We start from the raw sequence: 230,686 nt of genomic DNA, 5'->3' as shown, positions 1-230,686 counted from the left end.
TCCTCGAGTTGGACGCCGAGGCCGGAGCAGAAGATATCCGGTTTCTTGCTGACCTCGGTGATCAAGCGATGGCTGGTGACCGCCCACACGCCCGCGTTCTCCGGCGGCATCAGCGCGCCTTCGATCGGAGGGTGCCAGCTGACCGGCCGTTCGGCGCGCAACACGCGGAAGGTCTCGTCGCGCTCGGCGGCCGTCTTCGACCAGAACGACAGGGGCGAGATACTGAGCGGATCGTAGGCCCGCGGAGTCGATTCGATTGCTGTTGTCATATCAGCACTTCCTTGGAAGATGATTGAGCGTCATCAGCTCTGGGGCACGGACGCTGAGCTGTACAGTTTCTCGAGCTCGCGCTTGACGAGCTTCCCGGTCGCGGTGCGCGGCAGGGAGTCGACGAAATCAACACTCTTGGGTGCCTTGTATCGCGCAACCCGTTCTCGCGCGTATTCGATGATCTCCGTAGCCATTTCCTCGGTCTGCACGACACCCGGGTGCAGTTGGACAACCGCCTTGACCTGCTGGCCCATCTCCGCGTCGGGGACACCGATCACGGCCACATCGAAGATCGCGGGATGCAGAGTGAGAACGTTCTCCACCTCTTGCGGATAGATGTTCACACCACCGGAGATGATCACGAACGACTTCCGGTCGGTCAGGAAGACGAAACCATCCTCGTCCACATACCCGAGGTCGCCGACCGCCGTCCAGGTCGGGTGTTCGGGATGCTGTGCGGCCGCGGTCTTCTCGGGATCCTTGTGGTACTCGAATGGCAGCGTCTCGCGCTCGAAGTACACCGTGCCGACCTCGCCGGGGGGCAGCACCCGGCCCTTCTCATCACAGATATGAACCGGTCCGAGAACGCTGCGTCCCACCGATCCCGGCTTCTTCTCCCACTCCGGGCTCGTGACCACGGTCAGCCCATTGCCCTCGGTGGAACCGTAGTACTCGACCAGGATCGGCCCCAACCACTCGATAACCGCGCGCTTGACATCCGGTGGGCACGGCGCGGCGGCATGGACGGCCAGGCGCAGACTCGAGATGTCGTAGCGGTCCCGAACCTCGGCGGGCAGCTGTAGCAAACGCACGAACATGGTCGGAACCACCTGAGTGACCGTCACCCGGTACCGCTCGATGGCCCTGAGCATGTCCTCGGCTCCGAACTTCTCCATCATCACCACGGTTCCGCCATAAGCCTGGACGGCGCCGCACCAACGTAACGGTGCCGCGTGGTAGACCGGAGCGGGGGACAGGTAGACATCGGATTCGTTGACGCCGAACAGTTTTCCGACCACCATGGTCAGCGGGTCGCCCGACTGGTCCACGTCGATCGGCAGCAATGGCGGCTTGATGCCCTTGGAACGTCCGGTCGTACCCGACGAGTACAGCATGTCCGAACCGCGCGGCTGCTCCCCGAGATACGGCCCAGCGCCGGCGAGACAGTCTGCGTAAGAACTGTACCCCTCGACCTCGCCTCCGAAGGCCACCCAATGTTCGACCCGTGGCGCCAGATTCCGCACCGCGGTGGCGAGTTCGCCGACTCCAGCGGAACCGATGACCACCCTCGCATCGGAGTCGTCGATGATGTAGGCAGCCTCCGCCGGCGTCAGATGCCAGTTGATCGCGGTTACGTACAGGCCGGAACGCAGTGCCGCCCAGTAGATTTCGAAGCATTCGGGCGCGTTGTCCGACAGCAGCGCGATGACATCACCCTTGCGCAGCCCGAAGTCGTGCAGCACGCGAGCGAACCGTGCCGAATTCTCGTCCAGTTCGCGGTAGGTGATCGTCTTGCCGGAACCGGCCATGATCACCGCGGGTTTGTCCGGTGTGGACAGGGCGTGGACGCCTGGAAACATTGTGCGGTACCTCTCCGCTAGATCTGTTGCACTCTGCCCGCTAGACCAAGAGGTCGGCGCGACCGTCCTGCTCGAGGCTGTCGATGTAGACCGGGTAGAGCTTGCTGGCCAGCGGAGCCAGCTTGAGCATGCTCGCGACATTCCCCCCGATCTTGATCTTGCCCTTCGCCATCGCGAGCGGCAGATTGACCTTTCCTTGCCAGTAGGCGTTGCCCGTGTCGGCCGTCATCCGCATGGTCGCGGTCGATTTGCCGAAATGCTCCTGCCCCAACTCGACCGCACCCGCGGGTGCGTCGATGACCAGGAAAGCGTCCGGTTCCGAGAACTCGAAGCCGAGAACGACACCCGTGGCCGCCAGCTTGGGGCCGATCTCCGGGTCGGCGAATGCCGACTCGAAGATGCCGCCGATGTACCTGCGCACCTCGCCCGCGTCCTTGAAGGCCATGTCGATTCCTCTCCCACGGGGCGGCACCCCTGCGTTCTAGAATATATCTTTGATTAAATTTCCGTCCGGAACTTCCCGAAAAAACTTCTGATCAGATTTCCGGGCGCCGTCGATGAATGTCGATGGATTGAGCCTTGTGGTATCCCTCACAAGCGATGCGAGTATCGTAAGCATAAGTCGACTTATGCACAAGCCCCCGGGGAAACTTGCAGCCTGACGTGGTCGACACCCCACCTGACACACCGAGACGGAGATCCATGGCCAGCAAGCAGGACTACTTCGACACCGCGTTCGAGCTACTGTCCGAGCAGGGTTACAGCGCGCTGAAACAGGCGCCGTTGTGCAAGCGGCTCCGCGTGACGACCGGGTCCTTCTACCACTACTTCGAGAACTGGTACGACTTCACCTCGCAACTGCTCGAGCATTGGCGCACCCAGCGCACGACCCAACTGGTGGAACTGGCACAGCAGAGCACAGACCCGATCGACCAGCTGGAAGCGCTACTACAGTTCGCGCTCGACCTCCCCCACCGCGCCGAGGCCGCGATCCGAGTCTGGAGCAAGGTCGACCCCGGGGTCCGCGCGGTCCAGGAAGCGGTCGACGCCCAGCGTTTGGAGGTGGTGCTGCGGGCCGCGCGGGCGATCATCGACGACGAGGACGAAGCACTGAATCATGCCCGCTGGGGTCTCTACCTCCTCGCCGGATACCAAGAGCTGGACTCCGGTGAGGATCCCGCAGCGCTCGAGTGGGTCTTGCGCAGACTGCTGAACGAGTTGACGGAGAAATCACGCGAAAAGGGCCACGTATCGCCAATCTAGAACCGGCCGTTCGCGATCGACGATCCCGCCGCCCACGAAAACCTCCGATCGAAGGTGTACCAAGTGAGCGCCGGCACCGGCCGGAACCACCTCTTCGACAGTGATCACGCTATGCAACGTGTCGCCTTCGTGAACGGGCCCGACATGGTCGCAGCCATGCCAGCCGACCACCGTTGCCAGATTCGGGAACGCCCGCGACGCCTGCGACAACGCAATTCCAATGGTATGGCCGCCGTATACCAGCCGACGACCACCGGCCGCATGTTCGTCGTGGTGCACCCTGGCGATATTGAGGCTGATCCGGGCGAGCTGCGGGGCCGCATCGACCACGTCGCCGCCGATCACCTCTACCTGCTGCCCAGCCTCCGGAATCGGGCCACTCGAGCCACGGGTCGACGACAACGCCTTTAGGTCCCAATCTTTCACTGCTGCAGTCCAATTCAGATTCGAGCCCGCACCGATTCCGTCCAGGTCATCGGCATGTCCGGTGTCGTGATCCGCACGCAGGGGCAGCATGGCACAGCGCCAGAAGTCGAGAACGTCACGGCCGTGCTGATCGACGGTGTGAATTCGCAAGGCGACCAATCCCGTCGAAGCCCGGTCGGGACGGCGCCGATTCTGCCGCAGCCCTTCCACCGTCGTCGTGGTGGTCAGGGTTTCCCCCATGTGCGGCATCCGCCGGAAAACCAGCCCGCGATAGAACAGGTTGGCTTTGACGTGATGGGTGACCACCGTGGACTGACCGATCGCTATGTCCCACACCAGAGCCGGATGCGCAAGACCGTCCGCGCCGGTCACGGCCGCCGACAGGCCATGGTCGAGAGGAAGACGAAGGCGATCGCCGACTATCGACTGGTGCACGGCCGCGAGTCCCTCGGACAACGTGACCGAGGGTGCGCCGTCGAATGCCCGGCCGCGCTCGAGCTCCTCGAAGTACGGTCCTTCCGCATTCACAGCGATACTCCGATCTTCTGCAGAGTCCTGCGCGCGGCCACCGCGATCGCTTCGTCGATCATCTGACCATCGAGTTCCACCGCGCCGCGACCCCCATCGTGAGCTGCGGCCAGCGCGTCCACCACCCGGCGCGCGTAGCGCACCTGCTCGCTCGACGGCTCGAAGGCAAGGTTGATCGGGTCCACCTGTCGAGGATGAATGGCCCACTTGGCGTCGAAGCCGATTCGCACCGCATGGCTCACTGCCGCGCCGAAGCCGTCATCGAGTCCCACACCGAGATATGGGCCGTCCACCGCGTCCAGGCGATTGGTGCGCGCGGAAGAAATCACTCTGTCCTGCACCGCGATCCAGAGCGCGGGATCGCCCCCAGCGGCCCTGCCCAGCGATGCGGCGAGGTCCGCGTACCCGGTGATCAGCGCGGACAGCCGCGATGAGGCCGAGGCGATCTGTTCGATCCGGCTCAGTCCGTCGGCGGTTTCGATGAGCGCTTCCACCACAAGCCGATCGGCACCGCCGGCACCGGCCTCGATGCCGTCGAGCAGGCGATCGACGAACTCGAGATCCCCCGGCGACTCGACCTTGGGCAGCACGATAGAACTCGCCGGGATCGCGGACCGGACAACAGCGTCGATATCCAGGTGACACCAACGGCTTCGGGGTGCATTGACCCGCACCGCAATCGAAGGCAGTTGGGTGCAATCATCCCAGGCGATCGCACCCAACGTTTCCCGCGCACGATCCTTGTCCGCGGGCGGCACCGCATCCTCGAGATCGATGACCACCTGATCCGCGCCGGAGGCCAAAGCCTTGCGTATCTTGCGTTCGTCGCCACCGGGTACGCAGAGGACCGACCTCCGCGGTGGACGTGCCGTCATCAATCAACCACCTTTCACAGTTTTTAATCTATGTTAAAGTATATTCATAATTATCGGAGTCCAGCGAGGAGACGGCGGCATGAGCGAGCGCAGCGAGCGAACAATAGACACAGCCGAGCACTCGCTCGTGACGGCGTCGAGCGTTAGCGAGACGGCGGCATGAGCGAGCTGTCCGCCGAGGAACAGCAGGTAGTGGCGACGGTGCGCGAATGGGTCGACCGCGAGGTCCGACCCGTCGCTCGCGACCTCGAACACGCCAACGAGTACCCGGAAAAGCTGATCGAGCAGATGAAACAGCTCGGTATCTACGGCCTGGCCATCCCGGAACCCTATGGCGAGGCACCGGTTTCGATGCCGTGCTATGTCGGTGTCACCGAGGAGCTGGCCCGCGGTTGGATGAGCTTGGCCGGCGCGATGGGCGGCCACACGGTCGTCTCCAAGCTCATCCTCACCTTCGGCACCCAGGAACAGAAGCAGCGATACCTGCCCAAGATGGCCACCGGCGAGATCCGGGCCACCATGGCCCTCACCGAGCCAGGCGGCGGCTCCGATCTGCAGGCCATGACCACCGTCGCCAAACGCGATGCGGACGGTTACACGATCAACGGCGCGAAGACGTGGATCAGCAATGCTCGCAGGTCGCAGTTGATCGCGCTGCTCTGTAAGACCGATCCGGCCGCCGAACCCCGCCACCGCGGCATCAGCATCCTGCTCGTCGAACACGGGCCCGGCCTGACGGTTTCGCGCGATCTGCCCAAGCTCGGCTACAAGGGCGTCGAGAGCTGTGAGCTGGTCTTCGACGACTACCGCGCGCCCGCCGACGCCGTACTCGGCGGAGTCGAGGGCAAGGGCTTCGGTCAAATGATGAAGGGCCTGGAAACCGGCCGCATCCAAGTCGCCTCGCGTGCCCTTGGCGTTGCTCAGGCCGCCTTCGACGATGCCTTCGCCTACGCCCAGCAGCGTGAGAGCTTCGGCGTGCCGATCTGGCAGCACCAGGCCATCGGCACCTACCTGGCCGAGATGGCCACCAAGCTCACCGCCGCACGGCAATTGGTCCTGCACGCGGCAAACAAATTCGACGCGGGCGAGCGTTGCGATATGGAAGCGGGCATGGCCAAGTACTACGCCTCTGAAATCGCCATGGAAATCGCGCTCAACGCGGTGCGCATTCACGGCGGTTACGGCTATTCGACCGAGTACGACGTCGAGCGGTATTTCCGCGACGCACCCCTGATGATCGTGGGCGAGGGCACGAACGAGATTCAGCGCAACGTCATTACGTCGCAGCTCGTTGCCCGCGGCGGCCTCACACGGTAGCTCCGAGAAAACGAAGCGGCCGGTGCCTGCGACTCCCCGTCGCCCGCACCGGCCGCTTTCGTTTCGGCATCTCGACGCGACGGCTGGGCCTGTGCCGTTGTGAGTCGGGGAGAGGCACCGTGGTGCCACCCCTCGGATACGGGATGAGTGCGGGCGAACCGAACAGCTCGCCCGCACCACACTTCGCAACAGGCCCTAGGTGGAAGTCTCGTCCGGTACAACGGATCCGGGCGAAGGTTCGATGCCGAGCCCCTGCTCGATCTCCTCCAGTGCCTCGCCCGTGTACACGGCCAGCCGCTGCACATGCGGCAGCGATCTACTGCACGCCGTGAAACTGATGACAGTTTTCCCGGCGTAACTCGACATGGTCACATTCAGCGCCTGCCCGTGAAACAGCACCGACGGGCCGTATATCTCCTCTACCGGCGCGCCGTCGAAGTACAGCTGCTCGGCAGGGCCGGGCACGTTCGAAATGACCAGATTCGCGGCGGGGCGGCCGAACCCGCCGAGACCGAGCAGCAGCAGCGCCATCTGCGGGCCCGACAGCAGCATCGTGAACGGTATGACCGCGGACGGCGGCAGCGCCTGGTGAAAACCTTTGGCCGCCAGTGTGGCTCGGTGCACTGCTCGCAATCGCCGGACCGGGTCGGCGATGTCGGCGTGCAACCGCGCGAAGACGAAGCCCAGCGCATTACCCATCGACGCCGAGTTCAATTCACGCAGGTTCACCGGAATCTGTCCGACGATCGGACCGTCCGGCACCGCGTCCAATTCCCCCAGGTACCGCTGCAACGCTGCGCCGAACGCCGTTAGGAAGACATCGTTGATGGTGACATTGCCTGCTTTCGCCACCCGTTTGAAACGCGCCAGCTCGTAGTGCTGGGTCGCGAACCTGCGCTGGTTGCAGATCCGATGATTGAGGAGGGTGGTCGCGGACTGGAACGGGCGAGTCAGACCGCCTGTCCGATCCTTGTGCACGGCCACGGCCATATCCGCCAGCGCCCGCACGGCCACTGCCGTGGAACCCACTGCGCGACATAGTTTTCCGACCGCGCCGAGCCTTCCCCACGCCGATGCCGCGGTCGCGGCCGTTTGGGTGGCGATAGGCTGCCGAGCGGGTGCGTTACCGCGGATACCCGCACTCCACGGCGGCAGCAGGCCGCGGGCATCCGGATCGGTTGTGAAGACCCGCCCGATGAGGCGCGCGGTGGCGACGCCATCGAGCTGCCCGTGGTGAAACTTGAGGTAGATCGCGAACCGGCCGCGTTCGAGCCCCTCGATCACGTGGCACTCCCACAGCGGCCTGCGCCGGTCCAGCGGAAGCGAGTGCAGGTGCGAGATAAGTATTCCCAACTCCCGCTCCCCACCCGGGGCAGGCAACGCGATGTGGCGCAGGTGGTAGTCGAGATCGATATCTTCGTCCGGCACGCTGTCCCAGCATGGGATCGGCCTATTGCGCAGCACGGCGTTGAAGGGGGCCGCGAAGGTCTCGTTCTTCCGCCACTGCGCGACCAGATCTCGCACGTAGGTCGGGGGCGCGCCCTCCGGCGGTGACAGGATGGTCAGCGGTCCGAAATGCGCAGGCGCATCACTCCTTTCCACGAAGAACCACGCGGCATCAAAGAGGTTCAGAAAGGTTTTCGTCATCTACCTGTTCTCAATCGACTGGAACGGACGGATGGCGTTCGTCATTGAATGCCCCTGCTGCGAAACCGTGGACTCGAGCCCCAGATCCCCCAACAGAATCTAATGTACATTAGAATCTCTGGATTCATACGATGATTGCCGAGCATGTGGCGTGCTACACAGCAACCGGCGCGATCGGACGACGCGACACGATCAGTGAGCACGAAAAAGGGTGGCCCCTATGGGACCACCCTTTTCGCTGACCGACCGCACCGAATTCAGCCGCGCGCCCCTCGTGCCGAGGTGGACTTCGGCGCCTTCGGCGCACCATTGATCCGGGCGTCGTAGCCGCTGCGAGCCGACTTGTCGACTGTCAGGAAGGTCTTGTCGGCGTCGAGCATATGGTTCATGAAATCGCGGAGCCTGCGCCCGAATACCGGCTGCATCCGTGCCACCGGCCCGAGAATTCCCGGCAGATAGACATCCGGCTTACGCGCCGCGATCGCGCCGACGATGCCCTCGGCAACCTCTTCGGGCTCGAGATTGCGCACGAACTTCGTTCCGGCCGTACCCGCGATCAACTCGGTATTGGTAAACGACGGCAGGACACAGGTGAACGACACACCGGACTTCGCGAATTCCACGCGCGCCGTCTCCGTCATCGAGATCACCGCCGCCTTACTGGCGCCGTAGCTCAGACCACCGGGAATCGGTGCGGTGCCTGCCATGGAGGACACATTGACAATGTGCCCCCGGCCGCGCGAAATCATGCCGGGCAGCGCCACTCGCATCCCGATCATGGGTCCGGCCACATTGATATCGAGCACCCGCTTCGACAGCGACGTCGACTCCTCGAGGAAGGGGCCGATCGGCATGATGCCCGCGTTGTTGATCAAGATGTCGAGCGGACCGAAGCGCTCCTGCGCCTTGGCGAGAAACGCGACGAACGACTGTTCGTCGGTGATGTCGACCCGTACGGCCTCGACATCCGGCCCGATCTCGCCCGCCGCCCGCGCGACGGCGTCGCCGTCGATATCACCGATCACGACCTTGGCGCCGCGCCGATGCAGCGCCTTCGCGGTCGCCAGGCCGATTCCCCGTGCCGCGCCGGTGATGGCCACCACACGATCTTCGATCCGGCGAGTCAGATGCGATTCCTTCATTCCCTGCCTACTTCGTTGGAGGTCGTCGGCCGCGAGTCCGACGGTTCGAGTTGCACCGCGCCGCGCCGGCACATTGTTTCCGCCGTCGCAGTCGGCCGACCCTAAGTCATTATATTGGAAGATAGATTAAATTCTAGCCCCAGATCGTCGCGATCGGCCGAAGCCGAACACCTTGTCGAGCTCCCGCCTCAGGCATACCGCCAGAGATCGCGGCTCGGCAATAGCCGCAGCCCGCGGCGCACCTTCCGGTCCACCAGCACGCGATAGCCGCGCCGGATCATGGCAGCGGCGAAATGACGAGCTTCCGCCGTCGTGGCCGGGTACTCGAGCCGCATCTCCCCCACCACGCAGTCGAACCGTATCTCGACGCGAAGGAGTTGCTGACATACCCGAGTCACCGTCTGTCCGTCGCCCATACCCCTGCCCCCTGTCCTGCCAGGGGCACTCGGCGTGGGTCAGACCACACGGCGCCTGATGCGGGTCATGAACTCGAAACCGCGCTGGTCCGGCGGGCGGCGGCGAAGGCGAGGGCTGCTTCCCAGCTCGCCTTCTTCATGAGCAGGCCGCGATATTTCATGATGACGCTCTGCCCGTTGAGGGTGAGCGCTCCCGCGAGCCGATCGCCCTCGCGATACAGCGCGACCCAGCGCCCGTCGACGTCCGGATCCCCATCGACGACCTGAACCTCGTCGGCAGTCGGCACACCCACGAACTGGATCCGGCTGTCGTACCAATCGGACCAGAAATACGGCACCGTCTGGTAGGGCTTGGCGGCCTCGGGCTCGAGCGCATTGCGCGCGGCGAGTGCCCCCTGTTCGGCCGCGCTGGTCCAGTGCTCGAGCCGCATCAACCGGTCGAACAGCGGGTTGTGCCACCGTGCGACGTCGCCCGCGGCGTAAACCCCGTCGACACCGGTCCATAGCCTCTCATCGCACACCACGCCGTTGTCCAGACGCAGCCCGGAACCCTCCAGCCAACCGGTCACCGGAATGGCGCCGATGCCAACGACCACCAAGTCGGCTTCGATCGCCGTGCCGTCGCTCAGCAGTACGCGCTCGACGCGGCCATCTCCCTCCAGCCCGGTCACACCGACACCGCAACGCAATGGGGTGCCGTTACGCTCGTGCAGCGCGGCACAGGCCGCGCCCATGCGCTCGCCCACCGCCCGGACCAGCGGCGTGGGCAGCGCCTCGAGAATGGTGACCTCCAGGCCGCGTGTGCGTGCGCCCGCAGCCACCTCCGAACCGATGAAACCAGCGCCCACGACCACGGTGCGCGCGCCGGCATCCAGGGCGGTTCGGATCGCGATCGCGTCATCGAGGGTCCGCAGCGTGTGGACGCCGCTCAAGCCCTCCGACCCGGGCAGCGTGCGCGCGTCGGCACCGGTCACGATCACGAGGGCGTCGTATGCGATGGCGCGGTCGCCGACCAGGACGCGTTTGCCTTCGGTGTCCAAACCTGTTGCCGGCGTTCCGAGTACGAGTTCGACACCGAGTTCGTCACGCAGGACGTCTTCGGTCCGGAAGACGGTCGACGCCGGCCCCTCGCCGTCGGGCAGTTGCTCCAGGTATGCCTTGGACAGCGGCGGCCGGTCATACGGCAGATGCTCTTCGGCGCCGATGAGCGTGATGCCGCCCTCGAAGCCCGCTTTGCGGGCAGCTTCCACCGCCCGCAACCCGGCGAGGGACGCTCCGACCACGACGAGGTTCTCCTGGGACAACTCGCTCACCTTCCCGCTCGATGCGACTTTAATTGAGATTAAATTAGAATATCGGCACCCGTCAACAGGTAGCCGATGACCGGTGCCCCGGTCCGGAGAACACGAAGGGACCGTTCACCCGAAACGGCCCCGGCCAAGCAGCTGTTGTTCCGGCCCGCGACTCGCTGTGCCGAGCTCGGACCGATCCGTTCGATCCACGACGAGGACGTCCTGGACGGGCACGCTTACCGTTGCCGGTGAACGCCTGTCCATCGAGACCGAGTCATCCGCGATATTCGGAGTCGAGGATCGATCGTGGGACATCCGCTCCGTGTCCGCAATCGCCGGGACCGCGCTCGACCTGCCCCAGGTGCTCTTCCTTTGGGCCCCTCTGCATTTCGAAGACTGCGCACTGCACGGGCTGGTATTCGAAGACTGCGCACGGGCGGCCCTGGGCGGAGACCGCGGCTGCCCTCCAGGTCATCGACCAGGACCTCCCGACCTGGGGGCCCGATTGCCGGATCGAACACCTCCGATCGATGCGACATCGGATCGATCGGGCTCCGGGACTACGGCGTAGCCGGCGCGCCGTCCTCGAATTCACTCGGGCTTCAGGAGCATTCGAGCGTCGAACTCGACACCATGGACCCGAGCTGTCGGCACATCCAGCAGGTCGTCCGCGCCCGGTGAGGTGACCGGACCGGACTCGGCGTCCTCGAGCAGGCAGTCATCGGCCCACATGGACCGAGCGGGTTCACCGATCACAGCGACGGCGGGCCGCATGCCGACCGCAGGTAAGCGCCTGGCCTAGACTCGCCTCGGTGGCGAAATTATCGAATCAGAGTTCGAAAGACGAGTCGACCGCGAGACCGGTGAATGGCAGGGGACGCCGACGCCGCGCCGACGTGCTGAACGCCTTGACCGAACTGCTGCACTCCCAACGCCTGGCCGACATCGAAGTGCAGGATATCGCGCACCAAGCGGGCATCAGCCGCTCGAACTTCTACTTCTACTTCCCGACCAAGGGAGCGGCGGTCGCCGCGCTGATAGCCGATATCCAGCACAACCTGCGGGCGGTTGCGGTGGACTGGTACGGCAGAGACGATCTGCCCGATGACGAGCGGATTCGCCGCGGAATGCGCGCAACTGTCGAGTACTGGCGCGCGCACGCGCGACTGATCGCGGCGATGTTCGAAGCGACGCGGGAAGACGCCGAGGTTCGCGGGATCTGGGAGGAGACGATCGACGGGCTCACCGCAGGTGCGAGCGAGCGTATCGCTCGCGACAACAACACGTTCACAGGTTTCGGGCCGCCAGCTCTCGCCACCGTACTCGTGGACATGACAGCACGTGCGATGGAACGCGATGTCACCGCGATTGTCGACTCGGGCGAGCCCATCCCCGAGACCGAAGCAGCGCTGGTTCACGTGTGGCTGTCCAGCACCGCTCGAATCCAGCCGGATTCGACGCGCGTCTAATTTTTTCTATACAAGAGTAGAAAATCTCGTTACGCTACGTGTGACCCCCAACACGAACGCGAGGTTCCCTGATGCGTGCAACGCTCTCTGCGACCAAAGACATACTCCTCGGGCTCTCCCCATGGGTGCCCGACCAGTCCGGCTACGGACTCGATTCCCTTACGCCAACGGAGCTGACAACGGCACTGGCCGGCGGCGTACCCGGGGCGCATATCGAGTCCTTGCGAGTCGAGATCGACTCACGCGGCACAACTGATCGGGCACGTCTGCATCTGGATTGGAACGAGGCGGGCCGCCGTGCCGGATTGCCGCCGTCAGCGTTCGCGAAGGGCACCTCGAGTCAGCTCGCCCCACGGCTCATCGTCTCCGGATTCGGCTGCCACACTTACGAATCGCGCTTTTTCACCCAGATTCAGCCGAGCGTGGCGGATCTGACGATCGCACCGTTCGTCAGTCGAGCCGGAATCGGCGGCCGCTACGTGATCGCATTCGAAGACCTCGCCCTCCGCGGCGATGTCACCTTCTACAACGCCGACGACGAGGCATCCAAAGAACACGCCGAAGGCGTCATCGACCTGTTGGCCGAGCTGCACGGCCGCTTCTGGCGATCCCCACGCTTCCAGACCGATCTGTCCTGGCTCGAGACCTACTCCCGCAGGCCGGGATACCCGTTCATGCAGCGCTTCTTCACCTGGAGCGAGAAGCGCTTCATGAAGCAGGACCGCGTAGTACCCGACCCCGTCCGGCGACTCACCAAGAACTACGTGCAGAATCAGCCGGCGCTGGTCAAGGTCTGGGAATCAATGCCACAGACCCTCTGCCACGGCGACTGCCACCTCGGCAACACCTTCTCCAACCCCGACGGCACCGCCGGCATCTACGACTGGCAGGTCTTCCACAAGATGAACGGCCTGCGTGACTTCGCGTACTTCATGATGCACTCCATCCCTACCGAACTGCGCCGCACGGAAGAGCACAACCTACTGAGCCGGTATCTGCACGGCTTAGCCGAAGCCGGCGCAGGCAGCGAGGCGCCGGATTTCGCCGAAGCATACGACGCCTATCGGCTGCTCACCATCGACGGCTGGATCGCCATCGTCTTCACCCTCGCGGCCGGGAGCATGCAGCCCGACGACCGCATGGAAGTCACCGCGAAACGCGCCATCAACACCCTTCTCGACCTCGACGTCGAGAAAGCCATCGCAGCGGCGCTGTGATCGCTCGCATCACATTCGGACCGCCCGAAAATCCGATGGTGTAGACCTCACTGTCAGAGCTGGCCGAGCAGGGTTGACGCTCCTAAATATTTAATTTAGATTTGATTTAATAGTCGCAACCGGGGAGGCAGGGCCTCTCCATCCGCGGGCCCCCGACGCCCGAACCGCGCCCGTCAGGAGCCCTCATATGCCCACCGATACGAAGCAGCGCATCCTCAACGCTTGTTCGATTACCGGACTGGTAACACTTATTGTCACCCTGCTCGGCTGGCTGGTTGCCGGTGTGCTCCCACTACCGCTCGGGCCGTCGCACAGCACTCGAAGCGTGGTCGACTTCTACTCCGACGGCGGCGCATTGCGAATGGTCGGCCTCGTTGTCGCCCAGCTCGGAATCGCCTTCACGATCCCGCTGGTCACCGTGATCACCATCCATCTCCTGCGCGTGGAGGGCCGGATTCCCATTCTGGCGTTCGTGCAGATGGTCGCAGGCACTGTGGCGGCGATGTTGCTCATTCTTCCGATGATGTTGTTCGCGATTATCGCCTTCCGCCCCGATGCCCTCGAACCAGGCACTATCCGGTTCATGAACGACCTGGCTTGGCTGCTCTTTCTCACGCCGATCGCGCCGTTCATGATTCAGAACATCTCCATCGGCGTTTGCATTCTCACCAATCAGCAGACCGTATTTCCGCGCTGGGTCGGGTACGCCAACTTCTGGATCGCGCTCTCTTTCGTCCCCGACGTCCTGGCGTATTTCTTCTATTCGGGCCCCCTGGCCTGGAACGGCGTCGTCATCTTCTGGTTGGCTCTGACGACATACGCGATCTTCCTGGTGATGATGTCGTTGATGACAATGCGCGCCAACCGAGAGTTGGTCGCCTCTTCGTCAGCCACCGTCTCGAACGCCGTACCAGCGTGAATTCGGACGAATCCATCGAGCAGGGTTGGCGAGAGCTGCCCACGCCGTGGCCTGCCGCCTTCGAGTGGATCGGCCGCACGGTCGGAGGCGAGGTGGTTTCGGCCACGCGCCAGGCACGGTGGCGGCCCGCCTGGTTCGTCGACGTCCTGATGCACGACGGCACGACACGCGCGCTCTATCTGCGTTGTCAGCGCGAGGAGAACATGCCGTGGACCCAGAAGCTGTCCCTCGAGCGGGAGTACCGGATCATGCTCGTGCTGCAAGAGCACGGAGTAGAGATCCCCAGGGTGCTCGGCTTCTGCCCGGAACCCGAGGGGATTCTGATGGAAGCGGTGGCCGGCCGAGACAGGTTCGGCCCCGACGACGCACCTGAGATCCGCGACCAGGTCCTCGACGAGTACATCGAGGACCTGACCCGCGGCGGCCCTGGAGGAGCGCGACCGGGCCGACGAAGCGGTCCTGCTCGGGCGTCGCCCCGCCGACTGGCGGGAGGCGGATCAGCTGATCGAGGAGTTGGTCCGGAACGCGGGTTCGGAACGCGATGCCGAGCTCGTACGCTTTCTGCACCGACGCGTACGCCGCCAACAGGCTGCGTTGGACCCGGCGATGCGCGATGTGCGCGGTTTTACCGTGCAGCGGCTCGACTGGGGCGGACTCGCCGGCGGGAGCGCGATTGACGCGAGTCCTCGCACAAGCCCCAACCGCCGCGACCACGGCGCATAAATTATCAGTTGTCTGAGCTGGGAGTTGATCGATGCCTACGCCCCACCCCACCGATCCGGAGTTTCGCGAGGCCTACGGCCGTGCATGGAGCGCCCCCGATCCAGCCTCCTTGGTCGCGTTCTTCGCGCCGGACGGTACATACAGCGATGTGGCTCGGTCCGACGAGTACACCGGACACCCCGCGATCGCACGTTTTCACGGATTCATGCTGCGGTTCGCCCCGGACTCGGTGATCGAGTTCGACACGTGCCACGCGAGCGCCGGCCGAATCTATGCGGAATGGATTTGGTATGGAACATTCAGCGGCTCACTGCAACTTCCGAACGGCACCCTGGCCGACGCGAATGGCCGGGAGTTCCGGGTGCCGGGCATAGCCGCGTGTACATACCGCCAGGACGGGAAGCTGACCAGTCACCGGGACTTCTGGGATTTCGCCACAGTGCTGCATCAGGCGGGGGTGCCGATCGGGGCTCGGTAAGCCTTCTCGACTCCGAGGCGGCTGCGGACGACATCGTGTGCGCGAGTCGTTGAATACCAGCATGCGCGGGGTCGCCCTGACTTACGCCTTCGACCAGCGCGATCCCACCATCGACCCGCACCTGAACGATTGGACGATGTTCGCCGTCGAAGAACTGGTGCGGGCGCCTCGGGGATCAGCGGGAAGCGAACATCCGGCTTAGTGCGATCGCGACCACCGGTGAGTAGAGGAAGAAGTCGACTATCACCCCGGATACTGCCTGGTGCACGGATTCATGCAATAACGTGAATAGGCCGTGGGCGCTTGGTTTACGCCGCCCACGGCCTATTCGGTTACGCCACGATCGGATGGTGGTTGGATTGGTCCGACCGCGGCCGTCTCGGTATGCGCTGCCCGCCGGGTCGCGGCGCGGACCAGCGCGTCGAGTCGGGTATCAGGCCGTCGTGACCGGGAACTGGTCGCGGATCTTGTCCACCACGATCTTGGCGGTTTCCGCGCACGCGGTAGTTCCGCCGTTGCCGTACTCCTTCACCGCGTCACCCACATTCCACAGATTCGGAATCGGTGTGACATTCGGCAGATCGAAGCCGGCGACCGCGCGCTGGGGCGGCCAGCCGTCGCGAGTGACGTTGATCGACAGGATTCGCGCCTCGTCGAAGCCGGGGACCTGATCGCGCAGATCATCCAGCAGCAACTGGGTTTCGGCTTCCTCGTCGAAATCGCCGACGGCCGGCTTGGGCACTGCGGTTCCCTGGTAGAGATGCCAGCCATCCGGAGCCATCTCCGGGCAGATGTCGGTGAAGTTGGCGACGTAGCAGAGCCGGCGAGTCTGGGCGAAGCTGGTCATGCCGGGGGCCTTCACCAGCGGGCGCTGACTCGCGAAGTTCACCGAGATCATGGCACATGGCCGGTTGGCCTTGTCGACCTGCGCGACATAGTCGGCGGGCAGATTCTCCCGGCCGACCAGATCCAGGGTGGCGAACGGCCCGATGTCGCTGACGGTGAAACGCGCTGTCACTTCGACGGTTTCGTCACCACGTGCGATCACCGCTCCGGTGATCCGGCCGTCGGTCAGCGTCAGCGAGGTCACCTCGCTGTCGAGCCAGACCGCGCCGCCGTTGCCCTCGACCACATCGGCGAGTGACTTCCACATGCCGATGGTGCCGTCAGGGCAGTACCCGAACTTCTTGAAGGCGCTCTTGCGGGTGAAGTAGGTGAGGAATACCCGCGCTGGCAGCTCCTCGGAGCCGACCGCGAACACCGAACCGCACATATTGCGGAAGATGCCGTGTACCGACTCGTTTTTCGTGTACTTGGCCACCCAGTCCGCGGTGGACAGCTCGTCCTCGGGCATACCGCTGTCGTTGCGGGCCGCTCCGAGTCCCTGGACCAGTTTCGCGCCCTGGCGGGTGAGCTTGGACAGCAGGAAGCCCCAGCCGCCGCCGGTGACGTCGACATCCTTGCCGCCGATGCGGTACAGGATGGGCGGTTCCGGCTTGCGGACGTCGAATTTCGCGCCGACCTCGTCGAAGGTCTCCTCGGTGATGCCGCCGAGTTCGATGACGATGGCGCCGTTGTTCACCTTGAAGCCATCGATGTCATCGGTGGAGGCCCGGCCGCCGACCTTGTCCAGTCGCTCGACGACAAGTGTCGTGTAGCCCAGGTGCGACAAGCGTGCGGCTGCGAGCAATCCGCCCGCGCCGGCACCGATTACCAGTGCGTCCCAATTGTTTTCGGTCATGTTCAGTCCTCGATTCAGCCGAGCGGGTTGGCGCCGGGCTCCGCACCCGACATATCGGTGATCTGGCTCCACTGCGCCGCGACCTCGTCGATGCTCGGCGGGGTGGCGAAGACGGCGCCCTTGTTCTGGAACTGCTGCACCCGGTACACCTGGCCGCCGCCGGCGACGACAACCGTTGCGGTGTCAGTGCATTCGTCGCTCATCAGGTAGCCGACGACGCCGGCGACGTGCGCGGGCGGCAGCTTGTCGAGCATCTCCTTGGGCGCGATGTCCTCGGTCATGCGAGTGGCGGCCAGCGGCGCGATGGCATTGGCGAGGATGTTGTTGCGGCCGCCCTCGATCGCGAGGGTGTTGATCAGACCGACGAGACCGAGTTTCGCGGCGCCGTAGTTGGCCTGGCCGAAGTTGCCGAAGAGTCCGCTGGTGGACGCGGCGACCACGATGCGGCCGTGGTTCTGCTCACGGAAGTAGGGCCAGGCGGCGCGGGTGACGTGGTAACCGCCCCACAGATGCACCTTCTGTACGGATTCCCAGTTGTCAGCGGTCATCTTCGCGAAGGAACCATCCCGCAGGATGCCCGCGTTGTGGATGACGCCGTGCACGGTGCCGAAGTTGTCGACGGCGGTTTCGATCAGATTTGCCGCGCCCTCTTCGGTGGCGATGTTGTCATAGTTGGCAACGGCGGTGCCGCCGGCGTCGCGGATCTCCTGCACCACGGCGTCGGCCATCGAGGTGCCGGAGCCGGAGCCGTCCCGAGCGCCACCGAGGTCGTTCACCACAACCTGGGCGCCCTCCTTGGCCAGCAGCAGCGCGTATTCGCGGCCGAGGCCGCCACCGGCTCCGGTGACGACGATGACACGATCGATTACTCCGGGCATTAGTGTTGTCTCCCTTGACTTTCCAGAGTTGATTCAGTACGACGCGGGCAGCTTCAGGCTGGTCTGCGCGACGAAGTTGAGGACCATTTCCCGGCTCACCGGCGCGGTCTTGAGCAGACGCGCGGAGAACCAGAGTTCGGCCAGGCCGTATTCGAGGGACAGGCCGTTGCCGCCGTGGGTCTGGATGGCTTGATCCAGTGCCTTCAGCGATGCGTCGGCCGCGGCGAATTTGGCGATATTGGCGGCTTCGGCTGCGGGCTTCCCGGTGTCGAACAGTTCGGCGGCACGATAGGCCGCCATGCGAGCGAGTTCGACCGCGATGTGCGCCTCGGCGAGTGGATGCGAGATGCCTTGGTGCGCGCCGATCGGCACCGACCACACCTTGCGGTTCTGGGCATAGGACACCGCCTTGGAGACCGCGTAGCGGCCGATACCGGTGCTGATGCCCGAGGCAAGAATGCGCTCCGGATTCAGTCCGGCGAACACCTGGCGCAGCCCGTTGCCCGCTGCACCGATCAATGCCTCCGGGCCGACGCGGACTTCGTCGAAGAACACGGTGAACTGGTGATCGGGCGAAACCACCGCGGTCGGCAGCGGCTGCAGCGTCAGACCGGGTGTGCCGGTGGGCACGACGAACATCGACAGCGGCGAGCGCGAGGTACCTACGAACTCCGGGTCACGAGTGATCAACAGGATCGCTTCGCACTCATCGATGGCCGAGATGAAGTACTTGCCGCCGGAGATCACCCAGTCGTCGCCGTCGCGGCGCGCGGTGGTGCTGACGTTGTGGCTGTTGGAACCGGCGTCGGGTTCGGTCAGACCGAAGGCCATTTTGCGGCTGCCATCAGCCAGGCCCGGCAGCCATTCGGACTTCATCCGCTCCGAGCCGTGCGCGGCCAGGATCGAACCACAGATCGCGGGTGAGACGACTGCGAGGAGCAGCGGAAAACCTTGCGCGGCAAGCTCTTCGACGACGATGAGCATTTCCGACAGCCCCGCGCCACCGCCGCCGTACTCCTCGGGCAGATGCACGCCGAGCAGACCAGCCTGACCGAGATCGCGCCACAGCTCGTCGACCTTGGCTCCCGAGCGGGAACGTTCCAGAAAGTACTCCTGGCCGTACTTGGCGGCCAGCTTGGCAACGCTTTCGCGCAGCAGTGCCCGTTCGTCGGTATCGATGATGAAGGCAGACAACGGTTTATCTCACTTTCCGGTGAAGGTCGGCTGCTGTTTGGCGAGGAAGCTCTCGATGGCACCGGTCGCATCGGCCGTATGGGCGATGCGACGCAGGGCCGCGGTCTCCTCCGACAGCGCGTGGTCGAGGGTGGTGGTCCAGGAGTTGTGCAGCAACCTGCGCATCTCGCCGTAGCCGCGGGTCGCGCCGGCGGCGAGCCTGCGCACCGTCGCCTCGGCTTCGGCCGCGAGCTGGTCAGCGGGGACGACACGATTGATCAGACCCCAGTCGACCGCGGTGTCGGCGTCGATGACCCGGTCTTCGAACAGCATTTCACTCGCCCGCCGGATGCCGATGAATTTCGGCAGATACCAGGTGTTTCCGGAGTCCGCGGTAATACCGATGCGCCCGAAACCGGTGGCGAACTTGGTCCCGGTGGCGGCGATCGTGATGTCGGCCGGGTACAGGAACCCCAGCGCCCCACCCGCGCACGCCCCGTGTACCGCCGTGACGATCGGCACGTTCACCCGAGCCAGCAACCGGATCGCCTCGTGCATGAGCAGCGCCATCCGGGTGAGTGTGTCCGGCAGGTCCGCCGCTCCGTCGGAGAACGCGCCGATATCACCGCCGACGCTGAAGACCGGACCGTTCCCGGTGATCAATACCGCCCGCAGATTGTTGTCATTGGAGATCCTGGTCGCCGCCTCGAGCAGCGCCTCCCCCGCCGCCTTGTCGAGGGCATTGCGCGCTTCGGGCCGATCCAGCCTGACATAGGCGATGTCGTCGACGACCTGGTACGAGATCAACGTCGCACCTCCTTTTCGAATTTAATGTAAATTAGGAAATATCCTTTGGTCAAGCCCTACGCAGCAGAACCCGGCCGGTGAGGAAGTTTCGGCTACCGCTTCAGCCCAGCTCAGAGCCGACAACGGCGACAAACGAGACGCAGGCGCCCGGACGACCACCGAGGTTGTGAGTCAGGGCCATCCGCGGATTCGCGATCTGACGTTCACCCGCCTTGCCGCGGAATTGCAGCCAGCATTCGTAGAGCATGCGCAGGCCACTGGCACCGACCGGGTGGCCGAAGGATTTGAGACCGCCGTCCGGATTGACCGGCAACCTGCCGTCCAGGTCGAAATCTCCCGCGACGCTGTCTTTCCATGCCTGTCCGCGATCGGCGAAGCCGAGATCCTCCATGAGGACGAGCTCGGTGGGCGTGAAGCAGTCGTGGACCTCGGCGAAGGAGATCTCGGATCGGGGGTCGGTGACACCGGCCTGGGTGTAGGCATCGTTCGCGCTGGCCACCACCTCGGGAAAGGTCGTGAAATCGTAGTCCGGATCAACCGCCCCGCGGCCCGGTCCAGCGGTGAGCGAGAGCCCTTTTACGTACAGGGGTGTGTCGGTGTAGTTCGGGGCGTCCTCGGCGCGGACGAGCACCGCGCAGGCCGCGCCGTCGGAGACACCGGAGCAGTCGAAGATGCCCAGGCGTCCCGCGACCAGCGGGGCACCGGCGATCTTCTGCTTCGCGACCTCGGATCGAAACTGCGCCTTGGGGTTCAGCGCGCCGTTGTGGTGATTCTTCCAGGCGACGTGCGTCATGGCCGCTCGCATGAGAGCGGGATCCACGCCGTACTTGGCGCAGTAGGCCGGATCCAGCAGCGAGAAGGCGGCCGGTGCCGTCAGGGACAGCTCCGATGCCGTGCCATCGCTGGGCGGATCGCCACGCAGCAGACCCGAGAAGCCCGAGTCCTTGAGCTTTTCCACACCGATGGCGACGACGCGGTCGTAGGCGCCCGATGCGACGGCGTAGCAGGCGTTGCGGAAGGCTTCGGAGCCGCTCGCGCAATAGTTCTCCACCCGGGTGACCGGTGTGTTCTGCAGGCCGAGCGGCTTGCTCACAGTCAGGCCGCTCTGCCCGGTACCGAGTGTGCCGAGCCAATAGGCGTCGATATCGGCGCGGTCGAGTGTCGGGTTGCCGTCGAAGCAGTCGGCCATGGCCTCGACCAGCAGATCGTCGGCGGAGCTTTCCCAACGCTCGCCGAACCGGGTGCAGCCCATGGCGACGATGGCGACCTTATCGCGGATTCCATTGCTGCTCATAGCAGTTGCGCCTTCCAGAAGTAGTTGTGCACACCCTCGGCGCTGTGCAGGCGGCGGAAGGTGGTGCGGACGCGGGAGCCGACAGCCAGCCGGTCCGCCGCACCGTCGGCGACCTCGAGTGCGTAGCGGCCACCGTCGTCGAAGTCGACGACCGCCTCCACCACCGGCGGGGCGGGTGAGTAAGCGAGCCGGTCGACGGTGAAGGTCGTGACCGTGCCCTCGCGATGAGCCATGGACACCTCGGTCATGGCGTCGATCGCACCGCAGCGCTTACAGATCCGGGCCGGCGGCAGATGCACCAGTCCACAGGAACCACAGGCACTGCCGGTGAATGCGAACTTCCATCGGGCGGCACGGGCCGACGGCGGCGCGGCCACCCGATCGGGTTCCGGGCGGCGCGGTGGTTCCAGGTCCAGGAGGCCACGCCAGTTCAGGTACGTCGTATACGGCACCGGCGTACCCTGCTCGAATTGCGCTGCTACCGGAGTCGACTGTCGTGCTCGCACTATGCGCTCGGTGGCCCGGAGTACGAGGGCGTCGCAACCGTCGGCCGCCGAGATCACGAGCACTGTCTCACCGGGTTCGGCCTGGTCCAAAGTGGTGGCCAAGGCGAGTCCGATGTCGGCGGTGCCCGCATGGCCGATGGGTGAGTTTCGGGTGGACAGTTTCCCCACCACGGCCGTCGCGGCACGTTTGGCGAGCGTGCGGTTGGGCGAGACCAGGACGACATGATCCGCCTCGTCGAGCCCTGCCTCGGCCAGGGCGTCCGCGGCCGCGCGGCGCACCAGCGGCAGGTACTGCTCGATGCCGAAACGCTCCTCCCACTGCTCTCCCGTCGCCGCCCGCGGATCGCGCCATCGGTCGAGGAATTCAGTGGTCAGCGCGGATCTGGCAACAATTTCGGCGATCGGCTCGGTCCCGAAGAGGAACGCCGCGGCGCCGTCGCCCCCGCCCCGCTCATCGGCGGATCCGGGGCGGCCGATACGCATATCGGCCAACACCGCGAGCCCACCGGCACTCGCGGCCGCGAGCAGCGCCGCGATGCCGCTGCGGGCGGAACCGGCCAGATCCGCGGCGAAAGTATCGGCGGGAAGGCCGAGTGCCGCGTGGATGGCAGTCGCGTTCGCTTTGTCGGCATAGGCCGGTGTAGTGGTCGCGAAATACAGCCCGCTGGGTGCGATGCCGGGGGTGAGCGCGGCCGCGGCGGCCGCGACGCCCATCGTGGTGCTGTCCTCGTCGAAGCAAGCCGCGACACGAACACCCTGGCCCGCGTTGGTGTTCAGAGTCTTGCCGATATCGGCGAGTGATACCCGGTGGGCGGGCAGGTAGGTGCCGTAAGAGGTGATTCCGTAGTTGATCATCAGGGCGCCTCGAACAGCGCCGCCATGCCCTGACCGCCGCCGATGCACATCGACTCCAGGGCGTATCGTCCACCGCGCCTGCGCAATTCGTGCAGCATGGTGGTGAGGATGCGAACGCCGGTGGCGCCGATGGGGTGGCCGAGTGAGATACCCGAGCCGTTGACGTTGAGCCGATCGTGGTCGTCGAAACCCCAGCCCTTCAGCACCGCGAGTACCTGGACGGCGAAGGCTTCGTTGAGTTCGACGAGATCGATGTCGTCGAAGGTACGGCCGGTGCGCTGGAGGAGTTTCGCCACGGCGGGCACCGGTCCGATGCCCATTTCGGCGGGTTCGCAGCCCACGGCCGACCAGCCGACCAGGAATCCGAGTGGTTCGAGGCCGAGTTCATCGAGCTTGTCCTCGGCGACGATCAGGCAGGCCGCCGCGGCGTCGTTCTGCTGGCTCGAATTGCCCGCGGTCACGGTGCCGTCGCGCATGATCGTGCGAAGCCGACCGAGGGATTCCGGAGTCGAGTCGGCGCGAATGCCTTCGTCACGGACGAACTCGATCGGATCGCCCTTACGTTGCGGCACCGAGACCGGCACCACCTCGTCGGCGAACTTGCCCGATTCCCAAGCGGCCGCGGCCTTGTGGTGACTGCGAGCCGCGAACTCGTCAGCGGCGTCGCGGGTGATGGAATACCGCTGGGCCAGGTTCTCGGCGGTCTCGATCATGCCGCTGATGTGACCGAAGCGCTCGACCGGCTGGGAGCGTTCCCGGCCGCGGTCGAGACGGTCGTAGAACGCGACATTGCCCGACCGTGCGCCCCAGCGCATGTCCTGGGTGTAGTACTCGATATTGCTCATGCTCTCGACACCGCCCGCGAGCACAACATCGGCTGCTCCGGTCTGCACCATCATCGCGGCGGTCACGACGGCATGCAGGCCGCCGCCGCAGCGGCGATCGGTCTGGAAGCCGGGCACCTCGATGGGCAGGCCTGCCGCGAGTGCGGCCCAGCGACCGATGCAGGGTGCTTCGGAATTGGTGTAGGACTGCGCGAACGAGACATCGTCGATACGCGCCGGATCGATGCCGGAGCGCTCGACGACCGCCTTGATGATGTGGGCGGCCAGGTCCTCGGCGGGGACGGGGCGCAGTGTGCCGCCGAAGGTTCCGACGGGGGTGCGCAGCGGACTGACGATCGCCGCTCTCTTCATGATTCCACCTCGATGCTGAGTATTACTGTGCCGCTATAGTTTTCGGACGGTTCGGAGTCACCAGGTACTTGCCGCCGCGCGCAAGACAGCACGCTGGTCGGGGTGTGCGATGGCGAGCATCCGTTCGCGCCGCTCGGACAGCGGCAGACCGCGCAGGTCGGCGATGCCGAATTCGGTGACCACGATGCCCGCATCACTGCGTGCGATGCTGACCGGCCCGGACAGCCGGTCCACGATCCGGCTGCGCGAGCCAGCCATGGCCGGCAGGGCGATGATCGGCAGGCCACCGTCGGACCGCGCCGCCGCACGCAGGAATTCCCCGCCGCCGCCGACCGCGCCGACATATCGGCCGCCGGCGACCTCGGCATTGACCTGGCCGCTCAGATCGACCTCGATGGCCGAGTTGATCGCCACGAAACGATGTTGCGCCGCAAGGCGTTCGGGATCGTGGGTGTAGGTGATCGGCCGCAGCGATACCGCAGGGTTGCAGTGCACGTGCTCGAACAATCGCCGCGTGCCTATCAGCACCGCCGCAACGGCGACGCCACGGTCGGTGGTCTTACGGGCATTGGTCACCACGCCCTTGTCGATCAGTTCGACCGCCGCATCGGTGAGAATGCCGGAGTGGATGCCGAGGTCGTTGCGCGCACCGAGTGCGCCGAGCACCGCCTCGGGTACCGAGCCAATCCCGAACTGCAAGGTGGCGCCGTCGGGCACGATGCTCGCGACATGCGCGCCGATGGCCGTCATCTCGGGTGTCGACGGGGCGGCAGGACTCTCCGCCACCGGGCGTGAGGTCCGGATGACGATATCGATGTCACGGTCGGTCAGGTGCCGGGCGCCAGGGGTGGCGGGCACCTGATCGTTCACCTCGGCGACCACGATCCGCGCGCTGTCGATGGCAGCGGTGAGGTAGTCGTCGGCCAACCCGAGGCTGTAGCGTCCCCTGGCGTCCGGCGGTGCACACTGCACCAGAACCACGCCGGCACGCGAGACGAATTCCGGCAGCGTCGAGTAGGAGCCGGGGTACACCTCGAGCGCCCCGGCCGCGGCCAGCGCCCGATTGCTGCCCGTACCGCAGTAGCTGACGAACCGAATATGGTCGGCATGCTCGGGTTTCACCGTCTCGACGGCGGGGATGCCGATGAAACAGGTGATGCCGCCGAGGTCTGCCCGCTGTTCGAGCAGACGCTCGGTCAGCGTCACCGGTTCCGCGCACGACTGACCCCAGACCACGAAATCGCCAGGGCGGATGACGGCACGGAAATCGAGGTCCGGCGCGGAAACCGCGCGCGGCGGCATGGCATCAGGCATATCAGTCCTCCCGCCAGCGGTCAGCGGACGGGTCGAGCAGACGTTCCATATGTCCCTCGGCCAGCCACACGATCGTTTCCAATTCGAGGGCGTCCAGGAAACGGACGCGGCCGGACTTCAAGTCCTCCAGCCGTAACCGTGGACCGTTCGCGGTCTCGTCGATGCCGACCCGTACCGAGGCGAATTCACTGTGCACGATGCCGAATTCACGGCCGGTGCCACCATCCGATCCTGGCCTGTCCATCTGTCGACCCCTCAGATCAGGAAGCCCATGCTGGGCACGGCTTCCGCGCTGTTGACGAGCACCACGGTCTTGCGGACCAGCTTCAGCTGACCGTCCACCCGCCGCAGCACGTACGTATAGCGGCCCGCCCACGTGTGAATGCCGCGCGGTTTCGACTCGTAGAGAACGAAATTGGCGCCCACCGTGATGTCGTCACCCTCGACGCCGAGCAGTTCGACGTTCGAGATCGTGCGGCGCAGATTCGACGGCGGCGACTGCGCGTACCGCTTACCGGTACGCAGCTGCTGCAGCCGGGTGGAAATGCGGCGGCGGTTGTCGTACATGATCGACACGTGCCGCTCCGGGTCGTACCTGCCGCCGTCGACCGGCACCCAGTACAGGGCGTCCTCGGTCCACAGCGCCTCCCACGAGTCGTAGTCGTGTTCATCGGCGAAGCGGGCCTCGCGGTAGATGAACTGCTCGAGCTCGCGCAGATCGATATCTGTCAGGGCGGGCCCACCCGTCACCCGGCCACCACCCCTCATCGAATCGCTTCGCGATACCGAATTCATTTTGCCTCCATCAGAGTCTTGTAGTGCTGCCAGAAGGCACGCATGGCGGTCTCGTCGGTCGCGCCGCCGATGCGGAAACCGTTGTCGTCCAACGATTCCCGGGCCACGCCGCGGCGCAGGTCGAGCCATTCGGGCAGCAGTTGCGCCACGCCGACCTGATTGCGTTCGTACATCTCGGTGTCGTCGGCCAGCAGCATGCCGGCCGGGCCGACCGAACCGATGGACTGCGACAGCATTCGCTTGTTCAGCTCATCCGCACCGTCCAACTGCACCGAGGTGGAGAACTGGATGCACTCGTTCGCCGACAGCGGCTGAATGTTGAAAACCTGGATCTCGGCGATGAACAGGTTGGGGAAGATCATGACGTGCGGCGCGCCCTCGATCATGATCTCCTCGGCCGCTTCGCCGTGTACCTCCCGCATTTTCGCCACATACTCCGGCACCCGGTCCGCGGTGGTGCCGAACCAGCGCATTGGCTCGGCGAACTTGCGGAACTCGGGCCGCAGATCGTTCTCGCTGTGCCCATTGCCCAGCGCGCGCGTGACGGCGGTGGAGGCGTCGCTGTAGAGCGGGCCGATGGTGGAACCGGTCACCGAGAAGATGGAGCCATGCACGAACTGCGGGTGGTAGCCGTCGGTTTCGTTCTCCGCCAACAACTTCCAGTTGGCATGCGTGCGGTGCCTGAGCCAGCCGTTATCCAGGCGCACCGTGCCGGTCGGCGAGAGCCGCGCCAGCCGGTCGATTTCACCGGCGGCCGCGCCGAGATGCTCCAGCAGTGGCGGGACGTCGGGGTTGAAGCTGCCGAACACGAAGCCGTGATAGCTCTCCACCCGCGGCACCACACCGAGTCCGAGGTTCAGTTTGCCCTTGCCGCCATAACCCTTGTTGTAGGGGTAGCCGAGCATGTCGCCGGTGTTGCTGTAGGTCCAGCCGTGATACGGGCAGCGGAAGGAGCTGGAATTGCCGCTCTGTTCATCGCACACCAGGTTGCCGCGGTGCGCGCACCGGTTGGTGACCAGATGCACCTCACCGGCGCGGTCGCGGGTCATGATGATGTCCTGCGGACCGATGTTCTTGCGCACGTAGTCGTTCGGCTGCGGCACCTCGGACTCGTGCCCGACGAACACCCAGCCGCCATACCAGATGCGTTCCAGTTCGTCGGCGAATACGGCCGGATCGGTGTAGAGCGAGCCGTGCACCCGCTCTGACTGAATGAACCGCGAATAGTCCACTCGCGGTGCTTGTTTCGCGACCGCGCCGGTTTCGCCGGCCGCGCCCGGATCGCAGATCGAATGATCGCCCGGTTCGCGCGCGGCGTCCGGAGGTGTCGTGACCGTCATTTCTGTTGCTCCAATCGTGCTTTCGCGTAGCCCACGAGACGGAACTTCTGCACCTTCCCCGTGGGGGTGGTGGGCAGTTCCGCTGCCGTGAGGAATACGACGTGTTTGGGAACCTTGAACCGGGCCAGATTCGCCTTGCAGATCTCGATCACCTGCTCGGCGGATATCTCGGTGTCCGGCGCGCGCACGATGCATGCGCAGCCCGCGTCACCCCATCGCTCGTCGGGTACGCCGATCAGGTACGCCTGGCTGATTTCCGGACGGGTGGTGAGCAGTTCCTCGATCTCCTTGGGCATCACGAGTTCACCGCCGCTCTTGTAGAGCTCCTTGCTGCGCCCGGTGATCTCCAGATAGCCGTCTGGACGCACCCGCCCGAGATCACCGGAGAACACCCAGCCGTCGCGGAGTCCCTTGGCGGTCTCCTCCGGCTTGCCCCAGAATCCGAGCATGCTGGTCGGGCCGCGCGAAACCAGTTCGCCCTCTTCGCCTTCGGGTAACGGCACGCCGGTGACCGGGTCGACGGTGCGATATAGCACCAGTGCCCCGTCGTCGATTCCGGCTGCTCCGGCGGATTTCGGCCGGCCGGCAGTGGTCGCGGTGAGTTCCAGTGAGTCCTCGGGCCGGGTCAGGGTCATCGCGCCGCCGCATTCGGTCATGCCGTAGCCGGTGACGATCTCGGTCGCACCCAATTCGTCGCGGACCCGCTCCCACAGCCAGACCGGAGCGGGCGCGGCACCCGACAGCACCGCCGACAATGATGACAGGTCATAGCGGTGCCGGTCCGGATGTTCCAGTACCGCGACTGTCATCGTGGGGACGCAGAGAATGTCGTCGGCTCGATGCCGCTCGATTCCAGCGAGGTACTTCTCGGCATCGAAGGCAGGCAACATGATCACGGCGCCACCGACCATCATGGCCGCGATCAAGCCCTCGACATAGCCGAACATGTGGTAGCACGGCAACGAGAACAAAATCCGCCGGCCGTCACCGAAGGCACGGGTGAACGCCGAGGCGTACCCGGTACGTAGGACCGCGTCATGGGTGATGAGCACCCCCTTGGGGGATCCGGTGGTGCCGGAGGTGTAGAGGATGTCGCCTACCCCCGTCGGATCCACTCGAACCTCGGCGGCTGCCCCACGGTGCCGGGCGCCGACCAGAGCCAACTCGTCCACGGTGAGCACCCCGGCGCGCTCGCGTCCATCGGTGGGTAACTGAATTACCGTGTGCAGCTCGGGAAGCCGCGAATAGTCGCGGTCGAGCGATTCCCATCCGGGAGCGATCTCGTCGAGCATCCCGAGGTAGTCGAGTCCCGCGAAACCGGTCATGGTGATGAGAACCCGGCATACGGACTGGCCGAGCACGTAGTCGAGTTCCTCTGTGCGGTAGAGGAAGTTCAGCGGCACCGCGACCGCGCCCGCGAGAGCGATGGCGAATTTCACCGGCACGAACTGCGGATAGTTCGCCATCAGCACACCGACGTGGTCTCCCGGGCGCACGCCCAGTCTGACCAGTCCATCGGCGAGCCTGGTCGCGAGGTCCGCGGTCTCTCGGTAGGTCAGCGTGAGTTCGTCGGTGATGACCAAGGGGCGTTCGTCGAACTCGTCGGCGCATCGGCGCAGCCAGTCCCCCAGCGACCGCGGCGTCCAACTCGGGAACCGCTCCGCCAGTCTTTTCCGTCGAACGTCGAAGTCACTGTTACTCATGATATTTCACCGATCTCGTCGACGGCACCGTCGAGAATCGCCTCGCGGAGTCGGTATTTCTGAACCTTGCCCGACGGGGTCACGGGAAGGGTGTCGGTGACGAACCAGCGCCGCGGTGTCTTGAACGGCGCGAGGGTATCGCTGAGTTGTTCTTTGACCGACGCGACCAGATCCTCGGGCTGTTCACCACGCACAACGAGCACTGCGGCCACGGTCTCACCCCACTTCTCGTGCGGGATGCCGACTACTGCCGCTTGCTGAACCGAATCATGTTCGACCAGGCGAGATTCCACCTCGGCTGGGGCGATGTTCTCGCCGCCGCTGATGATCATCTCCTTGAGCCGTCCGGTGACACTGACGAATCCGCGTTCATCCATCAGTCCGAGATCGCCGGTGTGCAACCAGCCTTCGTCGTCCACTGCCACCGCGGTCGCGGCCGGGTCGCGGTAGTACTCGATCATCTGCTGATAGCCGCGGGCGCAAATCTCACCGATCACCCCCAGCGCAGCCACCCCGGCGCCATCCGCACCGGCGATCTTCACCTCGACTTGCGGGATGGGGCGGCCCACCGTGCTGAGCTGGTCGGCGATCGAATCGCTCTTGCGAGTAAGGGTGATCACCGGTGCCAGTTCGGTTTGACCGAAAAGATTGTGTACCGCCGCACCGAAAACCCGCGCCGCGCCCTCGATCATCACCTGCGGAACATTTGCCGCACCGCCGACGATGCTGCCGATTTTCGGTGCGGCGGACTCGTTTCCGCGGGTGGCTTCCAGCAAGGCGCCGAGGATCGTGGGCACGAAGAACAGCACGTCGGCGTTCTCGGCGGCGGCCAACTCGAGAACCTTGCCGGGGACGAAAGTCTGCACCAGCACAGTCGTGCCTGCCATCCAGACGGGTCCGATGGTGCCGATCACACAGGCTGCGGTGTGAAACATCGGCAACGGGTTCACGAACACCGATCCATCCGAGAGCTCGGTGGTCGCCATCGTCATTCTCGCGACATTCACCAGCGAACGATGCCGCAGCAAAACGCCTTTCGGATTGCCCGTCGTGCCCGAGGTGTACTGCAGCATCGCCGGATCGCCGGGATCGACGTCCGGAGCAACGAAGTCCGACGTGTCCGACTGCCAGCGTGCGGTATCCGTCAGGCTGATCCGCTGCCGGACGCCCGGTACTCGATCGACGGCCGCCGCGGCGACCGTCGCCATGTCGTAGCCCCGGTTTTCGTCGGCATGGATTAGCACGGTTGCCCTAGAATGCTCGAGCGCGTAGACCAGCTCACCCGCACGGAAGGCGGGGTTGAGCGCCACAAGCACCCGCCCCGCCAACGCCGCGCCGAATTCGATGATCGGCCACTCGATGACGTTCGGCGCCCACAAGGCCACGAACTCGCCCGGAGCGGTGAGTTCTGTCAATGCGGCCGCGACTCGCAGTGCCTCGTCGTAGAGCTCACCGTAGGTGAGACAGCGAAGCTCCGAACCGCCATGCGGGATTCCGACGAAAGCCGCTGTCGTGGAATAATTCTGGGCTCGATCGGCGAGGAGCGAGCCGACAGTGTGCTCCGAGAGCGGCACACTGTCGTCGACCGCCCAATAGGACTCACTGAGTTTGCGTTCGGCCACGGCTGTCATAGGCATGCGCTTCCGCTATTTCCCGCGAAATGCGGGAGTTCTCTTCTCATGGAACGCCGAGACACCCTCGGCGAAATCTTCGGAGTCGAACAGCTTCACCTGGTTGTCGACTTCGCTGTCCAGCACCGTCATCGGATCGCGCGGCCAGCGCACGAACATCTCCTTCAGCGCGGCGACCGCCAGCGGCGGCGCGACGGCCATCCGCTCGGCATCGGCAAGCGCCGACTCCAGTGCGGTCCCTGGAGCCACGACCGCGTCGGCAAGGCGGAGTTCGACCGCCTCGGTACCGGTGAGCCGGGTGGGCAGCAGCATGAGTTCGCGGGCCTTGGCCATGCCGACACGCGCAGGCAGCGAGGCGAAAATGCCCATGTCCCCCGCCAAGCCGACACCGGTGAACGCGGTGCTGAAAACGGCGTCCGCCGCAGCAACGACCCGATCGCATGCCAATGCCAAAGACACACCCGCGCCGAACGCCGCGCCCTCCACCGCTGCGATCACCGGTTTGCCGCCCTGCCAGATCGCGCGCACCACCCGCTGCGCGGCCTCGGCGCGAGGGCGAGCCTCCGCCTCGTCCATGCGCCGCATCGTCGAAATATCGCCGCCCGCACAGAATCCCGCGCCCGCGCCGGTCAGGACGACCACCCGCACGCTCGGATCGGCCATGGCTTCCTCGAGTCGTTCGGCCAGTGCGTAGCGCAGCGGAAGATCGATGGCATTGCGCCGCTGCGGCCGGTTCAGGGTGATAACTCGGATCGGGCCGCGATCGTCGATAAGCACGGGTGATTCATCGCCGGACATGGTTATTCACCTCGAAACTTCGGTTCGCGGCGCTCGATGACGGCGGCCAGACCCTCACGGGAATCGGCGGTACCCGACAACTCGGAGACGGTGCGGGCTTCTTCCGGCAGCCGGTCCGCCAGCGTCGCGCCGACTCCGCCCCACACCAGGCGCTTGGTGGCGCCGATCGCTTTCGGCGCGGTCGATGTGAATTGCCTTGCGTAGGTGAGCGATTCGGCTGTCAAGTCAGCGGCGGGCACCACCTTGGTCAGCAGTCCGATCTCGAGCGCCTCGGCGGCGTCGAGAACCGGATTGGTCAGCAGAATGTGCATGGCCTTGCGCAGGCCGACCAGTTGAGTCAGGGTCACCGAAACGCCCGCGTCCGGGGCCATGCCCACGCGAACCGCCCCGGACATGAATTTCGCAGTGTCGGCTGCGATTACGAAGTCCGCGGCGCAGACCAGGCCGAAACCGCCACCACCGGCGGCGAACCCGTGCACCGCTGCGATGACGGGGACGTTCAGCTGGGTGAGAGCGGACACGGCGATCTGCAACCAGGCCGTGGCCTCGCGCAAATAGTCGGGCAGCTGTTCCCCTTTGGACGCGAATACCCGCACGTTGCCGCCTGCGCAGAAGTTCTTGCCGGCACCGGACAGCAGCACCGCCCGGACCCGCGGGTCACCGTGTACACCCAGAATTGTTGAATGCAATGCCTGCAAGAACGGAACATCCATGCCATTCGACGTGTCCGGGCTGTTCAGCAGTACATGGGCGATGCCGTCGTCATCGACGTCGACACGAACCAGATCAGTCATCGGTTGCTCCCTGTGGTGAACGAGCCGATTCCGTCGGCCGCGGACGGACCGGCGAGATGGTCGAGGACCGCCTCGAATTCGAGACTCAGCCCTTCGGCGAGCGGCATGCCCAGCCCCTGGTAGACGAGTCGTTTGCTCCTGGCCAGTGCGGTGGGATTCTTCGTGGACAGCTGCTCGGCGAAAGCCCGCACACCGGAGCCGAACTCCGAGGCGGAGTATTTCCGGTACGCAAGTCCCCAGGCCACCGCGTCATCGGCCGTGAGACGGTCTCCGGTGAGGATGTGCGCCAGTGCGCGTTGCCGTCCGACCAGTCGCGGGAGTCGTTGCGTACTGCCGCCACCCGGGACCTGCCCGTATCGCGAGTGGATATCCGCGAGCACCGCGTTCTCGTGGATGAGCACGATATCGGCAGCCTGAGCGAGTTCGAACCCCCCTGCCGTGGCATAGCCTTCGACCGCGCAGATCACGGGCACCGGCAGCTCGGCGATAGCGTCGCAGGCGGCCCGGAAGTTGGCGAACAGCGGAGCCATGGCGTCCCGGCCGTCTTCCCGCAGCCGTTCCAGTTCATGGAAATCACCCCCGGCGCAGAAGTTTCCACCGCTGCCGCGAATCACGATCACCTTCGCTCGCGCGGCCGCCTCGTTCAGCGCGAGGTGCAACCGCGCACCCAATTCGACGGTGATGGCATTCATCCGGTCGGGCCGGTTGAGGGTGATGGTGCCGACACCGTCGGTCACCTCCGTCAGCACCACCTCCGCCGACGTGACGCCGAGACCGGCCTGTGGCTCCGGTTGACTCACATCAATCGCCCTCCCCCGACCTCGAGCACCGCTCCGGTCATATAGCTGGACAGATCAGAGGCGAGAAACAGTGCGGCCCCGGCCACTTCGTGTGGCTCTCCGGCTCGCTTCATCGGAATGGCCGCCTCACGTTCGGCGAAAATCTCCGGAGGCATGGCCTCGGTCATGGCCGTGCGGATGAGTCCGGGTTGGATGGCATTGACACGAACGTTCTTGTGCGCCAGTTCTTTCGCGCCCGCCTTGGTCATGCCGACGATGCCGGCCTTGGCGGCGCTGTAGTTGGTCTGGCCCGGATTCCCGGACTTGCCCGACAGCGAGGACATGTTGATGATCGCCCCACGTCCGGCCTCGCGCATGACCGCCGACGCGGCCCGCAGCCCGAGCCAGGTACCGCGCAGATGCACCGCCATCACGGTGTCGAAGTCGGCCACGGTCATCTTGCGCAGCGACGCGTCCCGGGTGACACCGGCATTGTTGACGAACACATCCAAGCCGCCGGCCCAGCGCACTGTCTCGTCCACCAGTGCCTGCACCGAATCCTCGTCGGTTACATCGCAGCCGGTCCCGATCGCTCGGCCACCGAGTGGTTCAGCCGCCGCCTGGACACCCTCTTGGTTCAGATCAGCCAGTACGACCGCGGCACCGTGCTCATGGAACAGCTGCGCGATGGCCAGCCCGATGCCTCCTGCCGCACCGGTGACAACAGCGGTCTTCCCGCTGAGCAGACCGCTGGTCATGCGATGAACCGTGCGATCGACTCGGCGACACAGGCCGGCTTGGCCGAGCCCGCCACCTCGATGGTGGTGATCAGCTTCGCCTGGATTCCGCCGGGTACCTCGTCGACGGAATCGATACTCGTCGTGGCACGCACTCGCGAATCGACCGGCACCGGCGAGATGAAGCGCACCTTGTCGAAGCCGTAGTTGACGGCCATGGACAGCTTTTCGATGGTGTAGAGCTGGTGATTCAGCACCGGCAGCAGCGACAGCGTCAGCAGCCCGTGCGCGATGGTGCCCTTGAACGGTCCATCCGCGGCACGCTCCGGATCCACGTGGATCCACTGGCGATCACCGGTCGCGTCCGCGAAGGTATCGATCCGCTTCTGATCGACCTCGAGCCACTCGGTGGTTCCCAGGGATGTCCCCGCAGCGGCAGCGAACTCCTCAATGGTGGCGAAAACTCGCACGTCAGCACTCCTCACTAGACTTTGAATTTAATATAGATTTGAATAGAGGTTAGGTCAATCCTGCGGCACAGCCGAACCACCCCCGGAACCGGCCGCAAGCGAAGATCGGAGGCACCGACATGGCAATGCCCGTCACCGACGAGGGCCCGGAATCGAAATCTGCCCGCACCCGCAAGCGCATCCTCGACGCGGCGGCATACACGCTCAGCCGTAAGGGCTATGCGGGCACCCGACTGTCCGACGTCGCCGAACGAGCCGAACTGCAGGCGCCCGCCATCTACTATTACTTCCCCTCTCGCGACGATCTGGTCGAAGAGGTGATGTGGTCCGGCATCGCCGAAATGCGCGAGCACATCTCGGAGATTCTCGACGCGCTGCCGGAAGCGACGCCCCCGATCGAGCGGATCATGGTCGCCGTCGAAGCCCATCTGCGCCACGAACTCGAAATCTCCGACTACACGACCGCCGCCATCCGCAATGCCGCCCAGGTCCCGGCAAAGATCCGCGCTCGGCAGCTGGCCGAGGAAGCCGCCTACGGCCAAGTCTGGAAGCAGCTTTTCCAGGACGCCGCAACTGCCGGAGACCTGTCCGATCATCTCGATCTGCGCGCCGCACGCATGTTGACGCTCGGCGCCCTGAACTGGGCCTCGGAGTGGTGGACTCCTGCCGCCGGCCCGCTCGACGCCGTGGTCCATACGGCGCAAACCATCATCCGCGGCGGACTCAGCGGCGCTTCACTCTAGAGATTTAATTGAACATAAATTAGACTTTACGCTTGGTCCGTAACGAAGGAGTTAGACCGCATGGATCTGCAGCTGCGCAATGCCCGTGTTCTAGTCACCGGCGGTGGTTCCAATATCGGCCGCGGCATCGTGCACGGCTTCGCCCGCGAAGGCGCGCGCATCGTCATCAGCGATATCGACGCCGAACAGGCAGAGAAAGTTCGAGCCGAAGCACTCGAACTCGGCGCCGCGGCGGTCGAAGTCGCGGCCGGTGACCTCACCGCCGAGGGTGTCGCGCAAGTCGCTGTCGATCGCGCTGTGCGGAACTGGGAAGGACTCGACGTACTGGTCAACAACGCCGGGTGGAGCGTGCCGGGATTCATCGCCGAGGACACCGACCGCGCCAAATGGCAACGCACCGTGGAGGTCAATCTCTACACCGCCATCGCGACCACCCAGGCCGCAATCCCGGTCATGCGGGACACGGGACAGGGCTCGATCGTCTTCATCTCGAGCGACGCCGCGTTCGGGCAGATTCGGCAGGGCGTGTACGGGGCCACGAAGGCGGCGCTGATCGCGTTGGCGCGCACCACCGCCCGCGAACACGGCCGCCACGGCATCCGCTCGAATGTGGTCTGCCCGGGACTGGTCATCCCCGAAGGGCCCGACGCCGTCGGAAAGGACAGCCTGTGGGCCGCCGGTGAGGACTCGGTCTTCAACGAGAAGCAGATCGAGTTCCTGCGCAAGGACATACCGCTGCGGCGCCTCACCAAGGCCGAGGACATCGCCAACGCCGTCGTGTGGGTGTCTTCCGAGACCACCGCCCGCCAGGTCACCGGTCAGGTGTTCTCGGTCAGTGGCGGCTACACCATGCCGTAAGTCACATTCCCGTGTGCTGCACGAGCTGAAACGCACAGGGCCTGCGGGCACGTGCGAGGCGGCAGCCCGGCCAAAGTCACCCATCACCGAAAGACCCTGATATGGACACAACAGCATTCGACCTCTCCCCCGCCCAAGCCGATATCCAGGCCCGAGCCCGGATTCCCACCGGAACGATGCTTCCGCGACGTCATCGTCTCCTCCATCGCCGGCGGAACCATGCAGGTCCTCAAGAACACCATCGCCGCACAGGTACTCGGCAAAAAGCTCGACCAGCGCCGATAACAGCCACACAGGGTGTGATCTCCTGCCGCAGCGAACGGTGTACCCATCGTGAACTGCGGTGTGGATATGGAGCGATTCCTGCCCGGAGGCCTGATCGTGTCGTTCCGCACCCGGCCGGGCCGAGTCGGCAGGCATCCGTTCGGCCGAGATGGGCACTTCGGTTCCGTGGTCGATCCGGGCAGCACGATCAGCGATGGGTGACTGAGATATCCCCTCTCACCTGCCACGCCGCCATCGGGCACAGAGCGCTCGCAAACCAATCAGGCCGCGCTTGCCACGTCCAGGCCCTCGAACAGCACGACCCGACGCACATTCAAAGGTGCAGGTACCCATCGGCGTCGCCCTTGCTACGTATCGACACCATGGGTGTATGTGTCGGTTGCCAAGACCAACGATGACCGAACACGGAATCCGGTCGGACCGGGTCCAGGGGCTTACCAGCGCCCGGGTCGGCGGGTTCCAGAGCGTTCCGGCTATTCGTGCCACGGAAGTCTGGACCGCCCCACGGCACAGACCATTAGACGATGTCGGCTACGTCGACGAGGGTACGTCGTCGATCTGGTCGAAGCGAAGGCCACTCGAGGCAGCGCCGCGTCCCGTTTCGCGGGCGCGACCGATCCAAAGGTAGGTGCGCCCGTCGTACCAGCGTGCTCGTTGCGCGCGCCGCGACACGACGATCCCTGATTCGGGCACCTCTTCTTCGGCGATGTAGAACGGCGCTGGCATCTCTTTGAGAAGCTCACCGCGGCGGCGTGGCTGGACGGGCGGCTGACCGTGCGACGGCATCGCTCCGCGCCGCAGCCGAATATCGGCGATGGAGCCGGGCAGATGCTCGGGCAGGAACGGCACCCAGTTCTCCGGCACGGTGGTGCCCAGCACATACCGCACGCCCGCAATGGTCGGCGGGGGCGACGGCTCGTCGGGTATCAGCAACCGGGTCTCGATCCCCTTGCCGGTCCCGTCGGGCACGGTGTCCTCCACGGCCCATGCCAGATTCGCCATTTCATCGCGGGCGAAGCTCACCGCCTCGAGCGGTTCGCTCTCCTCGACCGAGGTCAGGCTCGCAGGCAACCAGAAGAACCTGCCCCGCCAGTCGTCGTGACTCTCACCGGTCACCGAGAAGAAACTCCAACTCTGCCAATTGTTTTCGGCGGCCGGGGCATTGGCGGGCGGGATCAATGTGCGATCGCCGAATACGTCGGTGACGACCAGCCCCATTACCTCGCAGAGCGTATTGACCGACATCTCGAACGGTATGACGAACCAGTCGTTACCGTAGATCAGGCCCATCTCAGCGAAGATCAGCAGCAGGTGATCTGTGGTCTTGGCGTTGAGTGACCCGAAATTGATACGGCGGTCCTCCATCTCCCAGAACCGCGGATTGGGCATACCAGGGAACGAGGCTGCGGTGGGCACAAACGAAAGCGCCTCGACTTCCGGCGCTGGTACTGGCGAATTATCCTCGGGTGCAGCCAGTTCCATGTGCGAGGGGGCGGCATCGAACGCATACCAATCCAGCCGGCCGGCGGCGTAGCGGGGCGCGGTCAGTAGCGCTTGTTCGCCGTTGGCGGTGGCGGCGGTCGAGATCCGCACATCGTACGCGAGCCGGTCGGGCAGCCAGGCCCGCGGCGGGTGAGGTTGCTCGGCGCCGAAGATCCGAGTTCGCCAGTCCGCCACCGTATCCGCCGCCGGCTCGACGTCGCCCGCCACAGCCCCCAGATCGGCGGCCAGCGTCCCGGCCTTGTGGCTCGCCAGCAGTTTCTCGCCATCGAACGAGCGGCTCGCCGCGAGCCGGTACAGCACCTGCGCATCGGGCTCACGCGGCCAGTCCGGGTCGGCATCGAGCGGAAACTTCGCCCACGCCGCGGCGCCGACCGTCGCACGGACACCGGCGGGCACGCCACGCAAGAACAACTCGGCTGCCTCGATTCGGGCGGGCAGTGTCCACGGGAATCTCTCACGTTCGACAGCGACCTCGAGCGGCGTGGTGTCGTCGTAAGGCTGTGTCGGGCCCCCGGCGAAAGAGACCCGGTCGAAAGCCGCACCGCGCGTTGCGAGCCGGGCATCGATCGGGGACGCGGCATCCTCGGCCTGCAATTCACCGAGCTGCCACTGGCGGGTGAGATACCACAGCGCGTCCCGCACCTCCGCGCGCAGGCTGCGGCCGAAGTCGACGGTGCGCGGGCGGCCCTCGAGGCGGTTGTAGGCGGTGATCGCGGGGACCCGGAAGATCTTCTCGAGCACCTTTTCGTTCTTGATCACCTCGGTGAAGTGCTTCATGGTTTGATCCCTGTGGAGTTGAAGTCGGCGAGGTAGGCCGTGGTCAACGCCTTGGCCAGGACCATCGGCACGCCGAGGGCGAAGTCGAGCGACAGTACACCGGGCGACGTCGAGAACTCGGCCATCGTCGCAGGCAGCAGGGTGGTGACCCCCGGAATCTGGTCGAGCATGTCGGGCTCCACCGCGCGTAACTTGGCGCGTAGCACAGTCTCTCGCACAATGCCCAGCACCGCGTCCCAGCTCCATCTGTCGTCTTCTTCGCCCGCGACAGCCAGCAACAGCGACTGCAACGGCGCGCTGTTGGGCTGGTCGAAACCGAAGGCGAGACCGGTGACTTCCTTTCTACGAGGAAAAGATTCGGTCCATTCGTCGATCTGGAGTCCACACCGGGCACCTGTCGGGTCGAAGCCGTGCGGACGCAGTTGGATCAGCGACAAGGTGTCGTCGAGGATCTCGTGGCCTGCCGGCAACGCCGCGCCCAGCCAGACGTCGCCCGCTCTTGGCGGCAACTGAATCGCCGTGACCTCGGTGCGGTTGCCGGTCATGAGCTCCTCCACGAGCCGCAACCGATGCACCCGATGTACAGCAGTACGCACTTGCGCCACGCTGGTCAGCACGTCACTCACCGGATCGATGGCCGTATTACTGCCTTGGGCGTAGGCGAGCATCGCCTGACGGGTCGCGTCGCTTGCCTGCAGCTGGGTCGCGTTGGGCGCGGTGAAACGCGGCAGCACACGGAAATCGGCACCGGTCAATTCGTGGATCGCCGCGATGAGCTTCTCGGCCGCCTGCGGCGGGGTGAGGCCCGCCGCCCGGCTTTCCGCGGCGAGAGCGGCGGCGCGGTCCCGAAGGTTCGTGAGGGCCTCACCGATCGACTTTCCTTGCGCAACAAGGGTATTGTCGTCCCCCGCCGGGAACGCGTACGGAATGCCCGCATCGGCGGCTCGCCGTAGCACTTTGCGCAGCTCGGCGAAGTCGACGGCGCCGGCTCCCAGCGCGGTTGCCAGATCAGTGATGAGTGTGTCGGTCACGGACTTCAGCCCGTTGAAACGGGTCCGCAACTCGGCGACATCGATGCCCGACGGCTCGGTACCCGCGGGCAGTGGTTTCGAGGACGTCAGGGCGTCGCGTCCGTCGATCGGGCGTGCGCTCGATAGCACTTGGTGTGTCAGGTCCAGCACCGCCAGCGCGTCGCCCATTGGGGCCACCGTCGAGTCGGCCAACCCGGTCTCGGTGAACGCGATCGTGACCGTCGCGGTTCGCGTGGCGCCGGTGACCGCCAACGCCGCCGCATGAATGCGGGCCTCGAGTTCTTGCGGTCCGGCGGCGTCGCGGACTCCGCGGCTCAATTGCACCAAGTCCAAGGGCTGCAGATGCAGCTGCGAGAGCCGGACAGCGGTGTCGACGGTTGAGCCGGATTCGGTGAGGGATACCTTGCAGGCGAATTTCGCGGGATCGCCCAGCAGGGTACCGACCCAGTTGTTCAGCGGCGGTTCGAGTTTCGCGCGCGGGGTCGGTAAGATGGCCGGCCACGGATTGCCGACGACAGCGGGATAGAGTTCGAGAGTCAGCCGTTGGGTGAAGCTCAGATCAGTGCCTCGCGAGGAATTCGTCACCTCGATGTCGGGGTGCGCCGCCGCGGCCGAGAGCGACTGGACGATCGCCGCCGCGCGGTCGAAGTTGCCGAGCGCGAGCTGATACACGCATTCGGTGGTCACCACGTCCTTGAGGGCGTCGAGGGAGTCCTTCAGCCGGTCACGAATCGCCGCGAGCTCGTTGACTTTCGGGGCCGGAAGCGCTGGCAGGCCCGGGACTCCGGTGGGAAAGGTGTCGGCCGCGGCGATGATGTCCAATCCATTGACCACGCTGTAATCGGGGACGATTTCGGGTGCCTGTTCCGGGTGCCCGGCTGGCGGGATCTTCGTGTGTTTGATCGGAAAAGCCTGCCGGAAAGCGGGTTTGAGGTCGTTGAGCACGATGGGACCGGTGTGGCGGGTTGTCGCATCGTGCAGGCCGCGCTCGAATTCGATGCCGAGAAGCACCTCGAGGGGCTGGCCGTTGCGTACACCTTGCATCAGCTCGTCAGCGCGGCGCACCCGGCGCGAACTCAGGTTGACCGCGAGCCGATCGGGATCGTCCGGTGTCGCATGGGTCAGGTATCCGTTGCGCAGGACCGCTGCCGCGGTGGCGTGGTTGAGTGACGGCGTGTGCACGAACCCCGCCGGGTCGGTCGGCGTGAACAGGTCGCCGCTGTCGCCGCGTAGCGACTCGTGCAGGTCGCTGTCCTCGAGTGGCCGCCGCCGTCCCTCGTCGCGGCGAACGTTCTCCAGATAGCCGACCGCACCGAGGTATAGCCCCCGCCGCGGGCTGCTGGAATCGCTGTCCTCGCGTCGGCGCATGAGGCGCCGGGCCGCCAACGCCGTCTCCCAGGCGTCGAGCCGATAGCTCAATGTGTCGATATGTTCGGCGAGCAGCCGTTCCAGCCGCGCGGTCGGCAGGCCCCGCAGCACGGTATAGGCGGCCATCATCTCCGACAGCGGCGCGCCGATCGAGGCATGGACGCCGGTGCGGTACTCGGGCAGATGCACCATTGCCAACAGTGGCAGATCGGAATTCACCGTGCCGCTGACCGCACTGGCGGGGGCCGACAGGATCTCCCAGACCGCGATGTCGAGCGCCGGTGTCATCCCGATGAGCTTGCGGCTCGTCAGCAATTCCGGCGCCGCGACCTCGAAATGATCGAGCCACCGATGGACGCTGACGCCGGTCTGAATGAGCAGCGCGTGCCGTAGCAACCGGTACAGCAGGGCCGTCGGTGTCGGCGCCCCGGAGAAGTCCTGGGCGCGCAGCGCGTCGGCGCTACGCGCGTTCGCCGCCAGCCAATCGATGTAGTTCTTCGTCTGCGCGGCGTCGTAGGGCTTGATCGGATCCCGCTCGGAGAACGGTTGGGCGTCGATGAGCGAGGTTTTCGGGATGTGCGTCTGGTGGCGCTGGTAGATCAGCTGGAACAGCAACGGATACGGCTTTTGCGTGCCGTCGGGGCGGCGCACCCGATAGCCCAGGTCGACCAGCGTCGAATCCGCGGCGACGCCCGCGAACACTGATGCGTACACCTCGTTCATCCGGTTGCCGCCGGTCTGGAAGCCTGCGAGGTTGGCGAGATGGTCGTAGGTCGTAGCGATGCGCTGGAAGTAGTCCGCGGTGGTCGGCTGCAGGCCGAGCACCGTAAGCAGATCGGCGCTGCCATTGGTCGTCGCGCCGAGGTGGGCGATTTGCGGAAGCCGGCTCTTCCAGAATGGCCGCGCCTTGGCGACAATGGCTTCGAGGGCGACGTCGAACCGAGGCACGTCGGTGGTCTGCCGTACGCGCGGGGCCGGGCCGGCGACGACGAGGCCATAGGGTTGATTGCCGACGCGAATCGAGGCCAGCGGTCCCCGGCCGGTTACCCAGCGGACGTAGAACTCGCGCAGTTCGTCGAGCGTCGCATGGTCGGCGACCTCGCCGATCATGGTGCGCAGAAAGTACCCGAGCGTGCCCGGGTACAGCGCGGTGTTCATCGCAACGGCCTCGGCGTGGTCGCGGTCCGTCGCATGCGGAACTCGCGCGAAAACCTCGGGCTCGAGACCGAGATAGGCGGCGAGTCGGTAGCCGTCGGTCGCGGCATCGAGGTCGGTGACGGTCGCGGAAGTCTGTTCACCTGTCTGCGCGGCGAAACTCGCCTCCGCGAACCAATCGATCGTGTCGAGCCCGGCATCCTCGGCGCTGGTGTTGTTCGTCGCTGTGCCTTGCGGCACAAGTGCCAGACCTTTGGCCGAGTACCGGTGCCCCCCAAGGAGTTCGGTGAGCAGATCCACGGTCGCGTCGGTGTCCGCCGAATGTTTGAGGCCGAGCACGATCAGCTCGTCGAAGCCGCCGCCGTCGTCACCCAGCGGCACCTCGAAGCCCAGCCCCATCTTGACCGCGGTATCGAAGTCACGCAGCCATTCGGACTCCGCATCGAACTCGAGGCGGCCGTCGGCGCCGCGCTTCCATGACGCGTGGCCGTCGATCGTCAACGGTGCCGGACCGGCTTGGACGACGTCGGGGATCAGGTAGTCGGCGGGCTTTGCGTAAATCGGCCGGCCCGCCCGGAACAACGTCAATACCAATCGGTCGGGAAACACCTTGACCAGCGGGGGCCGCGTCCAACCGTCCTCCTTCAGCGTCGCCTCCACGGGGAAGGTGAGGCCATCCACCCCGACAACGGCCAGTTCGGACCAGTTGACCGGCCGGGTGCGATCGACAATGTAGCCGGCGCGTGGCGCGGTATAGCCGTCGACGAGTTTGCGCCAGGCCTGCCTGTGCCCGGTTTCACTGCTGTCGGCGGCGATGGTGCGCCAGTAGTCCCTGCCCGCGTCGGCTTCGCCGTGGGTGAGGAGCTCTTCGTGGGTGTCGATGGCGATCTCGTCGGGGAAGACCCGCACGAGCAGCTGTTCACCCCGGAACCGTGTCTCGACCCGCAACGGCAGCAAGAGGATTGGCGTGTCGGCGGACCACATCCGCGTCAGGAGTTCGGGGGTGAACGCCTCGTGCAGTTCGCCGACGAGGTCCTTGACGGCGCCGCGCCGGTGGCTGGTGGCGGCGTTGCTTTCGTTCAACTGGGCGGCAACCCGCCGCAGCCTCGCCTCTACATTCCGCAACGCTTCGGCGTCACCGGCGCGCTCGATGCGGGACCGCTCGCGGCGCAACGCGATGTGCTCGAGGCGCAAGGCATGATCCTGTCGCGCGGCATCGCTGTAGGCGCCGCGAGCGGCGCGCAGCTCGTCCAGAATCTGCCCCCGCTCACGCATCGAGCTTCTCCAACATCTCGCGCGCGTGCACGGCGATCATCACCGGACGCTGGAACAGGATCGACGCCATATCGGCAGCATGGCGGCCCCACTGCGCCCGGAGGTCGGCGGCGAGCAGGTTGAAAAACGCCGGAAGCGGCTGCGCGGACGGGTTGACGAATTCGCCAGGCGGGACACGATCCCAGCTCAGGTCGTTCCAGGTGATCGGCGTGGTGTTGTCGTCGTCCGGATCGAAGGTGATGTCCATGCCGAAGCGAGGCTCGCCGGGCAGCTCCTGGATCACGAAATACCAGCCCCAATCGTCATTTTCCTGTTTCGGATCGTCGGCGCCCTTGGCCTGTTCAACCGTCAGGTCGAAGCCGAAGAACCGGATATCGGGGTCCACCTCGGCGCTGAACAGCGGGAACCGGATCTCCGCTGTCATCTCGGCCTCCGTCGTCACGGGCCGGATCACCGGCGGGCGGGTCGGGGCGGGCGCACCGGACGAGGTGTGAGCCAGGTGCGCCTTCTGCGCGTAGATCAGGGTATTGGGATATTTCTTCAGCAGTTCGCCGCGCACGGTGAGGACCAGATCGCCGGTCTTCGGACGTTCCGGAGGCTTGTGGGCGCCGAGCTTCGATGGCGTGGTCCAGGTGTCGAGCGGCGCGATGTCGCGGTAGCGCGCCTTGAGTTGCTCGGGTGTGAGCGGCGGATTCGTCGGCGGGACGACAAGGCCGCGCACGCTCCAGAACTGCCGAAAGTAGCTGCCACGCTCATCCGTCGGGTACTCCCGCCAGAGCAGTTCGCGCCCGAACTCGTGGTTGAGGCCGACCATGTAGGACTCGATGAACGGCGGGTTGGTCTTCATCAGCGTGATGGTGTCGGGCGGGATCAGCCCGATGTTGGGCAGGAACAACTCCGACGACAGGTCCCGCAGTTTCTCGTACATGGCGTCGTCGAAGTCCGGATAGGCCATCGCCGACACCAGATGCTCGGGATCGAGCAGCCACTCGGGCGAGAAGTGCAGTACCACCTCGTGTGCGAGCATGATCGGCCAGGTCCGTTGTGGGTCGAGAGCGTCGGCGAGCTTGCGGCCGACGTCGCCGAGATCGAGTTTCGGCCGCGCCGGTTCAATGGGCTTGATGCCCAGACGCCCTGCGATCGCGATCGCGGCTCGGCGGAAGTTCGCGGCTTCGACACTGTCGCGTCTGGCACCCGCGAAGTGCGACGACGAGCCGACCACCGAGATGTAATCGGCGGCGGTGATGCCGACATGCTGTGAAACCAAACTGATTCCGCTCGCTCCGGGCCGCGGCGGCGGATCTGTCTCGACAAGTGTGAAGTCCGGTCGCGGCGGCACATCCGCGAGGGTTTGGGGAAGCCTGGCCGGGTCGGTGATGCCGGACGCGACGTCACCGGGTGTTGGTTCGCGCCGGGCGACCAGCACTGCCGCGAGCGCCAGCCCCAGGAACACCAGCGCGACGATCCAGGCGCCGACGACGAACATCACGACCGCCAGCACCACGAGCAGCAGCACTATCCACCAGAGGTAGCGCTTGATCCAGGTGATCCAGCCGGGAGTCCGGCCACCGGCTTTGTCGGCGACGGATTCGTCGGAGGGCAGCCCGGCTCCGATGTCTTTGGGCGGCGCGGCGGTGACCGTGCCTTCGTTGATGGCCTCCACCATCCGGTCCTGGCTGAAGCCGGGGTCGGACGCGGTCAGCCGTTGTGCGAGCGGGCCGCGAGCGCGCAGCATGCGACGCATCGCGGAATCGAGCGGCGCGCTGGATACCCGGCTTTCGGCGACCACGTGATGGATTGTCGTCAGTGATGCCATGGCCTTCTTGGTCACGGGGTTGGCGACCGTCAGCAACGTCGCCGGACGCAGCTTGGTGAAGAAGGTGGCGTGCATCGTGCGGGCCGCTTCCATCGTGATACGGCCCAATGCCACCCGCCGGTTCATCGCGAGGATTTGCGTGACCTGTGCCCACGCGCGGGCGACGTAGTCCTCCTGGTTCGTCTGGATGACGCGGGTACCGAGCCCGGCCGGCACGCGCAGGCGTGGATCGCGGTTCAGTGTTGTCATCCATCCCCTCGTGGCGAAGTCCACGCGCTTCTTCATGGCGTGCTTGCCGCCATAGATGGGCGGGGTCACAAGGGGATCGACCTTGCCTCCGGGATTGGCAGCCAGCCGGTCGTCGGCAAGGTTGAGCACGTCGGCGAGTTGGGTGAGGAACGGTTTGGCCGTGTCAATGGTTTCGGGCCTGCTGACTGTCGTGGGCGCCCGTAGCGCTCCCTCCAGACCGAGCACGGTCTGCGGTGGCGGCGGGTCGTGCTGGTCTTCCGGTGGAATTTTTCCGATGTCGGCACCGATCGTGACACCGAAATTCGGGTGCGACGCGTCCATATCGCGGATCCCGACATGCCTGTCCACCGGACGAGGCTCGAGGCGTTTGACCAGTGACTCGAAGTCCTCGTCCTCGCCGGTGCGGAAGTACCAGTCGTAGTAGTACGGCAACTCGACCGCGGCACCAGGCGTCCACGCCGGGGCCTGCGCGTCGGTGGTCGACGGATTCAGCTGCAGGCCCGCCAGCCGACCGCTCTCGAAGGCCGGGACGACGAACGCGCGGTAAGCCGTATCGTGCTGCAGCTTCCGGGGGCTGAAGAGTCGGCTGATGATCTTGTCGGCGTTGGCGGAGTCAGGGTCTCGCAAGCTCAGCAGGAATTGCTCGAACTCCGTCGGATTGTCATGGCCTTCATTGATGCTGACATGGCCGAAGGCCCAGTTGTGGGTGAGTGAGGGCAATGCCGCAGCCGCGGTGACGCGCAATGTCGGCAGTGGATCGCGGTGATCGCCTTCTTCGTATTCACCGGGTTGACCGTTGTCGGGCGCCTTCAGTACCAGCAGCGCAAGCCACGGCGAGAGCTTCTCGCCGTTCGGATGGGCGGGCGTGTACCGCCACAGGAAGTCCTCGTCGTAGAACTCGACGAAGGCCAGGTAGTTCGGCTCGTAATTGGAGATCCAATGTCGCGGCTCGGTGCGCACCACCATCTGCGGGTTGATGCCGACGATATCGCCGGGCCCGATCAGCGCGAAGTTCTTGGTGATGCCGGTGCCATTCAGGCTGACACCGATAGGCACGGTGGCACGTTCATTGACGCCGGAATCCCCGGACCCGAGCGTGTCGGTCTGGTTGATACGCGTCGCGACTCCGTGCCGCAGCCAGGACGAAAACGTATAGCGGCCAACGGAAATCATGCGGCACCTGCCAGTTCGTGCGCCGCGACGACCTGGATCCGCCCCCGCAGTGCTGGATCGGAGGCGACCAGTTCGTCGTGCATCGCGTCGGCCTCGGCCATAGTCGCGGCCTTCAGCCCGGCGATCGGGCTGAGGTCCGAGACAGCGACGACGAGGAACTCACTGGGGTTGATCGTGACGCGCGCAGGCTTGACAGCGCCCTTCTTCGCCTGGGAGAACACGTTTTTGGACGCGCTGCTCCCTCCGGCGAGCACCGAGAACACCGGCCTGAACAGTTTGAAGATGCCCGCGAACGAGATGAATCCGCGGCGGCGGTGGACATAGCTCAGCTCGTAGTCGACCTCGCACACCACGCGCGCCCCGTATTCGCTCGCCTCCCCGGTAGAGAAACGCAGCCCGCTCTTCATCCGCTCGAACGACGGTGCGCCCAGCTTGTCCGAATCGGACAGCCTCTTGTACTGGGCGACCGCGAATTCCTCGCGTTCGTCACCGACGCCGCCGAGCGCGGTAGTGAGCTCGAAACGATCGACGTCGGGCTTCTTATTTCCGAACTTCTCCAGCGGATACGACAGCGGGACGACCTTCTGGCTGACCGATAGCACGCCGAACGGCTGCAGCACGATCTCGCCTTCAGGCAGCTCCTGTTTGCGCAGCGAGACACCGACGGTCGCGTTCGCGGGGGTGGTGGCCCGCCAGTTGCGGTCGTCGTTGATCGCGGCGGTGACGAGCTTCGTGACGTTTTCGATCTCCACGGGATCGGGCGGTGCGTCGTTGCCCCAGGTCTCGTTGAAATGCACTGATATCTCGAAGAAAAGGATCTCCAGAGATGCTCGTCCGTTGGCGTTCCATGGCGCGGGCCCGGAAAGCTCGCCGTGCACCGATATTCCGGCGATGACGTCGGTGCCTTCCCGCAGCGCGACCCCAGCCGAGATCGACGCGACGAAGTGGACCGGGTTGAACTGGACCAGCAGGTCGTATCCGAGGAAGCCATAGATGTTGAATCCGCAAGCGGCTGCGTACAATTCGACGCGCGAGCCATTCTGCACCGTGTTGGACGTGATCGCGAAGTAGGTCTGCACCGTCAAACGTGGATTGTTGCCAGACAGCAGCGAGATCGTCATCCGGCGCATATCGCGAAGGTCGTCCGGGATTTCGCGGAACGCGGGATGGAAGCCGCCGACAGAGATGACCAGCATCGGCCCCGAGCCCCAGCCGATGCGCAGCGCCATATCGCCGGTGAGTGTGAAACCCACCAGGCGACTGTCGAACAGGCTTGCGTCGAACCAGATCAGCCCGCGATCGAAGGCGATGCCCCCGGCGAAGTTCACCTGCAATCGCAGCAGCGGCGCGTCTTCAGCGGGAATGTTGATCCGCAGCACACCGATGACGACGAGGGCTGGCGCGGGAAGGTCCAGTATGACGCCGATCTCGACCGAGATCAGGGTCGGTGTTCCCCAGCCGAGCTTGCCCATCGGTGCGACGATGAAATGTCCCTCGGCGAGCGGGAATATCGTCTTGATATCGCTCGCGATGCGATCGATATTGGCAACGATGTTCTGCGGGAACAGGATCGAATTGACCGCCCCGGTTTTTACTCCGGCCATCAGCGCGGGCGTATCCAAAGTGCGGTTGAGGCTGAGCAGTCCGCCGACGCCGAGCAGAGTGAAGCCGAATCCCAGTTGTATCGGGATGAATTCGGCGGTGATCAACACCAGGAACGCAAAACCCCCGCGCCCGTCGGGGAACTTCGTATTGATGATGCCGAACGCCTTGAGGTCGATAACGCCTTGGAACGACAGTTCCAAGGCGCCCGAATATTCGCCGGCATCCGGATCGAGCCGCAGGAAGCCGCCGCCCTTGACCAGGCCGGTGTCGACGCTGAGGCCGACACCCCTGGGCGGTTGGAAGCGGAAGGACAGGTCGAGAGGTCCGGCATTGCCCTTCCCGTCCGATCTCAGCCGTACGTCGACGGCAAAGCCGATCTCCTGGACGACAATGTCCAGCATGCCGAGCCGGGCGGCGATATCAGCCGACAGGGTGACAGGAAACGCGTCGTCTTGGACGCCCACGCCCAATGTCAGTGCGTTGATCGCCACCGCATCGAGCGAAAGGTGTACGGGCAGTTTGATTTCCAGCGCACTGGAGCCGCGGAAGCGCAGCCCGCGGGCGACAGACCAGTCGAAGCCGAAGTCGAGATCCGCGTCGAGTTTGACCGCGGACAGGATGGTGCCGATGAACCCGTCGGCCTGGCTGAAATCGAGGGTCAGCTTGCCGCCCTTGATATCGCCGCTCAATCCGAACGAGCCGGTCGTCTGACCGGTGCCTGCATTCCACACGAGGTCGCTGGCCAGAAATACGCCGATGCTCGCGGCGCGGATGCCTACGCCACCGGCAATTCCGAGCAACGTCAGCGTGTCGTTGCCTCGAGCGCGCCGCGTGATACCGAATCTCGCACGGCCGGCGAGCTCACCGGCGGGATGGGCGCGGATGTCGCCTGGTGGTCTGAGTTCCAGGACGAGTCCGCCCGCGAGCCCGCCGTCCAGGAGCATCTCTAGCCGCGTCTGTGGAGTGAGATCCAGCGCCGCCGCATAGCCACCCGGGATGTTGTCGCGCAACGTGAGAGCCAGACCGCGTGGGCCCGGGCCCGTTGTGGGTGCGAGCGTGGCCTGGAAGGTGGTCAGCGTCGCGGTGGCATCGTCGTAGTGCACGGGGATGACCAGGGCGTCGAGAAGTTCGGCGACACGGCGCACGAGTTCACGGCCATCGAAGCCGGGGCCGCCCCAGCCGTACAGGGTTTGCAACGCCGCGCCGGGATTCCCGATCACCGAGTCGACGCGGTCGAAGCGCAGCCGACGCGTCAGATGGGTACCCGGGCCACCGACGTTCGGCACCGTCATACGGTCGACGACACCGCCGAGCCCGAGCCCGCCCAGTGCCACGGCGTGCCGGTCCTCCAGATATCGGATGACCCGGTAGGAGAAGAGGCGCTCGGCGAAATGGCCTGCGAAGGCCGACGCGTCGGCGCCGTTCACGCCCGCTCCGGTGAGGATCCCGGGTAGTTGCGTGGCGAGCGTGTCGATCGCGTTGATCACCGCCCGAACCTGGTTGAGCGTCGCGACGCCCTCGCTGACGATCGTCGCAACGACGTCGGCTTGGATCGCGGCGGTCAGTGCCGCCGCGCGTGCAGGCAGGAGACCCGCTGCGGTCGCGACGGTCTGCGCTGCAGCCGTCAGCGCGGCTGGCGGTGTGAAGGCGATCGGAAGTTCCAGGCCCAATTGCCGGATGAGGCTGGCGATGTTGGCTGACGCGAGGTCGTCCTGCAGCGGAGCCAACGCCTCGGCGAGTGTCAGGGCGATTCGTTCGGACGTGCCGGTCGCACCGCTCATCGAAGGTGCCATTTCAGTGCGAGGTCGGTCAGCATCGCCGTGGGTACCAGCACGCCGTAGGCGACGGCCAGCCTGGCCCAGCCTCGGCGCTCCAGAAACGGAATGCTCCTTGTCGACATCCGACGATAGGCTCGGTCGAGAGCCAACATGGCGACGCGAGTACGGCGTCCGGCCAGCAATTCCGCGCGGCCTCGGCGCAGCGTGTCCAGTGCGGTGCTGCCGACGCCGAGTTCGAGTGCCACCAGCGTGAATGGGCACAGGCCGCTACCCGACCCAGTCCCGGTGCCGGTGCCCGCCGGTGGCGGTGGTGGGGGTGGTGACACAGGAACCGGCGGCGGTACGGCCGAGAGCGCCGCCTCGAAGAACGCGAGCAGCAGTGCGTGAATCTCGCGTTCGATCTTCGGGTAGCCGTCCGGCTTTGTCGGGTGTGGTTGGAAGCCATCCAGCGCCGGCGTACCGATCTCGGCGGCGAACGCGTGTAGTGGTGGTGAATTGGGGACGGTGAACTGCCGGCTGAAGAAGAAGTCTGTGAACGTGCCGGTCGCCGGGTAGGCGACATCAGCGATCCCGCCGAATGGGTACAGACGGCCGGTGGCGGCCTTGATTTTGCCCTGCATGGCCCGCGCAATCTGGTCGTGCTTGTCCAGCAGGCGCACCGGCGGCTTATAGGGGAAGAACTCGGAGTACTTATCGCCCAGGGTGCCGTCGCGTGTGCCGTCCAACGCCGTCTTCTGAAAAGTCTGGGTATCGTCCTTGCCGTTTCGCTCGATCGCCCAGGGATACATGATCTTCAGCAACGCCGAGTGCAGGTCCACGCTGAAGGTAACCGGCCGGTTGTCGAGCAGCCAGATCAAGTTCTTGACCTCGGGTTCGATCAGCGGATGATGCTGATCCGGCGCGGGTTTCGGCTTGCCGATGAAGACTCCGTCAGGGTCGGCAGGATTCTTCGTCCCCCCTAAAAGCCCGCTCGCCAAGAACGCAGGACTGTAGTAGACGTCGAAATCCCAAGCTATATCGAAATTGCGGTTGATATCCACCCCAACCGATAGCGGCGGACTACCGGGCAACGGACTCGGTGCTCGATTCTTACGCCACGATCTATGCACTTGTGTATTTTTACTTTGCGAATAGGCGCGCCCATCCGGGTTCGCCAACGGCACGAGCAGGATGCTGAGCTTGTCGATCATCATCTTGATCGTCGATGCCGGAACACTTATCGGTCCGAAAGTCGTTCCCGCCTCGGTGTAGGCAGGGATGACGAACGCACTATTGGTCTTGTAAGCCGACAGTAACTTCTGGGCGAAGCTGAGGAGGGCGTCGGGCTGCGCCCATTCGCGGGCGTGCATTCCCGCGATTGCAAGAGCGGTCACACGGTTCGGATCCGCGCCACTCCCGATCTCGAGGAACGAATAGGTGGTGGGCCCCATGCCCACGGAGACGGTCTGATTGGGAAATTCTGTCTTCTTGCACACGCCTCCCGGGGGTTTTGCCAGAGCCGCCATCGCCTTCTCGAATGCCGGGGCTTCCAGAGGATAGGGCATCAGGCGACCCCGCCGTCGTCACCATCGTTGATTGCCGCATACGCGGCCGCGACCTGGGCCGCATAGTCCTCGGCGGATTGCAGCACCGCCACTGTGCAGCCCATCGCCCGTGCCGCCGCCTGAGCGTCCTCGTCGGCGAACGCGTGAACCAACATTTTCGCCGGATCGTCGGTGACTTCGGGACTGAATTCGATCAGCAGATTCGGGATAGCTGCCAGATCGCGAAATTCGTTCGTATCGCAAAGGATATCGACGACCGCGTAAGCGGGCTCAGGCATTCACACCTCCCCTGAAGTGTTGCAACCGATCGTTCGACGACGACCTTCGAAGTGTATCGGGATGGTTTGCGACCTTGCGCACAAATCTTGAAACTTCCCGCCACCAGCAGGACAGACGACCCGTTGCACACAATCGACGAGTCCGCCCGTGGGCGCTTGAACAACTCGTTGCCAGGTCCACTCCAGGTTTTGCGCCAAGCTCTCTGATCGCGGAATGGTTGGCCTCCTCCACGAATACCGACCAGCACTCCACTCCGGTGCCCAATTTCTATGTCAGCGTTGCCCACCGCACCCTTTGAAGCGGCCTGGGTCTGGTTTCTCTGCCCACTGCCCGTCAGCTCCTGCGACGGGCCGTATCACTCGGCCTCAACCGCGACGATAAGCGAGCGGGAGGGTTCCACGGTGTCCGAAATCGTGCGATGGCCAGAGAAGGCCGTCGGGGACGTCGATCCCCAACGGCCCGACTCGGCAACAGCAGCCATCAGTCTTCATGAACGGACCAGAACAGCAGCGCCACTGCCAGCTCAACGTCGAGGTCTTGCCTGTTTGCTCACTGCGGCACAGGACGCCTCGTTCGTGCAATTGCTCTGTGTGCGACAGATGGGACTGCTGGGGACGCGGCGATGTCGCCCGGTGGCATGCCGTCGACCAACCATCGGACAATCCGTTCGACGCTGATATGGGGCCGCGAGCCAAAGAACACCGGCGTTCGAAATACGAACGGGGACTTGGTGATTGATCATGGTGATGGTGCACCGCCGGGAATCGGGAGGAGTTTGGTGTGTTGAATCTTGCGTCGCTCGATCATGAATCCATTGCGAGGTGGTGGCTGCTTTGCGTGGGTCTCAGGGCGACGATGTCTTGGCCGACGCCGACGATGATTTCAGCGGCTGGGGTCGATGCTGACGGCGACCCGGAGTTCTGCAACGCCATAGCAAAGCGATCTCCGTCGACTTCACCCGTGGATCGGCCGATTCGTCACCATGCCGCGGGGCGTAACAATCGGACCACCGCACGTGGCAGGACGTGGCTGACCATCGCCATTGCTTTGGTACTAAGCGAAGCTGCGGCCACCTTCTGCTTGTCGCCCAGCAGGGCGTCGATACGGGCTCCGAACACAACAAGATTCATATGTTCCGGCGATCTCTCACCGGCCGACGGTAAGTCACCGTCCGATTACTCCGGATCACGATACCGGTGCAGCAAATTGTTGAACATCCGTAACTTGTCGACGGCGTCTTCGGGCATCGGGTCGGGATGGAAGTGCATAACCTTGTTGCGGATGAGCCGGATCTCTTCGAGCCGGGAGATGAATGCGGAGCGGTCCAACGGCCACCCCAGTTTCTCCCAGACCTCCCTGTTCTCCAGCACACGGCGGTAGTCACCCACTGAGAGCTGGTCGAAACTGGTGATCTCCCGGTGACAGAGTCGTTGAACGGTCCGAATATCCAAGGTGCGGTTCAGGATCCAGCGCAGCGTTTGATCCAGCTCCCCCAACTGGAAGAATGGGGTCGCCATCTCGCCGTAGCGCTGAGCCACGTCGGCCGTCGTGACGATGCCGTTAATGGCCTTGTTCTCGTCCCGGACGAAGACGAATTCGCACTGTTGCAGCGTGGGTAGGACATCGGAGAGATCGCGTTCGTAATCGACGACCTCCACATGCGGGTCGATCGCATCGGCGAGACTCGCATCGGGTCTCTGGTGCATCGCCTGGACGATCGAGCGCCAGGTGACCGCTCCGCGCAGATTACGAGGGCCACTGAGGACAGCGAGCTGAGAGTAATCGTTCAGAAGCATCTTGGTGATCGCTTCTTCGAGGGTGCTGTTCGGCCCGACTGACTCGACCCCACCCAGGGGTGACAGATTCCCAACCGTCAGGCGGACATCGAGATCACGCTCCCCCTCGTCGTCCTCGGCGACCGGGACGTCGTCGAGGACAGACGGACTCGCCACCATGTTCCCGTCCGCCTCGCTGGGCGGCGTAGTCAGTGCGACCACGGTGTCCAGAGTTACCGCCCGAAAGCTGGGTGAGGTCACCAGTCCGTGGTTGGCCAGATCCGCCTCGATCCGACTGACTTGATCTCCGCGATCCGATGCTCCCCACAGCGACAGCAGTTCACGGACCGAAATGCGTTCGGCCTCATCCTCGTCCGCATGCCTGCGGGCCTGCCTCAGGCGCTCATGGATGCGCTGACGCACCACATCCTCGTTGTGCCGGTGCGCAGCGGCCGCGACATTCGAGATCACCCGGTCGAGCAACTCCTGACGGACGGCGTCCAACATCCGATCCTGCTCGACCACAAGCCACGCCCGCCACCCGTCGACGGCTCCCATCCCGGCGGCCACCATCGCCGCCCGGGACGGTGAGCGGAATTCCTCGCCATCGGGCTCGAGCCGGATACGTCCCTTGTCGGTGACTGTCGCGTCGTAGGTCACGCCGATCCGGTTGCGCTTGAACCTGAGCTTCGCGCCAGTCTGAATAAGACCGGCATCCAACAGGTCCGAAACCGTAACCCGACGCCCGCCGATCAGATACGCCGAGCGACCGCCGGGCTGCTCGGCTCGCTCTGCTGTCACTTCGCTCCGCACGGGCGCTCACCACTTCCGCAAGCCGGCAAACTTTCGCCGGGCGCCGATCGCCTGCTTGAGCACCCGCTTCTCGAGTTCGGGGCGGCTCAAGCGATCCACCCGAGTGAGCTGCAACTCCGCAGCCACGGCCAGCAGACCCGCACGGTCAAGCTGCTGATCACGCAGATATGCGGCCCCCTCGTCCTCAGTCTCGGTCGCGCGCAGTTGCGCAGCGATTCGGGCAGCATCGGCATTCGAACTCGCGGCTCCGGTCGGGGCCGCTGCCAGCACAGGGCTGGACTCGTGGGGGGCGGGCTGCGATGCGGTGCCCCCGGTATCGACATGGTCGGCCCCCGCGTTGTCGGCCATCGCATTATCGGACCCGGCGCTCTCGACCACTATCTTGCCGTCGGGCGGATCGAGGGTCGGCGCCGGAGTGGGGGGTTCGTCCGCGGCAGCGTCGTTCCGGGTGAACTCGTGGCGGACCAATATCTCGAGGAGCTCCGCTTTCCTGGGTTTCGTGTAGCCGCGGAGGCCCAGCAGCTTGGCCACCTGGCGCAGCCCCTGCAGCGGCAGGTCCGCCCCATTCAGGTAGAAGCTCCGTTGCTGCCCAAGCGGCAATCGCGAAAGATCCTGCACCACTTGAAGAGGAATCGTTGACGGCGACCCGACGGGGTCGGCCGCCAGAGACCGGGAAATGCCGCGCGATAACCCACGAGGGGCGGAGCCGACCGATGTCGCATCGTCGGCGGGCACGACCGCCAACCCGACCGTTCCGTCGAGAATCCCACGCAGTGTGGCCTCGTCTTGTCGTGCCAAGAACTCAGCCAGCCGGGCTTGCAGGGCGACGAAACTTTTCAGGTCGCTCACTGGTGAGCACCCGTCGACGATGCGAGCGCACCCAGTACCTCATCGGCCAACTGGTCGAACTCCTTGACGACCTCGTCCTTGCCGGCGTTGTGCAGCATCGCTGGCACACCGCTCTCGCCGGCATTGCCGAAGTGCTTGGGACTGTTACGAATCATGCTCTTCAACACGGGAACTCGCGAACTCTCGCGCACCTCTTCGATATAGCGGTGCTGAGCGAGCGTCACCTGTTGCGAGTAGATCTGCACCATGGTGAAGACGACCCCCAGGAAACTGGGATCGATCGGCGTATGTCCACCGCCACCACCCTTGTGGTTGACGTAGTCGTTGAACTGCTCCACCAGTCCGGCGCAGTTGCCGACCAGATAGTCCAATCCCAACGTGGACAGATAGTCCGCCTTGGCCGGCACGAGAATGAGCTCGCTGGCCACGATCGCGGTCTTGGTGACGAGGCCGAAATTCGGTGCGCAGTCGATGAGCACCAGATCGTAGGCGTTGCTGAAGTGACTGTCCCCCAACGCTTGTCGCAGACAACCGTGCAGATCCAGAAACCGCCGCTTCGATCCGTCGAGGGTGGTGGTCCCGCCCAGCAGGGCGGCGAGCTCGAGATCGATATCGATCAGGCCGAGGTGCGAGGAGATCAGGTCGAGCTGTCCGACGGGGTTCTCCAGCGCTCTGTTGACACGCTCCGGCGTGACGACAAGGTCGGCCAGGGAGAGCTCCCTCCCGGGCATTTCACCCTGGTACCACTGTCTGATCGTGCGGTCGTCCTTGAGCCGATCGTGCCAGTCGTCGACCGAGAAGAACGAGAAGGTCAGATTGGTTTGTGGATCGAGATCGATAAGTAACACGCGCAGCCCTCGGCTGGCGGCAACCGCACCGAGATTCGCGGTGAGCGTCGTCTTTCCCACACCACCCTTGTAATTCATAACCGCCACGACCCGCATCCGCTTCTCCCCATGGTTTCGGGCGCCGACGTTGCCGGCGAACAACGATCGATGTCACATGCCGGGGCGAGATGACGATCTGAACGCCTCGCCACCCCGCAGCACTCATCCGAACTTCTGCTCTCCCCACGACACGGCCGTCCAGGCTTTCATCAATCGTGCCACCAACCATCTATCTCGCAAGCCGAAACAGACTTCTTCGCAGCAACTTTCAGACATATTGCCCCGGCAGGTCCCCTATCGACGAGGCCGGTCGGTATGAATATCAATGCTGCGCAGTATGTTTGGTTGAACGTCGTATAGCGGACCGCCACCGGCTGAAAAGGTGTTCGGAGAGACGCTGGCCCCGTGGCTAACCGATCGATACGGAACTACCCCACCTTGGGTCGCTCGACGAAAGGCCGCAACGGATATCGCACGAACCCTCTCAACGACACGCCGGAAGACCGATTTCGGCGCGCCTCCTCGCGGGTGTTGCAGAACTCGACTGGCGCCTGCCGCGCCGTCCTCGCGGGGCGTCGGGCCTACCGGTGTAGGAACATCGGCGAGGCGCTTCAGCAGTGCGGTCTTCCGGACACCGATGACTAGGCGAGATACTCACTGACCTCCTGGAGACCACTTGCCATCGCGGCGGCGCTTGTGCGCGACTGGTTCATCAGTGAGATCGACCGAGCACGCCAGGCTGCCGCGACAGCCGATCCGTTGCGGGACAAGCCAATTGATGTCGGGTCGGGAATCCGCATCTCGGTGCCGATACCTTTGGTCACGCCAGCATTCACGACCCGTCCATGCCTACGCTCTGATAGGACTCGGTAGGATTGGCGTCATGAGTGATGGGGGGACACCAGCCTCTGGCCAGAACCTCGCTGTAGTACCCGAGAAGGTGCGCGAGGTCGGCAAGTACGTCTACGAGTTGGCCGAGGCACTGCGATCGGCACTCGATTCTGCGGCTAAGGACGTCGCGTCGCTGACCGATGGCAGCTGGACCGGGGACGCGGCCAACGAATTCTCTGAGGGCTGGACTGAAGTGCGTGACGGCGGTGTCCAGATCATGACCGCTCTAACCGGCATGGCGGAGAAGCTGGGCGTCACCGCCGACACCTATCAGGCGGGAGATGAGAGCAACGCCGCCACATTGAGCACTTCGAGTTTGGATCTGCCATGAGCTCTCAGTTTTCGGTCGACCTGGACCATCTCGATGAGATCGTGGTCCGTCTGTCGGGTCTGGCCGGGTTCATCGGCGAGCATCTCGATGAGATCGATGACCGGGTCGCCACCCTGGTCGGTAGTGGGTGGGAAGGTGTTGCCGCCCAGGCGTATGCCGATGCCCACGCTCAATGGGTCATTGGGGCACGCGAATTCGTCGAGGGGGTGAAGAATGTGAGCGACGCGGCCAAGGCGGCCCACGCCCGCTACACCACTGCCCACGACACGAACTACACAATGTTCTCCCAGGGATAAGACATATGGGTGTACTGGTTATCGACTGGCAGACCTACTACGACGCCGGCAAGAAATGCCACGCCCTGGCCACCGACCTGCGTGCCGCCGACAAACCTGTCCACGATGCGGTCAAAGGTGAATGTGCGGGCATGGCCGGTAACACCGCCGGCTGCGAACAATGGGGCAAGACCTACGACCGCGTCGCCCAGGAAACGATGCAGACCTGCACGAACCTGGCCGACGCCCTCACCAACTTCGGCACCATGCTCTACGCCGCCGGACACAACTGGGCACTATCCAATAACTCCAACCCGATGCCCGACCGACCCACCGTGACGGCGATGTCGGAGTACAAGGTGACAATCCCGACCTCGGTAGGCAACAACGGCGACGGTGTCACCGAGGGACACGGCAGTGTCCCCGGCTTCTACGACGCCCTGGTCGGAAAAATCCAGGACGAATTCGGAAGCAAGCTGCCCAACGGCAACAAAGACAAGCTCGCCAAGGCCGCATCGACATGGAAAACGTTCGCCGAACACAAAACCATCACCGATGCCGCATCCAGGATCACCGAGATTACCAACCTTTTCAGCGACATCCAGGACAAGAAAGGCCTCGACCCCCTCCTCGGCCACCTCACCACCCTCAATGGTGGTGCCACTCAACTTGCCTCCGCATCCCTCAGCCTCTCCGCACCTGTCACCGAATACAGCGCCGCTACCTCCGAAACCCGCGACAAGTTCCGGGACGCGGTCACCAACGCTTTGATAGCAGCCGGAACCACTGTCGTCATCGGTATCGCCGCCTCCTGGATCACCGCTGCCCTCAGCGACGTCGCCGCCGGCGTCGGCGTCGTAGCGATCGCGGGCAACACCGCCAGAGTGCTCAAAAGCACCTACGACGCAAGCAAACTCATCAAAATAATCGGCACGGCCTCCGCAGTGGCGGGTGCCACAGCCTTCACCGTCACTGCGTTCGACAAAGTCCCCGACCTCACTCAGGAAGCCGCAAAACTCGCCGCCATCATCCTCATGAAAGTGTATATCGATGAGGATGGAAGCCCGGCGAACGACGGAGGCTCGGCTGGCGTTCCTTCGAGCGCGGTTGCCGATGAGATGGCAAGAATGCTGCGAGAGGGCATTCATCCGGGTGAAGATTGTTCCGAGATTGCGGAACATTTAAAGAAGGTTGCCGCTGGGGAAGGGGAGATACTCCGGGTGGATCCTGCTCCCGGGAAAGAGGTGACCGTAGAAGAATACGGGCTGCGTGAACAATTTCTATATCACGAGGTCTATACCGACGGCAAATATGTCTACGACCCGAGGCATAGTCCAAACCCCATCCCCATCGAGCAATGGCGGAAGACTATTATGGGAGATAATCCCGGCGCTACGATCAAGGGAGTAGGGTAGTGAATTCTGGTGATTTTATTACTCGACTGAAGCGGTACGGAGACCTGGAGTGGTATCGCCATGCGGGCGGTGTCGGTGATGACGGCACTCCCGCACCGCCGCTTATTGTCTGGCGTTTCCCCGAACCTCAACCGGCTCGTGTTGCCGAACTTCTGCACGAGGCCGCTTTTGCCGACAACCGAGAGATCGACTGGTTGTTCGACACCACCCGACGTAACTGGGTACTCGTACCCTCACGAGTAATGGCTGAGAAAGAACTTCACGGACTAGCAACCGAAGCGCAAGCTGTGGACCTCTTGGTGAAGACGGATCGAGAATTCTGCCAGCGTTCGGTACGTGATTTCGAGAGAATTATCGCAGTGCTGGATCAATATTCTGGCAACTGACTCGACGAGTTCGCGCCATCGAGATACGTCGCATAGGCGACCACCGCACTGGTGCTCGACGCGATCGGACATGCGATCTGAACCCATCAGCCGTGCGGGATGTGACTTCAAAGATGTCGTGCACCATACGGATAGAGGGTCGAAAGATGCGACAGACAGAATCTGTGCAGGATCGAAACATCCGTGCTTCCCCAGGCACCGCGGTGTTGGACGGATCACCTCGCCGACACCAACGTAGCGGCGCGTTCATGCGATCGAAAAACCCTCGATGCACTGCAAGGTGTTCTTCCCCACGGCGTCCGCGCTAGCGCAGGAGCTTCTGGCGAACAACCACAATCCGTTCCCCAACCCGAACTCGACGCCGAAACGACGCCGCGTGGTCGGCGAGTTGGCCCGGCGGCGGCCGATCGCACCACCTGAGGGTCGCGGCTACGCCCGGATTCGGATCCGGTGGTGTACGCCAGGTTCGGCTTCTTCAACTCCGAATCGGCCACCACGCCGTTATCACTTTGAAATCCGAGCTGGTCCTCCGGGCCCTCGACAACGGAATCGCTTTGCCGTTCTTGCCTTCACCAAACGCCACATCGCTGACAGGCTCGACACCGGCACCCTCGGCTGGCCTCAGGACACCTACCGCAATGGCTGTCGGCGATCACCGCAGAGCCCACGACAAGATGTCCGAATGACTCTCCCATAATTCCCGCACACCGGCATCGGTGAACCCGAACGCCCCGCAACAACCCCGAACCTACTCCCGGACCGCATGATCGAGGTCCTCGCCAAGCAGCTGCCGGAGCCAGCTCGGGCGACGCAAGCACATGCCGAATTGAGTATGTCCGTGTGTGGCGCTAGTACGCATCGGTGCTGCCGCCAGACCCCTTGCGCACGAGCCCGTACCGGGGCCTGGTATGAACAGGTACGGGCACGTGCCGTTCAGCCGCAATGCACTTTGAATACCTGCCACTCGTCATCACCGATGAGGCCGCCCCAGTCGATGCAGTCGCCCTTTGCCTCGACCTTCACCGGACCCGCGAACTCGGTGTATTCGGCGTCGTCGACGACTACGGCGCGGCTATCCCCTGACCGCCGGAGCCCGGCGCCCATCCGCACGGGTTTCCCCGCCTGGTCCCGGACGGTGACAACGCAATTGTTTTTACCGTTGTAGGTCAGAAAGGCGGTGCCACCGACGATGTCGTGCGAATCGATCACGTCATATCCCTTACCGCACTGACCACCGTAGGTTGCCGCGGATGCCGTCGCGGGAAGGAATACCGCCATCCCGGCAGTGATTCCGATTACGCTCGCACACACGGCAATTGTCTTCTTGGCGTTGATCACGTAGAAACCTCTTCTTCTCGACGTGCAGTCTCGCGTACGCGGGTAGCGCAAGATCTCCGAACGGCGCTCGACGCTATTGACATACCGTCGAGGGCTTACGAGAAGAAACGCTGTGCACCACATGATGGTTCACTCTGTTTCGAAATTTCCCGTTCCCCTCTGGCTGTCCGTGGAAGCATCGGGACCGCAACCGACTCGCACCGCCCGAGAGTGATTCCATCTGCGTCAGTAGTTCGTCGTCGCGATCTGCGATCCCAGCAGGGATGCTGTCACCATCCGCCGTGCGGGCCGACCGACGATCTGTCTCGGCGGGGATCTGATCAAGCAGGGGTTGGGCAGGGCTGGACAGAGTGGGCAGGAGTGGAAGCCCAATACTTTTCGGGCACTGGTGCTACATCAACTGGCCGACGTCCACAACCCGGGAAGTCCTGATCGGATACGGTGCAGGCGCCCTGTGGGTGACGTTCGTCATTGGTGTCGCCGTACCCGCCGCCGCAGTGCATGTCTGGTTGTCGACCGGCCTGGTCGTGGCAGGCACCTACTCCCGTTACCGGTGGACTCGTCGGTCCTGTTCATCGATGACGGAACAATCCTGACCTCGGCGGGCGTCGCGGCCGGTTTGGATCTGTGACTCGCCGGGATGGTCGGCTACGACCGGCGTTTGTTCGAACGCGCCGACGATCTCATCGCGTTGGTGCGCGAGGCGGGCCGCTGGAGCCCGAGTTGGCCGCGGCGTATCACCAGGGCAGGCACCTGGCCGATCAAACGCGCGTCCAGGTGTTCTCCGCCTGGCCCGATAACACCCTCCGCCCCGACGTCGACCTACCCACTGCCGTCGACATCTACGCCGCCCTGTGCAATATCGACGTCTACCCCACTCTCACCGTCGAACGCGGCTGGTCACCCGAACGAGTCGAGCGCTGGTGGACCGAGATCCTCGCCCGTGAACTACTGAGCCCACGGCCGGAGACCAACGAACCTACACCGTGACCACGCCGAGGCCATCGACGCAGAGAGCCCACCTCGGCCATACCGCACGGTCCAACGGGTCGAAAACGAACGTTCGCGAGACCTATCGGGGGCATATGCGGCGGCACCGGCTGCCGCTGGTCGTCGGCCCCCGACTGAACCTCCGTGCCAGACAGGCTGCTCACCACATCCGGCACCGGTTCAACCGGGCGAGGGTAGCCGGAGCCAGTGTCGATGTGACCGCTGCCGCAGCCGTCGCAGTAATCGATCTCCAGCGATATACACGACGGGACGGTGCTCTCACACAACTCGTAGATGGTGACGCCATAGGGTCGTCTGCACGACTCGCATTCCAGATGGTACCGGTCAGCGTCGCGCGATGCCCACCGTCAACATTGGTCACTTCGAAAGCCCGGACGCACTGACCAGACCTCAACGGACGCGGCAACCGCCTCGGTGTCCACAGATCCGGTCGGCCAGGGTGGTCGCGCCGCCTCGGCCGAGTGAGCCTTGTCAACTTCATTCGGAGCCCCTTCAAGCGAAGACGGCTCGCTCGCCTACCGCTAGGCAAGCTGGAGGGTTTCAAAACACCGATCAAAGGCGGAAAACCGCCTCTGACCTGGTCGGGCTGACAGGATTTGAACCTGCGACCACCTGACCCCCAGGGAACCGGATTTCATCCTGGGGTGTCCGGCTGGTGCTCTCTCGTCCAGGTCAGAGGCACTTTCATGTCTCGCTGGCGTCGTCATGTCCAGTCTGTACCTGCCTGTCTTGGCACGCTGGCGGCACACTGAAAAACCCCTGTTGAGCCGCGCCGGCGCATTGTCGACGACCGTGCAGAGGTCGGGATCTGCCAACCGCACGGAGATTGGCGCAGACCCCCAACACCGCGCTCGTAAGAGGTCTTGGCGGTAGGTAAAAATCGATCCCTGCGTGGTTGAACGTGATCAGGATTCGATTGCCATTGGCAGTAGCGACGTCGTCGTTCACCAAGCGAGCGACCACGGTGAGTTGACAGTTTTCGTCATGTCGATCGGCCGCAAATCTCCCGAGCCCACCGAATCGGTGCAGGACTGCACGCCGACACGGGCAAACAGTCCCACCCACAGCCGGGTCGGGCATGAGCCATCAATCACTTACGTGCCCGAACAGCCCATCTAGTGGACACACGAGAGGACGCCAATGAGGCATCGCATCGGCCAGGACCGACGCTTCGTCGGCCATCTCCCCACGCCGACAGCAATCAACAGCAAATGCCGGGCGGCTACGAACCGGCACTAGAGGCCGAGCGAACGGGCAATCCGGATGATCCTGTGCGCTTCAGCGGTGATGCTCGCGTCGGTGCTACGTTCCACGATCCGCTGTGCCGCACGAACGATGTCACGAATCTCGCTGTCCGCCTGCACGATCCGGCGCTCGTCCGAGGTCTCCATCGTCACGCCCTCCCCACGCTCCAGTTGCCGCCCGAGACTACCTGACGCATCCGGGTACATGGCGTGTCGGACAGATCCCATGCTCAGCCAAAAACAGGCTCCGAAGTGGCCCTACCTGCTGTGGGTACACCGCTGGCCCCAGCGCCCAAGAGGCAAGCGTCGGCCACGTGATCCGGTCCTGCACACCATGAAAGGACTTACCACTGGAACGGGGTGTCCAACGTCAACGTGCGTTCGGCGGGTGGATACCAACCTTGCGCAGCATATTGGTCGGTGTGGAGGTAGCACTGAACGCGAACCTCGGTACTCCCTGGCGTAAAAGTGAGTAGCCGGCTTATCGGCAGTGTCGTGAGCGGCATGTGATATCTACTGAGAGAAGCGACGTTCATAAAGTAGGTACCCCAGCTGCGCTCAATGTGCGTCTTGTCACCATGTGAATCGTCTGGGTTTGTGTGAGTATGCCCCGCGATCCAGAGCTGAACAGCGCCGGGGTTGCTGGCAAGATGATTCTCGAATGCACCGGAGTCGGGATTGCTGCCGACCCAGTAGAGATACGAAGCACCCTGCGGCGTTCCGTCACGAAAGGGGCGATGATAGAGCTCATGCAAATTGCCATCAGAGTCTGTACGTACACCCTCCCAATCACCCGACGCGACAGTTGTATTCTTTAGCACATAGTGGTGCACGGAAACAACGATCGAATCGTGATTTTCATCGATCATCGTCTTCCACCATTCGAAGGTGTCGGCACTCACAACGCCGCCGGGGTTGCCGCCAAGCGTTCCCCTGCCCACCAGCTGTGAGGGTTCGTTGCGATCGCTCATCATGAGGAAGAGGATGTTTCCCACCCGAAACGAGTATCGTTCCCAGGTCCCCTCGATGCGGTAGGGGCGCGCGTTCGCATCGACGCCCGAGTGTTCGGTGTGCTGCCCAAGCGGATCCACCCACCTCTGCCACCACCAAGCATCCGGTTCGGACAATCCGCTGCGATCATGATTGCCGCAGATGCTGTACACATCCTCGCGCCGATGCTTCTGCAGTGTCGCGAATTGTCTACGGACCTCAGCTCCCTCCGCGTCGTCGGGCAGGGTGTGATGGGCCCCCGACATATCGCCAACGTCGACGGCGATATCCCACTCGAACGGCGGTCCACCATCCATCCCACCGAACTCGGACTGGTTGATCGCCTCGGCCAGACTCTCCCGGCCGAACTTCAGATCGGTACCGACGTGGGCATCACCGAACGCCCACAGCCGAAACTGCGATGGATCTCCAGTCGTGTCTGTCGATGTCATGTCCGTGAGCTCTTTCTTCAGTGAATCGCGTTGCCTAGTAGACAATTTCGCCAAGCGACTCTGGGCCACGCTCGGTCACGCCGATTTCCCGCATCGCGGTAGCCATCTCTAGTACGCCCTTCGCATCGGTCGAGAAAGTAACGCCAGGTTCGTCCACATACGGCGACATGGGACGCGGGATCTCCGAATTCCTCGGCACGGCAACAGTCCCGACGATGCTAGGCGGAATTCGATGTGCCAGATCCACTCGGCGATGAGGATCGGATCACGGCTACCCTATTGCGCCACCTTCACTATGAATGCACCTGCGGAGATGCGGCCCACAATTGGGATTGCGCCACCTGCCCCAGCCAAACCGAATTTGAATTCACGCCGATCCGAATACCGACACGCACGAGTTTCCGGCGTTAGCACGAGGCAGGCGGTTTGAGTTAGGACCACGGAGCAGCAAACCAGCAGGCCGCCGACCCGAGTACTTGCGCTGACGGATGCAGGTTGCTGCGGCGAAGGCGTATCTGTACGGTCAGCCCGGAACGATCCGCCCAGGTCGCCAACGGTAGCTGCACAGGCCACCCTGGTGAAAGAGCACCAACCTCGGGGAGAACGGTCGTCAGCCTGTGAAGATCAGCAAGTGGCGCGGATCGGCGAGGGCTGATGCGAGCAAGCAGGTTCGGCTCCGACAGAGCCCGGCGTGGTGGACGTGCCCGGCACTGGGGCGAGCGGGCGGTCGCTATATTCCAACGCTGGATAACCTCTCGGCTCTCCCTTCCCGACCTGATGACGGAACCTCTGAACCTTCGATGTAGCTGGGTTGAGAACCGAGCAGTCCGTACGGAATTCACCGACCGCAGATGAGCATCCGCAGGCGCGACTCTCTACCGCATGACATCGGTCGACGGTACGATATTCGGGTGTCGGCAGATATTGACAGTTATCTCGAAAAATTGCTGGACGATGCCGTAGAACGTCACAATAAACGAAAGAACCGACTAAAGAATGCCTCTTGGTTTCTTCACATATCGGCGATGATCCTGGGCGGAACGTCGACGGTACTCCTGGGACTGCAGATAGACAGCGACACGTACGCAACCGTATCCAGGAATGCCGCTCTTATAATAGTTGCACTTACCACCATCATTGGCGCACTCCTAGCCTACTGGAATCTCGATGAGTACTGGTTGAAGCGCAAGGTGATTTACAACGACCTGGTTGCACTTAGAGAAAAGTATCGCTATCTGACTGCTTCAAACCCGAAGAATAAGCGGGCACTGCAGAATGAAATATTTGAAAGCTACATGAGACTTGTGGGTAGCCACGGCGAGTATTGGGAAGCGATGTTGGCGAAACAAGCCGATGACAGTACCGCACACGAACGCCGCGACTTAGTGAGCAATACCCCTAAAGAAGAGGGGGAAGAAACTTGATCGGTCAGCACGATTGGGAGATGGCGCTCCGGCCGGTTTGGCACTCAATTCGGCATGGTGACTATCGGCATATTCGGAAACTCGGTGTTTGCAGAGCTAAGATCGTCGCTGTTTACGGGGATTATCTGGTGATAGCACCGTGCTGCGGAGGCGGAGGCGTGAGCTTGGGCTGCGATGCCTACACGCGCAGAAGCCAAAAGGCGAGGGCAGAGCGGTGGACAGTGGGCTTCCTGGCGGCACCTAACCGCTCCCCTTTCCGGAATTTCTTTATTAGATTCATAGAGCCACTGAGTGAGATTGATCAAGAAATTCGCCCAAGCGTCGGACAATTGCTGTGGATAACCTCGGATTCGAACCCGCAGATTTCCAATGATATTGAATATTTCGCTTCGGGCGTTCGCCTTCGCGAGTTGAGTTCTGAGTCACCGCCGAACCCGGAATTCCGAGATTAGTGATCGGCGTAGGTGATCGGCTACGCGGTTCTGTTGCCCAATCAGACAATTTGCCGACTCCACGACTACCATAGCCATCAGCCTCACGAGCAATCGAGCGCCTGCACCCGTTCGACAATCCGCCTCGGCAACTCTGCCGCAGTAAGCCGATAGCTCGACCACTTGTCCTGACTCTCCGCACTGGCCGACGCGGCGAACCGTAGTGTGCCTCGCGTTGTCGGTGTTCCCTTGAGCCGGTCGAAATCTCGGCTCGGCACCAGCCAAGCCGCACTGAGTGTGCCGTGCTCGATATCGACCAAGATGAACAAGAGATCCAGATCACCCCTAGGGCGGAAGTCGCCTGGCGGATCTGCGCCCGGAGCCTGCCACGGGTGGCCACCGCCCCATCCGACATGCGTGCTTTGACCTGCACTGCCAGCGTGGCGGTGTGGTCGCGGAGGTGGAATACCAGGTCGACGCCTTCATCATCGACCATCGAGGTCGAGACATTCAGTTGGCCCCGAGTAGCGAGGATGCAGATCGCCGCGACGAGGTACTCCGCCGCTTTACCCATGCGAGCGGAATCAGCGGACTTCTCCAGATAGTTTGGCCGTTCGTCTGGAGCTAACTCTGGCTGCGCGACATCGACGCTGCCGGAATGCAGCGATTCGCCGATGGCGCCCGGTGGTGAACCACTCATCGGACCATACTCGCGACCCGCACGAAGGCGGCTGCGATGTCGTCGCGGTTCCTACGACTGGTGTCTTTGTCTACCTGGTTAATCGACAGTGGACCAGGGTGCGCGGTGAACAGAACCTCGGCACCACGAAACCGCCGATGGCTCTTTCCGACTGCGGCGTGCCAGGCCGGCCAGGTTTGCGACTTGCCCATGACGATGACGGCCGCGAGGTCACCGGGCAGCAGGTCGACCACCTCTTCCAGATACCGTCGCGCCCGCCGAGCCTCCGCTCCCAACGTGCGTCGGCCTTTTGCCGGGTTGGCAACCCACCACGGGATCACATTCCAGGGCACGTAATCCGCGTACTGGAGGGATGTCTCCTCGCACAGCTTGTACACGTTGTGCGCGGTCTGGTCGTTGTTGTGCAGGCTGATGAAGCCGGATTCGCCGTCAGCAGCGCCGGAGGGATCCTGTAGCAGCATCAGTACTTTCGCACCGTCTGATGCTGCTCGGGGATCGAAATACGGAACGCTTTCACCAGTCGCGGCTCGTACCTCGTCCACCCATCCGTTGAGTTCTCGGAGCGGGCCGGTGTAGCGCTCCGCCATCCGGTCCGTCACATTCCGAGGTGTCACGACCTTGCTCAGCAGCTCACCGCGGTCGTAAGCGATTCGGTTCTTCACACCACGGTAGGAAGGAGATGCCATGCCGGTAATGTCGGCGCCTTACTCGAGACTGTTAGCGGCGACTGATTCCGACACGCTCATCCAGTGACTCGCGAGTTCCGCACTACCGGCTGATACCACGATCGCGCATTCATAGTGCCCTTAAACGCGACTTGGTGGCGATGGAGCACAGCCTGGATCCAACCACATGACAAGCACATGTCGATAGAACTCATGACGCGGCATCCGCAGCATGTTGGCACTTCTAAGGCGACCTTCGGCCATCACCACCTTATGCAGCCAGGCGACGAGGTGGGTTGCCATTGGGATTGCCTGAAGCGCATCGCGTAGGCGGACGAACAGACCGGAGCGCCTCTAGCGATCGTCATTGTCGCTCAAGGGAATCCGTGCCTAGCCCATTCCACCGATCGCCTTCACCAACGAATTGGTTTTGAGCACAAGCAGATCCCCAGAGAGGAAACCGATGAAGCCGCGCAGCGCTCCTGCCCAACACGCCGACCACCGCCACGTCCCTCGACATCAGGCTGCGCGCCGTGTTCCATATGAGGATCATTCGCCACAGCATCGGATACCACCGGAGACGCTGTTGCGCAGCAGACGTCACCGCGGCGCGCCACCGTCGGGAGGGGACGTAGGCATGGATATCGACATTTCTTGCCCGGCCTGCGGTCGCATGGATTGGGTCCAAAGTGTGCCCGCAATCCGCGCTACCGGGGTCCAGACGATCACCGGCACCGACTACTACTCCGGGGTCGGACTTGCTTCCAGCGGCTTCATCCCGGTCATCGGCTCCGCGACGATCGAACGCACCCAAACGTCGAGCCTCGCACGAACTCTTCCACTGACACCACTTCAACGGACATCTGGACGACCGGTGATGTGGGGATTAATCATGGCGATCCCCTTCCTCATCGCCGTTGCACCGCTGACCATCTCAGTGCTGCGGCCACAACCCGACGTGGGATGGGGATGGACACTCGTCGGTGCTCTGTTCTTCCTTGGAGCATTCGCCACACCCTCGGCTATCGCGTTTGCCATCGCCGTTCATCGAATCCGCCTGAACAACCGCATCTCTCGCGGACTGCCGACTGCCCGCGCCGTCTGGAGCGCGGGTAAATACTGCCACGGGTGTGGTCTGTGCTTCTGGCCGTACTCACCCGCCCCGAATGTGCCTGCTCGGAAGGCGATGCCTCCCAACAATTTCACGTGGGTCGTGTGGAATGTCGGTGGCTACGCCAACATCTGATGGCTGACAGTTTGTGGCTGCAACGCCTGTTATCGGCTCGGGTGTCCACGCACATGTTGGGCACGGCGTCCACCGTGTTATCCACGCTCGGGGAATTCCTGGATTTCATCTGGCTGCGGTGTTTCGCTGCGATGGAAGACCTTTCGAGCTGTATCAGTCGCTGAGCGCGTAAATCCTGGGCGGACGAACGGCCCGCCTTCGGCACGCTTGTTGGCGGTATCGGCCTTCCCTCGGTCACCGGTTGAGCCGAGGACTGTTGCCCCTGTGTTCGCGGCGTCGTTGGCGGCAGCTATCAGCTGGCGGGCCTGCTTCGGGGTGATTTCGAGCAGGTCGGCGACATCGTCGTCGGTGTTGCCTTGCTCACGGATCGTCGCGGCGGCGAGTGCTTGCCGTTGTCGGTGCTCGGCTATTTCGGTGGCCGCTCGCTCCTTCGCCGCCGTTATCTGCTGATGTAGCGCAGCGATTCTGTCCTCACGTGCTTGCTCGATGCTCGTGATCTCTTGCCAAGCGGTGATGTACTGCTTGACCGCCCCGCTGACAGCCTGTTCCCGTCTGCGAGCGGCATCGCGTCGATCGCGGATTCGATCGCGAGAGCGTCGAAGCCGTTCGACGGCTTCCGGTGAGCGCGTGCTGCGGGCACGACGAGGTGTGATGTTGTCGTTCATACCGATCCCTGACCGGCCGACCCGCGCGTCAGTCCCCAACCATCAGAATACCGCTGATCGTCGGCGACGAATCCAGCCTTCCGCATTGCCCTCGCCCAACCGATGCGCGGCCCGATCGGTTCCCTCCTGGTACGGCTGCATCGATCAATTCCGTTCTGATTCTGTGTCTTTCGATTAGCGCGGGCACTGCCAGCAAGACATCTCGTTTATCCCCGACGTTCCACCATCCGCCCGCAAGTAGCTGAAATCTCCCACTGATCCGAACGCCAGGCCCGAGCACAGCTTGGACCTGGCGTTCTTTCGTGTCCGAAAGGCGTTGTGCCATGCCTGAATCCCCTCCCTCTGCATTGCGGTGTGTCGTGTGCCGATCGACTGATTCCGGTGGCCGGTTCCCGGTTCATGATCAGTGGGTTTGCCAGCGCTGTTTGCCGGATCTGCCGCGCTGCGATGGCTGCCGTCACCGTGTTGTGGTGGTGAGCGACACCGCGGAGGAGTACCGGCTGTGCGGGCGTTGCACGGCGGGGTGGGTCGGTTGCGTGTCGTGCCGTCGCCTGACTGCGCCGTACCAGCGCACCGATTCCGGTGAGGTGGTGTGCGGGCGTTGCACGGAGGCGTTCTTCGACCTGTGCACCAGTTGTAGCCGGTTCAGCGCTGCCAGCCGTTACCTCTCCGGTGGCGGCCGCATATGCGCTCGATGCGCCGAGCAGTACTCGAGCTGCCGCGGCTGCGGCACCCTGACCCGCGTCGGCGGTGATTGTGATAGCTGCGATCACCCGCATCATGTCTGGAACTACAGCTACAAACCCGACCCACGTTTCTATGGCGACGGTCCGCTGTATCTGGGGATGGAACTGGAAATCGTTGTCCCCGAATACCAGTACCGGCGATGCGTCGCGCTCGCCGGCGATCATCTCGGCCCGTTGGGGTACCTGAAGCGTGATTCCTCGATCGAGCCCGGCGGGTTCGAGTTGGTGACTCACCCGATGTCGTACGACTACGCGATCGGCGAGTTCCCGTGGCCGCTGCTGCGACAGCTCGCCGAGTTGGGCTGTGAGACCGACTCGAGTGTTGGGCTGCATATCCATGCCAGCCGTGACGGATTCGCATCGGCAGCGCACATCTATCGGTGGATGAAGATGCTGTATCGCAACGAGTCCGCGGTCACCACGATCGCGCGCCGGCGCTCGCATTACGCGCCGTTCGATCAGCGAGCGCGGGCGAAGGTCAAAGACACCGCCAAGGACCCGCTGCACGCGTTGGGGTTGAGCCGGTATCAGGCAATCAACCCCTACCCACAAAAAACCCTGGAGCTCAGGGTGTTCGCGAGCTCGCTCGATGTTCAGCAGGTCCAAGCCGCGCTGGCCTTCACCGCCGCCTCCATCGACTACACCCGCGGCCTGCGGGTCGCCGATGTGCGGGCCGGGGCGTGGGACTGGTCGCGCTTCGCCGCCTGGGTCACCCAACAGAACGGTCTCTATGGGCCGCTGCTGGCGGAGATGGAGGACCTGTCGTGTGCTTGCTGACCTACTTCCCGCCCGGCACCCCACCGGATCCGGTCGCCTTGTCGGTCGGGGCGAGGGTGAACCCGCACGGTCACGGATTCGCCGTCATCGCCGGGACCCGCATCATCACCGGACACGGCATGGACGCCACCGCGGTCATCGACTACTTCACCGCGGTGCGCGCACGCTACCCGCGGTGGGCGGGCCTGTTTCATTCCCGCTACGCCACCCACGGCGAACGCAGCGTGGACAACTGTCATCCGTTCCATCTCGGCGGTGATGCACGAACAGTGTTGGGACACAACGGCACTCTTCCCAAACGGGTCCATCCAGGCCCCTACGATCCGCGCTCGGACACGCGCATCGCCGCTGAGGAATACCTGGCTCGGCATCCGTTCGGGTCGATCGACACCCGCAGCGGCGCGCGTGGTCTGGGATCGTGGCTGGGCAGCAGCAAACTGGTGATCCTCACTGTCGATCCCGCCTACCGCCACAGCGCCTACGTCTTCGGTGAACAGGCGGGCCGCTGGGATGGCGGCATCTGGTACTCCAACACCAGCTACCAGCCCCAGCGCGGCGTCCGGCTCGCCGCCACCTGTGCCGGTCGTGCCTGCGCGTCGACTTCGACCGCAAAAGCCGCTATTGCCTCGGGTGCGGCTGGTGCTTCGACTGCGACATCGTGTTCCCCGACTGCGAGTGCGTCGGAAGGCACCGCGCTGTCGGGCACCCGCCCGTGCGCGGCCGGCTGCTGTCGACTTCCTCGGCGTCGCGGCATCCGGCCGCCGGGCCTTGAGACCCATTTCTCGCTGATCTGTCCCCGAGAACCCCGTACGCAGCTCTTGCTGCGTACGGGGTTCTTTCCATTTTCATCGAAAGGTCTCCTGTCATGCCCGCATCCGTTGTGCCCGACTCGGCGTGCTCGCAGTGTGCCGATCCTCTCCCGCCTGCGAATCTCACCGCGACCGTTGACGGCGAATGCCTGTGCTTCTCGTGCGTCGATGAGCTGTCGGTGTGCGTCGAATGCGGCGGGCACACCCGCAGCCCGCACCTCACCAGCGACGGCACTCTGCTGTGCGCGCGGTGTGTGTCCGGATGGGAGCGGTGCGCGGACTGCCGCACCTACAGCCGCACCACCACAACGGCGGTCGGTGCCCGCGAGATCTGCGGCAACTGCGTCCGCGACTACCAATCCTGCGACGACTGTGCCCGACTGTGCACCGACACATACGGCGTCCAAGGCGGAAACCGGGTCTGCGATGCCTGCCTCGATGAGGACTACCGCGAATGCGCCGACTGCTGCGACCTCATCCCCTACCACGACACCTACTGCCAAGACTGCACCCGCCCCAGCCATCCCGCGGTCTACGGCTACGACTACAAACCCCGACCCCGCTTCCACGGCATCGGCCCGCTGTTCCTGGGGCTCGAACTCGAAATCAAAACCCCCACAGACCATTTCAACGACGCGGTCGACACCGCGCTGGCCCACCTCGGCGACCTGGCGTATCTGAAGGAGGATTCCTCGATCAGCCCGTGCGGGTTCGAGTTGGTCACCCACCCCATGTCGTATGAGTACGCGCGCACGCAATTCCCGTGGGGGTTGCTGGCGCGGCTGCAGGTGCTGGGCTGCTACACCGACAGCGACGTCGGTATCCACGTCCACCTCTCCCGCGACGGGTTCGACTCCTCGACCCACGCTTACCGGTGGCTGAAGTTTGTCTACCGCAACCAGACTCCGGTCACCAGGCTGGCGCGCCGATCCTCCAGTTGGGCCGAATTCTCTCCGCACGCGCGCTCGAACGTGCTGGCCTTCGCCAAGGGCGAGCGCGGCGCGGGCCGCTATCACGCCATCAACGTGCGCCCCGAGCACACCTTCGAACTGCGGATCTTCGCCAGCTCCCTGCAGCCACAACAGGTGCAAGCCGCCCTCGCCTTCGCGGCCGCATCCGTGGAATACACGCGCGGTCTGACCGCGGCCGATATCGCGCGCCGCCGCGGCTGGGAATGGGCCGCGTTCACCACCTGGCTTCGTGCCCGCCCGCAGTATTCACCGCTTCTCGCCGAACTGGAGGACCTGGCATGTGCATCCTGACCTTCGTCAAACCCGGCATCAACCCCAACCTCGACGCCCTGCGCGGTGGCGCGATCGCCAACCCCCACGGCCACGGCTACGCCATCATCACCAACAACACCATCACCGTCGGCCACGGCCTCGACGCTGAGGTGGTGATCACCGAATTCGCCGCTCTCCGAGACCGATACCCCGACGGGGCGGCGTTGTTCCATTCCCGCCTGGCCACCCATGGGCCACGCACGGTCAACAACTGTCACCCCTTCCTGGTGGGTGGCGATGAGCGAACGGTGCTCGCGCACAACGGGATCCTGCCCGAGAACGTGCACCCCGCCCCAGGTGATCTGCGCTCGGACACCCGCATCGCTGCCGAGGAGTTCCTACCACGACGCCCGTTCGGGTCACTGGATTCCTGGGCCGGACGCGCGCGGCTGGAAGATTGGCTCGGCTCGGACAAGATGGTGCTGCTGAGCGTCGATCCCGCAGCCAAGCACAGCGCCTACATCTTCAACGAACACCGCGGGCATTGGGACCAGGGCAGCTGGTACTCCAACCACACCTACCAACCCTCGCTTTGGGCCAGCGACGCCACCGACTACTGGGGCTACTGCGGCGAATGCGGCGAATTCAATGACGACCCCACCGGCCCGCACTGCATCGCCTGCGGGTTCTGCGCCGACTGCGTGCGCGCATTCCCTCAATGCGACTGCCCCTCTTACGACGGTTCGGAACGCTACGCAGACCTGTTCGATCTCGAAACCGCCTGAGTCCCAACATATCTGCTCATACCATCTCCGTGCTCGCGGTGGCAACTCCCCAATGAAAGGCGCGAATTCGCATGAGACACCGCCCAATCCAGCAGAAACCCCGACGCCCCGACACGTATCCGCGTTCCTCTGATAACCGCCACCACCAACGCACCATCCTGGCCGCCGTACTTACCAGACATCACAACCTTGACACCCGGTTGCTAAGTTTGCACCGCACGCTCACTACAGCACCCGGCCCCCGACATCTCGGTGGCGCCGATGGGCACTGACCTCCACTCCTACACCGCGCGGATGCGCACTGACCCGCGCTCTGGGCCCTATCTGCCCGAGGACCCACGCACCGTCGAAGGCGTCGTCGTCGCCGGATATCGCGCCGCGTTTGCCGTGCCGCCACGCCCGGGCACCGCCGTCGCGGTGTTCGGCGGGCTCGACCTCGCATGTACTGGGCCGCTGGCGGTGATGGCGCTGGTGCGGGTCGAGCACGCCGGCCAGGTCGTCACAGTCAACGATGACGGCAGCAGCCGAATCCACTGGGAAACCAACACATTCGGACAACCTTCCGCCGGAATCAGCTGGTATCTCGCGCCCACCGAACTCGGCTGTTATGGCCGGCGAGTGATCGCCGATGGTCGTTGGGCCGCTGGCGGCCGTCAAGCGGTGCTGCCTCGGTCGGTGACCGTCTTCGTTCCTGGAGCACCCACGGTGGTCGATGTACACGACCACGACCCGGGCACCGGACACCGCTGGATGCCGACGTGATCAGCAGCGGCGCAGACCTGCTGGCCTGGATCGAAACCAACCTCCCCGAGGTGGACCAGGACCGGTTCGGACCCTGGCGAGCAGAACCCGCCACCCCCACCGCGCACACCGCCCACATAAGTGTGCGCATCCACAGTCCCGGAACCGCTGACCGCATCACCACCGTCACGCTGTCCGCAGCCCCGATCGGCATGCCCGCCGCGCCACGCGATTTCGCGGCGCCACAACCAGATTCGAGGTGAGGATGTCCGATTCCCCGACTCCGCGCCGCACGCGCACCCTGACGCAGCCTCCGGTGCCGATGCGGTTGATGCAGGCGCCCATTGCTCACGGGCTCGTGGTTCCGTTCATCACGTTGGCGCATCGCGATCGTAGCCAGCCGGTGTGGGGAGCCCTCGATCCCGTCCGTCGGCTGCACGCGTTCATCCGCAAGCTGTGCCAGGTGTGCGGTGAACCTCTGCAGGTGTACGGCGAACCGTTCGGTGACCGGGTCGTGCTGTATCTGCGGCCTAGCGATTACCTGCGTGGAATCGCTGTCGAGCCTGGCGTCCATCCCGAATGCGGTCGCTACTCGCAGCGCGCGTGCCCGACGCTGGCTGGGCGCAGCAGCCGCTACAACCCGGCCTCGCTCGGCGAACGCCTCACCCGCTGTGCCGACCCCGACTGCGGCTGTACCCGCTGGGCCGTGACCGAAGACCCAGCCGAGAAACCGTCGCGGGAAGGTCAGCCCGCCGAAGCCTGGTATGAGGCATGGCTGGCGCTGTCGGACTACACCGTCGTCTCCGACCCCGGCGACGACACCACCGCACCCGCGTTCGGTGTCGACATCCGCAACGCAAGCCTGTTGAAACTGCGCAAGATCCGCGACGCCACCCTGACCGACACCGGTGACCGGCCGATGGATCTGCTCGCCGCGCTGATCGCCGCACGCGAGCTCTTCGGTGACGCAAGCCATTTCTGGTGATCCCACCGATGCTGCCCGCTCACTCGTTCGCGGCCGTCTCAGGCCGAGCGCACCGAAACCGCCGTGCCGGTGAACAACCCGCCACCGCCCCCGAATAGCTGCTGCATACGTTGACCCACCACTGGTAACCGTCCGCAATCGCTGGCACGGGGCGCAGCACTTCGAGGTCATGCGCGAACTCGCTCGACGGTGTCACCAGGCCGCAAGCCACGTAATCGAACCGGATCCCCCTTGGCCGATACCGGATGCCGCCGCGAACAAGCCTGATCCACGCTGCCAGGAAATGATCCGCGCCCCATCTCGGAACCGTGGACGACCGTGCCGTCGCGTTCGTGCACGGCGATCGGATCGCCTCTGCTCGATCAGCGGTCGAGTCCTCGCGCGGCAGCGGGCGGCCTTATCCGGCTCGGCTCTGTCCTCGGCGCCGACGTCACGGCCGCAACCCGGCCGCGCTCCGGTCATCGCACATCCATCCATGACCACCACAGTCCGTGAGCCCCCTGACAACGGAAGGTAGGGACGAAATCCCATGTCCGACAACACCGATGACGACGCCCGCTCCCAGCCCATCGACGCGGGGATCCCAGATCCGGGCGAGCGTGCCGCGCAGTCCTTTTCGGCGGGCACATTGTATGTGGGCGATCCCGGCGAATTGATCGTGGCCTTGCCCGCCATGGTCGGGTTCGTTCCCGAACGCTCGCTCGTGGTCACGCTGCTGCGGAATGCACCCGACCCCGACGCCGCTCCGACCATCGACACGGTGGCACGGTTCGACCTGTATGTCGACGGCAATGAGCGACCAGGGTCGGCGGCGGCGTACGCCGAGGCCGTCGCCCGGATCTGCACAATGGACGGCTCGCGGGAGGTATTGGCGGTGATCGTCGACGATCGGGCACTGCCACCACGCCCGGACCTCGACCGCGACAATGCAAGCGGGGGAGGCCATGCCGGGCTGATCGAGGCATTCACGCAACTGCTCGCAGACCAGCAGGTGCTGCTTGCCGGGGCGTGGGCCGTGCGATCGATCGAAGCGAACGAACCATGGTGGAGCCTGCTCGACACCGACCATCACGGGACGTTGCCAGATCCAGCGGCCTCGATGGTGACCGCGGCGCATGTGTTCCACGGGCGCCCGATCCGAGCCACACGCTCACAGCTGACCGATCTGATCACCCCCGACACCGAGCTCACCGCACGGGTCGCCGCGCACCTCGAACAATCGGTGGGCCTGGCGCACGACCGGTACGCCGCGGCCGTCCGCTCTGGCGATCCCGACGCCTATCACCGGCACACGCTCGAGCGGGTGCTGTGGCAGATCGCCGAAACCGACTCCGGCACGAACCCTACTGCCCGTGAATTCGCCGATCTGGCTGTGGCACTGCGGGATCGGGTCGTGCGCGACGCTTTGTTCGGGCTCGCCGTCGGCGAGCACGCCGACGCCGCCGAACGCCTGTGGGTGACCCTGTCTCAGGCGACCTCGGGCAGCGACCGTGCCGATGCCGCAACGCTTCTCGGGTTCAACGCCTACGTCCGCGGTGACGGCACGCTCGCGGGCATCGCTGTACAGGCCGCCCATGACGCCGACCCGACCCATTCCATGGCAACCCTGTTGGCGACCTCCCTAGCGACCGGGATCCGGCCCGAGACTGTACGCCGCCTTGCTCACTGCGGTCGCGGCATCGCCGCCGACTTGGGCATCGACCTCGGACCCGACACACACTGACCCAACCCGCCCTCAGTCGGTTACGCGAGGCCGACCCCGTTGCAGCACACTGGGCCGCTATCGAGCGCGGGTAGTCGGTCAGGGGCGTCGCTGCGTTTCCTCGGCGTAGATCCGCATTCCTTCCGAGACCTTGCTCGCTGCGTGCTCAAGCTGATCGGGAGTCAGATGTTTGCCGAACGCTGCGGCGTTGAGCAGCTGTTCACGGACCTGATCGAGGTTCATCCACGCCCTGTCCAGCCGAGAGAGTTCGGGCATGGGCCCGACGATACCGCAGATCGAACATATGTGCGCATCCGGTGGCATCCGACGCGCTCTAGACCCAGTCTGTGGCTGACCAAGATGACTGTCACCTGATCAGGCTTTCTGTCACCAACTCTCGGCGCTGGTCGGGTTCGACCCCCAGCTACAGATGGCGGCTCCTATGCGTTGTTGACGGCGGCCCCAATACCGCCGTGGTTGGCGGCTCCGGGTCGGGGAGTCCGCTGGCGCGACTGGACAGGTTGCCCGCAGCCTCACGAAAACGTCAGTAGATGCCAGAAAGGGATTGTCACTAGCCCGGACCGCCGGGTACGACGAGCCCTGCCCCTGACGTGTCTGATGTGCTGTCGGGGTCTGCTCCGACACCACACACTTCAGCCCCGCGGCCGACGGGATTCGAGCTCGGCGAGATACACGGCAGCAGGCTCGGTTTCGGGTACGCCAAGGCGCCGGTAGATCTCGACAGCGGCACTCAGGTCGGTCACGGCAGCGGGGACATCGCCGAGGCCAGCCCGGCAGCGGGCGGCGCCTTCGAGGGCGCGGGCCTGTTCGAGGTGGTTTCCGATCTCGCGGGCCAGCCCGATAGCGTCGGTGAAGGCTGTCAATGCGTCGCCCGGTTCGCCGGTGGCCAGTAATACTCGCCCGATCCCATTGAGTTCCTCGGCTTGGCCGAGACGGAAGCCGATGTCGCGGTAGAGGGTCAGAGCCCGCTGGTGCAGGTGCGCGGCCAGCTGATGTTCCCCGGTTCTCTCGTGCAGGGTGCCGAGGTTACCGAGGGTGTCGGCTTGGCCGTGGCGGCTGCCGAGGTCCCGGTGCAGGGTCAAGGCCTGCCGGTACAGGTCCGCGGCCTGCTCGTAGTCCCCGATTTCCCGGCGCGCATAACCGAGGGCGGTCAGGGCGTTGGCTTCCCCGCGGCGGTTGCCGAGGTCGCGGTAGATGGTCAGTGCCTGCTGGTGCAGGTCGGCGGCCTGCTCGTAGTCCCCGACTTCCCGGCGCACAAGGCCGAGGTCGGTGAGCGCGGTAGCTTGCCCGAGGCGGTTGCCGAGGTCACGGTAGCGGGTCAGGGCCTGCTGGTGCAGGTCGGCGGCTTGCCCATAGTCCCCGACTTCCCTGCGCACGAAGCCGAGATAATTGAGGGCGGAGGCTTCTCCGAGGCGGTTGTCGAGGTCACGGTAGCGGGTCAGAGCCTGCTGCAGCAGGTCGGCGGCCAGTCCGTAGTCCCCAGTGTCCCGGCGCACAAGACCGAGGTCGGTGAGGGCGTTGGCTTCTCCGAGGCGGTCGCCGAGGTCACGGTAGCGGGTCAGCGCCTGCTGCTGCAGGTCGGCGGCCTGCCCGTAGTCCCCGGTGTAGCGGTGTACTAGGCCGAGGTCGTTGAGGGCGTTGGCTTCTCCGAGGCGGTCGCCGAGATCGCGGTAGCGGGTCAGCGCCTGCCCGTACAGGTCGGCGGCCTGCTCGTAGTCCCCGGTGAGCCGACGCACGAAGCCGAGGCTGTCGAGGGCGTTGGCTTCTCCGAGGCGGTTGCCAAGGTCGCGGTAGAGAGTCAGGGCCTGCTGTAGAAGGTCGGCGGACCGCCCGTAATCGTCGGTGAGCCAACACACGATACCGAGGTCGGTGAGGGCGGTCGCTTCACCAAGACGGTCGTGGAGGCGTTGGGCCGTCTCGGCCGCGCGGTGGTGCACTCGCCCGGCCAGTGGCCAGGGCCCGTCCCGGTCCAGCAGCGCTGCTAGTACTGCGGTCAACGCGATCATTCGCGCGGGATCACCGCTGGCGGTGTGCTCGAGGCAGGCCAGCAGGTTGATCCGTTCGACGCGCATCCACGCCAATGCCCGCAGCTGGTCGCCGAACTCCCGGACCACGACACCACCGCTCGCCGCAGTCGGGATTGTGATGTCGCGGTCGCCGGTCGGCCGTGTGCGGCGGGCCAGCCACCGATCTGCGTAGGTGGCGGTGTGCTGGTAGTAGTCCAGCAGCCGATCCATGGCCCGAGTGTTGTCGATGATGGGGTCGTCGTCGGTGAGGGTGTGGGCGTAGTCGCGTAGCAGGTCGTGCAATCGGTACCGGCCTCGCGCAGGTTCGTCGAGGAGATGATCAGTATAGACGGCATCCAGCTCGCGCTCGGCTGTCGCGAGATCCGTTCCGGCCAACGCTGCGACGGCGTACGCATCGACGTCTGAGCCGGGGTGTAATCCCAAGCGGCGGAACAGCAGTTGCCGTGCGGGCGGTAAGTCCCGATAGGACAGGTCGAACGCGGCGCGCACGATGCGGTCATTGGCGTCGAGTTCGGTCAGCCGATCCGTCGCCGCCTCGAACTCCTCGGCCAACTCGGTGATCTCGGCTGTTGTCCAGTGCGGGTGGTGGGCCAAGCGTCCGGCCACCAGCACGATCGCGAGCGGCAGCCATCCGCACAACTCCACAATTCGCTGCGCCACGTCTCGTTCGCCGTCGCTGGCAGGGTCGCGGTCGGCGACGGAGAGGAACAGGTCCGCAGCCGGGTCCCGATCGAGAACCTTCAGTGCCAGAGGCCTCGTGCCGGGCACAACGCGCAGCCGGTGTCGGCTGGTGACCAGGGTCAAGCATCCCGGTCCGCTCGGGAGCAGCGGTTCAACATGGTCTCGGTCCGCTGCGTCGTCGAGCACCACCAGCGCCTTCTTGTCGGCCAGCCGGTTACGCCACAAGTCGCGGCGACCGGTCAGGGTGTCGGGAATGCTGCGTGGGTCCATACCCAGCTCGATTAGCAACCCGGCCAGCACCTCCGAGGGATCCGCGGCCTTCTGCTCGGAGGTGTGGGCGTGCAACTCGATGAAGTACTGGCCATCCGGGAACCGCGCCGCCAACTCGTGGGCAGCACAAACCGCGAGGGCGGTCTTCCCGACTCCGGCCATGCCATCGATCGCGTAGATCGATATCACGTGCTCATGGTCGGCCGCGGCAAGGATCTGCTGCAATTCTTGGTCACGGCCCACGAACGCGCGCGGCGCGGCAGGAAGGCTCGAGGTGATCGGCTCCTGCGGCGGTGGCGCGGCCTCATGGTAGTGCTGGGCTGTGTTGATAGTGCCGATGTTGTCACCGGCAACGTTCACCTGCTGGGCGTGGTCGAGGGCCTCGAACTCGGGCACACGGATTCCTTCGTCAGCCGAGGTTGATGGTGCCGGTGTTGTCGCCGCGGACATTAACCTGTTTCGCCTCGTCGTAGGCGTTCGCTACGAACGCCTCGATCGCTCGGTCCTGCCGCGCCGTCGCCACCAACCGCTGCACCTCACGGCCGAAGTCCGGATCCGACCGGGCAGCCTCGGCAACAAGCTCGGCGGCGGCCACCTGCTCCTGCGGTGTCGGGTTCTCAGCCAAAACCGCTAGGGCTGCTATGGTTTCGCCCCCGCGGCCGAGCTTCTTGGCGATCACCTCGCGCAGGCGGCTGACCGCCTGCCAGCTGCTCGTGCCAGCGTCTTGGGCGAATCCCTCGCCGAACTTCGATGCCAGCAGTGCTGCCGCTGCAATGCCCAACGACACCGGATCCACCATGCCCACCCTCCGATTGCTCAGCCCGAGACACCGCAAAGCCTAAGCTATGCCTCCTGCCGGCGCAGCCGAATCGACTCCCTACCAACACATCTCGCAGGCTCTGCGGAAGATCCAGGACTCACCATTCCGATGCATTGGGCGTGAGCTGGCGATCTCCGAGGCCACCGTCAAAACGCACCGTCGCGGTCTTTCCTCGGCATCTTCGGGCTGCCCCCAGGGTACCGCGAACAGACACCTCCGAGGAGCCGACCCTGAATGCTGGATGACACCGCCGGTTCTATTCCGTACGCCGAATCGCCCGTGTCACACGCCAACCGAGATAGATTGCCGACACTGCGAAGCCGACGGCATAGGACGACAGCAAGCTGCCCTCATCGCCGAACAGTAGTCCGACAACAAGGCCCACGATGATGGTGCCGGTGATCAGGGTGAGCACCCCGCCTACCACCCACACGATGATCCTGGCCGGAGTCCAACTGTTCGCCGTCCCGGCCGGACGTGATCGATCTGAGAGTCCGCTCATCCGGCAGACCCTACCCACGACATCCGGGACCGGTCCCGGATGTGGAAATCGCCGATCTGGCCCCACCTACTGTTGCCTGACCCAACTATTCCGGCGTGATCGTGACCCGCCAGGATTTGGACCCAACAGGTTTGTCGGACAATAGCTCTGACGAGAGCTAAACGTACTGAGTCGATGCCCCCGCGCACCGCGGCGCGCTCACCCATTCTGGGACCACGATCGCGATCCTCGATCGCGCCGATCCAAGCCCGCATGCGAAACTTCTTCGACGATATCGCCGCGACCGGGCTTGCTCGTCACCGAATACGCACTGCGGATTGCGACAGCGAAATCACAGTTCCTGCCCAAGAATCGCTTGGTCGCCGCTGATGCGCGGGCTGGTGGTCACCGAGGCAGAACTGGCCAGCGGGGGCCTTAACACCGTGCCGTGCGCGAACCGGCTCGCTCGCCCGGTGTTCGCTAATTCTGGGGTCGGTCTACTCGTCCTCGACGGCGAGGCCGAGCTGGTCACCATCCCGACCCAGATCCTCGATGCCCTCACCGGCTCGGCCGACCACGCGACCGAGTAGTCGCTACCGATGGCCTGATCACCATCGACCGCGCCATCTACGACAACCTCATGACCAGCCCAGCTGCCGAACCCGCATCGGCTGCAGCGCACCACTTTCGGATCGTCTCCGATCCCAGCCCGCACCTGCAGGTGTGTGGGCACCACTGAAACCAGTGCTTCCCGACGAAGGGAGTTCCCATGTCCGTCGTAGACACCCTTACCCGCAGCGAATACCAGCGGTTGCAGTACACCGGCTCGACCGGACCCACCCCGGCAATCGAGGACTCAGCTGTGCTGGATCGCTGGCGCGCCGAGTTCCCGGAGTGGCGCGGCAAGTACTGGTCGTTCCTCGCCGACGAGCGGGGAGTGCACCGGTTGCGCCCGATCAACGTCGCCGCTCGCCCACCCGCCGCGACCGCTACCTGACTCGGCGAGCGTCGCCCGTATCTCGTGTCCTCTCACCGTTTTCGGCGGGACAACCCACTATTCGTGGTGGGCTGTCCCGCCGCTGTTTGTCAGGAGTATTGATGTCCGACACCGAAACCATCACCGTCACAGCGGTGCCCGACTCCGACGCCAGCGAGTCTGACGCCCGACATGACACCGCCGATGAGATCCGTGTGCCTGCCGATCTGCCCGCGATCGAAGCGGTGTGGATGCGGCCTGAGGAGATCGTGATCGCGGAGAATGTTCGCGCGAGCTTTCGTATCGAAGACCATCCCGCGCAGGTTGCCTCGATCAAGGAACGCGGTGTCAGGGATCCGATCAACGCCACTCGCGAGGCCGACGGTTCTGTGCAGGCCGATGACGGTCAAGTCCGCATCCTCATCGCCCGTGAGGTCGGCACGCCATGGATTCCGGTGTTCATCACCGCCGCCCCGGTGGGGCTCAGCGACAACGAGCGTCGCATCGAGCGCACTCTCGATCAGATCAATTTCAACGAGCGCCGTATCCCGCTCACCAAGGCCGACTACGCCACGGGTGTCGCCTTGATGCTCGACCTGGGTGCGAACGTGACGCGGGTGGCGAAGGGTTTGCAGACAGGGCGAGAAGAGGTCAAAGCCCAAGCCAAGATCGCCGCATCGGCGACCGCCACTGCGCTGCTGGATTCCGATCAGTTCGGTTTCGATGAGCTCGCGGTCATCGGTCACTACGAAACCCTCGGCGACACCGACGCGGTGCAACGATTGACTCGCTGCACGCGGACGGGCTTCACGATCGAGGTCAAACGGATCCTGGCCGAGCGCGCCGCCCAGCGCAGCCGACTGCAAGCCTCACTGCCCTACGCCGCGCACGGTTTCGGCGTCCTGACTGCCGAGCCCGACACCAGTGCTCCAGACGCCGACTACATTCCCGCCGAACTGCTCACCACTATCGACGGGCAACCGGTGACCATCGAACACATCAACGCCGACCCGACCCGGTGGGTGGTGTATCTGCATATCGAGGCCAACGGGCAGCTTGTCGAGAAGACCACCGGCGCGGTCGTCGACCCCGACACCGTCGACCCGGACACCCGCGACAATACCGACGCGGTCCCCGGACCGGGTCTGGTCCAGGCCGATCAGGTCGAGTGGCGTGATCGGTGGGTGCCGTTCTGCTATCTGCCCGCCGATCAGTTACCCGACTGCGACCTGCAGGTGTCGACCGCTACGGCCGGAACCCCGGCCAATAGCGACAACGACGCGACCGCCGCAGCCGCGGCCGAACGTGAGCAGGCTCGCCGAGACCGCGCCCGGGAGGACGAGCTCAGCATTCGGGGCGAGGCCGCGGGCGAACGCCGCGACGGCACGCTGATCAAGTTCGTGTCCCGGCGTACCCCGCACAATCTGGCCGCCGCGTTCGTGGCCGAGTCCATCGCACATGAACTCGACACCGTCCTTCTACGAAAGGTGCTGCACCTTCTCGGGGTCGGCGGCACCCGCGAAGCACTCATCAAGGCCATCACCTCCGCGACTCCCGCGCGAGCGTGGGTGATCGTCACGGCCATGATCGTGGCCAAACACGAAACGGAACTCGATAAGTCCTTGTGGCGCAACCACACCGCCGCGACCGAACGGTATCTGCATTTCCTCGCAGAAGCCGCCGCCGGACTCGACTTCGCCCTCGACGACGTCGAGCTTGCCGCAGCAGGCGACATCGACTACCGCGACATCGACATCGCCGCCTAACACCTGCCCGATCAACGGGAACCGCGTCACCGGGCGACATCTCATGGTCAGTGGCGGTGCCGTGTGCCCGATTCCTGTTCTCATCAACAACATTCGAAGGAGTAGACATGGCTGGCGATACGACACTCACGGTGATCGGAAATCTCACCGCCGACCCCACATTGGTCGTGACCCCATCAGGCATCCCGGTTGCCCATTTCACGGTCGCCTCGACACCACGCTACCGCGACGCCACCACCAACGAGTGGAAGGACGGCGAGGCGTTGTTCGTGCGCTGCAACGTCTGGCGCGAGGCCGCCGAACACGCCATGGAGTCGCTCAGTCGCGGGGCGCGCGTACACGTATCCGGGCGACTCAAGCAGCGCAGCTACCAAACCGCCGAGGGCGAGAACCGCACGGTCGTCGAGCTCGAGGCCGACGAGGTCGCAGCATCGTTACGCTTCGCCACCGCCAAGATCACCAAGGCCACCCGGCGCGCGGGATGGAACAGCGACACCCGCACAACCGCCTGGGCCAGCTCCGATGACCCCTGGGCGGCGGCCTCGCGTGGACCCGCGCTCGCTGGTGTCGGAACGGGTGAAGAGCCCGGGTTCTGACCCGACGCTCACTGACCCCGGATCGGGGTGAGTAGGAAGTCATCGAGCGGGTAGGGATGCCCGTCCGGCCGGTCGTCCAGCCCGAACGAGGGCTACCAGACCGTCACTCGGCACCGTGGGGCCCGCGCCCGGCACCACCGAATTTCGCTTCCGCCCCACAGGCACGCTGCGGTCGGGGTTCGAAATTCGGTGGTGCACGCCCCGGCGCGTTCCCCACCGCGCCGTGCGCCGTCCCGGTCGAAGCGCCCTCAGGCTGGCCGCCCGGCCAGCCGACCATCCCCGTGGAATGTCACGTCCACGCGGGATGGGTCGTCTCCGCTCGCACGAAGGGAAATCCGTTGACCAACACCAAATCCCAGTCCTTCCTCGACGCGATCGCTCACATCAACTGGCAACTCGAAGCCGGTCGCCACGACGACGCCCGCGACGCATTCGAGTACGCCCTCACCGAACTCGCCACCGCCGAGGACCTTGATCGCCTCACGCGAGTGGCCGACACCTTCACCCACGATCCCTACGTGATCGCGCGCGCCTCCTTGCGGTCGCTGTGGCGACGCTCGGATCCGGAGCTGCGCGCATGGCTCGACATGTTCGTCACTCGCACCGACCCGGGCCTGTATCGCCCGGCCGAGCAGCAACCCCAATGGATCACGACTGTCCCGCTCGTCGCCGCCGAGACCAGTGCCCGGCGAATCCTCGCCACCAACGACAAACCGGCGTTGAAACGCACACCCTCGACTGCGACCACCATCGCCGCCAAACGCGCCCGGCGACAGCCCGAACACATCGCGGCAATCAAGTCCAAGCGTCGCCCCGTGACCGAGCCGCGCGTCGTCACCGATTACATCCGCACCCGGTTCCTCCTCGACACCGACCCCGCCTACGACGCCTCGATGTGGGATCGCACCTACCTACGTCAGATCGCCGACCAAGTCCGCACGGAGCGCGACCGCGCCGGTGCCCGCACACGCGAGGACTTCGACGCCGACGCGATCGCCCGCGCCCGAACCGGTCTCGACATCCGCGACGACGACCGCCCCGCCTTCCTCACCAACGGCAACGGCCTGGACTACGACCACACCACGCTGCCTCCGCTACAGGGCTGGGTCTGTGTCTACTGCTTCGGCGAACGCGCCTGCAGCGACCACTTCATCACTGACACCAACGGCCAACGCCTCAGCGACGACGGACTCTGCCAGCACTGCCGCGACAACGACCGCACCGGAATCCCAGCACTCCCCACAGGTTTCACCCTCGCCGATGAGGTCGCCGCCTACTGCCAGCACCTCACCGACCACTACCCCGCCGCCGCACCCGCACTGCTGCACGCATTGCAGCAACGCTCGACACGGATCGTGTCCGGTCTGGTCATGGCATTCCTCGACCGAGGCCCCCAACCCTCGGAACCGGGCACGCCGATCACCGCACTGACTCCGGTGCAGTTGCGCACCGGACGATGCTGCTCCTGCTACGCCCACCCACGCGACATCGACATCGACGACCTCTGCGGCGACTGCCGAAACCGCTACCCCGTCGCCGCCTGACCCAGCCCGTCTCCGCACCAGCCCCACCACAACGGGTCTCACAACCCCCGGTCCGCCGCAGTGTCGCGATCCTGCGGCGGACCGGACACCAACCACCAACCTTCCCCTCACTCCGTACCTGCCTTGGAGGTACATACCATGACCCAACCCTGGCTCGACTTCCTCTCCGACCATTACTCCTCGATCTGGGTGCTGTGTTGGTTCGCCATCTTCGCGTACTGGGCGCGCCCCCGGACCGAATCTCGCTGCCGCTGCTGACGTTCCACCACTGAGCGCGGTACGAGGTAGTCCAGAACCCCTCGCGCACAGCGACTCCGCGCCGCCAGACCGTCGGCGTCCCTCGGTACCCCGGTCCGTCGCGGTCCCCACTCCCGCGACGGACCAGCCACCACCAGCCCTCACCAAATCACCAACCCCACCCTCAGGCCACAACTACACTCACCTCCACACGTACACCACCACGCAACCCACTCACCCCTGCCTGCTCCTGCCCCACACTTTTACCCTCACCACCCCACTTACCCTCATTCCCGCAAGCACACCTCTTGCATCCGAGGGGCCACTAACTACTTTCCGGACTATCGCCTAAAACGCGACAACTTCGAGGTCGCGCAGGTGGGCTATCGCAGGCAGCTTCCGGGGCAGGATCGTGTTGACCTGGAAGCCGTTGGCAGGGCCGTGATACCGCTACGGTGAGGCGGCGATGTCGCCTTTGCGTTGACGAGCGGGAGCGGATTCTTGGCGAAGATCCCTGGTTCTGCGGGGCTGGTTGTCCTCGAGGGTGTGCGGCATCGCCACGAGGAAGTTGACCGAGAACATCCGTAGCGAGTTCGTCGCCCACGGCATCGGCCCCAGTCACTCTCGCCGAGCCGCGATCCACCTCGCCGCCGAGATGCCGCCACCCGTGCTCGCCGAGCTACTCGGACTCTCCCCCACCGCCGCCGGACGCTGAGCGGCACTCTGCGCCCACATCTGGGACCAACACACCGCCCGGTGCGGCGCCACCCATCACCGCGCCGACGGATAGTCCCAGCGCTCGATAATGCCTCTCAACCAACAACGATTTGGTAACGACCTGGGGTTCTGCTTGATTTGACTAAAAAATAGTCAAATCGCCCCCCTGGCGTAAATGGCAGGTCGGGTGCTTGATGGATATATGACCGCGACGATTCATAAAGTCGTGGCAGGCAATGGGTATCAATATTATCTGCGCAATGTCGCCGCGAATGATGTTTCTGCTCGGGGCCGTTCCAGCCTCGCCGATTATTACTCCGCTCACGGGGAAGCTCCGGGCCGCTGGCACGGCACGGGCCTGGCCGCGTTGGGCCTGCAACCGGGTGAGGAAGTCACCGAAGAACAGATGAAATCCCTGTTCGGACTGGGTCGTCACCCGAACGCTACAGCGATCGAAAACGCTGCGTACGACGAGCAGATTCGTCTCGGTGCGAAGCACAAAGATGCCGCAGAAGCCGCCGATCGCGCGTCGCGTTTAGGTAATCCGTTTCGGGTTTATGCCGAGGTTTCCGAATTCCGCAAACGGTGCGCGGACGCGTTCACGCGACACAATATCGTGCACGGATTCGACCCTCACGACGGGATTCCCGAACGTGAACGTGCGCGGATTCGTACCCGTGTGGCGTTCGAAATGTTCTGCGAGCAGTATGATCGCGCACCACTGAACGATCGGGAATTGTCGGGGTGGGTGGCACGAAACTCGCGCCCGAACACCGTCGCGGTCGCGGGTTTCGACATCACTTTCTCACCCGTCAAGAGTGTCTCGGTGCTGTGGGCGCTGGCCCCACGCGCGGTCGCGGAGAAGGTCGAGGCTGCCCACCATGCCGCGGTCGATGATGCTCTGCGCTGGTTGCAGGAGCACGCGATCTTCACTCGGCTGGGCCGCAACGGGATCCGGCAGGTCGATGTCGACGGGATTGTGGCGGCCCGGTTTGTGCATCGCGACAGCAGAGCAGGCGACCCCGATCTCCACACGCATGCACTGATCGCCAACCGGTGCCGTACCGATGATGGGCGGTGGCGCACCCTCGATGGCGCCGCGATCTACCGGGCGGTGGTCACGGTGTCGGAGATCTACAACACCCGCCTGGAACATCATATGGAGGACCTGGTGGGTGTCGAGTTCGCTGAACCCCCCGCCACCGATCCGTCCAAGCGCCCGATCCGCGAAATCGTCGGCATCCCAACACCGTTGATCCAGGCGTGGTCGCAGCGTGAAGCCGCGATCAAAGAACGTGTGGGTGAACTCGCCGCGCAGTTCCAGCACCGGTTCGACCGCGAACCGATCCCCACCGAAATGTATGGCCTCGCCCAGCAGGCCACCCTCGAAACCCGGCCCGCCAAACACTCTTTGAGGTCACTGGCGGAGCAACGCGGCACCTGGCGATCACAAGCGATGGCCCTGCTCGGCGGCCGAGAAGCACTCACGTCGATGATCGTCGCGGTCTTGAATCCGATACGGCAGGCGCGTGTTGCGGTGACCACGGCGTGGATCAACCGCACCGCGCAGCGGGTCATCGAGGTCGTCTCCGAGCACCGGGCCACCTGGCAGGTCACCAATCTGCGTGCCGAAATCGAACGCCAACTCCGTGGCCAGGTGCGAGGCCAGGACTGGGAATACGCCGCCGAAGCGGTTCTGGCCGAAACACTCTCACCCGAGCATGTGATCACACGCGGTGACCCCGACCTCACCGACGAACCCGAATTGCACACAGTCCCAGACCTGCTGCAGCGCCGCGACGGAACCAGCGTCTACACCGGCGCCGGTGCGCAGATCTACACCTCCGCGCGGATGTTGTCGATCGAACAGCAGCTGATCGAGATGTCGCTGCAGCCCGGCGCACGCCAACTCTCACCCGATCTCGTCGCCGCGGCCGTGGACCGCTACAACACCCAACATCCCGAACGCCCGCTCAATGCCGGGCAGATCAGCGTGATCAAGGGCTTCGCCACCTCGCCTCTGCGGGTGCGCACGACCAATGCCCCGGCCGGGACGGGCAAGACCACTGCGATGGCGGTGCTCACCAATGCCTGGCACACCAGCGGCAGCCGGGTCCTCGGGCTAGCGCCGACCGCGTCGGCGGCCGCCGAGCTGGGCAAAGCGATCGGCACCCGCGTGGAGACCGTCGACAAGGTCCTCGACGTCCTAGCCCGCCACACACCCAGCCGCGACAACCTAATCCTCGACCGCGAACACCCGCCGTCGTTGCCGCAATGGATCCTCGACATCAACGCCGACACGCTGGTGATCGTCGACGAGCACGTCAAGATCGGCAACATCAAACGCCTACGCCTGCTCCGATTCCTGCACGAGCGTGGCGCGACGATCCGCTGCATCGGCGACCCACGCCAACTCGCATCGATCGAGGCCGGCGGCGCGGACACCGACATGGACGCGGCCTCACCCGAAGCGACCATGACACTCACCCACGTCGTGCGGTTCGCCTCCAACGCCGAAGCGACCGCGAGTTTGCAGCTGCGCGAGGGCGATCCGGCCGCGCTGGGCTGGTATCTGGACAACGGCCGCGTCCACGCCGGACACGAAGGCGCCACCCATGACGACGCCTTCACCGCCTGGAGTATCGACCAGCGGGCTGGACGCGACACCGTCATGCTCGCCGCCAACCACACGATCGTGACCGAACTCAATGCCCGTGCCCGCGCCGATCGCATCGCCCGCGACGGCGGTGTAGTGGACGCGGAATGTCTTCTCGCCGACGAACTTCACGCCTCGGTCGGGGACACGGTCCGCACCCGCCGCAACAACCGACGACTACGACTCGGTACCAACGATTGGGTCCGCAACGGCTACGCCTGGACCGTCACCGCCGTGCATGCCGACGGAAGTCTGACCGCCACCCATCTGCGTTCGGACAACAAACTCGGTCACAGCGTGCGCCTTCCCGCCGACTATGTCGCCATGTATGTGCGCCTCGGGTACGCGACAACGATCGATTCCGCGCAAGGAATCACCGCTGATTCGTGTCATGTCGCGCTCACCGGGAACGAGTCACTGCGACAGCTTTACGTCGCACTCACCCGCGGAATCCACGCCAACCATGTCTACGTACCGACCGCGTTGGACGGGTCCGAAGGCTCGTTCTGGTCCGAACCAGCCGTCTATCCGCGCACCGCCGTGGAGATATTTCTGCGCATTTTCGGGCGCGATGGCGCACAAAAATCGGCGCACACCATGCTGCGCGACGCGCTCGATCCGCACCAGCGGATCGGTCGCGCGCTCGATATCTACCTCGACGCGGTTGGTGTCGCCGCCGAAAACGCCCTCGGCACCGATGGACTCGAACGCATCGACGCCGCCGCGGAAGGGATACATCCGAACCTCACCGACAGCCCCGCCTACCCCGTCCTGCGTCAGCACTTGGCGATGATCGCGCTATCCGGGCGCGACCCGATCACCGCGTTGCGCACCGCGGCGAACGCGCGTGAACTCGACACCGCCGATGATGTTGCCGCCGTGCTCGACTGGCGTTTGGATCCCTCCGGTGTGCACTCCACCACCGGCGCACCCCTGCCGTGGGCGTCCGGGATCCCCCTCGGGCTACGCGCGAAATTCGACTCCACCCAACTCACCGCCCGCGCCCGCATCGTCGCCGACCTCGCCACACAAATCCGTGACGACGTCCAGACCTGGACACCCGCGTCCGCACCACACTGGGCGCGCCCGCTCATCGGCTCGAACCCAAGCCTGCTCGAAGACCTCGCCGTGTGGCGGGCCTCCCTGCACATCGACGAGCGCGACCCGCGCCCCACCGGGCCACCGCGCTACACCGTGGGCGAACGCGAACACCAACACCTGCTCGATGCCCGCGTCACCGACACCCTCGGCGACCTGAACCTGCCCGCCAACAAGTGGGCGCCGCTGATCAAAGGTCTTGAATCCCGCATCCTCACCGACCCGTGGTGGCCCATCCTCGCCGACAAAATCGAGGTCGCCCAGCGCTGCGGAATCGACATCGAATCCCGCCTGACCCATGCTGCGGCGCTACGTGCGTTGCCCGATGACATGCCTGCCGCGGCCCTGTGGTCGCGACTCGAACTCGAACTCGTCGCCCCCGAGGCCACCGACACCCACAATCTCACCCCCGACTGGACCGACGACCTCCAGCAGATCATCGGCGCCGACATTGCGCAGCGCGTCATCAACGACCCCGCATGGCCGCGCCTGGTCGCCGCGATCGACCGCGCCACCGGCACCGACTGGACACCGACCGAACTGCTCACCACCGCATACGAACTCATCCTCGCCGCCCAACCCGACGACACCACCAACCTGCGTCCCGACCAATACGCCAACGGCCTCGCCTGGCGCATCGACGCACTCCTGCACCAGCCCACCCACCCCGACCAACCCGAGCACCACCCGTCCCCGGAGCCGATCATGCACCCACCTGAGACCGCCACCAGTGCCGAAAACCCGCACTCCGACAGCGCCGCCGTGATCGCCGCGCTGATCCAAACCGGTGACCTGCGCGCGGCGCGACGCGCCTTTCACGACCTCGCCGAGGGCCTGACCGGCGAGCAACGCGACATCATCGAAAGCGTCGCTACCACCCTCTACCGCAACCACTTCCCCGTCGCCCTCGCGCGACTGCGGTGGGCCGCAGACCAATTCCCAGAACACCGCGAACTCATTCGCGCCTGCACACCCACCAGCGACCCACACGTCTACCGACCAGCCGCCGACGACATCCCGACACCGGACCGGCGCGACCAACACCGGCGCACGGCACGCGATAACCCCGACCGCGTCGACCACACGCCACACAAGCCACCACACGCCGACACCGATATCGCGGCCGAACACGACTATAGGGACTACCTCGACACCCGCGGCGATATCGACACCGACCCCGAACACCTACCCAAACCCGACGGGGTCCCGCACCAGTACTACCGCGAAAAACTATGGGAAGACCGCTATCCCGACTCCGAGGCACCCGACTACGACCGCCAAACAGCGCGCAACATTCGCGCCCTGCCGTGTGTGTGCTGCGGTATCGGACGCGCCCACCGCGACAGTCTGCCGGTCCTGCCGCGCCGCAGCGACGACGGCCTGTGCGGTGAATGCCGCACCGACAACCAGCCCGGCATTCCCGACCACGAACCCGTCGACTACATCCGCGCCCGCTGCGAACACATCGCCAACACCCACCCAACCAACACCATCCTGGGCATGCTCAAACGCGACTGGCGCGCCGCCCGCACCCTCGCCGACCGCCTCGCCATCGCAACCTGGGTCGAAAGCCATCCGCTACCTGACGACATCCCCACACCCACACCGCCTTCCGACAACCCCCTCGACGTGACCGATCCCGTGCAGATGCTCACCGACGACCAACTCGCCCAAGCCATCACCGACATCAGCCAGCGCATCGACCTCGCCGACACCGAAGCCATCATGTACGGACCCGCACCAGGCACCGCGCCCACCGATACAACAGCAGTCGACGCCACCACCTGGCTGCACAACGAACTCATCGACCTCAACACCGAACAACACCGCCGCACCCAACTCACACCCGAACAAACCACCGCAGAGCACGCCCTACGCGCCCGCCACCACTACGACAACACCACCGAAGACTCCACGGAGTACGAGCCCGACCCCATCGTCGACCTGCCCGTCGGCTACGACGAAGACCTCGGGCTGTAAACAGACTCGTCGAAACGCCGTCCCGCCACGGATGTCCGCAGCCGCATTCGGCAGACCTCCTGACCCGCAGCGCCACGCCGCGCAGCACCGTTTGGCCAGAAAATGGACGACAACCTCAACGCGGTCAGTGGGCATCAGCTCGGTAGGCGAGAGTGACGCCCCAACTACCTAGGAGCATCACGGTGATCCGATTGGTCCCACAACCTGCGCGACTACGGACTGCCGGACAGTCCCGAGGATCTGCAGCCCCGCGAACGCACACACAAGCGGCGCCGTGTCCGCGAAACCACAAGCTCACTCATGCAGCTGCTCGCGGGTTGATTCGGTTACGAGCGGATCCAGATCGAGCATGGACCAGCGGCACCAGCCCATCTCCCGCGCTGCCAGCAGAGTCGATGCCAGGGCCGCGGTGATGGGCAGCCGCTCGCTGTCACGTTCGGGATCCAGATACCAGCTGTGCATCCGCGAGCGCCGACACGTCTGGCGCAGATCGGTATGCGAGGAGGGCAGGTCGTAGGCGGTGTCGACCATGATGTGTTCGAGGTCGCCGGAGGCGTTGATCTCTCTGCGGTCTGGCCACAGCGCGACCCAGCCTCGGATGCCATACAGCTCTACAGGGTCGGTGATGTCGGTGCTGAGGTTCGCCAAGCCGGTCAGCATGTCGTGGCCGGTGATGACATCGGCGTGTAGATCCATCTCGATAATGCGATCGTCGACGACCTCCACGAACGCATCGGGAGTGTCAGTGGAGGGCTGCAGCAGCTCGTAGCCGACAACGAAACCGCGGGGGTCGTCGAGGTCGCGTGGGTGCTCGGTGTCGAAACTGGCATACACCAGCCCGACGCCGCACCGTGTCACCGCGATCGACGCCACCACCGGACGACCACTGCCCGGCGGCGATCCCGGATCGCCGAACGGTTTTTCCGGCTACGCCAAATTCGTCATAGGGATCACAGCTGGGCCTTCGCGCTGGATTGGGTGTCCGGTACCGGTTCGACCGGGCGAGGGGAGATGGCGCCGGTGTCGATGTGACCGTTGCCGCAGCCGTCGCAGTAGTGGATTTCCAGGGATATCCACGACGGGATGGTGTCGTCCGACAGCTCGTAGATGGTGACGCCGTAGGGTCGTTTACACGACTCGCAGTCAAGATCGGAGTCGATCTCGGCCCCGGTCAGCATCCCCTGATGCCCACTGTCGACATTGATCACCTCGAAAGCCCGGACGCGCTGACCAGACCTCGACGGAGCCAGCAATCGTCTCGGTGTCCACAGATCCGGTCGTAGCAGGGCTTTGGTCATGCGCACTATCAGTTCGCTGTGCCCGCCTGGGCAGCAATGGATTTCCAGAGTCAGCCACCAGGGAACAGCAGGAACGGTCACCCGATAGACCGTCACCGTGTGGAAGTCGGCCTCGTAATCGCCTGGGCATTGTCGGCATGGACGATAGGTGTCCGCCGCGACTGCCGTCAGCTGTTGGCGCGCACGACCGTAGGAGTCCATGACGAACATGCGGCCAGCGCGATCAGCCGGCCTCGGCCAAGTAGATCTTGTCAACTTCATTCTGAGGCTCAACCTTTCGAGGTGTCCCGTGTCCGGCCCACACCACGCAGCCGATAGTCACGCACGCGAGTTACTGTCAGCCGCCACAGCGGTTCCTCATGCACACGCCGCCTCCGATCCACTGCTCACGCGTGCCGCCACCGACCCGGCCCACGCCACCAAACAGTCCTGAAACAGCCCGGTGTTCGGCGCTACGGTCACCGCGTGCCCCGCGCCAGGCAGTACGTAGGTCTTGAGCTGGGCTGATGGCGTGAAATAGCGCTGCTCCGCGTCGGCCAGGCTCGCACTCGACGCACACATTGCCCGTGCGCACAGCAGGTCCACCTCGCCGTTGACGATCAGCACGGGTGCGTCGATGTTGCTGGTCAGGGGTGGGATGGTGCTGGTCAACCCGTCTACCATTTCCGCCAGGCTGAAGGTGTCGGCGACCTCGGCGTAATCGACGGTAAGCGCGACGGGATCAGTGTTCGGGCCGACGAAACCCGCTGCCCGGCCGCCTTGGCGCGTGGTCAGATACCCCGGGTCGAGGCCGCGGTCGGCGAATCGTGGATCGGTGGCGGCCGGGATGAAACCAGCCACGGTCTTCAGCGTCTCCAATGGCGATACTGAATGTGAAAAGCCTTGCAGCAGGACACCATCAACATCGTGGTAGGTCGCAGCCGCCATGGCTGCGACCCCGGCTCCGAGAGACACCCCACCGAGGATGATTGTCTGGAATTCGGGATGGCTATTGATGCCGGTCCGCAGCGCGGTAACGATCTCGTGCACACCTTGCGCTTGGAGGGCGGAGGTTACCGCCGCGCTGGGTGGTCGTGTGCTGGTTCCGGTTCCGAGTAGGTCGAGGGTGAGCGTGGCAAAGCCGGCGGCGCTGAGTGCGCGCCGTGCGCTATAAGTCTGCGGCTGTATCGGCCAATCCCAGTAGCGGGCGTTGGTTGCCGCACCCGACAGCAGTACCACGATCGTGTCCGTCGGTTGCCCGGGACGACACAGTGTGCCGCCCATCGTGCCCAATGGCACCGGCCATGTCGTGGCTTCACAGCGCACGGACTCCGAACCAGGTTGATCGGCGTGGGCTGCACCGAGTGCTGACCACAACACAGAGATGACAGCTCCCACCATCGCGATAACCCTGGTTCTGGCACGGGATTTCGCTGTCGTGCTGATCATTGCCAATGCCCGCCCTCCTCGACCAGAGCATCGACACGACCGGTCGGCGACCATCCCCAGTACGCGGCGAGAATCACCACTGTCCACCAGAGCCCCACGGCGCTGTCCTTCACCGGCCAGCGGCGATCGCCGCGTCGGTGTGGGTTTCGGGCGGCGGCGGGCAGTTCGGTCAGCCATGGTGGCAGTGCTGGCTGGCCTGGTGGGGACGTTGTCAACTTCATTCGGGGGCTTAACCTTTCGAGCTGTCGATGGCATGGCTGGGCGGGTGCTGCTCCTTCCGATGCGGCTGCGAGCGCCGTTGCTCGCAGCCGCATCCCTCACACCACCAGCACGGTCGCCGACTGGGCCGGGCTGGTGGCGGTTCATGCAGTGGTGCTGGCGTGGAAGCTCTCGGGCGTCCACCCGGTCAACTGCTTGTAGGGCGCGGTGTAGTCGCTGCCGCTCAGCGGTGAGCCGGGGAAATCGGGTATATCGAAGGCAGCCACCATCTCCGGTAGATGAGCGAGGAGGGTGCGTTGACCGGCGACGAGATCGGAGACGATCGACTCGCGGTGCTCGAGCCAGCCCGTGATCGGGTGGTCGCTGTACCAGCCGCTTTCGCGATGGATTCGGCTCAGCGCGTACGTTTCGCCCACTGTGGTGAGGAGGTCTTTCGCTTGGGGTTCGGTGGTGGTGGATGCGGCGATGACCGCGGCGGTGGCCAGCATCCGGTCCGCGACCGCCCAGGTCAGTGAGATGGCCGCCGAGTCCGGACCCAGCACCGGACCGGCCGACCCGATGTCCCCGCGGCGCAGGCCTTCGGTGATGACCCGCTCGCGCTCAGCAAGCAATTCGACCGCCCACGGCAATTCCGGTGTGCCCGGCAGGTGCAGCATGCTGGGCCTGCCCAGTAGTGCCTTTCCTGCTTTGACCTGCACGGCTTGGGTGACCCCCTCGGCGATCAGCGATCCGAGGATATTTCCGTGCCAGGTGCCCAGGCGGCTGAGCACGGTCGCACCGTGTGAGGCGGTGTTCAGCCGGCACATCAGTAGCACCCGTTCGGCGATGACGGGCAACGACGCTTTGGCGAGCATCGACATCAGCCCCATCGTGGGATCGGCGTTGGTTGTGCAAGCGCGCATGTCGCGCAAAATGCGGCCGAGGATGCTCGCGCAGTAGACCGAAACCAATGCGGTGACGAGGTCGGCCTGTACCGCATCACGGTCGATCATCTCGGTACCCGCCCCTGACCGACGTTGCCGGGAGAAATTGTGCAGACCATGCAGGGCGGCGCGAGCGCTGGCGATGCAGGCGGTCGACAGGTCGAGGCGGCCGTCTCCCAGAGCGGTGATGGTGCGGTGGAACCGTGCGCGGAGGTCGGGGATGTCGCATTCGAATTCGCCGTCGTCGGTGATTCTGGCCCAGTCTCCGCCCAGCAACGCGTCTTTCGGCACCCAGAGGTCCCGGAACCGGACGGTAGCGTGCGGCATCGGCGCGAAGTCCTTATCCTCCTCAGCAACAACGTCCACACCCTCGGCTAGCCCGTCGGTGGTGCGTAGCCGCACCAGAAACGCGAAACACCCCTCGTCACTGCCGTTCACATACAGCCGTGCGATAACCACCACGACGTTCGGCACATGAGCCAGGGCGACGTTCGGCAGCTTGGACGCCGCCAGAATGTCGGGGGTCCGCAACCAGAATCCCCATGTGGCGGGATCCCACACCGCGAGTGTGCGGTGGTCGGCGCCGTTGGTTCCGCCGACCTCGGTCACAAACATGACCCCCACCGCAGCAGCGGTGTCGAGATCGGCCAGGCACCCCTGCTGATACGGCGTACCCGTCCCCAGCGACATGATCCCGCCGGTCGCCAGGTTGATGTGCCCGGTCTCCACCGGCAACAGCCGCGGCGCGCTCATGGCGGACTCCTCGACCAAGACGCCCCGCAACTGGGCATCGGCAGCGAGCGCACGCGCGGGCACGGCGAGCCCCGCGAGCGCCGACCGCAGCAGGACCGGTCCGCGTGCGGCGTGCTCGGCGTAGGTCAGGCCTGACCGGGGCAGGTCCTCGAGTGCGGTCACAACGCCCCGGACCCGCGTCCGCAGCGCGGTGTCCGAGCCGAGCAGTGCGGACTGCAAGGCGTCGACAAGATCGTGGCCGAGGTGCTCGCGTGTGATGGTGGGATGGACGGTCATGCTGAACTCACCTTCTCGCTGACGACGCGCTGACGGCGGTGGCCGGGGCGGGTCGTCGAATCATGTTGGTTTGCAGTTCCTTTCGCGCGCGTTCGGATCTGGGCGGGTGTCCACGGCGTCGGGCGTGGTTGCCGATCTCGGGTGCGTGATCAGGGCCAGAGGCCGACAGCCTGTAGTGCGGCGATCGAGTCGCTATGGACGCCGCGGCAGCGGGTGATCGCGGCGAGGACGGCGAAACCCTGCGCGGGATGCCAGGATTCGCACACCCCGGCCAGGACGTTCCAGTCGGCGCGCCACCGTTCGTTGTGGTGCGCCACCATGGCGCCTGTGCGGACCATGGTCGCCATGGTTTGACCCGGGTGGGGCCACCACCGGTGGTCGAACCGCGAGACGGGTGTGTCGATGACGTCACACAGCGTCAGCGGCAACACCACCCCCTGCTCCGGAATCCACGCCCGGCACCATGCTGCCAGCTGCTGGGCGAAGAACTCCAAGTAGTAGTGGGGGTCGGCATCGAAAGCCTGCAGCTGGTGCTGGCTCAGGGATCCGGTGCCGCGGTGGTGGTCGATGAACGAGCGCCAGTAGGTGTCAAGGAAACGGTGCGGGACTTGGTTGCCGTCCCGGTCGAAGGCTGGCGGGCACAGTACGTCGATGGTCATCGTGTTGTCCTTAGATGTGCAGTGGCGGAGCCGGATTGAACACGACCGGGAATGCCTGCAGTGCGCGATGGAACGGACCCGGACGCCAGACGAGCTGCTCTTTCGGGATGGCCGGTACCAGGTCAGGCAGCGCGTCGAGCAGGCGCTCGATGGCGGTGTGGGAGATCATGCATGCCAAAACTCGCGCCGATGGGAAACACGCGTGTGGGCCGGCGCCCCAGGACAGATGCCATTCGGCCTCGAAGAACTGGTCGGTGTTGTTGACGGTGGGATCGTTGTTGCAGGCGGCCATGCTGATGACGACAGGCTGATTCGCCGGGAGCCAGATGCCGTCGACCACGATGGGTTGCGGCGGGTAACTGAGGCAGAGGTTCGTTATCGGCGGGTCTTTCACCAAGATCTCGGTGAGCGCATCCTTGATCGGCGTGCCGAACGACGTACGGCTGGTGAGGAACCGGGCCTCGGTCACCATCAGCAGCACCGTGTTGGCGATCAGATTCACCATCGGCTCGATCCCCGCGGCGTACAGGGTGACCAGCTGGTTGATGAGTTCCTCGTCGGACAACCCGGACTTATGGGTGAGCAGCCGCGTGGTGACGTCGTCGCCGGGGTTCGCCCGCTTGTCCGCGATATGACCGCCCAGTGCTTGGATCAGTACCTGGTTGACTTTGTCGGTGTCGGTGGTGGAGTCGAACATCCTCGCCAGCGCCCACGCGACCTCGTTTCCGACGTCATCGGTGCAGCCCAGCATCGTGTTCATCACCGAGAAGGCCAGCGGCCGTGCGTAATCGGCGATGAGATCGGCTTTTCCGGCGCGACAGAACTTATTGATCAACGGCGTGGTGGTGGCGATCACCTGATCGCGCAGGCGGTGCGGGTCGACGCCGTCGAGTCCAGCGGTGTTGGCACCGCGATAGAGCGCATGGGCGAGGCCCGCGCTGCGCAACGCGTTGGGCCGCCACTCCAACATCGGCCTCACCGGGCTGTCGGCAGGAATGGTGTCTTGCCATGCGCGGGAGTCGGCGGGAAAGTGCTCGGGATCGTTGAGAATCCGCGCCGCGGTGCGGAAGCCGATCGCCAGCGTCGCGGGCACATCTGGTGCGAGTTCGACCGGGACCAGCGACGACCGGTACTTGTTGTTCCGCATGTTCTGGTAGGCGGTGTGCGGGTCGGCCGCGAACTCGGGGGTGTGCAACAGGATTCGGGGACCGACCTGTTCGATCGGTGTCGATGCTGCCCGCGCACGGGCCGCAGGTGAGGGAAGGGAGTTCTGCATCACGGCAGCGGTGTCCTATGGGAGAGGGAGCTGGGGAGACGGGCGGAACCTGACCGGTAGCGCGACCACGGCGCTGAGGAAGGGGTTCGCCACCCGCTCCAGACTCTCGACGGGGATAGCCAGCTCGATATCGGGCAACGCGTCCCACAACTGAGCCAGCGCCTCACGCGCGACGAGCGTCGCCAACTCGTCTGCCGGGCACTTCTGGGCTCCTGCACCGAAAGACAAATGCGCGCGATTCCCACGGCCCGTGCGTTCGACGCCCACGGCGGCGGGATCGCTGTTGCAGGCCGCAAGGCCGACAAAAACCGGTTCGTGCTCGTGCACCGTGCCGTCGCCGGGCAGGATCTGCATCTGCCGCGGGAAACGCGCGAACGCGATCGCCAGCGGCGGATCGCTGTAGAGCACCGCGTCGATCGCCTCCTGCGGCGACAGCGCACCACCAACAGCGTCGCCACCGAACGGTTCATCGGTCACCGCCCGCAGCACAGCATTGGCGATCAAATTCCACGTCGGCTCGGTGAACCAGTACAGCATCGCCAACTGGTGAATGACCTCATCGACCGATAGTCCCGACCGATGCTTCAGCAGCCACGACGTGACATCCATGCCCGGCGCGGCCCGCTTGGCCGAGACGGTGTCTCTCATCGCCTCTTCCAGCATTCGGTTGCCCAGTTTCACCGACGCGGGATCAGTGGCTCGAAGCGTCATGATCGCGTTCAATGCGTGCTGTCCCGCCTCCGGTGAAAGGCCCAGCACCTCATGAACCACTTGGACAACCAACGGTCGCGCGAACTGGCCCAGCAGATCCGCCGAACCCCCGCCACAGAAGCGGTTGATCAGCGCGACCGCCACGCGTTCGACTGTGTCCTCTAGAGCGAATTGATCGACGAGAGCAAGAGTTTCGCTGATGGCGAGCCGGTACCTCGAGCGTGTGGCTCCTGAGGTGTGCAGTGCGTCCGGGCGTGGACCCAGGCTCGGCAGGGCGGGACACGCGGGAGGCACCTGCTGCGCCCACACCGCCGGATCAGTCGGATACCGCTCCTCATGGGTAAGAATCTCCAGTGCATCGCGGTAATCGGTGACCAGGATGGCCGGTACCCCGATGTCCACCGGGACCAGAGACCCGAAGCGCTGCCGCATTTCCCGGAACGCACGATGCGGGTCAGCCCTGAATTCTGGCCCGTAGATCGCCACCGGCAAGTCCGAGGAGCAGACCGGCGGTGGCGGAGAAGCTGGTTGCCCAGTGGTCACTGATATTCGGCCTTTCACTGTGAGGCACGGACTTTGGCGCCCGGCGTACACGTGTCATGCGGTCCCAGCACGGCCCCCGGTGCAGTCGCCCTCTCTGGCGGCGACTGCACGCCGATGGATCACCGGAGCCAGCTAGTCGTCCCAGTCGTCTTGGGCGTTCACCCCGCCGCTGTATGCGGCGGCAGCGAGGTACTGACGGCACTGCGGACCGTGCCCGGAGTGAGTCACAGGCACGAAGCGGGCTTCATCGATCGACCCGAACCGCACCTCGCCATGGCCGGCGCAGTCTGCGTGGCCGACAATCCACAGCTCTCTATCCACAACCGTGGTCATGCGCGCCTCCCAGATAGCCCTACAGCATCCGAACACCGGCCCGCCGTCCGCCACGTCCCGGACGGCTGGTGGCTCACGACGATGTGACCGAAGCGAATCCGGTGCCGGACGCCTATATCAGGCTCGCGCGCACGAAGGGGTCATCCAATCCCTGAAAGGGATATCCCTGACAGGGATCGCCTTCGGGAACCTTCGAATATCTCGCCTGGCCAGATGCCGAAAAAACCTGTGCGGACACGACATTGGACGGACAGGAATTCCCGAAATTTGATCGTGCAGGGCGAGTACTCGACCGCACCCGACGCGATGGCGGGCCTCAGTGCACTGGGTGCCAGAGCACGGATCGGTCTCCGCTGCGCAAGGATCGGACGCGGCGGTGCAGTTCGGTCGCGGCGGCCGGTTTATCCGCGGCCAGACGGATGTAGGAGCCGACCGAGTGCAGCTCGACGATGTCGCGCAGCAGAACCCAGCCCGGCCAGGTGAGCATGTCGTAGCCGTAGGCGGCGGCGAATTGCTGCCGATAGCAGTCGGATTCGTGGAAATGATCGGGAACCGTGCCGATCAGATCCAGCTCCCGGGGACCGATACTGGTGCCGTCCCAGTCGATCAACACCCAACCAGCTCCGTCGCGGACGGCGTTGCCGGAATGTGCGTCAGCGTGGATCAGCCCGATTCCCAACGGCCACTGCGTGTCTGCGAACGCGGCGACCAGGTCCTCGGCCCGGCTCCGCAACCACACACGGTCAACGCTAGACAGCGCCGGGCGTGTGCGGCGCTCGTCGATGTCGAGTGCTTCGCCCAGGCGCAGCAGCGGCCGGTAGGCCGGTATCGGGGCGTGCGGCGGCGGATCACCGGCCGCGTGCAGTCGCCGCACCAGCGCACCGAGAGCGGCAGGATCCGCGGACCCGTGTGTAGGCCGGTATGGCCAGAAGGTGGCCACCGCTCCACCGGCAAGAACCGGTTGTGGCCCCGGCAGCGGTGTCAGCGCGATCGGATCGTCTCGGTCCGAGAGCCATCGGGTCACCGCGACGGCCGCGCTCGCGCGGTGACGCCGCAGCTCGGTAGCGGGCGCCAAACGCACTACGACAGAACCGACCAGCCACACCGCGTTCGATCGCTGATGCAGCATCACCGCCGCCTCGGCACCTGCAACACCGAATTCCGCGCACACAGCCCCCAAAGCGTCGCGGCCCGGGAGACCGCTGTCGATCACTTCGCCTCTAGGGTGTCGCTGATCTGAGCTCGCATATCGGTGACCAGGGAGTCGCGATCGTATTGGGCCGCGATCCGATTCAAATCGGACAGCCGGGTGTAGCAGCGTCGCGAGGTCAAGCCAGCGATCTGTTCGATCGCGGTGTCACAGTAGAACGCGGCGCTGTCGTGGTCACCGGCCTGCAGGCATGCACCGGCCAGAGTAGGCAGAGCAACGGCCTTGCTGCGGGCGTGCTCGAGAGCGTGACCGTCGACGGCAGCGCGCAGCAATTGCACCGCTCGCGGGGCATGATCGCGATCCTGGGTCGAGAGCAGATAGTACGAATGCCCGTGCTGGGCAGAGATTTCGGCGGGAGTAATGAACGCCGCCCACGGAGCGAGGCTGCTGTGATCCACCGTCGCGTAGAGGTCTTGGGATTGCTGGATCAACCGGTGCACCGCGGTGGCGTCACCACGGGCCGCCCAGCACCACGCCGTCACCGACGCGGTATACGCTTCGGTGACCGTAGAAACTGGATGGCGGCGGCTGATCGCGGTCGCGGCCGCGGCCTGCGCGCAACGCAATGCGTCGTCGAGCATCTGCTGCTGGTGGTCACGTTCAGCAGGAGTCGGTGCCGTCCACAACGGCCGCCACAGATGCAGCGCCTGGTGCGCCAAATCCAGCAGGATCGCCACCGACAAATCCGTACTACGCGGATGCTCGGCACCCTGACCGGCGGCCCACAGAGCATACGACCACACCCGGCGCGCGCCGTCATGATCTTCCACGTCGTAGGCCAGCCAACCGGTCACCCACGCCAGCTCCGCCGTCGCCACCCACAACCAGGGCCGCAACACCGCACTGCACTCGACGTTCTCGTAGGAGCGAACCTCATGCAGCTGCGCCAAGGCGGCATCGCGATACAAGCCGCTGCCACGGGCCAGCCCTTGGCGGCGAAAGAAATCGGCGACCTCCTCGATCGCTTCGATATCGTTGACGCCGATCTGTGTGCGCGGTGAGGATTTCACTCGCGTAGGAAGCTGGCTGCCGAGCCGATCGAGTTCCGGGTGCAGATTCGAGCCCATCGCGGTGGCCATTGTCAGAGAGAGGAAGTCACGCCTGTACACCCAACTCACCTCCTCACCGACAAGGCTACCCGGCTCGCTCCAGAAACCCATCGTGCTCGCAGGGATCCCCAGCGCCATGGATATCCGTGCCCCGAGCCCAAGCCCAGTCACCTTGTGGCCCTTGTTCTCGATCTCCGAGACCCGCCCCTGGCTCAAACCCACCAGGTGCGCCAACTGGCCTTGACTCAACCCGGTCTCGGTCCTGACCGCGTCGAAAACGCTACCGAAATCGTGGTGCGCCAACGCCTTCCGCATCGATGGTGAGTCGAAGAAGCCCGGTGGGATCAACCGCTTGAACCCCGCCACCGATGCACATTCTGTGCACAACTCGCCCACGTACCCCGCAGTCAGCGATCCGCCACACGAGCCACAACATCTTGTGTTCATCCTCAAGCTCTCCCCCACCAACGTGTGCCGCCGCGCGGCTTACCGGATCCTGCTGCTGCCCAGCAGATGTCGCGATCAGTGAGCAGCTTCCAGACGGTCCGCGCTGGGATCCCGACCGGCGAACCTGCCATGATCGACTGCTCGCGCTTCGGGGCAAACACCACTGGGCAACCGAACTCCACCAGCTCGAGGTCGGCTTCGTCACTGTGACGCGGTGAGATGTTGTCCTCGGCTGTGTGGTTTCCTGCCTCGACGATGTCTGGACACCACGTGATCGCGGTCCTCACGCGCACCGCCTCACGCATCCATGCGTCGAATGGATTCGGTCACCAGCCGATCCAGGTCGAGCATGTTCCCACTGCACCAACCCATTTCGCGCCCCGCCAGGATCGCTGATGCCAGGGCCGTGGTGATCGGGAACCGTTGGGCACGGCGGTCAGGGTCCAGATACCAGCTGTGCATCCGCAATTGCGCCTTGGCCATGGATTTGTCACGCAGGACACAATTCGTTCCGTCGCCCCAGATGGCGATTCGTCGGGTCGAGCGACCTAGCGACGGCAATGAATTCGACGCCCACCGCGTGCATCACCTGTTGCGGGACCACACACTGTGATGCGCAGTCGTTGTGGCGACTCATCGCACGAATCGCCTCGCAGACGGTGAGGTCGCCGAGATCGATGAGGCGCTCACCCAGGTTTGTCAGGTCGTAGAGCTGGGGTGAGGTCGAGACGTTCACGACATCGCCTGCACGGGTTGGGCGGTATCGTCGATGATGCGCGCTCCGGCCCACCCGCACGGCCGAGCGTCCCATGTGCGGTGTGCGCCGATCCGGTTGTCGGACACCGGGACCGAACCGCAGAACACGGCCGGGCACGCCACGCTGATCAATCGGTTCTCGCCGTCGAACTCCGCGCGCCCGCAATCGGCATACAGCCGAACATGATCATCGCCCGCTGTGGTGTACCTAGGTGCGGGCGGGTGATAGAGGGAAGTCGTGCAGCCCGACATGGAGTGCGTCTGTGGTGGATGCGATTGGATCCAGCGTCGCCAGTTCACGCGCACACCCCCTCGTGCATCCATTCCACGAAGCCCTCGTTGTCGACCGCGCACGCGACTTCCATTGCGCGGCCACCCGGATCGCGATAGATGCGGGCGTCACGTTCGATCCGGATCCGCTCGGGGGTGAAGGTGACGAACGGCAGGCCGAGTGCGGCGCTGAGGGTGAGCGGGTCGTGCATCCAGCTGCCGCGCCGGTTTTGTTTGGCGCGCTGGCGCTGAAACCATGCCTCGAAATTCGCTGCCAGCAACTGTGCCCACCTCGGTGCGGTCGCTGATCGCAGTCGCCGCAGCAGTTCCCAGTCATCGGTGACGTCGATCGCGGAGGAATTCGTGAAATCCGACAGGACCAACCGGGGTGTGCGAATCAGGCGAAGCGCGATCCCCGCCGATACGGGATCGGTGTGGAAGTTGTGCGATGCGCGCGTCTTGTCGCGGTACCGATCCAACCAGCCACCCATCTGTGTCACCACGATCCGCTCGGCGAGATCGGGGACCAGGCACAGCACGGCAGACAGATTGGTCATCGGGCCCATCCCAACCCAGTGGATCGGGCCGTCCGTCGCAGCGCACAGTCGGGTGAGGGCGTTGGCGAGCCCATCGGCCGCGTCGAGAACCGCGCCGCCGGGGTCGGGGTCGGCGTCAGTTGTGTGGGATTGATCGACGAATTCATCCATCACGAACCGGTGTTCGCCGCCGATGTCGATTCCGGCAATGACAGGTACGTCGGGCCGGTCCATGAGATCCAGAACGTGCCGCGCCAGCTGGGCGCGCCGCCCGCGGGTCTCGTCGGCAGTCATGACAACGAGATCGGTCACGGTCTGCGCGGCGATGACCAGCGTGACGAAATCGTCTGGGTCGTAAAACAGGTCGGTATCCAGGACCGTCAACCCCGCCGCGGTGAGCGTGCTCGGGCGGGTGGTTTTCGACGGCTTCTCGGGGAGATCTGATCGGTTATTGAACATGGGCAGTGCACTCCTTGCTGGACGTGTGTCCTGGTGGGTGGGTATGTGTTTCAGCGCCAGGTGTCGGGATCAGAGTCGGGAAAGATGCGTCGGATTCCGCCGCGAGGGTCGGCAACGTCGCCGTGATGGCGGGGGATGATGTGCGCGTGCAGGTGGGCGATCGTGCGTCCAGCCGCGATGCCGTCGTTGACACCGATGGTGTCCATCCGGGTGCAGCAGCGCATCGAGCTGTGCCCACATGGACCGTGCCAGGACGTGCAGGTCCCGCGTTTCCTGATCGGTCATGTCGAAGAAGGACCCGATGTGCCGGAACGGAACGATCTCGAGATGTTCTGGACGCGCGGGGTAGTTGTCCCACCGCGCGTACATGGTGCCGTGGCGGGCCATCACCCGATTCACGGCCGAATCCGCGGGACGGCAGAAGATGCACGACCGATCGTCGTGCTTCTCTGGCCGGTCACCGGGATGCGATGTGCTATCGAACATGGGCAGTGTGCTCCAACTTCACGGGACCAATCGGAATTGGTGAACGGGAAATACTTTGGGAGACAGCACTTCTCGCCGGGGCACAGCGTGCTGGGTAGTCGGCGGATGCCACAGGCGGTTTCATCTGCGAAGTCCTGATAGGCACTCGCGGCCACGGCGAGCCGCAGCGAAGCGTCGTAGAACATTGGTTCCGGTGCGGCGAGCGCGATGTAGGTGTGCACGGCCAACTGCGCGAGCAGCGCGATGCCCTGCCCCATGGTGTGGGGGGGCCAGAGGCGCGGCGGGGAACGGATCGGCGTGGCCGCCACCACCCACCGGTCGATGGCCGACATCGCACGGGCGCGTTGCCAGTCGATGTCCCCGAGTGCGCACAGCGGTGTGTGTTCGCGGGTCTGATGCAGCATCGCGAGTTCTCCGGCCGCGTCCAGCATCGGATGGTCGCTCATGTTGGGAAGCCTCGGCAGGCGGCCAGCACAGCATCTTTGTCCGGGAGTCCGGTGAAGGTCACCAGCGATCCCCCAGGGCTGGAAGCCGCCGCGCCCGCCGCGCGACGTCGGTGCACAGATCGGTGTAGCTATCGACGAGTTCGGCTAGCCGGTACCAGGCCGCGTGCACGGCCGGGTCGGCAGGATCGATCGTCATCAGCAGGTGGTAGGCGTATACCTGAGCCTGGGCCAACCGGGCTATCACCGCTCCCATCGTCTCGGTGTGCATGGACGCCCGCGGATGCGGGATCGGCAGGTTATCGGCAACCCACACATCCACTGCGAGTGCGAGTTCATCTGCGCGGCAACGGCACTCACTGCCGAACGTGGCTAGACGCCGCTGGTGTACGACACCGAAGTCGTGCGCCAGCTTCGCCAGCGGATGGAGTCCCACGTGATGGCCCCGGATCGCCGACAACAGCGCCTCACCCGTTGGGAACAGTGCTACCGCGTCGGGTTCAGAACCGGCCGAGACCGTTCCGCTCCCGGCCGGACCTAGAATGGTGTGCATTACTCACCGCCACACCGCAGAAGACCGAACCGGGCCAAGGAGCCGACGAGCGGCGGTTACCACGCTGGTACGCGACGGCAACGAATGCACAGTCGAGGGCTGCGACACCCAGAACCACCCGGTCTGATGGTCGGTCATCGGAAGCCAGACTCGTTCGCCTGACTCCCGGATCCGTACGCCGCGCTCCTCCAGTTGGGACAGCGTGTGCGCGCCGAGCCTGCCGCCCCACGCCGGGCCGACGAGGAAGACCCAGTCGCGATTCGGTCGTGAATAGCTGATGATCGGCACCGACACGCACCGGGTCTCCTCGAGAAGCACCTCACGCACCTGCTTGCCCAGACCCGCGGGCATCGACACCGCTCCTAACGCCGTCGTCGCGATCAACGACACGCGGTTGAACGAACACGACACCGCGAACCCCAATCCGCGATACACGTGGGCCACCTCATGGGGGCTGTGACAGCTCTCGAACATCACCGCTCCCTCCGATGACGGCACTTCGGTTCACCGACCACCTGAAGCTGCACCGACCGCGACCGGATCGACTTCCACGCGTGCTCCGCAACGCCACGCCGTCCGCGGGCGCCCCCTCTACTGAGGGCCGCGATATCCGACACGCGCAGCAAAGCCTGCTCGCGGATCATCGGGAAATCCCCTTCCAGAAACGGGTACGTGATTGGCCTGATCGCGATTTCTCGGGCGGCGGCCAGGTGCACTCTGCTGCCGCCATACCCGCAAGCTCGAGCGCGGTCAGGCCGAGGAGACTCGCGCACGCTTGCATCGCGGCCCACTCATCCGCGACACGAAGCGCGGCGAGGGCTTGGTCCTGGGAGAAGGTCCGACCGGGTAGAAAACTCACAACCCAATCGCCATTGCCGACGCTCCTCGCTTGATGCCGGGTTCTAGCGCTGGTCATCAACGATTGCTCGTCGTCTTCGATCGACATGGCCACTACCTCATCTCCCCATAGGGCTGGGAGACCTATGCGGGGCATCCAGATCGGAATCGGGAGATTGGATTTTTGGATGTCATTCATCGGGCCTCCTCGGATCAGAGGCACCAGCGATCAACGGTTTGTCCCTTTCGACACGGCTGTGGTTTTTGCTGTCGTCCGATTCCTCGATCGGACCGTTCGTCAGTTCGCTGTGTCGAATGTGAACCGGACCGACGTTCGCGGTGCTGATTTCACCCTGGTCTGCGGAAATCCGGTGTGGAAGGACTTTGCTGTGGACAGAAACTTTGTCAACAGAGTGTCGCCGAGGGTGTGGGATGCTGGTCAAGAAGGAAAGGGGCGCATGGACACCGACTTCCAGACGGCGCTGACCACCAAGGTTGCACAGGCGCAGACTGCCGCACGGATACCGAGCTTGACCGTCGCGGTGGGCGTCGATGGCGTCTCTTTTGCGGCAGCCTCATCTGGATACGCGGATGTCGAGAACCGAATGCCAGCCACGATCGACAGCATCTATCGCATAGGTTCGATCACGAAAACATTCACTGCGGCGGTCACGTTGTTGCTGGCCCACTGCGGTGATCTGAGCCTGAACGCCACAGTCGACCGCTATCTACCCGGCACGCCGTTCGGACATCTGCCACTTCGGATGCTCTTGTCGCATAGCAGTGGGCTGCAACGCGAAGCCCCGGTGGACATGTGGGAAAGCATGCAAGGACCGACGGGCGCCGAACTTCGCGTCGCGTTTCAGGATGTTGAATTGGTCGCCGATCCGGGACAGCGGTGGCATTACTCGAATCTCGGATACGCCGTGCTCGGCCAGATCATCGAAGATGTCAGTGGTCAGCCGTGCGAAAAGCTGATCGAGCAGAGACTGCTAGCTCCGCTCGACCTTTCCCGGACGAGTTGGGCACGGCCTGCGGATGCGGCGATCGGCTACCGGCTCGATCCGCATATCGCCACTGTCCATCACGAACCAGTCATGGACCAAGCCTCGATCGGTGTCGGCGGCCAAATGTGGTCTGCGCCAGGCGATCTCCTGCGCTGGGGACACGCGCTCGCCGGGAGAGAACCCGACGTTCTTCCTGCACCTGTCGTCGACAGCATGCACACCCTGCAGGTTATGGTCGACACCGCAGCATGGTCCAAAGGCTGGGGCCTCGGGTTGATCCTGGAACGCAGAGGCGGCCACATCCTCGCCGGGCACACCGGCGCGATGCCGGGCTTCCAGTCGGCACTCATGTTGGATCGTGCTTCCGGAGTCGCGGTGGTTGCGTTGGCCAACGCCACCCGTGGGATCAAACCTGCTGACCTTGCCGCCGAAATCCTTTGCGAGGCAATCACATCCCTGCCAACACGACCGCCACGCGAATGGCAGCTAGTGTCGTGTCCACCGGAGATTCGTCCGCTTCTCGGCAGCTGGTGGTCGGAAGCCGACGAGACAGTGTTCCGGTGGGAGCACGACGGCCTGCATGCGAGCCTGGCCGATGACCCGCTCGCCAGCGACACCCGTTTCGAACCGGCAGGGCTGGGACGGTTCCGAGCAGCGGAAGGACGGTTGCAAGGCGAGCTGCTGATTGTCGTGGACTCCGGCACAGGGATCGAGATGCGTTGGGCGACTTACCCACTCACACGCACGCCCCGATGAAGACCTCTAACCGGTCAGCAGTTGATGCCACTGCGTGATCACCGGATGCACGCAGTTTCAGAAGGATTGAACGGAACATGCGCGCGACCCGAGGAGTAATGGAATCGGCTGATACGGCATCCATTGCATGATTCACTGCCGTTGCCGCGGCTTCATCCTCACCCATTCGCAATTGCGCCTCGGCTTGTTCTAGTTGCCAGATCGTGCGATTGCGCAGAAAGACCACTGGGCTGGCCGAATCCTGCTCACGCAAAGATTCGACGGCGTGCCGTGGGTGCCCGAGATCCAACAAGCACGAACCGCGATGCCCGGCCAATGCAGCGTCATCGAACACGTCCAGCCAGACCGGGTCGGGCTCTTGTGGCTGATGCCGGGACAGCTCCGATTCGGCTTCAACGAGCATCTTGGTGCAGAGGTCGGCTTCGTCCATTCTCGCGTGTGCACGCGCGGCAATTGTGGCGACGAACGCCGTCAAGCGCCGATTTCCACTGCGCCGGGCCCATGACATCGCCCCATAGGCTCGCTCGGCACCCTGGGCTGGATCCCCGCTCCAGGTGCTCATGAAAGCAGCGTTCGGGCCGCCGACGAACGCGATCAGGTCCATTGCGCCGATGCGTTCTGCCATCCGCCGGGCATTGGCGAACGCATCCTCAGCTAGCGAGACGCTGCCTCGATCGAACAGCATCCAACCGGCGAGTTGATGCGCTTCAGCGATATTCCGCAGTAACTGCGCCCTCTGCGACTCGTTGACCCGAGATACGAACTTCTCGGCGGTCTTTGCCTGGGCCGCCACCTCGGGTAGGCGTTTGGCTGCCATGGTGTGGTCAGCCATGCGGACCTCCGTGATCAGATCACGAAGCGACGGTCCAACGAGGTCTGGCTCCAACGAAATGTCGCGGGGCTGTTGGAGAACGATATCGGTGAAAGGGGCGGCGAGCCGGTTTAGTTGGCCGCCAGCATTGAGGGCTCGGTCGAGCCGGTGGACAAGGTCTGGATGTGGTCGACGCTGTGCTGTCTCGATCCTCCACAGGAGATCGTGGCTGACCAGCACCAGTGGCGCCAATTGTCGCAATGAAAGGTCGGCGGCCTTACGTCGGGCGCGCAGTTCGGCACCGAACAGCGCTTCCGCGGTTAGCCGCGGATCGGATTGACAAGGGGCTGGTCGCACGAGGTAATTATTGCCTCACACAATCCGGTTGACCACCGATCTCGCGGCAGAGCACGGTCGGGGTGCAGCGCCGGCCCTCATTGACGCCACTTCAACGGCGAGGTGGTAAGGGCAAGAGCGGGATGACGAAAGTCTTTCTGAGTCATTCGAGTCACAACAATGTCGAGGCTGTTGCGTTGGCGCGCTGGCTGGTTGAGCAGCGCCCGGGGCTGGCTGGCGAAGTCTTTCTCGACGTGGATGCGCGGTCAGGGATTCCGCAGGGGTGCCGTGGCGGGATGTATTGCGGCGCGCCATCACTCGCTGCGAGGCCATGATCTACTTGTATCAAGCGGTCTCATTCACTGGGGACGGGCCAGCAGGATTGGCGCGCGTCGGCGGAGGGCGTGGCCGAATACTTGACCTGCGGTCAATCTTGGCAAGTGGATCTTCTGCGCCCGTCTGGAGGCGTTGCCGGGTACGGATCCGACGCGGGAGTGGCAGCGATGTGATCTTTTCGGCGACGGCGTGGTCATCGAGATCCCGGTGGACGGCAGTAGTCATGTGCCCACCGCCGACGAGCAAGCTGCCTGGCCTGCATACGGGATCGCCGAGCAACGCGTCGAGCTCGACAGCGATTCGGTCCAGCGTGCCGCCGAGCACGCGGAAGTGCTGTGGCCTACCGACGCCGAACCGAGGTCGCGCGAAGTACCGCGCGTGGTTCCGGATTTTGCGGCTGGCGGATGGTTCGAACGTGCCGTGAACTGACTCGATCTCCCAACCTCGAGATCAGCCACCCGAAGTCCGCTCTCTCATTGTGTTCACCGGAGACGGTCGATCTGGAATCACAAATATAACAATCTGATTCGTGAGGCTCACGGGTATCACCGCGCGCGAGGAACACATTCACGGTCATGACGGCGTTACTCGCATCGTCGGATCATCCCCGCGTCCACGGGGAGCGCCACACCAGACACGATCGGCAGGCACCCGGCCAGATCATCCCTGCATGCGCGGGGAGCACTTCCTGTCCGCCAAGCGAGTGCGTGACGCGTTCGGATCATCCCCGCGTGCGCGGGGAGCACGCCGCGTACACCCTTGGTGCGATTGGATCATCAACGCGCGCGAGCAACACTTCACCTCGCTGCTCTCAGCAGACTCGCGATAGATCATCGAGTTCCGGCATCACTGTGCATTTTTCAATCTGCGTCCGTCGCGCAACGTATTAGACCGTACGCGAAATGTGCGATGTTGCATCGATCCCCCGTGACACGCCGGTCTGGCCGGATGTTTGCCGTCTCCCAAGTCAAATCCCCGCGTGCAGGATCGGCGGTGGCGGAGCGCAGCTCGTGCCGTCTTGATTGTCGAAATTTCGGTTCGGTCATCGACGGCTCCGCCTCTACCGCCATAGGACACACCGGAGGAATGGGGCGGACCGACAGCGACAGCGAGCATTCCAACGAGAGTGGCGGGTGGTGCCGACCGAACCAGGAACGGCCCTCGGATGCGGGAGGTGGCCGCGGTGTTCGAGTTGGCGTGTACTTCTCGGCACACTGGATTTCGGGCGTTTGGTTGGTCTCGAGGCGATAGGCTGGCTGAGTCTGCCTATCGCGCACCGGTGAAGAGAGGGAAATTCATAGGGGCGCAATGTGTTTGGCTGTCATATTTCCGATAGTTCGGTGGTTGAGGCTCAGAGTTCTGCGGAGGGGCTGGACGGTTTGGCTATCTCACGTTCGTCGACATCGGGCGCTGATGGTGTTGATTGGCCTGCAGGGACGCTGATGGCGCGGCTGGGGGAAAGTTCCAGGCAGGACCTGCTCGGTCTGGCATTGCCTCGTGAGGTCCCAGCGGGTGATGTTCTGATCCGCCAGGGCGAAGTCCGGAATCATGTTCTGCTGCTGCGCTCTCGGGAAGCAGCGTTGTCTGCGTGTGTGAAGATCAGTGCGGCTTCGCGCAGTGGCTATGAGACCCTGCTCGGGATTCGGGTCAGCGGTGACGTGGTCGGTGAGCTTGCGGCGCTGCGCGGTACGGCCAGATCAGCGACTGTGACTACCTGCACGACCACGCTCGTGCACAACATTCCGCATGGTTCGTTCATTGCTTTCCTGAACAGTCATGCTGATGCGTGGGAGGCGATGTGTCGAATGATCGCCGATCGGCTCGACTGGGCTAATCGTCGTCGCCTGGATTTCGCGGGATACGACGTTCCGAACCGGCTTGCCAGAATTCTTCTGGAATTGGCTGAGCGGCACGGGTTTTCGACGGCGGAGGGGTATGAGCTCGGCGTTCGGTTGTCGCACACGGAACTGGGCAGGCTCATCGGCGCTGGCGAGGATGCGATCGGGTTGGCGCTGCGGCAGCTGCGTTCACAGGGCCTGGTGAAGTCTGCCTACCGCAGCGTCACGATTAATGATCTTGATCGATTGCGCGTGCTCGCCGACGACATCTGATTTGCGGTCGGAATCCTGAATTTTACGGGGTCTTCGTACTCGACCCGTGTCACGCTCGTCTATGAGGAGCGCGGAGGCGGGCCAATTATCGTGCGCTCCAACATAGTTCAGGAAGGGGATCGGAATTGACCAGAGAAGTACCGTTTGGTCGCCGACTGCTGATGTCGGTCGATGCACGGGGGTATGGCGGTAGCGATGACCGCCGCCAGCAAGACATGCAGTCTGGCCTGCTGGCGGTATTGGACCAGGCGGCGTCGCGTGCGGGGCTCAACCGGTCCGCGTGGGCATGTCAAGCTGGGGGCGATGGAGAGCTTGCTGTGCTGCCCTCGGAGGAATCCGAGATGGAGCATGTGGTCGTCGACGACTACGTCCGCGAGCTGGCCAACGCACTCGAGGTTCACAATCATGATCTGCGCGACGAGGCGCGACTACGGTTGCGGCTTGCTGTCCACTTCGGCGCGATGAAGGTCGCTGACAACGGGTTCGCCGGTCAGGGCATCGTCACGGTCTCTCGGCTCGTGGATTCCGATCCAGCCCGGGACGCGCTCGAGCTGGTACCAGCGGCATATCTCGTAGTGATTCTCTCGGATCAGGTGTACACGGATTCGGTCCGGCAGCGCCATACCTCACTGCCGCATTCCGCGTTCCGCAGAGTGATGGTGCGAAACAAGGAGTTCGACGAGCCCGCGTACTTGTATGTCCCCGGGTATGACGTCCATTCGATTCTCTTGCCGGACAGAGCTGCTGGGCCAGATGCCGGTCCACAGGGGCAAGAAGTCGCGTCCGGTTCGCCATCGGATACCTCGGCCGGAGTCGGCCGACAAGCTTCCGTAGCGACAACAATCAATGGGAACGTTCACATTCCCAACGGTGTCATCGGCATGGTCTGGAATCAGTGATGAGTGAATCTGATTCTGTGGATGAAGAATCCGCCGCCTCGGTGGATAATTCGAGTGCAGGCCCGCTAACTGACCGGGAGGGCGGCGCGGATCTGGAAGCGGTTGAGCCGGATTCGAGCACGACTATCGAGCAGGTTAACCAAATCAACCAGTATTACAACACCACGGTTCATGCGCCGAATAGTCAACGCGGGATGTTTACTGCTACAGCTGGTCTGGGTCATCGGACCGAAAGGCTCGACAGCGCGGAGATCGAGAATGCATGCCGATGCTACGTGCTACCAGACGGATTCGATGTCGCATTTGAAGCCTTGAGTTCCGACCGTGTGGTCCTGCTCGACGGCAAGGCCGGAGTCGGGAAGCGCACGGGTGCAATAAAATTGCTTCGCGAAGTCACACCCGGCCCGTTGTTCGCGTTGCCTCCAACTGCATCGTTGGAAGAGTTGGCGAATAGAGAATACGAGGCGGACCACGGGTACCTGGCCGCCGATATGGGCACGCTCGAACGGCAGGCCGACACCGATTTCACCTGGCGCATGGTTCGCGATCGCGTTAATGGTGCTGGAGCATGGTTGATAGTTGCCGGTACCGGCAACGAAACCCACACCTCGGACCGAGTGCTAAAAGTCCCCTGGAATCGACCTGATGCCCATGACCTGCTGACAGTTTGGCTCAGCTTCCCGGACTGTACGGCTTCTGATGAGGAAACGGTCAACAAGATCGCCGCCATCGAGGAGCAGCTACCGAGTGTCTACACGATCGGTGAACTCCATGCGGTTGCACTACAAGTCTGTGAGGGGGCTGATCCCATCGCGGCCTCGCGCCTATTCGAGGTATCCGTTCAGAACCGAGTCAGGGACTGGTTCTCGACTGGTCAGCGGACGCGGCGGCAGATCCTGGAAGTCGCCGTCCTGGCCTTCCTCGGAAACTGCGGCCAACGACCGTTCGAGTCGCTTCTCTCCGACCTGCAAGACCTCTTCGCAAAACCCGCGCCACCAGATGAATCCATCGAGTCGCTGTCAGGCAGCGATACAGACGTGCTCCCCGAGCATCGGCACACCCGCGTCGCTGACGCAAGCCTGATCCGCCGCGCGCCCGTCGAGCCGTACGACATATCGCGCCAGGTCCTCGAGTTCCGAGACGACGCATATCGAAAGCACGTAATCGCGGAGCTGTGGGAACGAATGGATGTGACGTTCTGGGATTGCATTCGGGATTGGCTCAGAACAGTGATCCTCCGCAGATATGACGTTGACGCAGATGTCCGAAGACACGCCATCGCGGACGGGCTTGCTCAGCTGGCCGCAGTCTCCTTCGATGAGGTCGAAAATGTCTACCTCGAGCCGTGGTCGAAGGGGAAGCACGGGTGGACGTGCCGCAACATGGCTATTTTCGTGCTTTGGTCGATGTGCTTCGATCGGGTCCTCGCACCGACGGCTTTGCGTACTGCGGTGCGGTGGTCGACTGTCGGGACCCGGCAACAACAGTGGACCGCAACCCACGCCTTCAGTGGGGTTCTCGGCATCATCTATCCGGAGGAGGCCTCTCGATATCTGTCGCAGCTGATAATTCACAGCAGCGACGTCGTATCGAACCAGGGCTCGGCCCTGGCAACCCTTTTCGCCCGGCTCGCCGCGGATTCGTCGGCGGCCGAGATCGTGTTGACCACATTGGAGGATGAGCATCGTCGTGCCGGAGCGAGTCGGCGCGGGCGGTCTTCGGTGTTGTCCGCCATCGCGGAGGTGTTGACGGTGACCGCAGTGCAAACTGAGATGTCGGCGATCTTCGGCTACATCGACAAATTCAAGGACCAGATATCGATTCCTGCCCGTCTGTGGGGTCTGGCCCTGTGCCACCGGCCATTCCGGCGGCGGCTACTCGACGCCTTGCTGAGCGGTCTAGGCGATCTGACGAAGATCAGTTCGGAGCCGGAAGATACGGTACAGCTTCTCGGTGCCGCCCTCGCCACCGAGATACCGCCACGAGAACACGCATCGCTGGAACACGATCTGACCGCCCGCCAAACGCAGCGGATGAGGCTGGATCCCAGCTCATCGAGATCGAATGGTGAGCAAGTCGACTTGCTGTTGCGAGTCCTGTTGGCGCCCTTGAGCACAGAACGTGTCGGATGAAGGACATCACATGAGGTACCCCATCATCGAGCAACGGAATCTTGACGTCGTCGGTCGACGGGCACTCCGCCGACGTGTACGTCGACTCGGCGAGCTACCGAAGCCAAATGCGCACGAAGTGCTTGTCTTTCGCGTGAACGGCCGGCTGATCGCTGACAACGAGCAGAGAAGCATCGACCAAGGCCATGTCGTCGACGCGTCCCACGTCAGCTTGGTCGACATGAGTCTGAATATGCCGGTGATCGTCGAGTTAGCGATCCGGGCCGCTGACGCAACGACTTTCACCGTCCAGGTCACCTTCGAGTGCACGGTGACAGATCCAGTCGCTGTCGTCCGGAACGGGCGAACTGATGCCCGCAACTTCCTCGAGGGCTACCTGCGTAGCGAGCACCGGATCTTCGAACTCGGCCAGAAGTATCGCTTCGACGAAGTCGCCAATTTTCGCCAGGAACTCACTGCCGGTGTGACCACCTTCATCACAGGGAACCCGCCGACCGAGCCAGGCATGCGGATCCAGCTCGCTGGTATCGAGGTGATCCCGTCAGCCGAATTGGCGGAGTTCGAGCGCCGACGCAGGGAGCTGTGGCAGTGGAGCGTCCTCGAGGTCGAGAAATCCAGCCTCTTCCACACCGTAACTCGGACTCTGGAGGATCAGAAGCAGGAACTCGAGGAGCAACGGCAACGACACGACCACAAGCTCAGAGCCGAGGTCGGCACATTCCAACTCGACGAAGTCCAGAAACACTTCGACAAAATGGGCCACAGTTCTCAACTCGGTGCCTACCTTGCACTGGTTACCGGCGGCCTCAGTCCGGTGGAGTTCGCACAGCAACTGCGCGCACAAGCCGAACGTCACGAACAGCGGCGCGATGACACGAACAGGCACGCCCTGAGAGAGCATCTCGATGCCCTCAAAGTATGGATCCGTCAAGGAGGCACGGACAACGTCAACGTCGACCCCGACAAACTGGATGCGCTGTTCAACAGGCTGATCGACGACGTCGCGACCGCCATCGATTCACTGCCACCCAAGAAACAGATGGAATCAATCGAATCGAGACGGATGACAAAGGAACACGACGATGCCGACTCGAAGCAATAGCAGGCAGAACGGTCGCGGGAGCCGACACATGTTGACAGTCGACTCCTGGCGTGCGCTCCGTAGGTGGGCAAACGGCGACCGCGAGGTAGTGGAAAATACCTGGAGGACACTGGAACTGACCCTTGCCCAGGTGAAACACGCTGAAACCAAAGCGATCACCACGCTCGCCACCACAGGGGTGCTGGGACAGATGCTGTTCAACCTTGTCCGAGCGGAAGCCAGGACAGCGAGCGTTGCTGTGTCGGTGGGAGCAGGGGCCTGCGCGGTCTTCATACTCAGCGCTTGCGTCGCCTCGATCTGCGTCCTGTGGCCTCGCGTGAGATCCAGCGAGAGATCGAAGAGCCTCTTTCACTTCAGCCGCGCGGCGGACCCTGACCTAACCCCGGACACCTACATGCGCGCACTAACGACACTGAGCCATCACCCCGACAACATCGTCGAACAGCTAGCCGCTCAAATCATGGCGAATGCTGGAGTGGCACAACGGAAGTACCGGTTCGCAAACATCGCCGTCAGCAGTTTGCTCGCCGCAGTCGTTGTTCTGGCAACAACGGGATGCGTATTCGTTCTCCAAGATGTTTGATCGGTCGTCTGGACGCTGGCTTTGGCTTCGTTGCCGAGGGAAGGATTGACCGGTCCCCGCGTGCGCGGTGAGCACTCTTCCGCGATGAATGCCATCGCAACCTGCGGGGGATCATCCCCGCGTAGGCGGGGAGCACGGCGTCACCCGAGTGAGTTTCGGAGTGCAGTCCGGATCATCCCCGCGTACACGGGAAGCACGACCGTTGGATGGCTGACGCAATCACCGACCGAAACGCTTCCAAGGAGAGCGAAGCCCGGCCACTTCGGTAGCCAGCCGGGGCCCCATCTAGTCGAGCATTGTTTGCACGTCGGCTCCTCCTGGCGCACTACACAGCCGAGGTTCGGATTCATCGGGGCCGAACGTCTCCTGGATTCTAGGGCGATGAGGCAGGCGGCGCGAGACGGTGGGTGGGTCCGCTCTCGAAAGTGAGCAGTGGAACGTCGTAGAGGCTGGGCTCGGCGGTGCGGTGCATGTCCGGGTGAGCGACCTCGATGATGAGCATTTCGGTGAGAAACTGAACTTTGGCGGCGAGCAAGTGGCTGGTGTGTCCTGTTGCGGAATGCTCTTTCAAGCCGACGGCGACGTGAATGTGGGGTCGGATCTGGTTCGTCTCGGGGTCGTAGGCGAGTGTGCCGCCGCCGAAAGCTTCGACGTTGGTGAGGTGCACGCGTGACCAGACGGGTGCTTGTGGGTCGTTGAGCCGGTCGCAGGTGCCGACGATGTCGATTTCGCTGAACCCGGCGATGAACGAGGGAATGAAGCCTTGGCGAAGGCTGTTGGCTCGGCAGAATTCTGTGAGCGAGGGATAGAAGTCGTCGCCATGGTCGAATACGACACCAAATGATCGGCCGAGGGTGAGCTCGTGGCTGCGCATGATCAGTTGTCCTTGTCGGGATCGGTTGGCCAGGGCCATGTTTCGGTATCGTGATATCCGCCTTCGGCGCCGAACGCGGCGGTGATCGCGGCGCGGTCGCAGTTCGCGGCGAGCAGTGTCAGCAGCAGGATGCGGGCTTTGACTGGATCGAGGTAGCCGGCGGGGATCAGGCCGCGGGCTATGAGGTCGCGTTCTGAGCCGGGGAATCCGTAGGTTGTCTGAAGGGTCGAGCCACCGCCGGTTCGTGATGCGAGTACGACTGGGATCTTGTCGGCGAGGTTTTCGAGGAGCGGGACGATCCGGGCGGGAACGTGTCCTGCACCGAGGCCCGCGACAACGATGCCGTCGACGTGGTCGCCCACTGCTTGCAGGGTGGTGCCATCGTCGCCGAGTGCCATGGTGATGATCGCTACGCGGATGTCATCGCCAGGAGTGGCCGGGACGGCAGCACGGTGTGGGAGTTGGTTGAGCAGCCTGGGGCGGCCCTCGACTATGTAACCGAGGGGGCCGCCGTTGGGTGATTGGAACGTAGTGGGACTGGTGGTGTGGGTTTTGCGGACTCGGCGCGCTGCGTGGATTTCGTCACCGAGAACGACGAGGCACCCTTGTCCGCGGAACCTTGGGTGGACGGCGGTCTGCATGGCGGCCAGGAGGTTTGCGGGACCGTCGGCTCCGGCGAGGGTTGGGTTGCGCATCGCTCCGGTTACTACCACTGGTTGGGGCGCGGTGTGCAGGAGGTCCAGCAGGTAGGCCGTTTCCTCGATCGTGTCGGTGCCTTGCGTGACAACGGCGCCACCAACATCCTCCGCAAGCCGTTGGCCAATGGTGTCAGCCAGTGCGGCGATATCGCTGATCTTCAGTGACGCGCCGGGCATTTGGCGGAAGTCGACGACCTCGACGGCGATGTCGTTGTCGGCGAGTCCCGGGATTGCCGCGATGAGCTGCTCGGCGGACAGCGCGGGCGCGACACCGCCTGTGGGGCTGGCCGACATGGCGATGGTGCCGCCGAGGGCGAAAATGATCACGCGGCGGTCGGTTTCGGCGGAAGACACCCCGGCAGCCTAGCGATCTTGGCGATCGAGGTCGGCGATAAATCGGCATGCGCGTTCGAATCCGGCTAGCGAGAGCAACCGGCTGCGAGGTTGCGTGAAGCCCGCAGCACCGTATTCGGAGAGTTCTCGTGATCGGCGTATCAGCCACGGCCAGTCGAGATCAAGGAAGTCGGCCAGTGTGCACAACCGGCGACCGGGAGTGGGGGCGTCGATGATGGAATGTGTCCGAGCCCAACGCGTTGCGTCGTCGAACTCTCGCACGGTGGGCCGGTGATCAGTGGTGTCGACGTGCCAGATGCGGTCGGAGTTGCTCCAGGTCGCGATGATCGCGTTTCGGCCGGGGTCGAGAACAAACCCTTGCGTGGCGGTGTATTCCGGTTCGACGCAGACTTCGACGCGAATGCCGAAGGACTCGATGAGCGCGGCCGTGAGCAGCAGCAGTATCCGTTCTGGCTTCCAGGACGCGGAGACCGTCTCTGGCGGTATGCAGAAGGTGCGTGTCGGGATGCTGTCGCGGTTCGAAGACATGGTTCCAGTGCGTTGCAGGTACTGGAATTTGTGGGTGAACAGGAGCCATGTGCTGGCTTCCTCGCCGCGTTGTTCGCGGGTCCAGAATTCTGGGGTGTCGGTCAGTTGGTCGGTGTGGCGAAGGATGTGTCGCGCGCAGAAGTCCGAACCCAGCCACATCTGGGACACCGGCGAGAGGTCTGCGGCGAGTTCGTGCCCGGCGGTGGAACGCGGTTCAGCATCGAGGGCCGCTATGGCTTGCATGGCGGCGGCGAGTTGGGCGTCATCCTCGAGGAGGGAGTTATCGAGGTTGGTGACAGCCCAGGCAAGGGCAAGAGTGAATTCGTCGAGCAGATAGGCACGCGGAATCATCAGTGGTGCACCTGGATTCGATGCGGTCAGTCGGGTAAGGGCGCGTCGGCGGTCGAGCCCGTAGAAGCTGGCTTCATCAGCGTTGGTGATGGCGGCGAGGATGAGGCTGTAGTGCGGACGAACCAGGATCGGATCGTTTCGGAGAGAGTCTGTTGGGGTGGCAACGATCCGGCCATCGTTGATGGCTGCGGGCACGACGATCACCGGAGTAATCGAGCCACCGAAATACCGTCCTGCGGGAGTTCGCAGGGTCTGTTCGCCGCGATCCTTCGGTGGTGATGATTCGTGATCGATTCCGGTCAGCGTAGTTTCGAGCAGTGGCGTGGTAGTGCGCGCTGTGCGCAGCGCAGACTGTTCGACCTTCGCTTCGCGCCATAGCGAGAGGAGGTGTCCGTCCGCGGCGAGGGACCTGTCCAATGCCCGGACGAGATCCTCCGACGGCAGGTTGTGAGCGCGTTCGGCACGCGAGACGTATTGACGGGTATAGCCGAGAAGGTTCGCCAAGGCAGGCTGACTGAAGCCGCCTGCCTTCCGTAGACGCTTGATCTCGCTTGCCAGGCGGTCGGCGGCGTTCGTCGAGTTCTCAACGGCGGCTTGGTTGTTCGGCATCGGCTCGGACCCCCTTGTATTGCCCATCATCGTCGGACAACAGAGGGGGCAACAAGAGCCTCAAAGGTAGTTGCCCCCTCCCGGAATCCTACGGCCAGCGGTTGTCTTGATGTGGGCACCACCACAACAACACCGGTCGCGCGCTGGTGGGTCTCGGGTTGGCAACGCCCGCACGAAATAGACATCGCGTGCGGTGAGCGCGCGCCGCGCATGTGAGTCGACCACAGCTGGGATCGCCATCCGTTGGTTCGAGGCTGTGCCGCAGGAGAGGAGTCGGAGCTTGAACACCCGCACGACATCACCGGCGACAAGGCCGACGTCATGACCACCGCACAAGACCTTGCCGCGACATGGCCGCCGACGGCCGAGTTCTGGTCGACGCGGTTCCCCACCGAGACATCCGCGGCGACATCGCCGGTGCTGTTCGAGAACCTTGTGCCCGCTGAAGTATTGGGTTCCGACGACGTCCTGGAAGGACTCCGGCGGCTGCGCCGAGCCGCTGCCAACGGCGAGCAGACGAGCGCCCGGACCCGTGTCTACGTAGGTGAGGATCGCCGCGACGATGTCGTGAACGCCGTTCTGTCAGCTTCGTGGGAAGCCGACGAGGAGTTCGTAGGTTGGATGCGGCGTTTGTGTGGCGCCGAGCGCTTCAGTCTGGTGATCAACAATCTGGAAACGACATCGCCGGTCTTGTCGTCGGTGCTCGGCGAGCTGATTCAGTCTGCCTTCACGGGCTGGGGCGTTCCCATGGGCGGGTGCGAACAGGTTGCCTTCGCAGGCAACTACGCCGGCACCGCCTTTGGTGTCCACGAAGGCCATGAGGACGCGTTTCTGGTTCACTTGGGCCCTGGCGTAAAGCATTTCTACTGCTGGTCGCGTCCGCGGTACCAGGAATTGACCGGCGGCGGCGACCCGACCTTTGGCGACTACCGATGGCTACTCGAACAGGGGCAGCGGTTCGACCTCACGCCCGGCTCTGTCCTGTTTCTGCCGCGGCACGTATTCCACGTCGGCGTGCAGGACGAATTCTCTATTTCGGTCGCGATCCCGCTGTACACGTATCCAGACGCGCGGCTACTCACCATGTCCATCCTTCCGCAACTGCTGGATTCGGTCGCGAACAACACCGACGTTCCGTCGCCGATGCATGCACTGTCCGCCGGTCCCCGCCCCATCTCCGATCGGCTCGCCAAAGCGGCAGGGGCCATGCTGATCGAAGCCTCTGGACCGCTCGCCAGCCATGTACACGAACACATCGAACAGCGCTGGCACACTCTACTGAGCAACGGCGGCTGGGAGTCGGTCGAGCACGACCTCGCGCGAAGCGACTCCGCCCGCGAAGCTGTTGAAGCCCTTGCCGCAGGCGGGAACTCGATCCGCGTCCGGCCACCGTTCACCCTCCACAGCACGCGCGATATCGACGACAGCCTCAGCGTCGTCGTCACCGTCCGAGGCGTCACTATCAGCGTCCCGGAATCGCCAGACTGGGGCCGCGCTCTCAGCGCACTGGCAGACGGCGCCGCTGTCGAACTCACCGATGCGCTTCGTAGCACCTCCACGCTGGAAGGCCTGCTGGGAACCGGTGGAATCCAAGTGCTCACCGACGAATCGAGGTAACACCATGCCGACCAACGAATCGAAGGTCCAGCAGTATCTCGCCGAGAACCCCGCCACCCGGAACGCGATCCACCGCATCCTGCTCAACAAGCCCGACGTCGACGGTGACGAACTCGTCGATAAGCACCTCGCGCCGATGATGGACGACATTTTCGAAAAGATCATCACCGAGGTCTCACCCGACACGTTGTCGAAAGAGCAAGCCGCGCTCTACATCCTGGAGCTCTCGGTCTTCGCTCGCTACAACTCCGATTTCCTACGCCGGGCCGCGGACACCGTACAGGGAGCGTGCATGGAACTCGCCCATGAGTTCCGCCGCAACCACCTCGAAGAGGGCGGGGAGCGAGGCAAGGTCGCCGCCCATTACACGTTGTACTCCGGCGCTCTGCTGGGTGATCTCGGACTGCTGGTGAACGGGCACGTCCCCGCGCCCGAGACAGTGACCTTGGTGTCGTTGCACGACTGGATGGTGGACGGCTCGTCGGCCAGCAGGATTTGCGGCGGGTACTACGCCACCGAGGGCGTGGCGATCAATGAAACCGAGCTGCTGCGCTCCATTACCGACCGCTACGGCGAGCTAACCATTGGCAAGCGCAGTGGCGAATTGGCGGCGCTCGACTACTACTACTCGCTGCACCTCGATGAGAGCCACGAAGCCGCCGCGGTCGAGGGCCTCAGCGTCGAAGCCGCACACATCGAAGGCATTGCCCGCTTCATCCGAGACAGCCGCTCCTTCTACCTTGACCTGCCGCAGATCGTCGACGGGTTCCTCCAGATCCTCGAAGGAATGGCGCGATGGTGGTCAGATCTGGCGGCTCGCGCCAACACCTTGCCAGGCACCGCAGCCCAGAACCTCATACCCCTGCAGTAACCCATCCACAACAAAGGAGATATCTGATGCCGACGACGCTCAAGAACGGTGTCCGCCCCGACACGACGCTGAAAAACGGTGTCCGCCCGGACGCTTTGAAGTCCGGAGTCCGACCCGACGTCGGACTCAAGGACGGGGTGCGCCCCGACGCATTGAAGTCCGGAGCCCGACCCGACGCCTAACGACGGGACCGGAGGCCCGGCAGCGTCGCGAGACTCTGCGACCGCGTCGAGTGCCGGGCCCACCGGCCTTTCGTCCAGTCACTCGCTTCGAAGTACGCGATCTCGCTCAGTCCTATCCCGAGCAGGAGCGGATCCGACTTCGTTCGACCTTACCGTGGAGCTAACCCGCATGAATGTGTTGGCGCGCAGGCCACACCGGCGAGCAACGGCAGGTGCAGCTGGCCGGATCCGGCGTGAATTCGGCACCGATGTGACTCGGCGCCTCGATGATCTGTGTGCGCACGGCCGATCCGAGGGCCCGCTGGATCTGCTTCGCGATTACGCCGCCGTCGCCGCGACCGTTGCCGTCGCCATCATGGCCGCCAACCCCGTTGTCTCCTGTGTATGTGTCCTCTATGTAGGTGTGCGGCAACGCCATTTGTCGAATCTGACCCACGAGTGCATCCACACCAAACTCACCCGCTCGCCACGGGCGAACCGGGTACTCGGACATCTGCTGACGCTGACGCTCGGAGAACCCTTCACCCCGTACAAGCGCAGCCACCGCGTGCATCACGCGAAACTCGGATCACCAGAAGACCCGATGCTGCGCTCGTACCTGAATCGCAATGCCCACTGCCCTCAGCCGAACAAGAACGCATTCATCGTCCACGTCATCATCAAGAACGCGATATGGGAGCTACCCAGATACGGGTTGCTCACCCTCGCAGCGAAATCCAGTGAGGAAAGCTGGAGAGCCGCCGGTGCTCGATGGGCGAGTTGGTCGGCCGCCGCGATCGCCGCCGCTGCAGTAGGGCATTTGGCAACATTCGGCCTCTACTGGGCCCTGCCGTTGATCGTGGTGCGCCCGATCATCACGTGGTTGACCGACCTGGGCAACCACGCCGGACTGATCGAGGCCGATGACCCGATCCTGCAGACCCGCGGCTGGACCTCCCATGCGCTCACCCGGCACCTGCTCGGCGGCCACAACGACGACATGTATCACCCGATCCACCACTGGTTCCCCAACATCGGCTGGCGCCAGCTGCCCGAAGCCGAAGCGATCCTGCGCGCGGAATTTCCCCGATGGAACGAAGTCCCCTGGTGCAGTGGGTACTTCTTCCGGCGTCGATCCACACCCGGCATACCCAGCGTGCTCGACGACATCGTCGCGCGCCTGCAATCCCAGACCCGCCAACCTCAGCCATCCAGCTGACACCCATCCCAGAACATCCAGCCACACCCCTTTCCCACCGCCGAGCAACCCACAACGGCGCAACGGATATGCAGCAATGGTGGGCCGCTGCCCACCCCGACTCTTCGAACAGGACACCCATGATCGAGCCCGGCTGCGGCGTCAACAGTTATGACGAGTGGACACGCCTGCGCGAGGTGGTCGTCGGCGACCCCGCCTCCTACACCTCCCATCCCCTCGACACATCGTTTCGGATGTTCTACCTCGACAACGTGCGCCCGACCGTGAACGTCGGGGACGGCCGGGAACTGCCGATACCCGACCAACTCGTCCATGAGCTCGAGGAGGACGTCGAGGGGTTCGTCGACGCGCTCACCGACGCCGATGTCCGGGTCCTGCGCCCGCAACCGGTGACCACTCGAACTACCGTCGCCTCGCCGTGGTGGTCAGAACCAGAAACACCGCCGTTGAACGTGCGTGACCAGACCATCGTGCTCGGCGACACCATCGTCGAGACGGCCCCGCACATCCGCTCCAGGATGTTCGAGAACGACTACCTCAAGCCATTGTTCTACCGCTACCTCGAACAGGGCTCAGGCTGGCTGGCAATGCCGAGGCCCGCCCTGGCCCGCGGCACTCTGGATACCTCGTACTTCGACCGTGCGGGTATGGATCTGGCCAGCGTCACCGACGACACCGAAACCCGTGAGCTGCCCGGACTGGGCCACGAGCTCATCTTCGACGGCGCCCAGTGCATCCGCCTCGGCCGCGACGTGCTGGTCAACGTCGCCAACGCCAACCATCAACTCGGCTTCACCTGGCTGCAACGGGTGTTCCCGAAGTTCCGGATGCACCGGCTCGACGCGATCGCCGACAGCCACATCGACAGCATCGTCGTCCCGCTGCGTCCCGGGCTGCTCATGCTGCGATCGATGGACTACTTGCAATCACTGCCCGAACCGTTGCAGCGGTGGGACATAGTCTGCCCGCCCGAGCAGGACGAGTCCGCTTTCCCTGACTACAACGGCTTCGGATTCAACCTCGCCAGCCGATATATCGATATCAACGTGCTGTCGATCGACGAGGACACCGTCGTAGTGAACTCGCTGTGCCCGGACCTGATGCGCACCCTCGAAAAGCACGGCCTCACCGTGATCCCGGTCCGTCACCGCCATCGTCGGCTGTTCGGTGGTGGATTCCACTGCTTCACACTCGACACCGTGCGAGACGGCGGATTCGAGGACTACTTCGCATGACGACCACCAACGAGACACCACCACAGACCAGCTGGGCGACGCCCGCGGCGACAATCGACTTCAAATCCGAACTGCTGTGGCGGATCCGAAGTCTGCTGCGCGACAACGGCTTCAAAGAACTCACTACACCCACATTCCGCCGAGCCGACGATCTCACCGGAAAGCGCGCTGCCGCCGAGCTCGGCGAGCGCGGGTTCCTGCGCAGCATGATCGGCCCCGCGCTGCGCTACAACCTCCAGCACGCCCCGCGCATCTTCGAAATCGGGCCCTGCTTTCGAACCGATCGGCCCGACACCACCCACAGCCGCGAATTCTGGATGCTGGACCTCTACGCCGCCCACGAGACCTACGAATTCCTTATCGAGCTCGCGGAACGATTGATCTCACTCGCCTACCCCGGCGAGCTGCGGCGAATATCGGTGACCGACCATATCGCGGCGACCCTCGGTATCGACCTCACCCACGAAACGCTCGAACCACACACCCAGGCGATCACGCGACACCTCGGGCTCCCCGTCGAAACGCCGTTGCACGAGCTGCTCGACGCCTACATCACCACCGAACTCGAACCACAGACCACCGGTACAGCCACGTTCCTGCTCGAGATGCCCCTCGGCGGAAACGAACCCTGCGCCAAACGCCGCCCCGACACCACCGGCATCCTCAATCGATTCGAGGTCTTCGTCGACGGCATCGAAGTGCTGCACGGATACGAAGACGAAACCGACGCAGGCGAATTCGTGCGACGGGCCACCAGTGTTGGGCTCTACAACCCCGAGCAGGCGCTCGTGCAAAAGGCGATCCTGGCCGGAGCCGTGCCCGCCAACAGCGTCGGCCTCGGAATCGGCATCGAACGGCTCTGCATGGCCGCGACCGGCATCCACGACATAACCCGATTCCAGCCATCAACATGCTATTGACCGAGCCTCGGCGCGCTCCCCCAACTCGGCCCGTGGTCCCGCACCTATGGGGCCGACTGCTCTACGCTTGCCCAAGCCGCGCCCGTCTCCTTGCCCGCGCGGTTGTCGACTTCTCCACCCTGCCAACAACTTTCGAAGAAGGGACGCGTCTGATGCATGAAGGTGGCTGCTTGTGCGGGCGGATCCGGTTCCGCGCCGATGCTGAGCCGATCTGGCCGCATTTGTGCTCGTGCCCGCACTGCCAGAAGCTGGCCGGCGGCCCGGTCGCCGCCTGGGTCGATTTCCCGCTCGAGAAGTTCGAATGGACCGGCGAGGGCGGTGAACCGAACTGGTACAACACGTACCCGACCACCCGCCGAGGGTTCTGCCCCACCTGCGGCTCGCTCGTCGCCGCGGTCGACGACGGCGGCGCATTCATGGGCATCACGATGATGGCATTGGATGACCACAGCGGACTGACCCCAGTTCACCAGGGCTCCAAGGACAACGCGGTCGCATGGCTGCCGACGATCGAAACCATCGACGCCGGCGCCTGATCTGGGCGGGTCGCCGCGCCGAGCGTGTGCTCGGCGCGGCGATCGCAGCTCACATAACTGTAGTGCGGTAGAGCAGGCGTTGATGACGGGTGTGATCGCATGGTGAGGCGGTGTGCATCGTGGCCCGGTTGTCCCAGATGACCAGATCGCCTACCGCCCACCGGTGCGAATACACATACCGCTCGGCGGTCGCGTGAGCGTGCAACTGATCGAGCAACTGCCCGGACTCGGCTTCATCGACGCCGACGATGCCGCGGAGGATCATGTCGCCCAACAGCAACGACCGGCGTCCGGTCTGCGGATGCAGCCGCACCAGCGGATGCACCACATCCGGCACCTGCGCGCGCTGCGTTTCGGTGAGCGGCACCTTTACCGGGTTGTCCGCGGCCTGCCGCTCGAACAAATACACCATCGAGTGCACCGCGTTCAGCCCGTCGACCCTGGCGCGCAACTCGGCCGAAAGATCGTCATAGGCCGCGGTCGTGTCGGCGAAGCGGGTTTCACCGCCGACCCCGGGCGCGATCACCGAATACAGCAGTGACACCGCGCTCATCGCTGGCTTCCACGACAGGTCGGTGTGCCACTCCTGCTCGTTGTCTCCGTCGTACATGCCTATCGGTACGCCGTTGCGATGAATATTGCTGATCGTCACGATTTGACCGAAACCGGGAACCGTGTACTGATCCTGCACATGAATTTCCGGCTCACCGAACAATCGGCTCACCCGGATATGATCCTCATGAGACAAGATCTGATCTCGCACCACCAGAACCCGAAACTTCAGCAGATCGCCGACGAGGCAGGACGCATCCGAATCGTCCAGCGGCCGAGAAAGATCGATACCCAGAACGAGAGCACCGAATGTTGAGTTCAGGGGGTCGATTTGATAGCGACTCACCGCAGAATTCTATCAACATCGTGCCGAACTGATGACCCGATTCAAGCGCAGTCGGCTGACCGATAACCCAGTGCCGCAGCGGTTTTGGTGATCTCGTCTGCACGCTCGTAGTTACGGGATCGGCCGGGGCGGATGGGCTATCATTCCGGCATGAGTCAGGGGATTCCACTGAAAGAATCTGCCATGAACCGGGCGCGCGTCGAATCGCTTGCCGCCGACCTCTCACGCGCCGAACCGCGGTTCGATGCCGTCGGGTTCGTCGCGACCGTGATGGCAGGGCTACCCGACCTGGAGCTCAAGGCCCGAATCGCCTGTGTCGCCGACACATTAGCGTCCTATCTGCCCGCCGACATCGGTGCCGCGACCGCAGCCATCCTGGCCGCGCTGCCCCCGCACGACGATGCCACTTTCACAGGCAGCGACTTCGGCATCTACACCTACGCACCGTACTCGGACTTCGTCGCTCGCTACGGCTGCACACCCGCATACCTCGAGTCATCTCTGAATGCGTTGAAAGAGCTGACAAAACATTTCACCGCCGAAGACGCATTGCGCTATTTCCTCAACGCGTTCCCCGATGCCACCTTGGAAGCCGTCATGAAATGGAGTCGGGATCCCGATTATCACGTTCGTCGCCTGGCCAGTGAAGGAACACGCCCGATCCTGCCCTGGTCACCCCGAATCACCCTCCCAGTCGATGCGGCAATCCCGATGTTGGACAACCTTTACACCGACACTTCGCGATTCGTCACGCAATCGGTGGCTAATCACATCAACGACATCACCCGCACCGACCCAGACCTCGCATTAACTGTGCTGGACCGGTGGCGGGCATCGAACAAACAACGTCCGACCGAAATGAAGTTCATCATCAAACAATCGCTACGCACGCTCGTCAAAAAAGGCCACTACGGCGCCTTCGAATTCCTCGGACTATCCACCTCACCCGCTGTCGAAGTGTCCAGCCTACGCATCGATGTACCCGCGGTCGCGATCGGGGAAGCTCTGGTCTTCGACTGCACAATTCGAGCAACCGGCCTCAGCACGCAGCGCGTCATCATCGACTATGTCGTGCAATACCCCCGCACCCGCTCCGGACACGGCGAAGCAGTATTCAAATGGACCACCACTGAACTCGCGCCCGGTGAATCCCGAGCGCTGACCCGGACACAGAAGTTGCGCTCAACGGCCAGCCGCAACCTCACCCCCGGGCCAGGGCGGTTGCACATCCAGATCAACGGCACCTGCGTCGCTGAAGCGCCGTTCCAACTGCTCCCCGCGGCCTAGCCGCCACCGGGCGCTGCGGTGCGCGACCGGACCAGTGGCAACGTGGAACAGCGGAACGCTCCTGGGATCTTGGTAACTTCGGAATAGTCGACCGGAACCACCTCGATCCCCCGCGTCTCCAGCTCGCCGGCGATCCGTTCACTGCGTTCGGCGACCACCACAACTCCCGGAGCGAGCGCAAGCGCGTTCACCTCCACCGCCAAGGCTTCCTCGCCCGTCACGGGGATCAGATCGAAATGTGCAGCGAACCAGCGCATCTGCGCGTCGTCGAACACCGCCGGATGCACCAGCGCCACCTGCGGCGCGACGATATTGAAATGGTCGTCCAGGTGCACGATGCCATCGCAAACGAACTCGATCGGTTTGACCTCCCGCTCGATACCGAACTGGCCCAGCCGATACCGCAGTGCGCCGATCCCGGCCAGCGAAGTCTCCTCGCTCAGCCCAACCAGCACATAGCCGTCGTGGAGCATGACGTCGCCGCCCTCGATCGTCCCGGCATCCAGGTAGGCGACCCGACCGATCTGCTCGACCACACGCCGCAACCCCGCGAACTCGCCCTGGCGCCTCCCCGAGTTCAACCGGGCCGCAACGAACACCTCATCGACCACGAACCCCAAGTCACGGGTGTAATGCTGGGCATAGGACCCCGGCGCCTGACCGGCGAGCACTACTTCGACACCGCGGCTGCGCAGCAGGTCGATGAAGCTCTGCTGCTGGGCGCGAACCCCGTCCACTGAGTATGGTGCCCACTTGCTGGTCTCGAGCTGGCGCCGATGCACCGGATCCAACTCCTGCGAGCACGACAGATCCAGCGTGACCGGCCCTGCATACCGCATCAGCACCGATTGCAGCTCGCCGAACTCGCTGGTCGCCCTGACCTGAATCACTACACTCTCCTGACCACGAAATACGTTGCTGCGCTATTTGATTCACTTCGCCAAGGAATCTATGCCGGACGTAATCGAGCAGAGGCGACATCGCCATTCTGAAGGTTGTCACGATGCGGCGTGGGCAAACCACGGCCACGATGCGCCCGCGCCCGACCAGCGCCCGAATGTCCTGTAATCGACAGCAGGGCGGCTCTCCGGCCGCCAGTTCGCCGGTCCGGACAGCACCGTAACCGAGCGATGGAGTGCCCGTTCCAGCCCGGCTAGCAGCGGCATCCTGCTCGACGCGTATCGAAGGGCCCAGCTACGCTTCGGGCCGTGAGTCATCGAAGTCGACTGTGCCACATCGTCATCGATGTGTCCGATCTCGATCAAGCAGTCGTGTTCTGGGGACGCGCCCTCGGCGCGAACGAGGAACCGGTAAGTCCCACCAGCCGCGGTGTCTACCGGCGTCTGCGTTTGCCCGATTCCGAGATTCGGATCTTGCTGCAAGTGACCCCGGACGACAAGGTGTCGAAGGAACGGGTACACATCGACATCGAAACCGACGATGTTGAGGCCGAGGTTCGTCGCCTCGAGTCGCTCGGCGCCGCCAGGTGGAACCATCAGCAGGAACGCGGCTACGACTTCTGGGTTCTGCGAGATCCCTGGTGCAACGAATTCTGCGTGCTGCAAACCGAATTCCCCCACCTGCTGGCGCAGCGCCCGTCCTGGGACTAACGCTTCGACCACGTTCGGTCCGCGCCACATGCGGCACCGCAAATCATGGGTGCCCGTGCGCACGTGCGCAAGTCGCCCTCCGGATTCGTTGCGGGGGCGACTTCTCGCTGTCGGATCTACCTACGGTTCGTCGGGTTCCGGACAGGACGACACCGAACACGGTGATTTGGTCAGGATTGGTAATTGGAAGGCCGGTGCCCAAACACTAGAGGCCGTACGATCCCAGTCGGCAGACCGAGACAGACCTTGTGAACACAGGTGAGTAATGGAGTCACTGAACAAACCGGATCCGTCCCGAGCAGATCCTGCAGGGATGGACCTTTCTGTCAACGCGCTGAACCGGTACTCGATCGCCGAGCTGCGAACGGCGATCGAGCTGTTCAACGACGCCATCATTCGGACTGAAGTAGATTCTGCTGCTGCCGTTTCCGAGGACGGGTACATGCAGAATCGAGCGCATCTAGCGCTGTTGCGCGAACGACGCAAGTATGCAACCAACCTACTAAGCCGCCTGTCGGGACAGGAACAGATGGCGGAGCTTAAGGAAGCGGTCCAGGAGAAAGTCCAGCGGAACCTGTCAAACCCGGTGAGACCGTTCAGGCCACGAATTCTGTGTTGATGTTCTCCTTCGCGGGCTCGTTGATCCAAGCGGTTGTGGGCAGTCTGGGTGGGGTGGGTGGCCGCCGGAACCGTGTCGGGTTCTCGGCGTATGCGGCGGTGAGGATCGCGCCGCGTGCGGCGCGGATCTCGATGGCGGTGCCATCGTGAACCGTTGCGGGAGTGTGTAATCCGATCCCGGAGTGCCGATGGACGGTGTTGTAGTAGGTGAAGAACGCCACGCAGAACCGTTGCGCCTCACCGATGGAGGCGAACCGTTGCGGGAACGCCGGACAGTACTTCAATGTCTTGAAGTTCGCTTCGCTGTAGGGGTTGTCGTTGGACACGTGGGGACGCGAGTGCGAACGGATGATGTTCAAGTCGATCAGCAGCTCGGCGACCGGTTTGCTGGTCATCGGTCCGCCGTTGTCGGCGTGGATGTAGTCGGGCACGATGCCGTTGTTGGCGGCGATCGCGTCGATCTGGAATTGCTTTGCGATCCACCGGGATTCACCCGGCACGACCGTCCAATGGATGGCCTTGCGGGAGAAGATGTCCAGCATCACCAGCAGCGTGTAGTAGACGCCCCTGAACGGGCCTGCCAGCTTGGTCGCATCCCATGACCACACCCGGTTCGGGCCGGTCGCCACCAGCTCGGGTTTGGTGCGCGGCGGATGGGTGGCCTGGCGGCGGCGTTCACGCACCTCACCGTGCCCGCGCAGCAGCCGATACATCGTCGAGATCGAACACAGATAGGTGCCCTCGTCCAGCAAAGTGGCCCACACCTGCGCCGGGGACTTGTCGATGAACCGGTCGCTGCGCAACTGTGCCAGCACCGCGGCCTGCTCGGCGGCCGACAACGCCGCCGGGTGCACCACCGGCCGTCGCAGCCCCTGCAGCGGTGGTCGCGGGTGGCGATGCCGGTGCAGCGTGGCCCGCGACTTCCCGGTCAACGCGCAGGCCGCCCGGGTTCCGGTCACAGGTTCCAGCTCGACGGTGGCCGCGTCGATCACTTCGACCATTTGTGCTCGAAATCCGCGCTCTCGGAGAGCATTTCCAAGAGCTCGTGTGCTTTTCCCATGATCTGCAACGCCTTTTGCGTCTTGACCAGCTCGGCCTCGGTCGCCGCCAGCTTCGCGGCCAGGAGCTCGTTCTCCCGCTCCGCCGCCGTCTTCGCCGGTTTCGGACCGGTTTGCTTGGAGGACAACCCATTCAATGCGCCCGCGTCCCGCGCACGGGTCCAGTCGATCACATGGGAGTGATACAGGCCCTCCCGCCGCAGCAACGCGCCCTTGGCGCCGGGCTCGGTCAACTGCTCGTACTCAGCCACGATCGCGGCCTTGTATTCCGCGGTGAACCGCCGCCGCGTCGACCGCTTCCCCTTCGAGCTCTTCTTCCTCGCTGCCACCACACCATCCTCGGCGGGCAGATCAGCCGCACTCAACGTCACCTGCACGATATCCCTGATCTCGCCCTGCTCGACTCTACAAAACCAACATACCGATTGGTCTCATGCGAGTCTGGCAGAGAGGGCAGGACCCAGCTGCGCGCCAAGAACTCTCGAACTTGGTCGCCGAGTTCGCGTTACAGCAACAGAACCTCGCGCGCGAACTTCAAGCTCAAGAAGACGAAGCTACCAAGGAACTGCGTAGCCTCGAAGTGCAGAAACGCAGGTGGGACATGCGCAAGTCGCTGCTCGAACGCGAACCCGCGGCGGTGCTAATCGGTGCTGTGCTCCTGTTCGTGATCACTATCGCGCTGATCTACGCCATGGCCAGCCACACCGCCGTGCCCGACATCCTGGCCAGCGCGTTCTTGCTGATCCTCGGCTTCTTCTTCGGCCAGACAACGAGCAGCTCTCATAGCCGCTAACCGCGCTACCATGCCCGACGCAGAAGCCGCACCGGTAGTTCGATCACCCCGGGACACACCGCTACCGTTACTCATGGAACGTCCTCCTGCTCTTGCGATGGGGCACCAAGCCCGACAAGCGCATCAGGAGGACGTTCCCCACGTCCCGGAAACCGACGCACTAAACGTCTTTCTATGCCGCGTTCCGGTCGTTCGTGTGGACCGGGTCACGAACCTGCGACATGCACTTCACCTGGTCGGCCGAGAGCTCAACAGCATGCCGGGAAGCAGAGCCTCGGTCTCGCCGTGCGGGAGCTCGCCGGCACTTCGCCTCGCAGGGAGGACGTCCGCTCGGTGCACTGGTTCCGTCGCACCGAGGTTTGGGGTTCATGTCCTACTAGGCTGCGGCAGGGCCTCATTCGGTGATCTTTACGGCGGCTTCGAAGGTGTCGGCATCGGTGCGCTGGTACATCACCAGCGCTGGGCTGACGATGCGAGGGCGGTAGCGGCCCATGTTCACCGCCGCCGGCGCGGGAACGGCGGCGAGGACATGCAGGGTCCGCGCCTGTGGAAGGCGTTGTTCGACCAGTGCGAGCAGCTGCCGCCAGGCTACGGAGAAGCGTTGGAGATCGGTGCGGGAACCGATCGCGTCCAAGCCGGGGAGCACGCCGTCGGGGCGTAGTTCCAGCACCGGCAGCTGCGCCAGGCCTTCCGGGATGCGGTCGCGGGTCACGGTGCCGCTTACCGACACAAGAACCACCGCCTCGCGGGCGTCCGATTCGGTGTCATCGAGGGAGGTGGTGAAATTAATGTCTGCGTTCTCGTTTCGCGGCCAACACCAGGCAGTGTCGGAATCGACGCGGTCACGGCGGTGAACCTCCACACCGTACTTGTCGTCGAGGCGGTGACCGAGGTACGTCAGCAACGGGATCGGTGCCAGCGCGAAGACTGACACGTGGTCGACTGCCCCACCGCAGGTGTCGGCTTCGAGTCGCGCGACCGCCTCATCGATGCGTTGGCAACCGCGCTCCCATACCCAGGGCTCGGACTCAGAATCGGTCAGGTCGATCTCTACCCGGATCTGGCGGCCGTCAACCGAGTACGGGGCCCGGCGGGCTTCGATGAGAGCCTGCGCGATCTGCCTGTTCGATGCTTTGGTCGTGGTACCGCGGACGCTGGCGCGAGTGGTGACGATCAAGCTGCGATGCTGGGTCGCGAAATCGGTTGCCGCCATCACCATGTCCTCGTGCCGGGACTTGATCTCCCGCAGTACGTCCACGGTGTAGAGATCACGGAGATCGGCGTTGTCGATCTTGCGGTGGCAACCGTGGCACAGCAACAACAGATTGTCGGGGTGGTTGCGTTCGGTGACCGGTATCTCCGACCGACCGCGCGGTGACCCAGGAGTGTCGGTCGCGCCAACGTTATGGGCCAACTCCGCTACCGACACGGTCACGTCCCCCCACTCACAATCCAACAACGATGTCGCGCACATCGCGCACCGCCCCGCCGACCGCGCCCACACTGTCCTCGCTGTCGTCGCTGTGATCGGTTCTCTACTCACGATTGATTCACTCCAGATACCTCGAATTCCGTACCGGTGGCCGCCTGCCATCGGAGGCCCAGTGGGTGTTGTGGCCTGCCCCGGAAAGGGGAACCCGGCGACGCGTCATGGGCGGTTGCCCGACACAGCCGGAAGGAAGTGATGCCGTGCGCCAGCTGGTGCATGTGGCAGGGCAATGAGGTGGGTCCCAGAAACGGCCGATTCTGGCTGTTGCATGTGGATTCCAATCATGTTGACGAGCGTCGCGGCGACGGCTGCGAGGTCTGCGGCCGAACCGTGGAATGTGGGTACGGAGCATCCTCTGGTGGGGATCAGTTCGTCGCCGCCGACTGTTTCCTGCCAGAGCGGGTGGTAAAGCTCCAGCCCGCCGTCGGCAAGCACCGAGCGTCCTGCCTGATCGTCGATCTCAGACGGTGTACGGGTAGAGCCCGGTGTGCAAATGTTGGCGATACCGAGGGTTCCCGTCCTGGCGTCTGTGCCGACCTGGGCGATGAGCGCCGTGCGTTCTTGGCCGGCGAGTGTGTCGAGGTAAGTGGTGATGCCGTGACTGACAGTGGCGTCGAGGACGAGGTCCGCCGCAAGGATGGAGACCGGGTCGTCAGGCACGACCCCTTCGGCGACGGTGACCGTCAGATCGTCACGGATCGCTCTGAGCCGCGTGGCGAGGGACTGCGCCTTCGTCTGACCGATGTCGGCTTCGGTGTAGTTCTGTCGCACGAGAAGTCCGCCGGTGATGGTGCCGGGGTCGCAGACGGTGATGGTGGTGGCTCCGGCGCGTGCGATGAACTCGGCGATCCACGAACCCAGACCGCCGCACCCCCAGATTTGAACGGTTTTTCCTTGAAATCCGTTGACGGGTCGGCTGTCGTCGCGCCGGGTTGTGACCTCTTGCCGTTCATCGGACATGTTGCACCATTCGATGGGGATGTTGGCGTTGATGTTCGCGGGATCAAGATTGACCGCGGTGCCGTGCTTCTTGGCGACGCGTCGGAGTGCATCGGCGGTCACTGCGGGGAGTCGTCCGCCGAGAAGATGGTGCGGTCCACCTGCCGGGTGGGGTACGGCGAGCACGAAGTACTGCTCGGCGCCATCGGGGTTCCGTAGAGCACTGGCAAGGAGTGATGTGAGGAACGCTGGTGACTGAGGCGACACGCGTGGCGGCCGTCCTTCGGCGCGGTCAAGGTACGGGTCGTCCAGGAGGGATAGGAACAAGGCGAACGTGGATGCCGCGCCGAAGGGGAGATCGCTCGTGAGTGTGAAGACGGGTGTGCGGTGCCCGGTGCGGCCGGTCGAGTAGGTGAGGTCGTACCGGTACGGAGAGCGAGTGATGAGCCGAGCTATCTGATGCTGCTTCGATGGGCCGGGTTCACGGACGACGATGGTGGGCGTGTCGTCCGCGTGGTGGAGCACTCCTCCGACAGCGTGGTACATCGCGGTCGAGGGATCGAATGCGGCGGCGGCGTCGGTAAGCCAGTCCCATAGTCGGCTGAGGAATCCGGCGATCCCGTCGGATGGGCGCCACTCGCGGGAGGGATCGAGGTAGATGCAGAGCCGCTGTCCTTGGAGGACATGAGGGAAGCCGAGGAAACGGGTGTGGTCAACCTCTGCGCTCGGGGGTAGGAACACCGAAGGGGGAATCCTGACGATGAACTCCTCGTCATCTCCGAGTTCCAACCCGCCGGGGCTCCGTGGGATACCCGCGGTGTGGAGCCGGAGCCGGAGGACGACGTCGCCGTCACCCTTGAGCTGAGGCCGATGGACGATCCGCACGTCGTGAGGTCGCTCCCTGGCGAGCGACCTCAGCTCGACAAGGAGCTGCTTCTGCCAGGCCGACAGCGTGGCCCGGTTGTTGCGACTCATCCGGCGCGGCCAGACCGCCCCACAGAGGAAGCGGCGGCTGGGGCTGCCGCTGGGAACTTCGCGCTGCCGGACGACGGGGTCGGCGCCTTGAACCCATCACCGAAGATGCCCTGCCAGAGCCCAACGCTGCGCTCCTTGTTCTTCTCCTCGTACGCTTCCTCGATTTCGGCAGCGTGGGCACGGATGCGGGCGCAGAAGTAGCTGTACGTCGCCTGCGCTGTCTCGGGATCAGGACCCCATCGGTGCCCGAAGAAGACACCAGACCCGGACGGATCGGCGACAGGAGGCGTGGTCGGATTCGCTCGAAGCCAGTCGTCGAGGTCTTTGACGACGTGCAGGAGGGTCGTCGGAATGTCGCTGTAGTAGCCAGGGTCGAGCAGCGTACGCACCTCGGTGACCTGCTCGCCGAGCAGCGTCGTCAGGAGGATGGATCGTGTTCCGGTGAACGAGTTCTTGTGATCTCGCAGATACTTCATCAGTCGGATGACCTCGCGAAGGTTGCCGTTCGCGAGCGCGTCCTTCTGCTTCATCCAGTCTGTGAAGCCCTGGGGGTCTGTGAGCTCCCAATCGTTGTCGTCACGGTTCACGATGACTTCGCGTCCATCGGCGAGGTTGAGGTGCGGGACGATGTCGAGGTGCATGGAGTTCGCGTAGACGAGGCGGACGCAGCGGCACTTGCGTGAGTGCGGCATGTTCCCGTAGGTGCTGTGGCGGTGCAGAGCCGCGTATACCTCCTCGATGTATTTCTTGGGATTGTCTGCCCAGTCCGGGTTCTCGCTCATCTCGAGCATGAAGTCCGCGTCAAACTCGTTGTTTCCGACCGGGTTGATGATGGTCTTGTGCGCCCACGAACCCTGGGGCGTCTTGCCGAGAATGAGTGAACCGATCTGTCCATCGGCCTTCAGCGCCTTGTAGACCGCCTCGACGCGCAAGTCGAGCAGGTCCAGCTTTGTCTGGCCGAGGTTGACGGTGTCCTTGAGCAGGACGTTGAAGTGGTCGGTGAGCTTCATCGGAGACCTCCGGTGTGGACGTGTCGGTCGGGTCGCCGCGGTGTCGGCCTCCGATCAACGGTGTGTATTCAGCTTGTGTGATGAGTCGCGAACCGCTCTGTAGACCGCGCTGAGTTCACGGCTCGCCGAGGCGGCGAGCCGTGCGGAGCGTCTTGGGGAATCCGACACCGCTACCGCTGAAAGGCCCGACCACCCATTGGCCGGGCGGCGGCAGTGCGCAACCCCGCCCGCCGGTCGTGGCCGTCTGGAAGAAGGGCGGACGCCGCATCGGTTGCGATCTCCCCCGTTCGGCGTGGGACTTCGCTTCGAGGATCGACCGCGCCGAGATAACACGCCCCTACCCAACGAACGGCTTCGATCCCGAGGGATTGCATCCCACCGAGGCGTGCCCGGCGCGGCGCAGGCACACGTGTTCCTACGCCGTGCTCGGTGAGATCAATCTCGACCTACCGATCGAGATCAGTCATGGGGAAGGTGCAGCAGGTTGTTGGTCTTCACTCCGTCGGCGTAGGTCTGCAGGTACATCGCCCGGCCTGCGCCGGGATCGACCACGCGGACCTCGACCCGGGGAGCCCCGGGTTCCTCGACGAATGCCTTCCCGCCTTCTTCGATCCAGCTGACGATCGACTGGCGGCTGCTCTGGTCGACCTTGCCGGAGGATTGAAGGACCCACCGCAGCTCCTGGATGTGCTAGTGGGCGTTGCCGCCCTCCAGGTGTACCGCCGTGATTCGAATTGCCATGGTGATTGTTACCTCGATCTTCGGTGTTTGTGTTCTCTCATCGAAGCGAGGGCCGTACGCTGTCGTTGCAAGGACAGGTTGCGTAGCGACCTTCACGGTGAGACGGGTACTGGACATACCCGTCTCACCCTTGTTTTTGCGTGCCCGTCAGCTGCTCACCTCTTCCTGCGATGCCTCAGCCATCCGGATCGTAGGGTCGGGTGGAAGCTTCTCGTTCGGCTTCAAACCGAGCACGACCGTCGTCGGGTCTGTCGAGTAGTTCATCGGCAAGGCCAGAGTGATGCGTGTTGCCACGAACCACTTCGCGTCGGCCACGTTCCCCTCTTCGTCCACCGGCCTCCGGGCGATCGCAAAGCCAATGGTCGTCGACGAATCCGTCGAACACCTACCCTCGTTGTTCTTGTCGACGATCCTGACCTTCCGGGCCGGGAGCTGCCCCAGAGTGTCGATCACCAACCTGGGCACATTGATCGCAGCCTCGGTCAGCTTGACGTGCTGGCGCGCCACATACTCAAGCTCGTTGAGATCGAGCACCTCCGAGGTCCGTGCACGAATGAGGAACATCCACACCGGTTCGAGCTCACGTAGAGCCTCAATCGACACTCCGATGTCGCGAGCCCGCAGAATCCAGGTCATCAGGTCGACGACGATCCTCGGATATACCCCGGCTCGGGAGCCGACTCTCACACTGTGAGGTACCAGTCCCTCAGTGGCGTAGAAGGTCAGTTGGCGAGCCGTCAGACGGAGGCCCTGCTTCCGGACGGCGGCAATCAGCTCTGATTTCGTCACGAGCTCGGGACCATCCTGCAGCTGGAGGTACTCCAGGAAGCTCGTATCACTGGTTGCCATCAAGTCACCACCTTCACCGTTCCGTCTTACAGTACTACTGTAAGCGTGGACACCGACACCGAGCTATGACCAGTGTAGGTGATGCTCACGACACGAGGATGTCGCCGATCATCCTCGTGAACGCACGGGTGCAGAGGAGTTGCGGAGCGCATGGCCCGACCAACTGCCTCGTCTCACGCCAACCGCGGCGTGCAGCCCAACCCCTGATCGGGTGCACGGCGGCGACCTCAACACGCAGGATGCGCCCACGGCGCCACGTAGGCTCGAGACAGAGCAGACCGCGCTGGACCGCGGCCAGATCGTCACCAGTGGCACTGTTTCAACATGTGCGCACGGCATCCCTGCGGTTTGTGACGGCAATCTGCTACCGATCGCGACAACCGGGTTTCGGTGGACACAGCGGGACGGCCCGACCCCGATAGAAGGCACCAGCGAACAGGACCGGAGACCAAAACGGGGGGTAAACGGGGGGAAGAAACAATAAAACAGGTCAGGCCCGGTCTTAGACCGGGCCTGACCTGCTATTTCTGTGGAGCTAAGGGGACTCGAACCCCTGACCCCCACAACGAGGTTCATGAGACTGATCAGTCCGTGGGAGGATCGACGTTCAGCACCAACACCAACGATCATCTCCACGACGGCATCGGAAGTGGCCGAACCAACCGGCCACAAACCCGACGAAACATGTTCGGCGGCGAACTCCGCCAAGTACAGCGGTATTCGCGGGTCGTCGGAAGCGACCGGCGGGCGGGGTGATGAAACCTAGTCGCGGCGGCTCAATCGCGTTCCGCTTAACGGCACGCCTCGCTGCGGATCGCGGCCTGCAGGTGTTTACTGACGTTCGGACTCGATGCGCGTTCTGAATATGCGCCAGTCAGTGGAAGTAGGGGCCCATTTGATCGAGACAACAGCGCAATCGACGCGTGGAGCAGAAATATGGCCGGACTCCGTCTGGCCTCGCGACTGTCGTTCCCGGCTGGCGAGTGTTTCGAAGCTGCCTTTTCTGCAGCCGCATCGTTAGCATCATGATTGCCGATTTCAACGGCGACAAATTCGCGGGCCGCCGCAAGGCTGGTCGATCTCTGGAACGGGATCACATCTCGACCGCGCTCGCGGCTTCAAATGTGACTTCGGCATCTCACCCAAAACAATGTCACACAAGGAAGCGGGAATGGCCAGCGGAAAAGACATGCCGTAGACGCTGCCCCCATCGGCAGTGGTCACACTCGTCATCCACCGGAAATCGTCGGCCACAGCCACGGTCCGCGGCAGAACGACAGGGAAGTAAATGGTAGACAACGAAGCCAGGACTGAGAAGCTTTTCGAATTGTGGGATAGGACCGTCCCGCCAGATGGTGTCGACCTTGCCCAGACCCTTGGGATCAGGCCGCTATACGCCTCCGAATCGGCGGTCCATTTGATTATGGATTGGCGGCCGGAGATTGCCCAGCCCACCGGCGTTTTCGCCGCTGGTTCACTTATTCAGTTGGGGGACGTGGCAAATTCGATGCTAGGCTTGCTGGATATGCAGGATAGCGATCCTTCCCGATTCCCGCTCGCCGTCCATTTGAGCACTAATTTGATCGGAAATACCACGGGAGAACCCGTGGTAGCTGTGGCGAGAATACTGTCGTCGGGTCGAACAGTTCTTTCGGCGCAATCGGAGATATCGCCGGTCGATGGCGCTCCCATCGCGTTCGTGACCGGCACCTACCTATATAGGCCCCGACACAAAGCGTTGTGATCACATTGTTCGGGGCAACCGGACACGTGACAGCGCACTGGAAGCATGGGCACAGACACGGCGGAGGCCGATCTCGCAGCGATGGACGTCGAGCTGTCCGTGCACTCCGGAGACGGAGAGCGCGGCGACGGCCTGGCCGCGCTTGTCGAACACCGGTACCGCGACGCAGCACAGTCCGACTCGGCTTTCTTGATTGTCGTAGGCGACACCGCGGCACCGAATCGCGCCCAATTCCTCACTGAGCCTTGATACGTCGGTGATGGTGTGTGTTCCGTAAGTGCGCTCAGAGGAGCGCTCAAAGCCTTTGCCGCAGTGAGGGAATGGTAAGCCAGTAGGACCTTGCCCACTGCTGTGGCGTGGGCGGGTAGCGTGCCGCCGATTCGCGAAGGCGCCACCACGGTGCGATGGCCGTAGATCTTCGCGAGGTACACAACGTCGGTGCCGATGAGCCTCGCCAAATGAACGGTGTGGTGAGTCGATTCGTACAGGTCGGTAAGGTACGGCAGTAGCAAGTCGCGGACCAAATCGTGCTCGGGCGCGTTCACGACCGAGCCGAGCTCATGCAACCTGGCTCCATGTCGATAGCCGGTACCAACACGTTCGACGACTCCAATTCGCTCCAGCACCCCGAGCACGCGGAACGCGGTCGACTTGCTCAGCTGCGCGCGGCGAGCAAGCTCGCTGACACCAACGCCAGTACTCGCCTCCTGCCCGAACGCGGCCAGCAAACTGATCGCCTTTTCTACGGCGGCACGATCGTCACGATCATGTCCGGCGGCGGAGATTGTCATCCTTGACACCTCTCACCATGCCTTCTCGACCGAACTTGCACGTCAATCGGTGGCGTCTGGCGGCGCGCCGCCGTCACGAATAATTTGGATCGTCCCGGTGATGTGCCCCTCCATCGCCTGACGAGCAGCCAGGGCATCTTGGTCGGCGATTGCGTCGAGGATCTCATGATGATCACGCTGCCGGTGCGGGATGGCGTCTGCCAGTGGATTGTCCAGCCCCGCAGTACTTATGAGGAAGTCGGACATGTCCCACAGCCGCTGACTGGTTTCGACCATGATCCGGGAGTGCGCCATGACATGAATAGCTGCATGGAATTTGCGGTTATGGGCGAGATATCCGCGCGCACGATCTCGCGGATCGATCGAATCGACCAAATGATCAGCAGAATCTGTCATTTGCCGAAGCTGATGGAGTTGGGCCTCGGTACGGCGCACCGCTGCGACGGCCGCGATGGCGCCTTCAGTTCCACCGAAGAGCAGGAAGAAGTCTTCGACCTCCTGCGGGCTATAACGAGCAACCTCGCATCCGACTTGCGGAATGATGCGTACGAGATGGTCGCTGGACAGCCGACGTAGCGCCTCCATAACGGGCTGCTTGCTCACGCCGAATTCCTCTCGCAACGCCTCCACCACGATCTTCTCCCCCGCTGCGTACCGTCCTTCGAGGAGACGCTCTTTCACCGCTTCATAGAGTGCCGTCGACAGGCGCGCACCCGAAAGACGTGCGGAAGCCGAGCCGACAGCAAAGCCTGCGGAGCCAGCTGAGGTCCCCTTGCCACCCGATTGCTCGTGCGGTCGGTAGCCGTTTTCGATCATTGGGCACCCTTCCCGAACCAAGAATGCTTGCATGCTAGCACTTGAGTTCGGCTGAGTTCCCAGCTAGCGTCTTAGCACGCTAGCATTCCAGTTCAGGAGAACGTCATGGAGCTCGACCCTCGCACCACAGCCGTTGTGGCGGTCCATTGCCAAGGAGACATCGTCGGACCGGACGGCGCGTTTGCCTCCTTCTTCTATCAACAGGTAGCCGAACGCCGAGTACTCGGTCGCATTGCCACCCTGACAGACGTGATTCGCGCTGCGGGCGGCACAATCGTCTACACCCGCGTGGCATGGCGGCCGGATTTCTCCGACTTACATGCGAACTCCCCGATACTCGGAATCGTCGCCGAGACAGGATGTTTGAAGGACGGCAGTCGGCTCGCCAAGATCGTCGGCGACGTGGCGCCGCATAACGGGGACATCGTGATCACGCATCAGCGGGTCGGTGGCTTCGCTGAGTCCGATCTGGACGCAACGCTGCGTGACCGAGATGTGGACACCCTCGTCTTCTGCGGCGTCGCGACGAACTTCTCTGTCGAAGGAACCGCTCGTGTTGCCAGCGACCTCGGCTATCGAGTCGTGGTCGTCGACGATGCCTGCGCGGCCGCCAGCCCAGAGGTTCATACCGCTTCGCTGGGCTCGCTGGGACTTCTCGCCGAGATAGTGACCGTCCAGGACGTACTCGACGCCTTGCCGTCGAGCGCGCCTGCCAATGCCAAGGAGTGAATTGTGTTGAACGGTAATGCATTCGATACCGATGTGCTCGTGGTCGGGACCGGGCCGATGGGTTCGGCCACAGCTCTTGCGTTGGCCACCTATGGAATTCGCGTCCACCTGGTCAACCGGTGGAACTGGTTGTCCGATACGCCGCGCGCACATATCACCAATCAGCGCACTGTCGAGGTACTGCGCGACCTCGGTGTGGAACAGGAAGCTGCCCAGTCTGCGACACCGTGGGAGCTGATGGGCGACACCTTGTTCACGACGAGCTTGTCCGGGCCGGAGATCGCGAGGCTGAGGACGTGGGGTACCGGCGACGACCGGATCGGCGATTACATCAAGGGAAGTCCTTGCCCGATGCTGGACATCCCTCAGATGTATCTGGAACCAGTGCTGTTCAAGAACGCCGCCGATCGCGGAGCCACCGCTTCATTCAATACCGAGTACCTGTCCCACACCCAGGACGCCGATGGAGTAACCGCGCAACTGCAAGACCTGCTCACCGGGCGCACTTATTCGATGCGAGCCCGCTATCTCGTCGGCGCGGATGGTGCCCGTTCCAAGATCGTCGACGAACTCGGACTCGAACTCGATGGTCACCACGCCCGAGCCGGCACGGTCTATGTCCTGTTCGAAGCCGATCTATCGCGGTATGTCGAGCACCGACCCAGCATCCTGAACTGGATCGTCACCTCGAGTGCCGACTTCGGCGAAATCGGGATGGGTCTGCTGCGTGCGGTGCGTCCGTGGCACACCTGGATCGCCGGTTGGGGGTACGACCTTGCCGCGGGCGAGCCGGATCGCTCCGAGGACACAGTGCTGGCGAAGGTTCGGGCTTTGGTCGGTGATCCCGGACTCGAGATAAAGGTGCGATCGACCTCGACCTGGCTCGTCAATCAGGCCGTGGCTCGTAGTTACTCCAAGGGACGTGTGTTCTGCGGCGGGGACGCCGTGCACAGGCACCCTCCGAGCAGCGGCTTAGGTTCGAACACTTCGATCCAGGACGGGTTCAACCTGGCTTGGAAACTGGCCTACGTCATCTGCGGCTACGCCGATGAGTCCTTGCTCGACTCCTACAGTCTCGAGCGCCAACCAGTTGGCGCCCAGATTGTGGCACGCGCGAACCAATCTCGTCTGGACTACACACCTTTCAATGCCTGCTTGCGCGTCGACGGTCACACCGATCCGCTGTCCGCGGGCTTGACGAGATTTCACGACCCCGGTCCCGCCGGTGCGGAGGTCCGCGAAAAGCTTCGAAAGGCAATGGAGCTGAAGAATTTCGAGTTCAACGCACACGGAATCGAGCTCAATCACCGATACGAATCCGGTGCGGTGATCGCCGACTCCGAAGCCGGACCCGAGACGTTCGAGAAGGATTCCCAGCTTTTCCTGAAGGCCACAACACGGCCCGGTGCGAAGATTCCACACGCTTGGCTCATCGACCGCACCGGGCGACGGATTTCCACCCTCGACATCACCGGCAGCGGACGGTTCACCCTCATCACCGGCGTCGCCGGCCAAGCGTGGGCGCGCGCCGTCGAACTACTCGACCGGCCGTATCTCACCACCGTCATCACTGGCGCAACCGACACCGCAGACCTCTACTTCGACTGGGCACGACTACGAGAAGTTCACGAAGCTGGTGCGATTCTTGTCCGCCCCGACGGGTACGTCGCATGGCGCCATGCCGCCCCGGTCTGGGACGAGGGCACGGCAGCGAAAGAACTACGGTGTGCGATCGATTCGGTTCTCGGCAACCGTGTCGTGGACTCCGCGCACGCTACGACTCCAGATCGCGTAACCGACGTAGTCGCCCTCTAATCCTCGAGTTCGGCAGCCAGGAGAACATACCTATGCCAGTCGCCTTATGCGCACTGTCGCACTCACCGTTGATGGGTCGAAACGACCCCGACCCCTCGGTGATCGCTGAAGTCGACAGCGCCCTCGCAGACGCCCGATCATTTGTGGCCGACTTCGCCCCGGACCTGGTCATCGTCTTTACCCCGGACCACTACAACGGCGTTTTCTACGACATGCTTCCCCCGTTCTGTGTCGGCCGCGCCGGCACTTCCGTCGGGGACTACGGAACCCAGCACGGCTCCCTCGACGTCGACGCCGCGGCTGCTGATGTCATCGCCCGGGCGGTTCTGGCCAGCGGAATCGATACGGCGCTCTCGGACAGGATGGTTGTCGATCACGGTTTCGCTCAGCCCATGCAACTACTGCTCGGCTCGATTACCGCGAAACCTACGGTGCCGATTTTCATCAATTCCGTCGGCGAGCCACTCGGCCCGGTAAGCCGTATCCGGTTGCTGGGTAACGCGGTTGGTCACGCGGTTTCAGGAATGGATCGAAGAGTGTTGTTCCTGGCGTCCGGCGGATTGTCCCACGATCCGCCGGTCCCGAGAATGGATACCGCGGGAGCTGAGGTCAAAGCCCGTCTCATCGATGGCCGAAACCCGACTCCAGCTGAGCGGGCAGCGCGCGAGGAGCGGGTGATCAATGCCGGACGCGCCTTTGCCGCAGGCACTTTCACCGAAATGCAGGCACTGAACCCGGACTGGGATCGCCAGTTCCTCGATCTACTGAAGTCCGGCGACCTCGAGCGCGTCGACGGATGGTCGGTCGACTGGTTCGTGGAACAGGCCGGGCATTCATCGCACGAGGTGCGCACCTGGATTGCGGGATATGCCGCACTCGCCGCCACTGGGCCTTACACCGTCGGATCCACGTACTACCGACCCATTCCCGAATGGATCGCCGGTTTCGCGATCACCACGGCTGTCCCCGCCACCTCTTCGAGTCAGGAGAACTGACATGCCCCACTCATCGTCCGTGTGGACCTCGTTCCCCGGCTTGGATTTCGCCGTGCGATATGTCCAAGTTGGCCCGTGGCGGACTAGGTTGCTCGAAACCGGCACCGGATCCGAGACCGTCGTGCTGATGCCTGGCACCGGTGGACATCTGGAGGCCTACGCCCGCAACTTCGCTGCTTTCGGCAAGCAATACCGAGTACTCGCTTACGACTACCCCGGCCACGGATACACCACCTTCTCCGAACATGACCTGGAACTGGACCACTACGTTGAACACCTACTCGGCCTGCTCGATACCCTTGATATCGAGCAGGCCCATCTGAACGGTGAATCGCTCGGTGGCTGGATCGCCGTGAAATTCGCTGCCCGCCACCCCAATCGGGTCCGAAAGCTTGTCCTGAACACCCCCGGCGGCACCATGTCCCGCCCTGAGACGATGGAAACGATCCGATCGCTCTCACAAGCTGCCGCCGACGACCCCACTCCCGACCGCATCCGTGCCCGACTCGAATGGTTGATGGCCGACAACTCCTCGGTGACCGACGAGCTCGTCGAGATTCGGCGTGGGATCTATGCACAGCCAGGTTTCGCAGATTCGATGCGGCACATTCTGTGTTTGCAGGACCCGCAGGTCCGCATGCGCAACCGCATCACCGACGAGGAACTCTCGGCCGTCCCCGGTCCAGCGCTGGTTGTGTGGACCAGCGACGATCCGTCAGGGCCGGCCAAGGCGGGACTCGATATGGCCGACAAGATTCCCGCAGGCCGATTCGAGCTGATCAGCGGCGCAGGCCACTGGCCACAATGGGAGCAAGCAGAACAATTCAACAAGCTCGTGCTGGCCTTCCTCGCGGAATGAATATTGCCGATCACGACACCGATTGTTGTACGTATTTCACCAAATAAAGGACCTTGTCGTGACTACCGCTGACTTCGAACGCCGGTACAAGGACGGCATTGACCCGGTCCTAGGAGGTTATCCAGGATTCGGGTACCGCCGCACAGTCGAGAACGGCCTCATCATCGAGAAAGACGTGGCCGTTCCGATGCGTGACAACGTCGATATCTATATCGATATCTACCGCCCTGACGGCGATCAGCCGGTGGCTCCGCTGGTCGCTTGGAGCTCGTATGGAAAGCACTCGCCGCAAAAGCTTCAGGACTTTCCGGTCGACACCGGTGTGCCAGCCGGCAAGCTATCTACTTACACGGCTTTCGAGGCCCCCGACCCGGCCTACTGGTGCCCGGCCGGGTACGCGGTCATCCTCGTCGATCCCCGCGGCACCTGGGGTTCAGGAGGCGTCGCCGAGTCGTTATGTGGCATCGAGGAGGCCACCGACTATCACGATCTGATCGAATGGGCAGGCACTCAGCCGTGGAGCAACGGCAAGGTCGGCATGGCCGGCGTGTCGTATCTGGCGGTCATGCAGTGGCTCACCGCCGCCAGCCGCCCTCCGCATCTCGCGGCGATGAACCCTTGGGAGGGATTCAGCGACTTCTACCGCGACGTCGCGTTCCATGGTGGAATTCCCGAGGCCCAGTTTCTCACCTGGTGGCAACGGGGTGTGCTGTTCTCCCGATCCACGGTCGAAGACACGATCGGAATGCGCGATGAGCACCCATTCTTCGACGCATACTGGGAGACGAAGCGCGGGAATTGGGAGAATATCGACGTTCCGGCCTACGTTGTTGCCAGCTGGTCCGACCACGGATTACATACCCGCGGTGCCCTCGAGGCCTACAAGGCTCTCGGATCAGAGAGAAAGTGGCTGGAGATCCACGGTCGAAAGAAGTGGGGCTACTACTACGACGACCAATCTATTGCGCGCCAACGCGCCTTCTTCGACCAATTTCTGCTGGATAAGGATACCGGCGTCAACGAGTGGCCTCCGGTACGCCTAGAAGTCCGTGATCGCTCCTACGTCGGGGAGTTCAAGGAAGAACAGTCATGGCCACTACCCGGGATCGACCTGCATCCGCTCTACCTGGACGCTGCGTGCGAAGCCCTGAAAACCGAACCGGTCGAGGCGGAGACTCGCGGGTTCTACAACCCACAGGACGAGACGGATAAGCTCGTGTTCAGTCACACGTTCGTTTCCGACAGCGAGCTGATCGGCAACAGCAAGTTGAAGCTGTGGGTAGAGGCTGAAGGTTCTGATGACATGGATCTATTCGTAGCCATGCAGAAGCTCGATTCCGACGGCAATCCGGTGAGCTTCCCCTTCTTTTCCATCTGGGAAGATGGCAATGTCGCGCTCGGCTGGCTGAGAGTCTCCCACCGCGAACTCGACGAGGATCGTTCAAAGCCCGATCAGCCATGGCTCCTGCACCTTCGGGAGCAGAAGCTCGCACCGGGCGAAGTGGTTCCTGTCGAGATCGAAATCTTGCCCTCGGGGACCCTGTTCCGCGCAGGAGAAACGCTGCGGCTTGTCATCCAGGGCACGGACATCAACAAGTACCCAGTCGGCACGCCGACGCAAAGGCACTACTCGGACCGCAATCGGGGCCTGCACATCATCCATACCGGTGGTCGTTACGACTCCCACCTTCTCATCCCCCGCGCTTGAATCACCCAGACGACGACCAAGGCTGTACATAGTTCGTTCGCGACCAGCACGTTGGGTCGGCCGACCCACCTCTTACGCGACGGCCGAACATGTCTTCTCGACAACATTCCATTAACTAGCATGCTAGAACTTCTCACTTAGAACTAGGGAGTGCCGATGACCGCCATCCCATCACCGTCCGTACCGTTCGACTCAGCAGACCCATCGATGCGGTTCCACGACATAGATGTGTTCGAGATGGTGCGTAAAGCTGGGGGAATCGCATGGACCGAAGCAGCGGGCGGTATGTGGGTCGTCGGCCGTTTCGATCTCATCAAACGGATAACGAAGGATGAGCGCTTCCGCTCGAGCGAGGGGGTTCGTTTCCCACGTGCCGACGGCATACCCAAGGTTGCCGCATTGGAGTATGACCGGCCTGACCACACAGCGCATCGCGAGTTGATGACCAGCGCCATTGGACCCCGAACCGTGGGCGCGTTGCAGCCGATGGTGCGCTCCCACGCCCGACGTCTCATCGCATCATTGCGTAACGCTGAAATAGCCGATCTCGGTGGAAGTTTCGCCTTCCCGTTGCCCCTCGATGTCATTTTCTCGATCGTCGGGGCCCCGGCCGATCTCAAGGAGCGGGTGGTCCAGGTCGCCGAGTCACTCTTTCTGTACCGCGCACCCATGCCGGACGGTTCCGATCCTGTGGCCGCCATGCGCGAGATCTTCGATGGTCTGGTTGCCGAGAAGCTGGCGAAGCCCGGCGACGACTGGCTCTCGGGCATTCTCAGAACCCGGGCAGTCGGTGGCGTCGAACTCTCGGACGCTGAGCTCCATGGCGCGATGCTCGCGTTCCTCGCCGGCGGCCACCACTCAACCTCACGAGGCATCGCGTGTCTGTTGGTCGAGATCGTCAAGGACCCCGGACTCCAGCGCCGCCTCAGGGAGGAGCCGAATCTGATTCCGGCGATCGCGGAGGAGTCTCTGCGACTCAATACACCACTCCGTTGGTTCGCGCGCACCGCCTCTGAAGACATCGAGATCGGTGGGCAGTTGATTCGCGCCGGAGATCGTGTCTATCTGATGTACGCTGCCGGCAACCTCGACCCCGCAGTGTTCGACGAACCTTTGAAACTCGACCCCCAAGGCCGCAAGAACAGCGAGCACCTCGCGTTTGGCTGGGGCCTGCACAGGTGCGTCGGAATGCCGCTAGCGCAGATGCAATTACGTATCGCCGTCGAGGAATTGCTGGCAGCGACCGAGGATATCTGCTTTGCCGGTGAAGTCGAGTGGTCGGCGCTAGTAGAGCCGCGCTATATCCCAGTCCGGCTCGTCGACTTCGTTCCGCCGGAGGACTAAGCGTTGGCCCCGGACACAATCGAATATCCGCGGACTACACATTGGACGCGACGGTGACGACCCATAATTCAGGCAGATTCCTCACCTTCGACCAGTGCTGGGATCTTCGAGGTAGATTGTGGCCCAGACCATTTGAGCCAAGGTTTCGGCGAGGCGTACATCAGCCTCGCCGGAAGCGTCACGCAGCATCTGCAGACAGCATCGCTCGACCATCCAGGTCATCACGCGAGCCACTTCGGGGCTGTCGAGTGGTCGCACTCGCCCGGCCGCCTGTTCGCGTTCCAAGAAATCCCGGCTGTAGCCGGCGTTACGCTCGATGAGGTCGCGATAAATGGCGTCGATCTCGGGCGTGTACTGGGCAACCTCGGTGATCGCGGTAAGGATCGGCTGGTGCTTGCGGTAGACGGCGATGGCCTCGCCCATTGCATTGCACATCTGTTGGGGACTGGGGGGACTGGTCTGCCAGAGTCGCTGAACCGCGTCGCCGACCTCCGTGAGTATCTGTTCGGCGAAGTCTCCGAGAAGTTGCGATTTGTCCTTGAAGTACACGTAGAACGTGGCCCGCGAACTACCGGCAGCGACCGCGAGTCGTTCAACCCCGAGTTCGGTGAACGAAGCCCCCTCTCGCATTAGCGACTCGGTCGCATCGAGCAGGCGGCGACGGAACTCATCGCGCCGTCGTTCCCGGTCAGCGTCCGACGTCGTCCGCTTCGACTTGGGACTACGCGTGATGGAAGGCACTTTCGCAGATTAGCATTGCATACCCACCGTTAAGACAGCTCGTCTAAGACAGTGTGTCTTGACGCCGACTATCAGAAGCTCTACCGTCGGAAGGCCCACGATGTGGCCCTGATCACGATTCCGATTCAGGCGGTGAGTGTGCGAGAGAAAGAAGCAGGCATGACAAACGTCAGTGCGGCCATCCCAGGTAAAGCAGCCTTCGATGAGCTCGACATCTCGTCCAGGCAATTCTGGACGGCAACTGCCGACGAGCGTGAGATGACGTTTGCGATCCTGCGTAAAGAGCGCCCGATATCGTGGCAGCGCCCCGTGCAGTCGACACTGATCCCGCTTCCGCCCGAGCCGGGTTATTGGGCGGTGGTACGTAACGCCGATATCACCGAAGTCAGCCGCAATAGCGATGTGTTCATCTCGAGCAAAGGGGTGCACACGGAGCCGGCACCTCAGGAACTGATCGAGGCCTCGTTGTCGTTTATGGCGATGGACGGCACGAAACACGCGAAGATCCGGGGGCTCGTCCGTTCGGCCTTCACGCAGCGGGCGGTCAGCCAGCTCGTGGAAAGTATCGAGACAAATTCTCTTCGCATTGTGCGCGAACTCCTCGAAGCCGGGAGTGGGTGCGACTTTGTCTCCAACTGTGCGTTGAAGCTGCCGCTTGTGACGATCTGCGACATGATCGGCGTGCCAGATTCCCAGCGGCATGCAGTGTATGACGCCGCCGACGCGATGGTCTCGGCCACCGATCCCCCCTTTCTCGGCGATCGCAATCCGCTCGACGTAATCGTCGTCAACGGAATGTTCCTGCATCAGATCGCCGTCGAGATGGCACAGAAGCGCCGCCGTTCGCCCGAGGACGATCTCATTACGAACTTGGTGCAGGCCGAAGTCGATGGCGAGCGGCTGAGCGACGCTGAGATCGGTGCCTTCATGGTGCTGATGGCAACCGCCGGGAATGACACGACACGGCAGACCACCAGCTTGACAATGCACGCGCTGACCCAGAACCCCGAGCAGCGCAACTGGCTGATGGCGGACTTCGCCGGCAGGATCAACGGCGCTATCGAGGAGTTCGTGCGCTGGTCGACTCCGGTGATGACGTTCGGCCGCATCGCGGCCCGCGACTACGAGCTGAGCGGTCAGCACATCGCTGCGGGCGACAAGGTGGTGATGATCTATTCATCGGGAAACCGCGATCCCGAGGTGTTCGACCACCCGGAGCACTTCGACTTGAGCCGCCATCCGAATCCGCATGTCGGCTTCGGTGCGGGCGGACCGCACTTCTGCTTGGGTACCCATCTCGCCAGGATGCAGTTACGGGCGCTGTTCGGCACGCTGCTGACAACTCTTCCCAACATCCAAGCCGGCGAACCCACCTACCGGAGCGGCAACTTCATCCACGCGGTGCAGTCCATGCGGTGCATGTTCTGATCACGGCTATTCATCCTGATTCCGGCACGTCGCCGGAACTTCGACCGGAACCCGCCGCATGCGATCAGACGCCGCACGAAATCTGACGCGGATCCTAGCCGCTGCCGATCGGCTGTTCGCAGAACGTGGAGTCGACGTGACGCTCGACGACGTTGCCCAAGCGGCGGGGGTCGGCGTCGGCACGGTGTATCGACGGTTTGCGAACAAGTCCGAATTGCTCGCTGAGATTTTGCAGGGGTATGTCGCCGAGCTCGAAGGACGAGCAGCGGCGGCCGCGGTCGAAGACGACCCGTGGTTCGGGCTGACGTCGCTGCTCGAGCGGATCTGCGAACTCGTCGCAGGCAATCGCGGAATCGCCATCGCCATCACCGAGTTGGAGGATGGCACAACGTTCTTCGATCGATTCGAGGCGTCGGTCGCGCCTGTTGTGGGGGCCTTGCTCGATCGAGCACGAGCCTGTGGCTACGTGCGGCCGGACCTGGTGCCGTCTGATGTGCTTGCGATGATCCCCATGGTGCATACGGTCACGGTGTTCGCTGAGTCGGTGCAGCCGGACGTCTGGCGCCGGTACCTCGCGCTGTTGTTGGATGGGATGCGCGCCCCGGCGGGTGCACTACCGACTCCCGCGCTGACGCTGGATGAGATCAGAATTGCCCGCGCGGCCGCCGTGGCAAGTAGGCGGCGTTCTTCGTCAATGACGGCAGCCATGGACCGAGCCCGACGATGACGCCGCCCAGCTGATGGGTCGGCTGCGCAGAGCCCAGCACGATCATGAGGATGGCCATCGTCAATATCATCAGAAGTACACTCACGATCGCCGTTATCCACCAAAGTCTTCCCATGGTCTCATCCCCTATCGCAAGGTTTGTGGACTCAGTTCCGCATCGGGGAGATCGTGTCGACAATTGGCGGTGCCCGGCGACGCTGCGCACTGGCGATCGAGAGACGCTGCTGGCGGCGTAGCCGGCTGGCGCAAGTGGGCATCCAGTAGTTGAGATCATCGTCGAGCACGTCCAGTCAATCGCTGGCGCGTCCGTCGTCGAGCGGTTCGGCCCCGCAGAAGTAGAACTGCTCGATCTCGAAATGAGTGGCGTGCCTGGCGCGGCGTCCGGGGAATGGCTGCGCTGTCGCGGTGCTCACGGTGTCATTCCATCCCTACCTCGGGAGTTCGCCAAAGTTGTTGTGCCGCACAGCGGCACATCACCCACTTAGCGGCGTTCGAAGTTCGGTGGAGCGTCGGCAACGGATCCGTGTCCAGGGCCGACGTTCGTTCGAACGTCACCGCCGTCGCCGGCACCGATCTCGGCTTGGCCTAATCGTCCGGGCACTGATCCCTGGGCGGACTATGCGGATGCCGGGGTGACGGTCGGACCGAACTGGCGAACCTGAGGGATGGTCGTGACCATGTGCGCCACAACTCGCTCGCTCACACAGATGTGGCGATGCGGGACATCGCCTGGGAAGCGAACGAAATCTCCTGCGGCGAGATCCACAGGGTCATTGAGCGGACCAGTACGTAGCTTGCCCGTGATGACGTAAATGTGATGCAGCGTTCCCGGCGCGTGGGGTTTGGTCGCCTCCGAATGGCCCGCGGCTCGCTCGAGTCGCAGGATCAGCGTGCGGACGTAGCCGGATCCGTACGTCTCATCAAGCATGCGCTCCGACCAATGGCTGCCGTCGACCCACGCACCGTCCGCGGCTCGCTGCACGTACACGGGTGTTCCCCACTCGGTCAGCAGCCGCCGTGCGGTGACATCGAGCGCCGCGCCCAGCTGTGACAGCGTCTCCACCGTCGGGTTGCCGACTCCCTGCTCGATCTTCGACAGCGTCTGCTTCGATAGCCCAGAGCGCCTGGCGAGCTCGCCCAACGACATCGCCCGTTCCAGCCGGTAGCGTCGGACGTTACGCGCGACGAGTTCGTTCTCGTCCGCGCGACCGTCACTTTTGATCTGCATATCGTCATTCTTGCGGAACGACGCGGCCCTGGCCATAGTAAGCCAGCGACGCAGCTCCGCCGGGCGCGTCAGAGCGCGATCGTCGTGCCACGAGTTGAGCGGGCAAAGGGCAAGGCGATGGACTGATCCGCGCTATATCCTGATGTACGTCACGAAGCAGGACCGGCGTATGGGCGATATCGACCCGTGGAAAACTCAGCGCGCTGTGATCCCTGAGATCACAGCGGAGTTGGCAGCATCCGGATTCACCGACGCACACGAAATCGGGCGCGGCGGCTTCGGTGTGGTGTATCGGTGCACCCAGACAACCTTGGACCGGACGGTGGCGGTCAAGGTGCTCACCGCCGACTTGGACGACGCAAACCAGGATCGATTCGTCCGGGAGCAGCGGGCGATGGGCCGACTCACCGGACACCCGAACATCGTGGGCGTATTGCAAGTCGGTACTACCACTACGTCTGGTCGCCCGTATCTGGTGATGCCCTACTATCCGCAGGATTCCCTCGACGCGCGGATCCGCCGGCACGGTCCACTGTCGGCGGAGGAGACATTGCGGCTGGGGGTGAAGCTGGCCGGGGCGCTCGAGACCGCGCACCGGCTCGACATCCTGCATCGGGACGTCAAACCCGGCAATGTCCTGATCACCGACTACGGTGAGCCGGCATTGACCGACTTCGGAATCGCGCGAATCCCGGATGGCTTTCACACCGCCACCGGCACTGTGACGGGTTCGCCGGCATTCACCGCACCGGAAGTGCTAGCGGGCGAGGCGCCCAGCCCCGCAGCGGACGTCTATGGGCTCGCCGCCACGTTGTTCGCCGCGCTGACCGGGCACGCGGCATTCGAGCGGCACAGCGGCGAGCAAGTGGTCGCTCAGTTCGTGCGGATCACTACCCAGCCGACGCCGAATCTGCGCGACCACGGCATCGATGAAGAGCTCTCGCAAGTGATCGAACATGCGATGGCCCGCACCCCCGGTCAGCGGCCCTCCGCGGCCATGTTGGGCGCGCAATTGCAGCAGTTGCAGGCCGGGCGCGGGTGGCCCGTCGACGATATGGCGGTGCGGGCCGACGCCGGTGACGATCGGCAAGAAAGTACCCCGGTTCCGTTGATTCCGATGAGCGCTGTCGGCGCTCCGGCGCGAGGGCGCACTCAGTTCGCTTCAGGGATCAACGGAAGGGGGTCTGTTCCCCTCGAGCTGACGAGCTTCATCGGACGCCGCACGGAATTGACCCACGCCAAGGGCCTGCTGGCGACCTCTCGGCTGGTGACGTTGACCGGGATCGGTGGGGTCGGCAAGACACGGCTGGCATCGCGCGTTGCGACCAGTGCGCAACGCGACTCCCAGGATGGGGTATGGCTTGTCGAGCTCGGGGAGCTACGCGACGGTGGCCTGCTGTCCGGGGTGATCGCCGCCGCTGTGGGGTTGCGCCCGCAAGGGCAGCCGGTGCTCGATGTGCTGATCGACTACCTGGCGCCACGGCAGCTGCTACTAGTGCTCGACAATTGCGAACAAATCGTGGACGCGGCAGCGAAGGTCAGCGAGACTCTGCTGCGGGCGTGTCCGAAGCTACGGATCCTCGCCACCAGCCGCGAACCCTTGGACGTCGGCGGAGAAGCGGTGCTGCGGGTGCGGCCGCTGACGGTTCCCGATCCGGATCGGCGGCTGTCATTGCGCGGTGCGCCCCGCTACGATGCGATCATCCTGTTCGTCGAACGAGCCGCCGCCGCGGTCCCCGGCTTTGCTCTGACCGAGGACAACGTCGCCGCAGTGGCCGAGATCTGCCGCCACCTCGATGGACTGCCGTTGGCGATCGAGTTGGCCGCGGCACGGCTGCGGGCACTGTCACCCGAGCAGATCCTGCAGCGACTCACCGACCGGTACACGCTGCTGACCCATGGCAGCCGCAGCGCACCGAGCCGCCAGCAGACTCTGCGCTGGTGCATCGACTGGAGTTACTCGCTGTGCACCCCGGCCGAACAAACACTCTGGGCAAAGCTGTCGGTCTTCGCCGGCGGCTTCGAACTCGACGCAGCCGAACAGGTCTGCCAGGACGACCTCGAAGGGGAAGATCTCCTTGATGTGCTGACCGCCCTGGTCGACAAGTCCATCCTGATCCGGGAGGATCCTGGCTCGGTGGTGCGGTTCCGGATGCTCGAGACGATACGCGACTACGGCCGTGACAAACTCGACGAAGCCAGCCAATATACGGAATTGCGGCGCCAGCACGGGGACTGGTACCGCAAACTCGCCGAAACCGCCGATACCGACTGGATCAGTCCACGCCAGCTCGAGTGGATCGCCCGCCTCGACCGCGAACAACCGAACCTGCGTGAGGCACTGGACTTCTGCCTGACCAACACAGAAGCGGAAACAGAGGCCGCGTTGTCCTTCGCAGCGGCCCTGCAACCGTTCTGGTTCTCTCGCGGCCAAGTCGGTGAGGCGCGGCACTGGCTCGACCGCGCCCTCGCATGGCCCCCTGCCGCCACGGCGGTCCGCGCGAAAGCATTGTGGCGCGCCAGCCTCACGGTCGAAGCCCAAGACGATGCCCACGCCGCGTCCGCACTGGTCGCACAGGTCCAAGCACTCGCCGAACAGACCGAGCACCCAATCGTGCACGCGTTCGCCGATCTCACTCGAGCCCTTCACACAGTCCGCTGCGGCGCACCTTCCGGCGCACGCGCACCCCTGGAATCCGCCCTCGAGTCGTTCACCGCGCAAGGCGACGTCTATGGTCAGGTCTTTGCGCTGCTCGGGCTCGGATGGTCGCACGCACTGCAGGAGAACAACGAGGAAGCTCTCTCGTACCATGAGCGGGCCCTGGCGATCACCGAGTCCCATGGCGATTCCGTACAACGGTCATATGCCTTGTGGGCCACGGCCGTTGCGGCGTGGCGCCGAGGAGAAAGCGACCGCCCGCTGCGGCTGCTCCGGCAGGAACTGCAGCTGACCAGGCAGCTCAAAGACTCGCTCATGGCCGCGATTGCCCTCGAAACACTGGCATGGATTGTCGGAGCCCAAGGCGATGCACACCGTGCCGCCGTACTGTTGGGCGCCGCGACAACCCTGTCTCAGTCGGCGGGCACCTTCCCGGTGCTGTTCCCAAATCTGGCGGTCCACCATGAGGACTGCGAGCGAGCCGCCCGTCACGCGCTGGGCCGACCAAGATTCGACGCCAAACATCGCGAGGGTGCCTCGCTCGACCTCGATGCTGCAACCGACTTCGCCCTGGGAGACCGGCCGCCGGCCACAACTCGGGGCCCGGGTTCCTCGGCGGAACTGACCAGACGGGAATGCGAAGTTGCCGATCTAGTCGCCGACGGTCTGACCAACAAGTCCATCGCCAGCCGCCTGCACATCTCCCAGCGCACGGTCGAAGGACACGTCGAACACATCCTGACCAAACTCGGATTCACCTCGCGCTCCCAGATCGCCGCCTGGGTCGCCGAGCGGGGGCGGCACGCACACAGGTAGAGGCTTCGTTCCGCAGGCGGTGAGATTAGGCAGTAATGCGCCGAGCGCGCGAATAGTCGCCGCCGCGTCACGGCAGACGCCCGGGACTCATCGTTCCGCTGTGCGGCAATCGAACTCGATCGATGTAGATCCCCCATGCTCGAGCATTAGGCAAATCCAGTGATGCACATCACAACGGAGGTCATCGGCCGACCGCGGGAATCCGTGTTTACGTCAACCAGGCCGCCGAGGCTCATGCCGTGCTCGACTCCGCTCGGGCCACAGAACATCTGCCCGATCGGATGCTGAACACCGAGGGCGAGGCCGTGCTTCGGGAAACTGCCCAAACTTGCGTTCCAGAAGCAGTAGGGCATTACGGCTGGGGACCTTCGAGTGAATTCACTTCTGATGGACGACCTCTCAGCGAGTGGGTAGAAGCTTCTCTCGCGTTGGCGCTGATGCGACTGTTGGCCGGTGCGTAAGCACCGACCAACTGCGCAAACCTGCCATGACAACGGCGTTCGGCGTGATCAGCTCGAACTACCACCGGAGTCTTGGCTCCGCTGTTGATGTGCCGCGAGCGGTCCGCGGCTGAAAGCCGCTGCGAAGCTTCCTTTTTCGAGAACCTTCGCTTCGGTCAAACCGTCGACCTCAGGAGCAGCACGCCCGAATTGCCGGTCGATGACCGGCCACAGCACGCCACGGGTGATGTGCTGGATCCGCAGAGAGCGCGGGACGAAGATGCGGCGTGCTCTCCGTCGGATTCCGCGCACTAGCAAGTCGGCGGCCAATTCGACCCGATAGGTCTTGCGCGCGGCACCGGGAAGTTTCCGACGCATCCGTGCGAGGTCGGCATGCTCGCGGTCGCCGTCGCGCACCATCGGCGTGTCGATGAACATGAGGTACGCGATTCCCACCCCGACCCCGAGGTACGCGACCTCGGTCCGCAGTGTATTCAGCAGCGCTTCCAGGCCCGCTTTGCTGGCACCGTAGAACGACTCCCCCGGCGGGCTCATGATCGCGGCCGCCGAAGCCACACCGAGAACGTAACCGCGACTGGAGATCAGATGCGGCAGGCAAGCATGAATGAAACGCCAGTTGCCCGTGAGGTTGACGTCCAGTTGGACGGCCAGTACATCCGGATCCAAATGCCTTGCCACACCGACGGTCCCGATACCCGCATTCGATACCGCGACGTCGATCCGACCGAATTTCTCGAGGACGGCGCCGATCGCGGCCTTCACCGATTCCGGTTTGACGATGTCGCACTCCACGGCGATCGCGCCATCCCCGATCAGTTCTGCGGCGACACCGGCAGCGTCACCATCGATATCGAGGATTGCTACCCGGTGAGAGCTGGCCAGACGTCGGGCGACTTCGAAGCCTATTCCATTTGCGCCGCCAGTGATTACTGCTACTGGATTAACCATGCTCGTTCGCTGTCCTAGTCCGGATCCGCCACTCGCAGCAGCAGTTTGCCGGGCTCCTTCCCGGAGAACATTGTCGGGAACAGCGCGGGTGCGTTCTCGAAACCGTCGACAATGCGTTCTGCTACGTTCAGGCGACCTTCGGCAACCCATTCCGCGAGCTGTGCCGCTCCGTCGGCCAGCTGGTCGCGATAGAAGAACAGCAGAATGCCTTGCATCGTGAGTTGCTTCGTACATATCTGCATATAGTTCTTCGGTCCTGGTACCTGCACGTCGGTGTAGCCCGAGGACATGGCGCCACAGATCAGTACCCGCCCGAGCGGCGCCATTTGCACGAGCAAGGTGTCCAGCATATCGCCGCCCACGTTGTCGAAGTAGGCGTCGACACCGTTGGGGCACAGCTCTTTCAACTGCTCCGCGATGTCGTCGTTCTTGTAGTCGATGACCGCGTCGTAGCCTGGCTGCTCGAGGACCCAACGGCATTTGTCGGGGCCACCTGCTATACCGATCACGGTCTTCGCGCCGAGCGCCTTGGCAATGCCGCCGGCCAGCGAGCCGGTGGCCCCGGTAGCCGCCGAAATCACGACGGTATCGCCCGGCTTGACCTTCAATCCGTCCACCACGCCGAAGTACGCGGTCAGGCCGCCGACACCGAATACGCCGAGATTCCACGACAGCGGAAAGTCCGCCTTCGGCAGCACACGCAGCGGCATCGGCCCGTCGCTTCGGGCGAGAACGTAATCCTGCCAGCTCATGAAGCCCTCGACGAGGTCGCCGACCGAGTATGCGGGATCATTAGTGGCGACAACTTGGCCGATGCCCATGGTGCGCATCGGTTCACCGATCTGGATCGATGGCATGTAGCCGCCGTCGTCGGTGAGCCAGATGCGCTGGCTGGCATCGAATCCGAAATACAGTGTGCGGACGAGTACTTCGCCCTCTGTGGGCTCCGGGATCGCCGCCTCGTGATAGCGGAAGTGCTCCGGTGTGACCGCGCCCATCGGGCGTTCCGCGAGCAACCATTGCCGGTTGACCGAGGCTGAGTTTGTGGCTTGCGACATGTCGTCTCTCCTAAAGGCCGAGATCGCGGCCGATGAGTTCTTTCATGATTTCGTTGGTTCCTGCCCAGATCTTGGTGATCCGGGCATCGCGCCAGGCTCGGGCGACGCGGTACTCGTTCATGAAGCCGTACCCGCCGTGCAGCTGGACGCAGCGGTCGAGAACCTGGTTCTGCACCTCAGCCGACCACCATTTGATCTTCGCGGCATCAGTCGCCGAAAGTTCCTCGCGCGTATGGGCGATCACGCACTGGTCGAGGAAGGTTGTCGTGACGTCCATGGTCGTGACCAGTTCAGCGAGTGTGAACTTGTTGTACTGGAACGATCCGACCGGTTGGCCGAAGGCCTTCCGCTGCTTCACGTATTCGATGGTCTCGCGCAGAATCTGGGCGGCATGACCGACGCTGGTAACCGAAGTCGCCAGGCGTTCCTGGGCCAACAGCCGCATCATCGCGACGAAGCCCCGGTCCACTTCGCCGAGCCGGTTACGGTCGGGCACCCGCACGTCGTCGAAAAACAACTCGGCGGTATCGGCTTCGTCCTGGCCGACCTTGTCGAGCTTGCGGCCGCGGGTGAAGCCCGCCATGCCGTCCTCGACCACAAACAAGGTGATTCCTTTGGCGCCCGCCCCAGGTGTGGTGCGAGTCGCGACGATCACGAGATCGGCTTGGAAACCGTTGGTGATGAACGTCTTCGCACCGTTGATCACCCAGTCGTCCGCGTCGCGGACCGCGGTCGTCTTCAGCGCGGCCAGATCAGTGCCGCCCGAGGGCTCGGTCATGCCGATCCCGCAGATCAGTTCGCCCGCCGCGATTCCGGGCAGCCAGCGCTGCTGCTGTTCTTCGGTGCCCAGTTCGACGATATAGGGCGGACATACATGAGAGTGGATGCCGAAGCACGACGAGACACCGAGGCTCAGCGCCGCGACCTCCTCGGCAACAATCGCGTTGAACCTGAAGTCGTCTGTGCCCGCGCCGCCGAACTTTTCCGGAATCGCCAGCCCTAGCAGTCCCTGGGCACCAGCCTCCTTCCAGATGTCTCGCGGCACGGTCTTGTCCGTGAGCATCTGCTCGTGTCGAGGCTTCAGTACCCGGTCGACGAAACCGCGCACGGAGTCGCGAAACATCTCGTGTTCGGGTTCGTAGATGGTGCGTCGCATGATTCCCTCAGACCTGCGGCAGGACGACGAGACGGACGGGGTTGCCCTCGCGTGAGTTGAGCTGTGCGATGCCCTTGTCGATTTCGGTCAGCGGCATCGTGGCGGTCACCGAGGAGGAAACGTCCAGGCGCCCGAGTTCGACGAGCGACACGAGCTGCTCCAGATGACGCAGTCCGCCGCCTAGGTGACCACGGATCTCCTGCATCCGCAGCTGGATCGTGATGGGATCCGGCAAGGTGATCGGTTCGGGCGTCAGACCGACGAGCACTGCTTTGCCGGCTTGTCCCAGCGCGGCCGCCGCCTGCGCCCGGACAGCGTTGTAGCCGACGAACTCAACCGCGGCATCCAGCCCACTCCCCTTCGTCAGCGTCCTGATCTCGTCGAGGTGCCCTGGATCTGACGGATCCAGCACAACGTCGGCTCCGAGCCGCAATGCACGGTCCCGGGCGGGCTCGGAGGGATCGAGGGCGATGATCGGTGCCGCACCGGCGAGCCGTGCGATCTGGACAGCGTGCGTTCCGAGACCGCCGAGCCCCCAGATCCCAATCGACTGGCCCGCGCGCAGCGTCGCTGTGTCGACCAGCGCCGAATAGGGGGTGGTCACCGCGTCGGCGAGAATGGCCGCCTGTTCGAGCGGAATGTTGTCGGGTACCGCCACGAGCTGTTCGTACCCGACGACGACGTACTGGGCCCAGGCCCCGTCATAATGGGCTCCCATCACCTGCACGTCGACGCACTCATCCGCACTCCGGCCGCGTACGCAATTCGCGCACCGGCCACAGGCGCGGCCTGGCGTCAGCGCGACTCGCGCGCCTTCCTTCCATCGGTCCGGAACCGCCGCGCCGATGGCCGCGATAGTGCCCGCAGCCTCATGTCCGGGGGTCACGTCGGGGATCGGCGGCGGCAGCAAGCCCTCTACCAGGTGGACATCGGACATGCAGATGCCGCAGGCCTCGACCCGGACGAGCACCTCGCCCTGGCCGGGTTCCGGGATGGCGACCTGCTCCAAGGCGAAGGTCCGGGTGTCCGCGTGATATCGCGCGGCCGTCATGGTGGTCAAGGAATTCTCGATTCGTCGCCGGGCGGGACGAGCCCGCGGGTGGTGTCAGATCTGCCGTTCGTGCCCGCGCCAGAATGATTCGCGGACATCCTTTTTCAGGACTTTGCCGTTCGCGCTGCGCGGCAGCTCGGCGACGAATACGACCTTCTTGGGTGTGCGGATGCCGCCCAGTGTGGGACGGCAATAGGCGATCAGCTCCTCCTCGGACACCTCCGCGCCCTCGTTCAGCTCGACCACCGCCGTGACCGCCTCACCCCAGTCCTGGTGCGGGGTGCCGATTACCGCGCAGTCCTGCACGGCAGGGTGCGACCAGAAGACCTGTTCGACCTCACTCGGATAGACGTTGAAACCGCCCGAAATGATCATGTCCTTCTTGCGGTCGGTGATGTGCAGGAAGCCCTCGGTGTCGAGGTAGCCGACATCACCGGTGTGTAGCCAGCCGTCGATGATCGTCTCGGCGGTCTTCTCGGGAGCGTTGTAGTAGCCCTTCATGACCAGATCACCGCGCACACATATTTCACCCGGCTGGCCGACCGGCAGGATCTTTCCGTCATTGTCCATGACCTCGACGCGCACCATCGGCCCCGGCCGACCGGCCGCCGAAAGCCTGGTGTCGTCGGCGATCTGCCCATCGCGGAAGTGATCTTCCGGGCGCAGAAAGGCAATGCCCGACGGCGCCTCGGTCTGCCCGTAGCCCTGGTGCAGCACCGGGCCGAACACCTCGATGGCGCGGCGCAGCTTCTCTGTCGACATCGGAGCCGACCCGTACATCAGGTATTCGAGCGAGCTGAAGTCCCGCTGCTCGATGCCCGGGATCTCCAGCAGTCGATAGATCACCGTCGGAGGCAGGAAAATCTCGGTGACACGGCGCTTTTCGATCAGGTCGAGCAGAGCGACCGGATCGGGACGGGTCATGACGACAACGGTTCCGCCCCGGGCGGTGCACGGCAGGGTGAGAGTGCCCGCCGTGTGCGTCATCGGGGCGGCGACGAGGTTCACGATCTTCTTATTCGCCGGGTAGGGGGCGGCGAGCATCTGGTGCACGGCACTGACGGTCAAGCTTCGGTGGGTGTTCATCACCCCCTTCGGTGCTCCGGTCGTGCCACCGGTCGGCATGATGCCAGCGACACCGTCGGCGCCCGGAATGTAGTCCGGCACATCGCCTGTCGCTCCGGCCAGGAATTCGTCCAGCACCCGAGCGTCGGCTGAAGCGGCCACTGCAGTGTCGCTGCCCAGCGAGACCACGGTGCGCATTTGCTCCAGCTCGGTGCGGAGTTTGGCGACCACCGGCAGGAACTGTTCGTGGCAGAACAGCACCTCGCAGTCGAACCCCGACAACAGCCGCTGGATCTCTTCGGGTGGATTGGCCGGATTGACCGGAACCCATGCCAGCCCTGCCCGCCACAGGCCGAGCACGCACGCCCAAGCCAGTGGGTCGTTGCCCGCCAGCACAGCGCCCTTTGTCTCGGGCGCAAGTCCCTGCTGGAGCAGCGCATTCGCTACTCGACAGGATAGTTCGCCGATTTCGGCGTACGTATACTCGCGATCGCCGGCGACGAAGGCGATGCCCTCAGGATCGCCTCGCCAGCCGCGATCGAAGAAGTCGGTGATTGCCATGAAGATCTTTCCCTTTTCGAGCGCCCGCGTCAGGGGTGCAGCTTGCCAGCGCGATGCAGCATCGAGTTCAGGGAACCGAACTTCAATGCCAGCAAGTTGTTTTCGCCGTCTTCGATACGCGAGGAACGGGCGTCACGGAACAACTTTTCCATCGGGTATTCCCGGGTGAGGCCATAGCCACCGAACAGCTGCAGGGCTTCGTCGGTTACCTCGAAGGCCAGCTCGGTGCAGGTCACCTTGGCCGACGCGGTGTAGTACGGGTGCTTCTGGGGTGAGAGGAATGTGTAATCGGTGGTACGGCGAGCTACCGCCCGCATGGTTTCGACCTTACGGGCGAGGTTGCCGAGCCGATACTGCGTCAACTGATGGTCGGCCAGCACCGCACCACCCTGTTTACGCTCATGGGTGTACGCCACCGCGTACTCGAACGCGGCGCGGGCCAGGCCGGTCATGATCTGGCTCATTGCGACGCCCGCGGTGGACCAGGTACCGGCGTGGCCGCGCCAATATTCGTCGCCGAGCGAGAGCGCGTATCGCACAGGCACTTTCACATTATCGAAAAAGATCTCCCCCTGCGGCTGCGCTCGCTTGCCCAGCTTCTCCAGCGGACGGCCGCGGCTGACGCCCGGAAGGTCCAGCGGCACAATCACTTCCACGCCACGTGGATGTCCCTCGTCGTCGAAGAAGCCATCACCGTAGTCGGCCGCGATGGTCAGTAGCCCGACCTGGGCTACCGGCCCATTGGTGACCCATGCCGAGCTCTGGCCGTTGATCACGATGTCACCGCCCGATACCCGTGCGGTAAGATTGCCTTTATTGCCGTGCGGGGCGGTGGCGTGCCGTTCGTTCGGATACAGGCTCAGCCCGTCGGAACCGCGGTCGGGCTGAGTGCCGACCCATGCCCCGAGCTTGCCCGTGCACAGCTCGACCAATTCTTGATTGCCGGCCCGCCCCGCCATCATCTTCGGAAAGGCACCCGCGCCGAGCGTGACGGACAAGCCGGCGTCACCCCAGCCGAGCTCCTCGACAGCAATGGCCTGCAGACGGGCCATTGCGGCAGCGGGCACACCCTCCATCGCGTTGTCGAATTCGATGCCGGAAGTGGCGACCGTGTTCAGGAATTCCCAGAACGGCGAGCCCGGCGCGACAACTTCTTCCGCGGTGAGCTTGTCGAGCGCGATACCAACCGGACGCATCACGTCTTTGGCGAACCCGTGCAACGCCTGCTGCACGGCGCGTTCGTCCTCACCGAGCACTTCGAATCCGGACAGCTCCGTGTGCGGGATACCCGGCCGCACGGACGCCCGGACTTCTTTGTCGAGCTGCTGTGTCATGGCACGTCTCCTCTATTTCGCCGCTGTGGACAGGGATTCGGCGATAGTGCCGGGCAGATCACGCTCGTGCTCGACATCCTGCAGCCGAGCCAGCCCCTGCAGGTATTCCTGCACCGCAGGGATCGCCAGCAGGGTCTTCATGGCGGTGTTCTCGACCGCGAATCCGGCGAACTGCGCATCGACAGCGCTGGTGTAAACCGTCTTCAGCACCTCACCCACCGCAGCGACCGACCCAGCGGGACGCGCCGCGATACGCTGCGCCAGATCATGGACATACGAACGGATTTCCTTCGCATCCAAGGTTCGGTTGACGAGACCATAGGCCGCGGCCTCGGTGCCGTCGAAATCCCTTGCCGACAAAACGATCTCCCGAGTGCGGGCCGGGCCGATCTGCAGTGCCAACCGAGTGGTACCGCCGCCGGTCGGCAGGAAACCACCGCTGACCTCCGGGAAACAGAACTTGCTCTCCGGAGTCGCGAAACGGATGTGGGTGGCCAGCAGGAACTCCAACCCGCCGCCACGCACGATGCCGTCGACGAGGCTGATCGTCACCTGCGGCAGCGCCTCCCACATGGTGGTCAGCGCCTGCAGCACGTTGATGTCGTCGTACTTGCTCTGAGGCACGGTCGGATCGCTCATCGCCCGGAACAGGTCCTGCAGATCGAAATGTGCGATGAAGAATTCGGGATTCGCGCTGCCGAACACGACAACCCCGGTTTCCTGATCGAACACCAGCTTGCCCGCCAGATCGAACAGCTCGCCGACCATTTCGATGGTCATCAGGTTCAGCGGCTGGTTGTCGAAATCGACGTAGAGGACACGGCCGTCGCGACGCACCTTCAATGTCTTGTATTCCATGGTGACTCCGTAGTTTTCGGGTGCGTATCAAGCACCGAGGATGGTGATCGCGGCGACGGCTTCCTCACCGCCGTACATACCGCCGCCGTTCTCCGCGAGCGCGATTCGCGCACCGGGAACCTGGCGGTCACGAACTTCTCCGCGCAACTGCTGCACGAGTTCGTAAATCTGGGCGAGCCCAGTGGCGCCCATGGGATGGCCCTTGGACTCGAGGCCGCCCGAGGGGTTGACCGGCAGCCCACCGCCGAGCGCGGTCGCACCGGATTCGGCGAACTTGCCACCGCTGCCGATTTCACAGAAGCCGAGCAGCTCGGTCTGCAGCAGTTCACCGAACGCCGAAGCATCGTGTACTTCCGCGACATCGACCTCATCCGGTCCGAGGCCAGCCTGCTCGTAGGCCGCCAATGCCGCATTTCGGCTGACCGAACGTTCCCAATCCGACAATGGCCGAACGGTTCCCGACGCCATTGAGGTCGCCAGTACCCGGATGCCGCGTCTGCTGCCGATGCGGCGCAACCCCGCGGCGTTCACGACGATCGCCGCGGCCGCACCATCGGTCAACGGTGCGCACATGGGCACGGTCAATGGTTCGGTGACCGTGCGCGCCGCGAGGATCTGCTCAACCGTCATCGGCTCCTGGAAATGTGCCAGATCGTTGTGCTCAGCCTGGCCGTGATTCTTGGAGGCGATCAGCGCCAGATGCTCTTTCGTCGTGCCGAACGTTTTCATGTGTGCGCGCGCGAGAGCGCCGTAGATGTCCATAAAGGTGCTGCGGGGAGCAGTTTCATCGACCTCGACCTCGCCTCCGAGCTCGCGCAGCACCGCGCGTACCCCATCGGGATCGTGGACATCGACGCCGCCATCGAAAACCGCAAGGGACCGGCGCTTGTCATCGATGTTCAGCTTCTCCGCACCGACCGCGAGCACCATGTCTCCGGCGCCGGACCGCACGTGCATGATCGCCTGGTGTAGCGCGGTCGCTGCAGTGGCACATGCATTCTCGACATTGACGATCGGGATTCGCTGGAATCCCATGCTGCGCAAGGCAATCTGGCCGGGTACGACCACTTGACCTTCGAGCACGCCCTGGCAGGTGTTGCCGAAGTAGGCGGCGTCGATTTCGGTCATCTCTGCGCCCGCGTCGGCGAGAGCCTGCGCAACAGCTTCGCGGGTGAGGTCCTTGACCGAGGCATCGCGGCGTACGCCGAACTTGGTCATTCCCACACCGATGATCCACACTGGCTCGGCCGCAGCCGCAGACCCGCTGGTCATCACGCCACCGTTTCCTCGGTGATCCGCGCGAAGCCGTAGGACTCCAGTGCGCCCATCAGTTCTCGGTGCCCGAGAAGTTCAGCGGGAGAGCGGAACCCGACGCCGTTATAGGTATTGCCCAACAGCCGCATTGCTCCGTATGCCTGGATGAGGCCAGTCATCTGGTAGCCGGTGCTCGAGTGAATCACCACCCGAGAAGTCGCGATATTGCCGCGTGCGGTGCACCAGTCGATCGAACGCTGAATCTGCCGATTCTCGCGCGGCGGGCTGTCGGGGGTCATCATGGCCGCCATGCGATCCAGGACCGGATAGAGCGCTTCCTCGGGAAGCCATTGCAGCGACACCTTGAACAGTCGCTCAACATCGATGACGCGCTTCCAGATGTCCTGGTTCTGCATGGCGACATACATGCGGCAGTTGCGAACCCGGCGGTCGTTCTTGAAGAAGACCGGCATTGCGGTACCACCCCAGTTCGTACCCTTGAGCACATAACCGGTTCCCGGGACTACGAGGTCCTGGACGACGACACCGTCGTAGGTCTTCAACTTCCCGTCTTCGAGATAGTGCGCCTGTGCGCGGATGACGTCGAAGATGGACTGCGTCGAACCGACGGTGGGGATCGCGGTGGCATACGACCCGAGTTCGAGAGTATCCACCCCCGGCGTTTCCAGACAGATACGGGCGGCGATGTCGTGCAGCGCGTATTGGATCGACACTGCCGTCGATACCGCGCGGCCGTTGGCAGCGAACCGGGGACCGAACTCGTCCTGGATTCGAAGCATGTGCGACTGCTCCCCGGCGGTATCGAGGTAGTGCACGCCCGCACGGACCGCAGCCTCCAGTACGACCGGTCCGTACCGGAGGAAGGGACCGACCACGTTGCAGACCACCTGGCGGCCTTCGAACAGCGCCGTCAGCGATTCCACGGATCCGTCGACCTCGGCGACTTCGTAGTCGGCGGTCTCGATGCCCGGAACCTTGTCCATCACCGCCTGGATCTTGGCCTTGTTCCGACCCGCGGCCACGAAGGGAATGCTGTATTCGCGCAGATACTCGGCCACCAGACGACCGGTCGAACCGCTGGCTCCGTAGATGACAACCGGACGCAGATCGCTCACGGCCGCTCCTTCCACTATGAGCCGAATCCGTGAGCTATCCCGGGCTCGGCTGGTTGAATCAATGCAGGCTGGCCCGATGTGCGGGCGCCCCTGCCCTGTGACGTAGCCAACTCTCGCGTCTGACGGAGGCTTATGCTTGTACGTGAGTGCACGATCGGTTGCCCATTCGCGCACATCCGCTGCGGACTCACGCCGGTTGCAGTAACAACAGGCGACGTTCCGCGTGGCGGCACGAATCGGTTGCCATCGCGCACAGATGCGAATTGACTGGAAACAGAGGTTTTGGCACGTTCTCCGCGCGTGCCCGCCGACGAAGGTGGGTTCGAATTGACCGCAGCTACGTTCTGGTCAACTGACGGGTTGCCGCGCACTGGCGCGTTCGATGCCTGGAACAGCAAGATGTCAGAATTGCACCTGGCTTGGTCGCTGACGTTCCCCAAGGACGAACAATTCAACGCCGCCGTCCGCTATCGCAGGCTGGACGGTCTCACGATCGCCGACTTCGACGGCGGACGGTTCGCCGGACGCCGGGCTGTTGCCGGAGGATCCATCGACCGCGGTCAGCTGGTCGGGGTTTCCATGAATCTCAGCGGCCGAGTGGTGTGCCGCTACGCGGGCGAGGAAGTACTCCTCGCACCTGATCAACTACTGGTGTGGGACGGGGAGCTGGCGCAAGGTTTCGATGCGGTCGACCCGCACCGCGAGCTCACGCTGTTGCTTCCCCGAGATCGGGTTCCGGACGGTCTGGCCACCCTCGCGTCACGTTCCGCCGGCGCTGTGTCGGCTGCGGCCGGAACCGGACTGCTGGCGATTGCCGCTGATCAATTACGCTCTATCGCAAGAGAATTGGAGAATCTCAGCGATGCCGCTCTATCGATCGCGTGCCAGAGTTTTTTCGACACGCTCGATTCTGCGCTGGCCCCACTCGACGCACGTCCGCCCTCGACGACTCGGGCCGCGATGCTGGTCCGCATCCGCCGCTACATCGAGGATCACCTCGACGATCCTGGTCTCTGTGCCGGCTCCATTGCCGCTGCGCATGACATTTCGGTTCGCACCTTGCATCTCGTGTTCGCCGATACGGGAACCACGGTGGGCCGTTGGATCCGCGACCGGCGTCTGAAGGAGTGCTACCGCGAACTCGCTCGCGCCGGTGGATACCGAACCGTCACCGAGGTGGCGTACCGCTGGGGCTTCAGCGACGCCGCCCACTTCAGCAGAAGCTTCAAACAAGCCTTCGGTGTCACGCCGAGTAGCGTGCTTGCCGGTGACACCGGGCTCACCCGAAAGCCTTAGTTAGCCACGGGTCGCTAGCGTTAGCATTCTGCAGGTGCCGGAACCAGATCGAGCAACTCGCGATCGGCCTCGCAAGTACTGGGAGGCGGGAAAATCCGACACGCCTACACCCATCGGGTCAGCGCCGGAAAGACCCGATGATTTCGCCGAGGCCGAGACACTGCAGCGCCGCGCCAGCAGGCGGTAACTTCCCAGAACGGGCGACTCGGGAAACTATCTGCGGTAGTGATCGGAGGTCGGGCGATGGGTCGTGTTCGGATGCTTCCGACACCCCAGAGCGGTGTGCGATTGGCCGACGTAGTGCGGATCTATCTCGCGACGACCGGCTGCGATACGCGCATCTCGCGCAGCGACCATCATCACCATGCCACCGGACATGGAACTTCCCCAGACTGCGACGCGGTCCGGGTCGACATCCGGCCGGGCGCGGGCCGCGGTGATGGCGGCATTCCAATCGGAGAACTGCTTTCCCAGGTCGAGCAGATTACGCGGTTGCCCGGTGGATTCACCGAAATGCCGATAGTCGAACACGAGCGCACCGAATCCCGCTTCGGAGAATTGCTCCGCATACGCCCACAGGCGCATCTGTTTGATACCGCCGAACCCGTGCGCCAGTACGACGCACGGCGCCGGTCCGTTCACGTCATGCGGGGGATACCACCAGGCGTGCAGTTCCTCACCCTCGACCGGGATCCGGATATCGGTCCGCTGTTCCATCGTAACTCCTTGCAATGCATTGATATTCGGGGTACGGAAACGCCGATGGCCTGCCCCGCTGCGACTGACGAAATAGGGTCGCGGGACAGGCCGGTCAGCATCCTCGAAGAATCAGCCAGCGGGCACCGCAGCCTTTTGCCCGACGAGGTCGAGGGCGATATCGACGATCATGTCCTCCTGACCGCCGACGAGGCGGCGGCGACCAACTTCGAGCAGCAGGGTGCGGGCATCGACACCGTAACGTTCGGCCGCGATTTCGGCGTGCCGCAGGAAGGAGGAATACACACCGCCGTAGCCGAGAGTGAGGGTTTCCCGGTCGACTTGCACTGGACGATCACGCAGCGGGCGTACCAGATCATCTGCGGCGTCCTGCAGCGCGAACAGATCGCAATTGTGTTTCCAGCCTTCGATGTTCGCAACCGCGATGAACGGCTCGATCGGGCAGTTTCCCGCGCCAGCGCCCTGACCCGCCAGTGAGGCGTCGACACGCGTGACGCCTTCCTCCACCGCGACGACACTGTTGGCGACCGACAACGACAGGTTCTCGTGGGCGTGAATGCCGATCTGGGTGTCCGCGTCGAGCACCGCGCGATAGGCACGAATGCGTTTACGCACACCGTCCATCGTCAGACGGCCACCCGAGTCGGTGACGTACACGCAGTGCGCACCATAGGATTCCATCAGTTTTGCCTGCTCGGCGAGCTCCCTGGGCTCGGCCATATGGCTCATCATCAGGAACCCGGAGACATCCATACCGAGTTCGCGGGCCTTGCCGATGTGCTGTGCGGAAATATCGGCCTCGGTGCAGTGCGTGGCGATGCGCACCGACCGCACGCCGAGCTCGTAGGCGCGCTCGAGCTCGACGATGGTGCCGATACCCGGCAGCAATAGCGTGGTGAGCACCGCATTGCGGATATTCGCCGCCGCGGCCTCGAGCCATTCCCAGTCGGTGTGACTGCCCGGTCCATAGTTCACCGAGCCGCCCGCGAGGCCGTCGCCGTGGGCGACTTCGATGGCGTCGACGCCGGCCGCGTCGAGGGCAGCGACGATGCGGCCGACATCGGCGGGATCGATGCGATGCCGGATCGCATGCATCCCGTCACGCAGGGTGACGTCCTGAATGTAGAGTTCGTGGGTCATCGAACAGCCTCCGTGGCAAAGCGCGAATCAGGTACTGCCGCAACGGCTTTCCGCCGAGCAATGGATTCCGCCGCACGCAGGGCCGCGGACGTCATGATGTCGAGGTTGCCGGCGTAGGCGGGCAGATAGTGCGCCGCGCCTTCGACTTCGAGGAATACCGACACGCGAGTGGTCACCGGCCCGGCGCCTTCCGGCACGAGCGTGTACACCGGCTCGCCTTCGGCGATCGGGGTGAATTGAACTTCTTGCTTCAATCGGTAGCCCGGCACGTACTGCGAGACGCGCTCGGCCATTTCAGCGATCGAGGCGCGGATCGCGTCGTGATCGGCGTCGCCGATCAGGCAGAACACCGTGTCCCGCATGATAAGGGGTGGCTCAGCCGGGTTGAGAATGATGATGGCTTTGCCACGCGCCGCGCCTCCGACGGTTTCAATCGCGTGTGAGGTGGTTTCGGTGAACTCGTCGATATTGGCGCGTGTGCCGGGGCCTGCCGACTTGGAGGCGATGGATGCCACGATTTCCGCGTAATGCACAGGGGTGACCGCCGAGACTGCCGCGACCATCGGGATGGTCGCCTGTCCGCCGCACGTCACCATGTTCACGTTGTCCACCCCAGCCTCGAGGTGCTGGTCCAGATTCACCGGCGGCACCACGAACGGTCCGATCGCCGCCGGGGTGAGATCGATGAGCTGTTTCCCGTACGGTGCGAGTTTCTCGGCATTCGCGATGTGCGCCTTGGCAGAGGTCGCGTCGAAGACGATATCGATCTCGTCGAAGTTCGGAAGTGCGATCAAGCCGTCGACGCCCTCATGTGTGGTGGGCACCTTCAGTCGCTTGGCGCGCGCGAGTCCGTCGGATTGGGGGTCGATGCCGACCATCGCGCCCACTTCGAGGGTGTCGGACAGCCGAAGCACTTTGATCATCAGATCGGTGCCGATATTGCCCGACCCGATGATGGCCACAACGGTCTTACTCATCAGCCTTCCTTCCGGGAGAACGTGGCGGAAACCGACCCGAGCGGGCCGATCTCGGCGCGGATTCGGGTGCCCGGCGGTGTGGGCACCATAGGACCGAGTGCGCCGGAGAGGACGATCTGCCCGGCACGCAACGGGTTTCCGTATTCCTTGGCCGTGCGGGCCAGCCATGCCAGAGCATTGAGCGGATCGCCGAGGCACGCGGCACCGGTGCCTTCCGACACCAGCACGTCGTCGGCGTACATTCGCATCTCGACCTCGCGGGGTTCGAACTCGTCCAGGGTCAGCTTTTGTTCGGCGAGGACGAACAATCCGCTGGAGGCATTGTCGGCGACCGTGTCGGTGATCGTGATGTCCCAGTTGGCGATTCGCGAGTCGACGATCTCGAGGGCGGCGACCGCGTGGCCAACCGCGGCGCGGATCTGTTCGTCGTCGAGATCGCCGTCGGCAAGATCAGTTCGCAGGATGAACGCGATTTCCGCCTCTGCCTTTGGCTGCAACAGCCTGCGCGACGGAATCTCGTCAGCGCCCGACATATCCATGTCGGCGAACAGCACGCCGAAGTCGGGCTGGTCGACTCCGAGCTGCTGTTGTACCGCGGGTGAGGTGAGACCGATCTTGCGGCCGACCACCACGGCACCGTCAGCGATTCGGCGGCGGGTCAGTTCCTCCTGCACGGTGTAGGCGAGAGTGATGTCGTCTACACCGAGCAGATCACGCAGCGGTTCCACTGGCTGCATTGCACGGATAGCGCTTGTTATACGGTCGGCAGCAAGCACGACGGTGTTCGCGTCGACGTCGGTTGTGCTCATGGGTGAATCCACATCCTTCCGGTAGCTGCTGTGGCGATCATGCCCCGGCAACGGGGCCGAGCCCAGCTGGGCGTTCCGCTGTACAGCACGAGAGTTATCGCCGCTGAAGTGAGTTCGCGAGATGGTCAGCGACAACGGCGTTGAATACGCGAGGCTTCTCGACGTTCACCAAGTGACCGGCGCCGTTGATCACGCGCAAGGTCGAGTCCGGGATCAGTTTCGTCATTTCCTGCACCAGAGCCGCAGGAGTCACCTGGTCGAGCTCACCGGCGAGGATCAGTGCGGGCGCGGTGATGTGCGGCAGCAAAGGGCGGGCGTTATGAGTTGCGAGAGCCTCGCAGCAGGCGGCGTAGCCCTTGGGATTCATCGTCGACAACGTCAGCAGCGACCGGGCATAGGCGTCCGGCTCCCGTTCGGCGAATCCGGGTGCGAAACGCCGCCCGGCCGTTCGCTGCACAATCTCCGACAGTCCCCGTGTTCGCACGGTCAAAGCCCTCGTATGCCAATGGTCCGAGTTGTACTCCGTTACAGCACAAGCGATCACGACAGACAGGACACGGTCCGCATATCGCGCGGCGAGGGCTTGGGCGACTGCACCGCCGAAGCTGAGGCCGACAACAGCGAACCGGTCCACTCCTAGCGCGTTCATAAGGGCGATCACCTCGGCGGCGAAGCCCGCCACCGTGCACCGTTCGTCTGGTACAGGAGTTCCGCCATGCCCCGGCAGATCCACCGCGATGGTGCGATACCAGCCCGAGAACTCGCGCAACTGGTCGTCCCACATCGAGATGGTGGTGCCGAGGGACCCGACGAGCACCATAACGGGAGCTTCGGTCAGGCCGTTGTCGATGAAGTGCGGGTAGGTCATCGCTGTCGCGCGGTCGTGACGGCGAACCCGGCGATCCACGCCGGAATCGACTCGTAGAAGCGGTAGTTCATCTCATAGGCACCGCTCGCTGCCAAAGCGGAGTAGGCCGCGATCCAAGTCCGAACCTCATGCGCAGAGCCCCCGCCCTGCTGCCCCATCCAGTCGACGGACCAGTCGTCGAACGCAGCGAGGTCTGCGTCCTGCAGCAGGTCGAGCAGCTGATTGTCCCAGCTCGGGTTGATCGGCAGGATCGTGCTGGCGCCCGCGACATAGTCGCGGCCGGCCTGCACCACCCGCTGTTCACCCTTGGCACGCTGTTCCGGTGTCGGCGGGTGCCCCTCGATCAGTGCTTCCGCGACCCGCGGTGGCGCACCCTGTAGCACCGGTACCGGCGGGTCGTGCGACAGCCCGCCGGAGGCCAGATGGAGCACGCGAAGATCCAACTCGCCGGCGGCTTGCCCGATCGCAGTGCCGAGTGCGCGAATGCGGCTCACTGGACCGAGCGGAGTGGCAACCCCATTGACAAACACCGGCACCACGGGCACCGCATCGATCCCGCCGAACAGCATCTCGAGGGGCTGCGCGAACCCGTGATCGACGGTCATTCGCGCTGAAATGGTCAGGTCGATGCCTCGATCGAGTACGCCCTGGGCAATCAGCTTGGCGGCGCCGGTGTCGACGGACAGCTTGCCTGCCGCGCTACCGAAGTCACCCACCGCGTGGGCCTCGGTTGCAAGACAGAACGGCGGCATCTCCTTGTAGAAAAAGCCGTTGTAGTGGTCGGGCGCGTACAGCACCACCAGCTCGGGATCGAAATCGGCGATGAACTTCTTTGCGGTGGTGATGGCTTCGCCGACACGGTCCAGTACGTCCAGAGCCGGGTCGTTTTGCCCGATCAGGGGTGAGTGGGACAGACCCACTGCTGCTGCGGTCATGAGCGATTCCTCGGAATTGGTGAGCGGGTGATTTCAGCGCATCGCGGCGGGTGGGTGGACGACGACCTTGCCTGTCAGGGCGCCGTCGATCATCAGTTGGAAGCCTTTGTGAATATCGCTGAGCGGCAATGATCTATCGATCACCGGCCGCACACCGGTGGTCTCCATCATGCGAAGCATCGCTACGAGTTCACTGCGGGTGCAGCCGGTAGAGCCGAGAATGCGCTGTTGCAGGTAGAAGATGCGGGTCAGGTCGGCGGGTGGATGTGCGCCGCTGGTCGCGCCCGCGACGACGATCGCGCCACCGGGTCGCAACGATTTCAGTGAGTGCTCCCATGTCGCCGCCCCCACTGTCTCGATCACGACGTCCACCTTCTCCGGAAGCCGGTTACCCGTGGGCAGCGCGATGTCTGCGCCCCAGGTAAGCGCCTCCGCGCGCTTTTCCACGCTTCGGCTGGTGGCATAGACGACCGCGCCTGCGGCGGCCGCGAGTTTGATCGCCGCCGATGCGACCCCGCCACCGGCGCCTTGCACCAGGACCCGATCACCCGGCCGAATTCCAGCCTTGGTGAACAACATTCGATACGCGGTCGTCCAGGCGACGGGAAGACACGCGGCCTCATCGAACGACAGCCAGGCGGGCTTGGGAACCAAGTTGCGCGTCGGCACCGCCAGAAACTCGGCGAAGGTGCCATCGAATTGCTCGGACATCAACGCCCGATTCGGGTCCAAGGTCTCGTCTCCCCCACCCGCGTCTGGGTCGGCGATCACCGGGTGAACGATCACCTCGTTGCCGTCCGCGTCGTACCCGGCGGCGTCGCAACCCAGCACAATCGGCAGCCGCTCCGGCGGATGGCCGACACCGCGCAACGTCCACAGGTCGTGCATGTTCAACGAGGTCGCCATGACACGCACAAGCGTCCAGCCCGGTTTGGGCGACGGAGCCGGAATATCACGCACCACCAGACCCGACAACGGATCGTCTGCGCTCTGAGAGATGGCCTGTGCTGCAAGCATGGGTTCCACGATCGCGCGCCGTCGGTGCCCGGCCATAGCTCGTGTGCCGTCCTACGGAACAGGCGTTGGTGTTCGGAGTGCAGCTACCGCTTTCCTGATGACATGACCTCCACCCTCGACCCCGCAACCGGTTGCGAGAGTGCCACCGCCGCCCCGTGCGGTGCGCTGCGACGCCCGGCCGAGCTGGCTCGCAATATCGACGTCTCAGGACTGGTCGATTCCGAGGGCGGCCTGCTGGACCGGGCCATCTTCACCGACCACCAGCTCTACAAGCAGGAACTCCGCCGGGTATTCGCCCCCAGCTGGCTGTTCCTGGCGCACACCGACCAGTTCCAAAAGCCGGGCGACTTCTTCACGACCTACATGGGCGAAGACCCGGTCATCGTCACCATGGACAAGAACCGCCGGATCCGTGCCTATCTCAACTCCTGCCGCCACCGCGGCGCCCGCGTCTGCAGGGCCGATTTCGGCGCTACTCGCAACTTCACCTGCACCTATCACGGTTGGGCCTATGACCTGGACGGCAAGCTCGTCTCCATCCCGAACCAGGACGGCTACCCGCAATCCTTCGACACCGGGGATTGGGGACTGGTCGAGGTACCGCATGTGGAGTCGTATCACGGTCTGATCTTCGGCACCTGGAATCCGCAACCCGTCTCGTTGCGTGAGTACCTCGGCGATATGGCCTGGTACATGGACGCCATGCTCGACCACGACGACGCGGGCACCACCGTCGTGGGCGGTGTGCACAAATGGGTACTCGAGGGCAACTGGAAATTGGCGGCCGAGCAGTTCGCCACCGACTGGTACCACGTCAATATGAGCCACGCGTCAGCGCTCATGGTGCTGTCGCCGGACAAGAAACCCAAGACCGAGATCGTGCACCGCACCGGGCGACAGTACGTCGGTCCCAACGGCCACGGCGCAGGGTTTCCGGTACACGCGCGCAACAGGTTCAACGCACAGCAAGTGCACGACTGGACCGATTACGACGCCCTGCGCGAGCGACTAGGTGACGCCCGCGTCGAGGGCCCACTCACCGACGGCCATGCCACGGTCTTCCCCAATTTCTCCTACCTGCCGGTGATCGGCACCATCCGGGTCTGGCATCCGAAGGGCCCGGATCGCATGGAAGTGTGGGCATGGACCGTCGTCGACAAGTCGATGCCACCAGAAGTCCGTGAGGCACAACGGCTCTACAACCTGCGCACCTTCGGCCCGAGCGGCATCTTCGAGCAGGACGACGGCGAGAACTGGAGCGAGGTGCAGGCCATCTCGAACGGCTTCATCACCAACCGGGTGCCGCTGAACTACCAGATGGGCATGGGCTCCGAGCAGGAAGACGGTCGCTATCCGGGCAAGACCAGCGAACTCTACAGCGACGCCGCCGGGCGCGCCTTCTACGGCCACTGGCGTGACCTGATGAACACCCCCGCCTGGCACGAAATGGAGAAGCGATGACCGGCAAGGGAATTCGTGTCGCGGCTCTCGACGACATCCCCGTCGGCGAGGGAATCGCGATCGACAAATCCGTCACTGGCACGGGCGACGATATCGCTGTGCTGCGCGACGATGACGGCAGCGTCTACGCACTCGACGACACCTGTACACATGAGACCGCTTCCCTCGCCGAGGGATGGGTGGAGGGCGGATATGTCGAGTGCCCCATGCACTCGAGCAAATTCTGCCTGAAAAGCGGTGAGGTGCAGGGCCTTCCGGCCACCGTGAACGCATGTCCGCATCGCGTCGAGGTTCGTGACGGCGAGGTCTGGCTGTTCCCGAACGAGGCGCCATGACGGGCGGCGTTGTCGTGGTCGGTGGCGGGATCGCAGGCGTGAGCACCGCCGCGGCGCTGCGCTCGGCCGGTTTCGTCGGTGACCTCACCCTCGTGGACGCCGGCGAGTTCCCCTACGACCGACCACCGCTGTCGAAGGACTTTCTGGCGGGCACCAAACAGCTCTCCGAGATCGCCCTGCAACCGTCGCGGTGGTACGACGATCAGAAAATACGACTCCTGACCAAAAGCCGGGTAACCGCGCTTCGCCCCGCCTTCGGTGCCGTCGAATTGACCGACGGCACAACAGTTTCAGCAGACCACGTCGTACTGGCGACCGGTGGCCGAGCAGCCCGCCCGCCCATCCCGGGTAGCGAAAGCACACGTGTTCACGTACTACGTTGCGAAGAAGACGCCGATCGGCTGCGCGAAGCTCTCCGGCCCGGAACGCGAGCGCTGGTGGTGGGAGCGGGACTAATTGGAGCTGAAGTCGCTTCTACCGCAGTCGATCTCGGGTGTGAAGTGGTACTCGTCGACCCTGCCGATCCGCCCCTGGCGCAGGCGATAGGCTCGGAGATCGCCACCTGGCTCCACCGCCTCCACGGCCAGCGCGGCATCCGCACCATGCGTGCAAGCGTGGAAACGCTGCGCGACACCGGGTCCGGCATCGAGGCTCGGCTGACCGGGCACGACATGCCCTGGCTTTTCGACGTCGTCATTCTCGGTGTAGGCATGGTTCCGGAAACCTCGCTGGCCGAGGCGGCCGGACTCGAAGTGGACCGTGGCATCGTTGTCGACCGGACTCAGTCCACCTCCAACCCGGCGATTCTCGCCGTCGGCGATCCAGCGCGCGTCCGCCACAACGGAGCATTGCTGTTACGCACCGAGCATTGGGAGGCGGCCCAACACGACGGGCAGCGGGCCGCCGCGACCATCCTCGGTATCGCCCCGCCGGCCGACACCGCACCCTGGTTCTGGACCGACCGACACCACCGGCACGTGGAGGCGGTCGGTGAAATGTCCGCCGCCGAGCGCATCGTGCTGCGCGGCGCACTCGACGACTCCTCGTTCTCCGCGTTCGGGCTGGCTGGTGGTCTCGTGGTCGGCGCGGTCGCCGTCGACGAACCAACCGCCGTGCGTGCCGCGCGTCGAATGATCGACCGAGGCATCGCCGTGGACTCCGACCGCCTCGCCGACACCGCAACCGACCTCCGCAAACTGCTGCGCGGCTGATGTGCCGCTCTGCGGCACAACCGCTTCGGCGAGCTCCTGCAGAAGGGATGGAATGACACCGTGAGCACCACGACAGCGCAGTCCGCCGCCGGCCGACGAGCCGACCGCGAGACCCACTTCGAGGTAGAACAGTTCTACTACCTCGAAGCCGATTTGCTCGACGAGGGCCGGTTCACCGACTGGCTGGAGCTGCTCGACGACGACCTGGACTATTGGATGCCCACGCGCACCAACAGGTTGCGACGCCAACAGGCGCTCTCGATCGCCGCGCGCGGCGAGGCCGGCTACTACGACGAGACGAAGGAAAGTCTCGTGTGGCGAATCCGCCGCTTCGATTCCGGCATGGCCTGGGCCGAGGACCCACCCTCGCGCACACGGCATCTCGTCACCAATGTGGTTGCCCACCAAGTGGATCCCGATGAGCACCCCGGATTCACATCCGGCGACCTCTTGGTTCGTTCGGCCTTCCTCGTCTACCGAAACCGGCTCGAACGCGAAGAGAACATCTTCGCCGGGCAACGCACCGATCTGCTGCGCCGAACCGCCGCCGGACTCCGTGTGGCCCGCCGCACCATTCTGCTGGACCAGAACATCCTGCAGGCGAAGAACATTTCGACCTTCTTCTGACACCGAGGGGAATCAACCGTGTCCATTTCCGAACTCGATCTCGCACTGCAGCAGCGCAACATCGAATTGACCCGCCACACCGTTGCGACCAGCCTTGGCCCGATCGCGGTTACCGAAGCGGGATCGGGTCCCGTACTCGTCATGTTGCACGGTGGCGGCCCCGGCGCATCGGGTGTCAGCAATTACCACCAGAACCTGGCCGCGCTGACTCGACGGTTCCGCGTCATCCTGCCCGACCAGCCGGGCTTCGGCGACAGCTACCGGCCCAACGAATCCGATCTCGACGCTCGGTCCATCACTGAGATCACTGTCGACGCACTGTTTCAGGCCCTCGATGCACTCGACATCGAACGCTTTCATCTGCTCGGCAACAGTCTGGGCGGGGCAGCAGCGATCGCCATGGCCCAGCAGCGGCCCGAGCGAATCTCCGGACTCGTCCTGATGGCTCCTGGCGGCGGCTGGCTACCGTTCGGGCCCACGCCGACCGAGGGGCAGAAGGAGATGTTCCGCTACTACAACGGCGGCGGCCCGAGCCAAAAGAAGATGGCCGACTTCATCCGCACCATGGTCTTCGACCACAAGCAGTTCGGCGAAGACGTCGTCAAGGCACGGTACGAGGCATCACTCGACGAAAGCCACATCGAGTTCTACCACCACTACAACGCGGCATTCGCAAAGCGGCACGGAATGGACCCCCTGTGGCGGGACCTGCACAAGATCAAGGCGCCCACGCTGCTGCTGTGGGGACGTGACGACCGCACCATCACCCTCGACGGCGCACAGGTCATGGTCAAGCAGATCCGCAATGTGCAGATGCACATCTTCGGAAAGTGCGGTCACTGGGTGCAATTGGAGCGGGCACGCGAATTCGAGCGCCTGGTTGGCGATTTCCTGGCGGAGCTGGCATGAACGGCTGGCTCAACGGTTACGTCGCCTTGGTGACCGGAGGCGGCACCGGCATCGGACGGGCTGTCGCCGAACGCTTCGTCGCAGAAGGCGCATCCGTCACCATTCTCGGACGCCATATCGACCGCTTAGAAGAAGTCGTCGAGCAATCACCCGACCCGTTGCGCATGCATGCTGTCGAGGCCGACGTCCGGAATTCCGATCAGTTGCACGCAGCCGTCGCCGAAACCGTTGAACGCTTCGGCAAACTCGACACCCTGGTCGCCAACGCCGGAATCTGGGATTACCAGCGCCCGCTCACGCGCTTGAACGGCAAGGAACTGTCCGACACTTTCGACGAACTGTTCTCGGTCAACGTGAAGGGCTATTTCCTTGCGGCGGAAGCTGCTTGGCGCGAGCTGGTGAAAACCCGCGGCAGCATCGTCATGACGCTGTCCAATGCCTCCTTTTTTGTCAACGGAGGCGGCCCCGTCTACACCGCGAGTAAACACGCCTGCCTCGGCCTGATGCGCGAGCTTGCCTACGAACTCGCCCCGAAGGTGCGCGTGAACGGTGTCGCGTGCGGAGGGATGAACACCGACCTACGCGGGCCCGAATCGCTTTCCCTGCACGAGCGTTCACTCGCCAGTTCTTTCGCGAAGAAGGCACCGGACGCTCCCCCTCCACCGATTCCGTTGCACGATTCCAGCACCGATCCCCGCGACTTCACCGGCTCATACGTGCTACTCGCCTCGCGGGAGCAGAGCGGCCCCATTACCGGGCAGGCGATATCGGTCGATGGTGGCATCGGAGTGCGCGGCTTCGCCACCGCGGCCGGTGGCGACCATCTCTAACCAGCTCGACGACGAGCACGAGGAGCTTTCGTGATCACGACACCATCGGTGAAGCCCGGTGCCACGGTGGATATCAATCCGGCGACGGCAATCCACGGAAATGCCGCCTACCAGCCCGACGGAATCGTGATCCGATATGTCGGCGGCGATCTGACCTACGCGCAATTGGAAGAACGCGCCGCGAGACTCGCCGCCGTACTCGCCGCGCGCGGAATCACCGACGGAGCCCGAGTGGCCTACCTCGGACTCAACAGCCCGTCCTTCCTCACCACCATGTTCGCGACCTTCCGACTCGGTGCGATCTTCGTGCCGGTCAATTTCCGCCTGACGGGACCAGAATTGCTGGCAGTCCTGGCCAGCAGCGGAGCAACGGCGATCATCTGCGAAGACGGTCATCGCGAAACGCTCGACAGGGTTCGCGCACAAACGCCGATCCGGCTTTTCCTGCTGGTGGACGATGATCCCGTGGCCCCCGTTTCCGCGGAGGCAACCCGCCCTTGGGAATTGTCGAGTCCAGTGTGCGCCGCCGTGGAACCAGCCGCATCACCGGTTCGACGAGGGTTCGACGACCCGGCCATCCTCATGTTCACATCAGGCACCACCGGGTTGCCGAAGGGTGTGGTTCTCACCCACGGCAATATCTGGTGGAACGGCGTGAACGTCGACGCGCGAGTCGATACCCGACGCGGTGACGTCACTCTCGCGGCCGCTCCGCTGTTTCACATCGGTGGTCTCAATGCCCTTGCCCTGCGCACCATCCTCCGCGGCGGGACCGCGGTGATCCACCGCGGCTTCGAACCGGACGCCTTCCTGCGGGACCTCATCGACTACCGGGTGAACTCGTTCTTCGCCGTACCTGCCATGCTCACCGCGTTAGCCCGGGTTCCCGGCCTGTTCCGAACTGAGCTGCCCTCGTTACGAAGTGTCGTCGTGGCCGGTGCGCCGGTACCACCGTCTCTGATCGAGTCGTACGCCGCACATCGAATCACATTGCAGCAGGCATGGGGCCTGACCGAAACCGCGCCCTTCGCAACACACCTACCCGCCGAGCACACTTTGACGAAGATAGGTTCAGCCGGAATTCCCATGCCGTACACCGAGGTTCGTGTAGTCGACCCGGTCACCAATACGCCCGCCGAGTGCGGCGTAAGCGGCGAAGTCGTTGTGCGCGGTCCGAACGTGACATCGGGATACTGGAACAACGAGACCGCCACCGCCGCCGCTTTCGACGAGAACGGCTGGTTCCACTCCGGCGATATCGGCTACCTCGACAACGACGGGTATCTGTTCATCGTCGACAGACTCAAAGACATGATCATCAGCGGCGGCGAGAACATCTACCCCGCGGAAGTCGAACGCGCCCTCGCCGACCTCCCCGGACTGGTCGATGTCGCGGTCGTCGGCGCGCCCGATGATCAATGGGGCGAAACCGTCGTCGCCGTCGTCGCCTGCGCCGAGGGCACTCGATTGACTATCGAGGAGATCCGCGCGCATGCGTCGGCCAGACTGGCGCGCTACAAGCTGCCCCGGCAGCTGAAGCTCGTGAAGTCGGTACCGCGCAACGCATCCGGCAAACTCGACAAGATCGCGATCCGCGGTTTACTGAACAAGGACCGCTGACATGTCCGCAAAGCCGATTCCCGTTCCCGAACTCCCTCATCCATGGATCATGACGATCCGATCGCACACGCAGACAATAGTTCTGCTGGACGTTCGACGCCCCGCTGACTGCAGCGTCACGGTCGAGTTGGAGCGCTGCGCCAACGGCCGCCTGCGAGACGCCTACCCCGTCAGTGCCCACGACATCGAGGCCCGCGTCACCGGCCGCATACCTCAGGCGCTGCTCGTCGAACTTCTCGCCACTCTGATGCCCGCCCTCGAAAAGGCGGATCCAGAGTGCCGCAAGATAGTTTTCGCAACTCTCGCGGGCGATACCAGTGCACTCGCCGCAGCCGAGGCGGCTGGCTTCAGATACGTCGTGGACATCGACCTCCCTGACGCTGAGCTCTCACTGTTCGTGGCCGAGCCAACCTGGGTAACGGCGGTCGACATGGACCTCGACCGGATTCCGGGCACCTAGGCAAACCCGAAAATCGACACGATGTGGTTCCCCACCGCCGTGCGGAGCTTTCGTTGCCCAAAGGTCAGGCTCGATGCCCTGACGCAAAGGTAGTCGCATGGCTCGACAAGCAAGGGCAGATAGGGCTTTCGACTCCAGCTTGCCCGCGCGTGGCATCGATGACGGTGAGTGCAAGCGTCCGGCTGCCGAGAACGACGTGACCCACCACGCTCCCTACCGGAATGGCCGCAGCACTTGCGGCCGCAGGCTTCGGCGAGGCTGAAGCTGCGCCGCCGCGCTGGCCAAAGGCGCTCAGGTCATATACGTTGCCGCCCGGTCCAGCACCCAGCGCGTAAGTGTTCGGAACGGCGGCGGAGGTCCTCCGCATTGCCGATCTTCGTCTGAACACCGTGGCGCAGACGGCGGTGTACGACTGAAGAGCGGTACGAACTTCCGTCCTCACCTCACCGCAGTCGGGCGCCCGCCCAGAGACACGTGGCTCGACGGCAATGACGTGAGCCTCGATCGCGGAGGGCTGGTCGACGAGCATGGGCACGCTTCCCTCCCGAGGTGTCACGAGGTCGGTCCGAAAAGCGTCCCGCCTGGTCATGCCGTCACTTTTAATAGACGCATTGTCATTCTTGACGAACTAGGGTCGAGTTTGCATCATTGTCAAGTAGAAGTGCCGATCCGGTATATGCAAGTTGACACCGCAGCTCTGACCAAGGGATAGCCACGATGACCACGCCCATCGCCGAACCGCTTCGCGACGACCGTGCGGCCGTCGACAAAGCCATCAGTCTGCTGGTCGCCTTCGGTGATAAAGCCAGCACCGGCGTGGGCGTCAGTGAGCTCGCGCGCCGCGCGCAGCTGAGCAAATCGACCGCGTTTCGCGTATTGGGGATGCTCGAGCGCAATGGGGTCGTGGAACGCGTCGGCACCGGTTACCGACTCGGAGCCCGGCTGCATCAACTCGGTAAGGCCGTGTACTCCCCCGAGCATGAGCACCTCCGTGACCTGCTGATGCCGCATCTCACCGAGCTGTACGAAATCACACACCACACCGTGCACCTGGCCGCGCTGTACGGAACCGATGTCGTCTACCTCGCCAAACTCTACGGTCATCGCACCGTGCAAGCTCCCTCACGCATCGGTGGTCGGCTACCCGCGCACGCCACGGCGGTCGGCAAAGTGCTGCTGGCCTACCACTCCCACATCGCCGCTCAGGCTTTGAGCTCCCCCCTGTCGGCCCTCACCCCAAATACTGTCATCGACGCCGTTCGCCTCACCGACGAACTGATAACGATCCGCCGCGAGGGCGTTGCCCGCGACAACCAGGAAAGCCGAATCGGCCTGTCCTGCATTGCAGCACCAATATTCGACCACCGTGGCCGGGCCATTGCCGCCCTCTCTGTCGCCGGGCAGTACGGAAGACTGGACACACGCCGCCTCGAGATCAGCCTCCGCCAAATCTCCTCCGCCGCCTCGCAAGCTGTCTCACGCACTCACTTGTCTCGAACGGCGTAGTCGGCGACCGGGACCTCGGCCTAGATGCTGTTGCACCGCCGGAGAGGTGACACCGATCTTGCGGGCCCCGCATGCCGCCTCACGACGGCGGGTCTGCTCTTTGGTCGACGACTTCGCCTCGGGGAGCAGCTCGCGCACTGGCGGTCGGTCGCCTGCCGCCACGCGTCACTTCAATACGGAATTCACGCCGGGAAGTACCCGAATCTGAGCATTTTCGATGTCGCGGATATCGAAGAGTTGCACAATGTTCTGTGGAATCTGCCGCTATTCCGCTATATGCGAATCAGCGTGACGCCCCTGGCTGTCCATCCCTCCGACATTTCGGTCGGCTGACTCCCTCGGTCGACACCCAGCCGGCACGCGGAGGTCACGGTCATTGTCAGACTCGAGTTTTGCCGTGCCGCGCCACCCACGCGGCGATCTGTGCCCGAGAGCTGAACCCCAGCTTGGCGAGGATGCGCTCGATATGGCCGTCCGCCGTACGCTTCGAGATGACCAAGCGCTGCGCGATTTCGCGGTTCGACAGACCGCTCTCGACCAGACCGGCTACTTCGAGTTCCCGCTTGGTCAGTGGCTGCGCGACTGGGCGTGGGAGGTCGGTACCGTTTCGATCGGGTCCTAGTCCTAAAGCGATGACGTCACCGAGATCCTTCAACCTGTCGGCGGACGAAACCCGCTGCGGCACCGGCCATTTAGAACGTGGTGGCGTGTGTCGTTCGAAGGAAGCCGACAGCTGCGGACCGAAGGCTTCCAGGGAGGTCCCCAGCGAGCGCCACACCCGGCCGGCGGCAACCGCGAGTGCGGCAGCCGACTCGGGCTGTCCACGGTCGTAGGCCACCCAGGCCAGTAGGTCCGTGGTCAACGAAACACAGATGCCGTCGGACAAGACCCGCTGCAGCCGGAGCACTGCGCGCGCTGATCGCTCGGCTTCGTCGAGTCGGCCCAGGCGCCATTGGGCGATTCCCGCCGCCCACAGTGCATATGCTCGGGCGGATCGGTCCCCTCGTTCTTCGCACGCCGTTGCGGCGCTACTACTGATCGACAGTGCCTCGGTGGCTCGGCCGGCGAGAGCCATAGTGCTTGCGAGCATGTAGCGCGCCGACACCTCCAAGTAATGATCACCGGCGCGACGGTAGCCCTCGATCGCCGCTTCGAAGCCAGCAATAGCCTTCTCGAGGTCACCCGCGAACATGGCCAGCAACGCTGTCCACTGACAAACATGGGTCTCCAGCCGTCCGTCTCCCAATTTCTCGGAAAGGTGGGCGAGTTCGGCTAACCACTTGGCCGCTTGCTCGCGGTCGCCTTGCAACAGTGCAATCCAGATAACGACCCAAACGCATTCCGCCCGTGCCGAAGTGGGCTCGGGAGCCGATGCCAGCAGCGTCTCCAGCCGCATTCGGCCCTCGGCGAGCGATCCACCGGATAACCAGTGGTATCGCAGCAGCCCCAGAAGCCGAAGCCCCGCCTGCTGCTCCCCCATCGTCGCCGCGCTCCACTGGATCGCCGCGATGTATCCGGCGTGATCGGCGCGCATCTGCGCAATCAGCTTCTCTTGGGCCGGGCCCCACCACTGGTCCACGATCGTCTGAGCGCGCTGCAACATCGCATCTCGATGTCGCCGGCTGAGCCGGCTTTCTTCACCGGCGTGGTCGGCGAGTTCGGCCGCAACCTCGCGCAGCGGGGCGAGCAGGCGATACCGCATGCCGCCCGCACTGCGGTCGGTCAGCAGAATCGACTGACCGACCAGGCGCTCGATGATGTCGATCACGTCCTCGCGGCGCAACTCACCGAACGCGCAGACCGCTTCCGCGAGTTCGAGGTCGAACGAGGCGGGAAAGACCGACAGCCGCCGCCACACCACCTGCGCGGGCGGAGGACAAAGCTCGTAGCTCCAGTCCACCATCGCGCGTAACGACCGTTGCCGGGAAGCGGGCTCGGTCGACGGCGCGGTCAAGGCGGTAAGCCGATGCCCGAATCGCTCGACAATCTGTCCGATAGTGAGTGCACGCAGCTTCGCCGCAGCAAGTTCGATGGCAAGTGGGACGCCCTCCAGCAGGCGGCACAGGGCGATCACGGCGTCGGCATTGTCGTCGGTGATCTCGAACTCGGGGTCGACTGCCCGAGCCCGTTCCATCAGCAGGCTTACCGCACCGTCCATCACCAATTGCGTTGCGGGAGTGCCTAGTTCGGGCACGCTGAGCGGAGCGACCGGGCGTAGCACCTCGCCGACGACGCCGACGGGCTCTCGGCTCGTGGCGACAACGCGCAGCTGAGTCGCTTCGCGCAGCATGACCGGCAGCAGTTGGCGGATCGCAGGCAGGACATGTTCGCAGTTGTCGACGACCAGGATGAGGTTCCGGTTTCGTAGGAACGACAGCAGTCTGTCACGGGGATCGGCTGCGGAGAGGTCGCCGACCCCGAGGGCGCTGATCACTGCCGATTCGACCTCCGAAACCCCCGCGCCGATCCCCAAATCGGTGAGTGGGGCCAGCCACACTCCATCAGGGAAATTCTTGCGGTTTCGATAGGCCAACTCCAGGGCCAGCCTGGTCTTCCCTACACCACCGGGCCCCGTGAAGGTCAACAGCCTCGATTCCGACAATGCCCGCCCGGCCAGCTCGAGATCGTGTCGTCTCGCGATGAGGCGGCCCAGAGCTGGACCGACCGGGTTTCCTCCACGTCGAGGAACAGGGGCACTGCTCATGCAGAGATCGTAGAGCGAGTCATTCCTCCGCAACACGGCGCGCGGCGGCGGGCAACTGCTCGGACGCCAAAACTGCCTGCTTATCGAGTCGTGGGCGTCGGCTCGACCGACAAGTGCGGCAACAGGAACTCGGCAATGGTTTCCTGGATTCCGGCTACCTTTGGGATCGCACCCGACAGCGAGTACGCGGTGTGGAATAGCCCGTCGAAACGGCGAAGCTCGGTCTGCACCTCGGCGGCCTGCAGCGCACGGGCAAAATTCTCGGCCTCGTCACGCAGCGGATCGACCTCCATGGTGACCACCAGCGCCGGCGGCAGACCCGACAGATCTGCCGCCCGCGCCGGCGCCGCCCACGGATTCGTCGCATTGGCCACATCACCGAGGTACATCGCCATCATTCGCGCGCCTACCTCCACTGAGATGACGGGGCCATTCGCGAATACCTTACGAGACTCGGTGTCGGCGAAGGGATCGGTGGGCGGCGTGACGAGGATCTGGGCGCACAAGCGAGGCCCGCCCTCGTCACGCGCCCGCAGTGCCGCCGCCGCCGCCAGATTCGCGCCGGCGCTCTCCCCACCGACGGCGAGCCGTTCGGGGTCGCCCCCGAACTCGGCGATGTGGTCGGCCAACCACCGCAGCGCAGCGATGCTGTCGTCGATGGCGGCGGGGAATGGATGTTCCGGCGCGAGGCGGTAATCCGGAGAGACGACCAGGGCTCCGACCTGGCGGGCCAATGTCGCGCACGGTTCGTCGAAGGAGTCCAGGCTGCCGCCGACCCATCCACCACCGTGGAGGAATACCACCACGGGCAACAAGCCGTCGACTTCCGGCCGATACAACCGGACCGTCCGCTCGCCACCGTCGGTCGGATAGGTGGTATCCACGATGCTGACATCGGAGGGCACCGGACGCTGCATCAGCTTGAATCCCTCCATGGCGGCCCGCATCTCTTCCAATGAGCACTGCTCGAGTGGTTTTGCGCCCATGTTCATCATTCCCGCGAGGAAGAACACCGCGGAACCGTGCAGCCGCATGGTGTTCGACAGCGGACGATCCGCACCGTCCAAAGCGAACCCGGCGTACTGGGTCGCCTCGACCTCGGCACACAAGGCTCGGTACATCGGAGCGCCCGTAAACAGTGACACAGGCGTCCGTGGCTTGCCTGGAATGTTGTCGCCCATGTACCAGGTACTGGCCGTCGGGAACAGGGTCGCCTCGGCCACCTCTCGGGCCAGATCGTTCCAGCGGTTCTCCCCCGCCACCGAGGCCTCGACGGTCGTGTGACCGTGCTCGTCCGCGTAAGAAATCAGGCTGCCGATGAAGTCGACGCTGTCCTCGATAGCGATCGGGTTGTTGAAAAGCGCCGCCGCGCCCTGCGGGCCGTTGACGTGGAACAGGTTCGGGAATCCGCGCGTGGCCATGCCGAGATAGGCAAGCTGTCCGCCCGCCCAATGATCGGTCAGTTTCCGACCGTCGCGGCCCACCACGCCCATCCGCGTCAGCGCCGCCGCGCCCACATCGAATCCGGTAGCGAGCACGATCACGTCGAACTCGTACTCAGCGTCGGTGGTCGCGATCCCGTTCTGAGTAATCCGCTCGATCGGAGCGGTCCGGGCGTCGACCAGGCGCACGTGCGGGAGGTTGAACGTCTCGTAGTACCCCGTCTCGAAGGTTGCGCGTTTGGTTCCGTAGGGGTGATCGTTCGGGCACAGCAACTCCGCGACCTCAGGGTCATGGACACGCTCGCGGATCCGATCCCGGATGTACTCGGCGGCGGTCTGGTTCGCGGCAGGATTGATGATCAGGTCGTAATAGGTGGAGGCGAGCATCCGGAACCCGCCGCCGTTGTAGTACTGGTCGTAAACCTTGCGGCGGTGCTCGGGGGAATCCATCAGCGCTGACCGCGTCGCCCGAGGGTAGGCGGCACCGACCAAACTCCTGCGCGACTCCTCCCGCAACTCCGTATACCCCGCCACGACCTGTTCGAATTCCTCATCGGTGAGGGGCCTATTGCCCAGCGGGCAGGCGAAGTTCGCGGTGCGCTGGAATACGGTCAGTTCGGCGACCTGCGCAGCGATCGTCTGGGCCACCTGAATCCCGGTGGCGCCCGTGCCCACCACGGCCACTCGCTTGCCTGCGAGGTCGATCCCGTCGGCGGGCCATCGACTGGTGTGGACCACCGTGCCGCGGAAGTCTTCCGCTCCTGGAAAGTCGTTCTTTTTTGTCACCGTGAAGGCACCGGCGGCGTTGATGAAGTAACGGGCAATGGTGACCGTACCGTCGTCAGTGCCGATCACCCATCGCCGAGCCTGGTCGTCCCAGACTACGGAGGTGACTCTGGTGCCGAAACGGAAGCTGCGACGCAGGTCGAAGCGATCGGCGACGTGTTCGAGGTAGGAGCGGATCTCCGGTTGTGCCGCGTACCGCTCGCTCCAGCGCCACTCGCGCTGCAACTTCTCGTCGAATGAGAAGGAATAGAAGATGCTCTCGAAATCGCATCGCGCACCGGGGTAGCGATTCCAGTGCCAGACACCCCCCGGTCCAGGTGCGGCTTCGAAGCACTGCACAGACAATCCCTGCACATTCCGCAGGCGGTGGGTGGCGTACAGGCCGGAGAAGCCCGCGCCGACAATCACGGCATCGACTTGCGTTGAACTCATGTCACCGAGCATGGCCAGTTGTGATCCCGCGCACAGGGGTCGGAAAACCCCATCCCATACCTGATTGCATACCTGTCTTCACCCGTTGCCCCTCCACAACACATTCCGCACTGGATTAACTGAACTCATCCGCGCTGGATTGCCGGAGTCGCGCTGAGGCGCAAAGCATTCAAGGAGCAAGTTGGCAATGTGGGGCACCATGCAACACGAGCAGTTGTCGTTGGCGACACTGTTGCGATACGCGTCCACCTTCCGGGGTGAGGCGACGGTGTCGACCTGGACCGGTGAATCGATTCGTAGCCAGACCTTTCGAGAAATCGGTTCCGAGGCAGCGCGGTTGGCGCACGCACTGCGCGGGCTCGGGGTCCAGACCGCCGATCGGGTCGGTACCTTTATGTGGAACAACAACGAACACATGGTGGCCTTCGTTGCCATTCCTGCCATGGGAGCGGTGCTACATACCCTCAATATCCGGCTCTCCCCCGACCAATTGACATACGTAGCCAATCACGCCGCAGACCGCGTGGTGATCGTCGACGGTTCGTTGGCACCGGTGTTCGCCCAGTACCTGCCGAAATTGACGACGGTCCAGCATGTGATCATCACAGGTAGCGACACATCACAGCTGTCGGCTCCTGTGGGTGTACAAGTGCACTCGTACACCGAACTGCTTGCTGGGCAACCGGACTCCTACGATTTTCCTGTATTGGACGAACGCTCCGCATCCGGCCTGTGCTATACCTCCGGCACCACCGGAGACCCGAAAGGAGTCCTCTACACCCATCGCTCCAACTGGCTGCACGCTATGGAGGTCATCTCCCCGAACGCCCTCGGCTTCACACAGGCCGACACCGTGCTCACCATCGTGCCGATGTTCCATGCCAATGCCTGGGGAATCCCCTACGGCGCACTGATGTCCGGAGCCAATCTCCTTCTGCCCGATCGGTTCCTGCAACCCGCGCCCTTGCTCGAAATAATGGCCGCGGCGAAACCGACCCTCGGTGCTGCTGTACCCACCATCTGGAGCGGCGTACAGGCGGCTCTTGAAGCGCGACCACAGGATATTTCGCACCTGCGAACCGTGGTCGTCGGCGGCGCCGCACTACCACCCTCAATGATGCACGCGTTCCAGGAGAACCATGGCGTGCGGCTGGTGCATGCCTGGGGCATGACCGAGACCTCTCCCGTCGGCAGTGTCGCGCACCCGCCAGCCGGCCTATCCGGCGACCGCGAGTGGGCCTACCGCTACACCCAGGGCCGGTTCTCGGCCGCGGTGCAAGCGCGCCTGGTGGGTGAGGACGACACCGTGCTTCCGAATGACGGAAAAGCGCTGGGCGAATTGGAAGTTCGTGGTCCTTGGATCGCCGGTGCCTACTACGCGCCCGAAGGAACCACGGTCGATCCGGACAAGTTTCACGAGGGCTGGCTGCGGACTGGCGACATCGCCAGAATCAGTCCTGACGGCTTCCTGACGCTGGTCGACCGCGCAAAGGACGTGATCAAGTCCGGAGGCGAGTGGATCTCCTCGGTCGACCTGGAGAACATGATCATGGGCCACCCCGCCGTGTCGGAAGCGACGGTGATCGCCGTGCCCGATGAGAAGTGGGACGAACGCCCCCTTGTCGCGGTCGTTCTCATCCCGGGCGCCGAGGTCACGCCCATAGAGCTGCGCGGTTACCTCGCCGATCATTTCGCCAAATGGCAACTTCCTGAGCACTGGACGTTCGTCGCGGAGATCCCTAAGACCAGCGTCGGCAAGTTCGACAAGAAACGTCTGCGCGCGCTGTACGCCGCGGGCGAACTGACAATCACGACCCTGTCCTGAGCCGCACCGCCCTAGGTGCTGGCATCCGTACTACCACGTGGTCACCACTGTCGATCACGATCCAGGAGCTTTCATGAGCGTGCCCCCCATACTTGGAGACCGATTGCGTCTGCCGGTCATCGCATCTCCGTTGTTCATCATTTCGTGCCCTGAACTGGTTATCGCGCAGTCGGTTTCGGGAATAGTCGGGTCGTTTCCGTCATTGAATGCACGTCCACAGCCGGAGTTTCGGAACTGGCTCGCGCAGATCACCGACGCGCTCGCCGAACATGATGCCAAGAATCCGGACTCACCCAGTGCACCGTTCGCGGTAAACCTCATCGTTCACAAGACCAACGATCGCCTTCACGCCGATCTCGCGGTCCTGGAGGAATTCCGGGTTCCGATCGTGATCACTTCGCTCGGCGCACTGCCCGCGGTCAACGAACGCATCCATGATTACGGCGGCATCGTGCTGCATGACGTGATCAATGATTCCTTCGCCCGCAAGGCGGTCGACAAAGGTGCCGATGGTCTCATCGCGGTCGCCGCCGGGGCGGGTGGCCACGCCGGGAAACAGTCGCCGTTCGCACTGATCCAAGAAATCCGGACCTGGTTCGACGGACCACTCGCGCTGTCCGGTGCGATCACCAACGGCAACGCGATCCTTGCGGCACAAGCCGTCGGCGCGGACCTTGCCTACATCGGATCACTGTTCATCGCTACCGAGGAGGCCAATGCCGCTGCCGAATACAAGCGGATGATGGTGGATTCCACCGCCGCCGACATCGTCTACTCGAACCTCTTCACCGGTGTGCACGGCAATTACCTGCGCGGCAGTATCGAGGCCGCTGGCCTCGACCCCGACTCGCTGCCCAATTCGGACCCGTCGGCCATGAACTTCGCGACCGGCGGCATGACCGAAGCGAAAGCCTGGCGCGACATCTGGGGTGCCGGGCAGGGAGTCGGCGGTGTGCACGCGGTGCGCCCGACATCCACCGTCGTAGCCCGTCTCGAGGCCGAATATCACTCTGCGCGTGAACGATTGGCACTCGTCCCCGTGGGCTGACCCCATTCCCCCAACACCATCGAACCGACCGAAAAGAAAGACATCAAGATGAGCCCAACCCTGAGCGGCAAGCGCGCCATGATCACCGGCGGACACCGTGGCATCGGTCGCGCCATCGCCGAAGCCTTCACCGCCGCCGGCGCTCGTGTCGCAATCGCCGACATCGAAGGCGCCGACACAGCAGCCGGCGAGATCGGCCGAGGCACCATCGGCATCTCGTGCGACGTGCGCTCCAGCACGAGCGTCGCCGCAGCTGTCGCCAGGGCCACCACGGAACTGGGGGGACTGGATATCCTCGTCAACAACGCAGGCATCGCAGTTCTCTCCCCGTTGCACGAGCTTTCCGAAGAGGATTTCGACAGCCTCGTGTCTGTCAACTTGCGTGGCACTTGGTTGGTCTACAAGCACGCTGTTCCGGCCCTGATCAACGGCGGCGGCGCCATCGTGAACATCGCGTCCCTCGCCGGTATGGCCGCCTTCCCGTTGCTCGGCGCCTATTCGGGCACCAAGGGCGGCATCGTCCGACTGACCGAGGCCATGGCTCTCGAGCTGCGCGAGTACGGAGTGCGTGCCAACGCGATCTGCCCCGGGTTCATCGACACCAACATGGTTCAAGGGTCTTCGGACGCGTTCGCGACGATTACCGGCGGCTCGTTCGAGCAGATGGTAACCGCGGTCCAAGGACGGCTCGGCACACCCGGCGAAATCGCCTCCCTGGCAACATATCTCGCATCCGACAGCGCGTCCCTGCTCAATGGAGTCGCCATCATCGCGGACTGCGGAATGAACCTGCATCGAGTCTGAACAAGAGATATCGCCACAACGAGTCGCATTGCCTCACCGGCACACGAGGCTCGTTGACGCAGAACAGGATCAATGATGGTTGGAAAGAACCGTGCATGGCTTTTGACTACCCGGCCGACCGGACTGGTCGGCCGCGAGCACTTCCAGTGGCATGAGGACCCGCTTCCAGCGATAAGGCCCGGCGAGTTCCTGATCAGAAACCAGTGGCTGTCGTGCGACGCCGCCCAACGCGCCTGGATGCAGTTCGACACATACATTCCGGCGCTCCCGCTCGGCACCGTCATGGCTTCCGGCGCGATTGGGGAGGTCGTGACCTCGAAGCACCCCGGCTTCGCCCCAGGCGATCTCGTCTACGGAGTCTTCGGCTGGCAGGACTACGCGGTCAGTGACGGGTCGCCATTCGGAGGCTTGGTCCCGCCACAGAAGCTACCGCCCGGCACGGACGCCATAACCGCCATGTCGTTGTTCGGGATCGGCGCGCTCACGGCATACTTCGGCCTCCTCGACATCGGCCGCCCGCAACCAGGCGAAACCGTCGTCGTGTCGGCCGCCGCCGGCGCGGTGGGCTCGATCGTGTGCCAGATCGCCAAGATCCACGGCTGCCGCGTCATCGGAATCGCCGGCGGTACACAAAAATGTGCCTGGCTACGTGATGTACTCGGCACAGACGACGCGATCGACTACAAGAACGAAGATCTGGCCGTCCGGCTTGCCCAGACCTGTCCCGACGGCATCGACGTCTTCTACGACAACGTCGGCGGCGCAGCCCTCGACGCTGCGCTCGCCAATCTGGCTGACGAAGCCCGAATCGTGCTCTGCGGCGCGGTCTCCGGCTACTGCGTCACCCCGCCGGAGGTCACCAATCTCATCAATCTGATCATTCGGCGCGCCACGATGCGCGGCTTTCTCGTCTTCGATTACCTCGATCGATCGCCGACAGCCATCAAAGCGCTCGCGGGGTGGGCAACCGAGGGCAAACTCATAAACCAAGTCGACATCATCGAAGGACTCGAGCACGCGCCGGACGCCCTCCGGCGCCTGTTCACCGGAGACAACCTCGGCAGACAACTAGTCAAGATCGCCGATTGATACCAATCGCCTGATCCGCAACCCAGGTCCGACGCGACCTGCACGACAACGGAACCGATTCCGACTGGCGGTCATCTCTCATCGGCGGGACGCGACACCACAACTGAGAGGGCGGTCAGTTCGGGCGCGGCGGTACCGCGCGCGATGCTCACGCCCGGCCGAATGCACTACGAACGTACACTCGGCCGGGCATTCCTCACACCGGGCGTAGGCCGGAGCGTCCGCGCGGTCGAACCGTCACCGTTTCTGGAGGTCAGTTCGGCAGCGGCACAGGGGAACTGATCTCACCAGCAGCGTGCAGGGTGTTATAGGCCTGTGCCAGCGCAGCGATTCCCGCTGGCAGTCCAACGACGACGCCGCCGATGATGGTCCCGATGCCCCCTCCGAGACCCATACCCGGAATGCATCCACCAATCGCGCCGACGACGGCTCCGATCACGCAACCCCCGACAAGGCCGATAACGCCGCCCGCCATGCTGCCCACGGTAGCGGCCAGCATGAATTCGTTGCCCGCCTGACTGAGCGCATTGTTGATGTCGGCCTGGGGGTCGGTCTCATCTGACTTCGCCGCGACCGGGACCGGCTCGGCGGAAACGGGCTGCAGTGCAGAGGAATCCGCCGGGGCATCAACGTGAACCATGGTAAGAGGGGCAGCTACAGCCGATTGCGATACCACGTGTATCCAGTTCGCCAGTGCCGTATCGGGACTGATCGGAGTGGGCGAATCGGCACTCACCGCGTCGAGAGAGGCATCGGCATTGGCCGTTGGGAGAGGCGACGGTTGGCGTTCCGGCGCAGCGTATGCCGCCGAGTTGCCAATTATCGAGATGATTGCGCCCGCAGCGATGGCGGACGCCATGAAGCGGTGGGCATGTGACATGCGGTACATAGGATCTCTTCTGGATAAGTGATAACGTCGTGTTACCAGCTCGATAAATGATGGAATGGGACTCAGGATGGTTCTGGAGAAGCAGAATGGGGATTCGAATATTTCCAGTACCGATTTGAAGAGTCTCCGGCAGATCTGAACCGCTCTCGACGGCTGGTTCAGGATTTTGAATATTTTTCAGCGGAATTACCGGTCGTCGCGGTAAAAGCTCATATTACATAACATCACCTCACAGTGCGGATTTTGCAGGTAAGCGCCGCACCGATCGCAGCAGTGACACCGACGGCTGCGAAAAGCATGGGGTAGCTGTGCGACGATGTGATCATGAAGCTGGCCAAGAGCGGCGCTACGGTTGGTGGCACAAAAGTTCCTATGTTCATTATTCCAAGATCTTGGGCACGACTTTCCGCATCGGGCAAAATCTCGGTGACCAGGGCTTGATGCACAGCCATGTATGCGCCGAATCCGGCACCCATCAACGCCGAGGTGACCACAACGGTAGGCACGCTCGGCAGACTGGCGAGCAGGAAACCGGCCAGCGCTTCGAAAATGGCGGCGGCCGCGATGAAAATCCGGCGGCGTCCAAGACGATCGGAGACAGTGCCGAAGATTACGGTGGCGGATATCCCCGCAAGCAGGTACACGACAGTGACACCTAGTAGCGCGCTCTCGGGATTTGCCACCTCGAGACCGTCGGTCAAGAAATACAACATATAACAGGTGCCCAAAGAGTTGGCGAGGTTGACCATGAGGCGGCCGGTGAACGCCCACGAGAATTCTCGATTCTTGAGTGAACGCCCCATCGACCGAGCCACCGCCGCAAGGTGAAGAACCGGTTCATGGCCTGAAGCGACATCACGGTAGGCGAGCAGAAACGGAGCGGTACACGCCAGCAGTAGTACTGCCAGCACGACATATCCTTCGGCAGACGAAAGGCTGAATGCGGATACAATCGCGATGCCCGCGGCCACACCGAGAGCCTGAGGGCCGTAAATCGCACTCGAGACCGCGCCGCGCTGGCTGACGGGCACACGGTCGGCCATGGTCGCGGTCAATCCGGCGGTGGCAGCGCTGAGGCCCAGCATGGTCGCCGACCAAGCCACGCTGAGTCCGACGACGGAGGTCTGCTCGCCAGTAGCGATCAGCCCGCACGCGAACGCCACCGCTCCGAGGCCGAGCCAGGTTCTACGGCGTCCCACACGGTTGCGTGTCCGGTCGCACAAGGCCCCGCATACCGGCAGCGCAATCAGCGCCACGATACCCGAAATTCCGTTGATCACGGCATAGTTGAAGACCTTCGATTCCGGGGCTATGGCCTCCAACTGCTCGGGGATAAGGAGTTGGAGCGGGACGAGGTTCGCGGCCCAATATCCGAGCCATGCAAGGCCGAACATCGCGGTCCACGGGCGGGTCACGCGTTCAGCGGAATCTTGGGGGTGCTTTTGTGCTGCAGATACCACCGAGGGGGAATGTGCAGGGAATGCTGAGGATTCGTACTCGGCGGTCAATTCGGTGCTCCGGGATGGGTGTAGATGTGAATCAAAGGAAGGCGAAGCCTTCACCGCGGTACGTCGGGATCTGGCCGATGACCTGCGTGCCGGAAACGAGGTGCAGGTCGTTCACGCGCTCGCACAGTTCGCCTGCTTTCGCGTGCCGGAACCACACGTGGTCGCCGAGCGTCAAGCCGAGCGCGGCCGGGCCCAGCAGCGGTGTCTGTACTTCGCCTGCTGCCTCCTGCTGACTCATTCGAAGGTCCTTGGGCCAGGCCAAAGTCGGCAAACGGTCCGTGCCGACCGGTCCGGAGGCAACCCATCCGCCTCCCAGCACGGTGGCAATCTTTGCGGTGGGGCGCCGCACCACAGACATGACGAAGAACGCCGCGGGGCGAGGCCGGAATCGGCGGTAGAAGTCGAATAGCCCCGGACCGTAGAGACCGGAACCGGCACCGATCTCGGTGATGGCCGGCTCGGCGGCGGTTTGCTCGATGGAGCCGGTACCGCCACCGTTGACGAACTCCAACTCGGCGTAGCTAGTGATAGCCGCGACGGTCTCGGCGCGGCGCACTGTGAGTTCACGGCCCGAGAAGTGCTGCATGGCACGGATTGCGGCTCGTTTGATCGGTGATCCCGACTGGTTGTCGCCGAGCCCGGCGATCTGCCCTTCGTAGGACATCACACCGACCAAACGGAATCCGGGTCGGCGAACGATGGTCCGCGCCAGCGCGGCCGCCTGATCAGGCGTATGGACGGGAGACCGCCAGGGGCCCAGGTGGATTCGTCCGCCAACTAATTCCAGGGCGGCGTCGACATCGATGCAGACGCGGATGTCGGGTCGAGATGCTCCGACCACGGCGTCGATGAAGTCGAGTTGGTCGGTGGAGTCGATCATCAGGGTGATCCGTGCTGTGGCCTCCTCGCTGGCGGCCAGTTCACGCAACGCTGAAGTATCGGCGGTCGGATACCCGATGACGACGTCCTCATGGTCCTGGGCAAGTAGCAGGGCCTCCGGCAGCGTGAAGGCGAGAATGCCTTGGTAGCCCGGCAGATTGGTTGTCCGACCGATCAAGTCCCGACTGCGCACAGACTTGCTGGCCAGTCGAATCGTCGCGTTTCCGCTCGTGCGCCGGACGAGTTCAGCGGCGTTGGCATCGAACGCATCGAGGTCCACGACTGCGAAGGGCGGATCGATATGCGTGGTTGCCTCGTTGAGCTCGGCCATCCGACGATCGCTATCGGGTGTCAGTCCAAGCGAGCCCATTCGTCGGCCCGTAGCCGCTATCTCTGTTGTCACAATTGCACCTTTCTGAAGTTTCAGCCCCTCTGGGCGCCCGCCAGCCAACCGGCGTGGGGCTGACATTCCTTAGGACACAGTGGTGTTCGTGTCTGGATTGGTCTCGCTTTTCATCAGCCGCTCGCGTTGACGTCGTCCCCGGGCCTCGACGTGCGGAAGCACCCGATGCATCAGCCACGGGAATACGCCGGCCACTCGCTGGAAGCGGCCAGCAAACGGAGGGAAGACCACTTCGATCGGCTTCGTGTCGATGGCCTTCACGACCACCTCGGCGATTTCCTCCGGCGTGTGCGCTTTTTCGGCGAAAGCGATGACAGAGGAAGGGTCAGCCTTCTCCTGTTCGAGCATTTTCGTCTGAGTCGACGGCGGATGCACGATGGTGAAATTGATTGGGCTGCTGCGTTCCTCGATAGCGACGCTGTGGTGGAAGGCGCGGACGGCGTGTTTAGTGCTGCCGTACGTGGCGTACCCGGACAGCGGCAGGAACGATGTCATGCTGCAAACCGTGATGATGTGGCCACGACCTTGCGATGTCATGCGCCCGATTGCCGTGTGAAACCCGGCTATGGTGCCCAAGAGATTCACCTCGACGACGTGGCGGTGCTGCTCGAGGCTCAGATCCCGCATATTTCCGGTGTGGATGATGCCCGCATTGCTGACGAGTACGTCAACGCCGCCGAACTTCGCTTCAGCGGCGTCGAACGCCTTCGCCCAGCCAGCAGGATCTCTGACATCGAGGTGAAACCCAGCGGCCCGGCTACCCAGATGGCGGGCCAATGCGTGAACAGCTTTCTCATCGATATCGGTCAACATCACCTGATGCCCACGTGCGATCGCGGTTGTGGCGATAGCTGCACCGATGCCGTTCGCGGCCCCGGTTACGAGGATGACCCGTCCGGTTTCGCTACCTCGGTTCACCGTCAAAGTAGTCTCCTGATCTCTGGGTCCGAGTCGATCGACTCGGAATGAATAGATCCGCCTGGGCGGCTTCAGAGGCGAAATATCTCGATCCGGCCGCCGCCGAGGTCGGCCGCTTCGACAGGGTCGTCAGTCGGAACAGTGGCCGCGTACAGCGTTCGACCATCTCGTCCGGCTACCAGGCAACTCAGCGTGTTCTGGCTCGTCGACACGCGGTCCAGGATCCGGCCTCCCACGGCGACGCGTACACATTCACCACGCAGCGCGTTGGCGACCCAGATTGTTTCGGTGTCGCTGTGCCACGCGATTCCGTCAGGAGCGATCGGGGACGAAGAGCGCTTCGCAATAGCTGGATGGTCCAGCAGGGCCGAGACCCGTCGGGTGATCGTGCCCGGCAGACCTGGGTGGTTCAGCAACCGCCACATCCACGGCGCTATGAGGCCAGCCCACTCACGCGGCCGACCTAGAGTTCCGTCCGGCTGCACGGGCAGAACCGTCAGCCGCATCGCGAGCGTCTCGGCGACAATAAGCGATCGACCATCGGGGGTCAGAAGGCAGCCGTTCGGGAAATACAGCGGCTCGGTCAATCCAGTTATGGTGCCGGTCGGCGACACGGACGCGATCGGGGTCCGCGGCGGGCCGGGCGGGACATACAGCATCGAATTCGGATGCTCGCGCTGGTAGGTGTAGTAGTCGAATCCGAAGTTGCCGACGTACGCGTTTCCGTGCTGGTCGACGAGCATGTCATTGACCGGCCCGCCGGCTATGTCGCGGAGGTCGACGTGCACCGCTAGTCGACCGTCGGACTCGAGCCGGTAGACGACACCGCCGTCCATCGACACGACCAGCAAGCGTCCGTCTGGTAGCCAACCCAGGCCGCCCGCGCGTCCTGGCACCTCGACGATCGTTTCGGCTTTTCCTTCGCCGCTCCACCGGTGCACTGTGCCGCGGGCAAGGTCCGAGAACCACAGTGCGCCGCCGTGCCACCGCAGGGACTCGGGGATCCCGTAGCCGTCCAGCACGACAGATGCGGTTCGTTTCATTCAAGTCGCTCCTTGCCAAGCGAGGCCATACCGTCAAGTAGGTCGATCGACCCAAACACTTGACTCGTACGCATGACCATCTCACTCTAGATAGACCGGAGTCAACGTTTGGCAGGAGTTTTGATGACCCGAACAGAAATCGACACAACCGACGACCGTCACACACAGATCGCGGTGGACGACCCCTCGACCGGTGCGGTGATCGGCCGGATATCGGTCGCGTCTGCGGAGCAGGTCGCTGACGCGGTTGCCCGTGCCAGGCGTGCGCAGCCGGGTTGGGCCGACATCGGACCACGTGCCCGCGGGCAGATGTTCGCTCGCAGCCGTCAATGGTTCATCGACCATCAGCAAGAAATCATCGATTCGATCGTCGCGGAAAACGGCAAAGCCGAAGAGGACGCGGTGATCGAGGTCGTCTACTGCGTGACCGCGTTCTCATATTGGGGCAAGCAAGCCCCACGCTTACTTGCCGAGACCAAGGTGCGTTCCTTGTCCCCCCTTGTCATCGGCCGCAGCATGTACACCCGCCGTGAACCGATCGGCGTCGTCGGGATCATCGGGCCGTGGAACAACCCACTGATCAATTCGTTCGGTGACGCCATCCCCGCCTTGGCTGCGGGAAATGCCGTGGTGCTCAAGCCATCCGAGTACACCCCGTTGACCGCTTTGCTCATGGAGCGGATGGCGAAGGAATGCGGATGGCCGAAAAATGTCTTCCAGGTCGTTACCGGTGCCGGAGCCACCGGTCAAGCCCTCGTCGACACCGCCGATTTCGTGATGTTCACCGGGTCGACCAGAACGGGTCGTGCCGTAGCCGCTCGGGCAGGTGAACGGCTCATCCCGTGCTCACTCGAACTCGGCGGGAAAGACGCACTAATCGTGCTGTCCGATGCGTCGGTGGAGCGAGCGGTCAACGTCGCATTGCACGGCGCGCTGTTCAACGGCGGCCAAATGTGTACCTCGGTCGAGCGTGTCTACGTCGAAGCGTCCGTCTACGACAAATTTGTAACCCGGCTCCACGAGCGCTTCAACGAAGTGAAGTTGGGAAAGTCGACCGGGCTCGGCAGCACCGACGTAGGTGCAATGACCTTTCCCCCACAGGTGGCCACCGTCGAAGAGCACATCGAGGACGCGCTCGAGCGTGGCGCCCGCGTACTCGCGGGCGGGCATACACTCACCAGCCCGGGGCGATTCTTCGAGCCCACCCTGCTGGTCGACGTCGATCACAGCATGAAATGCATGACCGAGGAGACATTCGGGCCGACGCTGCCGGTAATGAAGGTCGACAACGCTGAAGAAGCTATCGAATTGGCGAATGACAGTCGCTACGGACTACAGGCCTCGATTATCGGCAAAAACATGGCGCGGGCCCGCCGGCTCGCGGCTCAGCTGGAAGCCGGCTGCGTGACGATCAACGACGCGCAGACCAATTACATGGCCTTCGGCCTGCCAATGGGCGGATGGAAAGAATCGGGACTCGGTGCCCGGCACGGGGCCGAAGGGATCCGCAAGTACACGAAACTTCAAGCCGTTTCGGTCAACCGGTTCCCCATGAATCGCGACCCCCACATGATTCCATACTCCCCTTCCTTTTATCGGCTGGTTCTTCGTGGACTGAAGGCGGTATACGGCAAAGCCCGCCGCTGATAACACGAAATCGACAGCCGAATATCGAATTTCACAAACGAAAAGGACTACCGAGATGACACTGATCCCCACGGCTGCGCAGCAGGCATCGGTCGGCCAGATGCCGGAGGGAACCTCGCTCCCGCTCCCCGCTCAGAACCTGAGCATCGAAGAAGAGCGCCTGGTCCGGAAGCAAGAACTCGCCGCCGCATTCCGGGTCTTCGCACGCTTCGGGTTTTCCGAAGGCGTCGCCGGTCATATCACCGCACGCGATCCCGAGAACCCCTCGGCCTTCTGGGTCAACCCCTTCGGAATGTCGTTCAGCCAAATCCGCGTCTCCGACCTGATCCTGGTCGACCATGACGGAACTCTGTTGGAAGGAAAGCGGCCGGTGAACAACGCTGCCTTCTGCATTCACTCCGAGGTGCACCGGGCACGTCCAGATGTCGTGGCAGCCGCCCATACCCATTCACTGAACGGCAAAGCATTCTCCAGCCTCGGCGTCCACCTCGAACCCATCACCCAGGACGCCTGCGCCTTCTTCGAGGACCACGGGATCTACTCCGACTACCGCGGCGTTGTCAACGACACCGAGGAAGGGCGTCGGATCGGTGTGGCGCTGGGCGATTCCAAGGCCGTCATCCTCCAGAACCACGGACTGCTCACGGTCGGAGCATCCGTCGCCGAGGCCGCGTGGTACTTCATCACCATGGAGCGTTCGTGCCAAGCGCAGTTGCTCGCCATGAGCGCGGGCACGCCGAAAACCATCGACCCCGAGACCGCTCGCATGGTGCGCGCTCAGATCTCCGGCCCGCTGGCAGGCTGGTTCCAGTTCCGGCCGCTGTGGGATCAGATCGTCGCAGAGCAACCCGACTTGTTCGATTGAACCAGGCCAAACCTGCCGTGGCACAATGAATATCGGGACTTGAAACGTTGGAGCGGGAGCTGTCGCAACTTCGTTGCACTGACGGTGGACTCCCCCGGAAGCCTCTCAGGTACAGCTACCGCTTCGACCAGTCCAGTCACGAATGCAAGCACCCCGTACACCTCAACCCGTCTCGCCGCCACGCATCCTGAGACACTTTGGCCGGGCCGGACAGGACGCGCGGTCTCCGGGCGCACATATGCGCCGACACCTGGACATTTCGTCGAATCGCGACCGGTTGCACCTGCAACGCTCCGTTTACGAAGTGCTGGAGGACAATTCCTCGAGGTTGGGCCAGTACCCACCGGTTGGGTTCGCTTCATTTGTTGGCCTCCGCCGGTGGACGACGCAGCCGATCATCGATCGCCTCACCTTCGTCAGCATTCGCCACCATGCCGCCGTGCGGCGGCGGGAACCGCCGCTCGTCACACCGCAGTGGTGGACTCGGCTTCGGTGCGCGCGGGTTTGTCGACCAAAGTCATGAGGTAATCGGCGGTCATACCGAGTACCTCTCGAGATCGTTCGCTATCACGATCCACAAGCCAGCAAAGGGTCAATCCGTCCAGAACCGAATTCAGATAGCGGGCAAGAATGGACACAGGCACATTCCACTGAATATTTGCGCTCGCGGCCGCTTCGGTGAACAGCTCTTCGATCACCTCTAGGAAATGCCCGTACTGCCGACGCGCCAGATCCTCCATGCCGGGCTGACGAAGCGCGTAGTGGGCAAGTTCGTATCCGGCCAGGTGTTCACCTGGGGCCAACTCGACACCTTCCCAGAAGGACTGGAGCCCATTGGAAATGGCGCACCGCAGATCCGTCTCGGCCGCGAAGGCCTTGCGAGCCTTGGCCACGCTGTTATCGGTGACCCGGGTTATCACCTCGTGCAGCAAGGCCTCGCGTGAGTCGAAGCAGTAATGAAAGGCGCCCAGGTTCATGCCAGCCTCGTGCACGATGGTGCGAGTGGTCGCCTTCGCGACCCCTTCTCGGGTCATCACCCGCAGCGCCGCGTCGATGAGGACTTCCCGCCGATCCTTCGCAGCCATGCGTGCCATTTGGTTCGCTCCTCGGACTCCGGTTGCTGACAATCCAAATTAGCACAGCGTCTTGGACCCTTGACTAGGTCGAATGTCCAGCTATTCGAACTGAACAGGCCGGAACTCCGCATGAAGTGGGTCGGCCGTACAAGTCGATCGTGCAAGACGGTTGACTTGTACAGGTAGGCGCTTCATGCTTTACGCAGAGGTACTGGCCACGTTGACGACGCGGAGTCTCCATCGCCATGTCGGGCACACCCGCGGCCAACAGCGCGCGGTTCTGAAGATCGCAGCTGATATCTCCAGCCTCATCGCCACTCCGATCGGACCAAGACGTACTGGCGCTCAGACGTAGCCCAACCAACCGAAAGGCGGAAAGCGCACGTGGACCCAACTCGAGGGAACAACCCTGACACTGCCATCGATCGCAGCTCGCTTGCGGCCGTGACCGATCTACGCGCGCTGGACGACCTCGTTCCGGACTGGTCGCGAGATATTGTCGAGACCTCACAGAGCCTGTTTCGCCAAGGGGTGACCGGGCTCCTCGCAGGCCCCGAAAACAGCCTCGTCGTTATTCGAAACACGGACGTCAAGGCACTCGCCGCAAACCCACATGTCGGCAATATTCCGGCAGAATTCCTGCTCTACTTCGCGACCGAGCCCGGTCGCTCTGGTATGGAACCGAATCCGGAGGAGGTCGAGGGCTTCGGGCGATTCCTTCGGAATCAGGTGTTCACCAGCAATCCCCCGCTCCACACCTACAGCCGCAGGATCGTCGCCCGGCAGTTGATGCCGCGGCAAATCGGCCGGTTCACCCCCATAGCCGAACGTCTCGTACGTGAACTCGTCGACGAGTCCGCTGAGCACGACGAGATCGAATTCTCCCGCGAGTTCGCGAGCCGATTCGTCACTCGTTTCTGGTCGGAGCTGCTCGGACTCACCAGGGATCAGGCAACGCAGCTCGAATGGCTCATGGAAGAAATGAGCCTGAGCTTCCCCTTCACCCGCACGCCCGAGCAATCACGACGCCTGTACTCGGCAGCCGCGATCTACATGGACATGGTGGGCGAAGCAGTCCGGCAGGCACGCTCGGCCGGTGACAACGAACTGCTCGCCGAGATGGCGAATGAGCTCGACGAAGTGGATATCGAGGGAAAGCCCGAAGACATCGGAGCACTGGTAGCGGCCAACTTCTTCGACGGCTTCCATACCATCGGGGTGGGCATCACCAACGTCATGTACCGGATGCTGATCGACCAATCGGCATGCGCGCGGGTCCAGAGCAATCGAGCACTCGTCACCAACACGTTTCTCGAAGGCACCAGACTGGAGCCGCCGCTGATGCTGTCGCATCGCATCGCGTTGCAGGACCTGGAATACGACGGCGTATTCATCCCACTCGGCACACCGATAGGCATGGCCTGGGCTGCGGCCAACCGGGATCCCCTGGTTTTCGATGACGCCGACAGCTATCGGCTCAACCGGCAGATCCGCGGCGCGACCTTCGGCGGCGGCGTCCATCTGTGTCCGGGTAGAAATGTGGTGCAAATGCTCACCGTGACCGCTGTTACGGCGCTCACGTCCCCCGACGTTGACATCACATTGGCTGGGCGCACCCACGAATGGATCCCGCATACCAGCATGCGCCAGCTGGCTGCGTTGCCGGTCTCCATCCGGCGGAAGAACCGAACATGACCACCATCGTCATTGTCGGCGCGGGTCATGCCGGATCGGAGCTTGCCGTTGCGCTGCGACAAAACGGCTTCAGAGGTCGCGTAGTGCTCGTCGGTGCCGAACCTCATCTGCCGTACCAGCGGCCACCGTTGTCGAAGGCGTTCATTCACAACAAGATTGACGAGACCGCCTTACCCATTCGCGCCGCCCACGCCTACCTGAACCTCGACATCGAGGTCGAACTCGATACCTTCGCCGTCGAAATCGACCGCAGATCACGAATTGTCGTCCTGTCCGAAGGACGGAGGCTGCGCTACGACAAACTCGCCCTGACCACAGGGGGCAAACCTCGCCGTTTACGGTTCGGCACCGAAAACGTCACCGGACAATCGCTGCACACCCTGGACGAAGCCATCTCGTTGCGAAGGACACTCGAGCCCGGAGTCCGGATCCTTGTCATCGGCGGCGGGTTCGTCGGCTTGGAGGTCGCGGCAGCCGCGACGGAGATGGGAGCGGCAGTGACAGTGGTCGAAGGTCAGCCGCGGGTCCTGTCTCGAACATGCTCTCCAGTCATGTCCGCATTTGCTGAACGCGAGCATCGAAGCCGCGATGTCGATCTGCGGACCGGTGTGTCGGTCACTGCCGCCGAACGCCACAAAGATGGGCTCCGCGCGGTACTCAGCGATGGCAATATCATCGAAGCCGATATCGTCCTGACTGGGGTGGGCATCACTCCGAACGACGCGCTCGCGGTCGACGCCGGATTGTTGTGCAATGACGGCATTCTCGTTGATGCCATGGCACGGACAAACGATCCGAATATTGTCGCAGCGGGTGACTGCACCCGGCAGCGGCACGGTTTCCTCGAGCGTCATGTGCGTCTCGAGTCCGTCCAGAACGCGACCGATCAGGCTCGGATTGCCGCTAGAACCCTCTGTGGTCAGCCCACCCAGCGCTTCCTGCCGCCGTGGTTCTGGTCCGATCAGTACGACCACAAGCTTCAGATGGTCGGCCTTCCCGACGCGGGTGACACCGCTGTCGTGCGAGGTGACCCATCCACGAATTCGTTCTCTGTGCTGTACCGGCGGAATGCAACTGTTACCGCCTTGCACGCGGTCAATCGTCCGAAGGATTTCATCGCCGGAAAAGCGCTCGTCACGGCCAGGGCCACCGTCACTCATGCCGACGCAGCCAGGGACGACATTTCGCTGACAGAACTTGCGAAGCAATATCGCGACACCGCCGAAAGGATACGTTGAATGCCAGTCATCCGGTTCGTCGAAAGTAACGGGACACCCCACACCGTGGAAGCCTCGGTCGGCCAGAATCTCAAGCAAGTGGCGCTCGACAATGTCGTTCCTGGCGTTATCGGCGATTGCGGTGGGTGCGCATCATGCGGAACCTGTCATGCCTATATCGACGAGAAGATTGTGCCCCTCCTCCCCCCGGCCGACGAAAACGAAGCAATGGTTCTCGAAGGGGTTCCCGCGCCACTGACCGCCAACAGCCGGCTGACGTGCCAGATCCGCGTAACTGCCGAGATGGACGGAATGGTGGTTCGGCTGCCGGAAACTCAGGTCTGATTTGTCCGCCGATTCGCTTACGCGCGCGGACATCGTTCCCACTGTTATCGCGGGCGTGGTGCACGTGGGCCGATACGACGGCACACCTGTCGAATCATGGTTCGTCGGCACCGGCGTCGGTGCCGACGAACTGACCACATCCCCGACGATTCGGGTGTCCTACCGGCAAGCCGCGACCATCCTGCGGCGTGCGTTGCGCGCCATGCCTGGTAGCCCGATCGGGATGCGAGTGGGCCGTCGCGACACGCTGACGTCATTCGGCCTGGTCGGTATGGCTATGCGGGCCTCACGCTCGGGACTCGACGCACTACATGTGGCGTTGGAGTTGCACAGCGCCGGCGGTAGCCTGGTCGACCTGGACGCCGACATCAGCAACGAGCGGGTGACGCTGACGCTGTACCAGCGCGCGCCCGATCCCGAGCTGACAGTTTTCCTCATGGAGGAAGCTATGTGCAGCGTCATCGTCTTCGTCCGGTCGATGTGGGGAGCCGGTCGAACGCCCCTCTCGGTAGAGGTGAGCTACCCGGCACCGATATACACGGAAGAATTTCGTCGCTTCGTCGGTTGCCCTGTTCACTACAGTTCCGACGCCAACCGCATACACTTCCCGGCCGCATTCCTGCAGCACCCGCTCGCCACACACGATGAGCCGAATCGCGCGGCGGCCATCGACGCATGCAAACGCCTACTTTTGGGCGTGGACTCCGGTGTCCAGGTCAGCGGCGCTGTCGAAGCCCTCCTCAGGCGGAATCTCCACACTCCGATGAGTATGTCGGAGGCCGCAGAACGATTGCACGTCGCAGAGCGCACCTTGCGCCGACAACTAACTGCGGAAGGACAGAGTTTCAGCGCGGTTCGCGACCGAGTACGCGAGCAATCCGCCACCGAACTACTGCGCGAATCAACGCTCACGGTCCATGCGATTGCTCACGAAATTGGCTTCAGCGACGCCCGTGAGTTTCGCCGAGCATATCTGCGCTGGACCGGCGGCACGCCGAGCGACGTCAGGCGGACAGACCGGCACCGGCTTCACAAGCCGAACATCTCGATCCGGCCGCCACCCAGCTCACGTGCAAGATCTGGGGCGTCCACCGGGGCGGTTGCGATGAACAAGGTACGGCCGTCCCGCCCCGCTACCAAACAACTCGATGTGGCCTGTGATGTCGCGATGCGATCGAGGATCCGGCCCCCCTCCGCCACGCGGACACATTCACCCCGGAGCGTGTTGGCCACCCAGATTGTCCTGCCGTCGCTGTCCCAGGCGAGGTCGTCAGGCGCGATAGGCGATGCGGACCGCTTCGCAATCGCGGGTCGGTCGAGCAAGGTCGACACCCGGCGGGTAATCCGCCCCGCCAACCCAGAGTCGTTCAGCAGCCGCCACAGCGACGGAGAAATGAGCGACGCCCACAACCTCGGGTTGGCGAGCGTCCCATCGGCACGAATATCGAACGCGGTCAGCCGCATGGCGATCGTCTCCGCGATCACCATGGTCGAACCATCGGCTGAGATGAGATACCCCTTGGGAAATACCAGCGGGTCCGACACATCGAGGAGGCTCCCATCCGGGGCCAGATAGGCGAGGGAAGCCCGAGGAGGCCCAGGAGGGGCATAGAGCATCGAATTCGGTTGTCTACGTGCGAATTCGATGTAGTCGAAACCATAGTTCCCCACGTACGTTCGCCCGGTCGCGTCTACGAGAACATCGCTGACCGGACCACCGACCAGGCGGCGCAGGTCAGCATGTTCGACCAGGCGGCCGTCGGCTTCCAATCGATAGACGCGACCACCGTCCATCGACGCGACGAGCATGCGGCCATCCGGAAGCCAACCCAAACCCCCTGCGCCCCCGGGAACTTCGACAACTGTCTCGGCACTTCCGCTTCCGCTCCACCGGTGCACGGTGCCGTGTGCGAAATCCGAAAACCACAAGGCGTTCTCGTGCCAACGCAGTGCGCCCGGATCGCCGAGTCCATCGAGTACCACCGAAGCGCTTCGTCTCATCGAACGACAACCCTTTCCAGAGCCTTTGCCGGCTCGTCAAGAACCCGAGTCATCGAAGGCCAGGCGATCGATACATTCGGGGTGAAAATGCGAACCACACCATTTTTCTCGAAATCGGGAGGGCAAATCGGGGGTGGTGGTCGGGTGTCCGCTTACCCCCCACATTTGTCCGCCACCCCCTCAGGTCCCTCGGCCAGAACCGGCGGAAGCCGCTAATGGGGCAATCCACCCGCTCAGGTAACAACGATGGTCGTATGCCGAAGTATCCGAACGAGCATCACGTGCGTCGAATCACTCCAGCGTGTTGACCGTGACCCGCATCCTGGCGGTTCGGTTCGACTCGCCCCCACTTCCTATGATCAGCCGCTGGATCCTGTAGCCCTCACGTTCGGATCTCAGCATTCGATCAGGTTGACCGAGACCTGTGCAGCCAGCCCACCGGTCGAGGTCTCCTTGTACTTCGAACTCATGTCTCGACCGGTGGCAAGCATGGTTTCGATGACCTCGTCCAGGCTGACGCGGTGAGTCCCGTCTCCGCGTAATGCCATTCGCGCCGCATTGATAGCTTTTCCAGCGGAAATGGCATTACGTTCTATGCACGGGATTTGGACTAGTCCGCCGATCGGGTCGCAGGTTAGCCCGAGGCTGTGTTCCATGGCGATCTCGGCGGCGTTCTCGACCTGTTCAGGTGTGCCGCCGAGGATTTCGGCCAGCGCACCAGCCGCCATCGAGGCAGCGGACCCGACCTCGCCCTGACAACCGACCACCGCACCTGAGATCGATGAGCGCTCCACATATAGCGATCCGATCGCACCGGCCGTCAACAGGAATCGGATGATGGTGTCATCGGGGTCACGTTCGCCAGCCTCCGTGTAGTTCAGAGCGTAATGCAGCACCGCGGGAATGATTCCGGCCGCGCCGTTGGTCGGTGCGGTAACGACCCGCCCGCCGGAGGCGTTCTCCTCGTTCACCGCAAGCGCGACCAGGTTCACCCAGTCCTCGGCGAAGGTGGGATCGTGGTTCGGGTCCTGCGCACTGAGCTTGTCGTACCAGTCCTTCGCACGCCGCCGTACATGCAGAGAACCCGGTAGGTACCCGGTACGAGAGATTCCGTTGGCCTGACAGCGCACCATCACATCCCGGATGTGCCGCAACCGATTTCGCACTTCATGGGCAGGTCGGCGTGTCCGCTCGAAATCGAACATCACCGCGCTGACCGATCGGCCGGAGTCCTGTGCGAGCGATACGAGTTGCGCGGCGGTGCGGAACTCGATGTCATCCACCGGTTTCGACGTGGCGACCTGGTCGACGTCAGAGACCACCGAGCCCCCGCCGACCGAGAAGTAGGTCTGTGTCCACAATTCGTGTCCGTCCCGCGCGTAGGCGGTCAGGGTCATTCCGTTCGGGTGAAAGTCTAATACAGTGTGCGGATGCAGCACGATCTCGTCCTCGGCGAGGTCGATCAGGATTCGGCCTCCGAGCCGCAATTGCCCAGTGGCGCGCAGGATCTCGATACGGTGTTCCTTCTCGTCGGTCTCGATGGATTCAGGCCGCAGCCCCTCCAACCCGAGCAGGATCGCGGACATGGTGCCATGCCCGGCACCCGTGGCCGCCAGTGACCCGTACAATTCGACGCGGACAGCAGTGACGTCGCTGAGTAGATCTCGGGCCTGGAGTTCGTCGGTGAACATCGCGGCCGCACGCATCGGCCCGACGGTATGTGAACTCGACGGTCCGATGCCGATCGAAAACAGCTCGAAAACACTGATCGTCATGACACAACATCACTTCCGCGCCTGCGGCGAATCAAAGCGGCCTTCACTCCGGGTTTATCTCCGCGTATTCCGCAGCACTCATCAGATCGCCTGTGGCAGTGGGGTACACGGCGAACAGCCAACCCGCACCGTAGGGGTCCGCGGTGATGATGGCGGGATCTTCGACGGCGGCAGCATTGATGCGGGTGACTCGGCCGGTGACAGGTGAATACATATCGGAGACGCTCTTGGTGGATTCGACCTCACCACATGGTTCGCCCGCAATCACGGTCGCACCGACCTTCGGCATATCGATGTACACCAGGTCACCAAGTGCTTGGGTGGCGACAGCGGTGATCCCCACTCGCACGGGCTCTTCGGGCAGGGCGCTACCCGGCGTGAGGGCAACCCACTCGTGCTCGACGGTGTAGCCGAGGTCGGCGGGAAAGTTGGCAGTGGACATCCGATTCTCCTGAAGTAGATATGGTCGACCAAAAATGTTGTGGGCGAAGTTGATTCAGCTGCGGCGATAAAACGGCAAAGGTGCCACCACATACGGCTCGCGCGTGCCGCGCACATCGACCGACACCTTGGTGCCCTTCTCGGCGCAGGCTACGTCCAGGTAGGCAAGGGCGACCGGGTAACCCAGTGTCGGCGACAGCGCGCCCGAGGTAACTTCACCGATAACCGTGCCCGCGACGTCGCACACCCTGTATCCGGCGCGACCGGCGCGACGCCCCGACCCGCGCAACCCGACCAGCATGCGCTGCAGCGGAATCGCCGAACGCTGTTGTAACGCAGCACGTCCCACGAACTCCTTGCCGAGCCGCACGACGCGGCCGAGACCCGCCGAGTAGGGGTCGAGTGCGACGGTCAGTTCATGACCGTAAAGCGCCATGCCTGCCTCGAGGCGAAGCGTGTCGCGGCAGGCCAGACCGGTGGGCAACCCACCACGCGACGTAACCGCGGCCAACAGCGCCTGCCACAACGGCACCGCGGACTCGTTCGCCACATACAACTCGAACCCGTCCTCGCCGGTGTAACCGGTGCGCGCCAATAGCACCGCGATGCCCGCGACGGTCGCGGGCATCGCCGCGTAATACTTCAAGTCGGTCGTCAAGCCGACCGAAGCCGCGTCCACGAGATCACCGACGATCTCCTGTGCTGCCGGTCCCTGCACAGCGATCAGCGCGGTGTCGGCAGACCGGTCGGTTATGGCCGCGGCGAAACCCGTCGCCCTGATTTCGAGTTCGCCAACGACGGCCGATGCGTTCGCCGCGTTCGCTACCACGAGGAATCGTTGCGCACCCAGCCGATACACCACGAGATCATCGATCACTCCGCCATTCTCGGCGCAGATCAGCGAGTACTTGGCCCGACCGACTCCGATCTCGGAGGCAGCACCTGCCAATGCGTAGTCCAGGAACGCACCGGAACCAGGCCCTTCGATCTCGATCTCCCCCATATGGGACAGATCGAACAGCCCAGCGGTCGCGCGAACAGCATGATGTTCGGCTAATTCGCTGCTGTACTTCAGCGGCATCTGCCAACCGGCGAAGTCGGTGAAGGTAGCTCCGAGCGCAGCATGCTCTCCGAGCAAGGGAGAAATCGGCACGGGCGACGGCGAAAAGGACACAAAGGCTCCAGTTTTCACAGGCCCGGTGTATCCGGGCATCGAACGGGGAGTCCTCCCCGCTCTGTCCTGAAACCTGAGAGATTTGGCGGCACCGCCCCACGGGCGATGTGCTCTTCACCTTCGGTATAGCGACCGTGCGACGGCGCCATTCTCCAGAGTTGCCTCGGCGTAACAGTACTGAGCCTGAGAGATTCCCGGGGAGGAAATTGCTCCTACGGCACCTCCCGACCGGAGGTTCTCCCGCTACGCTTCGAACGGCTATTAGGTTGTGATCACCCACGATACACAGCGATCGCGGTGACGTCTCGGCGAGTTTCCTGCTATCAACGGCGTCGCTGACTCACCCGCGCGGATTCATGGTCGCCGTCGCCCGAAGCGGCTGCTGGTGCGATTGCTACACGCTCCGGTCAGCGGAAATCCGACCGCAGCGAACACCAGGGTATGCTCGGCGACCACACTCGAGGCGTTGTCGCGGATCTGCATAGTGCATTCACCACTCGCCACCACCCAATCGCCGCAATCGATGTCTTAGAACTCAGTTCAGAATGAGTTTTCGGAGGCAGATGACCGAACAGGCGAGGCTGAGTAGGGCGTGGCCGACCCCGACCGCGGCGATCATCGACTCCCAATCGGTGCGCGGCGCTGACACCGTGCCCACTCGATCACGCGGATGGGATAACGGTAAGAAAGTCGGAGGCCGTAAACGCCACATCGCGGTGGCACGATGGGACTGTTGCTGGCCGTCGTGGTCACCGCGGCCAGCGTCCAGGACCGCGACGATGCTGTCGGGCTGCTGGCGCTGATGCGGGATGGTCCATAACGCTGCAGGTCGGTCACATCCACTCCTCGGCGGTTGTCGTCCAAGTCTTCAGCGAGTGTGTTCGTCCCGAACTCGACACAGGCGCTGCCTTCCCACTGGATGGAACCCTGATGCCCTCGCAAACTGTCGCACGCACCCGCTTGCCTCGGACGGCGTGACCGAGACCCCCGGTTCACTCCTGGGCACCCTTGGGCGCGCTCCGCTACGAACAGGGCCGCCTGGACGAAGCGGAGGAATTGATCGACGCGAGTGCCGCACTCCGCCGCCATGGCCGGGCAGTCTGGTTCCTGCACGCTACTTTCGGAACCGGACACGCGATAGCCCACGCGCGCGTGGCGGCTCGCCGTTCGGGCTTGGGCGGCGTCCCCGCGCTGGGTGGCCTCCGCGAATCCGAGACCGAGTTCAGGTGGAACAGTGTGCCGTCCCCCAGGTACGCGCCGTTGGTGTGGCCGCCGTCGACGCTGGCGAGGCGACCGCGGCGGCCAACTCCGTAAGCGTGCCCTATCGCTTGATGGCTCCTATCGCCGTCTAGCCTCCTGGCAAAACAACTATTCCTTGAAAACGCTTGTGAGGAAAGTAATCTGGTCGGGAACAACACGTTCGAAGCCCGAGCCCACGTAGGGATCGAAGTGACCGCCCGGATAGGCGAGCAGGGCACCTCGGCGAGCGGCGGCGGCGATGGTGGCAGCAGGCCCGGGCGGGGTAATGGTGTCGTGGTCCATGACCTGGACGAGCAACGGGCACACGAGGCGCGACGCGATGTTTACAGGCCGAAAGAAGCCGAGTTTCAGCATGACTCGGGCAGCGACCTCGTTATCGAATTGCACCCCGGCAGGCACCAAACTGAGCATGCCCGAGTAGGCATCCGGGGTGGCCAACACCGCATCATGGTCTCCAGGGTGACCGGCCGCCTTCACGGTGTGCGGAAGTCCGCCCCACAAGCCGACAACAGCGTCGCGCAAGCCGGCGAGCAGCAACCGCAGTCCATGGGCTGGTGGCGTGTTCAGCAAGGCGGCGCGTCCGTCTGCCAGAGGGGCCTGCGACACCACCGCAGCAATGCGGGGATCGGCGGCGGCGACCTTGACCACCATGCCGCCCGACATCGAGCTGCCCCACAGCGCGATTCGGTCCGGATCGACCTCCGGACGCCGCCGAGCGGCGGCGATCGCGGCATTCCAATCGTCGAACTGCTTGGTCAGGCTGAGCAGATTTCGCGGCTGGCCGCTGGAGTCGCCGAAATGTCGGTAGTCGAACACGAGCGCGCCGAAACCGGCGGCGGCGAACCGCTCGGCATAGGCCCCTAGCCGCATCTGCTTGATCCCACCGAAACCATGGGCCAGCACGACACACGGTGCAGGTTCGTTCGTGTTCGCCGGCGGAAACCACCACGCATGTAACTGCTCCCCGTCGATCGGGATGTTGATAGTGACGGGCGCGGCCATGGGCATCTCCTTCGATGGTGGGACGCGATTAGTACGTACTTCCAACTTCCCGTTTGGACCGGCGGTCCCGCTTGCTCTGGACTGCAAAGTTGGTTGCCGGTTCGCGCAACCTTCGTCAGCGATCTCGATCCGATTTGCCGAAAACGATTCGACGGCATTCGACCAAATCTGATCGCGTGCCCGGTGCGGAGACATTCCCGCACCCCGAAGACCGAACTATCTCGGTTCACCGATGCGACGGCTTGCTCGATGCGAGCGCGGCGGCAGGCACCCGCATCGAGCAGCCATCCTGAGCCTTGGGCGTCCAGCTCAGGAGGACAACGCGGCCATTCCCCCGTCCACCCGCAGGTAAGTTCCGTGCAGATGGCTGGCGTCGTCACTGGCGAGGAAGGCGACCGCGGCCGCGACTTCGGCAGGTGTGCCGTATCGCTTGTCGGCGGCCATCGCGGTGTATGCCTCCTTCACCGCCTCCTCGGACCCGAGTACCGGCGCGACGCCGGTCTCGATGCGGTCCATCATGGGCGATTCGATGGGGCCGGGCGCGACCGCGGCCACGCGAACCTTGAACTGTCCCAGCTCCGAGGCCGCGCTCTTGGTCAGGCCGAGGATGGCGTGCTTGCTGGCGACGTAGGGGCCGAACATCGGCATGCCCATGACTCCGGCCGCGGAGGACATGTTGATGATGACGCCGCCGCCCTGCTCGATCATGACGGGTGCGGCGTGTTTGATCCCGAGGTATACCGAGCGGGTGTTGGTGCGCAGCACGCGGTCGAATGTGTCGTCGTCGTACTGGACCAGCGGCGCGATCGCGCCCTCGATGCCTGCGAGGTTGATCAGCACATCGATTCGCCCGAATTGTTCACGCGCCGTGGCGATGTAGGCTTGGACGCCTTCGGCCGTCACTACGTCGGCCTCGACGGTGGCGACCTTGGCCCCGGCGGCCTCGACAGTGGCCACACTGTCGGTCAGCGGAGTTCGACCGCTGCCGACGAGCAGCAGGTCGGCGCCCTCTTCGGCGAGCCGGGTGGCGATGGCTGCGCCGAGTGCACCCGCGGCTCCGGTGACGACGGCGACCTTGCCTTGGAACCTGGTTATGGAACGTGACATCGTCGGCTATTCCTTACTATCCATTGTGTCGGGGATATTTGTTGGGGCAGAGGGGAATCAGGGTGTTACAGCGCCCGCCCGGCGGCGGCTTCGTCACCGCGGGTCTTGCCAGTGATGCCGATCAGGTCCTCGTGCAGTTCGAACCAGATCGTGTGGAAGCTGTCCTTGCCGATGGCTGCAACGAAGCTGTGGTCGCCGGTGACTCGGGCGTGGGCCTGAGCAAATCGGTGCCGGTAGTGGCGCAATCGGGTGGACAAGGTCGCCAGGTCATCGATCAGCGGCTGCGCCCGGCGATAGAGGTCGGTCAGCGCCGTCAGGACGCCGCGGTCGTAGTCCGGGTCCGCGTGATCGTTCAGCGTGGTGACATCTCGCATCTGCCAATCGGTGATGATCGTCTTGAATTCATCGTTGAGGGCACAGAATCGGGCGTAGAGTTCGGCGGCCGAAACCGCATCGGTGGCAGCGGCCTCCGCGGCGACCAACTCGGCGCAGCGAGCGCGCCCCGCAGCGGCGGGCCGTAGCCCAGTGCCGCCGGTCTTGACGGAGCCGCGGTCGACGAGGTCGCCGACCACCGGCTCAAGGTCGCAGGGCTGGACACGCAGGCAATCGGCGAGCACCTCGGTGTCGGTGCGCCCCTTCAGGACGATCAGCCGCAGGACACCTAGTTCGGTGATCTCATCGACGGGACTCGACTCCGAAACGGTTGCAGTCGACAACTTCTCGTGATCAGCCGGGCTGGGCTGCTTCGTCTCACGGCAGAGCGCGTCGAGCAACAGTGGGAGTTGCGGATCGGACAGGGAGGCGAGGTGGTCTCGGACCGCCCGCGGCACCTGGCTTTGCGCCCAGCCAGTCAGACGGGCAAGGTCCCGGTCGTGGGCCTCGTCGACCCGCAACAGCGGGATCTCACCCAGCCATACTTCGCCGGTGCCGCCGTCGACTGTAACACGTTGTCCTGCAAGCGATGTCACCGATCCGACGCCGCATCCCACTACGCATACCCGCCCCAGTTCCCGGCTGACCACGGCGGCATGCGAGGTGGACCCGCCATGCTCGGTGACGACCGCGCGGGCGGCGATTACGCCGTGCATATCGTCGGGGCTGGTGGTGACACGGGCGAGGATCACGTCCTCTCCGGCCTCGGCGCGACGCTCGGCCTCATCGGGGTCGACGACGACCAGGCCGCGGGCCACACCCTCGCAGACCGGCAATCCGGTTGCCGCCGGTTGTGATTCGGTAAGCCCGCTGCGATCGAGAGTGGGCATCAACATGGCCCGCACCTGTTCGGCGGATACCCGGGCCAGTGCCTGCCGGGGTTCGAGCAGTCCTTCCTCGACCATGGCGACCGCCGCACGTACCGCCGCACGCGGCGACCGCTTGGCAGTGCGGGACTGCAGCAGCCACAGGCGTCCGGATTCGACGGTGAACTCGATGTCCTGGATATCGCCGGAGTCCCGCTCGAGGCGTGTGGCGACGGTCATCAGTTGGGCGTGTACATCGGGCAGGAGATCCGCGAGCGCTTGCAGTGGTTGCGGATCCGACCGTCCGGAGACCACGTCCTCGCCCTGCCCGCGTGGTAGCCATTCGCCGAACGGCTCATGCTCGCCGGTCCTCGGGTCGCGGGTGAACAGCACCCCGGTGCCGGAACGGTCGTCGAGGTTGCCGAACACCATGGCCTGCACGGTGACCGCGGTGCCGCCTTCGTCACCCAGACCGCGATTGCGCCGATACGCCTGCGCCCGCGGCGAATTCCACGACGCGAACACGGCTTCCACCGCACCGCGGAGCTGCCGCCAGGGGTCAGCGGGTACGGTCCCGTTCATGTCGCCGAGCACCACTTGGCGGTATGCCTCGCGGAAGCGGTGATGGGTGTCGGCAGCATATTCCGGATCGCCGGACTCCGCGGCGAGCGCGGCCTCGATCTCGGAATTGATACCGAGGTCGAGGACCGTGTCCATCATTCCGGGCATACTGCGTGCGGCACCGGAGCGCACCGACACCAGCAGCGGTTTGTCGGTCGAGCCGAATCGCCGACCGGTCCCCTGTTCGAGCACCCGCAGGCCGTCCAGGATCCGCTGCCATAGCTCCGGGGGCAGCTGCTGTCCGTTGGCGTAGTAAGCGTGGCAGTTGTCGGTCGTGGCGACGATGGCCGGCGGTACCGGGAGCCCGAGCGCCCGCATCCGGTTGATGCTCCATGCCTTGCCGCCGAGTTCTTCTCGCGACAGCCCCGTCGTCCCGTCGAGCGCGACGACGCGGGCGGTGCCGCTTTCCACCAGAACTGTCATATCGGAATCCGCTCTTCGTTGTTGCCGCTCGTCACCCAACCGTCACCGTGCCGGTGGAACCGTCTACGGTGAGCACGGTGCCGTCCTTGATCCGGTCCACGCAGTCGGGCACCGAGACGACCGCCGGGATGCCGAGTTCACGGGCGACGATCGCCGCATGCGAGATCGCCGCACCCACCTGGCAGACAACCGCGCCCGCAGCCAGGAACAACGGCCCCCAGGATGAATCGGTAGTCACGGCGACGATGATCTCCCCGGGTTCCAGATCACTGTCGTCGTCGAGGGACTCGATCACCCGGGCCGGGCCGGAATAGACGCCCTGCGACACCGGCAACCCGGTGAGCACATCCCCGCTCGTGACGGGCGGCTGCGGTACCCCCGCACGGTCCCCGAACGCCTCCAGCGGCAAAGCTTCACCTTCGAATACGAACGGCGGCACTTTGCTCATCAACAGCTCGAGACGACTCTGTCGGTCGGCAATAAGATCGCCGAATTGCTCAGGGGCGGCCAGGAATTCGTCAAGCTCGTGGTCGAGCAGCAACAGCACCTGTTCCCACCTCGACAACACACCACGATCGACCAGGCGGCTGCCCAGCTCGCGGACATTGGCACGTACCTCTTCGGTCATCCGGGTGCAGTTCAGCTTTGTTCGCTCGCGGCCCGGCAGGAAGACACCGGCGCCTCCAGCAGCACCCAGGAACTGCCCCTGTACCTCCGGGGAGCTGGCCAGGCGTTGGGAGATCTCGGCGACGGCGGCATCACGTTCCGCGCGCAACGCCGCGGTCTTGTCGCGCGGAGCCGCGTCGTCGGGTGCCCGGCGCGCCCGGTCGAGCATCCGCAGCGGAATCAGTGGGTCGGTGGCGTAGGTCGGCGAGCGGAACTCCCAAACGCTGGGCCCGAGGAATCCCCACCGCTCCAGGAACGCATCCCATTCGCCCACAAAGTATTTCGCAGCCACCGAGCCGGATGCCCGCAAACGGTCGAGCAGACCGTCGACACCCGCGTCGAACGCCGCGGACAGTTCCTCGGAGTGCGCGACCAGCCGCGACAGTTCCCACATGTCGAAGGACTGCTGTGCCGATGGGTTGTCCAACGTGGTGGTGACTTTGGCCGCCAGCTCCGGCGCGTGCACCGCCGCGGCGATCTGTGCGATCACGGCCGCCACGACATTCGAGCAGTTCGTCAGATAGATGTGCTTGGAGAAGAAGTAACGGTTCTCGGCACGCAGATCCCGGAACCGGGCCACCAGCTCACGATCGGTCAGCTCCGCCAGCCTCGGACGGCCGGCGACGAGGTCGTCCAGGCGGGCCGTGTCCTCGGCGAGCTCGGGCAGTTCGGTGGTGGTGAACAGCGACGTGAGCCATTCCGCTGCCGCCTGCGCGCAATCCGGGTTCTCGTCACGCGGATCCGGCCGGTAGGCCGGTACATCAGGATGGTCGCCGAAGAATGCGTGGTCGATCGCCTCCGGCGTCATTCCGGGCATTCGCACGGCCAGGGTTCGCTGCAGAGACACGTTGAGGTAGATATAGCCGCCGTAACAGCCGGTCACCTCGCACTCTCCCTCCGGCCGGAACTCCTCGGGGGTGAACACACCCATCCGATAGAGTGCGTCGCGCCAGCCGGGGTCCCAGGAGTGTGGTCCGTACGCACTCCAGGTCAATGGGGAGACCGCCTCGACGAATACCTCCGACACATTGCCGCGGGTATAGAGGGGGAACCGAGTGCTGGGCTCGTCGTCACAGACCCAGACCCTGTTACTCATGAGAACTCCTTTGTCCTCCGCTCGGTGCCCCGGCGGGATGGGTGTTGATTGTGGAAAGGTGTTGGGGGACATGGGAATCAGCGCTACTCGCCGAGAAACCATGCGGTGAGGATGGCGTCATGTAGTTCAGGCTTCTCCCACTGCGGCCAATGACCGGCATCAGGAATCAGGTAGTACTGGGCATTGGGCAGCACCTCGGCGGTCTTGCGAGCCTCGTCCCAAGCCTTGTCCGGATTGTGCTCGGTCCACAGCACCAGCGTCTCGGGCGCGAATTCGGCCGCGTCCTGCGCGTCGTACACAGTGATGTGCGGCCATTCGGTGTCGATGCCGTAGATGCGGCGAATGGAGGCGTTGATTTCCGGGTCCTGGTACAGCTTCAGACGGACCCCGATCATCTCCTCGGTCATGCGCGCAGGGTCGGATACCAGCCATTCCATGCGCGGCCGCAGCCCCTCGAAGGTGGGTTCGGTAATCGCCCGCTGCGAGAGCTCCGAAAGATTGGACGCTCCGCCACCGCGAGTGATCGGCGGCGGCTGGTCCGGAAACCGCAGCCGCGGCAGACCGGTGTTGAGGATGATGCGGCGCAGCCGTTCCGGAAAGCGCATGCCCACATTGAACGTAACGTGGCCTCCGAGGGATTCGCCCTGGACGTAGGCGTCGTCCCAGCCGAGCGCATCCATCAGATCGATGACGCCTTCGGCGAGCAACTCCACCCAGCGGGTGGGATCCCAATCGTTCTTGCTCGAATAGCCGTGGAACACCATGTCGGCCGCGACCACGTGGAAGTGTTCCCCCAGTGCGACCAAGTTTCGCGCCCAGCATTCGGCGTGTGCGCCGATGCCGTGCAGCAGAAGTAGCGGTGGCTTGTCCGGGGTTCCGGCCTCCAGGATCCGGTGCCGCCAGCGCGCGCCCTGCACGTAGCGAACCTGGGTACCCATCATCTCGATCCACACCGAGCGCCAGTCGTCGAGCGGCTTACACTGCGGTTCGTTCGGAAGGGTGAACTGTTTCATAGGATCTCTCCAAGGTCGGGCCGACCCGACCGCACCACCGGGCTCTTGGGTGGTTCGGTAGGAAACGTTTCGGATTCCATGAGCTGGACATAACGGCGGTAGAAGCCGCGCGCGGCCTGTTCGGAGGCATACCAGCCCATCCGACCTGGGTAGCGGCCGTCCTCGGTCCACTCGTGACCCAGGCCCATCTGATAGTTGAACGGTTCTCGCCGGGTGATCGCGCCGCGCAGATTGCGCTGGATCTCGGCCCAGTTCTCGCCGTCGTCCTGCTCGAGGATCCCCGCTGCGCCGAAGGTGAGCAGCGCGAAACGGCGCTGTTCAACCTTCACCTCGTCAGGAGCGTCCTTGTCGACGAGAACCCAGGCGTAGACCTCCATTTCGTCGGGTCCCTTGGGATGCCACACCCGCAGGGTCTGGAAGCCTGGCAAGTAGGCGAAGTTCGGGAAAACATTGGCGTGGCCGCTCGTGGACGGACCCAGGAAACGGTCCTCGCCCAGTCGCGCCACCACCTCGTCCCAGATCGACAGCTGATAATCGACCAGAATGCGAGGGAAGCCGCGTCCGAGCAGTTTGTGTTCGAGGTTCGTACCGAGCGAGAAACCCGTGGCATGCCCCAGATCCGAGGAGAACTGAGCGCCGTCGTTGCGACCCAGCCGGGCCACGCTCTTGTCGACATCCTTGGTCAGCGCTGCGACCGCCGAGGCATGACTGGAGGGTGCGTGGTAGTTGTCGGAGGCGAACTGTTCAGCTGCCAGCTTCCAGTTGCCCTTGAACCGCCAGCGTTGCACGCCGCCGATCACCTCGGTGCCACCGGCTCGCCGATCCACCAAAGCGTCCAGATACCAACGGAAATCACCGAGATAGTCCGGCAGCGGCGGCGCGGCGGGATCCCAGGTGGCGAAGACAAGTCCCTTGTAGGTGTCGAGCAGGGCGACCTCGCTCAGTCCCCATCGCGATTTGTCGATTTCGCGGTAATAGGCCTCACGCTCGTACGGAACGTTTTTCAACGCACCATTGGTGTCATAGGACCAACCGTGGTAGGTGCAAGTGAAGACCTTGGCGTTCCCCGCATCCGCACGGCAGACCCGCATGCCGCGGTGGCGGCAGCTGTTGAGGTAGCAGCCCAGCGATCCGTCGCGGCGGCGAACCACGATCACCGGGTCCTCACCCATATAGGTGGTGAAAAAGTCTCCGGGACGGGTCAATTGCGTCTCGTGGCACAGAAATATCCAGCAGCGCGCGAAGATCCGCTGCAACTCTTGCTCATAGATCGCCGGGTCGGTGAAGACCGTGCGATTGATCAGGCCACGATCGGTGTCGATCAGCGATGTCAGGTCGACGGTCATGGTGTCACCTCCACGAACACCGCATCGCCCTCCACCTTGGTGGGGTAGACGAGGAGGTCGATCTCGGCCGGGAACTGCAACGCCTTGCCGGTCCGGGCATCGAAACGGGCCATGTGCAGACCACATTCGATGGCACCGTCATCGAGGTAGCCGTTTTCTGCCAGCGAGGCATTCTCATGGGTGCACGTATCCGCGGTGGCGATGTATTCGCCTCCGGAGTTCCACACCGCGATGGCGGGGCAGCTACCAACGGAGACACAGACGGCCTCGCCGTCGGGAACGTCGTCGATGGCGCAGGCACGGATCCAGCTCACCGTGATTCCTCCTTGTCGAGCTTCCGATGCCCCCAGGTGCTGGTGCCGGCGTAATCCGATACGACCCAATTCGCGGGATCGACGGTGCGGGCGCCGGTACCGAATTCGAGTTCGAAACCCGAGGGGGTCCAGCAGTAGAAACTGAGCATGCGGTCGTTGGTGTGACGGCCGAGAGTGCGGCTGAGTATTCGTGCCGCCTCGGCGCGCTCCAGTACCTGCCCCACGGCGTCGATCGAATCGACCTGAGCCATCACGTGATTCAGCGAAGGCGGTGCGTCGGCAGGACCTTGCACCAAGGCGAGACTGTGGTGGCGCGGGTTGCAGTGCAGAAAGGTCACCACCCCTTTGGGCCGAGTGATGGTGTCGGTGATGCGCAGCCCGAGCCGTTCGGTTGCGAATGCGAGACTCGTCTCGACATCCGGCGACACCACCACAGAATGTCCCAGGCCGAGCTCGTCGGCGACGAAGCGAGATCCATACGGCGCCACCACAGGACGCGGGTCCAGCGCAGAAGCGGCGACCAGCTCGTGGGTGGTACCCGCGTCATCGATCACCGAGGCCAGCGCTGCGGCGGCGCGTTCGGTGGCACGGGCGTCGCTCTGCCGCTCCGCGCCGATCGCCGTTGCCAACCGGTCGAGGTCCTCGAGAGTCGCGACCTCCCACCCGAGCGCGAGCAGCCGGTCGTCTGGGCCGGGCTCGATGGCCCAGCGCCAGGCCCGGCTATCGAATCGGACCCTCACCCCACCGCTGCCTGTGCGCGAAACCTGCGCTCCCACAACATTTTCAGAGAAGTGGGCCCACGCGTCAGGATCCGCTGCCTGGACTACGAAATAGGCGAGGGACTGTACTGTCGGCTGCATCAGAACATCACGCTCAAGTTCTTGCTCGTCAGCACCGCTTGGTCGAGAACGATGGTGCGGCCGGCGATGCCGAACGATCCGTCGTCGCGGCGACGCAACCGGTCTTGGCGGCTGCCTGCCCAGATGTCGGTGCTGGTTTCGGAATTGGTGCGGTACAGCAGGAAGTTCGAGGTGACGGCGAGCTCGGTGGGCTGGGTGGCCAGCACTTCATCGACGACCACATTGGTGATCAGATGCCGTGTGCGCGAGGGCGGTTCCTCCGACCAGGCCATGCCGGTACCGAGGCGGTCCACTCGGACCTCGAGGCTGTGCCGGTCGTCATCGAAATGGCTCAGCTCGCCGTAACTGCTTCGCTCCTTGGCGATTTCGCGGCGTGGTCGGTTGGTGCGCAGTGGGCACCAGTACCGGACGTCGTCCTCGAACAGAGCCAGCCAGTGCGGCCATTGCCACTCATCGAGCAGCCGCGCCTCACGGTAGAGGAATTGCTCCACCTCGTACTGCACGTCGCGATCGTTGGCGGTCGTGGTGATCATGCGGACCCCTCTCGAGTCAGAGCTGGCACTCGATCCCGCCGCCCGCGTACCCCCACTCCGGACAAATCGATGACTGTGCCGGTAGCGGTCGGCGAGTTGTGGCGCGACGCGAGCAATACGTAGGCGCCGGCGTAGTCCTCGGCGTGAATCTCGCGGCCGAGCAACGCGCGCCGGGCAGCCTCCTCGCCGGTCGGATACATCTCCCGGACCGTGCGGTCGTTCTGGCCCAAGGCCGCCGGTCCACGCAAATCGGACGGCAAGTAGCCGGGGGCCACCGCGTTGACCCGCACGTCGGGAGCAAGCTCGTAGGCGAGCTGGCGTACCACCCCGATCACCGCGTGTTTGGAGGCGGTATACAACGGGCCGCCCCCACCCGGGTAAAAGCTGGCATTGGACGCGGAGACGATGAGACTGCCCTGGCTGCGTTCCAACGCCTCGACCGCCGCCCGCGCCCCGGCGAGAACGCCTTTGACGTTCACACCGAGGATTTCATCGAACGCCCGATCGAGATCCTCGTACGGCAATTCGCGCAACTCTTGCTTGAAGTCCCAGAGCCCAGCATTGGCGATGAAGCAGTCCAGCTTGCTGTATGCGTCGACGGTCCGGGCAACCACGGCAAGGTTGTCCTCGATCGACTGCACATCGCCCTCGACCACGAGAACGTCCGGGAATTCCCGCCGCAGGGCCTCAGCCTTGTGAGCCGAACGCTGCAGCACCGCAACCTGTGCGCCTTCGGCCCGGAAGCGCTGCACCAGCGCGTACCCCAATCCGGATCCGCCACCTGTGATGATCACCGATTGGCCCTCCAACCAGCCCACTCGGTCACCTCCTCTTCGAGTCTCGACTATGTGGCCCGTCACATCGCGTGATCGTTGTGACTCACAACACTCCTCGGCTGGAGCGCCGTGTTGTATGTCGAGCACAGACAACGAGGCCCGCTGAAATGTCGATGGCCGACAAACCGCGGCGCCGCCGAGAGAGCAGAATCGAGACGGAGGTGAGCGCAATGACCGTGAGAACAGACCGTGCGACGACATCCGGAGCCGAATCCCAGCAGGTGTTGCTGGGTGTGCTGCGGCAGCTCGGAGCTCGCGGCGGGTCTCCGGCTGAGGTCGTCCGCCACGTCACCGCCGCGGCGTGCACGCTGTTCGACGTACCGGTGGCATGGATCGGAATGACCAGTGAAGCCAGCCCGACGGTGCTGCAGATGTCCGGATGGACGGGTTTAGCTGTGCCGCAGCTTTCCGGTGGATGGCATCAGGAACTCGGGTCCGGTATCGGCGGCGTGGTCGCGGCCACCGGGCAGAGCACGATCATCCGCGACTACCGCCGCGACCCGCGCCGCAACCCGGCATTCAAGAACATCGTCGATGTCGAGAAGCTGATTTCCGGTATCGCCGTCGCGTTGCCTCTCGAGCACCCAGGCGTGCTGTATTGGGGCTCGCGTCATCCGCACGTGTTCAGCGACGCCGATCTGCCCATGGCCGAGGCATTCGCGGCCACGGCGGCCGCGGTCATCGGCGGGGCCATCGCACGGCACAGAGTGCAACAGGTCGACGCCACATTCGAGACGATCGCGCAGTTGTCGCAGCGGTTGCTCGCCGGAGAGCCGATCCGTCCGGTCATATCCTGGCTGGCCCGGCGCCTCGACGGCGCGGTGCGGCTGTGCGGCGATAAAGGCGCAGAGCTGGCCGCGCACGAGGCGCGCGGCAACGCACCGCTGCAAGGTTTTGACCTCCGCGCGGAGCAGACCGAACTGGGCCGCCTGGAGTTGCGCGGCGAGGGGCTCGGCGACGACGCTGCACGACTGCTCGCCGAGGTGGTGGCACTGGATCTGGCGCGTCGGCGCGAGCGCGAAGTCACCGCACTGCGGTTGCAGGCCGACTTCGTGGTCGAATTGCTGTCCGACGCCGCGCACCCCGCTGAGCTGGCACAGCGGGCCGGCTTGCTCGGATTCGACCTGCGCGCGACCCGCGCGGTCGCCCGTATCGGATTGGCTCCCGAGGAGATCGGCCATCCGGCGGATGCGATCCCGGTCGAGGTCGTGCGCACTCTGGATGCGGCGGTGCGGCGACGGCCCGGTGCCGGACCGGTCATTCCCATCAAGACTGACGTTTGGGTGCTGTTACCCGAAGCGCTGTGCCCGACCGAGATCGTGGTCGCTTTGCTCGATGAGGCCGCCGAGCCGTTCGACGGCACACCGCAGCTCGTGGCAGGCGTCGGGCGGGTCTGTGCCGAACCGGCCGACTATCGCCGCAGCCGCGCCGACGCCGAGCTCGCCATCCAGATCGCCCGCGCTCGCCAGCGCCGCGCCATGGCTGCCGACGAGCTCAAGACCTGGCAACTGCTCGCCCCAGCTTCGGACGCCACCACATTGTCCGAACGGGCGGAGTGGATTCTACGGCCGCTGCTGGAGGCAGATCGCCGCAACGACCGCGACGATCTGGCCACCCTGCGTGCCTGGCTAGCCAACGACCGTCACCGAGCCCGCACCGCGGCCGCGCTGTTCGTGCACGAGAACACGGTCCGCTACCGACTCAAGCGCATCGCCCGAATCCTCGATGTGGATCTGCAGAATCCCGACAGCCGATTCCCGATCGAATTGGCTGTACGCACCCTGGAGTTGCTCGACGCGACCGCCACGAGCTGACGCCGACTACGAACTACCCGGGCCGTCCAGGGCTCCCGCCGCCGGTCAGCTCGATCATTAGCGCCTCTAACACCTTTGGCCGACCAATCACGACACCGACTCCACCAGCAGCGATTCCACCATCACCCAGCGACTCCCGATCATCAGTTCAACCCTGTTCGAACGAGGCACACAAGTCGACCCAGCACTTTTCGCTCGAGCAACTCCTGGAAAGCCGAAGGCACCTCACCGAAATCCACGGTGCGGCTCAGCGGCCTGATCCGACCAGCTTCGTAGTGCTCGACTATCCGGTCGTGGACCCAGCGCCGGTAGTCCGGGTCGAGCCGGAACGGCCGCGTACGGAATCCGATTACCGAAAAGTTCTTTACCAGAGCGTGATTGGTGGCGACCGGAAGCCGCTGCCCGCTGGCGAATCCGATCACCAGGATTCTGCCCTCCACCGCGATGCAGCGCAGCGATGCCTCCAGAGCCGGACCGCCCACCGGGTCGAAGACGACATCGACCCCTCGGCCCGCGGTCTCGGCAAGTACCCGCTCGACAATGTCCTCGACCGCACTATCGATCACCACGTCGGCACCGAGCTGATACGCCACCGGCACTTTGGCCGCACCTCGGACCACTGCGAACACCTGTGCACCCGCGGCCTTTCCGAGCTCGACAGCGGCGCTGCCGACGCCGCCCGCCGCCCCGTGCACCAGCAATGTCTCTCCCTTTCGAAGGTCACCCTTCCGCCGCCGGAACAACGCCATATACGCCGTGTGGTAGGCCACGAACAGTGCGGCCGCAACACCGTCGGGCATGCTTTCGGGCACTGGCAGCAGTTCATCGGCACGCAGAGTGACCTGCTGTCGGAGCAGACCACGCAGGGCACCGTCACGGGTCAGCAGGAAGCGTCGACCCAATAGGTCGGGCGCGACGTTTGCACCGACCGCCACCACGGTTCCCGTGCCTTCCCCGCCGGGAACGCAAGGCAACTCCGGTTTCTCGTGGTAATTCCCCTGGCTTACGAGCAGGTCCGGAAATCCGAGCGCGACCGCGCGCACGTTCACCACCACCTCCCCCGCGCCGGGCGGCGGCTCGGGCGGGCAGGTGACAAGCCTCAATGCCTCACTCGGATCGTCGGAGAGGCGGTGGATCTCCCACGCGCGGTTCGTCATCAGCGGTGCCCACCGCCTTTCTCGGTGAGGGTGATCAAGGCATCGACGCCGGTGACACCCGCCCCTTCGGAATGCACAAAAATCGGGTTGATGTCGATTTCAGCGATATCGTCAGCCAAGTCCGCCGCCAGCAGCGACAGTCGGCTCATAGCCTCGGCGAGGGCGCCGCGATCGCGGCGGGCACCACCGCGATAGCCATCCAGCAGTCGGGCTCCGCGCAAGCCGCCGATGAGCGCGTCCGCGGTTGCGGGATCCAGCGGTGCGAGAGCGAGTGCCCGATCATCGAGCAACTCGATCAGCACTCCACCCGAACCCACAAGCACGGTCGGCCCGAACACCGGGTCGTTCGTCACCCCCAGAGCCAGCTCCTGACCCGGC

General features: G+C 63.9%; 200 protein-coding genes, 5 pseudogenes and 1 riboswitch (2 of these 206 only partly in view). Of the genes and pseudogenes, 81 read left to right on the top strand and 124 right to left on the bottom strand.

What is annotated here, in order from left to right:
- The 3 genes in view from AB0L58_RS18835 to AB0L58_RS18825 are tightly spaced (at most 40 nt apart) and all read right to left on the bottom strand, a layout consistent with a single transcriptional unit that may run on beyond the window.
- Nucleotides 1–269: the beginning of a cytochrome P450 gene (locus AB0L58_RS18835; RefSeq protein WP_364388200.1), read on the bottom strand. The gene continues 997 nt to the left of window position 1, outside the view; the window shows 269 of its 1,266 coding nt (coding positions 1–269); the start codon lies at nucleotides 267–269; its stop codon lies beyond the left edge, outside the window.
- 33 nt (nucleotides 270–302) lie between these two features.
- A complete protein-coding gene (locus AB0L58_RS18830; RefSeq protein WP_364388198.1) occupies nucleotides 303–1,850 on the bottom strand; it encodes an acyl-CoA synthetase in 1,548 nt (515 codons plus the stop codon).
- A 40-nt stretch (nucleotides 1,851–1,890) separates the two neighbouring features.
- Nucleotides 1,891–2,295, bottom strand: a complete 405-nt coding sequence (locus tag AB0L58_RS18825) for an SCP2 sterol-binding domain-containing protein (RefSeq protein ID WP_364388196.1) — start codon at nucleotides 2,293–2,295, stop codon at nucleotides 1,891–1,893.
- Between the two features lie 257 nt (nucleotides 2,296–2,552).
- Between AB0L58_RS18825 and AB0L58_RS18820 the strand changes: the two genes are divergently transcribed.
- Nucleotides 2,553–3,113: a TetR/AcrR family transcriptional regulator gene (locus AB0L58_RS18820; RefSeq protein WP_364388194.1), complete on the top strand. Its 561-nt coding sequence runs from the start codon at nucleotides 2,553–2,555 to the stop codon at nucleotides 3,111–3,113.
- On the opposite strand, the gene AB0L58_RS18815 is transcribed toward AB0L58_RS18820, so the two are convergent.
- Together AB0L58_RS18815 and AB0L58_RS18810 are read right to left on the bottom strand one after the other, a co-directional pair.
- Nucleotides 3,081–4,067 carry an acyl dehydratase gene (locus AB0L58_RS18815; RefSeq protein WP_364388192.1) on the bottom strand — a complete coding sequence of 329 codons (987 nt, stop codon included), beginning with the start codon at nucleotides 4,065–4,067 and terminating at the stop codon, nucleotides 3,081–3,083. The two genes, AB0L58_RS18820 and AB0L58_RS18815, sit on opposite strands and share 33 nt — an antisense overlap.
- Entirely contained in the window at nucleotides 4,064–4,942 is an 879-nt protein-coding gene (locus AB0L58_RS18810; protein ID WP_364388190.1) for a CoA ester lyase, read from the bottom strand. Before AB0L58_RS18810 ends, AB0L58_RS18815 begins: the two co-directional genes overlap by 4 nt.
- A gap of 159 nt (nucleotides 4,943–5,101) precedes the next feature.
- On the opposite strand from AB0L58_RS18810, the gene AB0L58_RS18805 reads away from it, so the two are divergent.
- Nucleotides 5,102–6,259, top strand: a complete 1,158-nt coding sequence (locus tag AB0L58_RS18805) for an acyl-CoA dehydrogenase family protein (RefSeq protein WP_364388188.1) — start codon at nucleotides 5,102–5,104, stop codon at nucleotides 6,257–6,259.
- Between the two features lie 195 nt (nucleotides 6,260–6,454).
- Here AB0L58_RS18805 and AB0L58_RS18800 read toward each other — a convergent pair whose 3' ends face one another.
- From AB0L58_RS18800 to AB0L58_RS18780, 5 genes are all read right to left on the bottom strand, one after another.
- Entirely contained in the window at nucleotides 6,455–7,906 is a 1,452-nt protein-coding gene (locus AB0L58_RS18800) for a wax ester/triacylglycerol synthase family O-acyltransferase (protein WP_364388186.1), read from the bottom strand.
- Nucleotides 7,907–8,163: 257 nt separating this feature from the next.
- Complete coding sequence (locus AB0L58_RS18795) at nucleotides 8,164–9,048, bottom strand: SDR family oxidoreductase (protein ID WP_364388184.1); 885 nt, start codon at nucleotides 9,046–9,048, stop codon at nucleotides 8,164–8,166.
- Between the two features lie 188 nt (nucleotides 9,049–9,236).
- Nucleotides 9,237–9,383: a hypothetical protein gene (locus AB0L58_RS18790; RefSeq protein WP_364388182.1), complete on the bottom strand. Its 147-nt coding sequence runs from the start codon at nucleotides 9,381–9,383 to the stop codon at nucleotides 9,237–9,239.
- Between the two features lie 146 nt (nucleotides 9,384–9,529).
- Entirely contained in the window at nucleotides 9,530–10,768 is a 1,239-nt protein-coding gene (locus tag AB0L58_RS18785) for an FAD-dependent oxidoreductase (RefSeq protein ID WP_364388280.1), read from the bottom strand.
- A gap of 579 nt (nucleotides 10,769–11,347) precedes the next feature.
- The gene (locus AB0L58_RS18780) at nucleotides 11,348–11,488 is read right to left on the bottom strand and encodes a hypothetical protein (RefSeq protein ID WP_364388180.1); all 141 of its coding nucleotides are present in this window, start codon (nucleotides 11,486–11,488) and stop codon (nucleotides 11,348–11,350) included.
- Between the two features lie 80 nt (nucleotides 11,489–11,568).
- Here AB0L58_RS18780 and AB0L58_RS18775 point away from each other — a divergent pair, with 80 nt between their 5' ends.
- The 5 genes from AB0L58_RS18775 to AB0L58_RS18755 all read left to right on the top strand — a co-directional run bounded on the left by AB0L58_RS18775 (nucleotide 11,569) and on the right by AB0L58_RS18755 (nucleotide 15,764).
- Nucleotides 11,569–12,225 (top strand): TetR/AcrR family transcriptional regulator, encoded by a 657-nt coding sequence (locus tag AB0L58_RS18775; protein WP_364388178.1) that lies wholly within the window; start codon nucleotides 11,569–11,571, stop codon nucleotides 12,223–12,225.
- 71 nt (nucleotides 12,226–12,296) lie between these two features.
- Complete coding sequence (locus tag AB0L58_RS18770; RefSeq protein ID WP_364388176.1) at nucleotides 12,297–13,442, top strand: phosphotransferase; 1,146 nt, start codon at nucleotides 12,297–12,299, stop codon at nucleotides 13,440–13,442.
- Between the two features lie 187 nt (nucleotides 13,443–13,629).
- On the top strand, nucleotides 13,630–14,361 hold the full coding sequence (locus AB0L58_RS18765; protein WP_364388174.1) for a hypothetical protein: 732 nt from the start codon (nucleotides 13,630–13,632) through the stop codon (nucleotides 14,359–14,361).
- Between the two features lie 754 nt (nucleotides 14,362–15,115).
- Nucleotides 15,116–15,562, top strand: coding sequence for a nuclear transport factor 2 family protein (locus tag AB0L58_RS18760; protein ID WP_364388172.1), 447 nt, complete (start codon nucleotides 15,116–15,118; stop codon nucleotides 15,560–15,562).
- A 61-nt stretch (nucleotides 15,563–15,623) separates the two neighbouring features.
- Complete coding sequence (locus tag AB0L58_RS18755; RefSeq protein WP_364388170.1) at nucleotides 15,624–15,764, top strand: hypothetical protein; 141 nt, start codon at nucleotides 15,624–15,626, stop codon at nucleotides 15,762–15,764.
- A gap of 231 nt (nucleotides 15,765–15,995) precedes the next feature.
- On the opposite strand, the gene AB0L58_RS18750 is transcribed toward AB0L58_RS18755, so the two are convergent.
- The 18 genes from AB0L58_RS18750 to AB0L58_RS18665 all read right to left on the bottom strand — a co-directional run bounded on the left by AB0L58_RS18750 (nucleotide 15,996) and on the right by AB0L58_RS18665 (nucleotide 34,373).
- Nucleotides 15,996–17,303 carry an FAD-dependent oxidoreductase gene (locus tag AB0L58_RS18750; protein WP_364388168.1) on the bottom strand — a complete coding sequence of 436 codons (1,308 nt, stop codon included), beginning with the start codon at nucleotides 17,301–17,303 and terminating at the stop codon, nucleotides 15,996–15,998.
- 14 nt (nucleotides 17,304–17,317) lie between these two features.
- Complete coding sequence (locus AB0L58_RS18745) at nucleotides 17,318–18,181, bottom strand: SDR family oxidoreductase (RefSeq protein ID WP_364388166.1); 864 nt, start codon at nucleotides 18,179–18,181, stop codon at nucleotides 17,318–17,320.
- Between the two features lie 33 nt (nucleotides 18,182–18,214).
- Nucleotides 18,215–19,375, bottom strand: a complete 1,161-nt coding sequence (locus tag AB0L58_RS18740; RefSeq protein WP_364388164.1) for an acyl-CoA dehydrogenase family protein — start codon at nucleotides 19,373–19,375, stop codon at nucleotides 18,215–18,217.
- A gap of 9 nt (nucleotides 19,376–19,384) precedes the next feature.
- Nucleotides 19,385–20,161, bottom strand: coding sequence for an enoyl-CoA hydratase-related protein (locus tag AB0L58_RS18735; RefSeq protein ID WP_364388162.1), 777 nt, complete (start codon nucleotides 20,159–20,161; stop codon nucleotides 19,385–19,387).
- Between the two features lie 100 nt (nucleotides 20,162–20,261).
- A complete protein-coding gene (locus AB0L58_RS18730) occupies nucleotides 20,262–21,455 on the bottom strand; it encodes an acetyl-CoA acetyltransferase (RefSeq protein ID WP_364388160.1) in 1,194 nt (397 codons plus the stop codon).
- Nucleotides 21,452–22,813 carry an OB-fold domain-containing protein gene (locus tag AB0L58_RS18725; protein WP_364388278.1) on the bottom strand — a complete coding sequence of 454 codons (1,362 nt, stop codon included), beginning with the start codon at nucleotides 22,811–22,813 and terminating at the stop codon, nucleotides 21,452–21,454. Before AB0L58_RS18725 ends, AB0L58_RS18730 begins: the two co-directional genes overlap by 4 nt.
- Before the next feature lie 2 nt (nucleotides 22,814–22,815).
- Complete coding sequence (locus AB0L58_RS18720; protein ID WP_364388158.1) at nucleotides 22,816–24,012, bottom strand: acetyl-CoA C-acetyltransferase; 1,197 nt, start codon at nucleotides 24,010–24,012, stop codon at nucleotides 22,816–22,818.
- Nucleotides 24,013–24,069: 57 nt separating this feature from the next.
- Nucleotides 24,070–25,326 (bottom strand): acetyl-CoA hydrolase/transferase C-terminal domain-containing protein, encoded by a 1,257-nt coding sequence (locus AB0L58_RS18715; RefSeq protein ID WP_364388156.1) that lies wholly within the window; start codon nucleotides 25,324–25,326, stop codon nucleotides 24,070–24,072.
- A 1-nt stretch (nucleotide 25,327) separates the two neighbouring features.
- Complete coding sequence (locus AB0L58_RS18710) at nucleotides 25,328–25,570, bottom strand: hypothetical protein (RefSeq protein ID WP_174415249.1); 243 nt, start codon at nucleotides 25,568–25,570, stop codon at nucleotides 25,328–25,330.
- A gap of 11 nt (nucleotides 25,571–25,581) precedes the next feature.
- Nucleotides 25,582–26,094: an aromatic-ring-hydroxylating dioxygenase subunit beta gene (locus AB0L58_RS18705; protein WP_364388275.1), complete on the bottom strand. Its 513-nt coding sequence runs from the start codon at nucleotides 26,092–26,094 to the stop codon at nucleotides 25,582–25,584.
- 23 nt (nucleotides 26,095–26,117) lie between these two features.
- Complete coding sequence (locus AB0L58_RS18700) at nucleotides 26,118–27,353, bottom strand: aromatic ring-hydroxylating dioxygenase subunit alpha (RefSeq protein ID WP_364388273.1); 1,236 nt, start codon at nucleotides 27,351–27,353, stop codon at nucleotides 26,118–26,120.
- Nucleotides 27,354–27,457: 104 nt separating this feature from the next.
- Entirely contained in the window at nucleotides 27,458–29,164 is a 1,707-nt protein-coding gene (locus AB0L58_RS18695; protein WP_364388153.1) for an AMP-binding protein, read from the bottom strand.
- The gene (locus tag AB0L58_RS18690; RefSeq protein WP_364388151.1) at nucleotides 29,161–30,801 is read right to left on the bottom strand and encodes a class I adenylate-forming enzyme family protein; all 1,641 of its coding nucleotides are present in this window, start codon (nucleotides 30,799–30,801) and stop codon (nucleotides 29,161–29,163) included. The genes AB0L58_RS18695 and AB0L58_RS18690 overlap by 4 nt, the downstream gene beginning before the upstream one ends.
- Nucleotides 30,802–30,810: 9 nt before the next feature.
- On the bottom strand, nucleotides 30,811–31,593 hold the full coding sequence (locus AB0L58_RS18685; protein WP_364388149.1) for an enoyl-CoA hydratase-related protein: 783 nt from the start codon (nucleotides 31,591–31,593) through the stop codon (nucleotides 30,811–30,813).
- 2 nt (nucleotides 31,594–31,595) lie between these two features.
- Entirely contained in the window at nucleotides 31,596–32,387 is a 792-nt protein-coding gene (locus AB0L58_RS18680) for an enoyl-CoA hydratase-related protein (RefSeq protein ID WP_364388147.1), read from the bottom strand.
- Nucleotides 32,384–33,187 carry an enoyl-CoA hydratase/isomerase family protein gene (locus AB0L58_RS18675; RefSeq protein ID WP_364388145.1) on the bottom strand — a complete coding sequence of 268 codons (804 nt, stop codon included), beginning with the start codon at nucleotides 33,185–33,187 and terminating at the stop codon, nucleotides 32,384–32,386. The genes AB0L58_RS18680 and AB0L58_RS18675 overlap by 4 nt, the downstream gene beginning before the upstream one ends.
- A complete protein-coding gene (gene fabG, locus AB0L58_RS18670) occupies nucleotides 33,184–33,924 on the bottom strand; it encodes a 3-oxoacyl-ACP reductase FabG (RefSeq protein WP_364388143.1) in 741 nt (246 codons plus the stop codon). Before fabG ends, AB0L58_RS18675 begins: the two co-directional genes overlap by 4 nt.
- Nucleotides 33,921–34,373 carry a MaoC family dehydratase gene (locus AB0L58_RS18665; protein ID WP_364388141.1) on the bottom strand — a complete coding sequence of 151 codons (453 nt, stop codon included), beginning with the start codon at nucleotides 34,371–34,373 and terminating at the stop codon, nucleotides 33,921–33,923. Before AB0L58_RS18665 ends, fabG begins: the two co-directional genes overlap by 4 nt.
- A gap of 119 nt (nucleotides 34,374–34,492) precedes the next feature.
- On the opposite strand from AB0L58_RS18665, the gene AB0L58_RS18660 reads away from it, so the two are divergent.
- The 3 genes from AB0L58_RS18660 (at nucleotide 34,493) to AB0L58_RS18650 (ending at nucleotide 36,460) form a co-directional block, all read left to right on the top strand.
- Nucleotides 34,493–35,116 carry a TetR/AcrR family transcriptional regulator gene (locus AB0L58_RS18660; RefSeq protein WP_364388139.1) on the top strand — a complete coding sequence of 208 codons (624 nt, stop codon included), beginning with the start codon at nucleotides 34,493–34,495 and terminating at the stop codon, nucleotides 35,114–35,116.
- 60 nt (nucleotides 35,117–35,176) lie between these two features.
- Nucleotides 35,177–35,974, top strand: coding sequence for an SDR family oxidoreductase (locus AB0L58_RS18655; RefSeq protein ID WP_364388137.1), 798 nt, complete (start codon nucleotides 35,177–35,179; stop codon nucleotides 35,972–35,974).
- Nucleotides 35,975–36,307: 333 nt separating this feature from the next.
- On the top strand, nucleotides 36,308–36,460 hold the full coding sequence (locus AB0L58_RS18650) for a hypothetical protein (RefSeq protein ID WP_364388135.1): 153 nt from the start codon (nucleotides 36,308–36,310) through the stop codon (nucleotides 36,458–36,460).
- 330 nt (nucleotides 36,461–36,790) lie between these two features.
- Here the strand turns inward: AB0L58_RS18650 and AB0L58_RS18645 are convergent, their stop codons facing one another.
- The 10 genes from AB0L58_RS18645 to AB0L58_RS18600 form a co-directional block, all read right to left on the bottom strand.
- Entirely contained in the window at nucleotides 36,791–38,539 is a 1,749-nt protein-coding gene (locus tag AB0L58_RS18645) for a hypothetical protein (protein ID WP_364388133.1), read from the bottom strand.
- Nucleotides 38,536–43,368, bottom strand: coding sequence for a hypothetical protein (locus tag AB0L58_RS18640; RefSeq protein WP_364388131.1), 4,833 nt, complete (start codon nucleotides 43,366–43,368; stop codon nucleotides 38,536–38,538). The genes AB0L58_RS18645 and AB0L58_RS18640 overlap by 4 nt, the downstream gene beginning before the upstream one ends.
- On the bottom strand, nucleotides 43,361–46,606 hold the full coding sequence (locus AB0L58_RS18635; protein ID WP_364388129.1) for a hypothetical protein: 3,246 nt from the start codon (nucleotides 46,604–46,606) through the stop codon (nucleotides 43,361–43,363). The genes AB0L58_RS18640 and AB0L58_RS18635 overlap by 8 nt, the downstream gene beginning before the upstream one ends.
- On the bottom strand, nucleotides 46,603–49,992 hold the full coding sequence (locus AB0L58_RS18630; RefSeq protein WP_364388127.1) for a DUF6603 domain-containing protein: 3,390 nt from the start codon (nucleotides 49,990–49,992) through the stop codon (nucleotides 46,603–46,605). Before AB0L58_RS18630 ends, AB0L58_RS18635 begins: the two co-directional genes overlap by 4 nt.
- The gene (locus tag AB0L58_RS18625) at nucleotides 49,989–51,419 is read right to left on the bottom strand and encodes a M14 family zinc carboxypeptidase (protein WP_364388125.1); all 1,431 of its coding nucleotides are present in this window, start codon (nucleotides 51,417–51,419) and stop codon (nucleotides 49,989–49,991) included. Before AB0L58_RS18625 ends, AB0L58_RS18630 begins: the two co-directional genes overlap by 4 nt.
- Before the next feature lie 113 nt (nucleotides 51,420–51,532).
- A complete protein-coding gene (locus AB0L58_RS18620) occupies nucleotides 51,533–51,811 on the bottom strand; it encodes a hypothetical protein (RefSeq protein WP_364388123.1) in 279 nt (92 codons plus the stop codon).
- A gap of 978 nt (nucleotides 51,812–52,789) precedes the next feature.
- Nucleotides 52,790–52,942 (bottom strand): hypothetical protein, encoded by a 153-nt coding sequence (locus tag AB0L58_RS18615; protein ID WP_364388121.1) that lies wholly within the window; start codon nucleotides 52,940–52,942, stop codon nucleotides 52,790–52,792.
- 45 nt (nucleotides 52,943–52,987) lie between these two features.
- Nucleotides 52,988–54,388, bottom strand: coding sequence for a CBS domain-containing protein (locus tag AB0L58_RS18610; protein WP_364388119.1), 1,401 nt, complete (start codon nucleotides 54,386–54,388; stop codon nucleotides 52,988–52,990).
- An 18-nt stretch (nucleotides 54,389–54,406) separates the two neighbouring features.
- Nucleotides 54,407–55,249 carry a hypothetical protein gene (locus tag AB0L58_RS18605; protein WP_364388117.1) on the bottom strand — a complete coding sequence of 281 codons (843 nt, stop codon included), beginning with the start codon at nucleotides 55,247–55,249 and terminating at the stop codon, nucleotides 54,407–54,409.
- On the bottom strand, nucleotides 55,246–56,184 hold the full coding sequence (locus AB0L58_RS18600) for an AAA family ATPase (protein WP_364388115.1): 939 nt from the start codon (nucleotides 56,182–56,184) through the stop codon (nucleotides 55,246–55,248). Before AB0L58_RS18600 ends, AB0L58_RS18605 begins: the two co-directional genes overlap by 4 nt.
- Nucleotides 56,185–57,019: 835 nt before the next feature.
- On the opposite strand from AB0L58_RS18600, the gene AB0L58_RS18595 reads away from it, so the two are divergent.
- The 4 genes from AB0L58_RS18595 to AB0L58_RS18580 are packed head-to-tail and all read left to right on the top strand — an operon-like array spanning nucleotide 57,020 to nucleotide 59,434.
- Nucleotides 57,020–57,358, top strand: coding sequence for a WXG100 family type VII secretion target (locus AB0L58_RS18595; protein WP_364388113.1), 339 nt, complete (start codon nucleotides 57,020–57,022; stop codon nucleotides 57,356–57,358).
- The gene (locus AB0L58_RS18590) at nucleotides 57,355–57,654 is read left to right on the top strand and encodes a WXG100 family type VII secretion target (RefSeq protein WP_364388111.1); all 300 of its coding nucleotides are present in this window, start codon (nucleotides 57,355–57,357) and stop codon (nucleotides 57,652–57,654) included. Before AB0L58_RS18595 ends, AB0L58_RS18590 begins: the two co-directional genes overlap by 4 nt.
- Nucleotides 57,655–57,659: 5 nt before the next feature.
- Entirely contained in the window at nucleotides 57,660–59,048 is a 1,389-nt protein-coding gene (locus AB0L58_RS18585) for a hypothetical protein (RefSeq protein WP_364388109.1), read from the top strand.
- Nucleotides 59,048–59,434, top strand: coding sequence for a hypothetical protein (locus tag AB0L58_RS18580; protein WP_364388107.1), 387 nt, complete (start codon nucleotides 59,048–59,050; stop codon nucleotides 59,432–59,434). Before AB0L58_RS18585 ends, AB0L58_RS18580 begins: the two co-directional genes overlap by 1 nt.
- A gap of 933 nt (nucleotides 59,435–60,367) precedes the next feature.
- Here the strand turns inward: AB0L58_RS18580 and AB0L58_RS18575 are convergent.
- Nucleotides 60,368–60,772: a spore-associated protein A gene (locus tag AB0L58_RS18575; protein WP_364388105.1), complete on the bottom strand. Its 405-nt coding sequence runs from the start codon at nucleotides 60,770–60,772 to the stop codon at nucleotides 60,368–60,370.
- Between the two features lie 723 nt (nucleotides 60,773–61,495).
- On the opposite strand from AB0L58_RS18575, the gene AB0L58_RS18570 reads away from it, so the two are divergent.
- A complete protein-coding gene (locus AB0L58_RS18570) occupies nucleotides 61,496–61,762 on the top strand; it encodes a hypothetical protein (protein ID WP_364388103.1) in 267 nt (88 codons plus the stop codon).
- A 1,256-nt stretch (nucleotides 61,763–63,018) separates the two neighbouring features.
- Here AB0L58_RS18570 and AB0L58_RS18565 read toward each other — a convergent pair.
- Together AB0L58_RS18565 and AB0L58_RS18560 are read right to left on the bottom strand one after the other, a co-directional pair.
- Nucleotides 63,019–63,180, bottom strand: a complete 162-nt coding sequence (locus AB0L58_RS18565) for a hypothetical protein (RefSeq protein WP_364388101.1) — start codon at nucleotides 63,178–63,180, stop codon at nucleotides 63,019–63,021.
- 191 nt (nucleotides 63,181–63,371) lie between these two features.
- Nucleotides 63,372–64,469 carry a hypothetical protein gene (locus tag AB0L58_RS18560; protein ID WP_364388099.1) on the bottom strand — a complete coding sequence of 366 codons (1,098 nt, stop codon included), beginning with the start codon at nucleotides 64,467–64,469 and terminating at the stop codon, nucleotides 63,372–63,374.
- A gap of 911 nt (nucleotides 64,470–65,380) precedes the next feature.
- Between AB0L58_RS18560 and AB0L58_RS18555 the strand changes: the two genes are divergently transcribed.
- Nucleotides 65,381–65,893, top strand: a complete 513-nt coding sequence (locus AB0L58_RS18555) for an SLATT domain-containing protein (protein ID WP_364388097.1) — start codon at nucleotides 65,381–65,383, stop codon at nucleotides 65,891–65,893.
- 1,127 nt (nucleotides 65,894–67,020) lie between these two features.
- On the opposite strand, the gene AB0L58_RS18550 is transcribed toward AB0L58_RS18555, so the two are convergent.
- Nucleotides 67,021–67,710 carry a hypothetical protein gene (locus AB0L58_RS18550; RefSeq protein ID WP_364388095.1) on the bottom strand — a complete coding sequence of 230 codons (690 nt, stop codon included), beginning with the start codon at nucleotides 67,708–67,710 and terminating at the stop codon, nucleotides 67,021–67,023.
- 616 nt (nucleotides 67,711–68,326) lie between these two features.
- On the opposite strand from AB0L58_RS18550, the gene AB0L58_RS18545 reads away from it, so the two are divergent.
- On the top strand, nucleotides 68,327–68,935 hold the full coding sequence (locus AB0L58_RS18545; protein ID WP_364388093.1) for a hypothetical protein: 609 nt from the start codon (nucleotides 68,327–68,329) through the stop codon (nucleotides 68,933–68,935).
- 77 nt (nucleotides 68,936–69,012) lie between these two features.
- On the opposite strand, the gene AB0L58_RS18540 is transcribed toward AB0L58_RS18545, so the two are convergent.
- Nucleotides 69,013–69,600 carry a hypothetical protein gene (locus AB0L58_RS18540; protein ID WP_364388091.1) on the bottom strand — a complete coding sequence of 196 codons (588 nt, stop codon included), beginning with the start codon at nucleotides 69,598–69,600 and terminating at the stop codon, nucleotides 69,013–69,015.
- Nucleotides 69,601–70,070: 470 nt separating this feature from the next.
- Here AB0L58_RS18540 and AB0L58_RS18535 point away from each other — a divergent pair, with 470 nt between their 5' ends.
- The 7 genes from AB0L58_RS18535 to AB0L58_RS18505 all read left to right on the top strand — a co-directional run bounded on the left by AB0L58_RS18535 (nucleotide 70,071) and on the right by AB0L58_RS18505 (nucleotide 77,389).
- Entirely contained in the window at nucleotides 70,071–71,123 is a 1,053-nt protein-coding gene (locus tag AB0L58_RS18535; RefSeq protein ID WP_364388089.1) for a hypothetical protein, read from the top strand.
- 865 nt (nucleotides 71,124–71,988) lie between these two features.
- Nucleotides 71,989–73,194 (top strand): hypothetical protein, encoded by a 1,206-nt coding sequence (locus AB0L58_RS18530; RefSeq protein ID WP_364388087.1) that lies wholly within the window; start codon nucleotides 71,989–71,991, stop codon nucleotides 73,192–73,194.
- The gene (locus AB0L58_RS18525) at nucleotides 73,182–73,940 is read left to right on the top strand and encodes a hypothetical protein (RefSeq protein ID WP_364388085.1); all 759 of its coding nucleotides are present in this window, start codon (nucleotides 73,182–73,184) and stop codon (nucleotides 73,938–73,940) included. Before AB0L58_RS18530 ends, AB0L58_RS18525 begins: the two co-directional genes overlap by 13 nt.
- Before the next feature lie 261 nt (nucleotides 73,941–74,201).
- Nucleotides 74,202–74,702 carry a hypothetical protein gene (locus tag AB0L58_RS18520; RefSeq protein WP_364388083.1) on the top strand — a complete coding sequence of 167 codons (501 nt, stop codon included), beginning with the start codon at nucleotides 74,202–74,204 and terminating at the stop codon, nucleotides 74,700–74,702.
- The gene (locus AB0L58_RS18515) at nucleotides 74,699–74,944 is read left to right on the top strand and encodes a hypothetical protein (RefSeq protein WP_364388081.1); all 246 of its coding nucleotides are present in this window, start codon (nucleotides 74,699–74,701) and stop codon (nucleotides 74,942–74,944) included. Before AB0L58_RS18520 ends, AB0L58_RS18515 begins: the two co-directional genes overlap by 4 nt.
- Nucleotides 74,945–74,946: 2 nt before the next feature.
- The gene (locus AB0L58_RS18510; RefSeq protein ID WP_364388079.1) at nucleotides 74,947–75,666 is read left to right on the top strand and encodes a hypothetical protein; all 720 of its coding nucleotides are present in this window, start codon (nucleotides 74,947–74,949) and stop codon (nucleotides 75,664–75,666) included.
- 529 nt (nucleotides 75,667–76,195) lie between these two features.
- Nucleotides 76,196–77,389, top strand: coding sequence for a DUF4192 domain-containing protein (locus tag AB0L58_RS18505; RefSeq protein WP_364388077.1), 1,194 nt, complete (start codon nucleotides 76,196–76,198; stop codon nucleotides 77,387–77,389).
- Between the two features lie 78 nt (nucleotides 77,390–77,467).
- Here AB0L58_RS18505 and AB0L58_RS18500 read toward each other — a convergent pair whose 3' ends face one another.
- From AB0L58_RS18500 to AB0L58_RS18485, 4 genes are all read right to left on the bottom strand, one after another.
- On the bottom strand, nucleotides 77,468–77,644 hold the full coding sequence (locus AB0L58_RS18500; RefSeq protein WP_364388074.1) for a DUF6374 family protein: 177 nt from the start codon (nucleotides 77,642–77,644) through the stop codon (nucleotides 77,468–77,470).
- A gap of 377 nt (nucleotides 77,645–78,021) precedes the next feature.
- On the bottom strand, nucleotides 78,022–80,763 hold the full coding sequence (locus AB0L58_RS18495) for a tetratricopeptide repeat protein (RefSeq protein ID WP_364388071.1): 2,742 nt from the start codon (nucleotides 80,761–80,763) through the stop codon (nucleotides 78,022–78,024).
- Between the two features lie 13 nt (nucleotides 80,764–80,776).
- Nucleotides 80,777–81,166 carry a hypothetical protein gene (locus AB0L58_RS18490; protein ID WP_364388069.1) on the bottom strand — a complete coding sequence of 130 codons (390 nt, stop codon included), beginning with the start codon at nucleotides 81,164–81,166 and terminating at the stop codon, nucleotides 80,777–80,779.
- Between the two features lie 277 nt (nucleotides 81,167–81,443).
- Complete coding sequence (locus tag AB0L58_RS18485) at nucleotides 81,444–81,689, bottom strand: hypothetical protein (RefSeq protein WP_364388067.1); 246 nt, start codon at nucleotides 81,687–81,689, stop codon at nucleotides 81,444–81,446.
- Between the two features lie 182 nt (nucleotides 81,690–81,871).
- On the opposite strand from AB0L58_RS18485, the pseudogene AB0L58_RS18480 reads away from it, so the two are divergent.
- The 7 genes and pseudogenes from AB0L58_RS18480 to mobF all read left to right on the top strand — a co-directional run.
- Nucleotides 81,872–82,141: pseudogene (locus AB0L58_RS18480) on the top strand (hypothetical protein); the annotation flags it as partial.
- Nucleotides 82,142–82,437: 296 nt separating this feature from the next.
- Complete coding sequence (locus AB0L58_RS18475; RefSeq protein ID WP_364388065.1) at nucleotides 82,438–82,665, top strand: hypothetical protein; 228 nt, start codon at nucleotides 82,438–82,440, stop codon at nucleotides 82,663–82,665.
- A gap of 101 nt (nucleotides 82,666–82,766) precedes the next feature.
- Nucleotides 82,767–84,410, top strand: a complete 1,644-nt coding sequence (locus AB0L58_RS18470; RefSeq protein ID WP_364388063.1) for a hypothetical protein — start codon at nucleotides 82,767–82,769, stop codon at nucleotides 84,408–84,410.
- A gap of 107 nt (nucleotides 84,411–84,517) precedes the next feature.
- Nucleotides 84,518–85,006: a single-stranded DNA-binding protein gene (locus AB0L58_RS18465; protein ID WP_364388061.1), complete on the top strand. Its 489-nt coding sequence runs from the start codon at nucleotides 84,518–84,520 to the stop codon at nucleotides 85,004–85,006.
- 338 nt (nucleotides 85,007–85,344) lie between these two features.
- Complete coding sequence (locus tag AB0L58_RS18460; RefSeq protein WP_364388059.1) at nucleotides 85,345–86,550, top strand: hypothetical protein; 1,206 nt, start codon at nucleotides 85,345–85,347, stop codon at nucleotides 86,548–86,550.
- Nucleotides 86,551–87,355: 805 nt separating this feature from the next.
- Nucleotides 87,356–87,502, top strand: a complete 147-nt coding sequence (locus tag AB0L58_RS18455) for a hypothetical protein (RefSeq protein WP_364388057.1) — start codon at nucleotides 87,356–87,358, stop codon at nucleotides 87,500–87,502.
- A 177-nt stretch (nucleotides 87,503–87,679) separates the two neighbouring features.
- Complete coding sequence (gene mobF / locus AB0L58_RS18450; protein ID WP_364388055.1) at nucleotides 87,680–93,238, top strand: MobF family relaxase; 5,559 nt, start codon at nucleotides 87,680–87,682, stop codon at nucleotides 93,236–93,238.
- 294 nt (nucleotides 93,239–93,532) lie between these two features.
- Here mobF and AB0L58_RS18445 read toward each other — a convergent pair whose 3' ends face one another.
- From AB0L58_RS18445 to AB0L58_RS18360, 18 genes are all read right to left on the bottom strand, one after another.
- Nucleotides 93,533–94,114 carry a hypothetical protein gene (locus tag AB0L58_RS18445; protein WP_364388053.1) on the bottom strand — a complete coding sequence of 194 codons (582 nt, stop codon included), beginning with the start codon at nucleotides 94,112–94,114 and terminating at the stop codon, nucleotides 93,533–93,535.
- A 74-nt stretch (nucleotides 94,115–94,188) separates the two neighbouring features.
- Nucleotides 94,189–94,737, bottom strand: coding sequence for a hypothetical protein (locus AB0L58_RS18440; RefSeq protein WP_364388051.1), 549 nt, complete (start codon nucleotides 94,735–94,737; stop codon nucleotides 94,189–94,191).
- Nucleotides 94,738–94,893: 156 nt separating this feature from the next.
- Nucleotides 94,894–95,814, bottom strand: coding sequence for an alpha/beta hydrolase (locus AB0L58_RS18435; RefSeq protein WP_364388049.1), 921 nt, complete (start codon nucleotides 95,812–95,814; stop codon nucleotides 94,894–94,896).
- Nucleotides 95,815–95,960: 146 nt separating this feature from the next.
- The gene (locus AB0L58_RS18430; RefSeq protein ID WP_364388047.1) at nucleotides 95,961–96,185 is read right to left on the bottom strand and encodes a hypothetical protein; all 225 of its coding nucleotides are present in this window, start codon (nucleotides 96,183–96,185) and stop codon (nucleotides 95,961–95,963) included.
- Nucleotides 96,186–96,326: 141 nt separating this feature from the next.
- On the bottom strand, nucleotides 96,327–98,135 hold the full coding sequence (locus AB0L58_RS18425) for a hypothetical protein (RefSeq protein WP_364388045.1): 1,809 nt from the start codon (nucleotides 98,133–98,135) through the stop codon (nucleotides 96,327–96,329).
- Between the two features lie 149 nt (nucleotides 98,136–98,284).
- Nucleotides 98,285–98,794, bottom strand: a complete 510-nt coding sequence (locus AB0L58_RS18420; RefSeq protein WP_364388043.1) for a hypothetical protein — start codon at nucleotides 98,792–98,794, stop codon at nucleotides 98,285–98,287.
- 10 nt (nucleotides 98,795–98,804) lie between these two features.
- Nucleotides 98,805–100,070, bottom strand: a complete 1,266-nt coding sequence (locus AB0L58_RS18415) for a cytochrome P450 (RefSeq protein ID WP_364388271.1) — start codon at nucleotides 100,068–100,070, stop codon at nucleotides 98,805–98,807.
- A gap of 15 nt (nucleotides 100,071–100,085) precedes the next feature.
- Nucleotides 100,086–100,925, bottom strand: a complete 840-nt coding sequence (locus AB0L58_RS18410; protein ID WP_364388041.1) for a hypothetical protein — start codon at nucleotides 100,923–100,925, stop codon at nucleotides 100,086–100,088.
- Nucleotides 100,926–101,456: 531 nt separating this feature from the next.
- Nucleotides 101,457–101,657 (bottom strand): hypothetical protein, encoded by a 201-nt coding sequence (locus AB0L58_RS18405; protein WP_364388039.1) that lies wholly within the window; start codon nucleotides 101,655–101,657, stop codon nucleotides 101,457–101,459.
- Between the two features lie 316 nt (nucleotides 101,658–101,973).
- Nucleotides 101,974–102,786 carry an aminoglycoside phosphotransferase family protein gene (locus tag AB0L58_RS18400; RefSeq protein ID WP_364388037.1) on the bottom strand — a complete coding sequence of 271 codons (813 nt, stop codon included), beginning with the start codon at nucleotides 102,784–102,786 and terminating at the stop codon, nucleotides 101,974–101,976.
- 80 nt (nucleotides 102,787–102,866) lie between these two features.
- Entirely contained in the window at nucleotides 102,867–104,282 is a 1,416-nt protein-coding gene (locus tag AB0L58_RS18395) for an XRE family transcriptional regulator (RefSeq protein ID WP_364388035.1), read from the bottom strand.
- A 378-nt stretch (nucleotides 104,283–104,660) separates the two neighbouring features.
- Nucleotides 104,661–104,846 (bottom strand): hypothetical protein, encoded by a 186-nt coding sequence (locus tag AB0L58_RS18390; protein ID WP_364388033.1) that lies wholly within the window; start codon nucleotides 104,844–104,846, stop codon nucleotides 104,661–104,663.
- Nucleotides 104,847–104,853: 7 nt separating this feature from the next.
- Nucleotides 104,854–105,099 carry a hypothetical protein gene (locus tag AB0L58_RS18385; RefSeq protein WP_364388032.1) on the bottom strand — a complete coding sequence of 82 codons (246 nt, stop codon included), beginning with the start codon at nucleotides 105,097–105,099 and terminating at the stop codon, nucleotides 104,854–104,856.
- 316 nt (nucleotides 105,100–105,415) lie between these two features.
- The gene (locus tag AB0L58_RS18380; protein WP_364388031.1) at nucleotides 105,416–106,384 is read right to left on the bottom strand and encodes a nucleoside hydrolase; all 969 of its coding nucleotides are present in this window, start codon (nucleotides 106,382–106,384) and stop codon (nucleotides 105,416–105,418) included.
- A gap of 50 nt (nucleotides 106,385–106,434) precedes the next feature.
- Nucleotides 106,435–106,590, bottom strand: coding sequence for an HIT domain-containing protein (locus tag AB0L58_RS18375; protein ID WP_364388029.1), 156 nt, complete (start codon nucleotides 106,588–106,590; stop codon nucleotides 106,435–106,437).
- Between the two features lie 189 nt (nucleotides 106,591–106,779).
- Complete coding sequence (locus AB0L58_RS18370) at nucleotides 106,780–107,316, bottom strand: hypothetical protein (protein ID WP_364388027.1); 537 nt, start codon at nucleotides 107,314–107,316, stop codon at nucleotides 106,780–106,782.
- A 58-nt stretch (nucleotides 107,317–107,374) separates the two neighbouring features.
- Entirely contained in the window at nucleotides 107,375–107,866 is a 492-nt protein-coding gene (locus AB0L58_RS18365) for a DUF4254 domain-containing protein (protein ID WP_364388025.1), read from the bottom strand.
- Between the two features lie 3 nt (nucleotides 107,867–107,869).
- Nucleotides 107,870–108,340, bottom strand: a complete 471-nt coding sequence (locus tag AB0L58_RS18360) for a hypothetical protein (RefSeq protein WP_364388023.1) — start codon at nucleotides 108,338–108,340, stop codon at nucleotides 107,870–107,872.
- Nucleotides 108,341–108,849: 509 nt separating this feature from the next.
- On the opposite strand from AB0L58_RS18360, the gene AB0L58_RS18355 reads away from it, so the two are divergent.
- The gene (locus AB0L58_RS18355) at nucleotides 108,850–110,466 is read left to right on the top strand and encodes a serine hydrolase domain-containing protein (protein ID WP_364388021.1); all 1,617 of its coding nucleotides are present in this window, start codon (nucleotides 108,850–108,852) and stop codon (nucleotides 110,464–110,466) included.
- Here AB0L58_RS18355 and AB0L58_RS18350 read toward each other — a convergent pair.
- On the bottom strand, nucleotides 110,447–111,634 hold the full coding sequence (locus tag AB0L58_RS18350; protein ID WP_364388019.1) for a helix-turn-helix transcriptional regulator: 1,188 nt from the start codon (nucleotides 111,632–111,634) through the stop codon (nucleotides 110,447–110,449). The genes AB0L58_RS18355 and AB0L58_RS18350 overlap by 20 nt on opposite strands.
- Before the next feature lie 447 nt (nucleotides 111,635–112,081).
- Here AB0L58_RS18350 and AB0L58_RS18345 point away from each other — a divergent pair, with 447 nt between their 5' ends.
- From AB0L58_RS18345 to AB0L58_RS18320, 6 genes are all read left to right on the top strand, one after another.
- The gene (locus AB0L58_RS18345) at nucleotides 112,082–112,378 is read left to right on the top strand and encodes a hypothetical protein (RefSeq protein ID WP_364388016.1); all 297 of its coding nucleotides are present in this window, start codon (nucleotides 112,082–112,084) and stop codon (nucleotides 112,376–112,378) included.
- Nucleotides 112,379–113,289: 911 nt separating this feature from the next.
- Nucleotides 113,290–114,060, top strand: coding sequence for a Crp/Fnr family transcriptional regulator (locus AB0L58_RS18340; RefSeq protein WP_364388014.1), 771 nt, complete (start codon nucleotides 113,290–113,292; stop codon nucleotides 114,058–114,060).
- 317 nt (nucleotides 114,061–114,377) lie between these two features.
- Entirely contained in the window at nucleotides 114,378–114,959 is a 582-nt protein-coding gene (locus tag AB0L58_RS18335; protein ID WP_364388012.1) for a hypothetical protein, read from the top strand.
- Nucleotides 114,959–117,091, top strand: coding sequence for a hypothetical protein (locus AB0L58_RS18330; protein ID WP_364388010.1), 2,133 nt, complete (start codon nucleotides 114,959–114,961; stop codon nucleotides 117,089–117,091). The genes AB0L58_RS18335 and AB0L58_RS18330 overlap by 1 nt, the downstream gene beginning before the upstream one ends.
- Nucleotides 117,081–118,193: a hypothetical protein gene (locus AB0L58_RS18325; protein WP_364388008.1), complete on the top strand. Its 1,113-nt coding sequence runs from the start codon at nucleotides 117,081–117,083 to the stop codon at nucleotides 118,191–118,193. The genes AB0L58_RS18330 and AB0L58_RS18325 overlap by 11 nt, the downstream gene beginning before the upstream one ends.
- A 28-nt stretch (nucleotides 118,194–118,221) precedes the next feature.
- Nucleotides 118,222–118,776 carry a Pycsar system effector family protein gene (locus tag AB0L58_RS18320; RefSeq protein ID WP_364388006.1) on the top strand — a complete coding sequence of 185 codons (555 nt, stop codon included), beginning with the start codon at nucleotides 118,222–118,224 and terminating at the stop codon, nucleotides 118,774–118,776.
- A 373-nt stretch (nucleotides 118,777–119,149) separates the two neighbouring features.
- Here the strand turns inward: AB0L58_RS18320 and AB0L58_RS18315 are convergent, their stop codons facing one another.
- Genes AB0L58_RS18315 through AB0L58_RS18305 form a run of 3 tightly spaced genes read right to left on the bottom strand, consistent with a single transcriptional unit; the run spans nucleotide 119,150 to nucleotide 122,190 of the window.
- Nucleotides 119,150–119,650 carry a DUF296 domain-containing protein gene (locus AB0L58_RS18315; protein ID WP_364388004.1) on the bottom strand — a complete coding sequence of 167 codons (501 nt, stop codon included), beginning with the start codon at nucleotides 119,648–119,650 and terminating at the stop codon, nucleotides 119,150–119,152.
- 2 nt (nucleotides 119,651–119,652) lie between these two features.
- Nucleotides 119,653–120,702 (bottom strand): asparaginase, encoded by a 1,050-nt coding sequence (locus tag AB0L58_RS18310; protein WP_364388002.1) that lies wholly within the window; start codon nucleotides 120,700–120,702, stop codon nucleotides 119,653–119,655.
- 9 nt (nucleotides 120,703–120,711) lie between these two features.
- Nucleotides 120,712–122,190: a helix-turn-helix transcriptional regulator gene (locus tag AB0L58_RS18305; protein WP_364388000.1), complete on the bottom strand. Its 1,479-nt coding sequence runs from the start codon at nucleotides 122,188–122,190 to the stop codon at nucleotides 120,712–120,714.
- A gap of 417 nt (nucleotides 122,191–122,607) precedes the next feature.
- On the opposite strand from AB0L58_RS18305, the gene AB0L58_RS18300 reads away from it, so the two are divergent.
- The 7 genes from AB0L58_RS18300 (at nucleotide 122,608) to AB0L58_RS18270 (ending at nucleotide 128,749) form a co-directional block, all read left to right on the top strand.
- Entirely contained in the window at nucleotides 122,608–123,807 is a 1,200-nt protein-coding gene (locus tag AB0L58_RS18300; protein ID WP_364387998.1) for a cupin domain-containing protein, read from the top strand.
- 4 nt (nucleotides 123,808–123,811) lie between these two features.
- Nucleotides 123,812–124,678 carry a DUF3865 domain-containing protein gene (locus AB0L58_RS18295; RefSeq protein ID WP_364387996.1) on the top strand — a complete coding sequence of 289 codons (867 nt, stop codon included), beginning with the start codon at nucleotides 123,812–123,814 and terminating at the stop codon, nucleotides 124,676–124,678.
- 26 nt (nucleotides 124,679–124,704) lie between these two features.
- On the top strand, nucleotides 124,705–124,860 hold the full coding sequence (locus tag AB0L58_RS18290; RefSeq protein WP_364387994.1) for a hypothetical protein: 156 nt from the start codon (nucleotides 124,705–124,707) through the stop codon (nucleotides 124,858–124,860).
- A 169-nt stretch (nucleotides 124,861–125,029) separates the two neighbouring features.
- Entirely contained in the window at nucleotides 125,030–126,058 is a 1,029-nt protein-coding gene (locus AB0L58_RS18285; protein ID WP_364387992.1) for a fatty acid desaturase, read from the top strand.
- 119 nt (nucleotides 126,059–126,177) lie between these two features.
- Entirely contained in the window at nucleotides 126,178–127,293 is a 1,116-nt protein-coding gene (locus AB0L58_RS18280; RefSeq protein ID WP_364387990.1) for an inosamine-phosphate amidinotransferase 1, read from the top strand.
- A complete protein-coding gene (locus tag AB0L58_RS18275) occupies nucleotides 127,290–128,213 on the top strand; it encodes an amino acid--tRNA ligase-related protein (protein WP_364387988.1) in 924 nt (307 codons plus the stop codon). Before AB0L58_RS18280 ends, AB0L58_RS18275 begins: the two co-directional genes overlap by 4 nt.
- A 170-nt stretch (nucleotides 128,214–128,383) precedes the next feature.
- Entirely contained in the window at nucleotides 128,384–128,749 is a 366-nt protein-coding gene (locus AB0L58_RS18270; protein WP_364387986.1) for a GFA family protein, read from the top strand.
- A gap of 49 nt (nucleotides 128,750–128,798) precedes the next feature.
- Here AB0L58_RS18270 and AB0L58_RS18265 read toward each other — a convergent pair whose 3' ends face one another.
- Nucleotides 128,799–129,647, bottom strand: coding sequence for a TauD/TfdA family dioxygenase (locus AB0L58_RS18265; protein ID WP_364387984.1), 849 nt, complete (start codon nucleotides 129,645–129,647; stop codon nucleotides 128,799–128,801).
- Between the two features lie 150 nt (nucleotides 129,648–129,797).
- Between AB0L58_RS18265 and AB0L58_RS18260 the strand changes: the two genes are divergently transcribed.
- Entirely contained in the window at nucleotides 129,798–130,934 is a 1,137-nt protein-coding gene (locus tag AB0L58_RS18260; protein WP_364387982.1) for a hypothetical protein, read from the top strand.
- On the opposite strand, the gene AB0L58_RS18255 is transcribed toward AB0L58_RS18260, so the two are convergent.
- Nucleotides 130,931–131,824 carry an arginine deiminase family protein gene (locus tag AB0L58_RS18255; RefSeq protein WP_364387980.1) on the bottom strand — a complete coding sequence of 298 codons (894 nt, stop codon included), beginning with the start codon at nucleotides 131,822–131,824 and terminating at the stop codon, nucleotides 130,931–130,933. The genes AB0L58_RS18260 and AB0L58_RS18255 overlap by 4 nt on opposite strands.
- A gap of 318 nt (nucleotides 131,825–132,142) precedes the next feature.
- Here AB0L58_RS18255 and AB0L58_RS18250 point away from each other — a divergent pair, with 318 nt between their 5' ends.
- Nucleotides 132,143–132,544, top strand: coding sequence for a VOC family protein (locus AB0L58_RS18250; protein WP_364387978.1), 402 nt, complete (start codon nucleotides 132,143–132,145; stop codon nucleotides 132,542–132,544).
- A gap of 313 nt (nucleotides 132,545–132,857) precedes the next feature.
- A complete protein-coding gene (locus tag AB0L58_RS18245) occupies nucleotides 132,858–133,163 on the top strand; it encodes a hypothetical protein (RefSeq protein ID WP_364387976.1) in 306 nt (101 codons plus the stop codon).
- On the opposite strand, the gene AB0L58_RS18240 is transcribed toward AB0L58_RS18245, so the two are convergent.
- Both AB0L58_RS18240 and AB0L58_RS18235 read right to left on the bottom strand, forming a co-directional pair.
- The gene (locus AB0L58_RS18240) at nucleotides 133,141–134,154 is read right to left on the bottom strand and encodes a DDE-type integrase/transposase/recombinase (RefSeq protein WP_364388269.1); all 1,014 of its coding nucleotides are present in this window, start codon (nucleotides 134,152–134,154) and stop codon (nucleotides 133,141–133,143) included. The genes AB0L58_RS18245 and AB0L58_RS18240 overlap by 23 nt on opposite strands.
- The gene (locus AB0L58_RS18235; protein ID WP_364387974.1) at nucleotides 134,151–134,591 is read right to left on the bottom strand and encodes a transposase; all 441 of its coding nucleotides are present in this window, start codon (nucleotides 134,589–134,591) and stop codon (nucleotides 134,151–134,153) included. The genes AB0L58_RS18240 and AB0L58_RS18235 overlap by 4 nt, the downstream gene beginning before the upstream one ends.
- A gap of 116 nt (nucleotides 134,592–134,707) precedes the next feature.
- Here AB0L58_RS18235 and AB0L58_RS18230 point away from each other — a divergent pair, with 116 nt between their 5' ends.
- Nucleotides 134,708–135,013, top strand: coding sequence for a hypothetical protein (locus AB0L58_RS18230; RefSeq protein ID WP_364387972.1), 306 nt, complete (start codon nucleotides 134,708–134,710; stop codon nucleotides 135,011–135,013).
- 394 nt (nucleotides 135,014–135,407) lie between these two features.
- On the opposite strand, the gene AB0L58_RS18225 is transcribed toward AB0L58_RS18230, so the two are convergent.
- The 8 genes and pseudogenes from AB0L58_RS18225 to AB0L58_RS18190 form a co-directional block, all read right to left on the bottom strand.
- Nucleotides 135,408–136,448 carry an SAVED domain-containing protein gene (locus AB0L58_RS18225; RefSeq protein WP_364387970.1) on the bottom strand — a complete coding sequence of 347 codons (1,041 nt, stop codon included), beginning with the start codon at nucleotides 136,446–136,448 and terminating at the stop codon, nucleotides 135,408–135,410.
- 213 nt (nucleotides 136,449–136,661) lie between these two features.
- Nucleotides 136,662–138,416 (bottom strand): ThiF family adenylyltransferase, encoded by a 1,755-nt coding sequence (locus tag AB0L58_RS18220; protein ID WP_364387968.1) that lies wholly within the window; start codon nucleotides 138,414–138,416, stop codon nucleotides 136,662–136,664.
- A complete protein-coding gene (locus AB0L58_RS18215; RefSeq protein ID WP_364387966.1) occupies nucleotides 138,413–139,426 on the bottom strand; it encodes a cyclic GMP-AMP synthase DncV-like nucleotidyltransferase in 1,014 nt (337 codons plus the stop codon). The genes AB0L58_RS18220 and AB0L58_RS18215 overlap by 4 nt, the downstream gene beginning before the upstream one ends.
- A gap of 115 nt (nucleotides 139,427–139,541) precedes the next feature.
- The gene (locus AB0L58_RS18210) at nucleotides 139,542–139,694 is read right to left on the bottom strand and encodes a hypothetical protein (protein ID WP_364387964.1); all 153 of its coding nucleotides are present in this window, start codon (nucleotides 139,692–139,694) and stop codon (nucleotides 139,542–139,544) included.
- A gap of 191 nt (nucleotides 139,695–139,885) precedes the next feature.
- Nucleotides 139,886–140,104 carry a DUF3892 domain-containing protein gene (locus AB0L58_RS18205; protein WP_364388267.1) on the bottom strand — a complete coding sequence of 73 codons (219 nt, stop codon included), beginning with the start codon at nucleotides 140,102–140,104 and terminating at the stop codon, nucleotides 139,886–139,888.
- Nucleotides 140,105–140,314: 210 nt separating this feature from the next.
- A complete protein-coding gene (locus tag AB0L58_RS18200) occupies nucleotides 140,315–141,016 on the bottom strand; it encodes a MerR family transcriptional regulator (RefSeq protein WP_364387962.1) in 702 nt (233 codons plus the stop codon).
- Between the two features lie 1,744 nt (nucleotides 141,017–142,760).
- Nucleotides 142,761–143,551: pseudogene (locus AB0L58_RS18195) on the bottom strand (IclR family transcriptional regulator).
- A gap of 42 nt (nucleotides 143,552–143,593) precedes the next feature.
- A complete protein-coding gene (locus AB0L58_RS18190; RefSeq protein ID WP_364387960.1) occupies nucleotides 143,594–144,367 on the bottom strand; it encodes a GntR family transcriptional regulator in 774 nt (257 codons plus the stop codon).
- A gap of 105 nt (nucleotides 144,368–144,472) precedes the next feature.
- Here AB0L58_RS18190 and AB0L58_RS18185 point away from each other — a divergent pair, with 105 nt between their 5' ends.
- The 6 genes from AB0L58_RS18185 (at nucleotide 144,473) to AB0L58_RS18160 (ending at nucleotide 151,817) form a co-directional block, all read left to right on the top strand.
- Complete coding sequence (locus tag AB0L58_RS18185) at nucleotides 144,473–145,096, top strand: isochorismatase family cysteine hydrolase (RefSeq protein WP_364387958.1); 624 nt, start codon at nucleotides 144,473–144,475, stop codon at nucleotides 145,094–145,096.
- 3 nt (nucleotides 145,097–145,099) lie between these two features.
- Nucleotides 145,100–146,911, top strand: coding sequence for an FAD-dependent monooxygenase (locus AB0L58_RS18180; RefSeq protein WP_364387956.1), 1,812 nt, complete (start codon nucleotides 145,100–145,102; stop codon nucleotides 146,909–146,911).
- 32 nt (nucleotides 146,912–146,943) lie between these two features.
- A complete protein-coding gene (locus AB0L58_RS18175; protein WP_364387954.1) occupies nucleotides 146,944–147,906 on the top strand; it encodes a 3-carboxyethylcatechol 2,3-dioxygenase in 963 nt (320 codons plus the stop codon).
- 1 nt (nucleotide 147,907) lies between these two features.
- On the top strand, nucleotides 147,908–148,765 hold the full coding sequence (locus tag AB0L58_RS18170; protein ID WP_364387952.1) for an alpha/beta fold hydrolase: 858 nt from the start codon (nucleotides 147,908–147,910) through the stop codon (nucleotides 148,763–148,765).
- Nucleotides 148,766–148,823: 58 nt separating this feature from the next.
- Nucleotides 148,824–150,473, top strand: a complete 1,650-nt coding sequence (locus tag AB0L58_RS18165) for a CocE/NonD family hydrolase (protein WP_364387950.1) — start codon at nucleotides 148,824–148,826, stop codon at nucleotides 150,471–150,473.
- A 156-nt stretch (nucleotides 150,474–150,629) separates the two neighbouring features.
- Nucleotides 150,630–151,817: a cytochrome P450 gene (locus tag AB0L58_RS18160; RefSeq protein WP_364387948.1), complete on the top strand. Its 1,188-nt coding sequence runs from the start codon at nucleotides 150,630–150,632 to the stop codon at nucleotides 151,815–151,817.
- 81 nt (nucleotides 151,818–151,898) lie between these two features.
- Here the strand turns inward: AB0L58_RS18160 and AB0L58_RS18155 are convergent, their stop codons facing one another.
- The gene (locus AB0L58_RS18155; RefSeq protein WP_364387946.1) at nucleotides 151,899–152,558 is read right to left on the bottom strand and encodes a TetR/AcrR family transcriptional regulator; all 660 of its coding nucleotides are present in this window, start codon (nucleotides 152,556–152,558) and stop codon (nucleotides 151,899–151,901) included.
- 159 nt (nucleotides 152,559–152,717) lie between these two features.
- On the opposite strand from AB0L58_RS18155, the gene AB0L58_RS18150 reads away from it, so the two are divergent.
- Both AB0L58_RS18150 and AB0L58_RS18145 read left to right on the top strand, forming a co-directional pair.
- On the top strand, nucleotides 152,718–153,986 hold the full coding sequence (locus tag AB0L58_RS18150; RefSeq protein WP_364388264.1) for a cytochrome P450: 1,269 nt from the start codon (nucleotides 152,718–152,720) through the stop codon (nucleotides 153,984–153,986).
- Nucleotides 153,987–154,044: 58 nt separating this feature from the next.
- The gene (locus AB0L58_RS18145; protein WP_364387944.1) at nucleotides 154,045–154,713 is read left to right on the top strand and encodes a helix-turn-helix domain-containing protein; all 669 of its coding nucleotides are present in this window, start codon (nucleotides 154,045–154,047) and stop codon (nucleotides 154,711–154,713) included.
- A gap of 290 nt (nucleotides 154,714–155,003) precedes the next feature.
- Here AB0L58_RS18145 and AB0L58_RS18140 read toward each other — a convergent pair whose 3' ends face one another.
- Nucleotides 155,004–155,126 (bottom strand): hypothetical protein, encoded by a 123-nt coding sequence (locus AB0L58_RS18140; RefSeq protein WP_364387942.1) that lies wholly within the window; start codon nucleotides 155,124–155,126, stop codon nucleotides 155,004–155,006.
- 203 nt (nucleotides 155,127–155,329) lie between these two features.
- Nucleotides 155,330–155,941 (bottom strand): XRE family transcriptional regulator, encoded by a 612-nt coding sequence (locus AB0L58_RS18135; protein ID WP_364387940.1) that lies wholly within the window; start codon nucleotides 155,939–155,941, stop codon nucleotides 155,330–155,332.
- Between the two features lie 169 nt (nucleotides 155,942–156,110).
- Between AB0L58_RS18135 and AB0L58_RS18130 the strand changes: the two genes are divergently transcribed.
- Nucleotides 156,111–159,416 (top strand): protein kinase, encoded by a 3,306-nt coding sequence (locus AB0L58_RS18130; RefSeq protein ID WP_364388262.1) that lies wholly within the window; start codon nucleotides 156,111–156,113, stop codon nucleotides 159,414–159,416.
- Between the two features lie 509 nt (nucleotides 159,417–159,925).
- On the opposite strand, the gene AB0L58_RS18125 is transcribed toward AB0L58_RS18130, so the two are convergent.
- The 9 genes from AB0L58_RS18125 to AB0L58_RS18085 are packed head-to-tail and all read right to left on the bottom strand — an operon-like array spanning nucleotide 159,926 to nucleotide 170,298.
- Nucleotides 159,926–160,825 carry an SDR family NAD(P)-dependent oxidoreductase gene (locus tag AB0L58_RS18125; RefSeq protein ID WP_364387938.1) on the bottom strand — a complete coding sequence of 300 codons (900 nt, stop codon included), beginning with the start codon at nucleotides 160,823–160,825 and terminating at the stop codon, nucleotides 159,926–159,928.
- Between the two features lie 14 nt (nucleotides 160,826–160,839).
- Entirely contained in the window at nucleotides 160,840–161,883 is a 1,044-nt protein-coding gene (locus tag AB0L58_RS18120) for an NADP-dependent oxidoreductase (protein ID WP_364387936.1), read from the bottom strand.
- A 10-nt stretch (nucleotides 161,884–161,893) separates the two neighbouring features.
- A complete protein-coding gene (locus AB0L58_RS18115) occupies nucleotides 161,894–163,039 on the bottom strand; it encodes an acyl-CoA dehydrogenase family protein (RefSeq protein ID WP_364387933.1) in 1,146 nt (381 codons plus the stop codon).
- 7 nt (nucleotides 163,040–163,046) lie between these two features.
- Nucleotides 163,047–164,090, bottom strand: coding sequence for an alcohol dehydrogenase catalytic domain-containing protein (locus AB0L58_RS18110; protein WP_364387931.1), 1,044 nt, complete (start codon nucleotides 164,088–164,090; stop codon nucleotides 163,047–163,049).
- A 54-nt stretch (nucleotides 164,091–164,144) separates the two neighbouring features.
- Complete coding sequence (locus AB0L58_RS18105) at nucleotides 164,145–165,716, bottom strand: AMP-binding protein (RefSeq protein ID WP_364387929.1); 1,572 nt, start codon at nucleotides 165,714–165,716, stop codon at nucleotides 164,145–164,147.
- Between the two features lie 29 nt (nucleotides 165,717–165,745).
- Complete coding sequence (locus AB0L58_RS18100) at nucleotides 165,746–167,050, bottom strand: acyl-CoA dehydrogenase family protein (RefSeq protein ID WP_364387927.1); 1,305 nt, start codon at nucleotides 167,048–167,050, stop codon at nucleotides 165,746–165,748.
- A gap of 12 nt (nucleotides 167,051–167,062) precedes the next feature.
- Nucleotides 167,063–167,908, bottom strand: a complete 846-nt coding sequence (locus AB0L58_RS18095) for an enoyl-CoA hydratase/isomerase family protein (protein ID WP_364387925.1) — start codon at nucleotides 167,906–167,908, stop codon at nucleotides 167,063–167,065.
- A 27-nt stretch (nucleotides 167,909–167,935) separates the two neighbouring features.
- A complete protein-coding gene (locus AB0L58_RS18090; protein WP_364387923.1) occupies nucleotides 167,936–169,180 on the bottom strand; it encodes a thiolase family protein in 1,245 nt (414 codons plus the stop codon).
- Nucleotides 169,180–170,298: a DUF5938 domain-containing protein gene (locus tag AB0L58_RS18085; protein WP_364387921.1), complete on the bottom strand. Its 1,119-nt coding sequence runs from the start codon at nucleotides 170,296–170,298 to the stop codon at nucleotides 169,180–169,182. Before AB0L58_RS18085 ends, AB0L58_RS18090 begins: the two co-directional genes overlap by 1 nt.
- A 399-nt stretch (nucleotides 170,299–170,697) precedes the next feature.
- Here AB0L58_RS18085 and AB0L58_RS18080 point away from each other — a divergent pair, with 399 nt between their 5' ends.
- Entirely contained in the window at nucleotides 170,698–171,594 is an 897-nt protein-coding gene (locus AB0L58_RS18080; RefSeq protein WP_364387919.1) for a helix-turn-helix domain-containing protein, read from the top strand.
- 213 nt (nucleotides 171,595–171,807) lie between these two features.
- Here AB0L58_RS18080 and AB0L58_RS18075 read toward each other — a convergent pair whose 3' ends face one another.
- The 7 genes from AB0L58_RS18075 to AB0L58_RS18045 all read right to left on the bottom strand — a co-directional run bounded on the left by AB0L58_RS18075 (nucleotide 171,808) and on the right by AB0L58_RS18045 (nucleotide 178,057).
- A complete protein-coding gene (locus AB0L58_RS18075) occupies nucleotides 171,808–172,311 on the bottom strand; it encodes an alpha/beta fold hydrolase (protein WP_364387917.1) in 504 nt (167 codons plus the stop codon).
- A gap of 111 nt (nucleotides 172,312–172,422) precedes the next feature.
- Nucleotides 172,423–173,451 (bottom strand): 4-hydroxy-2-oxovalerate aldolase, encoded by a 1,029-nt coding sequence (gene dmpG, locus AB0L58_RS18070; RefSeq protein ID WP_364387915.1) that lies wholly within the window; start codon nucleotides 173,449–173,451, stop codon nucleotides 172,423–172,425.
- Nucleotides 173,448–174,428: an acetaldehyde dehydrogenase (acetylating) gene (locus AB0L58_RS18065; protein ID WP_364387913.1), complete on the bottom strand. Its 981-nt coding sequence runs from the start codon at nucleotides 174,426–174,428 to the stop codon at nucleotides 173,448–173,450. The genes dmpG and AB0L58_RS18065 overlap by 4 nt, the downstream gene beginning before the upstream one ends.
- Nucleotides 174,428–175,237, bottom strand: coding sequence for a fumarylacetoacetate hydrolase family protein (locus tag AB0L58_RS18060; RefSeq protein ID WP_364387911.1), 810 nt, complete (start codon nucleotides 175,235–175,237; stop codon nucleotides 174,428–174,430). Before AB0L58_RS18060 ends, AB0L58_RS18065 begins: the two co-directional genes overlap by 1 nt.
- Before the next feature lie 94 nt (nucleotides 175,238–175,331).
- Entirely contained in the window at nucleotides 175,332–176,105 is a 774-nt protein-coding gene (locus AB0L58_RS18055) for an alpha/beta fold hydrolase (RefSeq protein WP_364387909.1), read from the bottom strand.
- Nucleotides 176,102–177,040 carry a 3-carboxyethylcatechol 2,3-dioxygenase gene (locus AB0L58_RS18050; RefSeq protein ID WP_364387907.1) on the bottom strand — a complete coding sequence of 313 codons (939 nt, stop codon included), beginning with the start codon at nucleotides 177,038–177,040 and terminating at the stop codon, nucleotides 176,102–176,104. Before AB0L58_RS18050 ends, AB0L58_RS18055 begins: the two co-directional genes overlap by 4 nt.
- 33 nt (nucleotides 177,041–177,073) lie before the next feature.
- Nucleotides 177,074–178,057: a zinc-binding dehydrogenase gene (locus AB0L58_RS18045; protein WP_364387905.1), complete on the bottom strand. Its 984-nt coding sequence runs from the start codon at nucleotides 178,055–178,057 to the stop codon at nucleotides 177,074–177,076.
- Nucleotides 178,058–178,159: 102 nt separating this feature from the next.
- Between AB0L58_RS18045 and AB0L58_RS18040 the strand changes: the two genes are divergently transcribed.
- The 10 genes and pseudogenes from AB0L58_RS18040 to AB0L58_RS17995 form a co-directional block, all read left to right on the top strand.
- Nucleotides 178,160–179,518 (top strand): aromatic ring-hydroxylating dioxygenase subunit alpha, encoded by a 1,359-nt coding sequence (locus AB0L58_RS18040; RefSeq protein ID WP_364387903.1) that lies wholly within the window; start codon nucleotides 178,160–178,162, stop codon nucleotides 179,516–179,518.
- Nucleotides 179,515–179,853: a non-heme iron oxygenase ferredoxin subunit gene (locus AB0L58_RS18035; protein WP_364387901.1), complete on the top strand. Its 339-nt coding sequence runs from the start codon at nucleotides 179,515–179,517 to the stop codon at nucleotides 179,851–179,853. Before AB0L58_RS18040 ends, AB0L58_RS18035 begins: the two co-directional genes overlap by 4 nt.
- A complete protein-coding gene (locus tag AB0L58_RS18030) occupies nucleotides 179,850–181,064 on the top strand; it encodes an FAD-dependent oxidoreductase (protein ID WP_364387899.1) in 1,215 nt (404 codons plus the stop codon). Before AB0L58_RS18035 ends, AB0L58_RS18030 begins: the two co-directional genes overlap by 4 nt.
- 60 nt (nucleotides 181,065–181,124) lie before the next feature.
- Nucleotides 181,125–181,691 carry a 3-phenylpropionate/cinnamic acid dioxygenase subunit beta gene (locus AB0L58_RS18025; RefSeq protein ID WP_364387897.1) on the top strand — a complete coding sequence of 189 codons (567 nt, stop codon included), beginning with the start codon at nucleotides 181,125–181,127 and terminating at the stop codon, nucleotides 181,689–181,691.
- Nucleotides 181,692–181,793: 102 nt separating this feature from the next.
- Complete coding sequence (locus tag AB0L58_RS18020) at nucleotides 181,794–182,600, top strand: alpha/beta fold hydrolase (RefSeq protein WP_364388260.1); 807 nt, start codon at nucleotides 181,794–181,796, stop codon at nucleotides 182,598–182,600.
- Nucleotides 182,597–183,430: an SDR family NAD(P)-dependent oxidoreductase gene (locus AB0L58_RS18015; protein ID WP_364387895.1), complete on the top strand. Its 834-nt coding sequence runs from the start codon at nucleotides 182,597–182,599 to the stop codon at nucleotides 183,428–183,430. Before AB0L58_RS18020 ends, AB0L58_RS18015 begins: the two co-directional genes overlap by 4 nt.
- Before the next feature lie 30 nt (nucleotides 183,431–183,460).
- Nucleotides 183,461–185,050 (top strand): long-chain fatty acid--CoA ligase, encoded by a 1,590-nt coding sequence (locus tag AB0L58_RS18010; protein ID WP_364387893.1) that lies wholly within the window; start codon nucleotides 183,461–183,463, stop codon nucleotides 185,048–185,050.
- 1 nt (nucleotide 185,051) lies between these two features.
- A complete protein-coding gene (locus AB0L58_RS18005; RefSeq protein ID WP_364387891.1) occupies nucleotides 185,052–185,510 on the top strand; it encodes a hypothetical protein in 459 nt (152 codons plus the stop codon).
- A 717-nt stretch (nucleotides 185,511–186,227) separates the two neighbouring features.
- Nucleotides 186,228–187,016, top strand: coding sequence for an IclR family transcriptional regulator (locus AB0L58_RS18000; RefSeq protein WP_364387889.1), 789 nt, complete (start codon nucleotides 186,228–186,230; stop codon nucleotides 187,014–187,016).
- Nucleotides 187,017–187,205: 189 nt separating this feature from the next.
- Nucleotides 187,206–187,349: pseudogene (locus tag AB0L58_RS17995) on the top strand (muconolactone Delta-isomerase family protein); the annotation flags it as partial.
- A 46-nt stretch (nucleotides 187,350–187,395) separates the two neighbouring features.
- Here AB0L58_RS17995 and AB0L58_RS17990 read toward each other — a convergent pair.
- On the bottom strand, nucleotides 187,396–189,720 hold the full coding sequence (locus AB0L58_RS17990; protein WP_364387887.1) for a LuxR C-terminal-related transcriptional regulator: 2,325 nt from the start codon (nucleotides 189,718–189,720) through the stop codon (nucleotides 187,396–187,398).
- An 80-nt stretch (nucleotides 189,721–189,800) separates the two neighbouring features.
- Nucleotides 189,801–192,380, bottom strand: coding sequence for an alpha/beta hydrolase fold domain-containing protein (locus tag AB0L58_RS17985; protein ID WP_364387885.1), 2,580 nt, complete (start codon nucleotides 192,378–192,380; stop codon nucleotides 189,801–189,803).
- A 187-nt stretch (nucleotides 192,381–192,567) separates the two neighbouring features.
- Here AB0L58_RS17985 and AB0L58_RS17980 point away from each other — a divergent pair, with 187 nt between their 5' ends.
- The 4 genes from AB0L58_RS17980 (at nucleotide 192,568) to AB0L58_RS17965 (ending at nucleotide 197,146) form a co-directional block, all read left to right on the top strand.
- On the top strand, nucleotides 192,568–194,205 hold the full coding sequence (locus AB0L58_RS17980; RefSeq protein WP_364388258.1) for a long-chain fatty acid--CoA ligase: 1,638 nt from the start codon (nucleotides 192,568–192,570) through the stop codon (nucleotides 194,203–194,205).
- A gap of 73 nt (nucleotides 194,206–194,278) precedes the next feature.
- Nucleotides 194,279–195,253, top strand: a complete 975-nt coding sequence (locus tag AB0L58_RS17975) for a nitronate monooxygenase family protein (RefSeq protein WP_364387883.1) — start codon at nucleotides 194,279–194,281, stop codon at nucleotides 195,251–195,253.
- Nucleotides 195,254–195,331: 78 nt separating this feature from the next.
- Entirely contained in the window at nucleotides 195,332–196,057 is a 726-nt protein-coding gene (locus tag AB0L58_RS17970) for an SDR family NAD(P)-dependent oxidoreductase (protein ID WP_364387881.1), read from the top strand.
- A gap of 72 nt (nucleotides 196,058–196,129) precedes the next feature.
- Complete coding sequence (locus AB0L58_RS17965; protein WP_364387879.1) at nucleotides 196,130–197,146, top strand: NADP-dependent oxidoreductase; 1,017 nt, start codon at nucleotides 196,130–196,132, stop codon at nucleotides 197,144–197,146.
- A 253-nt stretch (nucleotides 197,147–197,399) separates the two neighbouring features.
- On the opposite strand, the gene AB0L58_RS17960 is transcribed toward AB0L58_RS17965, so the two are convergent.
- From AB0L58_RS17960 to AB0L58_RS17940, 5 genes are all read right to left on the bottom strand, one after another.
- On the bottom strand, nucleotides 197,400–198,026 hold the full coding sequence (locus AB0L58_RS17960; protein WP_364387877.1) for a hypothetical protein: 627 nt from the start codon (nucleotides 198,024–198,026) through the stop codon (nucleotides 197,400–197,402).
- 233 nt (nucleotides 198,027–198,259) lie between these two features.
- The gene (locus tag AB0L58_RS17955; RefSeq protein ID WP_364387875.1) at nucleotides 198,260–199,543 is read right to left on the bottom strand and encodes an MFS transporter; all 1,284 of its coding nucleotides are present in this window, start codon (nucleotides 199,541–199,543) and stop codon (nucleotides 198,260–198,262) included.
- 31 nt (nucleotides 199,544–199,574) lie between these two features.
- The gene (locus AB0L58_RS17950; RefSeq protein ID WP_364387873.1) at nucleotides 199,575–200,753 is read right to left on the bottom strand and encodes an amino acid deaminase/aldolase; all 1,179 of its coding nucleotides are present in this window, start codon (nucleotides 200,751–200,753) and stop codon (nucleotides 199,575–199,577) included.
- Nucleotides 200,754–200,894: 141 nt separating this feature from the next.
- On the bottom strand, nucleotides 200,895–201,743 hold the full coding sequence (locus tag AB0L58_RS17945) for an SDR family oxidoreductase (protein ID WP_364388256.1): 849 nt from the start codon (nucleotides 201,741–201,743) through the stop codon (nucleotides 200,895–200,897).
- A gap of 71 nt (nucleotides 201,744–201,814) precedes the next feature.
- Nucleotides 201,815–202,786, bottom strand: a complete 972-nt coding sequence (locus AB0L58_RS17940) for an SMP-30/gluconolactonase/LRE family protein (protein WP_364387871.1) — start codon at nucleotides 202,784–202,786, stop codon at nucleotides 201,815–201,817.
- Between the two features lie 123 nt (nucleotides 202,787–202,909).
- On the opposite strand from AB0L58_RS17940, the gene AB0L58_RS17935 reads away from it, so the two are divergent.
- Both AB0L58_RS17935 and AB0L58_RS17930 read left to right on the top strand, forming a co-directional pair.
- Nucleotides 202,910–204,433, top strand: a complete 1,524-nt coding sequence (locus AB0L58_RS17935; protein ID WP_364387869.1) for a succinic semialdehyde dehydrogenase — start codon at nucleotides 202,910–202,912, stop codon at nucleotides 204,431–204,433.
- 55 nt (nucleotides 204,434–204,488) lie between these two features.
- A complete protein-coding gene (locus AB0L58_RS17930; protein ID WP_364387867.1) occupies nucleotides 204,489–205,298 on the top strand; it encodes a class II aldolase/adducin family protein in 810 nt (269 codons plus the stop codon).
- A 464-nt stretch (nucleotides 205,299–205,762) separates the two neighbouring features.
- Here the strand turns inward: AB0L58_RS17930 and AB0L58_RS17925 are convergent, their stop codons facing one another.
- Complete coding sequence (locus AB0L58_RS17925; protein ID WP_364387865.1) at nucleotides 205,763–206,392, bottom strand: TetR family transcriptional regulator; 630 nt, start codon at nucleotides 206,390–206,392, stop codon at nucleotides 205,763–205,765.
- A 426-nt stretch (nucleotides 206,393–206,818) separates the two neighbouring features.
- On the opposite strand from AB0L58_RS17925, the gene AB0L58_RS17920 reads away from it, so the two are divergent.
- The 4 genes and pseudogenes from AB0L58_RS17920 to AB0L58_RS17905 all read left to right on the top strand — a co-directional run.
- A complete protein-coding gene (locus tag AB0L58_RS17920; protein WP_364387863.1) occupies nucleotides 206,819–208,069 on the top strand; it encodes a cytochrome P450 in 1,251 nt (416 codons plus the stop codon).
- Nucleotides 208,066–209,307 (top strand): FAD-dependent oxidoreductase, encoded by a 1,242-nt coding sequence (locus AB0L58_RS17915; protein ID WP_364387861.1) that lies wholly within the window; start codon nucleotides 208,066–208,068, stop codon nucleotides 209,305–209,307. The genes AB0L58_RS17920 and AB0L58_RS17915 overlap by 4 nt, the downstream gene beginning before the upstream one ends.
- Complete coding sequence (locus AB0L58_RS17910) at nucleotides 209,308–209,631, top strand: 2Fe-2S iron-sulfur cluster-binding protein (protein ID WP_364387859.1); 324 nt, start codon at nucleotides 209,308–209,310, stop codon at nucleotides 209,629–209,631.
- 55 nt (nucleotides 209,632–209,686) lie between these two features.
- Nucleotides 209,687–210,631 (top strand): annotated as a pseudogene (locus AB0L58_RS17905) (AraC family transcriptional regulator); the annotation flags it as partial.
- A 29-nt stretch (nucleotides 210,632–210,660) separates the two neighbouring features.
- On the opposite strand, the gene AB0L58_RS17900 reads toward AB0L58_RS17905, so the two are convergent.
- From AB0L58_RS17900 to gcvT, 4 genes are all read right to left on the bottom strand, one after another.
- Entirely contained in the window at nucleotides 210,661–211,632 is a 972-nt protein-coding gene (locus AB0L58_RS17900; RefSeq protein ID WP_364387857.1) for an SMP-30/gluconolactonase/LRE family protein, read from the bottom strand.
- Nucleotides 211,633–212,027: 395 nt separating this feature from the next.
- On the bottom strand, nucleotides 212,028–213,407 hold the full coding sequence (locus AB0L58_RS17895) for an L-serine ammonia-lyase (RefSeq protein ID WP_364387855.1): 1,380 nt from the start codon (nucleotides 213,405–213,407) through the stop codon (nucleotides 212,028–212,030).
- Nucleotides 213,408–213,450: 43 nt separating this feature from the next.
- Nucleotides 213,451–213,849, bottom strand: coding sequence for a glycine cleavage system H protein (locus AB0L58_RS17890; protein WP_364387853.1), 399 nt, complete (start codon nucleotides 213,847–213,849; stop codon nucleotides 213,451–213,453).
- Nucleotides 213,850–213,903: 54 nt separating this feature from the next.
- Entirely contained in the window at nucleotides 213,904–215,001 is a 1,098-nt protein-coding gene (gene gcvT, locus AB0L58_RS17885) for a glycine cleavage system aminomethyltransferase GcvT (protein WP_364387851.1), read from the bottom strand.
- A gap of 183 nt (nucleotides 215,002–215,184) precedes the next feature.
- Nucleotides 215,185–215,275, bottom strand: a riboswitch (glycine riboswitch).
- Nucleotides 215,276–215,618: 343 nt separating this feature from the next.
- Between gcvT and AB0L58_RS17880 the strand changes: the two are divergent.
- Nucleotides 215,619–215,806 (top strand): annotated as a pseudogene (locus tag AB0L58_RS17880) (transposase); the annotation flags it as partial.
- A 584-nt stretch (nucleotides 215,807–216,390) separates the two neighbouring features.
- Here AB0L58_RS17880 and AB0L58_RS17875 read toward each other — a convergent pair.
- The 10 genes from AB0L58_RS17875 to hcaB form a co-directional block, all read right to left on the bottom strand.
- Nucleotides 216,391–217,284 (bottom strand): alpha/beta fold hydrolase, encoded by an 894-nt coding sequence (locus AB0L58_RS17875; RefSeq protein WP_364387849.1) that lies wholly within the window; start codon nucleotides 217,282–217,284, stop codon nucleotides 216,391–216,393.
- Between the two features lie 309 nt (nucleotides 217,285–217,593).
- A complete protein-coding gene (locus tag AB0L58_RS17870) occupies nucleotides 217,594–218,391 on the bottom strand; it encodes an SDR family NAD(P)-dependent oxidoreductase (RefSeq protein ID WP_364387847.1) in 798 nt (265 codons plus the stop codon).
- A 65-nt stretch (nucleotides 218,392–218,456) separates the two neighbouring features.
- Nucleotides 218,457–220,673 (bottom strand): pyruvate, phosphate dikinase, encoded by a 2,217-nt coding sequence (locus tag AB0L58_RS17865; RefSeq protein ID WP_364387845.1) that lies wholly within the window; start codon nucleotides 220,671–220,673, stop codon nucleotides 218,457–218,459.
- 31 nt (nucleotides 220,674–220,704) lie between these two features.
- A complete protein-coding gene (locus AB0L58_RS17860) occupies nucleotides 220,705–222,435 on the bottom strand; it encodes a PEP-utilizing enzyme (protein ID WP_364387843.1) in 1,731 nt (576 codons plus the stop codon).
- 83 nt (nucleotides 222,436–222,518) lie between these two features.
- On the bottom strand, nucleotides 222,519–223,448 hold the full coding sequence (locus AB0L58_RS17855; RefSeq protein WP_364387841.1) for an alpha/beta fold hydrolase: 930 nt from the start codon (nucleotides 223,446–223,448) through the stop codon (nucleotides 222,519–222,521).
- The gene (locus AB0L58_RS17850) at nucleotides 223,445–224,794 is read right to left on the bottom strand and encodes an aromatic ring-hydroxylating dioxygenase subunit alpha (protein ID WP_364387839.1); all 1,350 of its coding nucleotides are present in this window, start codon (nucleotides 224,792–224,794) and stop codon (nucleotides 223,445–223,447) included. Before AB0L58_RS17850 ends, AB0L58_RS17855 begins: the two co-directional genes overlap by 4 nt.
- On the bottom strand, nucleotides 224,791–225,108 hold the full coding sequence (locus AB0L58_RS17845; RefSeq protein ID WP_364387837.1) for a non-heme iron oxygenase ferredoxin subunit: 318 nt from the start codon (nucleotides 225,106–225,108) through the stop codon (nucleotides 224,791–224,793). The genes AB0L58_RS17850 and AB0L58_RS17845 overlap by 4 nt, the downstream gene beginning before the upstream one ends.
- Nucleotides 225,105–225,848, bottom strand: a complete 744-nt coding sequence (locus tag AB0L58_RS17840; RefSeq protein ID WP_364387835.1) for a VOC family protein — start codon at nucleotides 225,846–225,848, stop codon at nucleotides 225,105–225,107. The genes AB0L58_RS17845 and AB0L58_RS17840 overlap by 4 nt, the downstream gene beginning before the upstream one ends.
- Nucleotides 225,849–225,967: 119 nt before the next feature.
- Nucleotides 225,968–226,501: a 3-phenylpropionate/cinnamic acid dioxygenase subunit beta gene (locus tag AB0L58_RS17835; RefSeq protein ID WP_364387833.1), complete on the bottom strand. Its 534-nt coding sequence runs from the start codon at nucleotides 226,499–226,501 to the stop codon at nucleotides 225,968–225,970.
- Nucleotides 226,498–227,319, bottom strand: a complete 822-nt coding sequence (hcaB, locus tag AB0L58_RS17830) for a 3-(cis-5,6-dihydroxycyclohexa-1,3-dien-1-yl)propanoate dehydrogenase (protein ID WP_364387831.1) — start codon at nucleotides 227,317–227,319, stop codon at nucleotides 226,498–226,500. The genes AB0L58_RS17835 and hcaB overlap by 4 nt, the downstream gene beginning before the upstream one ends.
- Nucleotides 227,320–227,507: 188 nt before the next feature.
- Here hcaB and AB0L58_RS17825 point away from each other — a divergent pair, with 188 nt between their 5' ends.
- On the top strand, nucleotides 227,508–229,151 hold the full coding sequence (locus tag AB0L58_RS17825) for a helix-turn-helix domain-containing protein (RefSeq protein WP_364387829.1): 1,644 nt from the start codon (nucleotides 227,508–227,510) through the stop codon (nucleotides 229,149–229,151).
- Nucleotides 229,152–229,294: 143 nt separating this feature from the next.
- Here the strand turns inward: AB0L58_RS17825 and AB0L58_RS17820 are convergent, their stop codons facing one another.
- Both AB0L58_RS17820 and AB0L58_RS17815 read right to left on the bottom strand, forming a co-directional pair.
- Nucleotides 229,295–230,308 (bottom strand): NADPH:quinone oxidoreductase family protein, encoded by a 1,014-nt coding sequence (locus tag AB0L58_RS17820; RefSeq protein WP_364387827.1) that lies wholly within the window; start codon nucleotides 230,306–230,308, stop codon nucleotides 229,295–229,297.
- Nucleotides 230,308–230,686, bottom strand: partial view of an acetate--CoA ligase family protein gene (locus AB0L58_RS17815; RefSeq protein WP_364387825.1) — the end only. It continues 1,766 nt past the right edge of the window; 379 of the gene's 2,145 nt are visible here — the last part of the coding sequence; its start codon lies beyond the right edge, outside the window; the stop codon is at nucleotides 230,308–230,310. The genes AB0L58_RS17820 and AB0L58_RS17815 overlap by 1 nt, the downstream gene beginning before the upstream one ends.

The sequence above is a fragment of the Nocardia sp. NPDC052112 genome (assembly GCF_040680135.1).
In the GTDB taxonomy this organism is placed as follows: domain Bacteria; phylum Actinomycetota; class Actinomycetes; order Mycobacteriales; family Mycobacteriaceae; genus Nocardia.
The sequence above is the reverse complement of the archived record's forward strand: the minus strand, read 5'-3'. Positions and strand labels throughout refer to the sequence as shown.

Bases quoted from the DNA above. Each gene is read 5' to 3' on its own strand.
- AB0L58_RS18830 (WP_364388198.1), bottom strand. From the start codon at position 1,850: ATGTTTCCAGGCGTCCACGCCCTGTCCACACCGGACAAACCCGCGGTG.
- AB0L58_RS18825 (WP_364388196.1), bottom strand. From the start codon at position 2,295: ATGGCCTTCAAGGACGCGGGCGAGGTGCGCAGGTACATCGGCGGCATC.
- AB0L58_RS18820 (WP_364388194.1), top strand. From the start codon at position 2,553: ATGGCCAGCAAGCAGGACTACTTCGACACCGCGTTCGAGCTACTGTCC.
- AB0L58_RS18810 (WP_364388190.1), bottom strand. From the start codon at position 4,942: ATGACGGCACGTCCACCGCGGAGGTCGGTCCTCTGCGTACCCGGTGGC.
- AB0L58_RS18805 (WP_364388188.1), top strand. From the start codon at position 5,102: ATGAGCGAGCTGTCCGCCGAGGAACAGCAGGTAGTGGCGACGGTGCGC.
- AB0L58_RS18800 (WP_364388186.1), bottom strand. From the start codon at position 7,906: ATGACGAAAACCTTTCTGAACCTCTTTGATGCCGCGTGGTTCTTCGTG.
- AB0L58_RS18795 (WP_364388184.1), bottom strand. From the start codon at position 9,048: ATGAAGGAATCGCATCTGACTCGCCGGATCGAAGATCGTGTGGTGGCC.
- AB0L58_RS18790 (WP_364388182.1), bottom strand. From the start codon at position 9,383: ATGCGGCTCGAGTACCCGGCCACGACGGCGGAAGCTCGTCATTTCGCC.
- AB0L58_RS18780 (WP_364388180.1), bottom strand. From the start codon at position 11,488: ATGTGGGCCGATGACTGCCTGCTCGAGGACGCCGAGTCCGGTCCGGTC.
- AB0L58_RS18770 (WP_364388176.1), top strand. From the start codon at position 12,297: ATGCGTGCAACGCTCTCTGCGACCAAAGACATACTCCTCGGGCTCTCC.
- AB0L58_RS18765 (WP_364388174.1), top strand. From the start codon at position 13,630: ATGCCCACCGATACGAAGCAGCGCATCCTCAACGCTTGTTCGATTACC.
- AB0L58_RS18760 (WP_364388172.1), top strand. From the start codon at position 15,116: ATGCCTACGCCCCACCCCACCGATCCGGAGTTTCGCGAGGCCTACGGC.
- AB0L58_RS18755 (WP_364388170.1), top strand. From the start codon at position 15,624: ATGCGCGGGGTCGCCCTGACTTACGCCTTCGACCAGCGCGATCCCACC.
- AB0L58_RS18750 (WP_364388168.1), bottom strand. From the start codon at position 17,303: ATGACCGAAAACAATTGGGACGCACTGGTAATCGGTGCCGGCGCGGGC.
- AB0L58_RS18745 (WP_364388166.1), bottom strand. From the start codon at position 18,181: ATGCCCGGAGTAATCGATCGTGTCATCGTCGTCACCGGAGCCGGTGGC.
- AB0L58_RS18730 (WP_364388160.1), bottom strand. From the start codon at position 21,455: ATGAGCAGCAATGGAATCCGCGATAAGGTCGCCATCGTCGCCATGGGC.
- AB0L58_RS18720 (WP_364388158.1), bottom strand. From the start codon at position 24,012: ATGAAGAGAGCGGCGATCGTCAGTCCGCTGCGCACCCCCGTCGGAACC.
- AB0L58_RS18715 (WP_364388156.1), bottom strand. From the start codon at position 25,326: ATGCCTGATGCCATGCCGCCGCGCGCGGTTTCCGCGCCGGACCTCGAT.
- AB0L58_RS18710 (WP_174415249.1), bottom strand. From the start codon at position 25,570: ATGGACAGGCCAGGATCGGATGGTGGCACCGGCCGTGAATTCGGCATC.
- AB0L58_RS18705 (WP_364388275.1), bottom strand. From the start codon at position 26,094: ATGAGGGGTGGTGGCCGGGTGACGGGTGGGCCCGCCCTGACAGATATC.
- AB0L58_RS18695 (WP_364388153.1), bottom strand. From the start codon at position 29,164: ATGAGTAACAGTGACTTCGACGTTCGACGGAAAAGACTGGCGGAGCGG.
- AB0L58_RS18690 (WP_364388151.1), bottom strand. From the start codon at position 30,801: ATGCCTATGACAGCCGTGGCCGAACGCAAACTCAGTGAGTCCTATTGG.
- AB0L58_RS18685 (WP_364388149.1), bottom strand. From the start codon at position 31,593: ATGTCCGGCGATGAATCACCCGTGCTTATCGACGATCGCGGCCCGATC.
- AB0L58_RS18680 (WP_364388147.1), bottom strand. From the start codon at position 32,387: ATGACTGATCTGGTTCGTGTCGACGTCGATGACGACGGCATCGCCCAT.
- fabG (WP_364388143.1), bottom strand. From the start codon at position 33,924: ATGACCAGCGGTCTGCTCAGCGGGAAGACCGCTGTTGTCACCGGTGCG.
- AB0L58_RS18660 (WP_364388139.1), top strand. From the start codon at position 34,493: ATGGCAATGCCCGTCACCGACGAGGGCCCGGAATCGAAATCTGCCCGC.
- AB0L58_RS18655 (WP_364388137.1), top strand. From the start codon at position 35,177: ATGGATCTGCAGCTGCGCAATGCCCGTGTTCTAGTCACCGGCGGTGGT.
- AB0L58_RS18645 (WP_364388133.1), bottom strand. From the start codon at position 38,539: ATGAAGCACTTCACCGAGGTGATCAAGAACGAAAAGGTGCTCGAGAAG.
- AB0L58_RS18640 (WP_364388131.1), bottom strand. From the start codon at position 43,368: ATGCGTGAGCGGGGGCAGATTCTGGACGAGCTGCGCGCCGCTCGCGGC.
- AB0L58_RS18635 (WP_364388129.1), bottom strand. From the start codon at position 46,606: ATGATTTCCGTTGGCCGCTATACGTTTTCGTCCTGGCTGCGGCACGGA.
- AB0L58_RS18630 (WP_364388127.1), bottom strand. From the start codon at position 49,992: ATGAGCGGTGCGACCGGCACGTCCGAACGAATCGCCCTGACACTCGCC.
- AB0L58_RS18625 (WP_364388125.1), bottom strand. From the start codon at position 51,419: ATGGGGCCCACCACCTATTCGTTCCTCGAGATCGGGAGTGGCGCGGAT.
- AB0L58_RS18620 (WP_364388123.1), bottom strand. From the start codon at position 51,811: ATGCCTGAGCCCGCTTACGCGGTCGTCGATATCCTTTGCGATACGAAC.
- AB0L58_RS18615 (WP_364388121.1), bottom strand. From the start codon at position 52,942: ATGAATCTTGTTGTGTTCGGAGCCCGTATCGACGCCCTGCTGGGCGAC.
- AB0L58_RS18595 (WP_364388113.1), top strand. From the start codon at position 57,020: ATGAGTGATGGGGGGACACCAGCCTCTGGCCAGAACCTCGCTGTAGTA.
- AB0L58_RS18590 (WP_364388111.1), top strand. From the start codon at position 57,355: ATGAGCTCTCAGTTTTCGGTCGACCTGGACCATCTCGATGAGATCGTG.
- AB0L58_RS18585 (WP_364388109.1), top strand. From the start codon at position 57,660: ATGGGTGTACTGGTTATCGACTGGCAGACCTACTACGACGCCGGCAAG.
- AB0L58_RS18560 (WP_364388099.1), bottom strand. From the start codon at position 64,469: ATGACATCGACAGACACGACTGGAGATCCATCGCAGTTTCGGCTGTGG.
- AB0L58_RS18550 (WP_364388095.1), bottom strand. From the start codon at position 67,710: ATGGCATCTCCTTCCTACCGTGGTGTGAAGAACCGAATCGCTTACGAC.
- AB0L58_RS18545 (WP_364388093.1), top strand. From the start codon at position 68,327: ATGGATATCGACATTTCTTGCCCGGCCTGCGGTCGCATGGATTGGGTC.
- AB0L58_RS18540 (WP_364388091.1), bottom strand. From the start codon at position 69,600: ATGAACGACAACATCACACCTCGTCGTGCCCGCAGCACGCGCTCACCG.
- AB0L58_RS18530 (WP_364388087.1), top strand. From the start codon at position 71,989: ATGCCCGCATCCGTTGTGCCCGACTCGGCGTGCTCGCAGTGTGCCGAT.
- AB0L58_RS18525 (WP_364388085.1), top strand. From the start codon at position 73,182: ATGTGCATCCTGACCTTCGTCAAACCCGGCATCAACCCCAACCTCGAC.
- AB0L58_RS18520 (WP_364388083.1), top strand. From the start codon at position 74,202: ATGGGCACTGACCTCCACTCCTACACCGCGCGGATGCGCACTGACCCG.
- AB0L58_RS18510 (WP_364388079.1), top strand. From the start codon at position 74,947: ATGTCCGATTCCCCGACTCCGCGCCGCACGCGCACCCTGACGCAGCCT.
- AB0L58_RS18505 (WP_364388077.1), top strand. From the start codon at position 76,196: ATGTCCGACAACACCGATGACGACGCCCGCTCCCAGCCCATCGACGCG.
- AB0L58_RS18500 (WP_364388074.1), bottom strand. From the start codon at position 77,644: ATGCCCGAACTCTCTCGGCTGGACAGGGCGTGGATGAACCTCGATCAG.
- AB0L58_RS18490 (WP_364388069.1), bottom strand. From the start codon at position 81,166: ATGGTGGATCCGGTGTCGTTGGGCATTGCAGCGGCAGCACTGCTGGCA.
- AB0L58_RS18485 (WP_364388067.1), bottom strand. From the start codon at position 81,689: ATGAGCGGACTCTCAGATCGATCACGTCCGGCCGGGACGGCGAACAGT.
- AB0L58_RS18475 (WP_364388065.1), top strand. From the start codon at position 82,438: ATGTCCGTCGTAGACACCCTTACCCGCAGCGAATACCAGCGGTTGCAG.
- AB0L58_RS18470 (WP_364388063.1), top strand. From the start codon at position 82,767: ATGTCCGACACCGAAACCATCACCGTCACAGCGGTGCCCGACTCCGAC.
- AB0L58_RS18465 (WP_364388061.1), top strand. From the start codon at position 84,518: ATGGCTGGCGATACGACACTCACGGTGATCGGAAATCTCACCGCCGAC.
- mobF (WP_364388055.1), top strand. From the start codon at position 87,680: ATGGCAGGTCGGGTGCTTGATGGATATATGACCGCGACGATTCATAAA.
- AB0L58_RS18440 (WP_364388051.1), bottom strand. From the start codon at position 94,737: ATGGACTCCTACGGTCGTGCGCGCCAACAGCTGACGGCAGTCGCGGCG.
- AB0L58_RS18430 (WP_364388047.1), bottom strand. From the start codon at position 96,185: ATGAAGTTGACAACGTCCCCACCAGGCCAGCCAGCACTGCCACCATGG.
- AB0L58_RS18425 (WP_364388045.1), bottom strand. From the start codon at position 98,135: ATGACCGTCCATCCCACCATCACACGCGAGCACCTCGGCCACGATCTT.
- AB0L58_RS18420 (WP_364388043.1), bottom strand. From the start codon at position 98,794: ATGACCATCGACGTACTGTGCCCGCCAGCCTTCGACCGGGACGGCAAC.
- AB0L58_RS18415 (WP_364388271.1), bottom strand. From the start codon at position 100,070: ATGCAGAACTCCCTTCCCTCACCTGCGGCCCGTGCGCGGGCAGCATCG.
- AB0L58_RS18405 (WP_364388039.1), bottom strand. From the start codon at position 101,657: ATGACCACGGTTGTGGATAGAGAGCTGTGGATTGTCGGCCACGCAGAC.
- AB0L58_RS18400 (WP_364388037.1), bottom strand. From the start codon at position 102,786: ATGCTGCATCAGCGATCGAACGCGGTGTGGCTGGTCGGTTCTGTCGTA.
- AB0L58_RS18390 (WP_364388033.1), bottom strand. From the start codon at position 104,846: ATGGCCAAGGCGCAATTGCGGATGCACAGCTGGTATCTGGACCCTGAC.
- AB0L58_RS18380 (WP_364388031.1), bottom strand. From the start codon at position 106,384: ATGTTCAATAACCGATCAGATCTCCCCGAGAAGCCGTCGAAAACCACC.
- AB0L58_RS18375 (WP_364388029.1), bottom strand. From the start codon at position 106,590: ATGGACACCATCGGTGTCAACGACGGCATCGCGGCTGGACGCACGATC.
- AB0L58_RS18370 (WP_364388027.1), bottom strand. From the start codon at position 107,316: ATGAGCGACCATCCGATGCTGGACGCGGCCGGAGAACTCGCGATGCTG.
- AB0L58_RS18365 (WP_364388025.1), bottom strand. From the start codon at position 107,866: ATGCACACCATTCTAGGTCCGGCCGGGAGCGGAACGGTCTCGGCCGGT.
- AB0L58_RS18360 (WP_364388023.1), bottom strand. From the start codon at position 108,340: ATGTTCGAGAGCTGTCACAGCCCCCATGAGGTGGCCCACGTGTATCGC.
- AB0L58_RS18355 (WP_364388021.1), top strand. From the start codon at position 108,850: ATGCGGGGCATCCAGATCGGAATCGGGAGATTGGATTTTTGGATGTCA.
- AB0L58_RS18330 (WP_364388010.1), top strand. From the start codon at position 114,959: ATGAGTGAATCTGATTCTGTGGATGAAGAATCCGCCGCCTCGGTGGAT.
- AB0L58_RS18320 (WP_364388006.1), top strand. From the start codon at position 118,222: ATGTTGACAGTCGACTCCTGGCGTGCGCTCCGTAGGTGGGCAAACGGC.
- AB0L58_RS18315 (WP_364388004.1), bottom strand. From the start codon at position 119,650: ATGCGCAGCCACGAGCTCACCCTCGGCCGATCATTTGGTGTCGTATTC.
- AB0L58_RS18305 (WP_364388000.1), bottom strand. From the start codon at position 122,190: ATGCCGAACAACCAAGCCGCCGTTGAGAACTCGACGAACGCCGCCGAC.
- AB0L58_RS18295 (WP_364387996.1), top strand. From the start codon at position 123,812: ATGCCGACCAACGAATCGAAGGTCCAGCAGTATCTCGCCGAGAACCCC.
- AB0L58_RS18290 (WP_364387994.1), top strand. From the start codon at position 124,705: ATGCCGACGACGCTCAAGAACGGTGTCCGCCCCGACACGACGCTGAAA.
- AB0L58_RS18285 (WP_364387992.1), top strand. From the start codon at position 125,030: ATGAATGTGTTGGCGCGCAGGCCACACCGGCGAGCAACGGCAGGTGCA.
- AB0L58_RS18280 (WP_364387990.1), top strand. From the start codon at position 126,178: ATGATCGAGCCCGGCTGCGGCGTCAACAGTTATGACGAGTGGACACGC.
- AB0L58_RS18275 (WP_364387988.1), top strand. From the start codon at position 127,290: ATGACGACCACCAACGAGACACCACCACAGACCAGCTGGGCGACGCCC.
- AB0L58_RS18260 (WP_364387982.1), top strand. From the start codon at position 129,798: ATGAGTCAGGGGATTCCACTGAAAGAATCTGCCATGAACCGGGCGCGC.
- AB0L58_RS18245 (WP_364387976.1), top strand. From the start codon at position 132,858: ATGGACCTTTCTGTCAACGCGCTGAACCGGTACTCGATCGCCGAGCTG.
- AB0L58_RS18220 (WP_364387968.1), bottom strand. From the start codon at position 138,416: ATGAGTCGCAACAACCGGGCCACGCTGTCGGCCTGGCAGAAGCAGCTC.
- AB0L58_RS18215 (WP_364387966.1), bottom strand. From the start codon at position 139,426: ATGAAGCTCACCGACCACTTCAACGTCCTGCTCAAGGACACCGTCAAC.
- AB0L58_RS18210 (WP_364387964.1), bottom strand. From the start codon at position 139,694: ATGCGGCGTCCGCCCTTCTTCCAGACGGCCACGACCGGCGGGCGGGGT.
- AB0L58_RS18200 (WP_364387962.1), bottom strand. From the start codon at position 141,016: ATGGCAACCAGTGATACGAGCTTCCTGGAGTACCTCCAGCTGCAGGAT.
- AB0L58_RS18190 (WP_364387960.1), bottom strand. From the start codon at position 144,367: ATGATCGAAAACGGCTACCGACCGCACGAGCAATCGGGTGGCAAGGGG.
- AB0L58_RS18185 (WP_364387958.1), top strand. From the start codon at position 144,473: ATGGAGCTCGACCCTCGCACCACAGCCGTTGTGGCGGTCCATTGCCAA.
- AB0L58_RS18175 (WP_364387954.1), top strand. From the start codon at position 146,944: ATGCCAGTCGCCTTATGCGCACTGTCGCACTCACCGTTGATGGGTCGA.
- AB0L58_RS18170 (WP_364387952.1), top strand. From the start codon at position 147,908: ATGCCCCACTCATCGTCCGTGTGGACCTCGTTCCCCGGCTTGGATTTC.
- AB0L58_RS18160 (WP_364387948.1), top strand. From the start codon at position 150,630: ATGACCGCCATCCCATCACCGTCCGTACCGTTCGACTCAGCAGACCCA.
- AB0L58_RS18150 (WP_364388264.1), top strand. From the start codon at position 152,718: ATGACAAACGTCAGTGCGGCCATCCCAGGTAAAGCAGCCTTCGATGAG.
- AB0L58_RS18145 (WP_364387944.1), top strand. From the start codon at position 154,045: ATGCGATCAGACGCCGCACGAAATCTGACGCGGATCCTAGCCGCTGCC.
- AB0L58_RS18135 (WP_364387940.1), bottom strand. From the start codon at position 155,941: ATGCAGATCAAAAGTGACGGTCGCGCGGACGAGAACGAACTCGTCGCG.
- AB0L58_RS18130 (WP_364388262.1), top strand. From the start codon at position 156,111: ATGGGCGATATCGACCCGTGGAAAACTCAGCGCGCTGTGATCCCTGAG.
- AB0L58_RS18125 (WP_364387938.1), bottom strand. From the start codon at position 160,825: ATGGTTAATCCAGTAGCAGTAATCACTGGCGGCGCAAATGGAATAGGC.
- AB0L58_RS18120 (WP_364387936.1), bottom strand. From the start codon at position 161,883: ATGTCGCAAGCCACAAACTCAGCCTCGGTCAACCGGCAATGGTTGCTC.
- AB0L58_RS18115 (WP_364387933.1), bottom strand. From the start codon at position 163,039: ATGCGACGCACCATCTACGAACCCGAACACGAGATGTTTCGCGACTCC.
- AB0L58_RS18110 (WP_364387931.1), bottom strand. From the start codon at position 164,090: ATGACGGCCGCGCGATATCACGCGGACACCCGGACCTTCGCCTTGGAG.
- AB0L58_RS18105 (WP_364387929.1), bottom strand. From the start codon at position 165,716: ATGGCAATCACCGACTTCTTCGATCGCGGCTGGCGAGGCGATCCTGAG.
- AB0L58_RS18100 (WP_364387927.1), bottom strand. From the start codon at position 167,050: ATGACACAGCAGCTCGACAAAGAAGTCCGGGCGTCCGTGCGGCCGGGT.
- AB0L58_RS18095 (WP_364387925.1), bottom strand. From the start codon at position 167,908: ATGGAATACAAGACATTGAAGGTGCGTCGCGACGGCCGTGTCCTCTAC.
- AB0L58_RS18090 (WP_364387923.1), bottom strand. From the start codon at position 169,180: ATGACCAGCGGGTCTGCGGCTGCGGCCGAGCCAGTGTGGATCATCGGT.
- AB0L58_RS18080 (WP_364387919.1), top strand. From the start codon at position 170,698: ATGTCAGAATTGCACCTGGCTTGGTCGCTGACGTTCCCCAAGGACGAA.
- AB0L58_RS18075 (WP_364387917.1), bottom strand. From the start codon at position 172,311: ATGGAACAGCGGACCGATATCCGGATCCCGGTCGAGGGTGAGGAACTG.
- dmpG (WP_364387915.1), bottom strand. From the start codon at position 173,451: ATGACCCACGAACTCTACATTCAGGACGTCACCCTGCGTGACGGGATG.
- AB0L58_RS18065 (WP_364387913.1), bottom strand. From the start codon at position 174,428: ATGAGTAAGACCGTTGTGGCCATCATCGGGTCGGGCAATATCGGCACC.
- AB0L58_RS18060 (WP_364387911.1), bottom strand. From the start codon at position 175,237: ATGAGCACAACCGACGTCGACGCGAACACCGTCGTGCTTGCTGCCGAC.
- AB0L58_RS18055 (WP_364387909.1), bottom strand. From the start codon at position 176,105: ATGACCTACCCGCACTTCATCGACAACGGCCTGACCGAAGCTCCCGTT.
- AB0L58_RS18050 (WP_364387907.1), bottom strand. From the start codon at position 177,040: ATGACCGCAGCAGCAGTGGGTCTGTCCCACTCACCCCTGATCGGGCAA.
- AB0L58_RS18045 (WP_364387905.1), bottom strand. From the start codon at position 178,057: ATGCTTGCAGCACAGGCCATCTCTCAGAGCGCAGACGATCCGTTGTCG.
- AB0L58_RS18040 (WP_364387903.1), top strand. From the start codon at position 178,160: ATGACCTCCACCCTCGACCCCGCAACCGGTTGCGAGAGTGCCACCGCC.
- AB0L58_RS18035 (WP_364387901.1), top strand. From the start codon at position 179,515: ATGACCGGCAAGGGAATTCGTGTCGCGGCTCTCGACGACATCCCCGTC.
- AB0L58_RS18030 (WP_364387899.1), top strand. From the start codon at position 179,850: ATGACGGGCGGCGTTGTCGTGGTCGGTGGCGGGATCGCAGGCGTGAGC.
- AB0L58_RS18015 (WP_364387895.1), top strand. From the start codon at position 182,597: ATGAACGGCTGGCTCAACGGTTACGTCGCCTTGGTGACCGGAGGCGGC.
- AB0L58_RS18005 (WP_364387891.1), top strand. From the start codon at position 185,052: ATGTCCGCAAAGCCGATTCCCGTTCCCGAACTCCCTCATCCATGGATC.
- AB0L58_RS18000 (WP_364387889.1), top strand. From the start codon at position 186,228: ATGACCACGCCCATCGCCGAACCGCTTCGCGACGACCGTGCGGCCGTC.
- AB0L58_RS17990 (WP_364387887.1), bottom strand. From the start codon at position 189,720: ATGAGCAGTGCCCCTGTTCCTCGACGTGGAGGAAACCCGGTCGGTCCA.
- AB0L58_RS17985 (WP_364387885.1), bottom strand. From the start codon at position 192,380: ATGAGTTCAACGCAAGTCGATGCCGTGATTGTCGGCGCGGGCTTCTCC.
- AB0L58_RS17980 (WP_364388258.1), top strand. From the start codon at position 192,568: ATGTGGGGCACCATGCAACACGAGCAGTTGTCGTTGGCGACACTGTTG.
- AB0L58_RS17975 (WP_364387883.1), top strand. From the start codon at position 194,279: ATGAGCGTGCCCCCCATACTTGGAGACCGATTGCGTCTGCCGGTCATC.
- AB0L58_RS17970 (WP_364387881.1), top strand. From the start codon at position 195,332: ATGATCACCGGCGGACACCGTGGCATCGGTCGCGCCATCGCCGAAGCC.
- AB0L58_RS17965 (WP_364387879.1), top strand. From the start codon at position 196,130: ATGATGGTTGGAAAGAACCGTGCATGGCTTTTGACTACCCGGCCGACC.
- AB0L58_RS17960 (WP_364387877.1), bottom strand. From the start codon at position 198,026: ATGTCACATGCCCACCGCTTCATGGCGTCCGCCATCGCTGCGGGCGCA.
- AB0L58_RS17950 (WP_364387873.1), bottom strand. From the start codon at position 200,753: ATGGCCGAGCTCAACGAGGCAACCACGCATATCGATCCGCCCTTCGCA.
- AB0L58_RS17940 (WP_364387871.1), bottom strand. From the start codon at position 202,786: ATGAAACGAACCGCATCTGTCGTGCTGGACGGCTACGGGATCCCCGAG.
- AB0L58_RS17935 (WP_364387869.1), top strand. From the start codon at position 202,910: ATGACCCGAACAGAAATCGACACAACCGACGACCGTCACACACAGATC.
- AB0L58_RS17930 (WP_364387867.1), top strand. From the start codon at position 204,489: ATGACACTGATCCCCACGGCTGCGCAGCAGGCATCGGTCGGCCAGATG.
- AB0L58_RS17925 (WP_364387865.1), bottom strand. From the start codon at position 206,392: ATGGCACGCATGGCTGCGAAGGATCGGCGGGAAGTCCTCATCGACGCG.
- AB0L58_RS17915 (WP_364387861.1), top strand. From the start codon at position 208,066: ATGACCACCATCGTCATTGTCGGCGCGGGTCATGCCGGATCGGAGCTT.
- AB0L58_RS17910 (WP_364387859.1), top strand. From the start codon at position 209,308: ATGCCAGTCATCCGGTTCGTCGAAAGTAACGGGACACCCCACACCGTG.
- AB0L58_RS17900 (WP_364387857.1), bottom strand. From the start codon at position 211,632: ATGAGACGAAGCGCTTCGGTGGTACTCGATGGACTCGGCGATCCGGGC.
- AB0L58_RS17895 (WP_364387855.1), bottom strand. From the start codon at position 213,407: ATGACGATCAGTGTTTTCGAGCTGTTTTCGATCGGCATCGGACCGTCG.
- AB0L58_RS17890 (WP_364387853.1), bottom strand. From the start codon at position 213,849: ATGTCCACTGCCAACTTTCCCGCCGACCTCGGCTACACCGTCGAGCAC.
- AB0L58_RS17875 (WP_364387849.1), bottom strand. From the start codon at position 217,284: ATGGCCGCGCCCGTCACTATCAACATCCCGATCGACGGGGAGCAGTTA.
- AB0L58_RS17870 (WP_364387847.1), bottom strand. From the start codon at position 218,391: ATGTCACGTTCCATAACCAGGTTCCAAGGCAAGGTCGCCGTCGTCACC.
- AB0L58_RS17865 (WP_364387845.1), bottom strand. From the start codon at position 220,673: ATGACAGTTCTGGTGGAAAGCGGCACCGCCCGCGTCGTCGCGCTCGAC.
- AB0L58_RS17860 (WP_364387843.1), bottom strand. From the start codon at position 222,435: ATGAGTAACAGGGTCTGGGTCTGTGACGACGAGCCCAGCACTCGGTTC.
- AB0L58_RS17855 (WP_364387841.1), bottom strand. From the start codon at position 223,448: ATGAAACAGTTCACCCTTCCGAACGAACCGCAGTGTAAGCCGCTCGAC.
- AB0L58_RS17850 (WP_364387839.1), bottom strand. From the start codon at position 224,794: ATGACCGTCGACCTGACATCGCTGATCGACACCGATCGTGGCCTGATC.
- AB0L58_RS17835 (WP_364387833.1), bottom strand. From the start codon at position 226,501: ATGATCACCACGACCGCCAACGATCGCGACGTGCAGTACGAGGTGGAG.
- AB0L58_RS17825 (WP_364387829.1), top strand. From the start codon at position 227,508: ATGACCGTGAGAACAGACCGTGCGACGACATCCGGAGCCGAATCCCAG.
- AB0L58_RS17820 (WP_364387827.1), bottom strand. From the start codon at position 230,308: ATGACGAACCGCGCGTGGGAGATCCACCGCCTCTCCGACGATCCGAGT.